Source organism: Listeria farberi (genome assembly GCF_014229295.1).
Lineage (GTDB): Bacteria > Bacillota > Bacilli > Lactobacillales > Listeriaceae > Listeria > Listeria farberi.
The window spans coordinates 1-230,686 of sequence record NZ_JAARZL010000001.1 but is presented as its reverse complement, the minus strand read 5'-3'; the positions used below and the strand labels follow the sequence as shown (position 1 = coordinate 230,686).

At 36.8% G+C, this 230,686-nt stretch carries 219 protein-coding genes, 1 rRNA gene, 5 pseudogenes, 2 riboswitches and 2 other annotated features (1 of these 229 cut by a window edge); of the genes and pseudogenes, 50 read left to right on the top strand and 175 right to left on the bottom strand.

Going from position 1 to position 230,686, the window contains the following annotated elements; translation table 11 throughout:
- The 12 genes and pseudogenes from HCB38_RS01125 to HCB38_RS01070 all read right to left on the bottom strand — a co-directional run.
- Positions 1-380, bottom strand: the 5' portion of a protein-coding gene (locus HCB38_RS01125) for a hypothetical protein (protein ID WP_185308415.1). 67 nt of this gene lie to the left of the window's left edge; the window shows 380 of its 447 coding nt (coding positions 1-380); the start codon lies at positions 378-380; its stop codon lies off the left edge, out of view.
- A 101-nt stretch (positions 381-481) separates the two neighbouring features.
- Positions 482-997: a hypothetical protein gene (locus HCB38_RS01120; protein WP_260483709.1), complete on the bottom strand. Its 516-nt coding sequence runs from the start codon at positions 995-997 to the stop codon at positions 482-484.
- 162 nt (positions 998-1,159) lie between these two features.
- Entirely contained in the window at positions 1,160-1,594 is a 435-nt protein-coding gene (locus HCB38_RS15045) for a hypothetical protein (protein ID WP_185620405.1), read from the bottom strand.
- 72 nt (positions 1,595-1,666) lie between these two features.
- On the bottom strand, positions 1,667-2,224 hold the full coding sequence (locus HCB38_RS01110; RefSeq protein WP_185620398.1) for a hypothetical protein: 558 nt from the start codon (positions 2,222-2,224) through the stop codon (positions 1,667-1,669).
- Positions 2,225-3,090: 866 nt separating this feature from the next.
- Positions 3,091-3,807, bottom strand: coding sequence for a hypothetical protein (locus HCB38_RS01105; protein WP_185637282.1), 717 nt, complete (start codon positions 3,805-3,807; stop codon positions 3,091-3,093).
- Between the two features lie 97 nt (positions 3,808-3,904).
- Positions 3,905-4,348, bottom strand: a complete 444-nt coding sequence (locus HCB38_RS01100) for a hypothetical protein (protein WP_185637281.1) — start codon at positions 4,346-4,348, stop codon at positions 3,905-3,907.
- Between the two features lie 57 nt (positions 4,349-4,405).
- Positions 4,406-4,514, bottom strand: a pseudogene (locus HCB38_RS01095) (RHS repeat domain-containing protein); the annotation flags it as partial.
- A 36-nt stretch (positions 4,515-4,550) separates the two neighbouring features.
- A complete protein-coding gene (locus HCB38_RS01090) occupies positions 4,551-5,129 on the bottom strand; it encodes a hypothetical protein (protein WP_260484191.1) in 579 nt (192 codons plus the stop codon).
- Between the two features lie 129 nt (positions 5,130-5,258).
- Positions 5,259-5,948 carry a HEAT repeat domain-containing protein gene (locus HCB38_RS01085; protein WP_185637277.1) on the bottom strand — a complete coding sequence of 230 codons (690 nt, stop codon included), beginning with the start codon at positions 5,946-5,948 and terminating at the stop codon, positions 5,259-5,261.
- A 258-nt stretch (positions 5,949-6,206) separates the two neighbouring features.
- Positions 6,207-6,995 (bottom strand): hypothetical protein, encoded by a 789-nt coding sequence (locus HCB38_RS01080; RefSeq protein WP_185321065.1) that lies wholly within the window; start codon positions 6,993-6,995, stop codon positions 6,207-6,209.
- A 16-nt stretch (positions 6,996-7,011) separates the two neighbouring features.
- Positions 7,012-13,656, bottom strand: coding sequence for a DNRLRE domain-containing protein (locus tag HCB38_RS01075; protein ID WP_185637275.1), 6,645 nt, complete (start codon positions 13,654-13,656; stop codon positions 7,012-7,014).
- Positions 13,657-14,308: 652 nt separating this feature from the next.
- The gene (locus HCB38_RS01070) at positions 14,309-14,878 is read right to left on the bottom strand and encodes a DapH/DapD/GlmU-related protein (protein WP_185317959.1); all 570 of its coding nucleotides are present in this window, start codon (positions 14,876-14,878) and stop codon (positions 14,309-14,311) included.
- Positions 14,879-14,995: 117 nt separating this feature from the next.
- On the opposite strand from HCB38_RS01070, the gene HCB38_RS01065 reads away from it, so the two are divergent.
- Entirely contained in the window at positions 14,996-15,880 is an 885-nt protein-coding gene (locus HCB38_RS01065; protein WP_185317958.1) for a LysR family transcriptional regulator, read from the top strand.
- Positions 15,881-16,002: 122 nt separating this feature from the next.
- Here the strand turns inward: HCB38_RS01065 and HCB38_RS01060 are convergent, their stop codons facing one another.
- The 6 genes from HCB38_RS01060 to HCB38_RS01035 form a co-directional block, all read right to left on the bottom strand.
- Positions 16,003-16,518 carry a hypothetical protein gene (locus HCB38_RS01060; RefSeq protein WP_185317957.1) on the bottom strand — a complete coding sequence of 172 codons (516 nt, stop codon included), beginning with the start codon at positions 16,516-16,518 and terminating at the stop codon, positions 16,003-16,005.
- Positions 16,519-16,654: 136 nt separating this feature from the next.
- A complete protein-coding gene (locus HCB38_RS01055) occupies positions 16,655-19,237 on the bottom strand; it encodes an alpha-mannosidase (protein ID WP_185637273.1) in 2,583 nt (860 codons plus the stop codon).
- Positions 19,238-19,252: 15 nt separating this feature from the next.
- Positions 19,253-20,359 carry a PTS fructose transporter subunit IIC gene (locus HCB38_RS01050; protein WP_112120168.1) on the bottom strand — a complete coding sequence of 369 codons (1,107 nt, stop codon included), beginning with the start codon at positions 20,357-20,359 and terminating at the stop codon, positions 19,253-19,255.
- 12 nt (positions 20,360-20,371) lie between these two features.
- A complete protein-coding gene (locus HCB38_RS01045; RefSeq protein ID WP_003722977.1) occupies positions 20,372-20,692 on the bottom strand; it encodes a PTS fructose transporter subunit IIB in 321 nt (106 codons plus the stop codon).
- Complete coding sequence (locus tag HCB38_RS01040; RefSeq protein ID WP_185619832.1) at positions 20,689-21,153, bottom strand: PTS sugar transporter subunit IIA; 465 nt, start codon at positions 21,151-21,153, stop codon at positions 20,689-20,691. Before HCB38_RS01040 ends, HCB38_RS01045 begins: the two co-directional genes overlap by 4 nt.
- The gene (locus HCB38_RS01035) at positions 21,153-23,114 is read right to left on the bottom strand and encodes a BglG family transcription antiterminator (protein WP_185637271.1); all 1,962 of its coding nucleotides are present in this window, start codon (positions 23,112-23,114) and stop codon (positions 21,153-21,155) included. Before HCB38_RS01035 ends, HCB38_RS01040 begins: the two co-directional genes overlap by 1 nt.
- Before the next feature lie 161 nt (positions 23,115-23,275).
- Here HCB38_RS01035 and HCB38_RS01030 point away from each other — a divergent pair, with 161 nt between their 5' ends.
- From HCB38_RS01030 to HCB38_RS01015, 4 genes are all read left to right on the top strand, one after another.
- On the top strand, positions 23,276-24,133 hold the full coding sequence (locus HCB38_RS01030) for a GRP family sugar transporter (protein ID WP_010990414.1): 858 nt from the start codon (positions 23,276-23,278) through the stop codon (positions 24,131-24,133).
- A gap of 179 nt (positions 24,134-24,312) precedes the next feature.
- Positions 24,313-24,861: a sigma-70 family RNA polymerase sigma factor gene (locus HCB38_RS01025; protein WP_185619837.1), complete on the top strand. Its 549-nt coding sequence runs from the start codon at positions 24,313-24,315 to the stop codon at positions 24,859-24,861.
- Positions 24,862-24,863: 2 nt separating this feature from the next.
- A complete protein-coding gene (locus HCB38_RS01020; RefSeq protein ID WP_185317952.1) occupies positions 24,864-25,295 on the top strand; it encodes a PadR family transcriptional regulator in 432 nt (143 codons plus the stop codon).
- Entirely contained in the window at positions 25,292-26,542 is a 1,251-nt protein-coding gene (locus HCB38_RS01015) for an FtsW/RodA/SpoVE family cell cycle protein (protein WP_185637269.1), read from the top strand. The genes HCB38_RS01020 and HCB38_RS01015 overlap by 4 nt, the downstream gene beginning before the upstream one ends.
- 51 nt (positions 26,543-26,593) lie before the next feature.
- Here HCB38_RS01015 and HCB38_RS01010 read toward each other — a convergent pair whose 3' ends face one another.
- Positions 26,594-27,406: a Cof-type HAD-IIB family hydrolase gene (locus tag HCB38_RS01010; protein ID WP_185637267.1), complete on the bottom strand. Its 813-nt coding sequence runs from the start codon at positions 27,404-27,406 to the stop codon at positions 26,594-26,596.
- 138 nt (positions 27,407-27,544) lie between these two features.
- On the opposite strand from HCB38_RS01010, the gene HCB38_RS01005 reads away from it, so the two are divergent.
- Both HCB38_RS01005 and HCB38_RS01000 read left to right on the top strand, forming a co-directional pair.
- Positions 27,545-28,099: a TMEM175 family protein gene (locus tag HCB38_RS01005; protein WP_185317949.1), complete on the top strand. Its 555-nt coding sequence runs from the start codon at positions 27,545-27,547 to the stop codon at positions 28,097-28,099.
- A 79-nt stretch (positions 28,100-28,178) separates the two neighbouring features.
- Positions 28,179-28,478, top strand: a complete 300-nt coding sequence (locus HCB38_RS01000; RefSeq protein ID WP_008946832.1) for a hypothetical protein — start codon at positions 28,179-28,181, stop codon at positions 28,476-28,478.
- 52 nt (positions 28,479-28,530) lie between these two features.
- Here HCB38_RS01000 and HCB38_RS00995 read toward each other — a convergent pair whose 3' ends face one another.
- From HCB38_RS00995 to HCB38_RS00975, 5 genes are all read right to left on the bottom strand, one after another.
- Complete coding sequence (locus tag HCB38_RS00995) at positions 28,531-28,941, bottom strand: 2'-O-methyl transferase (RefSeq protein WP_185317948.1); 411 nt, start codon at positions 28,939-28,941, stop codon at positions 28,531-28,533.
- A gap of 1 nt (position 28,942) precedes the next feature.
- Positions 28,943-29,146 (bottom strand): helix-turn-helix transcriptional regulator, encoded by a 204-nt coding sequence (locus HCB38_RS00990; RefSeq protein ID WP_185317947.1) that lies wholly within the window; start codon positions 29,144-29,146, stop codon positions 28,943-28,945.
- Between the two features lie 126 nt (positions 29,147-29,272).
- Positions 29,273-30,667: a polysaccharide deacetylase family protein gene (locus HCB38_RS00985; protein ID WP_185317946.1), complete on the bottom strand. Its 1,395-nt coding sequence runs from the start codon at positions 30,665-30,667 to the stop codon at positions 29,273-29,275.
- A gap of 289 nt (positions 30,668-30,956) precedes the next feature.
- Positions 30,957-31,766: a ZIP family metal transporter gene (locus tag HCB38_RS00980; protein WP_185317945.1), complete on the bottom strand. Its 810-nt coding sequence runs from the start codon at positions 31,764-31,766 to the stop codon at positions 30,957-30,959.
- Positions 31,767-31,792: 26 nt separating this feature from the next.
- Positions 31,793-31,984, bottom strand: coding sequence for a hypothetical protein (locus HCB38_RS00975; protein WP_185317944.1), 192 nt, complete (start codon positions 31,982-31,984; stop codon positions 31,793-31,795).
- A gap of 508 nt (positions 31,985-32,492) precedes the next feature.
- On the opposite strand from HCB38_RS00975, the gene HCB38_RS00970 reads away from it, so the two are divergent.
- The 3 genes from HCB38_RS00970 to ppsA all read left to right on the top strand — a co-directional run bounded on the left by HCB38_RS00970 (position 32,493) and on the right by ppsA (position 36,012).
- Positions 32,493-32,720, top strand: a complete 228-nt coding sequence (locus tag HCB38_RS00970) for a hypothetical protein (RefSeq protein ID WP_185317943.1) — start codon at positions 32,493-32,495, stop codon at positions 32,718-32,720.
- Between the two features lie 57 nt (positions 32,721-32,777).
- Positions 32,778-33,134, top strand: a complete 357-nt coding sequence (locus tag HCB38_RS00965; RefSeq protein ID WP_185637265.1) for a hypothetical protein — start codon at positions 32,778-32,780, stop codon at positions 33,132-33,134.
- A 277-nt stretch (positions 33,135-33,411) separates the two neighbouring features.
- The gene (ppsA, locus tag HCB38_RS00960; RefSeq protein ID WP_185637263.1) at positions 33,412-36,012 is read left to right on the top strand and encodes a phosphoenolpyruvate synthase; all 2,601 of its coding nucleotides are present in this window, start codon (positions 33,412-33,414) and stop codon (positions 36,010-36,012) included.
- A gap of 41 nt (positions 36,013-36,053) precedes the next feature.
- Here the strand turns inward: ppsA and HCB38_RS00955 are convergent, their stop codons facing one another.
- The 18 genes and pseudogenes from HCB38_RS00955 to HCB38_RS00870 form a co-directional block, all read right to left on the bottom strand.
- Positions 36,054-36,476: a NusG domain II-containing protein gene (locus tag HCB38_RS00955; RefSeq protein ID WP_185637261.1), complete on the bottom strand. Its 423-nt coding sequence runs from the start codon at positions 36,474-36,476 to the stop codon at positions 36,054-36,056.
- A gap of 12 nt (positions 36,477-36,488) precedes the next feature.
- Positions 36,489-36,881, bottom strand: coding sequence for a DUF1149 family protein (locus tag HCB38_RS00950; RefSeq protein WP_185619847.1), 393 nt, complete (start codon positions 36,879-36,881; stop codon positions 36,489-36,491).
- Positions 36,882-36,949: 68 nt separating this feature from the next.
- Entirely contained in the window at positions 36,950-37,330 is a 381-nt protein-coding gene (locus tag HCB38_RS00945; RefSeq protein WP_185317938.1) for a VOC family protein, read from the bottom strand.
- Between the two features lie 15 nt (positions 37,331-37,345).
- The gene (locus HCB38_RS00940; protein WP_185317937.1) at positions 37,346-38,353 is read right to left on the bottom strand and encodes an inorganic phosphate transporter; all 1,008 of its coding nucleotides are present in this window, start codon (positions 38,351-38,353) and stop codon (positions 37,346-37,348) included.
- A gap of 107 nt (positions 38,354-38,460) precedes the next feature.
- A complete protein-coding gene (locus tag HCB38_RS00935) occupies positions 38,461-38,853 on the bottom strand; it encodes a hypothetical protein (RefSeq protein WP_185317936.1) in 393 nt (130 codons plus the stop codon).
- Entirely contained in the window at positions 38,844-39,260 is a 417-nt protein-coding gene (locus tag HCB38_RS00930; protein ID WP_185317935.1) for a DUF4064 domain-containing protein, read from the bottom strand. Before HCB38_RS00930 ends, HCB38_RS00935 begins: the two co-directional genes overlap by 10 nt.
- Before the next feature lie 132 nt (positions 39,261-39,392).
- Positions 39,393-41,327: a BglG family transcription antiterminator gene (locus tag HCB38_RS00925; RefSeq protein WP_185317934.1), complete on the bottom strand. Its 1,935-nt coding sequence runs from the start codon at positions 41,325-41,327 to the stop codon at positions 39,393-39,395.
- Between the two features lie 32 nt (positions 41,328-41,359).
- Positions 41,360-43,987, bottom strand: coding sequence for a mannosylglycerate hydrolase (gene mngB, locus HCB38_RS00920; protein ID WP_185637259.1), 2,628 nt, complete (start codon positions 43,985-43,987; stop codon positions 41,360-41,362).
- Between the two features lie 21 nt (positions 43,988-44,008).
- Positions 44,009-45,121 carry a PTS fructose transporter subunit IIC gene (locus HCB38_RS00915; protein WP_003723113.1) on the bottom strand — a complete coding sequence of 371 codons (1,113 nt, stop codon included), beginning with the start codon at positions 45,119-45,121 and terminating at the stop codon, positions 44,009-44,011.
- A 3-nt stretch (positions 45,122-45,124) separates the two neighbouring features.
- A complete protein-coding gene (locus HCB38_RS00910) occupies positions 45,125-45,457 on the bottom strand; it encodes a PTS fructose transporter subunit IIB (RefSeq protein ID WP_185619852.1) in 333 nt (110 codons plus the stop codon).
- Positions 45,454-45,912 (bottom strand): PTS sugar transporter subunit IIA, encoded by a 459-nt coding sequence (locus tag HCB38_RS00905; protein ID WP_185317932.1) that lies wholly within the window; start codon positions 45,910-45,912, stop codon positions 45,454-45,456. The genes HCB38_RS00910 and HCB38_RS00905 overlap by 4 nt, the downstream gene beginning before the upstream one ends.
- Before the next feature lie 168 nt (positions 45,913-46,080).
- Positions 46,081-46,563 carry an SRPBCC family protein gene (locus HCB38_RS00900; RefSeq protein ID WP_185637256.1) on the bottom strand — a complete coding sequence of 161 codons (483 nt, stop codon included), beginning with the start codon at positions 46,561-46,563 and terminating at the stop codon, positions 46,081-46,083.
- Between the two features lie 73 nt (positions 46,564-46,636).
- Positions 46,637-46,777 (bottom strand): annotated as a pseudogene (locus HCB38_RS00895) (BH0509 family protein); the annotation flags it as partial.
- Positions 46,778-46,794: 17 nt separating this feature from the next.
- Positions 46,795-47,961 carry an ABC transporter permease gene (locus HCB38_RS00890; protein WP_185637254.1) on the bottom strand — a complete coding sequence of 389 codons (1,167 nt, stop codon included), beginning with the start codon at positions 47,959-47,961 and terminating at the stop codon, positions 46,795-46,797.
- Positions 47,958-48,632 carry an ABC transporter ATP-binding protein gene (locus HCB38_RS00885; RefSeq protein WP_185317928.1) on the bottom strand — a complete coding sequence of 225 codons (675 nt, stop codon included), beginning with the start codon at positions 48,630-48,632 and terminating at the stop codon, positions 47,958-47,960. The genes HCB38_RS00890 and HCB38_RS00885 overlap by 4 nt, the downstream gene beginning before the upstream one ends.
- Positions 48,633-48,649: 17 nt before the next feature.
- A complete protein-coding gene (locus tag HCB38_RS00880) occupies positions 48,650-49,249 on the bottom strand; it encodes an efflux RND transporter periplasmic adaptor subunit (RefSeq protein ID WP_185318986.1) in 600 nt (199 codons plus the stop codon).
- Between the two features lie 43 nt (positions 49,250-49,292).
- A complete protein-coding gene (locus HCB38_RS00875; RefSeq protein ID WP_185637252.1) occupies positions 49,293-49,943 on the bottom strand; it encodes a GntR family transcriptional regulator in 651 nt (216 codons plus the stop codon).
- A gap of 122 nt (positions 49,944-50,065) precedes the next feature.
- Positions 50,066-51,292: an LPXTG cell wall anchor domain-containing protein gene (locus tag HCB38_RS00870; protein ID WP_185637250.1), complete on the bottom strand. Its 1,227-nt coding sequence runs from the start codon at positions 51,290-51,292 to the stop codon at positions 50,066-50,068.
- A 961-nt stretch (positions 51,293-52,253) separates the two neighbouring features.
- On the opposite strand from HCB38_RS00870, the gene proC reads away from it, so the two are divergent.
- Positions 52,254-53,054 carry a pyrroline-5-carboxylate reductase gene (gene proC, locus HCB38_RS00865; RefSeq protein WP_185637248.1) on the top strand — a complete coding sequence of 267 codons (801 nt, stop codon included), beginning with the start codon at positions 52,254-52,256 and terminating at the stop codon, positions 53,052-53,054.
- A 3-nt stretch (positions 53,055-53,057) separates the two neighbouring features.
- On the opposite strand, the gene HCB38_RS00860 is transcribed toward proC, so the two are convergent.
- From HCB38_RS00860 to HCB38_RS00835, 6 genes are all read right to left on the bottom strand, one after another.
- The gene (locus HCB38_RS00860) at positions 53,058-53,483 is read right to left on the bottom strand and encodes a GNAT family N-acetyltransferase (protein ID WP_185317924.1); all 426 of its coding nucleotides are present in this window, start codon (positions 53,481-53,483) and stop codon (positions 53,058-53,060) included.
- A gap of 61 nt (positions 53,484-53,544) precedes the next feature.
- Positions 53,545-54,231 carry an NlpC/P60 family protein gene (locus tag HCB38_RS00855; RefSeq protein ID WP_185317923.1) on the bottom strand — a complete coding sequence of 229 codons (687 nt, stop codon included), beginning with the start codon at positions 54,229-54,231 and terminating at the stop codon, positions 53,545-53,547.
- A 145-nt stretch (positions 54,232-54,376) separates the two neighbouring features.
- Positions 54,377-54,829, bottom strand: a complete 453-nt coding sequence (locus tag HCB38_RS00850) for a hypothetical protein (RefSeq protein WP_185317922.1) — start codon at positions 54,827-54,829, stop codon at positions 54,377-54,379.
- A 34-nt stretch (positions 54,830-54,863) separates the two neighbouring features.
- Positions 54,864-55,808: a flotillin-like protein FloA gene (floA, locus tag HCB38_RS00845; RefSeq protein ID WP_003723104.1), complete on the bottom strand. Its 945-nt coding sequence runs from the start codon at positions 55,806-55,808 to the stop codon at positions 54,864-54,866.
- Positions 55,805-56,104 (bottom strand): NfeD family protein, encoded by a 300-nt coding sequence (locus tag HCB38_RS00840; RefSeq protein WP_185619856.1) that lies wholly within the window; start codon positions 56,102-56,104, stop codon positions 55,805-55,807. Before HCB38_RS00840 ends, floA begins: the two co-directional genes overlap by 4 nt.
- A 161-nt stretch (positions 56,105-56,265) precedes the next feature.
- Positions 56,266-56,931, bottom strand: a complete 666-nt coding sequence (locus HCB38_RS00835) for a uracil-DNA glycosylase (RefSeq protein WP_185637246.1) — start codon at positions 56,929-56,931, stop codon at positions 56,266-56,268.
- A gap of 138 nt (positions 56,932-57,069) precedes the next feature.
- Here HCB38_RS00835 and HCB38_RS00830 point away from each other — a divergent pair, with 138 nt between their 5' ends.
- On the top strand, positions 57,070-58,185 hold the full coding sequence (locus HCB38_RS00830; protein ID WP_185317919.1) for a low temperature requirement protein A: 1,116 nt from the start codon (positions 57,070-57,072) through the stop codon (positions 58,183-58,185).
- Positions 58,186-58,208: 23 nt separating this feature from the next.
- Here the strand turns inward: HCB38_RS00830 and HCB38_RS00825 are convergent, their stop codons facing one another.
- The 6 genes from HCB38_RS00825 to iolA form a co-directional block, all read right to left on the bottom strand.
- Entirely contained in the window at positions 58,209-58,577 is a 369-nt protein-coding gene (locus tag HCB38_RS00825) for a hypothetical protein (protein ID WP_185317918.1), read from the bottom strand.
- Between the two features lie 94 nt (positions 58,578-58,671).
- Positions 58,672-59,043, bottom strand: a complete 372-nt coding sequence (locus HCB38_RS00820) for an iron chaperone (protein WP_185317917.1) — start codon at positions 59,041-59,043, stop codon at positions 58,672-58,674.
- Between the two features lie 133 nt (positions 59,044-59,176).
- Positions 59,177-61,093, bottom strand: a complete 1,917-nt coding sequence (iolD, locus tag HCB38_RS00815; RefSeq protein ID WP_185637244.1) for a 3D-(3,5/4)-trihydroxycyclohexane-1,2-dione acylhydrolase (decyclizing) — start codon at positions 61,091-61,093, stop codon at positions 59,177-59,179.
- Positions 61,094-61,105: 12 nt separating this feature from the next.
- Positions 61,106-62,083, bottom strand: a complete 978-nt coding sequence (iolC, locus tag HCB38_RS00810; RefSeq protein WP_185608051.1) for a 5-dehydro-2-deoxygluconokinase — start codon at positions 62,081-62,083, stop codon at positions 61,106-61,108.
- Positions 62,084-62,099: 16 nt separating this feature from the next.
- Positions 62,100-62,921: a 5-deoxy-glucuronate isomerase gene (iolB, locus tag HCB38_RS00805; RefSeq protein ID WP_185637242.1), complete on the bottom strand. Its 822-nt coding sequence runs from the start codon at positions 62,919-62,921 to the stop codon at positions 62,100-62,102.
- An 11-nt stretch (positions 62,922-62,932) separates the two neighbouring features.
- The gene (iolA, locus tag HCB38_RS00800) at positions 62,933-64,399 is read right to left on the bottom strand and encodes a methylmalonate-semialdehyde dehydrogenase (RefSeq protein WP_185637240.1); all 1,467 of its coding nucleotides are present in this window, start codon (positions 64,397-64,399) and stop codon (positions 62,933-62,935) included.
- 194 nt (positions 64,400-64,593) lie between these two features.
- Here iolA and HCB38_RS00795 point away from each other — a divergent pair, with 194 nt between their 5' ends.
- A complete protein-coding gene (locus HCB38_RS00795; protein WP_185637238.1) occupies positions 64,594-65,355 on the top strand; it encodes a DeoR/GlpR family DNA-binding transcription regulator in 762 nt (253 codons plus the stop codon).
- Positions 65,356-65,399: 44 nt separating this feature from the next.
- Here HCB38_RS00795 and HCB38_RS00790 read toward each other — a convergent pair whose 3' ends face one another.
- The gene (locus HCB38_RS00790) at positions 65,400-65,819 is read right to left on the bottom strand and encodes a GyrI-like domain-containing protein (protein ID WP_185637236.1); all 420 of its coding nucleotides are present in this window, start codon (positions 65,817-65,819) and stop codon (positions 65,400-65,402) included.
- Positions 65,820-65,921: 102 nt separating this feature from the next.
- Between HCB38_RS00790 and HCB38_RS00785 the strand changes: the two genes are divergently transcribed.
- A complete protein-coding gene (locus HCB38_RS00785; protein WP_185637234.1) occupies positions 65,922-66,842 on the top strand; it encodes a helix-turn-helix transcriptional regulator in 921 nt (306 codons plus the stop codon).
- 38 nt (positions 66,843-66,880) lie between these two features.
- Here HCB38_RS00785 and HCB38_RS00780 read toward each other — a convergent pair whose 3' ends face one another.
- The 4 genes from HCB38_RS00780 to HCB38_RS00765 form a co-directional block, all read right to left on the bottom strand.
- Positions 66,881-67,075, bottom strand: a complete 195-nt coding sequence (locus tag HCB38_RS00780; protein WP_003724301.1) for a hypothetical protein — start codon at positions 67,073-67,075, stop codon at positions 66,881-66,883.
- Between the two features lie 86 nt (positions 67,076-67,161).
- Positions 67,162-67,464 carry a PTS sugar transporter subunit IIB gene (locus tag HCB38_RS00775; RefSeq protein ID WP_185317904.1) on the bottom strand — a complete coding sequence of 101 codons (303 nt, stop codon included), beginning with the start codon at positions 67,462-67,464 and terminating at the stop codon, positions 67,162-67,164.
- A 17-nt stretch (positions 67,465-67,481) separates the two neighbouring features.
- The gene (locus HCB38_RS00770; RefSeq protein ID WP_185317903.1) at positions 67,482-68,816 is read right to left on the bottom strand and encodes a PTS sugar transporter subunit IIC; all 1,335 of its coding nucleotides are present in this window, start codon (positions 68,814-68,816) and stop codon (positions 67,482-67,484) included.
- The gene (locus HCB38_RS00765; protein WP_185637232.1) at positions 68,809-70,251 is read right to left on the bottom strand and encodes a glycoside hydrolase family 1 protein; all 1,443 of its coding nucleotides are present in this window, start codon (positions 70,249-70,251) and stop codon (positions 68,809-68,811) included. Before HCB38_RS00765 ends, HCB38_RS00770 begins: the two co-directional genes overlap by 8 nt.
- A 156-nt stretch (positions 70,252-70,407) precedes the next feature.
- Here HCB38_RS00765 and HCB38_RS00760 point away from each other — a divergent pair, with 156 nt between their 5' ends.
- On the top strand, positions 70,408-71,121 hold the full coding sequence (locus tag HCB38_RS00760) for a GntR family transcriptional regulator (protein ID WP_003723222.1): 714 nt from the start codon (positions 70,408-70,410) through the stop codon (positions 71,119-71,121).
- Between the two features lie 41 nt (positions 71,122-71,162).
- On the opposite strand, the gene HCB38_RS00755 is transcribed toward HCB38_RS00760, so the two are convergent.
- The 4 genes from HCB38_RS00755 to HCB38_RS00740 all read right to left on the bottom strand — a co-directional run bounded on the left by HCB38_RS00755 (position 71,163) and on the right by HCB38_RS00740 (position 73,871).
- On the bottom strand, positions 71,163-71,498 hold the full coding sequence (locus HCB38_RS00755) for a zinc ribbon domain-containing protein YjdM (RefSeq protein WP_003760313.1): 336 nt from the start codon (positions 71,496-71,498) through the stop codon (positions 71,163-71,165).
- 36 nt (positions 71,499-71,534) lie between these two features.
- Positions 71,535-72,254: a YebC/PmpR family DNA-binding transcriptional regulator gene (locus HCB38_RS00750; RefSeq protein ID WP_185337138.1), complete on the bottom strand. Its 720-nt coding sequence runs from the start codon at positions 72,252-72,254 to the stop codon at positions 71,535-71,537.
- Positions 72,255-72,350: 96 nt separating this feature from the next.
- Positions 72,351-72,860: an NUDIX hydrolase gene (locus HCB38_RS00745; protein WP_185637230.1), complete on the bottom strand. Its 510-nt coding sequence runs from the start codon at positions 72,858-72,860 to the stop codon at positions 72,351-72,353.
- A 63-nt stretch (positions 72,861-72,923) separates the two neighbouring features.
- On the bottom strand, positions 72,924-73,871 hold the full coding sequence (locus HCB38_RS00740) for a helix-turn-helix transcriptional regulator (protein ID WP_185637228.1): 948 nt from the start codon (positions 73,869-73,871) through the stop codon (positions 72,924-72,926).
- Between the two features lie 94 nt (positions 73,872-73,965).
- On the opposite strand from HCB38_RS00740, the gene HCB38_RS00735 reads away from it, so the two are divergent.
- Positions 73,966-74,583 carry a peptidase E gene (locus HCB38_RS00735; RefSeq protein ID WP_185318985.1) on the top strand — a complete coding sequence of 206 codons (618 nt, stop codon included), beginning with the start codon at positions 73,966-73,968 and terminating at the stop codon, positions 74,581-74,583.
- A gap of 106 nt (positions 74,584-74,689) precedes the next feature.
- Positions 74,690-74,917: a hypothetical protein gene (locus HCB38_RS00730; RefSeq protein ID WP_003765249.1), complete on the top strand. Its 228-nt coding sequence runs from the start codon at positions 74,690-74,692 to the stop codon at positions 74,915-74,917.
- Here HCB38_RS00730 and HCB38_RS00725 read toward each other — a convergent pair.
- From HCB38_RS00725 to HCB38_RS00700, 6 genes are all read right to left on the bottom strand, one after another.
- Entirely contained in the window at positions 74,901-75,671 is a 771-nt protein-coding gene (locus tag HCB38_RS00725; RefSeq protein ID WP_003724291.1) for a DeoR/GlpR family DNA-binding transcription regulator, read from the bottom strand. The two genes, HCB38_RS00730 and HCB38_RS00725, sit on opposite strands and share 17 nt — an antisense overlap.
- Positions 75,672-75,727: 56 nt before the next feature.
- Positions 75,728-76,588, bottom strand: a complete 861-nt coding sequence (locus tag HCB38_RS00720) for a ketose-bisphosphate aldolase (protein WP_185637226.1) — start codon at positions 76,586-76,588, stop codon at positions 75,728-75,730.
- A complete protein-coding gene (locus tag HCB38_RS00715; RefSeq protein WP_185619863.1) occupies positions 76,588-77,982 on the bottom strand; it encodes a PTS fructose transporter subunit IIC in 1,395 nt (464 codons plus the stop codon). The genes HCB38_RS00720 and HCB38_RS00715 overlap by 1 nt, the downstream gene beginning before the upstream one ends.
- A 13-nt stretch (positions 77,983-77,995) precedes the next feature.
- A complete protein-coding gene (locus HCB38_RS00710) occupies positions 77,996-78,442 on the bottom strand; it encodes a PTS sugar transporter subunit IIA (RefSeq protein WP_185637224.1) in 447 nt (148 codons plus the stop codon).
- A 194-nt stretch (positions 78,443-78,636) separates the two neighbouring features.
- Complete coding sequence (locus tag HCB38_RS00705; protein WP_185619865.1) at positions 78,637-79,653, bottom strand: oxidoreductase; 1,017 nt, start codon at positions 79,651-79,653, stop codon at positions 78,637-78,639.
- A gap of 172 nt (positions 79,654-79,825) precedes the next feature.
- On the bottom strand, positions 79,826-81,346 hold the full coding sequence (locus HCB38_RS00700; protein WP_185637222.1) for a flavocytochrome c: 1,521 nt from the start codon (positions 81,344-81,346) through the stop codon (positions 79,826-79,828).
- Positions 81,347-81,582: 236 nt separating this feature from the next.
- Between HCB38_RS00700 and HCB38_RS00695 the strand changes: the two genes are divergently transcribed.
- The gene (locus HCB38_RS00695; RefSeq protein WP_185619867.1) at positions 81,583-83,109 is read left to right on the top strand and encodes a class I adenylate-forming enzyme family protein; all 1,527 of its coding nucleotides are present in this window, start codon (positions 81,583-81,585) and stop codon (positions 83,107-83,109) included.
- A 41-nt stretch (positions 83,110-83,150) separates the two neighbouring features.
- Here HCB38_RS00695 and HCB38_RS00690 read toward each other — a convergent pair whose 3' ends face one another.
- Positions 83,151-84,977, bottom strand: coding sequence for an InlB B-repeat-containing protein (locus HCB38_RS00690; protein ID WP_185637220.1), 1,827 nt, complete (start codon positions 84,975-84,977; stop codon positions 83,151-83,153).
- Between the two features lie 207 nt (positions 84,978-85,184).
- Entirely contained in the window at positions 85,185-85,949 is a 765-nt protein-coding gene (locus HCB38_RS00685; protein WP_185317892.1) for a DeoR/GlpR family DNA-binding transcription regulator, read from the bottom strand.
- A 182-nt stretch (positions 85,950-86,131) separates the two neighbouring features.
- Between HCB38_RS00685 and dhaM2 the strand changes: the two genes are divergently transcribed.
- The 11 genes from dhaM2 to HCB38_RS00630 all read left to right on the top strand — a co-directional run bounded on the left by dhaM2 (position 86,132) and on the right by HCB38_RS00630 (position 94,182).
- On the top strand, positions 86,132-86,509 hold the full coding sequence (gene dhaM2, locus HCB38_RS00680; protein WP_003770298.1) for a dihydroxyacetone kinase phosphoryl donor subunit DhaM2: 378 nt from the start codon (positions 86,132-86,134) through the stop codon (positions 86,507-86,509).
- 84 nt (positions 86,510-86,593) lie between these two features.
- Positions 86,594-87,025 (top strand): Lin0368 family putative glycerol transporter subunit, encoded by a 432-nt coding sequence (locus HCB38_RS00675; protein ID WP_009924314.1) that lies wholly within the window; start codon positions 86,594-86,596, stop codon positions 87,023-87,025.
- A 15-nt stretch (positions 87,026-87,040) separates the two neighbouring features.
- Positions 87,041-87,382, top strand: a complete 342-nt coding sequence (locus HCB38_RS00670; RefSeq protein ID WP_003729093.1) for a Lin0368 family putative glycerol transporter subunit — start codon at positions 87,041-87,043, stop codon at positions 87,380-87,382.
- A 21-nt stretch (positions 87,383-87,403) separates the two neighbouring features.
- Positions 87,404-88,399: a dihydroxyacetone kinase subunit DhaK2 gene (dhaK2, locus tag HCB38_RS00665; RefSeq protein ID WP_185637218.1), complete on the top strand. Its 996-nt coding sequence runs from the start codon at positions 87,404-87,406 to the stop codon at positions 88,397-88,399.
- 21 nt (positions 88,400-88,420) lie between these two features.
- Entirely contained in the window at positions 88,421-89,071 is a 651-nt protein-coding gene (gene dhaL2 / locus HCB38_RS00660; RefSeq protein ID WP_185317890.1) for a dihydroxyacetone kinase ADP-binding subunit DhaL2, read from the top strand.
- Positions 89,072-89,074: 3 nt separating this feature from the next.
- Entirely contained in the window at positions 89,075-89,839 is a 765-nt protein-coding gene (locus HCB38_RS00655) for a triose-phosphate isomerase (protein WP_185637216.1), read from the top strand.
- A gap of 6 nt (positions 89,840-89,845) precedes the next feature.
- On the top strand, positions 89,846-90,292 hold the full coding sequence (gene rpiB, locus HCB38_RS00650) for a ribose 5-phosphate isomerase B (protein ID WP_003724276.1): 447 nt from the start codon (positions 89,846-89,848) through the stop codon (positions 90,290-90,292).
- A gap of 25 nt (positions 90,293-90,317) precedes the next feature.
- Positions 90,318-91,082 (top strand): SDR family oxidoreductase, encoded by a 765-nt coding sequence (locus tag HCB38_RS00645; RefSeq protein WP_003765224.1) that lies wholly within the window; start codon positions 90,318-90,320, stop codon positions 91,080-91,082.
- Between the two features lie 46 nt (positions 91,083-91,128).
- Positions 91,129-91,785, top strand: a complete 657-nt coding sequence (gene fsa, locus HCB38_RS00640; RefSeq protein WP_031645361.1) for a fructose-6-phosphate aldolase — start codon at positions 91,129-91,131, stop codon at positions 91,783-91,785.
- 1 nt (position 91,786) lies between these two features.
- The gene (tkt, locus tag HCB38_RS00635; RefSeq protein ID WP_185637214.1) at positions 91,787-93,784 is read left to right on the top strand and encodes a transketolase; all 1,998 of its coding nucleotides are present in this window, start codon (positions 91,787-91,789) and stop codon (positions 93,782-93,784) included.
- 65 nt (positions 93,785-93,849) lie between these two features.
- A complete protein-coding gene (locus HCB38_RS00630; RefSeq protein ID WP_185608040.1) occupies positions 93,850-94,182 on the top strand; it encodes a bacteriocin immunity protein in 333 nt (110 codons plus the stop codon).
- Positions 94,183-94,280: 98 nt separating this feature from the next.
- On the opposite strand, the pseudogene HCB38_RS00625 reads toward HCB38_RS00630, so the two are convergent.
- From HCB38_RS00625 to HCB38_RS00535, 19 genes and pseudogenes are all read right to left on the bottom strand, one after another.
- A pseudogene (locus tag HCB38_RS00625) lies at positions 94,281-94,500 on the bottom strand (DUF6440 family protein).
- A gap of 13 nt (positions 94,501-94,513) precedes the next feature.
- Positions 94,514-94,881, bottom strand: a pseudogene (locus HCB38_RS00620) (inorganic diphosphatase).
- A gap of 142 nt (positions 94,882-95,023) precedes the next feature.
- Positions 95,024-95,662, bottom strand: a complete 639-nt coding sequence (locus HCB38_RS00615) for a hypothetical protein (RefSeq protein WP_185637212.1) — start codon at positions 95,660-95,662, stop codon at positions 95,024-95,026.
- Positions 95,663-95,970: 308 nt separating this feature from the next.
- Positions 95,971-96,330: a UCP019853 family protein gene (locus HCB38_RS00610; protein WP_246414965.1), complete on the bottom strand. Its 360-nt coding sequence runs from the start codon at positions 96,328-96,330 to the stop codon at positions 95,971-95,973.
- Between the two features lie 239 nt (positions 96,331-96,569).
- Complete coding sequence (locus HCB38_RS00605; RefSeq protein ID WP_185317886.1) at positions 96,570-97,160, bottom strand: SMI1/KNR4 family protein; 591 nt, start codon at positions 97,158-97,160, stop codon at positions 96,570-96,572.
- 384 nt (positions 97,161-97,544) lie between these two features.
- The gene (locus tag HCB38_RS00600; protein WP_185305338.1) at positions 97,545-98,366 is read right to left on the bottom strand and encodes a MurR/RpiR family transcriptional regulator; all 822 of its coding nucleotides are present in this window, start codon (positions 98,364-98,366) and stop codon (positions 97,545-97,547) included.
- A gap of 134 nt (positions 98,367-98,500) precedes the next feature.
- On the bottom strand, positions 98,501-98,815 hold the full coding sequence (locus HCB38_RS00595) for a PTS lactose/cellobiose transporter subunit IIA (protein WP_185305340.1): 315 nt from the start codon (positions 98,813-98,815) through the stop codon (positions 98,501-98,503).
- Between the two features lie 7 nt (positions 98,816-98,822).
- Positions 98,823-99,146: a PTS sugar transporter subunit IIB gene (locus tag HCB38_RS00590; RefSeq protein WP_185305342.1), complete on the bottom strand. Its 324-nt coding sequence runs from the start codon at positions 99,144-99,146 to the stop codon at positions 98,823-98,825.
- A 14-nt stretch (positions 99,147-99,160) separates the two neighbouring features.
- The gene (locus HCB38_RS00585; RefSeq protein WP_185317883.1) at positions 99,161-100,465 is read right to left on the bottom strand and encodes a PTS sugar transporter subunit IIC; all 1,305 of its coding nucleotides are present in this window, start codon (positions 100,463-100,465) and stop codon (positions 99,161-99,163) included.
- A gap of 2 nt (positions 100,466-100,467) precedes the next feature.
- A complete protein-coding gene (locus HCB38_RS00580) occupies positions 100,468-101,994 on the bottom strand; it encodes a DUF4127 family protein (protein WP_185305347.1) in 1,527 nt (508 codons plus the stop codon).
- Complete coding sequence (locus tag HCB38_RS00575; RefSeq protein WP_185305349.1) at positions 101,991-102,797, bottom strand: Cof-type HAD-IIB family hydrolase; 807 nt, start codon at positions 102,795-102,797, stop codon at positions 101,991-101,993. Before HCB38_RS00575 ends, HCB38_RS00580 begins: the two co-directional genes overlap by 4 nt.
- Before the next feature lie 9 nt (positions 102,798-102,806).
- Entirely contained in the window at positions 102,807-103,478 is a 672-nt protein-coding gene (locus HCB38_RS00570; protein WP_185317882.1) for an N-acetylmannosamine-6-phosphate 2-epimerase, read from the bottom strand.
- 243 nt (positions 103,479-103,721) lie between these two features.
- A complete protein-coding gene (locus HCB38_RS15165; RefSeq protein ID WP_003732889.1) occupies positions 103,722-103,850 on the bottom strand; it encodes an LPXTG cell wall anchor domain-containing protein in 129 nt (42 codons plus the stop codon).
- A gap of 1,007 nt (positions 103,851-104,857) precedes the next feature.
- Positions 104,858-106,363 carry a MucBP domain-containing protein gene (locus HCB38_RS00560; protein WP_039177773.1) on the bottom strand — a complete coding sequence of 502 codons (1,506 nt, stop codon included), beginning with the start codon at positions 106,361-106,363 and terminating at the stop codon, positions 104,858-104,860.
- A gap of 56 nt (positions 106,364-106,419) precedes the next feature.
- Positions 106,420-107,103, bottom strand: a complete 684-nt coding sequence (locus HCB38_RS00555; protein ID WP_185317881.1) for a hypothetical protein — start codon at positions 107,101-107,103, stop codon at positions 106,420-106,422.
- A gap of 137 nt (positions 107,104-107,240) precedes the next feature.
- On the bottom strand, positions 107,241-111,272 hold the full coding sequence (locus tag HCB38_RS00550; protein ID WP_185637987.1) for a MucBP domain-containing protein: 4,032 nt from the start codon (positions 111,270-111,272) through the stop codon (positions 107,241-107,243).
- A 214-nt stretch (positions 111,273-111,486) separates the two neighbouring features.
- Positions 111,487-112,326 (bottom strand): helix-turn-helix domain-containing protein, encoded by an 840-nt coding sequence (locus tag HCB38_RS00545; RefSeq protein WP_185317880.1) that lies wholly within the window; start codon positions 112,324-112,326, stop codon positions 111,487-111,489.
- A 155-nt stretch (positions 112,327-112,481) separates the two neighbouring features.
- Positions 112,482-113,384 carry an XRE/MutR family transcriptional regulator gene (locus tag HCB38_RS00540; protein WP_185317879.1) on the bottom strand — a complete coding sequence of 301 codons (903 nt, stop codon included), beginning with the start codon at positions 113,382-113,384 and terminating at the stop codon, positions 112,482-112,484.
- A 267-nt stretch (positions 113,385-113,651) separates the two neighbouring features.
- Entirely contained in the window at positions 113,652-114,116 is a 465-nt protein-coding gene (locus tag HCB38_RS00535) for a superoxide dismutase (RefSeq protein ID WP_185318982.1), read from the bottom strand.
- 157 nt (positions 114,117-114,273) lie between these two features.
- Between HCB38_RS00535 and HCB38_RS00530 the strand changes: the two genes are divergently transcribed.
- Positions 114,274-115,047, top strand: coding sequence for an endonuclease/exonuclease/phosphatase family protein (locus tag HCB38_RS00530; RefSeq protein ID WP_185317878.1), 774 nt, complete (start codon positions 114,274-114,276; stop codon positions 115,045-115,047).
- 52 nt (positions 115,048-115,099) lie between these two features.
- Here the strand turns inward: HCB38_RS00530 and HCB38_RS00525 are convergent, their stop codons facing one another.
- A complete protein-coding gene (locus tag HCB38_RS00525) occupies positions 115,100-115,492 on the bottom strand; it encodes a PH domain-containing protein (protein WP_185305356.1) in 393 nt (130 codons plus the stop codon).
- 176 nt (positions 115,493-115,668) lie between these two features.
- A complete protein-coding gene (locus HCB38_RS00520) occupies positions 115,669-116,328 on the bottom strand; it encodes a GAP family protein (RefSeq protein ID WP_185317877.1) in 660 nt (219 codons plus the stop codon).
- Positions 116,329-116,590: 262 nt separating this feature from the next.
- On the opposite strand from HCB38_RS00520, the gene HCB38_RS00515 reads away from it, so the two are divergent.
- Entirely contained in the window at positions 116,591-118,006 is a 1,416-nt protein-coding gene (locus tag HCB38_RS00515) for a glycoside hydrolase family 1 protein (RefSeq protein ID WP_185637210.1), read from the top strand.
- Positions 118,007-118,031: 25 nt separating this feature from the next.
- Here the strand turns inward: HCB38_RS00515 and thiE are convergent, their stop codons facing one another.
- From thiE to HCB38_RS00475, 8 genes are all read right to left on the bottom strand, one after another.
- Complete coding sequence (thiE, locus tag HCB38_RS00510; RefSeq protein ID WP_185637208.1) at positions 118,032-118,676, bottom strand: thiamine phosphate synthase; 645 nt, start codon at positions 118,674-118,676, stop codon at positions 118,032-118,034.
- On the bottom strand, positions 118,673-119,476 hold the full coding sequence (thiD, locus tag HCB38_RS00505) for a bifunctional hydroxymethylpyrimidine kinase/phosphomethylpyrimidine kinase (protein ID WP_031644057.1): 804 nt from the start codon (positions 119,474-119,476) through the stop codon (positions 118,673-118,675). Before thiD ends, thiE begins: the two co-directional genes overlap by 4 nt.
- Positions 119,473-120,282 (bottom strand): hydroxyethylthiazole kinase, encoded by an 810-nt coding sequence (gene thiM / locus HCB38_RS00500; protein ID WP_185637206.1) that lies wholly within the window; start codon positions 120,280-120,282, stop codon positions 119,473-119,475. The genes thiD and thiM overlap by 4 nt, the downstream gene beginning before the upstream one ends.
- Positions 120,275-120,949 carry a thiaminase II gene (tenA, locus tag HCB38_RS00495; protein WP_185637204.1) on the bottom strand — a complete coding sequence of 225 codons (675 nt, stop codon included), beginning with the start codon at positions 120,947-120,949 and terminating at the stop codon, positions 120,275-120,277. Before tenA ends, thiM begins: the two co-directional genes overlap by 8 nt.
- An 87-nt stretch (positions 120,950-121,036) precedes the next feature.
- Positions 121,037-121,142: riboswitch (TPP riboswitch) on the bottom strand.
- Positions 121,143-121,172: 30 nt separating this feature from the next.
- Positions 121,173-121,958, bottom strand: coding sequence for a ChbG/HpnK family deacetylase (locus HCB38_RS00490; protein WP_185637200.1), 786 nt, complete (start codon positions 121,956-121,958; stop codon positions 121,173-121,175).
- A gap of 24 nt (positions 121,959-121,982) precedes the next feature.
- Positions 121,983-122,903 carry a M48 family metalloprotease gene (locus tag HCB38_RS00485; RefSeq protein ID WP_185637196.1) on the bottom strand — a complete coding sequence of 307 codons (921 nt, stop codon included), beginning with the start codon at positions 122,901-122,903 and terminating at the stop codon, positions 121,983-121,985.
- 249 nt (positions 122,904-123,152) lie between these two features.
- Positions 123,153-124,232 (bottom strand): threonine aldolase family protein, encoded by a 1,080-nt coding sequence (locus tag HCB38_RS00480; RefSeq protein ID WP_185637194.1) that lies wholly within the window; start codon positions 124,230-124,232, stop codon positions 123,153-123,155.
- The gene (locus tag HCB38_RS00475) at positions 124,210-125,454 is read right to left on the bottom strand and encodes an MrcB family domain-containing protein (protein WP_185637192.1); all 1,245 of its coding nucleotides are present in this window, start codon (positions 125,452-125,454) and stop codon (positions 124,210-124,212) included. The genes HCB38_RS00480 and HCB38_RS00475 overlap by 23 nt, the downstream gene beginning before the upstream one ends.
- A 301-nt stretch (positions 125,455-125,755) precedes the next feature.
- On the opposite strand from HCB38_RS00475, the gene HCB38_RS00470 reads away from it, so the two are divergent.
- Positions 125,756-126,955 carry an MFS transporter gene (locus HCB38_RS00470; protein WP_185637190.1) on the top strand — a complete coding sequence of 400 codons (1,200 nt, stop codon included), beginning with the start codon at positions 125,756-125,758 and terminating at the stop codon, positions 126,953-126,955.
- Between the two features lie 116 nt (positions 126,956-127,071).
- Here HCB38_RS00470 and HCB38_RS00465 read toward each other — a convergent pair whose 3' ends face one another.
- Genes HCB38_RS00465 through HCB38_RS00425 form a run of 9 tightly spaced genes read right to left on the bottom strand, consistent with a single transcriptional unit; the run spans position 127,072 to position 141,103 of the window.
- On the bottom strand, positions 127,072-127,623 hold the full coding sequence (locus HCB38_RS00465) for a hypothetical protein (RefSeq protein WP_185317866.1): 552 nt from the start codon (positions 127,621-127,623) through the stop codon (positions 127,072-127,074).
- A gap of 34 nt (positions 127,624-127,657) precedes the next feature.
- Positions 127,658-127,942 carry a hypothetical protein gene (locus HCB38_RS00460; protein WP_185317865.1) on the bottom strand — a complete coding sequence of 95 codons (285 nt, stop codon included), beginning with the start codon at positions 127,940-127,942 and terminating at the stop codon, positions 127,658-127,660.
- A 14-nt stretch (positions 127,943-127,956) separates the two neighbouring features.
- Positions 127,957-128,895, bottom strand: a complete 939-nt coding sequence (locus tag HCB38_RS00455) for a hypothetical protein (protein ID WP_185317864.1) — start codon at positions 128,893-128,895, stop codon at positions 127,957-127,959.
- Positions 128,885-129,475 carry a KwaA family protein gene (locus HCB38_RS00450; protein ID WP_185317863.1) on the bottom strand — a complete coding sequence of 197 codons (591 nt, stop codon included), beginning with the start codon at positions 129,473-129,475 and terminating at the stop codon, positions 128,885-128,887. Before HCB38_RS00450 ends, HCB38_RS00455 begins: the two co-directional genes overlap by 11 nt.
- A 41-nt stretch (positions 129,476-129,516) precedes the next feature.
- A complete protein-coding gene (locus HCB38_RS00445; RefSeq protein ID WP_185637188.1) occupies positions 129,517-133,095 on the bottom strand; it encodes a DEAD/DEAH box helicase in 3,579 nt (1,192 codons plus the stop codon).
- A gap of 47 nt (positions 133,096-133,142) precedes the next feature.
- Positions 133,143-134,102, bottom strand: a complete 960-nt coding sequence (locus HCB38_RS00440) for a restriction endonuclease (RefSeq protein ID WP_185637186.1) — start codon at positions 134,100-134,102, stop codon at positions 133,143-133,145.
- Between the two features lie 44 nt (positions 134,103-134,146).
- Positions 134,147-137,254 (bottom strand): type I restriction endonuclease subunit R, encoded by a 3,108-nt coding sequence (locus HCB38_RS00435; protein ID WP_185637184.1) that lies wholly within the window; start codon positions 137,252-137,254, stop codon positions 134,147-134,149.
- Between the two features lie 15 nt (positions 137,255-137,269).
- Complete coding sequence (locus HCB38_RS00430; RefSeq protein WP_185637182.1) at positions 137,270-138,526, bottom strand: restriction endonuclease subunit S; 1,257 nt, start codon at positions 138,524-138,526, stop codon at positions 137,270-137,272.
- On the bottom strand, positions 138,527-141,103 hold the full coding sequence (locus tag HCB38_RS00425; RefSeq protein ID WP_185637180.1) for a type I restriction-modification system subunit M: 2,577 nt from the start codon (positions 141,101-141,103) through the stop codon (positions 138,527-138,529).
- 220 nt (positions 141,104-141,323) lie between these two features.
- Between HCB38_RS00425 and HCB38_RS00420 the strand changes: the two genes are divergently transcribed.
- From HCB38_RS00420 to HCB38_RS00400, 5 genes are all read left to right on the top strand, one after another.
- Positions 141,324-141,665, top strand: coding sequence for a PTS sugar transporter subunit IIA (locus HCB38_RS00420; RefSeq protein ID WP_077396822.1), 342 nt, complete (start codon positions 141,324-141,326; stop codon positions 141,663-141,665).
- Positions 141,658-143,049 (top strand): glycoside hydrolase family 1 protein, encoded by a 1,392-nt coding sequence (locus HCB38_RS00415; RefSeq protein ID WP_185637178.1) that lies wholly within the window; start codon positions 141,658-141,660, stop codon positions 143,047-143,049. The genes HCB38_RS00420 and HCB38_RS00415 overlap by 8 nt, the downstream gene beginning before the upstream one ends.
- Before the next feature lie 16 nt (positions 143,050-143,065).
- Positions 143,066-143,356, top strand: coding sequence for a PTS sugar transporter subunit IIB (locus tag HCB38_RS00410; RefSeq protein WP_185620373.1), 291 nt, complete (start codon positions 143,066-143,068; stop codon positions 143,354-143,356).
- 4 nt (positions 143,357-143,360) lie between these two features.
- Entirely contained in the window at positions 143,361-144,674 is a 1,314-nt protein-coding gene (locus HCB38_RS00405; RefSeq protein WP_185637176.1) for a PTS sugar transporter subunit IIC, read from the top strand.
- A 98-nt stretch (positions 144,675-144,772) separates the two neighbouring features.
- Positions 144,773-146,644 carry a BglG family transcription antiterminator gene (locus HCB38_RS00400; protein ID WP_185637174.1) on the top strand — a complete coding sequence of 624 codons (1,872 nt, stop codon included), beginning with the start codon at positions 144,773-144,775 and terminating at the stop codon, positions 146,642-146,644.
- A gap of 5 nt (positions 146,645-146,649) precedes the next feature.
- Here the strand turns inward: HCB38_RS00400 and HCB38_RS00395 are convergent, their stop codons facing one another.
- Both HCB38_RS00395 and HCB38_RS00390 read right to left on the bottom strand, forming a co-directional pair.
- Positions 146,650-147,288 carry a DUF998 domain-containing protein gene (locus tag HCB38_RS00395; RefSeq protein WP_185637172.1) on the bottom strand — a complete coding sequence of 213 codons (639 nt, stop codon included), beginning with the start codon at positions 147,286-147,288 and terminating at the stop codon, positions 146,650-146,652.
- A 201-nt stretch (positions 147,289-147,489) separates the two neighbouring features.
- Positions 147,490-148,227 carry an NADPH-dependent oxidoreductase gene (locus tag HCB38_RS00390; RefSeq protein WP_185637985.1) on the bottom strand — a complete coding sequence of 246 codons (738 nt, stop codon included), beginning with the start codon at positions 148,225-148,227 and terminating at the stop codon, positions 147,490-147,492.
- A 118-nt stretch (positions 148,228-148,345) separates the two neighbouring features.
- On the opposite strand from HCB38_RS00390, the gene HCB38_RS00385 reads away from it, so the two are divergent.
- Complete coding sequence (locus tag HCB38_RS00385) at positions 148,346-149,209, top strand: LysR family transcriptional regulator (protein WP_185317853.1); 864 nt, start codon at positions 148,346-148,348, stop codon at positions 149,207-149,209.
- A 31-nt stretch (positions 149,210-149,240) separates the two neighbouring features.
- On the opposite strand, the gene rlmH is transcribed toward HCB38_RS00385, so the two are convergent.
- The 8 genes from rlmH to HCB38_RS00345 all read right to left on the bottom strand — a co-directional run bounded on the left by rlmH (position 149,241) and on the right by HCB38_RS00345 (position 159,229).
- Complete coding sequence (gene rlmH / locus HCB38_RS00380; RefSeq protein ID WP_185637170.1) at positions 149,241-149,720, bottom strand: 23S rRNA (pseudouridine(1915)-N(3))-methyltransferase RlmH; 480 nt, start codon at positions 149,718-149,720, stop codon at positions 149,241-149,243.
- 683 nt (positions 149,721-150,403) lie between these two features.
- Complete coding sequence (gene htrA / locus HCB38_RS00375) at positions 150,404-151,903, bottom strand: serine protease HtrA (protein ID WP_185608025.1); 1,500 nt, start codon at positions 151,901-151,903, stop codon at positions 150,404-150,406.
- A 97-nt stretch (positions 151,904-152,000) separates the two neighbouring features.
- Positions 152,001-152,831: an MBL fold metallo-hydrolase gene (locus HCB38_RS00370; RefSeq protein ID WP_185317850.1), complete on the bottom strand. Its 831-nt coding sequence runs from the start codon at positions 152,829-152,831 to the stop codon at positions 152,001-152,003.
- 118 nt (positions 152,832-152,949) lie between these two features.
- Positions 152,950-153,789, bottom strand: coding sequence for a two-component system regulatory protein YycI (locus HCB38_RS00365; protein ID WP_185317849.1), 840 nt, complete (start codon positions 153,787-153,789; stop codon positions 152,950-152,952).
- 2 nt (positions 153,790-153,791) lie between these two features.
- On the bottom strand, positions 153,792-155,114 hold the full coding sequence (gene yycH / locus HCB38_RS00360) for a two-component system activity regulator YycH (RefSeq protein WP_185620179.1): 1,323 nt from the start codon (positions 155,112-155,114) through the stop codon (positions 153,792-153,794).
- Positions 155,111-156,943, bottom strand: a complete 1,833-nt coding sequence (gene walK / locus HCB38_RS00355; RefSeq protein WP_003770200.1) for a cell wall metabolism sensor histidine kinase WalK — start codon at positions 156,941-156,943, stop codon at positions 155,111-155,113. The genes yycH and walK overlap by 4 nt, the downstream gene beginning before the upstream one ends.
- Positions 156,944-157,126: 183 nt before the next feature.
- Positions 157,127-157,840 carry a response regulator YycF gene (yycF, locus tag HCB38_RS00350; RefSeq protein WP_003724221.1) on the bottom strand — a complete coding sequence of 238 codons (714 nt, stop codon included), beginning with the start codon at positions 157,838-157,840 and terminating at the stop codon, positions 157,127-157,129.
- 195 nt (positions 157,841-158,035) lie between these two features.
- The gene (locus tag HCB38_RS00345) at positions 158,036-159,229 is read right to left on the bottom strand and encodes a pyridoxal phosphate-dependent aminotransferase (protein WP_185317847.1); all 1,194 of its coding nucleotides are present in this window, start codon (positions 159,227-159,229) and stop codon (positions 158,036-158,038) included.
- A 152-nt stretch (positions 159,230-159,381) separates the two neighbouring features.
- Positions 159,382-159,499, top strand: a riboswitch (SAM riboswitch).
- Positions 159,500-159,608: 109 nt separating this feature from the next.
- On the opposite strand from HCB38_RS00345, the gene HCB38_RS00340 reads away from it, so the two are divergent.
- The 5 genes from HCB38_RS00340 to HCB38_RS00320 all read left to right on the top strand — a co-directional run bounded on the left by HCB38_RS00340 (position 159,609) and on the right by HCB38_RS00320 (position 163,813).
- Positions 159,609-160,430 (top strand): MetQ/NlpA family ABC transporter substrate-binding protein, encoded by an 822-nt coding sequence (locus HCB38_RS00340; RefSeq protein WP_185620175.1) that lies wholly within the window; start codon positions 159,609-159,611, stop codon positions 160,428-160,430.
- A gap of 14 nt (positions 160,431-160,444) precedes the next feature.
- Entirely contained in the window at positions 160,445-161,461 is a 1,017-nt protein-coding gene (locus tag HCB38_RS00335; protein WP_185317845.1) for a methionine ABC transporter ATP-binding protein, read from the top strand.
- On the top strand, positions 161,458-162,120 hold the full coding sequence (locus HCB38_RS00330) for a methionine ABC transporter permease (protein WP_185317844.1): 663 nt from the start codon (positions 161,458-161,460) through the stop codon (positions 162,118-162,120). Before HCB38_RS00335 ends, HCB38_RS00330 begins: the two co-directional genes overlap by 4 nt.
- Before the next feature lie 91 nt (positions 162,121-162,211).
- Entirely contained in the window at positions 162,212-162,991 is a 780-nt protein-coding gene (locus tag HCB38_RS00325) for a carbon-nitrogen family hydrolase (protein WP_185637168.1), read from the top strand.
- 153 nt (positions 162,992-163,144) lie between these two features.
- A complete protein-coding gene (locus HCB38_RS00320; protein ID WP_185637166.1) occupies positions 163,145-163,813 on the top strand; it encodes a cyclic nucleotide-binding domain-containing protein in 669 nt (222 codons plus the stop codon).
- 58 nt (positions 163,814-163,871) lie between these two features.
- On the opposite strand, the gene HCB38_RS00315 is transcribed toward HCB38_RS00320, so the two are convergent.
- From HCB38_RS00315 to nrdD, 3 genes are all read right to left on the bottom strand, one after another.
- Positions 163,872-164,849 (bottom strand): acyltransferase family protein, encoded by a 978-nt coding sequence (locus HCB38_RS00315; protein WP_185637164.1) that lies wholly within the window; start codon positions 164,847-164,849, stop codon positions 163,872-163,874.
- A 135-nt stretch (positions 164,850-164,984) separates the two neighbouring features.
- Positions 164,985-165,536, bottom strand: a complete 552-nt coding sequence (nrdG, locus tag HCB38_RS00310; protein ID WP_003770189.1) for an anaerobic ribonucleoside-triphosphate reductase activating protein — start codon at positions 165,534-165,536, stop codon at positions 164,985-164,987.
- Positions 165,529-167,679: an anaerobic ribonucleoside-triphosphate reductase gene (gene nrdD, locus HCB38_RS00305; protein WP_185317840.1), complete on the bottom strand. Its 2,151-nt coding sequence runs from the start codon at positions 167,677-167,679 to the stop codon at positions 165,529-165,531. The genes nrdG and nrdD overlap by 8 nt, the downstream gene beginning before the upstream one ends.
- Before the next feature lie 290 nt (positions 167,680-167,969).
- On the opposite strand from nrdD, the gene HCB38_RS00300 reads away from it, so the two are divergent.
- On the top strand, positions 167,970-169,070 hold the full coding sequence (locus tag HCB38_RS00300) for an oligosaccharide ABC transporter ATP-binding protein MsmX (RefSeq protein ID WP_185317839.1): 1,101 nt from the start codon (positions 167,970-167,972) through the stop codon (positions 169,068-169,070).
- Positions 169,071-169,109: 39 nt separating this feature from the next.
- Here HCB38_RS00300 and HCB38_RS00295 read toward each other — a convergent pair whose 3' ends face one another.
- On the bottom strand, positions 169,110-170,081 hold the full coding sequence (locus HCB38_RS00295) for a Gfo/Idh/MocA family protein (RefSeq protein WP_185637982.1): 972 nt from the start codon (positions 170,079-170,081) through the stop codon (positions 169,110-169,112).
- Between the two features lie 116 nt (positions 170,082-170,197).
- On the opposite strand from HCB38_RS00295, the gene HCB38_RS00290 reads away from it, so the two are divergent.
- The 3 genes from HCB38_RS00290 to HCB38_RS00280 all read left to right on the top strand — a co-directional run bounded on the left by HCB38_RS00290 (position 170,198) and on the right by HCB38_RS00280 (position 172,789).
- Positions 170,198-171,019, top strand: coding sequence for an HAD family hydrolase (locus HCB38_RS00290; protein WP_185637161.1), 822 nt, complete (start codon positions 170,198-170,200; stop codon positions 171,017-171,019).
- A gap of 16 nt (positions 171,020-171,035) precedes the next feature.
- Positions 171,036-171,878, top strand: a complete 843-nt coding sequence (locus HCB38_RS00285; protein WP_185637159.1) for a ComEC/Rec2 family competence protein — start codon at positions 171,036-171,038, stop codon at positions 171,876-171,878.
- 248 nt (positions 171,879-172,126) lie between these two features.
- Positions 172,127-172,789, top strand: coding sequence for a cyclic nucleotide-binding domain-containing protein (locus HCB38_RS00280; protein ID WP_185317836.1), 663 nt, complete (start codon positions 172,127-172,129; stop codon positions 172,787-172,789).
- Between the two features lie 39 nt (positions 172,790-172,828).
- Here the strand turns inward: HCB38_RS00280 and HCB38_RS00275 are convergent, their stop codons facing one another.
- A complete protein-coding gene (locus HCB38_RS00275; protein WP_185608022.1) occupies positions 172,829-173,329 on the bottom strand; it encodes a GNAT family N-acetyltransferase in 501 nt (166 codons plus the stop codon).
- Positions 173,330-173,465: 136 nt separating this feature from the next.
- Here HCB38_RS00275 and yidA point away from each other — a divergent pair, with 136 nt between their 5' ends.
- From yidA to HCB38_RS00260, 3 genes are all read left to right on the top strand, one after another.
- Entirely contained in the window at positions 173,466-174,278 is an 813-nt protein-coding gene (gene yidA / locus HCB38_RS00270; RefSeq protein WP_185317834.1) for a sugar-phosphatase, read from the top strand.
- A 120-nt stretch (positions 174,279-174,398) separates the two neighbouring features.
- Positions 174,399-175,835, top strand: a complete 1,437-nt coding sequence (locus HCB38_RS00265) for a glycoside hydrolase family 1 protein (RefSeq protein ID WP_003729166.1) — start codon at positions 174,399-174,401, stop codon at positions 175,833-175,835.
- Positions 175,836-176,468 (top strand): SMI1/KNR4 family protein, encoded by a 633-nt coding sequence (locus HCB38_RS00260; RefSeq protein ID WP_376740667.1) that lies wholly within the window; start codon positions 175,836-175,838, stop codon positions 176,466-176,468.
- 13 nt (positions 176,469-176,481) lie between these two features.
- Here the strand turns inward: HCB38_RS00260 and HCB38_RS00255 are convergent, their stop codons facing one another.
- From HCB38_RS00255 to rrf, 51 genes and pseudogenes are all read right to left on the bottom strand, one after another.
- On the bottom strand, positions 176,482-178,368 hold the full coding sequence (locus HCB38_RS00255; protein ID WP_185637157.1) for an ABC transporter permease subunit: 1,887 nt from the start codon (positions 178,366-178,368) through the stop codon (positions 176,482-176,484).
- 83 nt (positions 178,369-178,451) lie between these two features.
- Positions 178,452-179,087: a histidine phosphatase family protein gene (locus HCB38_RS00250; protein ID WP_185637155.1), complete on the bottom strand. Its 636-nt coding sequence runs from the start codon at positions 179,085-179,087 to the stop codon at positions 178,452-178,454.
- A 70-nt stretch (positions 179,088-179,157) separates the two neighbouring features.
- A complete protein-coding gene (locus HCB38_RS00245) occupies positions 179,158-180,117 on the bottom strand; it encodes a ring-cleaving dioxygenase (RefSeq protein ID WP_185637152.1) in 960 nt (319 codons plus the stop codon).
- A gap of 6 nt (positions 180,118-180,123) precedes the next feature.
- The gene (locus HCB38_RS00240; RefSeq protein WP_185637150.1) at positions 180,124-180,540 is read right to left on the bottom strand and encodes a MarR family winged helix-turn-helix transcriptional regulator; all 417 of its coding nucleotides are present in this window, start codon (positions 180,538-180,540) and stop codon (positions 180,124-180,126) included.
- A gap of 99 nt (positions 180,541-180,639) precedes the next feature.
- Entirely contained in the window at positions 180,640-182,415 is a 1,776-nt protein-coding gene (locus HCB38_RS00235; RefSeq protein ID WP_185637148.1) for a leucine-rich repeat domain-containing protein, read from the bottom strand.
- A gap of 232 nt (positions 182,416-182,647) precedes the next feature.
- Positions 182,648-183,784 carry an ArgE/DapE family deacylase gene (locus HCB38_RS00230; protein ID WP_185317828.1) on the bottom strand — a complete coding sequence of 379 codons (1,137 nt, stop codon included), beginning with the start codon at positions 183,782-183,784 and terminating at the stop codon, positions 182,648-182,650.
- A gap of 279 nt (positions 183,785-184,063) precedes the next feature.
- The gene (locus tag HCB38_RS00225) at positions 184,064-184,468 is read right to left on the bottom strand and encodes a hypothetical protein (protein ID WP_185317827.1); all 405 of its coding nucleotides are present in this window, start codon (positions 184,466-184,468) and stop codon (positions 184,064-184,066) included.
- Complete coding sequence (locus HCB38_RS00220) at positions 184,449-186,224, bottom strand: ATP-binding cassette domain-containing protein (RefSeq protein WP_185637146.1); 1,776 nt, start codon at positions 186,222-186,224, stop codon at positions 184,449-184,451. The genes HCB38_RS00225 and HCB38_RS00220 overlap by 20 nt, the downstream gene beginning before the upstream one ends.
- On the bottom strand, positions 186,221-187,882 hold the full coding sequence (locus tag HCB38_RS00215) for an ATP-binding cassette domain-containing protein (protein ID WP_185608017.1): 1,662 nt from the start codon (positions 187,880-187,882) through the stop codon (positions 186,221-186,223). Before HCB38_RS00215 ends, HCB38_RS00220 begins: the two co-directional genes overlap by 4 nt.
- 51 nt (positions 187,883-187,933) lie before the next feature.
- A complete protein-coding gene (locus HCB38_RS00210; RefSeq protein ID WP_003728067.1) occupies positions 187,934-188,377 on the bottom strand; it encodes a hypothetical protein in 444 nt (147 codons plus the stop codon).
- Positions 188,378-188,592: 215 nt separating this feature from the next.
- Positions 188,593-190,053 carry a glycoside hydrolase family 1 protein gene (locus HCB38_RS00205; protein WP_185620148.1) on the bottom strand — a complete coding sequence of 487 codons (1,461 nt, stop codon included), beginning with the start codon at positions 190,051-190,053 and terminating at the stop codon, positions 188,593-188,595.
- A 65-nt stretch (positions 190,054-190,118) separates the two neighbouring features.
- Entirely contained in the window at positions 190,119-190,664 is a 546-nt protein-coding gene (locus tag HCB38_RS00200; protein ID WP_185608015.1) for an HAD family hydrolase, read from the bottom strand.
- 75 nt (positions 190,665-190,739) lie between these two features.
- Positions 190,740-194,345 carry a DNA-directed RNA polymerase subunit beta' gene (gene rpoC, locus HCB38_RS00195; RefSeq protein WP_185317822.1) on the bottom strand — a complete coding sequence of 1,202 codons (3,606 nt, stop codon included), beginning with the start codon at positions 194,343-194,345 and terminating at the stop codon, positions 190,740-190,742.
- Positions 194,346-194,514: 169 nt separating this feature from the next.
- Positions 194,515-198,069: a DNA-directed RNA polymerase subunit beta gene (gene rpoB, locus HCB38_RS00190; RefSeq protein ID WP_011701086.1), complete on the bottom strand. Its 3,555-nt coding sequence runs from the start codon at positions 198,067-198,069 to the stop codon at positions 194,515-194,517.
- A 245-nt stretch (positions 198,070-198,314) separates the two neighbouring features.
- Positions 198,315-198,560: pseudogene (locus HCB38_RS00185) on the bottom strand (hypothetical protein).
- 65 nt (positions 198,561-198,625) lie between these two features.
- Positions 198,626-200,068, bottom strand: a complete 1,443-nt coding sequence (gene gtfA / locus HCB38_RS00180) for a sucrose phosphorylase (RefSeq protein WP_185637144.1) — start codon at positions 200,066-200,068, stop codon at positions 198,626-198,628.
- Positions 200,069-201,766, bottom strand: coding sequence for an alpha-glucosidase (locus HCB38_RS00175; RefSeq protein WP_185637142.1), 1,698 nt, complete (start codon positions 201,764-201,766; stop codon positions 200,069-200,071).
- A gap of 14 nt (positions 201,767-201,780) precedes the next feature.
- Complete coding sequence (locus tag HCB38_RS00170; protein WP_185608012.1) at positions 201,781-202,611, bottom strand: sugar ABC transporter permease; 831 nt, start codon at positions 202,609-202,611, stop codon at positions 201,781-201,783.
- Between the two features lies 1 nt (position 202,612).
- Positions 202,613-203,950, bottom strand: coding sequence for a carbohydrate ABC transporter permease (locus HCB38_RS00165; protein WP_185608011.1), 1,338 nt, complete (start codon positions 203,948-203,950; stop codon positions 202,613-202,615).
- A gap of 17 nt (positions 203,951-203,967) precedes the next feature.
- A complete protein-coding gene (locus tag HCB38_RS00160) occupies positions 203,968-205,194 on the bottom strand; it encodes an extracellular solute-binding protein (protein WP_185637140.1) in 1,227 nt (408 codons plus the stop codon).
- A gap of 137 nt (positions 205,195-205,331) precedes the next feature.
- The gene (locus tag HCB38_RS00155) at positions 205,332-206,327 is read right to left on the bottom strand and encodes a LacI family DNA-binding transcriptional regulator (protein WP_185317817.1); all 996 of its coding nucleotides are present in this window, start codon (positions 206,325-206,327) and stop codon (positions 205,332-205,334) included.
- A gap of 146 nt (positions 206,328-206,473) precedes the next feature.
- The gene (locus HCB38_RS00150; RefSeq protein WP_185317816.1) at positions 206,474-207,652 is read right to left on the bottom strand and encodes an RtcB family protein; all 1,179 of its coding nucleotides are present in this window, start codon (positions 207,650-207,652) and stop codon (positions 206,474-206,476) included.
- Between the two features lie 346 nt (positions 207,653-207,998).
- Positions 207,999-208,604 carry a class I SAM-dependent methyltransferase gene (locus tag HCB38_RS00145; RefSeq protein WP_185317815.1) on the bottom strand — a complete coding sequence of 202 codons (606 nt, stop codon included), beginning with the start codon at positions 208,602-208,604 and terminating at the stop codon, positions 207,999-208,001.
- 119 nt (positions 208,605-208,723) lie between these two features.
- Positions 208,724-209,203: a DUF1307 domain-containing protein gene (locus HCB38_RS00140; protein WP_185317814.1), complete on the bottom strand. Its 480-nt coding sequence runs from the start codon at positions 209,201-209,203 to the stop codon at positions 208,724-208,726.
- A 25-nt stretch (positions 209,204-209,228) separates the two neighbouring features.
- A complete protein-coding gene (locus HCB38_RS00135; protein WP_185608008.1) occupies positions 209,229-209,888 on the bottom strand; it encodes a DUF1266 domain-containing protein in 660 nt (219 codons plus the stop codon).
- Between the two features lie 116 nt (positions 209,889-210,004).
- Entirely contained in the window at positions 210,005-211,045 is a 1,041-nt protein-coding gene (locus tag HCB38_RS00130) for a M56 family metallopeptidase (protein WP_185608007.1), read from the bottom strand.
- Complete coding sequence (locus tag HCB38_RS00125) at positions 211,038-211,424, bottom strand: BlaI/MecI/CopY family transcriptional regulator (protein WP_185317811.1); 387 nt, start codon at positions 211,422-211,424, stop codon at positions 211,038-211,040. Before HCB38_RS00125 ends, HCB38_RS00130 begins: the two co-directional genes overlap by 8 nt.
- 165 nt (positions 211,425-211,589) lie before the next feature.
- On the bottom strand, positions 211,590-211,952 hold the full coding sequence (rplL, locus tag HCB38_RS00120; protein ID WP_003765087.1) for a 50S ribosomal protein L7/L12: 363 nt from the start codon (positions 211,950-211,952) through the stop codon (positions 211,590-211,592).
- 79 nt (positions 211,953-212,031) lie between these two features.
- Complete coding sequence (gene rplJ, locus HCB38_RS00115; protein WP_003723030.1) at positions 212,032-212,532, bottom strand: 50S ribosomal protein L10; 501 nt, start codon at positions 212,530-212,532, stop codon at positions 212,032-212,034.
- 55 nt (positions 212,533-212,587) lie between these two features.
- Positions 212,588-212,731 (bottom strand) — a sequence feature (ribosomal protein L10 leader region).
- Positions 212,732-212,779: 48 nt separating this feature from the next.
- A complete protein-coding gene (rplA, locus tag HCB38_RS00110) occupies positions 212,780-213,469 on the bottom strand; it encodes a 50S ribosomal protein L1 (protein WP_003726838.1) in 690 nt (229 codons plus the stop codon).
- Positions 213,470-213,508: 39 nt separating this feature from the next.
- Complete coding sequence (gene rplK, locus HCB38_RS00105; RefSeq protein WP_003718336.1) at positions 213,509-213,934, bottom strand: 50S ribosomal protein L11; 426 nt, start codon at positions 213,932-213,934, stop codon at positions 213,509-213,511.
- A gap of 126 nt (positions 213,935-214,060) precedes the next feature.
- Positions 214,061-214,531, bottom strand: a complete 471-nt coding sequence (locus HCB38_RS00100) for an Imm63 family immunity protein (RefSeq protein ID WP_185317810.1) — start codon at positions 214,529-214,531, stop codon at positions 214,061-214,063.
- 54 nt (positions 214,532-214,585) lie between these two features.
- The gene (gene nusG / locus HCB38_RS00095; RefSeq protein WP_003760101.1) at positions 214,586-215,119 is read right to left on the bottom strand and encodes a transcription termination/antitermination protein NusG; all 534 of its coding nucleotides are present in this window, start codon (positions 215,117-215,119) and stop codon (positions 214,586-214,588) included.
- 129 nt (positions 215,120-215,248) lie between these two features.
- Complete coding sequence (secE, locus tag HCB38_RS00090) at positions 215,249-215,428, bottom strand: preprotein translocase subunit SecE (protein WP_003765079.1); 180 nt, start codon at positions 215,426-215,428, stop codon at positions 215,249-215,251.
- Between the two features lie 19 nt (positions 215,429-215,447).
- Complete coding sequence (rpmG, locus tag HCB38_RS00085) at positions 215,448-215,597, bottom strand: 50S ribosomal protein L33 (RefSeq protein ID WP_003728079.1); 150 nt, start codon at positions 215,595-215,597, stop codon at positions 215,448-215,450.
- 102 nt (positions 215,598-215,699) lie between these two features.
- Positions 215,700-216,305, bottom strand: coding sequence for an RNA polymerase factor sigma-70 (locus HCB38_RS00080; protein WP_185637138.1), 606 nt, complete (start codon positions 216,303-216,305; stop codon positions 215,700-215,702).
- Between the two features lie 80 nt (positions 216,306-216,385).
- Positions 216,386-216,898: an NYN domain-containing protein gene (locus HCB38_RS00075; RefSeq protein WP_185317808.1), complete on the bottom strand. Its 513-nt coding sequence runs from the start codon at positions 216,896-216,898 to the stop codon at positions 216,386-216,388.
- Positions 216,899-216,900: 2 nt separating this feature from the next.
- On the bottom strand, positions 216,901-217,656 hold the full coding sequence (gene rlmB, locus HCB38_RS00070; RefSeq protein WP_185317807.1) for a 23S rRNA (guanosine(2251)-2'-O)-methyltransferase RlmB: 756 nt from the start codon (positions 217,654-217,656) through the stop codon (positions 216,901-216,903).
- Positions 217,656-218,066: a Mini-ribonuclease 3 gene (locus HCB38_RS00065; RefSeq protein ID WP_185317806.1), complete on the bottom strand. Its 411-nt coding sequence runs from the start codon at positions 218,064-218,066 to the stop codon at positions 217,656-217,658. The genes rlmB and HCB38_RS00065 overlap by 1 nt, the downstream gene beginning before the upstream one ends.
- A 3-nt stretch (positions 218,067-218,069) precedes the next feature.
- Positions 218,070-219,485, bottom strand: a complete 1,416-nt coding sequence (cysS, locus tag HCB38_RS00060; RefSeq protein WP_185317805.1) for a cysteine--tRNA ligase — start codon at positions 219,483-219,485, stop codon at positions 218,070-218,072.
- A 6-nt stretch (positions 219,486-219,491) separates the two neighbouring features.
- Positions 219,492-220,106: a serine O-acetyltransferase EpsC gene (epsC, locus tag HCB38_RS00055; protein ID WP_003760085.1), complete on the bottom strand. Its 615-nt coding sequence runs from the start codon at positions 220,104-220,106 to the stop codon at positions 219,492-219,494.
- A 71-nt stretch (positions 220,107-220,177) separates the two neighbouring features.
- Positions 220,178-220,403: a binding site (T-box leader), on the bottom strand.
- 102 nt (positions 220,404-220,505) lie between these two features.
- The gene (gltX, locus tag HCB38_RS00050) at positions 220,506-221,981 is read right to left on the bottom strand and encodes a glutamate--tRNA ligase (RefSeq protein ID WP_185637136.1); all 1,476 of its coding nucleotides are present in this window, start codon (positions 221,979-221,981) and stop codon (positions 220,506-220,508) included.
- A gap of 18 nt (positions 221,982-221,999) precedes the next feature.
- A complete protein-coding gene (gene ispF, locus HCB38_RS00045; protein ID WP_185317803.1) occupies positions 222,000-222,473 on the bottom strand; it encodes a 2-C-methyl-D-erythritol 2,4-cyclodiphosphate synthase in 474 nt (157 codons plus the stop codon).
- On the bottom strand, positions 222,466-223,164 hold the full coding sequence (gene ispD / locus HCB38_RS00040; protein WP_185637134.1) for a 2-C-methyl-D-erythritol 4-phosphate cytidylyltransferase: 699 nt from the start codon (positions 223,162-223,164) through the stop codon (positions 222,466-222,468). Before ispD ends, ispF begins: the two co-directional genes overlap by 8 nt.
- A gap of 19 nt (positions 223,165-223,183) precedes the next feature.
- Positions 223,184-224,257 carry a PIN/TRAM domain-containing protein gene (locus HCB38_RS00035; protein ID WP_185317801.1) on the bottom strand — a complete coding sequence of 358 codons (1,074 nt, stop codon included), beginning with the start codon at positions 224,255-224,257 and terminating at the stop codon, positions 223,184-223,186.
- 133 nt (positions 224,258-224,390) lie between these two features.
- Positions 224,391-225,764, bottom strand: coding sequence for a DNA repair protein RadA (gene radA / locus HCB38_RS00030; RefSeq protein WP_185620138.1), 1,374 nt, complete (start codon positions 225,762-225,764; stop codon positions 224,391-224,393).
- A gap of 153 nt (positions 225,765-225,917) precedes the next feature.
- Entirely contained in the window at positions 225,918-228,380 is a 2,463-nt protein-coding gene (locus HCB38_RS00025; protein WP_185637132.1) for an ATP-dependent Clp protease ATP-binding subunit, read from the bottom strand.
- Between the two features lie 28 nt (positions 228,381-228,408).
- Complete coding sequence (locus tag HCB38_RS00020; protein ID WP_185317798.1) at positions 228,409-229,431, bottom strand: protein arginine kinase; 1,023 nt, start codon at positions 229,429-229,431, stop codon at positions 228,409-228,411.
- The gene (locus HCB38_RS00015; protein WP_185317797.1) at positions 229,428-229,946 is read right to left on the bottom strand and encodes a UvrB/UvrC motif-containing protein; all 519 of its coding nucleotides are present in this window, start codon (positions 229,944-229,946) and stop codon (positions 229,428-229,430) included. The genes HCB38_RS00020 and HCB38_RS00015 overlap by 4 nt, the downstream gene beginning before the upstream one ends.
- 12 nt (positions 229,947-229,958) lie before the next feature.
- Complete coding sequence (locus tag HCB38_RS00010; protein WP_185317796.1) at positions 229,959-230,417, bottom strand: CtsR family transcriptional regulator; 459 nt, start codon at positions 230,415-230,417, stop codon at positions 229,959-229,961.
- Positions 230,418-230,562: 145 nt separating this feature from the next.
- Positions 230,563-230,678, bottom strand: a 5S ribosomal RNA gene (gene rrf, locus HCB38_RS00005).
- Between the last annotated feature and the right edge of the window lie 8 nt (positions 230,679-230,686).

The window sequence follows — 230,686 nt, the reverse complement described above, 5'->3', positions numbered from 1 at the left end:
ACTAATAATGGGAAAACGGATAACAATTTGGCTCTAATATTTTCTATCCTTGGTATTTCGCTAAGCACTAATTTATCTATCTGCTCAGAGATGTCGCAATCTTTTTCTACTAAAAAATACTGGTCATAGCTAGATCCCTCTTCAAATCGTTCTTCATCCTCTTTATAAAAATGAATATATGTCTTTCTAAATCTAGTTTGTTTCACAAGGACTGATTTATCAGCAGCTGCTTCGAAATTACGGGAAATATGAAATTGATATATATCAAATTGAAGAATTAGCCGCTTCATTATTTTTTCAATATCTTCATGAATTTCTTCTAAATATTTACCTTGATTATCATAAGCACCCGCAGTAGTTATACCTTTTAAATGAATCATTTATCTATGCTTCTCCAATTCTGTGTTTAGTTTGTTCGGTGGGATGGTGTATTCTTAATAACATAATGCTTTTTCTTTCTCTCACTTATACCGTCAATTTCCTAAGTATTTAGATACACATGAAAGTCATTATTTTTTGGGAGAATTAATGTTGCATACGGGCTTTCAAGAGGTTCTATATTCCCAGGATTATGAAACATATCCACTTCTGCTTCTGTGTCAATAAAACTAAAATAATAAGGATAATATGAATAAATAGTTATTAAAATACTGATTAATTTATTTTCCAAACTTTTTGCTGGAAACATCTCGGGCAAGTAATCATACGATAGATCAAACAAAACCCCTTGATAGTTATGTTCCTCATAGAAACGTACAACAAATTCCCAATCATCTCTTATCTGCTTGCAATTAATATGAGTCACTTTTGAAAAACTATTATCTTTTTTCACTTCTTCCAAACTTTTAGTGCTAGATAAGTCGCTTTCCGGACTGTAACAAACTATATTTTCAATTTCCACATTTGCTGTACTACTTATCAAATCAATATATTTTTTGACTAGGTTTTTATATGAACTTTGTTTATATACACATCCTGAAGATATGAAACTAGACATTCACACTCCTCCTAAAAAATTTTTTCTCCTTCATTCTGAATTTCACAGCTCTGACACACTTGCTAGGATAAGCCCCAGTAGGTCTTCTAACTCTGAAATTTTATATATAAATGACTTTGACTTAAATTAATTTGGCAATTATTTGCCTCACATCGTCTACCGCTATAAAGCTAATTCATCAACTAAAAATTTCAAGTCTTTTGCATAGAAATTGATTACTTCGCCTTCTAGAATCTGGTAAGTCATGATTGTATTTTGCACTAAAAAATATTCAATGTTTTCGCGTCTATTAAGATCTGACACTCCGCTAAGTAATGCCTTTATATCTACTCCTTTAGTTACAATTATAAATTTGTTATATTCCATTATTCCAGGGTTTTCCCTCAGCGGCTCTGACTTAAAAATGTTTAGAAAACGCTTAGGCTTTAATGGGAATGCTAGATCACTTCGCTTCTTTCTATCTACTGTATATTCATATATATCATATTTATCAAATAGTGGATTTACCACTGTTCTTATTTCGGGCATGATACTAAAATACTCTTGTTCTTTTTCATCATATGAATCCATAGTAGTCATACCTATACTGTATATCATGTTGTCACTCCTCACGTTTTTTCACTGCATTTTGCAATAGGCTTTCTAAAATTTTTATTCCTTATTAATAAATTATTTTTTATAACTCTTCCCTAAACGCTTCCTGAACTTTCTGTATAGCCTATCTTTCATCCCCAGATTCTCCACAGTCAAAAATGTTTCTACATCATACCAAGGAACATCAATATCAAGTTTTTTATCAACCGCTAAAAGGGCTGTGTCTGAATATTCATTAACGAAAAGAAAGAGTTGCTCAGAAGGGAAATACATATAGCAATATAAAAATATCGTTGTCTCTGTTATATTTTCAAAATCCAAATTTTCTACTATGCTACCCTCTTCCTGCGTAAAGTCTATTACTTCCTTTAAATTCAAGATAGTTTTGCTCTTTTGTAAAAATTTATCTTCTTTCAAAATTTCACTAATATACGCTTTCTCATCCTGTGTAATTTCCACAATTTGTTTAATCATATGGATGAATTCTTTCGTATCCATATAAATAGCCTCTGGTTCTTCAAAATAAAAGTTGTATTTTTCAGGATTAGGAAATATTTGTTCTGGTAAATTTTTTTCTAAATCGATAAGTTTTTTTATTTTAAATTCTACTTCATCACTAGTCAATTTGCTCATAAGGCCAACCTCTTTCCAACCCAAAATCACTACATAAGCTTAGAATCATACACATATTATGCGATAATCTTACCTGCATCATTCATCAAAGTACTAACATCGCCATGTGTATTATAGTGATACTATAGTGTTTTATCGTTCATTTCATCTGCAAATGTAATAAAATTTATTGATATATTGATAATAAAATGAACCACGATAACCTCCTAAACGCTCTACTACAGTACTGCCATTATTTCTTTATAATCTCCCACGCATGGGTTAGAAAAGAATATAGAACCTATAAATAAACAAGGTTACATATGTAGGAAAGCACTCAAACACCGTTATCAATGTTATAACAAACTGTACTTTAAAAGTTTTTTCTTTAAGTTTGAAACTAAGTATAAAAATAATTTGTTCTTAACTTCTATAGTGACTTTCATTCCTTAAATACCCAACCGAGGGACTAGCATTATACAATAAATTATAAGGGCTAACAGGAAAATAATGATAGCTATACTGTTAAGGACGGTTTTATTGTTTTTCTTACGTCTCGTTTCATAGCCAATAATTAATATAAGTAGAAAAACAAAATATATTATTATCACAAGTAACATATTATCCCTCGATCCTTCTTAAAAGTAGATAATTATTCCCGTAACCGCAAATAAAGTTAACAATATTAATACTTGCATACACCTAGAAAAGAAGTTGTCTTTCTTAAAATCTATAATAACTATACACATTATAATTATGCCGATGAATTCCAAATCCATTATTAATTTCAAAATTGAATCCATTTCAATCTCCTAATTTGGTTATTTTCTTCTTTTTATTTTTGATGAATACCCATTTAAAACAAGTATTGATTTCTTTTCGAGCTCTTAATCATACTTCACCTGACTAAAGCCCTCTTCCTCCATCTCAATAAGTTTCTTCCCACTATACGCTCCCGCCAAATATCCCTCAATCCAATGTTGACCATTTAGTCCATATGGATTATTAATATCTACGGCTTCTTTGTAATCAATTCGCATATAATTCCCATTATTTGGATGACCTACACTTTTATAATAGAACCGTTCATTAGGACGTAAGACTCCTCCGTTATCTACTTTAAGATATTCTAATTTAGCGAAATCCACTTGCCAATCAAAGGACAAGTTGGTTACTTTCTTCCACTCTTTGCGAATAATTCCCGTGTGACCTGAATCTGCAAACATAAAGATATTTTCTCTAGTTAATTTAGCTATTATTTTTTCAAGCTTCTCCGGTAACTTAGAGAAATAATTAAAGAGCCCAAATACGGAGAAATCCTCTTCTACTTTATCATTGTCCAATTTTAGTATAGCTATATAGCCATATACGTTTACTTCTTCTAAATAAATTTCGTACACATCTCCCACCTGCATTTTCGGTCGGGTTGCTTTTTTTGTGCGGATGGAAACATTGGAAAGCATTTTCTCATCCCACCTGCGTTTATCTAGATTTAAGGCTTGTGTAATTCGTTCTTGAATGATGGAGATTTTTTCAGCATCATCTAAATTGGAAATATCCTTTAGTAGTATCTCATGTAGTTTGATAAGTTCTTGATTCATCATGATTTAACCTCCGCAGTGGCTATTTTGCTTCTTGGCATTTTAGTGATTTTTTATGCATAATTTTTGTGGGCATTTTCTGTAACACACCAAAATATGTTTAGTGGAATGATTCTAAAAAAGCTATTGCTTCACTCCCCTTGCCAAATAATGCTACTGCTGTCACATCGAAAACGGGTACGATGATAATTTGGTTATATTTCATTTGGATTTCTTTAGATATGTCCTGATTCTCTTCACTAGGTTGTAAAAGAAATAAACGGTTTAGCTGTGTTGAACTTGAACCATATAAAAACAACTGAATCAACCATTTCTTCATATTAAAACTAGTATTTTTTAAATCCAAACGAAAAAATCCATCTTCTAAATCTGGTCTATCATCTACTTCAAAATCATCGAGCAAATACATTGTATGCATTTGATTCCCGAATTCTTTACAAATACTATCTATTTCGTTTTCTTCATCAAACTCATAAATATATATTGCATCACAATCTATAATTCCTATCTCAGTTGAAAACTCTTTTATATAGTCTTCATCCATTTTTTGAGCTTCATCGTCCCTATCACTTCCTTTTTTCCATATTTACAAGCATACCCATTCATCGCTTGGGTCTGAATCGTATGCTGTAAATACGCCTTTCTCTAGTCCATATACGCGCCATAAAGTAATATTGTTCGATTTCCTTGTCATACGTGTATCCCACGTGAACATTTTTGATTCCTCCTTAGCGTTTCATAATCACTTAATTTTTAGTAAAAAACACTTTATTAAATTCTTTTAAAAAATTCAAATTATCTTTTTCAAGCCAAACGGACCATTCTTGAAAATGTTTGGTGAATTCTTCTTTAGTCATACTTTCTAAATAGAAAAATGCATTTTGTTCTGGAAAATCTTCCTCCAGAGCTAAGATAACGAAATTAAATTCATTAACAAAATATAAACCCCAATTACTTACATTAGAAAACAAACAAGCTTCATTGAAGGTTAAAAAGAAGGTGTTCTTTTTATCCTCAGATTCGTTTTCTAAAATATCCATTTGCTCTAAAATCTGTTTAGGCTCAAGCGAAGTAGGAATCTCGGCTATAGTATAGTCTGAATTTTTTTCAGTTGCGCTGGTAAAGAACAAGTTTTTCACTTTGTTATTAGATGAAATTTGTAAAATCCATTCCCAACCTGTTTCTTCGTAAAAATAATCCATATCATAAACGAAAAAATTATGGAACTTAGTATTAAAAATATTTTCAGGTAGGTAATTATCTGAATTAAATACCTTAGCAAATTCTTTATTAAAATTAGCATAGGTCTTCTTTTTCAGTGTCATTTTTTTCAATTAATTATCCCCTTTTCTTGAGTCAGGATTTCCCAAAAATTATCTAGTTGTTTTTCTTTTAGTACTTTTCCATCTTTAAAGCTAAGAACTTCATCCTATTTCCAGTTATCAAATTAATTCTCACCAATATTTCAATGATCGAATTGCGTTTTTTAGTGTAGTTATATTTTCTTCATCTGATTCAATTTGCAGGCGAGCATAAAAAGCATTAATTATTGGCTCTCTTTTGAGATGGTTTTTTAAATCTGCTAAATTATTAATCGTTACATATCGTGCAACTTCATCGGATGAATTTAGTAATTGGATTAGCTTTTGTTCATAACAATCCTTTTCTGCTTTCGTCTCACTTAATAAAACCAAGGTGGAGTAACATCCTGATTTCACCACGTCACTGGTTTCATTTTCTAAATGTTTTTCTACATCCTCTATTACGTCATAAGCCCCCATATCACCAAGATTTAAAATTGCAAAATACCGAACCCAACGATCAGCGTCATTTAAATGTGCTAAAAGAATTGGTTCTGCTTGCTTCATCCAGTGATGACCAACATACTCAAAGCACTTGGTTTTAACCCTATTGGTATCAGTCATATGCTTCATTACTAATTTCTTTATACGTTTGTGGGAATTGATTAGTAAAGCGTCAATGGCAGCAGCTCGAATTTTCTCACTACTTGATTCTGATAGACTTGCTAAAGCATTTTCGACTGTTTTTCCTTTTGCGTATTTGCCTAGTTTTGGTATAATTTTTAGTATCTGAGTTTCATTTGGAGTATTTTTTAATGTTTGGAGTAATTGTTTCGCATCCAATGGGTTTCTCCTTCGTTATGTTTTAGTAGTTCAGTTGAAATTATTTCTATTTCTGTGGTGTCTAAAACTGGCGGAATCACTATCATTTCAGCCTCTATTTCTATATGTTTTCTAGGCTTTAATTCCTTTTTTCTTTATATAAAAACTGTTTATTTTCATCTGGGGTTGTGTCTCCTTTTAAAAATAAGCCCTCCCTATAAAAACGGAGGGCTCATTTTCAGGTTATTTTTAATGCTAATTCTTCCCTATAGACCTTCTTCAAAGTTTAGAAAGCTGGACAATGTTGAATTCATTTTCACTTTCTAAAACTACTTCACTATATCCGGTACTTAGTGAGGATGCCTCATCATATACTTTTTTATCTATAATGCTTTCTTTCGTAATTTCCATACTTTCATTCACCTGATAAATATGATTCTGATATCTAGCGTAAAAACTATCTCCCGCGCTCAACAACCCGTCCACAGTATAATTTATTACGACTTTATTCTGAATTTTTTTCAAGGTTAAATCATAGTCTAAAGTGAAGTCATCATCATTTTCTTCATAACACAGTATACGTATAGTTTTATTATTACAGCTCATTGTATGTACATCAATGAGTGTTTCTAAAATGCCGTCATCCAAGAGCCCTGTAATTTCTCCTGTAAATATATCTATTTTAATAAGCCCTAATTGTGCTATGGGTAAATTCTCCTCACTCCCAAACTTACCTTCTTCTGAATAAATAACATAAGCTGCATCATTTAAGACAAGAAAATCCGCCACACCTTCTCCCAATGGATATTTAAAATGCTTCCCTATACATGAGATTAATAAATAATCGTAAACACCATCATGACAAAAAATACAAACTTTCTCATCAGATAATTTAACTTTTTTAATTTTAAAATACCGATTGGAAATTATTTCATCGTTTATTTTACATAAAATTTCTTCCTCAGAAAAAAGTTTCAAACAGTCTTTTTCTATTTGGAAATTAAGTACTTCTCCTCCAGTTTCTTTAAAAGCGTAAATAGATTGCGCTTGTTTTTTTATTTTTAGCATAGTGTTTACCTCCTGCTTAAATGGGATATGATGTAATTACTTTACCATTTGGAGCTTTGATAACCCTTACTTTATAGCTCGGTTTCCCATCACTATTCACACCTACCCTTTTTTTGAATGTTTTCTCTAAAACTGTCCGGCCTTGCTCTCCAGGTTTAGCTTTCCCTCTTCTTAATGTAGCCCTTGTTGTTCGTTTTAAAGTTCTGTTGTTTTTAAATTTACCTTTACCTTGATACCTCTCTGATCGCTTAGAACCGTGTCTGTTCTTAATATGTCCCCACCCAATTCTAGTTGACTTATACACCTTTCTAGCAATCGGCTTACGATACTTCCACAGAGTTTTATATCCTCTATACACTTTTTTTTGACCATTCCACACTTTTCTTCCTGCTGCACCTATACCATAACCAACAAATGGCGCAGCTGCAATAACTCCACTAACTCCCCAATAAACAGCTGGAATGGCTAATGGAAAGTTCCCATCCGGGTCAACCATCATCACCGGATTATTATTCGCATAATTATACCCATTCATCGTCTGCGGGTCGTCTTCATCGCCTGGGTCTGGATCATATGCGGTAAACACACCTTGCTCTGGTTCATAATAACGCGCCATCAAGTAATATTGTTCGATTTCCTTGTCATACGTATATCCCGCATATGCATAAGGATTGGCTTTGGCTTCTTCTGTAGAGGCAGTGTTTTTCAGCACATTTCCCCAAGCATCATACGCATATTCTGCGACAATCTTACCTGCTTCATCTGTGAGTGCAATTACGTCGCCATGCGCATTATAGTGATAATAGAGGGTTTTGCCATTCATTTTCATCGCTAAACGAACATTATCATCCGAATAAACATACTGACGAACTACTTTTCCATCCCCATCAGTTTCATACAGAACATCAATACTATCGCCGTCATAATGATAATTCGTCGTCACGCCATCGACGGTTTTCGACAAGCGGCGGTTATCATCATCGTACGTATAACTCGTAAACGGCTCACTCTCACCTTTTTTCGTGATGCTGCTTAAACGGTCGCCGGTATCCCATGTATACGTGTACTTGCCATCGCTTGTACGGTTACCATTCGCGTCATACGTCAGAGCCTCTCCGTTCCACGAAACCAGTTGATTACCATCATTATAACTTGCGGCAATTGTTTTTGTCTCGCTTCCGCTGATTGCTACTTGTGTGCGGTTTCCGAAGCCATCGTATGTGTATGCTTTTACGGTGCCGTCTGGTAGTGTTTCTTTAGTTAGTTGGTTGACTGCATCATATTCGTAGGTTGTTTTTCCGTCTTGTTTGTTGTCGATGCTTGTACGGTTGCTTGCAGCGTCATAGGTGTAGTTTTCATCTAAAATTTGGGTGCCGCTTGCGCTACTAATAGCTGCGTTGGTGACTTTTTGGGTGCTATCGTAGGTGTAGTTGGCTGCGGTGCCGTTTCCTGCTGTGTAGACATTGATGTTTCCAAATTCGTCAAACTCGAAATAGGCGTTTTTGCTTCCGTCGTTTACGCGGGTATTCCGGTCTAAGTCGTTGTATGTGTAGCTTGTTTTTGCTGTGTAGTCGCCGTGGTTAATGGCTACTTCGCCGACTTTGTCTGTTTTTCCTTTGTTATCTTTTGTTGGTTTATCTTTGTAAGTGTAGCTTACGTCGCCACCTCGTTCGGCTACTTTGGTGATTCGGTTGGCATCGTCGTAGGTTTTGTCGGTTACGATGCTGTTAATTTCGTCGGTTACTTTTGTTTGGTTGCCGTTTGGATCGTATTGGAATTTAAATGCTAGTTTATCATTCCATTTGATTCCGTCCATACGGTCAGCGGAATCGTATGTGCTTTCGGTTACGCGACCATTTGGCATGATTGCTTTTGTTTCATTACCGGCTGCATCGTATTCGTACTTGATTGTGCGATTTAGTGCGTCGGTAAATGCGGTGATTTTGTTATCTACGTCATATTCATAGATATTTTTTTGCGTTTTGCCAGATGCAGTGACATTTTTTTCGGTGGTGTTGCCATTGTCGTCGTACTTATAGGCTACGGATGTGCCATTCGCTAGTTTGGTGTCTATAAGCGCGTTGTCCGCATCATAGGTTAAAGTTTTTTTGTTGCCTTTTTCGTCTATTTCGGATGTAGTGTTACCGTAAATATCGTAAGTGAAGCTGATTTTGCGGCCTTCTTCGTCATAGCTAGCCGTTACATAGTTGCCGGAAGCGTCATATTCATTTTTTGTTAATACTTCGCCTTCGATGACACGTACATCGTCAAACCAAGCTTTTCCGGTTAAACCATTGCGGAACATGGTGTAAACTTTAATCATTTTGACTGGTTTGGTCGGTTTAACAACTACAGCACTGCGGTTCCAGTCGTTCGTTCCGAGTGGGAATTGTCCTTGTACGGAAGAAGTTGTGCCATCTTGATAATATATTGTTCCCCATATCGAATAATCGTTCGACATCGTTGCAACTGAACCGTTTGCTTTGGCGTCTTCTGATTTGGATAGTGCGGAAATTGTTAATGCTTTGGCTTCTTTTTGATTTACAGGTACATCTTGGACAATATGCGTGTAGGCTTCACTTGTTGCTTTTCGCTCGAAGTAAACAGCGCTATCACCGCTATGGCTTTCATTATCGACTACTTTTGCTTGTGTCAGCGCGGTATTACCTGTACGCATCCAGCCAGTCGGAAGTGTTCCATTGTGCTCTTCAAAACTGCTGTTGACTACCGGGTTGTAACTGGAAGCAACACTACCTTTTTCAAACTGAACATTGTCGTACCAAATTGTGCCTTTTCCTTTATGCGGAGCTGGTTGTTCATTGTCCAAATAAAGCAAGACTTGGCGTGTGTTTTTAGATGTTTTAAAAGTTAGTTGGCGTTTTACCCAGTCACCGTTCTTTTTGATCGATGTGGCGCGGTTGGATTGCCATACGCCGGCATCGGTAATATCTTTTGCATTTGCATCTTGTAAACGTCCAATGAGAAGTGCATCGGCGTTTGTCATTCCGGATGTTTTAATCCAGGCGCTAAATGTATATGTTGTTTCTGGTTCTACATCAACGCGTTGAGTAACGGATGAATAGCCTTTTACGGTAGAATTTGCTTCACTTGTTAGTTTAACGGAACCGCTGCCGCCGAGTGTTCCTGGAGCTGACTGAGTGCTATCGAATGTCATGCTTCCTTTTGCATCCCATTGAATAAGAGTCCAGTTAGAAACTCCTGCTCCTTTTTCAAAGCCGCTGTTTTGAAGTAAGTTACCGCCGGAAGAAAGTTCGCCACTACCGCGAATTGGATTTCCATAGGTGTCATACTGTGTCACAGAGGATACTTGGGATTCTGTCGCAAGTGTTTCTGATACCGCATCTGCTCCGTCATAGGCAACGGTAGTTTTGCGTCCTTCTGTATCGGTTGAGCTCGTTACATCGTTATTATCATTGTAAGTGTATGATTCTGTTCCGTATGCATCTGTCGCTTGTGTAATATTACCATCTGCATCGTAAGCGTATGTTTCTTCTTGTCCCTTAGGATTCACTTCTTTTACTAGGTTATTTGATTCATACGTGTAGGTCGTTGTGAGTTTGAGACCATCTGCATCTACAATTTCTTTCTTTGGATTTCCAGCATCATTGTAGGAATAAATGGTTTTCTTCTTTTTCTCATTTGTTAAAGTAGTTTGCTGTCCTTCTTTGTCATAAGAAAGGGTTGTTTTTTTGCCGACTGGATCGGTTATTTCTGTTAATTTTTCTTCTTCATAGGCAAAAGTTGTTTCGTATGGTTTTTCTTCTGTATGTTTTGGATCGTAAATCGAGGTTAATAATCCATCTGTGTAGCCGTAGCGATATATTTTTCCGCGGGCAGTGGATGAACTGATTAGCTCTTGTTTGTCATTATACGTGTAGCTGATTTTACGGTCTTCTGGTCCGACAAGTTCTTTTACTAGCTCGCCTTCATACGCGAGAGTAACGGTACGTCCGGAAGCATCGCGCAAGCTTGTGAGTTTGCCGTCTGTATATTCGTATGTTAATTCGTTGCCTTTTGTATCTTTTTCGGATTTTAATCGTCCGTCAGCTAAAAAGCGTGTTTCTGACTTATCTTCTTCTATTTTCAAATAGCCATCTGCATTTTTAGTAATCTCAGAGTAAATGCCTGGTGGTGCTTCGTATTTATCGCCTTTTTTAGTGAAACGATGGATTTTCTTGTCCGATTCCACCCAAACGATATTACCGTTTTCTTCTTCTACGAGTTTTTCTTCGAGCGTACTTGTCCAGCCTTTACCAAAAAAGCCAGTTGCATCATCTTGGCTATTAAACGTACGGTCGACATTAATGCTTGGACCGCGGCCTTCTAAGTTGAAATCTGTTTCATGGAATAAAAAGTTTCCGTTTGTAGCGTTCACTTCGCCGCCACGAACTGGCACACTTGTCCAGTAATCAACCATTCCTAGTTGTTTATTGAGTGCTTCTGGAATAGATGGTGTTGCTGGTTCTGATTGCACGCTAGTTGCGTTATTTCCAGCTTTTTGATAAGCGATAACGCGGAACCAGTAGTTTGTGCGCTCTTTATAATTTCCGCCAGAATTGGTATACACTGGAGAAGGGTCTTTTGCGAGTTCATCGCCTTTTCCGTCATGGTGAAGAGCGAATTTCCCTTCTGCAATTTCTTCTTTGGTTGGCCAAATGCCTTTGTTTTGTGTCGTCCACTTTGTTTCTGCGCCGACATCATATTCTTCGTAGGCTTTCCCATTGAAAACGAGTACTTTGTAGCCGTCCGCCATTGGGCTCTTTTCCCAGTTGAGTTCCACGTAACCTGTTTCTTTATGCGCTAAGTTTGAGTATGCTTTCGCAGTAGGGGCTTGTGGTTTTTCGATTGGCATATAGGCGAAAACGAGATCAGATGTAGGGCTTTCTCCACCTGGATAAACCGCTTGAACCCTAACTAGATAACGCGTTAAATTGCGAAGTCCAAAAGTACTTCCGGCTTGAAAGGCATTTTCATATTGTGCCCGTGGATCAAGAGCGAACTCAGCGCCTTTGCCATCGTGGTGGAATTCAAAATCACCATTAGCAATTTCAGCCGCTGTTGGGAAGATTTTCTTGCCTTTCGTGCTCCATGTAGTAGCTGAACTTCCTGTATTAAAGTATTCATAGTTATATCCATTAGAAATAACGATATTATAACTAGTCGCACCGGGAACCGCTTTCCAAGATAAATCCATGTAACCTGTTCCAGTTCCAACACCGTTTGAGGCTGTTTTTACAGTTGGTTTTTCTGGTTGTGCGTACGTATAATTTACTTCCAAATAAGGATAGTTTTTATTATTTTCACTTGCTACGACTTTTTTCCAATAGTTTTGGTCGATGTTAGTACCTAAGCGGAAACCATTATTTGGTCGCACGCCACTTGCCCATGCTTGAACTGTATTAGTGACATCTAAGTTCGCCCACTCACCTCGACCAACGTTGACACTCCCTAATCTCGTTACAGGTGGTACTGTATTCCAAGTCACTTGCCACGGAGACCATTTAGCATTTGCTTCGTAATACCAAAGATCATTTTTTACCGTTGGGGACATATGCCAAATGTTATAAACTTTCAATGTTGCTTTAGAAATAGTCGCTTTGTTTAAAGTGGATGTGTCCATTTTTAAAAAAGCGGCATTATTTCCTGTTGAATTGTCCCATTTACCGAGTTTTAACGTATAAGCATTTTGACCAGAATCCCATAGTTTACTTCCGATGTTTGTTTCGGTTGGTTTAGCCGAATTAATATTGGCATTATAAACTTCATCTAACCGAACTGATGGATCAATATAGACAGGGTACTCGCGAGCGGTATCATTTAGCCATTCTGTATCTACTTTTAATTGTAGTTCATACACTGTTTTAGTGAGTTGTTTCACTTCAAAAGAAACATTCTCGGATAGCGCTGCTTCCCCGGTTTCAGCGCCGACATTGGAATCTGTCATAACTGGTTTGGGAAGCGTATACATTGTTTCGCCAGATTTATTTTTGAATAGCACATCACCATTCTCTGCTAGTTCTAAGTCTAGTTTTGTTTCTATTTGATAAACATACGTATCTACTTGATTAGGTTCATGTAATACGATGTCTTCTTTTACTGATTTTGGAAAAGTTAAATGACGTAAATCTGTTTTAGGAAATACGTTTTCATAAGTAACTTCATTTTCCTTATAGGTTGCTGGTTGGTCTGTTACAGCCTCTTCATTCTCGCCTGTACGTGTTCCTTTTAAGCGAAAAGTAACTTCTGCGCCAGCTTTTGTTAGTTTCTGATATGCCCCGTCTTCCATTTTTTCTAAGAAGCCTAATTCTAATGGGGTTTGTTTTGGAACAATCATGTCAGAATCTGCTTCTTTCTCCACATTCGCATCGATGCGCTTCATATCCCCGTCAACTTCCATATTGATAGGATCCGCAAAGATTTGTTTTGTAAAGCTCCCGTCGTGGTTATCAAAAACCACTTCATTTTCTGTTCGTTCTTCTTTCACTTCTGTTGGTGCTTGTTCTCCCGCTTTCTTTTCTGGTACTTCTACCCCAGTTGACGTCTCCTCCGCCATTGGTGCATAACCAGGTATTAGTGAAAGGAATAACATAATAGCTATCAGGCTCACTAAGATTTTTTTTGCTTTTGCATGTATTTTCATGTATCAAGCTCTCCCTTTTTCAATGTAATTTCATTCGATGTCTTACCCTTTATTTCTTTTTCTTTCTCCCCGCTAACAACCTCACTGCCCTCTCTTTCTAAAAAAGGACCAGTTTTAATTGAGATAAAACTGGTCCTTTTCCTAATATTACAAAATTATTATAGCATGGATTTTTCTTTTTCGGTGAACAAAATTGTAATTTTTTTACTTTTTATTTGAATTGTTAATTTTATTAATTATAATTAGTGTTTAATAGTAAAGAAGTAATAAATTTCAGTCGCGCTGTATCAATACAAATATCAACAATATTGTCGCATTCTATAAAACATTTCCGTCAGATTGAAATTCTTCTGGCACAACAGTATTAATCATTACTAAATTCTCTTCAATCGTTTCTATTGTCCCGAAAGACACTTTTGGTTTAGTTGTTCTAATTGTTTACGATTCATTGGTTCGCCTCTTTTTTAAGCGCTTTCAATTTAAGATACCATGTTTAATCCGCTCCTGCAATACCAAAAAACCTTGAACGAATAATCAATCAGTTCAAGGCTCTTCTATTTACCACGGCTGGGTCGTTGGTCCGACTGTGAATTCGTTTACGCTTATGTCTTTGGGTCGGTCAATATTTTTGATTGTCATTTGCTATCTCTCCTTATTCCTCGATAATTTTACGAATTTGTTTGGCTGGGCTTCCGGCGACGATGACGTTTGCTGGGACATCTTTTGTGACGGTAGCATCCGCAGCAACGATAGCATTTTCGCCGATTGTTACACCTGATAATATCGTTACGTTTGCGCCAATCCAGGCGTTTTTCTTCACATAAATTGGGGCTACTCTTAAGCCACGTCTCTTTTTCGGGCTAACTAAATGGTTGACAGTAACAAGTCTTGCTCCTGGGCCAATTAAAACATTATCTTCAATCGTAATCCCGCCCAAATCCACGAAAGTTACATTTAAATTGATAAAGATATTTTTCCCAAAAGTAATATGTTTCCCGAAGTCGCTATAAAAAGGAAGTGAGACATCGACTGATGGATCGACTGGTTTTCCGGTGATGTCACTGAGATATTTGGTCACTTCTTTTTTTGAGTGGTACTTGGTGTTGAGTTCGATGATAAGTTGTTCATTGTTTTGCTTTACTTTGTGAATTTCATCTAACAAATCCGACCCTTGGAGAATTTCTTGGCCGACTAGTCTTTCCTGTAAATCTTGTTCTATCATGCGCTTTCCCCCTCGAAAATCTTTTACTATTTAATTATAGCGAGAGAAGTTATAATTGAATAATACTTATAAAGCATATTCAACTATTCATTTTAGTTATAGGAAAGGATGATTTTAATGGAGCTTCGTGTGTTAAATTATTTTTTAACAGTTGCACGTGAAAAAACGATTAGTAAAGCGGCGGAAGTACTTCATCTTTCTCAGCCAACACTTTCTAAGCAATTGAAAGAACTTGAGGAAGAGTTAGGGGTAACACTGTTTATTCGCGGAAATCGTTCTATTACCTTAACAGAAGACGGGGTTTACTTGGCAAATCGCGCAAAGGAGATTTTATCTTTAGTCGAATTAACAACTTCGAACTTGCTTCAAAATGAAACAATTAGTGGGAAAATAACGATTGGTGCTGGGGAAACGAGAGGTTTTGAGTTTATTGGTAGTGTCATTCATCAGCTAAGAGAAATACATCCTGAGATTACGTTTCAATTACATAGTGGTAATGCCGACGATGTTTTAGAAAAAATCGAGCATGGGCTGCTGGATTTTGGGTTGGTCATTAATCCTGTTGAAATGCAGGCATACGAATATTTGCAGCTTTCTTTAGAAGATAGATGGGGAATTTTAGTAAATACAGCCCATCCTTTAGCGCAAAAAGAAGTTATAGCTCCGGGTGATATTCAAGAAAACCCAATAATGGTTTCGAATCAATCTTTCGTGGATAATCAACTAGCAAGTTGGTTAGGAGAACATTTTGAACAATTGAATGTGATTGGTAGATATAATTTGCTTTATAATGCCTCGCTTTTAGCTAAAGAAAATATTGCCAGTATTCTTTGTATCGATGGTATTATTAACACGGACAATACAAATTTGAAATTTATTCCTTTTTCGCCGCCCCTAACTGCTGGAATAAGCATTGTTTGGAAAAAGAATCCCACTTTTTCGAGCGCGGCGAAGGAATTTTTGCGGTTGATAGAAAACATAAGTAGACGGCAACCGTTCTAACCACAAGAAAACCCCCGAGGTCTTTAGCCGGACTTGGGGGTTTTTGTGCATTAAATGATTCATTTTCCAACTTTATTATAACACTTATTAGGAAAATACAACTCATGGGGACCTAAAAGCTTTTAACAACGCTCTTCCATAAATTGCAATTTCAACGTATCCACACAAACATCTAGAATCGATTCGTATTCAATAAAACATTGCCCATCAGGTGAAAAGTCATCAGACAAAAGAACGTTCATTGATAGCAACTCATCATCAAGCACGTCAATCTCCCCAATAATTAGTTCATCCCAAACTGTTGTTAACTCCACTATTTTCTTATTTTCTTTCGCCCACTGAAGAAAATTATATAGGGTATCTCCTTTGCTACTTAATTCCGGCATTTGTATTTGTGGTGGCTTTACGTTTTTATAGGGCTCCAGATATTTGGTATCTTTTTGAACTTTAAAAATGTTTTCATTTGCGATAATAGCAAAACCATCAAACTGACCACTTCTATGATAATTTTCTATTATAATATACTTTTTAAAAATTGCTTTTATGTATCCCATATAAAATTCATTAGTTTCTTCCTTATCTTCATACACTTCATAGATACAATCCCGATTCAATTTCTCTAATTGATGTCGATTCATTTCTTTATCTCCTTTTTTGAAAATGATTCTGCTAATTAAAGCGTTTTCAATCCAAAGATACCATGTTTACTAACTCATTGCAATCCAACATAAATAAAAACTTGCTCAAATTTGATACTTTGAGCAAGTTTTTATTCTATATTTCTAATCGCAACGTAACAGCCCCATATGCTGGAATCGTGTTGTTGTCATTTACGACAACTTCTTCGATAGCATTCACATACTCAAATGACACATCCGAGAGTCCCAACTGTTGTGGTGTGTTAGTTGGGTTTTCTAGGCGGATGATGTATTTATCTGCTGTGTAATAGGATGGGTGGCACGCCGATACTAAATATTCTTTCGGCAAATTCAGCATGGCTAATGTTTGTTTTGCGCCTAATTTTCGTTCCGTTTTTTGAATTTTGTTATCCAAACGATGTAAAAAGTGGTTGAACGGTTGGCGTTGGTAAGACACGTTTGCTTGGTTGAACGCTTTTGTTCGTTCAGCTGTTTTATGTTCGTCAAAAGCTTGGTCGCCAAGGTAGATGGCTAGTGTGAATTGATGTTTACCAAGTAACTGCGCACCTTCTGTTTCTATGAGCACATGACCTTTTTTCGTTGTGTCGCCTGATGCCCGGCCTGGTCGGTAAGCTAAGTCAGGTTTTCCAAGTTGACCGGTTGTTGCGAGTAATGTCAGTGCTAAATCTTGATCCAACTGTTGGTATTCTTTGACCCCACGTGTGAAAACGGTACAACTAGCAGTTTCATTTGTTAATGTCACGCTTTGTTCCAGTGGTTCGATGTCGATTGGCATTTCGCTATACGTTTCTTGCCAATTTGCTGGTACAACTGGTTTTCTCTCGATATATCCGAATGGAAGCGCGGCGATGTTGTAGTCTGTTTTCACACCTGTGTCTACTTTTAAGCGTAGACGGTGATTTTTAATTTGGTTATCAACTTCCACTTTAACATCCAGCAGTTCGCTACCTTTTTTCACCTCTAAAATGAGTTTGATTTGCAGGTCGCCATGCCCTTCTTTCGTCAAACGATCGAGCGGGAAATCGCTTTTTCCAGTTAAAATTAAACGTTCGACTTCACTCGATTTCTCTGTATTTGCTGCAGAAAAAGTGAATAGCTCTGCAACATCCCCAGCCAGTGGTGAATAATCATACGTATCGCCTGCGTTCACGTCATCTTCTAGCGTAATAAAAGAAGTCCGGCGTTCGCCGTTTGGTTTTTCAAGCGAAATTTCTCCATTTTCGAAAGTGATTTTATACGATTCGTTTTGGACGGTGGCATTGTTAGAAGCAACTAGCCCATCCAGTTCGCGGTCATTTTCTTCAAAAGCAATCACACGGTAACCAAGGCCTGGAAGTTCCACCTTGACACGCACTTGAAGCACATAGTAGCCAGGTTCTTCAATGAACCGGTTTCCGGCTGGCGTTTCTTCTAGCACATTTTCGCGCGATGGAATGAACTCTTCTTGGACAATCGTTGCATCCGGAAACGCTGGGAAATGGATGTTTTTATGCTCGGTTACTACTTGTATTTCTTTATATCCGTCAAAATCATGTAAATCCGTATTAAAAATGATAATTTCGTTCGCGGCAAGTGACAAATCATCGGCAATTTTTTTCACAATCGTGTTTTCGATACTATCGCATAGTTCGTCAGCTTCTTTCATCCGGTGCAAAATATCTTCGGCAACTGGATCAGAAACGCAGCCCGCCAAGCTATCGTGCGCCTGACCTTCTAAAAGTTTCTTCCACGTATGCATTAGTAACCGTTCGCTAATAGAAATTCCGGATGCTTTAGCAATAACAAGAAGCGGCTCAATACGTGTTAGCAGTTTTTGCTCAAGTGACGCGCTTTTCAGCTTAATATTCATTCGGCTGGAGCCAATAGTTTTATGCACTCGCGCAAGTACCGGACTTCTAAATTCGCCGCGATATTCTTCTAAATCGGGCAGTTCTCTAACATATTGAATAAAATCTTGATAGGTACTAAGTTGATAATCATGACGCCCCATCTGGTTGATTTCCGCTAATTTCTCGGCAAAATTACTAATAATATTCAGCTGATCATTCCCAGAAGGAATTAAAACTTCAGTTGTTTTACTGTACTTTTCAATGAAATCAATTGCCGGATCAAGGCGTCCATCCACATATGCGGACGTTGGTTCCAGCAGCATCCCTGTGCCGTAACCTTGTGGCATATTAATCGCATAAATCGAAGCTTCCTCACCAAGTCCTTGCCATTTAAAATACGGAGATGCAACATGTTCACCAAGATGTATTCCGCGCCAGAAAATCACATTATCAAAGCCAGCATGTTCAAGTAAAGTCGGCATTTGGGCATTAAAACCAAATGTATCTGGTAAATAACCAATTTTCATATAGTCGCCGTATTTTTTACTATCAAAAATCCCAATCATCGCATTGCGCAAAATCGACTCGCCGTGCGCAAAAAAGGCATCTGTTTGTGTAAACCACGGTCCAATGAAAAGTTGTTTATCCGCAATTAATTGCTTAATATCCGCTAATTTTTCTGGGTACAGTGCGACATAATCATCTAAAATCGACAATTGCCCATCAAGTACAAAGTTTGCTTCTGGGTGCTTTTTTAATTCATCAATTACTTCTGTAAAAAGTTGTTCACTTAGAACCAGTGCATCGGCCGAGGTGAAATACCACTCTCGGTCCCAGTGCGTGTGGTTCACAATATGTGCTTTAACCATAGTTACCTCCGTTTTTTAAGCTTCCCATTCTGCTTCGTCAATTTCATCATCGTAGCTAGAGCCAGCCATTTCCTCACCAGCACTCGATTTACGTAAAGCGACTGACATACCTGCAACGATTAAAGTTCCAACTGCAATTGCTAAAATATAAACTGGCCAATTTTCAACTGTAAACCAGCCATAAAAACCACTAATTGGAGCTTGGTTAATTGCGCCAAGACCTACAGCTAGCGCGCCGCCGACAGCAGAACCAAGCACTGTAGCCGGAATAACTTTCAGTGGAGATTCTACCGCAAAAGGAATTGCCCCTTCACTAATCCCAACAAGCCCCATGATAAGCGAGGATTTTCCTGCTTCACGCATTTCTGCATTATATTTGCGTTTTGCGATTAACGTAGCTAAACCAAGTCCAAGTGGTGGAATAATGATTGCTACTTGTGCTGCTGTATTTGGTGCATAAATTCCACTTGTTAAAAGAGCCATTGCCGTTGTTACAGCCGCTTTGTTTACAGGTCCGCCTAAGTCAAAACCAACCATCGCGCCGATAATAGCCGCCATCATAATTTGGTTTGATCCAGACATACCATTCAGCCAATTTTCAAGCGCTGTATTTAGATCTGCAAAAGGAATACCAACCACATAATTAATAATAAGAACGGTGATAAGTGTGCCAAAAACTGGTACTAAAAATACTGGTACAATCGAAGCCGCTGCTTTTGGTAATTTCACATATTTTTTAATTAAAAGACACGTGTAACCAGCGATTAAACCAGCTGCAAGTGCCCCAAGGAAACCAGCGCCAATATCACGTGCCAGTAAACCACCAACAAGACCAGGTGCTAGTGCTAATTTGTCCGCAATCGAATACCCGATAAATGCGGCAATAACTGGGAACATCATTCCTAGCGCCAAGCCACCAAAACCATCTAAACTGTGTAGTAACGAAATTAAACTATTCGCACTGTCTGCGTATTTCGCGTCCCAAATATCTGTAATCCCGAAAAACGAACCACCAACCCGCGCAATTGCCATAATTACGGCGCCTGCGATAACGAGCGGAATCATATATGAAATACCTGTTAAAACGTGTTTTTTCAGTTCACTCCCAATTTTTCTGAACATGGTAGATCCTCCTTATTTTTCGTCAATTAACGCAAGAGCTGCGTTGATTACTTTTTCCGCATCTTTGATTGGTGCGCTTACTGGAACTTCCAGCACGACTTTACCGTCAAAACGTTCTTTGTTACGGACTTTTGTATCTACTGCGAAAATAACTACTTCGCCAATATTTACGTCTTTTTCCGTTAGTTCATTTTCAATTCCTGTTGCGCCTTGTGTTTCTACTTTAATAAGGTTGCCCATTTTTTTCGCGCCTTTTTTAAGTGCTTGCGCTGCCATATATGTGTGCGCCACTCCTGTCGCACATGCGGTTACTGCAATAATTTTACGTTTCATATCTCTACTACGCCTCCATTTAAAATTCGAATAACTTCTTCTTTATCTCGTGTATTTTTTAAACTTTCGACAATATCATCGTCCATTAGTTTCGTCGCGATTTCAGCAAGGATTTTCAAATGTCCGTCTGTTTTGTCGGAATCAGTAATCGCTAGTAAGAAAATCATGTTTACCGGTTCGTCATCCAGTGATTCCCACTCAATCATTTCTTTCGTTCTTGCAAAAACAATGGCCGATTTTGTGACACTTTCACTTTTTCCGTGTGGGATAGCAATGTTATTACCTATTCCAGTTGTTGAATGTGCTTCACGATCCAAAACTGCTCCGACGTAAGTTGCTTTATCCGCTAAAATATCACGTTCATCTAGCATTTCTGCCATTTCTTCAATTGCTGCTTCTTTCGTCGTTGCCTCTAAATCAAAGATGACTAATTCTTTTGTTAAAATATCTTTTACTTCCATTACATCCCATCCTTTAACAAATGCCCATAAATTTCTGCGGCACTTTTTAGTTGTGTCAGCTTCTCAAGCCATTTTTTATTATCAATATATTTATAAAACTGTTCATACATCGCATCTAAATTAATACCATTTTGTTCAGTCAGAGCGATAAAAAAGATTTTATCAACCTCGACTAAGCCCCATTTCACTGGGTTTTTAAGAGTGGCAATAGCGATGTGCGATTCATTAATAAGGGCAGGATCTGCGTGCGGTGTCGCCATTTCTTCAAAAGAAGTGAACGATAACGCTTCTCTTTTTAGCGCACTTTCAACAATTCCTGATTTAGCAATACCAAGATCCACAAGCTTATCACCAATTTGCGTAATTGCGTCTTCCATTGTTGCAACATCTAGCTTTGCAAAAATAGTTTTCGGTTCAATCAAGTCAATAAATGGTTGGCTGCGTTTCTTTTTCTTGCGTCTCGTTCGTTCGATTTGGCTTTCAACTTGTTGTAAATCGGCTTTACTCATCATTGGGCTTACGACAATACTCGGAACGTCTTCTAGTTCGAGATAAATTGTACTTATGACTAAATCCACGTCGACTTCTGTTTCCATTAACGCCTGAACGGACAGTATTTTTTCAATCGTAATCATCGGAAAATATTTCTTAATTCTCGCCGCAAGTAATCTGGATGAACCTAGCCCGGTACTGCATACAAGTACAACTCGAATTTGGTCGGGGAAAGAACGACTTCTTTCTTTGTATGCCTCAAAATGTAGCGTGATATACGCCGTTTCATCTTCGTTCACTTGCACATCGTACTTTTGCTCAAATTTCGCTTTAAAGTATAGTGCTTCTTCAAATGCTTGGGGAAAGTTTTGCTTAATTTTGCTAAGGTACGGATTTTTAAAATGCATGCCAAGTTTTAAGCGGTTAATGGCTGATTTCATATGTGTCGTTAGGTCATCAAGTAAGCTTTTATCGTAATTTCTTTCTGCTAAACACGTGCTGACAAATTCTGCCACATCGTCTTCTTTCGGTCGAACGCTTACAAGTAACTCATCATGCTGTTGGTTATATGCTGCTGTTAAATGCAACTGAATATAGCCAACTTCAAATGCTGGAATTTTAATATCCAAACGGTCTTCTAACATACTAACGAGGATTTCCGTATTGTTTCGCTGCGAGTCAAATACATCTTTCATTGGGTCGCTCTCAACATTTTCGATATACTCTCCTGCTCGAATACGCTCTACCGCAATCGCAAGGTGAATGACAATCGATTGAAACGCATAATCAGTAAAAGCAAAATCATGTCGCTCACTAAATTCTTGAACGATCGCAATAATTTCTTTCAAGCCCTCTTCTGGAAAAATTCCGGTGACATCGGCTTTAATCGTGTCAAAAGCTTGGAGGACCTTTTCGCCTTCTTGCTTTAAATACCAATTATTGCCCCAAAAATTAGTAATAAATTTCGATGTTAAGGCGCGCTTTTCTCGTTCACTAATAAGGAGTTTCATGCCCTTACTAGGTTTCTTATACAAAGTAATACCTTCTTTTTCCAGCATTTTCTTGACTTCTATCATATTTTTCTCAATCGTGCTCCGGCTTATATAAAGTTCGTCGGCCAGTTGATGAATCGTGATATAGTCGTCTGCTTTAAGCAATTTACTGAAAATGTAGATAACCCGCTCTTCTTTCGTTGATGGGATTTGGCTGACTTGGTTATCTAGGAATCGGCTAACTTCGGCAAAAGCCTTGTTATCGCCTTCAATATACACACCGATTTTTGGTTTACGGACCACTGTCATATCAAAATCCTTTAGAAAAACATCGATTTCCTTCAGTGAATTTGAAACAGTTTTTTCTGAAAGTCCGAGATGATTCGCGATAGTTCCAACACGTGTTTGACCTGTCTTCATTAGAAACTGAATGATATTTTTTTCGCGATTTGCAATCATTTTCGTTACCGCTTTCATTTTTAATTTTCCTTTCCCTACGCTTATTCTATTACAAAGACTGATCCCCAGAAAACTACGAAAATTACCGCATTGAATACCGTAATTTTGGGATATTGCTGTTCATTTTGGAGAATGGTAGATTTAAATTAGCACCACTAACCTAGAAAGGAAGCTTATTTATGTCTATTTATCTTATTGCGTTACTCCCTGTTCTTGGGTGGGGATTTATGCCGATAATTGCGAACTTACGAAAAAGCACCCCCGAGGAACAACTACTGGGGACTTCGATTAGCGCGCTATTATTTGCTTTCATTTTGTTCTGGATTTTATCACCAGAAATAACGGTTCTTTCTTTTATTGTGAGTTTTGTTTCGGGTATTTTTTGGAGTTTTGGGCAATTACTGCAGTTTAAAGGGATTGCGGCTTCTAGTGTCGCGAAGGCAATGCCGATTTCAAACGGTACACAACTCGTTGGCGCAACGCTTTTTGCTGTTCTTGTTTTTCAGGAATGGCAAACGGTTACGGCTGTTATCATCGGAGTTGTTGCAGTAATTTTAATCTTGATTGGGGTGGTAATGACCGGGTTTCAAAAACGCGGGAATCATATCACGGAGTCGGTTTCATTTCATGTCTACGGTATCGTTATTCTATCTTCGTTCTTTTTAACGCTTTACGTAGTGACAAACCAGCTTTTTGATGTCACTGGCTTTTCTATCATTTTACCACAAGCAATCGGTATGCTGACATGCGCCATTGGTATTAACTTAGCGAAAAAGACTGCTATTTCCCGGAAAAATGTTACATTTAACTTAATGACCGGATTATCGTGGTCAATCGCCAATCTAGGCATGTTCTTAGCGACTGCTGTACTTGGTGTCGCAACGAGCTTCTCGATTTCACAAGCTTGCGTTATCGTCGCAACAATCGGCGGTATCCTCATTTTCAAACAGAAAAAAAGCCCGCTAGAATGGACTTTTATCCTTTCTGGCATACTGTTAATAATGGTGGGCGTCGTATTCCTTAGTTTATTGAAATAGAAAAAGACTGTAGACAAAGTGAGCAATCATTTTGTTTACAGTCTTTTTTTTATTGCGTATTTTTAACAGATAGTTAATACTTTATTAGATGACTATCGCTATTTTAGGGATATAAAAAAATTTTCCAAACCAAAATGATACTTGCTTCGTCTAATATTGCAGAAGAAGGTGAAACTTAAATGACTGAACTTGAAGAAATAGGAATTCATATTAATAGCATCGAAAATACCGAACAAATTATCAGCCAATTAATGGATAACTACAGCGATGATGTACTGCACTTAGTTTTTTCTTATGTAAAAAATCGCACGACAGCGGAGGATTTAACGCAAGAGATATTTATTAAATGCTATGAAAAACTAAGCCAGTTTAATAATAAGTCATCAATAAAAACGTGGCTATATCGAATTGCTATTAATCATTGCAAAGATTACTTGGGCAGTTGGCATTATCGCAAACTAAATTTCAGCGATAAAATTTGGGACTATCTCCCGTCCAAGTCAAAACACGTTGAAGAAGAAATCATCTCAAAAGACGTAGCAAACAGTCTAATGAGCGCTGTTATGGATTTACCAGTAAAGTACAGAGAAGTTGTTTTCTTACATTACTACGAAGAACTTTCCTTAGCAAATATCAGCAAGATTACTGGTGTAAATAGCAATACATTAAAAACCAGGTTAAAACACGCCAGAGAATTATTAAAGAACAAGATGAGAAAGGAGGTTTAATCATGGACGATCCATTCTATAACTTAAAGGATTCTATAAAAAAAGATTTTGAGGGATTTTCTTTTTCCGAGGAGCGAAAAAATGCAGTAAAAGAAACAATCCGGAAGAAGCAATCACACTTAGAACTTCATTCTTGGAAAATAGAAACACTTCAAAACATATTAGATTCACTGCAAGATGAAGCAAAGCATGGGTACGAAATTTCCACCCAACTATTTCAAAAAAATGAACTTAGCTTTAAAAACAATGAAGGTCAGCTTTATATCCTGTTACATCTACTTGAAAACAAGAAAATCCTCTCATCAAAATGGATAGAAGATAAGAAATATTATTCCCTAACTGCGAAAGGGAAAAAATTTGTAGCAACTTTTGAACGAAGAGGCTCTAAGCAACATGGCTCACTGAAAAATTTAATAGAGGAGGCTTCTTTATGAGTTCTGCTATATTTGAGGAGTATTTAGGTAAAGTAATAGCTAAAGTGAAATCCAAGCAAGCACACAGCATGATAAAAAAAGAGCTTAGTAATCACTTAGAAGAGCTAAGTCACTCCTTTCAAAAGAGAGGATTATCCTTAGAAGATGCGGATAAAAAGGCGATGCAAGAAATGGGAGATCCCTCGACTGTTGGCAGAAACATGAATCAGCTTCATAAACCGAGAATGGACTGGCTCCTTATTGCGTTATTTGTCCTACTTGCCGGTATTGGTTTTCTTCCACTGATGAGTGATGTAGTAACATCTAATTCTTCGTTTATGAAAAAACAAATCGTCTGGCTTGCCCTTTCCATTCTTGCTCTGATAGGATTTCTTTTCTTTGATTATAGGAAACTGAAAAATTTGTGGATGTATTTTTACGCGGCTGCCTTAATCCTAATTTTCATATCTTTTTTTGTTGGTACTAGGCTTATTGGAGGAGGAATATGGCTTTCTTTCGGGGGTATTATGATTAATGGTCCAGCTATATCCTCATATTTATTCTTGATAGCGTGGGCTGGTATTTTCACCAAAGTTACTGACTTTAAAGGTGGGAAAAAACTAATAGGTCTACTAATCCTATTTTGGCTCCCAGTTATTTTCTACATTATGCTCAGCCAATTTGTATTTAGTATTATATACTTTTTGTTTGTATTAGTGATGTACATTTTTTATTATCGTCGTAACCAATTTGCCATTAAAGTAGCACTGGGTAATTTGCTTATAGGTATTATTTTCATTAGTACGATGATTCTTAAATCCTCTAGTAGCTATCTCTCTGATACAATCATACCTTTGAAAGATATTCTTTCAAAAGCTGGTTGGTTCGGCAACGGACTTCACAACAACCTAACTATCCCTGAAGCACATACAGATTTTGTCTTCCCATTTCTTGTCTACTCTTTTGGCTGGGCATTCGGAATTTTCCTTTGCCTACTACTACTTGTATTTATATTGCGGATTTCATTAAATGCTTTTAAAACAAGGGATTTATTCGGCAGATTATTAATAATCGGAGGGGCTGTATTATTTACCGTTCCAGCTTGTTGGAACATTCTTATGGGGCTTGGAATAGTCCCAATCATGGTAGTACCCCTTCCGTTTATCAGTTATGGGGGAAGCATGTTGCTAGTTTACGCTTCACTACTCGGTCTTATTCTAAATGTTTACCGACGAAAGGATATTGTAGAACCCACAATAAAAAATTAGTTTAGTGTAAAACCGACATGTTTACCACTTTCGAAAAAGCCAAAGACCATCTCAAGATCTTTGGCTTTTTTTCATATAATCTTCTATAACTTGTAACACGCCCGCCTCCTTATTAGAAGGGGCAACAAGTTTCGCAGCAGTAAGAACTTCCGGACTACTTTCTTGCATCGCGTAACTATGCGTCGTTAATTGCAACATTTCAATATCATTATTCGCATCGCCAAAAGCGAGTAAATCATCTGGCGCCACTTGCCATTCATTCAATAGTTGCTGGATCGCGCTCCCTTTCGTCACACCCGGAATAATAATATCAATACTCCCATGCCCGCTCGACACAGCGCGAATTTCACCGGCAAACGTTTGATTTAAATCTTCCACAATTTGCCCAGTTTTAGCCACTTCCACATCAAGCGCGAATTTAATAAACGTATCATCCGGAAGCACATCGAACGAATCCACCTCTTGCAACTCAAAATAATACTTTTTCGCGAATGCTTTAAAATTCGGATCAGCTGCTTTTAATAGATACGCACTTTTCACCCCACAAAGAATCACTTGCAAATCCTGATATTCTTGAATCAAGGTCCGTAAAATCTTTTGAACTAATCTTTTATCAAAACGATTCACACTAAGTAAGTCCCCTTGATGAAAAATGACCGCGCCATTTTCAGCCACATAAAAAAGTTCCTCGTCCTTTCCAGGAAAAAATGATTTAAGCTGATAATATTGATTACCGCTCGCAACAATAAATTTAATCCCACGCTTCGCTAACTCTGCATAAATCCTCTCAAACCTAGCACGGTCATATTCACCATTTCCATCTAAAAAAGTTCCGTCCATATCTACAGAAATCGCTCTAATCATCCGTTTAAACTCCTTTTTAAAATTGATTTTATTCTATTATAACAGAATAAATTGCTCCTGCTTTTTTTGCTTATAAAATATGCTATACTAAACTAACCCATAGCATAAAAAAACAAGACATAAAAGGAGGGCCAAACTTTGTCAAAAGGAAGACTAGAAGCATTTAGTGATGGCGTATTTGCAATTATAATAACAATTATTGTTTTAGGAATGACTTTACCTGATGTCTTTACCGCAGCAAGTACACAAGCTTTCTTATGGGAAATTTTTATATTTATAGAAGGCGGGTTAATTATCGGACAATTTTGGTATTCACATAGCAAGCTGTTTGATCAAGTCACGTCCATTTCCACATCTGCTGTCTTATTCAATATTTTATTTTTACTAGTTTTGTCACTTGTTCCACTATTTACAAAAGCAATTATGCAGCATTCAGACATGACCGCACCAATTATCGGGTTTGTTATTACTATTTTAATTACTTCCGTGATTTTCCAATTATTGCATCACGCGGTAAACGGAAAAAGTTCTGGTATTGATAACTGGAAATTTCGAATCGCTAGTTTTATATTTGTTATCGTACTTGGTATTATAAGCTTTTTCACTCCACAAATAGCAACAGTTTTATTTATTATGTTCCCGGTAGCTGGTTGGATTATTCAACTCACCAACCACCATCAGATAAAAATATAAAAAAGTCAGCGGAAAATTTCGTTGACTTTGTTTTATTATTTTGTTATTCTAGCACTAACAACAAGAAAGGAGCATAATTATGAGAAGCCTGGATGCAGTAGAAATACTCAGACGTGGCGAAACCATTGAGCGTTATAAAGAAGGCGGAAATTCGATGTTACCCTTGATTAGGTCGATGCAACCTGTTCGTTTAGAACCGATTGGCACGAGGGAACTTAAAGTGAACGATATCGTATTTTGCAAGGTTCGCGGTAGTTTTTTTACACATAAAATCAGTAAAATCCGCGGTAAGCAATATCAAATTTCTAATAATCACAAACACGTGAATGGTTGGATTACACGTAATAGTATTTATGGCATTGTCACCAAAATTTGGTAAATGCTAGGTAACATGCAACGAAAAAGTTGGATGTTTTTTATTTTGCTTAAAATCATACTTTTTTCCGAATAATTTCCAGTGCAATCATATATGCAAAGCAGAAGATAAGAAAAATGATTGTCAAACTCGAAATGGAGATTTGTTCAATCCCATATAAATTAAGCACAATCAACACAATTGGTATCGTCAAAGCTAAAACAATAAGCAAATAATGGGAAAATGTTTTGCGATTATTGATATATCTTTCATCTTTTTCCATTTTTTCTTTCTCATATTCTCGCTTCGTTTTTTCTTCAGATAAAAATACAGAACTCAGTATACCAATTAAAGTTGCAATAACCATAATAATTGGTGTACCGATATCTCCAATTATTTTTTCCCCTTTAATAATTCCTAATAGTGGATACAAATATACAATAACTACTGTTACCAGAATACTTCGATTAATGATGTATTGTTTCATACTAATTCTCCTCCAGTTGAAAAATCTCCTCTATTGTTAATCGAAAATAGTGTGCTATCTTTAAACTCAGCTCCAAACTAGGATTATATTTACCAGTTTCAATAGCATGGATGGTTTGTCTTGAAACTTCTAGCTTGTGAGCTAATTCAGTTTGAGCGATACCTCTTTCTTCTCGTAAATCTTTCACTTTATTTATAACCTTCATTCAAATACCACCTAGTAAAGATAACTTTACGTTTAGTATAAATGATATTGTTAAAAACGTAAAGCTATCTTGACACTTTAAATAAAAAAAGTAGTGAAAATGATTGCTCACCTTCACTACTTTTTCTTACTTCACCATTCTCGACTCACTTTTATCGAAATATTGCTTCCCAATCTGCAATTTCTCTCCAAATAGTTCGTCAATAGTTACAAATTCGTATCCTTGTTTTTTTAATGCTTTAATAGTTTTATCTAAACTTGCTGCTGTTGTTGGATGAATATCATGCATTAGCACAATTCCACCATTAGATGCACCAGATAAGACTCTTGAGGTTACTACTTTCGGATTTTTATTTTTCCAATCTTCCGTATCAACTGACCATTGTATTATCGGTAGGCCAATCTCTTCGGCAACTTTTTTATTTACCGCACCATATGGAGGCCGCATAGTTGTTGGAAAATATCCAGTTTGGTCATATACTGCTTTTTGCGTTTGCAAAATTTGATTATATACCTCTTTTTCAGAAAGCTTGGTTAATTGCGGATGATCCCAAGAATGACTACCAACTTGGTGCCCTTCTTCAAGTTCACGTTTAACTAACCCCGGATTATTAATGACGCTTGACCCAAGTACAAAAAATGTCGCTTTTACATTATTACGTTTCAATGTTTCTAGTACTTTTGGTGTTACTGAAGCACTTGGACCATCGTCAAAAGTAAGCGCAATGACTTTGTTTGTTTTTGCTTTTGGTATTTCTGGTGCTTTTACGCTACTCGGTAAGTATCGTTTATTTACAGAATCAGCAATATCAGCAAGCTTTACATTTATTTTTTTGGGTCCAGAAATCCCTGGTATTTCCACTGGTAAAATTAGTTCAGAGTTAGTAAGTTCAAAATTAGTTTGATTCCATTTCACTAAACTCTTAATTCCTCCAAGTTTCCCAACTTCTTTTAAAGGAATATCCCCTGTTCTAATGAGTTCTTGTTCAACTACAGTTTTTAAATTTAATTTTGTTTCGTCATTCTTTATTAACACATCCCCAAGTGTTAACAACGCGCCTGTTTTGGCGTCAGTGACAATGTTTTTGCAAATATCTTTTTTGTCCTTAAGAGTATATTTAGTTTTACCTTTTTTTATATACTCGGATTGGACAGCTTTGTAAGACACTACTTGCTCGGCCATTTTCTGCTTTTGATAAGTATAAAAAATAATCCCTTGCTTATCTTTGCTTAGTTTTTTTATTTCTGCAGATTTAGCCTTTTCCATCTCTTGCTGGATAATTTTGTTGTCTTTTTTCGTGGAAGTTTTAGGAATATACGAAATAATTTCTACTCCATCCTCTTTCTTATCCAATCGGCGAAAGTTACCTTCGTCTTGGTCTTTCATTAGTCTGTCCATCTGCATTATTACTTTGTTGCGCGACTTCGAAAGTTGGTATTTTTGGAATCCTACGACACCAACAAAAACCACGACAATAATGAGAATCGTAACTAGTGAAAATCTAAACCATCTTATTTTCACATTATGCACCTCACCTTTAGAAAAACCTTCCCCAGTTTTTCTTATAAAACAATTATACATGAAAAAAAACAAGTTTCTAGTTTTTGTACTAAAATAGGAAAATGGAACTAACAGAACCGTAACATTTGTTACAAAAAAGACACGGATAAAGTGGGAGCTTTTTTCCGTGTCTAGTTTATAGTTACAGGATTACCCCTGAAAACTAGCATATTGTGAAATATTTCACTATTAATTTTACCGCAAAAAAACGTATTCCGCAAATATTAGATTACGTTTTTTGAAGATATTTTTAACCTAATGCTACATCCAAAACCATCATTACAGCAAAGCCAACCATAGTTGCCACTGTTGCTAAGTCAGCTGAACCCTCAACTTGTGATTCTGGAATTAATTCTTCTACAATAACAAAGATCATCGCTCCGGCTGCAAAAGCTAACGCAAAAGGCAAAATCGGTGTAACAAAAACTACTAGAACCGCACCAATTACAGCAAAAATCGGCTCTACAACAGCTGACAACTGTCCATACCAAAAACTTTTACCTCTGGATAGGCCTTCACCGCGTAATGGAATTGACACGGCTGCTCCTTCTGGAAAATTTTGAATACCAATACCAAGCGCTAAGACAATCGCCGTAATAAGTGTCTCTGTATCCCCAGTTATAACAGCCCCAAAAGCAACACCAACCGCTGCTCCTTCTGGAATATTATGAATCGTAATCGAAAGCACTAATAAAATACTTTTTCGAAGTGATGTTTTAGGACCTTCTTTTGCTTGTTCTGGAAATCCAAAATGCAAGTGAGGGATAATACGATCAATTACACGCAAAAATATACCTCCGAGTAAAAAACCAACTAAAGCAGGCACAAACGAAAACTTCCCTAAGTCCTTACTCATATCTATAGCGGGTGCAAGAAGTGACCAAAAGCTTGCAGCAAGCATAACTCCCGCAGCAAACCCTAACATTACATTGCCCCATTTTTTATTTAAATTTTTAAAGAAAAATACTAGTGATGCTCCGGCTGCTGTACAAGCCCATGTAAAAATCCCAGCAAGTAATGCTAGCAAAACCGGATTTAGTGACGATAAGTAGTTTAGCAATTCACTTTCTCCCTTTTCCTATTTCTTTATTTAGCAGACCATCCTTTTTTGAAACCTTGGACAAATGCTTGAGATTTATTAATACCTGTTTTCACAGCCCAAATAGAACTATAAATAGAGATTTTAGCAGCAGTTCCAGCAACTTCTCCAGTTTTATGTGCAATTTTTTCTACCTTAGTACCGATTTCTCCACTAAGTTCTTCAAGTGATTTTGTCATAACGTGCACCTCCCACCCTTTCTCCTCTTTCATGATAAAGCAATCACCTAGAATATTCAAGAGGGTTCAACTGTACTACTTTTTGTAGTATACTCCTGTTGAAAGTCCCTACAGAGAGGAAGATTACTATCGAAAAAAGTTTGAAAGAATTTGCTAAATTAGCTTTTTATTTGATTCCTATCAGCTTTTTATTAGTTTTTATTGGGCCTGTTTTAAGTTATTTTAATATAAATATCCTATTTTTTTCAAATATCGTTTGGCTGCAATCTGTAACCATTTTCATGATTTTAATGCTCTTTTGTGGTATTATCCTTAGCTGTCTTGCAGAACGGATAAAAAAGTAGTTTTTGGCTTTATTATATCTATTTATTTAAGTGAAATTTGATTTTAGTGTATATTTTTAAAAAAAGTTTTGAAATGGCCTACACTCTGTGGTATAATTTTCTTGCATTTAGAATGATTCTAAACTGTTATTCAAATGCACAAAATACATCTAGGAGGGAACAAAATGTCACCACAGATATTAACATATGTCATTTTAGTAGCAGCGACACTTTATTTAGTGTCATCAATTTACCCTATTATCAAAGCTAAAAAAAATAATTATACTGTAGTTGTTAGGCCTTTACGCATCATTGCAGCTGTAATAGTTATTCTATTAGCAATTTTTGCGATTGTTACTGGTAATACTTACGATAGCATTATTGATTCTATTAACACGAAGTATCGTAATTAAATGGAAAAATGGCGGAAAATATTAACCCAAGTAACTTCTAGTCTTGGCGTCGTTTATTTGCTTATAATGTTTGGTTTTTATAAGAAAACTCTTTCGGATAAAACTCTCCCAGATAGTTTCCAAACAGTTTTCTTAATAGGAACTTTTGTATTTATCGTATTGTTATTCGTTATACAATTGCATAAAAAAACAATTTTTCTTTGGATTTTAACCGTTTTTTGTTTTTTTATTTTATTACTTGTTTTACTTGCTACTTTTCAAAACGTTTGGCTACTTCCGTTTTTTAACGTTTGTTTTGATTGGATAAAAGCTAATTCTGTAATAGCAATATATGGAGCTATTTTTTTAAGTGGCGGAAGCCTTTATATTTTAGGAAAAGCAAATGCACATTATAAAATTTTTACAAAAAAATAAAACTTTACCCAATCATATCAAGACATATATTATTAAAACAATCGGTTAAAAAGTAATTATTAAACGTGTGTAATTAAAGTAAAAAAAAGCAAAATTTCTTATTGTAAGAAATTTTGCTTTTTTTGTTCATTTTAATTGAAATAAAGCCAGATTTATGATAAATTTATATAGATATAATCACTAAATATTTTTATGTAAAGCAATCCCTACTTTAATTATACAGTATCCAGCACATTACAGTCAAGCATTATTTTAACAAAAAATTGGAGGGCGCCAAATGAAGCCATATGTATTGAAATTCCATGAAATCAATGAATCAAACGAAGCTATTGTGGGTGGCAAAGGAATGAATTTAGGAAAGTGTGCCAAAATAGAAGGAGTACTTGTTCCCCCGGGTTTTTGTGTGACAACGGAAGCTTACCGAGAAACCTTAACTGCAAACCATGAATTTCAGCATCTACTTGACAAATTATCATTACAAAAGTCTAGTGATAGCAACATTATTCGTGAAATCAGCTTGGCAATCCAGGAACTAATTGAAAACATCACGCTTTCAAAAAGTTTAACATCCACAATTAATCAAGCAATTTTAGATTTAGGTGCTAACAGACCTTTTGCAATTCGTTCTAGCGCAACAGCTGAAGACATGCCACACGCATCTTTTGCCGGTCAACATGACACATACTTAAATATTATCGGTAAAGATGAAATTTTACGGCACATCACTAAATGTTGGGCTTCTTTATTTACTGAACGTGCTATCATATACCGTATTCAAAACAATTTTGAACATAACAAAGTAGATCTTGCCGTTGTAATTGAACAAATGGTTTTTCCTGAGGCATCCGGGATTTTATTTACAGCAGATCCAATATCCTCTAATCGCAAAACTCTATCTATTGATGCTAGTTTCGGCTTAGGTGAAGCACTCGTTTCAGGTTTAGTTTCTGCCGATTCGTATACAGTACAAGAAAATAATATTACGCATAAAATGGTTGCTACTAAAAAATTAGCCATTTATGGATTAAAATCTGGTGGGACTGAAACTCGTGCTTTAGAAAAATCCAAACAAACCGCACAAACCCTTACAGATCAACAAATTTTGCAATTAGCTCGCCTCGGAAGAAAAATAGAAGCTCATTTCGGTCACCCGCAAGATATTGAATGGTGCTTAGTTAATAATGTTTTTTATATTGTACAAAGTCGACCCATTACAACTTTATATCCTATCCCTGAAGTGAACGAACCAGGAAATCGTGTTTATATCTCTGTTGCTCACCAACAAATGATGACAGATGCGATGAAACCACTTGGACTCTCATTCTATTTAATGACTACCCCAGCTTCCATGTATCCAGCTGGCGGGAGATTGTTTGTAGATATTACGGAAAGCTTATCTTCTCCTGCTTCCAGAGACATGATGGTTAACACTCTTGGCCAATCGGACCCCCTTATTAAAGACGCACTATTAACAGTTATTAATAAAAAAGGCTTCTTACAACCTATACCAGCTGCCCCTCCTACTACAAAAACTAGCCAGCAAATGAAGCCAGCAGCACGAAATATCCCTGAGCCAGAAATTGTTTTTGAACTGATGGAAAATAGCAAGACCTCTATTAGAAAACTTCAACAAGCTATCCAAACAAAAGCAGGTTCTGCTTTACTTGACTTTATTACAGAAGATGTGCAAGAACTGAAAAACATTCTATTTAACTCAACTAGTATCGATGCCATTATGGCCGGAATGGATGCCTCAGCTTGGTTAAATGAGAATATTGATAACTGGCTTGGTGAAAAAAACGTAGCTGACACGCTGTCCGAATCTGCACCAAACAATATCACTTCACAGATGGGACTCGCCCTACTAGATGTAGCAGATGTTGTTCGACCTTATCCTGCAGTTATAGCATACTTAGAACAAACTAAAAACCCTTCTTTTTTAGATGAAATAGACACTTTAGAAGGTGGTAAAGAAGTAAAAAAAGCATTAGAAAACTATTTGCAAAAATATGGTATGCGTTGCGCCGGAGAAATCGATTTGACTAAAACACGTTGGATTGAAAACCCGTTAACTCTTGTTCCACTTATTTTAAGTAATATTAAAAACTTCGGACCTAATGCAAGTAAACAAAAATTTGAGCAAGGGGAAATGGAAGCACGCAGTAAAGAGCGTGAAATTTTACAACGCTTAGAACAACTTCCAGAAGGAAAACAAAAAGCAGCTGAAACAAAAGCAAAAATTGATATTTTACGTAACTTTATCGGTTACCGGGAATATCCAAAATATGGTATGATTAATCGTTATTTTATATATAAACTCGCTTTATTACGAGCTAGTGAACAACTTGTGCAAGATGGCGTTCTTCATGAGAAGGAAGACATCTATTACCTTTATTTCGATGAACTACAACATGTCATGCGCACAAATAAAGTTGATTATCAACTCATTGATACCCGAAAAAATGATTTTATTGCATACGAAAAGTTAACACCGCCACGGATTCTTACTTCTGACGGGGAAATGATTAGCGGAAAATATAAGCGTGAAAACCTCCCTGAAGATGCAATTCTAGGGCTTCCCGTTTCATCTGGTACTATTGAAGGTCGGGCACGCGTTATTTTAAATATGGAAGAAGCTGATTTGGAAGACGGAGACATTTTAATTACCGCCTATACAGACCCTAGCTGGACACCAGCATTTGTCTCGATTAAAGGACTCGTTACCGAGGTTGGTGGGCTGATGACACATGGTGCGGTAATTGCTCGGGAATATGGTCTACCTGCTGTAGTTGGTGTTGAAAATGCCACTAAAATGATTAAAAATGGCGCACGTATCCGAATAAATGGAACTGAAGGATATATTGAACTCCTAGATTAAATAAAAAACAGCAAGCCCACTATTTGGCGCTTGCTGTTTTTCTAATTTGGCACAATTAAATCAGTATCAGAATCTTTACTATCTTCCTGCGTTGATTTTATTTCCACGAATACTTTATGGGGTAAACAAACAATAGTGTCACCAGCTTTAGATTTCCAGCCCATTTTTACGCCAACTTGGTCGGGGCTGTTGTCTTCTTTGATGCGAATTCGCTCGCCGTCTACTTCCATCAAATTATATTGTGGACCTTTTCCTTTAATCGTAAATTGTTCATTTCCCTTATGCCCTGTTAGCGGAATTTCCCGAATCACTTTGCCATTTTGCGAAATGATTGCTACGACTTCATCGCCGGTATTTTTAGCCTCAGCAATCGAAAAAAATAATAGTGGTAAAAACGAACCCAAAATAAGTGTAAAGATAATTACAAAGTCAAATGGGCGTACCATTTTCATATGAGAGCGCATTTCTTCTCCTATCTAACCGTTGTGATTGGCGTTAAAATCTAAACTAACTCCTGGCTCATCGAATGCAATCTCTGTCACATCGTAAGTTATGCGTTTAATGTAATCAATTAATGGATTTGACAAAGCTTCTACATCTGCTGCTTCTAAATCAGAAAATTGACCAAAAAAGTCTTTCAACTGAATAATACGGCTAATTCGACCGTCAATTCGAAAGTTTTCAAGTGCTAGTAAAAAAGGAATCGTAATTTTAAAAATTTTTCCTTTGGCCATTAATTCTACGTTTCCGTCAACGGGTTCTACTTCGTGGACTTCTAGTTCAATTTTGTTTTCAAACGGTTGATTTTCTTCCATCGTTGTTTCAAAGTTGTATTTTTCTACAACTATTTTATTAGTTACAATATCCATAAACCCACCTCATCAATAATATGTATAACTGTATACTACATGATAAATAAGTTAGTGACAAATAGGTACTAACAAGTGATTTCTATTCGATTACCTTCTGGATCAAGGACGACACTTTCATAGTAGCCATCTCCAGTAGTTCTTGCCTCGCCCGCAACACTAAAACCTGCTTGTCTTATTTTTTCTGTTAATTCGTCCACAGCCTCTTTTGATTCAGTCGCGATTGCAATATGCGCCCAGCCTAAACTTTCGCTAGAGTTTTTCCCAGCAACATCTATGCGGCTCATAATCTCTAACCTTGCCCCACCTTTAAAAGAGAGAAAATAGGATTTGAAGCCTTTTGTTTTATTTTCGTACAATTCATTTGCTCTTGCACCAAAATAAGTCACATAAAATTGTTTCATTTTTTCTAAATCTTTTGTCCATAAAGCCACATGTTCTATTTTCATTTGAATTCCTCCTAATTATAAGAAAATGGCTGCTGATATCCAGTATACCACTGCCGCTAACAGCCCGGCTAATGGTAATGTGATGAACCAAGTGACAACCATATTTTTACCTGTACGCCAGTTTACTTCTTTTTTATGATTAGCAGTCCCAACGCCCATAATGGAGCTATCAATCACTTGCGTTGTACTCACTGGTAAATGGATTAATGTAGCTGACATAATTACCGAAAGTGAACTTAAATCCGAAGCCACTCCTGTTACTGGCGTGATTTTCATAATTTTTGTTCCCACTGTTTTGATTATCCGGTAACCACCGACGGACGAACCAATCGCCATAGAAGCCGCACAACTTACTTGAACCCAAAACGGGATTCCAGCTGACTCTTTTAAAAGTCCGCTTGCAACTAAAGCGAGTGTGATAATCCCCATAGTTTTTTGAGCATCATTTGTACCATGCGAATATGCTTGAACAGCAGCAGTTCCAATTTGAATAAAACGAAAACGCCGATTCATTTTACCAAGTTTTTTATCATGAAAAAGGGATTTAAACAGCGAATAAACTAAATAACCAACTGTAAAACCAATGATTGGTGAAATAATTAACGCAATAATAATTATTGTAAATCCAGACCAGTTAAGTACACTAAAACTGCTAGCTGACGCAATAGAAGCACCCGCTATCGCACCAATAAGAGCGTGCGAGGAACTACTAGGCATTCCCACAAGCCAAGTCATCAAATTCCAAATTACTGCTGCGATTAAACCACATAAAACCACAAATTCTCCGTTATTTAATGAAAAAGGATCCACTATACTTTTTGTAAGCGACTCAGCTACTCCTGTAAAAGAAATCGCTCCTAAAAAGTTCATCACAGCAGCAATCCCAATTGCCACACGTGGTTTTAATGCTCTAGTGGAAATGCTCGTAGCAACGGCATTTGCAATGTCGTGAAACCCATTTATAAAATCAAACGCTAACCCCATTATAACGATAATAACCGTTATTACAATAACCGTATCCATTTAGCAGTTCCCCTTGTTTAGATTCACTTTTTTATAGTCTATACCCTTTTTATGTAAATATAAAAAGAATCTACTCCGTATTTGGCAGCAGATTCTTTCAGATGTTATTAAAATTCTTCCCAGTTATCCATATCATATTGATATTCATTGTCATAATTATAATCGTCCATCATATTGTGCATTCCGCCATCGTTTGCTACGAAAAACAGCAAGAAAATGAAAGTAATAATGACGATAAAGGTATTCACTACAGCTATTCCAATTCCACTAATGAGGAGCCCTAAGTTTTTTCTCATTACCTCACCTTTTGTACGAACGATAAGATAAATAGCTAGAATAATAATTACATTGATGAAAATCATTAATAGGCACCACAGAACCGCATTCATACCACGTTGTTCCGCATCTTTATAAATCCAAACTGCCAAAAGCGCTTTTGCTGCAAGTCCTAAAAACATAGCAAAAATCAAAAATATTGGAAAGAAGACTGCTATTCCCATTTTATCCCCTCATTTTCTCTAAAATTTGTTTTGTATTCTTTTTTGGTAAGAGTTAAAATTCCTGCAATTAAAAATAAAATACCTTGTATTGAAAAAACTTGCAATCCTCCTAAAACAATAAAACAAACAGCAATTGTTTTTACTTTAGAGCTGTTATTTTTAATTTTAAAAGCTCCAATAAATCCAAAAACAGCTGATGCTACAGTAAAAATCACGGCAATAATAGAAAAGAAAGTAAATATCCAAGACATTATCATTTCTTCAGAACCACCATAAGTCATTGTTGAACCCGATAAAACAATTGCACTAAATCCAAAAACTACTGCATATAATGCTGCTGCAAAAAAAGTAATGATACTAAAAGAAGCCCCTATTATGAGCAAAATAAATTCTGTTTGTCTATTCATTAAATCCTCCATATGTATAATTATTCTTCTTACTAGTGTACCATGAAATTCACTTTGACCAAACGGTAAAATCAAAAAGTTCACTAAAACTTCATTAAAAAAGCTACTTCCTTGATCAAAAGGAAGTAGCTTTTACTTTTTCTTTAAAATATCATTCGCTAAATTAGTAAATGCAGTAAAATCTTTTAAGGTAGCAAGTTTTTCACCATACTCTTCGCGAACTAGTTCTACAAGTAGTTCATAGATATTGATTGCTTCTTCATAGTCATTTTTACTAATACATAATAAAAAGACAGCGTGGACAGATTGTTTTTGATCCCATTTAATCGGATGGTCTAAAATTCTGATGACGATTTTAGTTTCTTTAGCCATCAAACCTAAAGGATGTGGGATGGCGATTCCAGTTCCGAGGACCGTTGAGCCAAGCCTTTCTCTTTCGATGACAGAATGCAAAAATTCTTCTCCAACAATATTTTTACTTTTTAGTGACTCAACCATCTCTTCCAAAATCGCTGTTTTATTAGTAAGCTTACTTCTCGCAAAAAAATGGGCATCAAAAAAAGTGGATAAAAAGCCTCGATTAAGGTCTGTTTGTTCCTGAATAATTGTACCAAGCATTTTTAATTCTTCATTTGTCGGGATATTGCTGATTTTAATCACTGGTTTATTTTTTTCTGGAATTCTGACGGTGGAAAGAATAATATCTTCCTCAATATGAATAAAACGATTATATTCTTGAATGGAAACAACTTTAGTTATATCTAAATTACTTACGGCTGATTTTACTTTCGCTTCTACAATCCGTGCAGTTCCAAATCCCGAACCACACACAATAAGCGCTGATTTATGGCGATAATAGGATATTTGATAGTTTCGTTCTAAAGAAGCCCCAATATGTAGCGCCAAATAAGCTAATTCATTTTGATTAATATCGTACGGATAATCTTTTTTTAGTGATTCTACTGCATCTAATGTAATTTCGTAAGCAAGTGGGTAATATCGTTTAATATGCTCGGTCATTGGATTTTTTACAGTCATATGATATTTCACACGGTAAAGCATGGAATGAATATGCGCAATCAAGTCTTTTTTCAGTTGTAAATCATCTTGCAAACGGTAAAAATATTGCGATTCAATCCGATTTAACATCCCTTCTATATAGGCGTAATCATCAAATTCACTAATTTCTTTGTCTTCCACATTCAATATCCGTTTACTAGCAATTTGGAGAAGTAAATAGTTTTTGTCCCCTTCTGTAATTTCAATTTCAAAAAGAGAAGCTAGAATGGTAGCTAAATTATTTGCGATAGCAATTTCTTCTTTGCTAACATCTGTTAACTCAAATTCTTTTAAAGAATGTCCTAGTTCAATCCGTTCTACTAAAATCATCATATGTAAAAGTAAATTTTGAAGTGCTTCATCTGTAAAACGAATGTTAGTTGCAAAGAAGTAATCTGTCACAGCTGACATTAACTTTTGCAGCTTCTCTTTTTGTTTATGCCACTCAAAAAATGTTTCTAAGTAGGACTCTGGCGCTTTTTTCGAGGCAATCAGAGCAGTTAGCGTATAGCGCATTTTTTCTTCTTCTCCAACAATTTTCACGCCACTTCCTGGTTTTGAGACGAGCATTAAATCATACGAAGCGATAACTGTTCGGACTTGTTTCATGTCATTAGAGATTGTTGCGCGACTGGCAAAGAGGGTATCTGCCAAATCTTCTAGTTTAATATAATCGGCACTTGATAGAAGTAAGAATATCTCATATTTCACGCGTTCTTCTGGGTTATCTAAGTCAAAATAATCCGCATTTTTCGGTTTATTTTTGTCGACTTGAAATGCTTCAAAGGCAGCGGAATCAAGAATTTCGATTTTATACCCTGCTCCTCTAGTTAAGGTAATGGTTGCTCCATTTGTTTCGAGAAATTCGGTTAATTTGGCTATGTCCGTTCGGATTGTTCGTTCTGAAATATGTAAATCTTGGCTGAGTTTCTGAGCTGATAAGTAGCTACCCGCATCAAGGAGCATGCCGTATAATATTTCCAAACGTTTATAAGCAAAATATCCCATTATGAGCAGCTCCTTTTTTAGGTAATTAAACTTTAATTTTTAAACAAATACGTTTGTACTTTGGCATGTTTTAATGTCGTTTCTTTCTCGTTTGACTTGCTTTCGTCCAAATGACATTCCTTGCCTTGGAAAATTTCTGGGATGGTAATTTCTTTTTGTAAATATGGATTGAAAAAACGCGTAATGAAAGCATCGCTGTCTTCGGCTTTTTTCACTGCACTAATAATCGCTCCGTCTATTGTCGGAAGTGCTAGACTATATGTGGCATCTAGCATTTTTTCTTCGTCCCGGTAAACATAAATCAAGCGGCCGTTTAGGAAATCAGACATTTGGTAAACTGGCGGGTTCGACAAATATTCTTTTGCTTTTTTCGCAATATTCGCTTCATCAAAAGAACTCTCAAATAAAGTTAGCGCGAATATTGCGTTTATTTTACCAAGTAGCTGCGCGTCTGGTGTTGCTACAATCGATTCACCGGAAGCACGACCTGGACGATATAGTAAATCGGTTTTACCCATATGGCTAAATGTGCGGAACAAGGTTAAGGAAATCGTATCGTAATTTTCACCAATGATTTCGTATTCGCGCACGCCTTCTGTCATTACAGCAACCCCGTGTGTTGCATCGTGTAAGCTCACAAAACTTTGCATCGCTTCAATCGAAATTGGTGCTTCTTGCCACTCTTCCTCTTCCCATATGTCCATTTCTGGAAGACGAACCGGACGATTGATTGGGGCGAATAATTGGTCAGCTGTTGAGAATTTGCTAGCAATTTCAGTTGCGAAAGTGACACATAACCTGTGACTCAGTACTTGATTAGCAACTTGGACATCAAAGCGAATGAGTTCTTCTTTTTTACGTAAAGAAATTACTGTTTTGATAGTCATTTCGTTACTTTTTTCACTATTTGCACGTTCTTCTAAATTATACGGTACATTTAACTTGAAAGAAATAGTTAATGCTTGGTTGACGTTTGATATGCTAGACTCTATGCTTTCCACTACCGCTTCTTTCGATGAAATTACAAGGTCTTTACGTGGTGGAGAATAGTTATACGAATCACCATCGTCGCCATTTTCCACAAAAATCATTTGATCTGTATAGGTTCTACCCGCTTTTTTATCATAAATCGTTAGTGAATTGTTGGCTGCTAGCTGGATTTCATAAAATTCGTTTTCAATTTTGCTCGTGGCGGATTGTGTTGGTTCTTGCTCTGGTGTTTCTTTTTCTAAATTAAAGTAGATGGTATCGTATCCTAGTGCTGGCAGGTTATTTACATTTACTAGCATCGTTGCTAAAAAGACTTTTTCTGGTAAATAAACGGATTTACTAGGATTTAGGTCGATATGTTGATTTAAGACGTATTCAGTTAAGTCCTTTTTCTCTTGAATTGTGTATTCAAGCTCGTTTCCTCGCGCGTCTTCTATGATGAAATTGCCTTCTGGGATATACGCGGTCATTTTAATCACGCCGCTTTTTTCGTATGGCAGTGGGTTGAAAACGGTAAATTGGAATGGTTGTTTTTGTTCGATTTTTTCACTGATGAGGCGCATGTTTAAATCGAGTAAATTGGTTGCTAAATCCGAAGCCAATTTATAGCGATGTTTGACGTCACGGTTAGTCGTGTCACTGTTACAGCCGCCAATGCTATCGTGTGCAGCATTTTCAAACATCAGTTTCCAAATTTCCGCGAGCTCATTGTGCGGATAACGATTTCCAAGTGCGTAGCTTATCGACAGAACTGGCTCTAGTATATTGCTTAGAAAGTTTTCGATTTCATTATTTGCTTGTTTTAAATCCGCCCGAGTGGAGAAAATCGATTTGTGCAGACGGCTATGTTTACCTTCTGTTAATTCCCCAGCAATGACTGGTAAATCAGTTACATCTTTTTCCAAATCAGCAAAAAAAGTTTCTGGTGAAGCGATTTGGTATTCACGCGAATGATCTAATTCATTAAATTTCGCAACCAAATCCGGCAAATTTTTTCTGACTGGTGCTTGGTCTAAGCCGTTTGGGAAGTATACGTTTGGCGTGGATGCTTTTTCTTCCAAAGCGCCAATTTGCTCATCCAAATAAGTCTTAAGTTCCGCTTCATTTTCTGGAATATTTGCTCCGTAGTAATAGCCGAATGGAATTTGTTCCGCAAGCATTTCCGTCCCGTCATCGCCCTGCCAAATAAATTCAGTTTGTTTCAAGCGATTATCAGCAACACCACGCCAAAACAGAAACTTCGATATACCAAATTCTTTATAAATTTGCGGCATGTTACCACCTTGTCCGAACGCATCTGGGACATAACCAACAGCCATGCTATGTCCCATTTCGCGAGCCATTCTCGTTCCATATAGCAAGTTTCTAACAATCGATTCTTGTGAAATGACTAATTGGTCCGTTTGAGTATACCAAGGGCCTGTAATAAGCCGTTTTTCAGCAATAAGTTTTTCTAATCTAGTTTTATCTTCAGGGCAGTAGCGCAAATAATCTTCTATTAATGAACTTTGGGCATCCATCAAATAAAAATGATAATTATCTTTTGCTTCTAATGTTTCAATTACTTCTTTTAAATGCTTCACTAAATAGATTGTTGAACGGCTTGAAGTGAAATACCATTCTCTATCCCAATGTGAATGCGGAATTACATGTACTTTCGTTTTAGCCATTTTAATTAAATCCTCCAACTATTATTTAATCTCTATTTCATCAAAACTAATATCGATATCGTCCACAGCATCATCTGCAGCAGCTGTTTCTTCTTCGGTGAAATTCACGAATAAGTTAGCGCAGATTCCGATGATGAATGCACCAACCAAGCCACCAACTAAGTAAGCCCAGCCGTTACCAATGGTGAAGAAACCGTACATTCCACCAATCGGCGGCATTTTCACATAAGCGCCAAGCCCCATTGTTACTGCACTACCAATCGCACAGGCAATAACATTTAGTGGAATTAATTTACCAGGGCTACGTAGTGTAAATGGAATCGCACCTTCTGTAACGCCAATCAGTCCCATAATTAGTGCACCATTTCCGGCTTCTTTGAATGTAGTAGAATAATTCTTTTTACGTAAAAGTGTAGCAATTCCGTAGCCAAGTGGCGGAATACAAATTGCGACATTAATCATGATCGAAGGTAGATAAATTCCACTCATAAATAGCGCATTCCCAGCCATCCAAGCAGCTTTGTTTACCGGTCCACCAAGGTCAAATCCAATCATTGCTCCTAAAATAAGTGCGAGAATAATGACGTTTGTATCGTTTTTACACATTTCAGTTACCCAATCAAGTAACGTTTGGTTTAACCAACCAAGTGGCCCACCGAGAATCAGCGACATCAGTATCCCCGTGGCACCAACCGTAATAAGTGGCAAAATAATTAGTGGTAAAGAACTAGCAGCAGGTCCAGTGATTCGAACATGTTTTTTCACCCAGTTTGTTAACCAACCAGCGAAGAAACCAGCGACAACGGCACCTAAGAAACCAGCATTTGTACTAGTAGCAAGGACCCCACCGACAAAACCAGCAGCAAGAGCCGGTTTTCCAGCGATAGAATAAGCAATATATCCAGCAAGTACTAAGTTAAGTAAGCCAATTGCCGCCCAACCAACATTTTGGAATAAGTAAACGTAATGATAAAATCCGCTTGCATCTGCGTAGGCATCTAAATTTGTAACCCCGCCGATAATCCCAATTAATTTTGCAACAGCTACAACAAGTGACCCTGCGATTATGACCGGTAGTGCGTAGGATATACCAGACATTAAGTGATCTTTTGCTTCGTTTAATTTCCCTTTCATGACCTAATTAGCCTCCTTTTGTTTACGTGCTTCAATTGCTGCAACAACTTTACTTAACACCGCTTCCCCGTTCGCGACACATTGACCAATTTTCACACGAACGACTGGTTTTCCTTTGAAACGGTCTTCCCCGTCAATCACTTTATCCGCCGCAATGATAACTACATCTGCTGCACTTACTTCGGCTGGCGTAATTTCATCAATAGTGCCCATCGCTCCTTGTTGTTCAATTTTGACATCGTGTCCTAATTTAACTCCAGCTTTTTCTAGTGCTTTGGCTGCCATTGGTGTATGCGCAAGCCCTGCAATACATGACGTAACCCCTATAACTTTCATATTAATTCTCCTTCCAAATTATCTTTCAAGTAATCCATCAGCTCATGTTCCGTTTGAATCGTTAAAATTTGTTCTTGAAATGCTTCTTCTAGTAAATTCACAGCCACACTTGATAAAATTTTCAAATGTTGCTGGCTGGCCTCACTTGCTGGAACTAATATCGCAAAAATAGCTTGAGCTTTAAAGCCTTCTTTGGAATCCCAATCAATCGGTTCTACTAGACGAATGAAAAGCAGTTTTGCTTCCGATATTGCCTCTGTTTTCGCATGTGGAATGGCGATTAATTGTTGTACTGCTGTTGCATATTCTTTTTCGCGAGCCCATAAGTCACGCTCCACTTGTGCCGAATTTGTCGTAATTCCAATTTCGGCTGCTTTGTCTGCAATAAAAGCTAGCACTTCTTCTTTAGTGCTTAGATGCTGATTTAAAAATAATTGTTCTTCTGATACTATCATTTTGTCACCCCGTATTTTTTCATGCCTTGCTTACACTTACATTTTAATGAAACCGATTACTTTTTTGAACATAAGGAATTTCCAGTTAAAGTGGAAAAAATTTAATTGAAACAGCAAAAAGCCATAAAGAGAGCAATTACAGCTCTCTTTATGGCTTTTTTAAAGGATTTATTTTTCGATATTTAATTCTTTTTGATACTTGGCAAAGAGCGTTTCGAACTCTGCTTTGTTAAAATCATATATTTTTCCTTCTGCGCTCGCTTGTAATTTCTTCAAGCAAATATGCCAACCGGAAATATCTCTTGGGCTATGTTCTGTGATAACAGTCAGGCGTTCGGTAAAGAAGAGCTTTGTTTTGTTTCTAGCGATTTCATTTAGTTCAAAAGTTACTTCATCTTGATCCCACTGAAAAGCTAGTTTTCGATTAGGTTCAAACTCCCGAATTGGCATCGTGATTTTTTCCTCAGGAGTCATGATGAAAAGAAGGTGTCCATTTGCTCCAAGCTCACCTATTTTAAGCTCGTTAAACCATTTTTGTAGTCCTTCGTTTGTCGTTAACAAAGAGAACACATCAGTTACTTGTGCATTTATTTCTATTTCGAATTCAACTAATGTCATGCCATCATATTGTTTCCTGATTGATTCTTGCATTTAAATTCCTCCCGCTAATTTGCTTTTATTTTCGCACAGTTTCGTTATTCTCGCAAAAAGTAGGATTTCTTTTTTGTTTTACTATAACTCTTTCATAAAATTCTTCCAAGTCAGCATAACTAAGTTCTCTAAGTCTTTGTCGTTCTACATTGGTTATTAGACTAACGATTTCCACTAAAACCCATGTATCGTCTACTTGTTGTCCTTTCTCCATAAAAACTCCTCCTGTAGTTAATCTGCTCGTAACGCATCTATTGGCATTTTTTTCGATGCTTTATACGCTGGGACTACGCCGAAAACAATTCCAATAAACATCGAAAATCCGACCGCTAATAGGATTGTTGTAACAGAAACATGCATGTCAAAACTAGATACTGCTGTGACTATCTGCGCGGAAAAAATTCCTAGAAAAATACCAATACCACCACCTAACAAACTAAGTACAATCGCTTCAATCAAAAATTGCCGCAAAATTTCACCACTATCTGCTCCAATTGCTTTTCTAATCCCAATTTCTCGAGTTCTTTCCGAAACTGATACAAGCATAATATTCATGATACCGATGCCGCCAACAAGTAAAGAAATCCCTGCGACGGCGCCCAAACCAATGGTAAGTGTTCTAGTAATGCTATCAAACGTATCTAAAGCCTGTTGTTGATTAACAACTGTATATGCGTCTTTATTATGTGGGAAAAGTTGGTTTAGATTTTGCTTTATCCGTCTTACTACATTTGGTACTTGTTCTGTATTTTTAGTTTGAATATAATATATATCTACAGAATCCGTTTTAAAAAGTCGTTCCGCAGAGGTGATTGGAATAAAAAGTTGCTGGTCAGCTGATCCGAATAAGCTTTCCCCTTTTTCTTTTAATACTCCAATGACTAAATATCTAGCACCTGCAATTTGCATATGTTCTCCCACCGGGTTTTGCTTTTTAAAGTAAGTTTTAGCCACTTTTGAGCCTATAACTGTTACTTTTTGAGCATAGCGAACATCTACATTAGAACAAAATCGTCCTGAAATAAGTTCCAAGTTTTTTATCCTTGCATAGTCTCCATTTATCCCAGTTACTTGATAGCTGGCAGTCTTTGTATTTGTTCTTACTTCTTTCGTCTGCATTACTTCCGGCGAACCAATCTCATCTTCGTTCAAAAGACTATTTGCTTCTTCATACGTAAATTTATCGTTTTTATTATCTGAATAAAAGCTAACAGATACCAGATTGCTCCCCAAATCCCCTAATTGTGTAGATACATTTTGCGAAATTGCCTCACCAATCGAAATAAGTAATATAACAGAAAAAACACCAATAATAATTCCAAGCATTGTTAAAAATGTTCGAAACTTGGCGGATAATAATTGTTTTAGTGCTAATTTAATGCTTTGAAAAATATTCATATTTTATTCCATTCGTGGATTTTTCCGTCTTTTATTTCTATAATGCGCTCTGCTTGTTGAGCGATTTCTTTGTCGTGCGTAATCATAATCAAAGTATTTCCTTCTCGGTGAATTTCTTTCAGCAATGTCATTATTTCTGCACTAGTTTTAGAATCCAGCGCGCCTGTTGGTTCGTCTGCTAACAGTATTTCTGGACTACCAGCTATGGCTCGAGCTATCGCAATACGTTGTTGCTGGCCTCCTGAAAGCTGAGCAGGTAAATGTATTTTTTTGTCTACTAATCCAACTCGTTCTAAACTTTTTAATACTATTTTTTTCCGAACAACTTTACCTACACCTCGATATACAAGGGGTAATTCCACGTTCTCAAAAGCAGTGAGTCGAGGCATTAAATTAAATTGCTGAAAAATAAAACCAATTCTTCTATTTCTAATTTTAGAAATTTTCTTGTCTGATATTCGCATTAAATTCATTTTATTGAAATAGTATTCACCCACTGTTGCCTTATCAAGTATTCCAAGGATATTCATTAGCGTAGATTTTCCAGAACCAGATGGACCTACTATGGCTAAAAAATCGCCTTGATTGATTTGAAGTGATATATTATCTAAAGCTTTAATAGTGGTTTCTCCCATTTGATAGGATTTGGAAATATTAAATAATTGAATCATATAGCTCTCACCTCCGTTTACGGAATAATCACAGTTTGTCCTTCTGTAAGTCCTTTTATTATTTGGATAGATTTTGTATTATGTTTTCCTGTTTCAATTAATATTTTCTTTTTTCGTTTATTTTCATCAACCATATAAACATAACTTTTATCTTGTTTATTCGTCTGAACTGCTTCGATTGGGATTGTTAGAACCATTTTTTCTAATGCTACGAGAACATCAGCACTTATGGACATATTTTCTTTTAAATCAGCTTCATTTTCCAAATCAATGGTAACTTTATAATATGTTACCGAGCCATTTATGATACCTTTTTCATCTATATCAGAAACATTTCCTTTATATATTTTATTTGCTACTGCTTCAACGTTAATATTTGCTGTTTGTTTTTCTTTTATTTGATTAATTTCTAGCTCGTCTACCATGATTTGTACTGCGAAATCTTCATAGTCTGGCCATTCATTTACTTTTTTCACTATATGACCTTCTGCAGAAACATACACACTTAAGTCTGTTTTTTTCACTTCTACAGTTTTGTAATTAATTGCTTGTGGCGTTTTTTTCTCATCTTCTTTTATAAAATAATAGCCTATTGATGCAACAACGATAATTAGCATGATAATCATCCAGCTTATTTTTTTCAATAGTTAAAACCTCTCTTTAAAAAGCAATCAAAATCATTGCGTTCATAATGTGTTGAAAACATTTTTTTAATTGTTCATAATTCCATGATTTTAAAATTTCAATCATGTGCGCTAATTCTTCCGCAATTCGATCACTTGCAGAAACAATAATGAGTCTTACTTCTTTTGTTGCATTATCATTCACTTCATCCCATAAATCTTGAATTATTCTATTAAAATAATCATTATTTAGTTTGCCAATAAATGTACTAATGAAATCTTCAAAAGCACCACGCATTAATTCATACTCTCTATTTTTTTCATATTGAATTACTTTTTCTGCTATTTCTATGATGTCATCCACTACAATATAGTCTTCCCGTAAAGCTAATTTTTCCGTGCTTTCATACATTAAAAGTTCGACCAATTTCATTCGTGAAAAAAACTCTGTAATCGTAACTTCTGTGTTTTGAACAAATGCTCCACGATTATACTGATGAACTAAAAAACCAGAATGGCAAAGATTGATAATTGCTCTTCTAATCGGTGTTCTGCTCATGTTTAGTTCTTGGGATAACTTTGCTTCTACTACGCGATACCCCGTTGGATACTCTCCTGTCGTAATTTTGCTTTTAATGTATTCAAAAGCAACATTCTCCAATCGATCACCTTTAGCAATTTTTGGCATAAATGACTCCCCTCTCTGTGTAAAGCTCTTTAAAAACAGCTCTAGAATGCCATTTTATCATCTAGTTAATGAAAAGAGTACTTGATTTAAAAATCTAAAATACTCTTTTCATGAATGATATTTTATCTATTTGCTTTTTTACGATAAGAACTAATGCCAATTGCAGTTAAGCCTAAACCGGTTAAAACTACCCAAACCATAGAACTATCGCCGGTTTTTGGGATTTTGTTTGCATTTAATTTAGTTGTTGTCGGATTTGCTGAAGTTCTTTCAAATCCTGTAGGAGTGTTTGTATTTGTTACTTCTGAATCAGGTGGATCAGTTGGATCAGTCGGATTAACAATTAATTTTCCATCTTGAGTAACAGTGACTTTGATAGTAAGAGAAGCTGATAGATTGCCTGAATCTGTAACTGTATATGTTACTTGATAGACACCTTTTTCTTTATTGTTTACAGTGTCTTTTGTTACTTTGATTTTTGCTGTTAGGTCTCCGTCTTCTTTATCTGTCGCAGTAACTCCTTTTAGCGCATTAAACAGGTCACCAACTTTAATTGTTTGGTCTTTTGCGCTAATAACGGGGGCTACATTTATTTTTTCTACTGGAGTAACGGTGACTTTAATATTTTTTGTAGTCGTTAGTTTGCTGGAATTTGTCACACTATATGCTACGTCATACTCGCCACTTTTCGTTGTATCTACAGTATTTTTTATCACTTGGATATCTTTTGTAAGATCACCATCTTTTTTGTCTGTCGCAGTGACGTCTTTTAGTGTATCAAATGTTTCGTTTTGCTTGATGGTTTTATCTTCTGCTATAATAACTGGCGCCTCTGGTTGTACTACGGCAGTTTCATTTGTCACTAATACGTTTTTCCAAATTATCGTCGCATCAGGAGTTGTTGGAATAACAGAGCCAGCTCCTAAATAAGCCCCAATATCTGCTTTTGTATTTTCTTTTGCTGTAAATTCAAATGTATGTGTAAATACTTTATTACCATCATTTGCTGTATCGACAACATTCTTTTGTGTAGTAGTTACATAATTACTATTAAGTTCTACACCAGATGAGCTTGGTGTAAATAGCCCTGCTTTTGCTGATTGGCCTGTAACAGTGTTAGTCATTTGCATATCAATATTGGCTTCATAGGCTACTGTATACTTATAACTTTTTCCTTTTTCAAGTAATACATTTTCATAGCCAACAAAGTAAAAACCGTTCCGCACATCTTTGTATGTCAAATTACTCTCGGAAGTATTGGCTGCATTTACAACGATATTAGGAATAAAGTTAAAGACAACCATTGATAGAAACGCAATTGTTGTGATTAACGCGATTATTTTTTTCATGGATTTAAAATCCTCCTCATTTACATCTTTAATTACAAAATAGGGTTAAGTCAGCCTTAACCCTATATTTTCAACTTATTCAAATGAGCAATTAACCAAAGATTCCTTTGATTAAGTTGTTTAGTAATCCTGTGATTTCCGGGAAATTAAGTGCTCCTGAAAAATTAGTTAATAATTGTAAAAAGAAATTCATTCTTTTGCGGCCTCCTCTGCTATTTTATTTTGTGAAAATCAACCAAAGATTCCTTTGATTAAGTTATTTAATAACCCTGTGATTTCTGGGAAATTAAATGCTCCTGAAAAATTAGTCAATAATTGTAAAAAGAAATTCACTTGTAGTTACCTCCCTTATGCTTTATTTTCATGAAATCAACCAAAAATAGCTTTAATTAAGTTGTTTAGTACTTCTGTTACGTCTGGTAAATTTAAAGCACCAGAAAAATTACCTAATAATTGTAAAAAGAAATTCATTGTTTTCACCTCGCATTATTATGTAGTTGGAACTGTTATCCAAAGTTAATTATAGCTGATAAAACCGCCATTTTTAGCGCTTTCAATCTTTAAAAACATTGTGTCAGATACGGTATCCAAAGGCGATTTTTAATGTTGTGGAAAAAAAATTACTGGAAGACAATTTTCACAATAATGTTTATTTTTAGTTGTCAAGAGAGTCGCTTTTGACACATTTTCGCTACATTTAATTAACCATACTGCTCAAATTTTAGTGAGGTTGCAATTTTCATAAACGGTTTTACAAATATCGTTTAAAATCGGATTATTTTTACAAAAAAAACAATCCAAAATATAAAACTATCTTAGAATATCTCCTAAGATAGTTTTAAACCTAATTTAATTTAGTAGTGATTATATTTTTTGCATTTATTCCGCCTTCCCAATTCTGGACAAAGCTACAAAACATGAGATAATAGAAAAAAAGATTTTGTTAGGGGCGAAAAATAGTATGAAAAAAATTGGCTTTATAGGTGCTGGTAATATGGGGACAGCAATGATTCGTGGTTTAGCAAAGGCTAATTTAGTGAAAAGAGGAGACATTCTTGTTTGCGGTAGGCATATAGAAAAATTAAAACCACTTGAAACAGAATTTAATGGGATTCAACTGACAACAGATACAGCTCATCTCATAGACCAAGCGGATATAATCATTTTATCGGTTAAGCCGTATACTATTCCTGAGATTTTAACAGCGGTAAAAGACAAAATCATACCCGAAAAAATCATTATTTCTGTGGCAGCAGGAGTTACACTTAAAGACTTAGAAGCATTAACTTCCAAAGAAACTAAAATTGTGCGGGTTATGCCGAACACGCCAGCTCTTGTCGGTGAGGCAATGTCTTCCATTTCGCCTAATAGTAATGTAACTGCAGAAGAAACAGCAGATATCTCTTCTATTTTTTCTAGTTTTGGAAAAGCAGAAGTAGTTCCTGAGAACTTAATGGATGCAGTAGTAGGAGTCAGTGGTTCGTCCCCAGCGTATGTGTATATGTTTATCGAGGCGCTTGCTGATGGAGCTGTTTTAAATGGTATGCCGCGGGATAAAGCTTATAAATTTGCAGCTCAAGCCGTTCTTGGTGCCGCAAAAATGGTATTAGAAACTGGCGAACACCCTGGGAAATTAAAAGATATGGTCACCTCTCCTGGTGGAACAACGATTGAAGCAGTCAAGTCGCTTGAAGATAATGGTTTCCGCTCATCTGTTATTAGTGCTGTTCAAGCCGCAGCTAGCAAGAACCGTTCGATGTAAATTTCAAAGATATTTGACGAAAAAGTATTTTTCCTCACCTTTTAATGGAAAATCTTTAATTCGACCAAGCTCTATGAAACCACATTTTTTATAAAATTCTGGAGCTTGGTAACTGAATGTTGTTAGAGAGATATGGTGGCAATGATTGTCTCTACCATATCTTTCTATTTGTTCTATTAATGCTGTTCCTACCCCTGTTCCTTGCATTTTTTGATCTACTGAAAGCAGAGACACATGGAGTTCACCGTAACTCGTTTTAGCTGTCACGCCACCGACTATTTCTCCTGCTTGATTTACGGCTGCAAATCCAATAAAAACAGGTTCACTTTTAGGTATCGAGTAGCCCATTCTCTCTTTATGATTCATCAGACCTTCGATTACTTTAGGTTCCAACTCTTCTAATGTCATTTCTTTTATACTAAAATCCACTTATGATTCCTCCTTATTAACTACACAAAAAAGCATCACCTGAAAGTGACGCTTTGTAAAATTATTTTAAGTTTGCTACACGGCCGTAACCAGCAATATATTTTTTCCAGTAGCCAGATTTGATAGTGTCATATTTTACGCCGTTATTTTGTGCATTCAGCATTTTTCCATTTCCTACATAAATCCCAACATGGGCAATTCCTTTACCGTAATTAAAGAAAATTAAGTCACCGTTTTTTAGTTCACTAGCTTTAATTTTTTTGGCGGAGGCATATTGTTGTTTCGCTGTCCGAGGAATAGCTTTTTTTATTCCTTTTGAATATACATATTGCGTATATCCAGAACAATCAAAGCAACTTGGACCAGTTGCGCCCATTTTATAGCGTTTGCCAAGGTGTTTTCTTGCTTCGTTATTTAACGAAGTAAAACTTTGTGTCGAAGTGGCAACAGGCGCTTTATATGTAGTTACACACTTTCCTGAAACATAACCAGTTTTACCCTTATAGGATGTTTTATACCAATTATTTTTTGTTTTGGCTGTAAAAGTAATCGTTGTACCTTTTTTGTAAAAACCGATGACTTTGCCACTTGTACTATCTGTTGTGCGAACATTTACATCAGCTGTTGTAGTCATTTTGTAGGTAGTTGCTGCTAATGCGCTATTTGTTGGTAAAAATAGTACTGAAAAAGAAATTATTAAAGCTATCAACGCAAAAAAAATCTTTCTTCTCGCTGCTATTATTTTCAATCCACGCACCCCTTTTTTATATACACACAGCATAGCAGGTCAATGTTACAGTTGTAATACAGCTATTTTAAAACTTAACTTTATTATGTAACAGTTTGGACACAGGAAAAAAATAAGCCCAAGAAACTAGTTCTTGGGCTTATTTCTATAAATGGTTTTTTCGTAAAGAGACTGGCTTATCAAGGATTTCTTTTGTAATTATTGCTTCCTGTAGCCTACCCCGTAATTTTCGAGCTTTTTTAGGGCGGTGCGTGGAAGTTTTCATTATCTTTTTCCCTTTGGCCACGTCGGATTCCCGGCGGATTTCTCTTAACATTTTCTCTTGTGCAGCTTTTTGTTCCGCGATAACTTTGTCTTGTTCTTTATTTTGTGTAAAAGTTCCTTGTGATACTTTTCGTTTTTCTGGTTTTTTAGTGGTTTGGTTTTGATGTTGCGGCTTGTAGTTCGCACGCGACATTTGGTTTAGCTTGGATGGTTCTTTTTTTTCGCTATCAGCGCTCTTGCCAGATTTACTAAGAAGATTTACAATAACGCCAATTACCCCAAGGATAACTAAGACACCTTCCCAACCACTATTTAGAAAATCACTAAAGTCCAATGAAAACACCTTCTTTCTTGCAAAAGATCAAGGTTTATTTTTCGTCTTCGTGTGCAATCGACTCACGCATTGCTGTATCCGATTGAACATTTTCCATTTTGTAGTAATCCATTACGCCTAGGTTTCCTTCTTCTAAAGCGCGAGAAAGAGCGCGTGGCACTTCTGCTTCTGCCGCTACTACTGCTGCTCTGTTTTCTTGTTCTAGGGCAATCGCTTCTGCTTTACGTTTCGATGCAGCTGCTTGAGCAACTTCCATGTCTGCATTCGCTTTTTCGATGTCTAGTTTCGCTTTAATGTTGTCACCGATACGCATTTCAGCGATATCAATGGATAGAATAGTATAAGCTGTTCCGTCTCCAAGTCCTTGCTCTTGGACTTTTTTCGAAATGCTGTTTGGATTTTCGAGTACATCTGTATGTTCTCTCGTTTCACCGACTGTAGATACTACGGCTTCACCAACACGCGCGATAACTGTATCTTCACCAGCACCACCGACGATACGTTCAATATTGGATTGTACGGTAATTTGTGTGATAACTTTTACTTCTACCCCGTTTTGCGCCACACCAGTAAATTCAGGTGTACGGATAACTTTTGGTGTTACGGAAGTTTGTACTGCTTCAAGTACGTCACGTCCAGCAAGGTCAATTGCTGCTGCACGGCTGAAATCTAATTCAATATTTGCTCGGTGTGCGGCGATTAACGCATCAACTGTGTTATCCACGTCCCCACCTGCTAAATAGTGACTTTCAAGTTGGTTTACTTCTAAATCAAGTCCTGCTTTTACTGCTTTAATTAACGGTTTTACAACGCGAGAAGGTACAACCCGGCGTAATCTCATCCCGATTAATGTTCCGAGTCCTACTGGTACACGCGCGGATAATGCGCTAATCCATAACCCCACTGGTACTAAAGTAAAAAAGACGATTAAAAAGATGATAATCAATACTGCGATAATAATTGGTCCAATCATTGTCATTTTTCTCCCTCCTGTATATCTTCATTGACTAGTACATATCCGAAATCGATACCTACTGCAATTATTGGTTTTCCAACTTCCAAATAACCTGTTTTCAAACGAGCTTCATAGACTTCACCGTCTATTCTGACACTTCCAATTGGTTTAAGCGTCGTTTGTGCTACACCTTTTTTGCCCACTACTTTGTCTCGTAGCGCTTTCATTCGATCTATTTCTTTGTCCTCTAAAACCCCCCGATGAACGAGTCCCCATGATTCTCCATAAACAAAGTCATCTTCTGTAAAATTATGCTTCAAACCGTCACCTTCTTTAGGAACTTTTTTAAATTTATACTTTCTCCTTTAATAACCATAACATGAAAGAAACCTTATGTAAAAAGCTTTTAGTAATTATTCTGTAAATTTTTTCACTTTTATAGAAAAGTTTATAATAGGAAAAAAACTTCCAAGAATTACTATTATTTACTATTTAAATCCCAATCAATTGGAGCTCTGCCATTTTCTTTTAAAAATTCATTAGTTTTTGAAAATGGTTTACTTCCAAAAAAGCCACGGCTTGCGGCAAGAGGAGACGGATGCACCCCTTTAATCAGTAAATGTTTTGGGTTTGTAATACCACTTGCAGCTTTTATAGCGTGATTTCCCCATAAAATAAAGACAAGCGGCTTATCATAATTATTTAACTCTTCTAAAACATGGTCGGTAAATGTCGCCCAACCTAATTTTTTGTGGCTTCCGGCTTTCCCTTCCTCCACACTCCAGCTTGTGTTCATTAGTAAAACTCCCTGTTCCGCCCATTTAGCAAGATAACCGTGACTAGCTGGATCAATATCCAAGTCGCTTTTTAGTTCCTTGTAAATATTTCGAAGGCTTGGTGGGATTCGAACGCCTTTTTGCACAGAAAAACTTAAGCCGTGTGCCTGCCCCGGGCCATGATAAGGATCTTGGCCAAGAATGACAACTTTTACTTTATCATAGGGACATAAGCGGAAACATGAAAACATGTCTTCCTCAGCGGGATAAACATTCCCGTTTTCTCTCGCTTTCTTAACCGCTTTCATTAATTCTATAAAATAAGATTGTTTAGCTTCTTGCTCCAAAAATTCATCCCATGTTTTCACCATTTAGCTCTCTCCCGTCATTGTAATTATACAAATTTGTCCCTCCATTATACTTTTCTCGGCAAGCCAATGTCAAAAGTAAATAAGAATAGCTTTCCGCGTGGTATAATTTTAAAAAAGAGGATTTAAAGGGGTGAAACAATGACAGAACGGAAAGTTTCTTGGCTAGAGTTATTTTTTGATTTAATATTTGTTACCGCGGTTGCTTCCACGACCCATCTTTTACTTAGTGTTGATAATCATCCTGATAAAACTGCTGTTTATTTTGGCGAATACTTACTGATGGTAACGCCGATGTTTTGGGCATGGGTGGGGCAGACGATGTTTTTCAACCGATTTGGTGAAAAGTTAAAATTACCTGAACTTTATATGTTACCGCAAATGTTTTTCTTGATATTGATGACAGCGAGCTTTGATTTAACTTTTTCAAATACGTACTATACTTTTTTAATTGGTTATTTAGGCATTCGATTGATTACGGTTATTCAGTATTTTGTTATTAGTAGACAGCTAGGTGGAAACGCGCGCAAGGTGGCAATTATACTTGGAAGTGTGTTTCTGTTAGGGGTTTTCACGACAGCTACTTCTGTTTTCTTTGATGGCTTTATTCGTTATTTAGTAATGTATCTAGGTATCGCAGTTGATATTATTTTACCGTTATTCTTAGCAAAAACATTACGGAAAGTTCCCGTTGATTTCCCGCATTTGGCAGAGCGATTTGGTTTGTTTGTCATTATTACATTTGGTGAGAGCATCGTTGCGATTACTACTATTTTAGTCGGACATACGCTTGATTTATATACTATTAGCTATACTTTTCTTGGTTTTCTAATTATCAGTACACTCTTCATCTCTTACTTTCATAGTTTTGAAAAAATAGTCGATCACCATAAAGAGACACATGGTCAGTACTTAATATATGGACATTTTTTTATTATTATTTCCATTATGCTCCTCGCAGCGAACTTGCATTTACTGTATGAAGATCATTTAGAAAAAGATGTCTTACTTTTGATGTTGTTTGGCTCTGTAGTACTATTTTTCATCTCAAAACAATTCGTTTTTATAGCCCATAAAAAGGTAGAAGTGAGCTTTTCTATTTGGAAAGATGCATTGTTATTATTACTTCTAATTGGTTTATTTTTCCTCAATCTTTACACAGATTTGCCGTTATTTGTTAGTTTTGTAAGTATTTGGATTTGCGCATTGATTGATCTTGGGTTACAGTTTGGGACTTCGCGACTTGCACGTATATAAATAAAAAAAGGTGGGCATTTCGCTCACCTTTCTTCGTTCATATCTCGATGCCTTGTATAATCCGTAAAAATAAACAGGCCCATTAAGAAGCTTATTAAACATACAATTGGACGAAAATAGAATCCCGAATAACTAGGGGTGAAAATCAGTCCAAAGACAAGCCCAAATAGCCATAAAATTAGTGCCATAAATATTAGAAAATCATTTCGATAAGCACAAATAATGAGGATTCCTGCTAAAATCATCGCAAGTGACATTAAATAGCCTGATGATGCCGCAAGATCTTCTGGTATCATGAACAAGTTATTTTTTTTACTGTCCGGGCTTAGTATTTCAGCAAGAGCACCGATAAAACCTGCTTGGATTGACATAATCCCACAAAAAATACGCATTTCACACCACTCTTTTATAAAATATACATTTTAGCTTATTAATTATGGCATAAAAAATCTGGATTTACTACGCGACAAAGTAACTAAAAATTACTTAAACGCGCCAAAAACTAGTATAATTTGCTTTATCTTGAATATTAAACTCGATTATTTTTGCTAGTAAATCAAAATCTACCGGTTTCTTCCATAAAATCCGGAAAATACCTTTCGTATGACTATAACCTGCATCTTTAAGGTCCGCTTCGAAACGCTCAATTCCAGCTACTTCTGGGGAAACACTCATATGCTGTTTTGCCATTGAGAATCCAATGATGAAGGTACCGTTATTGGTGAACATTGGTGTATTCCATTTGATTTCTGGCTTTAGATTTGGAAATTTCTCCGCCACCCAGATTAAAACTTCTTGCATTCTCGCGCGGTGTTCCGGGTTTTCAATCTCAGCTAGATATTCTGCAAAAGCTTCCATATTATTTCCTCCTAAATAACATAATCTTACAATTACTCTTATTATAAAGAAAAACTGCTGTGATGCAAAGCCTGGCTGTTAGGTACTGCAAACAAAAAAACAAGCCTTTATGTCAGGCTTGTTTTTGTTTAACTTAATATAGTCGTGCTTTTTTCAGATTCGCTTGTTTTGCTTCGTATGCTCGGGTGATGCTTTCTTTATTTGAAACTTCGGAAACTCCTACATTCCACCAATTAAGATATCCTTCTGACATGGTTTTAGGCAACACTTTCATTTCGATTAAAGTTGTTTTGGTTTGTTTTTTGGCATCTTCTACCGCATTGATCAAATCTTCTTTTGTGTTGGCTTTATAGACTTTAGCTCCGTAGCCTTCTGCAATTTTGGCGTAATCGACTTGCATGATTTGGTTGTTGTTATCGCGGAATTCACAGAAGAAACTGTCACTCCCATTTGCCATTTGAAGATTATTAATACAGCCAAATCCGGAATTATCGAAGAGCATAATGTTAATTTTTTTGCCGTATTGCAAGGAAGTCAGCAGTTCAGAGTGAGACATGCAGAAACTGCCATCGCCGACGATAGCGTATACTTCTTGGTTATCGCTTGCGGCCATTTTTGCGCCTAGAGCGCCGTTAATTTCGTAACCCATGCAAGAATAGCCGTATTCTAGGTGATACGTGTTTGGCACGGCTGGATTCCAGAGTCGTTGCAGGTCGCCCGGAAGTGAACCAGCTGAACAAACTACGATGCTATCTGGCGCCACGGTATCATTAATTGTAATTAGTGCTTCGGTTTGCGTGAATTCAGTCCGTAAGCTATCTGCGTATTCGTTTAGAATTGCTTGGTCGAATTGATTTTTGATTTCTGGTGTAAAATTATCCCGATTGAATTTTGTATGTTGCAGACGCGTTCGTTCTTTTAGCCATTCTTTTTTGTATGCAGCAATCTTGTCACCAAATTGGGTTTTGTACCTTTTTAAAAGTGGTGCGAGTTCGGCTAGGGTTGCTTTGGCATCACCGACCACTTGGAAGGCATCTAGTTTGTAAGTTTGCATACGGTTGACGTTGATATTGATAAATTTAGTTGTTGGGTTAAAGGCTGTCTTGGAGCTCGTTGTGAAATCAGTATAACGCGTGCCAATTCCAATCACTAAATCGGCATCGTGGATTATTTTATTTGCAGCCAGCGTACCAAGAATACCCGTGCCTCCTAGGTTATTTTTGAAGCTAAACTCAACGGTGGATTTTCCAGCGTGCGTTTCAACGAGTGGAATGTCGTTTTGTTTGGAGAGGGCGATTAATTCTTTGCGGGCATCTGAATAGCGTGCTCCACCTCCGACAATGATTACCGGGGTCTGGCTAGCTTTGATAAGTTTCGCCGCCTCGGTTAGTTCGCGTTTTGTCGGAATTTGCCGATTAAGATAGTGAATCCGCTTTTGGAAAAATTCAACTGGATAATCGAACGCTTCTCCTTCTGTGTCTTGCGCGATGCAGATTGTTGCTGGACCGGCGCTTGCTGGATTGGTCATTACTTCGAAAGCGCGAATCAGAGCACTCATGAGTTGTTCTGGTCGTTGCACGCGGTCAAAATACCTGGAGACTGCCCGGAAGCCGTCGTTGGTGGTGATTGCTGTGCTCGACTCATGCTCTAGTTGTTGTAAAACAGGGTCGGGCTGTCTAGTTGCGAATGTGTCGGCTGGCAAAAATAACACTGGTAAATTGTTCGCAAATGCGGTGCCGGCTGCTGTAATTAAGTTAGCGGAACCTGGTCCAGCTGATGTGGAACACGCGTAGATGCGCTGGCGATTTTTTTGTTTTGCATAGGCAATTGCCGCGTGCGCCATACCCTGCTCATTTTTCCCTTGATACACTTTTAAATGACCCGGATTCTCTTCCAAAGCTTGCCCAATTCCAACCACATTCCCGTGCCCGAACAATGTAAAAATTCCGTCCACAAACGGCGCAGATTCACCGTCCACCTCAATATACTGTTGATTTAAAAACTTCACCAGAGCTTGCGCGGTAGTTAGTCGAATTGTTTTTTCAGTCACCATAATCCCCTCCTACTCAGCTTGCGCGATGAGCGCTTTAATTTCGTCGGCAGTTGGCATCGCATCCGAAGAACTATGCTTGCTAACAACAATCGAAGCTGCCGCACTTCCGAATTTAAGTGCTGTTTCGATATTTTCGCCGCTAAACAGTCCATATAAGAACGCAGATGCATAAGAATCCCCTGCGCCAAATGTTTTGAGTACTTTAGTTTTATAGGCTTGTGCTCGGAAGGTTTCGCCCGCTTTTGTATATGCGAATGAGCCTTCCACGCCATGCTTAATAACGACAATTTCTGCTTGATGTTGGAAAAGATACGCTTTTGTTGCTTCATTGTTACCACCGACTTGGTTTTCCATCATATCGAATTCGTCACGTGTTCCAATAATCACGTCCGCTTGTTCCGCGACCAGTGAATAATAAACCGCTGTTTCTTCGGTGTTTTTCCACGTATAAGGGCGATAATCCAGTTCAAAAGCGACAATCACATCGTTTTTCCGAGCTAAGTGGACTGCTTTTAAAACAGCTTCCCGTGATGGACTTTGCGCTAAAGCTGTACCAGAAATGAGCAGCACCCGTGTTTCTTTTATGTAGTCTTCCGAAATCTCTTCCGGCGTTAAATATAAATCCGCTACAGTTTCACGATACATCAAAATACTGCATTCTTCCGGGCTCTTGATTTCCGTAAACGCCAAACCAACTTTGCGTCCAGCTGTATCTTTCACCATTCCAGCCGTATTTATATCCAAATCACGCATATATTTTTCAATAAACCTACCATGTTGATCATCTGAAATTTTGCCGATAAAACCTACTTTTAAGCCAAGTTTCGCGGTTCCTATCGCAATATTCGCCGGGGAGCCACCCACATATTTAGAAAAAGTCATCGTTTCTTCCATTGGACGATTGTATTCGACCGCATTCAAATCAATGCACGCGCGTCCTACTGTGATTAAATCAAATTTTCGTTCGCTATGTTTGTTTAGATTCATGCTCCAAATCCTCCTCTTAGTCTCGCTCTAAAATCCATTCATGGTCTGGATCATTGTGAAATTTCCAAACCCGCTTCGGTCCAGCCATCACGTTTAAATAGTAAGAATCATATCCATCTGGCACTCCAACTGGGTGATAGCCTTCTGGAACGATAACTGCATTCTGATGCTCTACTGCCATTGTTTCATCAAGCGCACGATCATCCGTATAGACACGTTGAAAAATAAAGCCTTGCTCCGGATTAATTTCATGATAATAACTTTCTTCTAAAAGTGACTCTGCTGGCAAATTATCGCGGTCATGTTTATGCGGTGGATAACTCGAAAAATTCCCGCCATCCGTATACACTTCCACAACCAACAAACTACTCGCAACCTCACTCACATCCGGCAAAATGTTATGTACCAGTCGTTTATTTTGATATTTCCCACGCTGCTCAATTGAATTATCGCTTGCTTTAATAAGCGTCGTTGGCAAATCTCGGTCAGCCGGCGAGTAACAAAACGCCACACGAGCTTTTTCAGAGTCTGCATTCATTTGAAACACCCGTCCACCAGAAATAAACACGCTATCAGTTGGAATTTTTTCAAAGACGTTCGCTCTTGTTCCAATTTCAGAAAAAACATGCGTACCCTCACTCACTGTAATTTTCCCAGTAAGCGCGACAATGCAACACTCTAAATCAGTAAGCTCCTCCTGATAAATGGCACCTTTTTCCAGTTCAATTAAGCGAAAACCAACGTAATTAAGCGGAGAATTTTCTTGGTTGATATCTTGAACAAGCGTAACACCAGGATTTATCTTCTCATTTAACGGTTTTCGTAATAGTTTGCTCATGTTCGCTCCTCCTATTCTTCGTAGCCTTTTAATGAATATCTCGCAGTGACAACTTTTTTATGCGTGTAAAAATCTACACTGTCTTTGCCGTTCGCATGAAGTGTTCCATAAAAGGACGATTTCCAACCAGAAAACGGGAAAAACGCCATTGGAGCAGGTACACCCAAATTCACACCAAGCATTCCAGCATCGATTTTTTCTCTAAAGTAGCGGATTGCCTTGGCATTATTGGTGAAAATACAAGCTCCGTTCGCAAATTCAGATTGGTTCGCAACCCGAACAGCTTCTTGGAGATTTTTCACACGAATCACAGATAAAACTGGGGCAAAAATCTCCTCTTTCCAAATCGTCATATCTGTCGTAACATCTTCCAAAATTGTCGGTCCAACAAAATATCCTTCAGAAAGCCCTGTTTCACGGCCATCTACAGTTAATTTCGCGCCTTCTTCCACGCCTTTTTCAATATAAGCAATCGTGCGTTTTTGGTTTTCTTCGCGAATTACTGGACCGAGGAAAACGCCATCGTCTAACCCGTTTCCAATTTTCACATTCTGCGCGGCTGTCCGAAGTGCCGCTAGAAACTCATCCGCGATTCCCTCTTCCACTGTGACGACCGCACACGCCATGCAACGTTCACCAGCCGATCCAAATGCCGCTGAAATAACATTCGTCACGGTATCCTCTAAATCCGCATCATTAAGCACAATCGTATGGTTTTTCGCGCCTGTCAAAGCTTGTACACGTTTCAAATTCGCGCTCCCTGTTTTATAGACATACTCCCCAACTGGCTTAGAACCAACAAAAGAAACCGCTTTAATTATTTCGTTTTCTAAAATACCATTAACCACATCATGCGCGCCGTATACCACATTGAACACACCTTTTGGAAGACCAGCTTCGGAAAATAATTCGACCAACTTCTCCATTAAAAGTGGTGTTCGTTCAGATGGTTTTAAAATAAACGAGTTACCGAGCGCGATAGCCATTGGGAACATCCAACAAGGAACCATCATCGGAAAGTTAAATGGTGCAATTCCGCCAACAACCCCGACCGGGTAGCGATAATTAGCCGCTTCCACATCGGTTGCAATCGAAGCAAGCGAATCACCCATCATCAACGTTGGTGCTCCAGCCGCGAACTCAACGTTTTCAATACCACGTTGCACTTCACCGCGTGCCTCGGATAAATTTTTACCATTTTCGAGTGTAATTAATCTTGCTAGTTCTTCTTTATGTTGAATGAGTAACTGTTGGAAACTAAATAAAACCCGTGCACGTCTTGGTACAGCAACTTGGCTCCATTTTTCAAAAGCTTGCTCGGCAATGGTAATGGCCTGGTCTAATTCCGCGCGCGTCGATATTGGCACTTGGCACAGAACTTCCCCCGTCGCTGGATTGATGACATCTTCGTATTTATCCGTCTTACTCTCGACCCATTCGCCGTTAATATAATTCTTTAATTTCCGTACATCTGCCATAAATTATCCCTCCACTTAAAATTACTCATAAGTTAACCATCAATCGATTATAACCCCATCTTAAGCCAATAAAATTGGAGAGTCAATTTAATTTTTGTCACTAACTTCACCGTAAAAAATCATAGTTGATTACCTTTTGAGCATGTGTTATAAATAGTGTAATTAAAATATTTTTGTCAAAGGATGAATTTAAAATGAAAGTACAACGCATTCAAGCGATTGAGAATTTAATTCACGAAAAAGGCAGCGCTAGCCTCGATGATTTATGCGAACAATTCAACGTTTCTAAAAATACTGTTCGCCGAGACATTGCCAAACTTCTCCAAAAAAACACCATCAAAAAAGTCTATGGTGGTGTCGTTTCTATTTATAATAATCCTGAAGAAATTCGGCCGTTCGAAAATCGTAATACTGAAAATCATGCTGAAAAACAGCTTATCGGAAAAGCAGCCGCTGATTTTATTGAAGAAAATGATTTGATTTTTATTGATTCCGGCACAACGACTAGCTGTCTCGCTGCCGCTCTGCCAGCGGATAAGGAGATTACTATTATTACCAATAGCTTAGGTGTGATTAATTTTGCAAGTGAAATGGATAATGTGAAATTGATTGTGATTGGCTCGACGTTTAAACCAAGTACTAAATCATTTGTCGGCGTGGAGAACTGGGGATTTTTTGAGAAATACAATATTACGAAAGCTTTCATGGCTGCGACTGCGCTTTCGACTACACGCGGGGTGATGAATTCGGATATTTTGGAGTATGAGATTAAGCGCCATATGATGGAAAAAGCTACGGAGAAATTTTTGCTGGTGGATCATACGAAGGTGGATAAGTCGGCTTTGCTTACTTACGGGGAGTTGGCGGAATTTGATTGGTTGGTTACGTCGAAGGAAATGGCTGGTGGGTGTTTGGGGTATTGTGCGGATGTTGGGGTTTTGGTGAGGTTGGTTTAGTTTAGTTAAAAAAGACCCCTCTCCACCGAAAGGGGCCTCTCAATTTACTTACTAACAACCGGAATATAAAGCGTAAACTCAGCTTCTCTAAGATCCTCCAAATTAAACGATCCCGCAATGCCAATCGTATCGCTTTGGCTCACTTCGCCGTAAGCTGCGCCGATGAAGCCGTCTAGTGCTGGACGGTCTGATTCGCTTGTTACGAATTTTGCGTATTTGCCTGCTGGGATGTCGAAGGTTGTGTCGCCGTTTTCACCGTTCACACTTGCTACGATGTAATATTGTAAGCCGTCAAGACTTGCGTTAATGCCAACGTAGTCTTTTTCGTTTTTTGCAAATTTTGTGTAGGCTGATTCTTTGATTTCGCTCATTGGGCCAAAGCCTTTTTGTGGATCAAATTCAGGGATTTCTACTTTGTTTCCAGTAAATGTTTCTTTTTTCAATTCAACAATTTCAAATGCCATAATATTTCCCTCCAAAAAGTTACTTAACTTTGATATGATGTAACTATAACACGCGAATGATGACAACTGTCTGTCATCATTCCAAAAACAAAGGAGAAAAAAATGAAAATCGAGCGACTCATCGGAATTATCATGCTACTCCTCCAACGTGAGTTAGTCAGTGCTTCTGAAATGGCTACAATGTTTGAGGTTTCCAAACGTACTATTTTTCGCGACATTGACACGCTCGCGATGGCGAATATCCCGATTTACACGATTGCCGGAACGAAAGGTGGCATTGGAATTATGCCCACCTACAAAGTCGATAAAAAGCTTCTCACAGCAGGGGATTTAACAGCTATTATCGCCAGCTTAGACGGGATGGAGCAGTTGCTTTCTTCCGCTGAAACCAAGAAAACCCTTCAAAAAATGAAAAACATGCTCGACCATTCCAGCGAACCGCCCAAAAGTTCGATTTCGCTTGATTTCTCCAATTTATCCATGAAAAAAGAGTTAAATGCTAAAGTCGAAAGTTTGTATTTAGCGATAAAAAAACATCAACTAGTGGAACTCAGCTATATTGATCGAACCGGCAATCAAACCGTTCGTAAAACTGAGCCGTATCACCTCCTATTTAGGAATCGTTCTTGGTATTTGCAAGGTTACAGCTTGGAGCGTAGCGATTTTCGGACGTTTAAAATGTCGCGTATTGTTGAACTGAAAACGCTGGAAGAAACTTTTGAAGCGCGGCCTTTTGTTGTAAAACCATTTGGCATGACCGCAGATAGACCCACGTTCTTGATGCATGAAGTCACTTTAATTGTAGATAAAATAGCTCGTGAACAAATCGTTGAGCGCTTTGATCCAGTTGCAATTTCACAGCAAGATGAAGAGCATTTTTTAGTAAAAGTGACACTTCCCGATCATGAGGCCGGGTACCGCTTTTTGCTCCAACTTGGAACACATGTAACCATTCAAAACCGTGATGACTTTTACGATAATTTTGTTGATTATTTAGCAGAAATCCAAGGAAAATATATCTAAAAACGGCTCTGCTAATTATTTAGCAGAGCCATTTGATGTTAATCTTTATATTTATAATCCAAATCTTGATACGCTGTTTGGTACGGTCCACCATCAGCTACTTCTGAATGATAAAGTGCTTTTAAAGCGAAAGTTTTTTCTAAATCCATTTCTTTCATTAGCTTTTGAAGGCGTTCTTGCAAGTCTACGCTATCTTTTACAAGCTCTTTCATTTGTGATTTTACATATTTCATAATAATTCCGCTCCTTTTCAGACATTATAACACTTTCTTCCCCGATAAAAAAGGAGTGCGACTATAAGCCACACTCCCTTACTTTTTTAACCGATTAATTCGATTGCTCTTTCAAGTACCGCTGCTCCGTTTACACGGCCGTAGTCTAACATATTAATTACTTCGACAGGAATTTTTCCGCCAACTACTTTTTCTGTGTTACCTTTTAAATAACCAACTTGTGGTCCAAGCAAAATAACATCTGCTTTTTCCCAGTTTTCGTGCAGTTCAGCGTCGGATACAGCCCAGATATTTGCTTCAATACCTTGCTCCTGTCCTACTGCTTTCATTTTTTCTACTAAGAAACTTGTGGACATTCCAGCATTACATACTAATAAAATGTTTTTCATTGGTTAAACTTCCTTCCTTATTTTGCTTCTGTTTTTTGAGCTGTAGCAAAAGCAACTTTTTCATCCATACGTAGGAATGGTAGATAGATAAAGACTGTTACAACAATGATAATTACTTGTAGAACGGACGCGCGCCAGTCTCCACCAGTTGCTAAGAAACCTGAAATAATCGGCGGTGTCGTCCACGGGGTTTGTACAACTACATGATTAATCCAACCTGCTGCCGTCGCATAATACGCTGTTGTTAAAGAGAAAATTGGCGCTAGTACGAACGGGATAATTAGTAATGGGTTGAAGACAATCGGTAGACCAAAGATAATCGGTTCACTAATGTTAAATAGCGAAGGTGCTGCGGATAATTTCGAGATATCTTTGTAATCTTTTCGTTTTCCAAAGATGAAAATGGCAATTAGTAGACCAATCGTGTTTCCTGAGCCACCCATAACTGCAAATGTATCTTTGAAAGCCATGTTAATAATATGCGGGATTTCTTGATGATTAGCGTATGCAACCATGTTCTCTTGCATATTTTGAAGTAAAAATGGATCTAGTAACGGACCAGAAATAACTGCTTGGTGAATCCCTAAACCGAAGAATAAGTTAGCGATAGAAGTAATCAGCAAGAATCCTGGAAGACTTGTCGTCACATAGCTAAGCGGCTTCGTGATAATTGTTGTAACAAGCGTGTTAAAGTCCATACTGAAAATTTGATTAACGGCAAATGACACAATCGAGAAAATAATAACCGTAATCATAATCGGAATTAACACGTTAAATGATTTAATAACTGCCGGTGGAATATTTCCTGTTAAATTGATTTGCATACGTTTGTTTTTCGATAATTTAATGAATAAATCGGTTGCAATTAAGCCAACGATAATACCAACGAACATACCTGACGCACCAGTATAACTAACTGGGATAACATTTGGTACTTCGATTGATTTTGATGCGCCTTCTGGAAGAAACGTCATCGCAATCGGTGTTACGACAATAAATGAAGATAAAGCGACAAGAATTGGAGCAATGACATTTTTATAGCCACGATTCAAGCATAAATGATACGAAATCGCCACAGTGACCAAAAGTGTAATAACACTCAGGGTACCATTTCCGATTGAAATACCAATTTCTTGCCAAGTTCTAAGTGTATCTGGGTTAACAATTTTGCCCATGAAGCCAGTCGGTTCTAAAATAACATAGTTAATCAGTGTGACAAAACCAGCTAAAATCATGAACGGCATAATACTCGCAAAAGCATCACGCAATGAACGCAAATGAATCTGACCACCAAGACGTTGTGCTACATTAATAAATCCATTAACAATCGACTTCTTTTTCGTTTCAGCCATTAGTTGTTTCCTCCCTTTTCGTCCCAACTAGTTTGCTTGTTTCATATTCAAAACCGTTCATGTCACTCATTTTTTTATAAAATTCGCCACTTTTCTTCACTGTGCGTTTGCCAGTTTCAACATCAAGTGAAACGAGTCCGTAACGGTTTTTATAGGCATTAATCCACGACCAACAATCAATGAATGTCCATAAGTGATACCCTTTAATATCGCAACCTTCTGCAATCGCTTGATGTACATACGCCAAATGATCTTTGACGAATTGAATCCGGTAATCATCTTGAATTTGCCCATCTTCATTTAAGAAACGCTCTTCATTCGCTACACCCATACCATTTTCAGAAATAAATGATTCGATGTTGCCGTAATTATCGCGAATATCAATACATAAATCGTAAATCCCACGTTCATAAATTTCCCAACCGCGATAAATATTCATTCGTTTACCTGGCATATTGTGCGGTTCAAAAAACCAATCTGGTAAAAACGGACTTTTTTTATTAATAGCGGTTAAACGGGCTTTCACGCGTCTTGGTTCATAGTAATTTAGGCCAAGAATTTGCGCTGTATTTTCTTTAATAATCGTCAAATCTTCTTCCGTATATTCGGGCATTTGATCGTATTCGCGCATAATTTCAACTAATTTTTCTGGGAAAGTTCCTTTAACCATCGGATCCAAGAAGCTTCTCGTATAAAAAGCATCACAGATTTCTGCAGCTTCTAAATCGTATTCGTTTTGGCTACGCGGATAAGTCGGGCTAAGGTTTAAAATTACGCCGATTTTTGATGACAAGTTTAATTTTTTAAATGCTTTAATAGCTAATGCATGTGCCAAGATTGTGTTAAAACCAGCTTGTGCACCGCGTTTGAAGTCAATTTGATTCGGATAATGGAAATCTTCTAAATACCCGCCAAGAATCGGTCCGAGTGGTTCGTTAAACGTAAACCAGTGGTACACTAAATCGCCAAATTCTTTAAAACAAGTATCCGCAAAATGAACATAAGCATCCACAACTTCTCTTGATTCCCAGCCACCAGCGTCTTGAAGTGCAACGGGCATATCGAAATGATATAAGTTCGCGAATGGTTTGATACCGTTTTCATTCATCTCAGTAAGTAAATCGCGATAAAACGCAATAGCTTTCTTGTTCACTTCGCCGACACCATCGTTTGGAAACATTCGCGCCCATGAAATCGAAATCCGGAACGAGTTATGTCCTGTTTTCTTCATCCACTGCACATCTTCTTTATACCGATTAAAATGATCTGTTGTAATTTCTGAACCTATACCTTCGTAAAAGCGATTCGGTTCTGTTTCAAACCAATGCTCCCAAACAGTTTTTGCCTTACCAGTGTCTCCGCGACCTTCTGCTTGTTCAGCAGACCACGCAGAGCCCCACCAAAAATCTTTTGGAAACGTTAATAATTCTTTCATTTTTTATGGCCTCCCTTTTGTCAAAATAAATATAGCATACATTTATTTAAAAAACAATACTTTTATTAAAAGATATATACTTTTATTTATAGGGATACCTTTTTATAAAAGTATATGGTATACTATGCTTATTACATCAGTAAAGGAGCCAATAAAATGTCGGGAATGGCTAAATACATGGAAATATACATAGATATCCGTGATAAAATCAACCAAAACAAATACGAAATTAACGAGAAATTGCCTGATGGGGATAGTCTGGCACGCGTTTATGATTGCAGCAAACTAACTGTCAAAAAAGCGCTAGATATGCTCGTGCAAGAAGGTATGGTTATTAGACGACGTGGTGCTGGGACTTTCGTTAAATCCCATTCTACTAACGGCGGCGAATTCGCGCTGGGTCCAATGTCAGGACTCGTAAATACATTTGGGAAAGACAATATTAAATCGAAAGTCATTTTATTTTCTATTGAAAAACCATCGAAAGAAGTCGCAGAAAAATTAGAAATGCAGGATGACTATATTTACCGAATCATCCGGATGAGAGAAGTTGGTCACAAAGCTTATTCGATTGAACATACTTATATGCCACTTGCGATTATTCCAGGACTCGAGCCGCGTCATTTAGAGGACTCGATTTATAATTATATTCGTGATGATTTGAAACTCAAGATGCAGAGCGCCCATGTTTGGGTTCGCGGGGATAAATCAAATCAAGAGGATAGCAAGCTCCTCGATTTAGAAGAACCTACTTTTATGATGGAAATTGAAAAATTAGCACATTTGGAGGATGGTCGTGTGTTCGAATATTCGATAACGCGCCATACGTATGAATCATTTGTGTTTGAAACGGTTTTTGTGCAGAATTAAAAAAAGCAGCGACTCTCTGAATTAGAGAATCGCTGCTTTTTTTATATCTTCTTAACAAATTCTGATTTTAATTTCATTGGGCCGAAGCCATCGATTTTGCAATCAATGTCGTGGTCGCCGTCTACTAAGCGGATATTTTTTACTTTTGTTCCCATTTTGATTGGGTTTGATGCACCTTTTACTTTAAGATCTTTGATGACTGTGACAGAATCACCATCTGTTAGGACGTTGCCGTTTGAGTCTTTGAACACTTTTTCCTCGGTAGCTTCTTCTGCTACAGCACTCCACTCATGGCCACATTCCGGGCAAATTAATAGACCGCGATCTTCGTAAGCATATTCTGAGTTACATTCTGGGCAATTTGGTAATTTTGACATTTTATCAATTCCTCCGATTGTTGTAATAGTTGGCTGTTAATCTTCTAATTCGACGTTATGATATACTTTTTGCACGTCTTCTAGGTCTTCTAAAGCATCAATTAGTTTCTCGAATTTTTCTAAATCCTCACCTGATAATTGAATATCGTTTTGAGGAATCATCTCGATTTCCGCTACTGTAAATTCTTCAATTCCAGCCGCTTTCAAACCTTCTTGTACTTTGTGGAAATCTTCTGGTTCTGCATAAATAATCGCTTGACCATCTTCGTCTAAAATGTCACGAACATCAATATCCGCTTCCATTAAAAGTTCTAATAGCTCATCCGCATCTTTACCTTCAACACCAAAAATAGCTGTATTATCAAACATATAAGCAACAGAGCCACTAACGCCCATGTTTCCACCATTTTTGCTATAAGCTGCGCGAACATCGGATGCTGTACGATTCACATTATTTGTCAGTGCGTCTACGATAATCATCGAGCCGCTTGGACCAAAGCCTTCATAGCGCAGTTCTGAATAAGTTTCATCTCCAGTGCCTTTCGCTTTTTCGATTGCACGGTCAATAATATGTTTTGGCACATTGTATGTTTTTGCACGTTCAATAACAAAACGTAATTTTTGGTTGGAATGTGGATCTGGGTCGCCTGATTTAGCCGCTACATATATTTCAATTCCAAATTTCGCATAGATACGACTATTTGTTTTATCTTTTGACGCTTTTTTCTCTTTAATATTTGCCCATTTACGGCCCATATTACCACTCGCTTTCTAATTGGAGTTTTTCTCATGTCTCTGTACTATTATAAGTGTAGGAAACGAATTTGTTAAGTGGAAATTTAGCTATATTCGTTAAAAATGAATAGTTGTAGCGTTTTTAAGGTCAAAAAGCTGGTTTAAAAAGAAATAAGGAATGAATTCGCCCGAACTTCTTAATGCGTCTAACTCTTCTTTAGTCACAAAACGGGCATCGGCTACTTCTTCTGTTTGTAATGTTAAGTCGCTAAGTTCCACGTCTTTCGTAATAAACCAATAATCATCAAATCCTGCTTCGAAATGGTAACTGAATTTAGCACGGGTGTTACTTAAATCAATTGTAATTCCTAGTTCTTCTTGCACTTCTCGTTCAGCAGCTTGCAGGCTAGTTTCGCCTTTTAACGCAGAACCAGCCGCAGAAAAATCCCAATAATTCGGCCAACCTTCTTTATCTTTTTGGCACTTTTGGATTAAAAGTTGCCCTTTTTCGTTAAAAATACATAAGTGAACAACCAGATGAAGTTCTCCGGGTGCTAGTTTTTCACCGCGGATATGTGTTTTCCCGGTTAATTCACGATTCTCATTTAGCAAATCCCATTCTTCCACAGAAATCAGCTCCCTCTAATCATTGACTTGTTTTTATTTTACAAAAAGCACCAAATTCTTTTTTTAGGATGATAAATTTTGCATATGTTTTTTTATAGTATCAAGCTCATTTAGCAACATATCTCGTAATGAATCTGGCTGAATGGCTATAATTTTTTCACCATAACCTAGTAAATAATTAATAATAAATCGTTCCTCACCTTTATGATAAAAACCATGAATAAAATTTCTCCCATCCTGTTGATGAAGTTTCATCGATGGATAATTTTCTTTAAAAAATAAGTCAACCCCATTCGAAGCAATTTCCACTTCAAAATTAGTTACGTTTGTTTTCTTATAAAAACCATCAGCCACTTTTTTTAAATCTTCCAATTTTCCAGCTTCAAAAGTATCATTTTCTTTTAGCCCAAGGATTTTATCACAGCGAAATACCTGCATCCGTTTCGTTTCGAAGTTATAACTCGTCACATACCATTGCCCGTACGCCGAAGATATATTATAAAATTGAACAATATACGTTTTTTCAGTCCCATTTTTATCATAATTAATCTGGCATACTTTCTCTTCCATCGTAAACTGCAAAATAATATCCAGAAATTCACATTGATTATTATGCTTTATATAGCCAAGACTAAATACTTCTTCTGTTTTTCGAAGCATTTCGATTTTTTCAGCTGAAAGACAACGTTCAAATTTCGTTTTTAATTTTTCCACGCTTAAATGAAAAGGTGTTGTTTCATAAGCCTTTAACGTAAGCATCGAAAAATAAAGCGCAAATACCTCATCGATATTAAAGACAATGGGCGAGAGTAGCCGATTACGAAGCACCTGATAATGACCATTTCGTCCCCGCTCCGAGTAAATCGGCATACCTATTTCTTCTAAAGACTGTATATCTCGAATAGCAGTACTGCGGGAAACGCCATATTTTGCCATTATGTCGCTTAATTGAAATGCATTTTTATCATTTAAAAACAACATCATATCATTTAATCGCTCTGCTTTTCTCATCGCCATCTCTTTTCTTTTTTTAGATTAAAAGGTGTCACTAATTGATACCTTTAACCATTATACTATAATTAGAAACCAAAGGAGCTAAAAAATGATAAAAAACTTATTTTTAACCTCGTCTTTTAAAGATGTTGTACCGTTATTTACTGAATTTGAAAGCAATCTCCAAGGAAAAACCGTTAGTTTTATCCCGACCGCTAGCACAGTCGAAGAAGTAGTTTTTTATGTAGAAGCTGGTAAAAAAGCGCTCAAGGATTTAGGTTTAATTGTAGAGGAACTAGACGTGGCTACAGAAACTCTAGGAGAAATAACAGCGACACTCAAAAAAAATGATTTTATCTATGTTACTGGAGGAAATACTTTCTTTTTACTTCAAGAATTGAAACGAACTGGTGCAGATAAATTACTTTTAGAGGAAATTGCTAAAGGAAAATTATATATTGGTGAATCAGCTGGCGCAGTCATCACGAGTCCTAATATTTCGTATATCCAATCGATGGACAGCGTAAAAAAAGCCACTAATTTAACCAACTATGATGCTTTAAATTTAGTCAATTTCTATACGCTTCCTCATTACAACAACGCACCTTTTAAAAAAATAACACAACAAATAATAGCGGACTATACGGATGATTTAAAAATATTTCCAATTAGTAACTGTGAAGCTATTGTTGTTCAGGATAATGTGGTGACTTCGAAAGGAATTCTTTAACAGCTTCTCCAAAAACGTCTTGAAACTTGGATATCCGTTTAAGTTTCAAGACGTTCTTGTTTTTGGTGTATAATAAAACTAAAAACTACATCATAGGAGGTACAACATGTACAAAATTTTTAGTTTCGTTTCATTAATACTTAGTATGCTAAGTTTTATGGGCTTACAAGTTTTAAATGTTATTCAAAAAAATGTCATATTATTATCACTATTAGATAGCGAAGAATTTAATGACATTCACTTTTTCGGGAGTTTATTAGTAGTACCTGTTTTACTTTTAGTACTTACGATTATTTTTGCCTATTTAAGTATAAAATCTAATACAAACAAGTAATTTGATGGGTTTTGAACTGTTCCTCTACATCTGGGTCCAGTTTGAAGTCCGTAATTAAATAGTCGATATCATGACATGCTAAACTTTGGTGCATAAACTTGTGTCCTACTTTTTCTTCTGTGACGAGTAAAACGAGCGAACTTGACTGGCGCCTGAAAGCTTGTTTGATGAGCGCTTCACCTTCATGTGTTTCGGTTGCGCCTTTGTCATAGTCGATCCCGCGGCATGAAACAAAAGCAATATCCGCATTATAAGTTAAAGCGTCATTGTATGCTTTTGCGCCGTTCACCGTATATCGCTTCGTTAAAATCGAGCCTCCTAAAATACTAACTCTTGCATTTGTAAATTCTGATAGCATGGAAGCCGTCATGACCCCGTTTGTAATAATTTGCAGTCCATCAAATTTACTTAAAACATCGATTAAATGCAGTGATGTTGAACTCGAGTCTAAGAAAATCACCATATCATCGCGAATCAGTGATTTTGCAATATCGGCAATTCTTATTTTACTCGTTTCATTACTTCGCTCATTCATTTTCATTAAATAAGGCAAATCGATTTTTTTATTATCGATAATCATTGCGCCGCCTCTTGTTCGTCTTACAAGTCCTTCTTTTTCTAATTCTACTAAATCCCGTTTCACAGTGGCTTCGCTGTAGTTGACAAGTTCCACTAAATCAATAATCCGCATAAATTGTTCCACTTTTAGCCGGTTAACGATTTTTAGTTGCCGTTCTTTCGCTGTGCTTAACATGTTCCTCCACTCCTTAAAGGGCAAAAGCACTATAACTAGCGCTTCTACCCTTCTTATTAATATTTATCTCTTTGACCAGTAGTATTTAAAATGTGTAATTTATGTCTTACAACTTCTTTTACTTTTTCATTTGCTGATGGGTACACTTGATTTGGTTCATACATCGCAGGATTGTCCACTAAAACGCGGCGAACTTCTTCAAAAAACACACTTTTCAGATCTGAACTAAGGTTTACTTTCCTAACGCCGTACTGTACAGATTCACTGACTTCTTTATCTGGATTTCCTGAACCACCATGAAGTACAAACGGAATATCCAAGCGTTTATTTAATTCTTTTAAAAGAGGCATATTCAGTTCTGGTTTTTTATCTTTAGGGTATAAACCATGCGCCGTTCCAATAGCAACGGCTAACGTATCAATACCAGTTCTCTGTACGAAATCTTCTGCTTGGTCAGGGTCAGTATATATGATCGAATCCGCCCCGCCTTCTGCCGAACCGTTGTTCCCGATTGTTCCAAGTTCCGCTTCCACAGAAACACCGACTTTATGCGCAAGTTCAACCACTTGCTTAGTCAACGCCACGTTCTCTTCATAACTGGCTCTTGAAGCATCAATCATGACAGAAGTATAGCCATTTCTAATTGCCCGCATCACATCTTTGATTGTTCCACCGTGGTCCATATGAATAACGACCGGCACCTTACTTCTATGTGCGTATTCTCTTACTGTTGCAACAAAGTTATCACCAAGATATTCTATTTCATCCGGATGAATTTCTAAAATTACAGGAGCATTATTTGCCTCCACTTCTTCCATTATCGCCTTTAACATATCAAAACTACAGATATTAAATGCTGGTACCGCAAATTGATGCTCTTTTCCTACTGCTAAAAGATCTTTCATTGTATATAACATTATATCATCTCCTCTTTATTTTTTCGCTTGTTTAATGGGGTTTTTAATAGTCCAACAGAAATTGCTGTCACGACTGTACCTGCTGCAATTGCTAGTAAGTAGATAAATAGATGGTTAATAACGTTTGGAATGAACATTACCCAAATTCCACCGTGAGGCGCCATCGAAGTTACGCCAGCCCCCATAGAAATTGCAGCCGCTGTTGCAGAACCTAGCATCAAACTCGGGATAACCCGAAGCGGATCGGCAACTGCGAAAGGAATTGCTCCTTCCGTAATATAGGATGCACCTAACACCCAACAAGAATTCCCCGCTGTTTTTTCTTCTTTTGTAAATTTGTTTTTAAATAATAGTGTTGCGAGTGCTAATCCAAGTGGCGGAACCATTCCGGCAGCCATACAAGCCGCAATCGGTGCAGTTACGCCCGCTGACATTAACCCAATTGAAAAGGTTGAAATAGATTTATTAATTGGACCTCCCATATCTGCTGCCATCATCACACCAATGAGTAGCCCAAATACGACGCCGGATGTCTCACCAAGTCCATTTAACCAACCTGTGAGTGCGTTTAAAACCCAAGCGATTGGTGTATCAATAATAAATACCATTGCCAAACCAACAATCGTAATCCCTAACAGCGGTACAACAATCAACTGATAAATCGAAGCAAGTGATTTAGTGACATTGACTTTATTAGCAAAGAAATGTGCCACATAACCAGCCAAAATACCACCGATCATACCGCCTAGAAATCCTGATCCACCAACAGTCGCCAGTGTCCCTGCGACAAGCCCGGGCGCAAATCCCGCTCGACCAGCTACAGAAACCGCTATCCCTGCTGCAAGTGCTGGAACCATTAAACCAAATGCAGTATCCCCACCAATTTTAGAAAATGCAGCTGCAAGTGCGTTATACGAATCAGAGTCAGGGTTTGAGGCATCAATCCCAAAAGCAAAACTAATGGCAATTAAAATCCCGCCAGCTATGACAAATGGCAACATATAGTTAACACCATTCATAAAGTGATTATATAAACTTGCTTTTGAAGGTTGTTCAGAGCTTACATCCGAACTTTTCGCCTCCAAATGGATTAACCCTTTACCTGAAATAGTTTCATCAATAACCACATCAGCCTCTTTAATCGCTCTGGAAGTGGATACTTTTTTAATTTTCTTTCCAGCGAACCTGGATGTATCTATTTCTTTATCCACTGCTAAAATGACATAATCAGCAGTCGCGATATCTTCTTTTGTTAAAACATTTTCTACTTTTGCTCCTTGAGTCTCGATTTTCACTTCGTAACCAAGCGCTTCTGCCGTTATAGTTAATTTCTCGGCAGACATATACGTATGCGCAATACCAGTGGGACAAGCAGTAACACCAACTATTTTCATGTGAAACGCCTCCTTAGTTCGATAAAATTGTTATAATTTCAGTTTCGTTTTTGGAATTTTTTAATTTTTCGCGAAATTCCTCGTTCATTAACTTCCTTGATAGTTCACTTAATATTTGCAAATGGACGTCTGTGGCTTTTTTCGGAACACCAATAAGAAAACTACATTCAATCGGTGAATCATCTAATCCAAAATAATCATTTATAATGCCAGAATGAACAAAAACAATCAATGGTTCTTTTACATATTTACTTTTTGCATGAGGGATGCCAAAACCATCTTCAATTCCAGTGGAAGTTTCTTCTTCTCGTTTATATAAGTCACAGATAAATTTTTTTGGATTTGTTATAGAGCCCTCTTCAGCTAGTACTTCTGCTACTTTTTCAAATAATAATTGTTTTGTTTGAATACGATTATCAAAAATAATTCGGTCTTTATTAATTAAATTCGATATAGTCATAATCCACATCCTCTCTCAACAAAGTAAGCGCTTCACTTGTTTGATTACACTATATCACTCTGAACGACTTCATTCAATATTATGGATGAATTATGCAAAAAGTTCATTTTTATGGTTTTTTTGGTTGTTTATTTGAACGAAATCAATCATTTTTATCTAAAAAAATACCGCAAGATTGCTCTCGCGGACATTTTTTATTTACAAGCTTCGACACCTTTTTCTAAAATCTCCATCTGTAGTAAGGTTTCTTCGTCGGTCACTTGTTTTGGTTTTCCATTAATAATAGCTTCGTATAAATCATCATAAACCCTGCCATAATCGCCAACTTCGGAAATAACTTTTTCCTCGTGCCAAACTCCTGCTTCATCGACATACGTTAGCGTGCCGTAGTGTTCTGGTAAGTCAATCCCAAAGTCCGGATTACTTGGCATATAAAAGAGTTTTAAATGTTCTTCTTGGCGGTCTTTTGTTTCTTTTGTAAACATGCCTTTTTTGCCGTATAGGACAAAGCTTGGACGGGCTTTTATGCGGAAGTAGCTTGATTTTACGGATACTTTTGTTACGCCGTAATATAAATCAAGGTCGAAATAATCGTTCATTCGTCCTTCACCGAGCAGTTGGCGCACATCGTAGTGAATGTCATCAGGTTTTCCGAAATAAGATAAAACTTGATCAATTGTGTGGCAGCCGTGACCATAAAGATAGCTATCGTAGAATTTAAATTCATGGACGGATTCTGGGATTTCTGGACGGAAATAGTCATAATGCATTTCTACTTCTAATAAATCGCCTAATTTTCCGCTTTCAATCACTTTTTGTGCTGTGAGGAAATCGGAATCAAAACGACGATTTTGGTAGCATTGTACTAGTAAACCGCGTTCTTTAGCTAGTTCGAATATTTCTTTAGCTTCGTCGTAAGTCATCATAAATGGTTTTTCGACAAGTACGTTTTTGCCATTTTCCAAGACCATTTTCGCATATTCGAAGTGAGAGCTTTGTGTCGTAGAGATGGTAATTAGCTTTATTTCAGGGTCTTTTAATAGTTCATCTAAGTCTGTTGTATAATGTACCCCTTTAATTTTGTCCCATGTCGCTGTTTTTGGATTTCGATTATAGATTGTCTTCACTTCAATATTGTCTCGCTCCAAAATAAACGGTAAATGGTATCTATTCGTGCTCTTCCCATTTCCGATAAAACCCATTTTCAACATATTATTTCCTCCTTATTAAAAAACTAATGGTTTAAATTAGTATTAGCTCCTATCCATAGTACTACACTAACGCTTTATTAAGCCAATAAAAAAACTTGCTAAAACGTCTATTTAGAGCGTCTTAGCAAGTTTTTGTTTTTAAGTAATCACATAACTATTGGTTAAGAAATTTTTACTTTGCTTTTACAAATTCTGCTGATTTATCGCCAGCTTGACGTCCAAAAATAATGATTTCAGCAACAGAATTCCCACCGATACGGTTTTCACCGTGTAAGCCACCAGTTACTTCTCCCGCAGCAAATAGGCCTGTGATTGGTTTACCGTCTTTGTCTAAAACTTCTGTATTTGTATTGATTTTTACGCCACCCATTGTGTAATGAATTCCTGGGCCGATTTTGATTGCGTAGTATGGAGCTTTGGATAAATCATTATCCATTGCGGTTGTTCTACCAAATGCTTCGTCTTTTTTGTTTTTAACGCTTGCATTCCAAGTGTCTAATGTTTTCGTTAGTTCTTCTTTTGGAACATTGATTTTGCCAGCTAATTCATCAATTGTTTTACCTTCTTCAACAAAGCCCATTTCTTCGTATTGCGCGATTGCCTTTACGCGATCTTTTACGCCTGAATCGAATATTAGGTATGCGGATTTTTCTGGTAATTTATTGATAGAAGCAGTTACGTTATCACGTGTGTCTAATTCGTTTCCGAAACGTTTACCTTCTTGAGAAACTAAAATCGCACCTTCACCGCGGACAGCTTCACCGATAAGGTAAGATTTTTCTTGTTGAACGGTTGGGTGAACTTGAATTTGGTCCATATCTACAGTTGTTCCGCCAAGTTTTTCAATCATTTTAATACCGTCGCCAGTACTTCCTTCTTGGTTCGTTGTTACGTATCCTTTTAAGTCTGGACGTTCTTTTTCAATCATATCTTTATTAGCACCGTAACCACCAGTTGTAACAACTACTGCATCCGAGCTAATGGTTTTTTCGTCTTTATTGTTTAGTTTTACTTTCACGCCAGTTACTTTTCCGTCTTTTTGTGTGATTTCTTTTACGTCTGCGTTAACGAAAACTGGGATTTTTTGTTCTTGCACATTTTTTAGTAAACCGTCTACTAAGTATTTACCAACAGCTGAGCCATCTTCAGGACGATGCGTACGTTTTTCGCTCATTCCGCCTGTGATAGTTAAGTTATTTAATTTAATATTCATAGAGTCTAACCAATCAATTGCACTAGCGGAGTTATCTACGAAGAAACGAAGCATTGCTTTGTCGTTAGTTCCGTGACCGCCTTTTAATGTTTCTTCATAAAACTTGTCGTTGCTATCATTAATTCCTTGTTCTTTTTGGAATTTAGTTTCAGAGGCATTCATACCAGAAGAGGCTTTCATTGTGTTTCCACCTGCTAGTGGCATTTTTTCAAGAATTACTGGGTTCATACCTTTCGCTTTTGCTTCTAGTGCTGCTGACATTCCCGCGCCACCTGCACCAACGATAACAATATCGTATTTATCTTTTAATTCGGATGGATCTGTGTAGCTTGTTTTTGATGCTCCAGATGTTACTTCTGTTTTTTCTTTTTCTTTTGTTTTTGCCGAGTCACTTTTACTTGTGTTATTACTGCCACAACCTGCGATGATTAGTGCAAGTGATAGTAGCATAATGAGAGTTGTAGCTAACCTTTTTTTCATGTTTTTTACCTCCACTTTTTTTAAAAAATTTCCCTTTGCCAAACAGTTTGTGATTATATTAACATATTATAACATTAATTGAGACTTCTTTATAGGGTATCTGTAGGATTTCTTGAATTAAGAAAACAAGGAATTTACAGTTTTTTTAAATGACGAAAATGTTTTTAGTAACCACTCCTCATTATTTCGACAAAGTGATATAATAGCAACATCAAATATTAAAGGAGCATCGCCATATGACGATAAAAAAGTATGAACCGCTTAATCTTTATTCAAACTTCAAAAAATCTGCTGAATGCTATCCAGAAATGCCCATCCATTTTGATGAAGAACTTGTTACTTTTCCTGAATTAGGTCTTCACACCACTTACAAAAAATGCGAAGAAGCTATCATCCAAAAAGCAGCTCATCTACATAGATTTGGTGTGCGTAAAGAAGAAAAAGTAATTGTTTATAAATCTGCCAAATTCGATTCTTATATTTTAGCAGTTGCGATTTCTTATATTGGTGCTGTACCAATTATGGTTTCCCCACACCTTCCAGCGTCCACTATTGATATTTTTGTAAATCGCCTTGATCAACCTTGGTTACTTTTTGATTCCGAGACTTCGGAGAAAAGCCATCAATTAAACAATTTGCCAGACGATAGATTGATCAACGCTGAACAATTATTCAAAGCCCCACTAGACGGCTATAGTTGTGAGCAAGAGGAATTACCAAAAGACACGATTGCTTACATGACGCATACTTCCGGGACAACGGGTGTACCAAAATTAATTGCCCATTCCGCGAATTCGATGGGTTGGAGAACGAAATACCAACGACGCATTCTCAATTTCATCAAACCAAGAGGACTTGTAGCTTTCCATATCTCACCTGTTCATTCTCGGTTTAACATTGGCGTTTCATCCTTGATGTCGCTTGGTTTCCCGCTGCTACCAATTGCTAATCCTTCCAAAGCGAATGTGGAAAAAGTACTACGTGAATATAAACCATATGTGCTTGAAACCCATCCAAACCATTTTGTACAATGGGCTTCCCTTGCTCGTGAAAAACCGGATGTTTTCCAAAGCATTAAATTTTATCATTCTACATTTGATGCGATTAACAAAGAAACTATGGCGGTTTTCCTTCGTACTTCTGAATATAAAAAACCGATTTTCTTACAAATTTATGGGCAAAGTGAATGTGGTCCGATGATTTTACGTGGTCATACACTGCAATCCATCGAAACGCTAAATGCGCGTGATATGGGAATCGGGGTTCCTGGTTTAACAGAAGTTCGGATTGTGGACCAAGATGGTAATCCAGTTCCAGCTGGTGTTAGTGGCAATATCCAAATGCTTTCCAAAGGTCGCGCGCTTACTTATTATAAAGAAGAAGCTCGTTTTGAAGAAAATGTGTACGGACCATGGTGGGACAGCGGTGATTACGGTATGAAAGATGAACAAGGTAGGTTGTTCTTGCAGGACAGGCAAGTGGATTTAGTCGAAACAATCGATAGCACGCTTGCAATTGAAGATAAACTGCTTGATACACTCACTTTCTTAGATGAAGTAGTTATTATCCGTGGTGAAGGCGGTAGCCCGCAACCAATTATCGCTGTTCATGATGATAAAGAAATGAACTGGGATGCATGGTGGAAAGCTATTTCTGATTTACCACATATGAACGAACCAATTGTGATGAAATATGATGATATACCGCGCACTGCAACGATGAAAGTACAGCGTTTGCAGATGGAACGAGAATTTAAAAAATAAGTGTCAAAAAAGGCAACTGCATGATGCAGCTGCCTTTTCATTTATTTTCTTCTTAAAGCGAGAATTGCAAAACTCGTAAGGAACGTTCCAATAATAATTGGAAATAGTACTTGTTTGTCTCCAGTCGCTGGAAGTAAGGCTTGATTTTTAGCATTAGACTCCCTTGTTTCATTAGCCTTAATTTCTATGTTGCCTCCGCCTTTATCAGTTCCTCCACTATCACCACCAGAAGTTGCCTCTTTACTAAATTGAGCATACAATGTTAGATTGTTTGCTGGCATTTGATTGTTGGCAAAGTCCCATTTTGCACCGCCAGATTTAGCATCATACCAACCTTTAAATGTATAACCCTCTTTGGTTGGTGCAGGCGGCTCTTCCAGCAAACCTTGATACTCTACGGTTTGAGTAGAAATAACACCATCTACATCAAAAGTTGCTGTATAGCTATTAATACTAAACTGGGCATACAATGTTAGATCATTTGCTGGCATCGTATTGACTGTGAAATCCCATTTTGTTCCACCTGTTTTAGCATCGTACCATCCATTAAATGTATAACCCTCTTTTATGGGTGTTGGCGGCTCTTCTAGAAGTGTACCTGTTTCAACATTTTCCGTCGTTTCTTGCCCATCAATATTAAAAGTTGCTTTATAATATTGCAGTAACGGTTGTTCTACAGTACCACTGAAAATCCCAGTTGCATTTCCAACTGTATCGCGTTCAGCAAATGTATAGCTGACTTGCGGAATATAACCCGTTAAATTCCACGTCACATTTCCATTCGTATATATACCACTATCACTAATAGTATTTGGCGCAATCGTTTGTTCCGCGATGTTTTTTACTAAATTGGGAATAGTTAAGGTGTTTTGAAAAATTATTGGTTTGTTTACAATTAATTGATCGGTCATTTGGATAGTTGTTAAGTTCGTTAAACTGTTTAAAGGTCTAATATTACTAATTTTATTTTGACTAATTTCAAGCCAATCCATGTTTATTAGACTTGAAAGGCCTGTTACATCAGTAATTTGATTGTTTGATAAATATAATGAGTGTATCTTTGTCAAACCAGCTAGTGGCTCAATGCTCTCCACTTGGTTAGATGTTAATATGGCTGCAGATAGGTTTTCTAAAGAACTAAGTGGCTGAAGATCAGTAATTTGATTTTCTTGCGCATACAGCACTCCTAGACTTGTTAGATTTTCTAAACCATTTAAGCTCGTAAGTGTATTTTTCCCAATATTCAAAGAGCGTAGTCCACGTAAATTTTTTATTGGTTCAAGGTCACTTACATTATTATTATATAAAACTAAGCCCGTCAAATTAGTTAAATTAACAAGTGGTGTAATGTCACTTACCTTCGCATCTTTAATATCTAAAAATTCTAAATTGTTCAGATTACTTAACGGACGAAGATCACTAATGCTATTTCCACCTAATTGTAAAATATTCAAATTAGTTAATCCTGCAAGGGGGGAAATATTGGTAACTTGGTTAGTAGATAAATCCAAATACTCTAAATTAATTAAATTTCCAATAGGGGCAAGATCACTTACTTGGTTACTAGAAAAAGACAGGTAGGTTAATTGCGATACGTAATTCATCCCTTCTAGCGAGCTAATACCACTTGATTCAATGTGTAGTGTATTTATAGTATCTAATTCTGCTTGCGTAACAACATCCATAGTACTAGACTTTCCGAGTGTAGTTTGAATTTCTTTAGCTAAAGAATCATCTGGAAAAATCTGGGTGATGGCTGCTGGTGGAGCAGCGGCCGCGCGTGCATCTATTTTTATAAATATATTTGTTCCGATAACAATTGATAACACTAAAACAATATACAAAAATAGTTTCCTGTTTGATTTCATCTTTCTCCTCCTAATATTTTAAAATTACATACTTACATACAGTAAATAGTACCATAATAAGCAGTATATAGACAGTCCAAGATTACAATTAACTATATTAAAAGGGGCAAAATAATGCTCTATTAGCGGACTATTTTACTTACATTTCACTTTCCTATAAAAAAACTCTTTGAACTATTTTCTGTCCAAAGAGTTTTATTTTCTATTTTATTCTGCAATTTTGACCGGAAGTCCCGCATCTTGGAATTTTTTATATAGAGCTTTATTTATTTTATTATCAGTAATGAGTAAATCAATGTTGTTCGCTGAAGTGATGCTTGCAGTGGAAATCACACCCATCTTTGTATGATCCAGAAGTGCGATTAATTTGTTAGTTCGTTTGGCAAGAAGTCGTTTTAGTTCGGTTTCATAAATGTTGAAATCGGTTAAGCCTTCTTCTATTGTGAAACCTTTTGCTGACATAAAGCATAAATCAGCATGAATATTTTCAATTAAATTTGCGCCAAGAATCCCTTCCAGTGTGAAAGAGTTCGTCGTTACGATACCACCAGTTAAAATAACGCTAATATTCGGATTATCTTTTAGTTCGATTGCTGTATAAAGTCCGCTTGTAATGACAGTCAACCTTGAAAAGCCATGTAATTCTTTTGCTAGTGCAAGCGCTGTTGAACTGGCGTCAAGGATAATCGTTTGGTTGTTTTTTACTAAAGTCGCCGCTTCTTTCGCAATCGCTTCTTTTTCTTCGATGTTGCGAATAATCCGGTCATTAAAATTAGTAAATTTCTCTTCACTTTTTAAAAGTACCGCACCCCCGTGTACTTTTTTTATCATCCCGCTTTCTTCTAATGCAGATAAATCATTTCGGATGGTGCTAATCGAGACATCCAAGATACGACTTAATTCTGGTACAGTTATTTTGTTATTTTGGTCTAGTAGATGGATAATTTTGTTTTGTCTTTCAAATGGAAACATCTGCTCGCCCTCCTTTTATCTATCAATGTTTTCTTTATGTATATACATATTACCCAAAAAAATAACAAAACACAAATATATTTTACAAAACACAACAAAAGATAACACTTTACAATAAAAAACAAGTATGTTAGGATTTAAATAGCAACTAAACACAATTAAAAACAGAAAGGAGCAACCAAATGATAAGTATTGTTTTAGTATCTCACAGTCAAAAAATCACAGAAGGACTCCAGGAAATGATTGTTGAAATGGTTGGAGATACAGTACATATTATTTCTTCTGGCGGAACTGGCGATGGACGCCTTGGCACAAATGCACTCATGATAGCCGATAATATCGCGACTTGCACTAATTCTGAACATATTTATATTTTTTGCGATATTGGAAGCGCTATCTTGAGTGCCGAAACAGCACTCGAATTATTAGACACTGAACTTCTTGAAAAAACAACGATAATTGATGCCCCATTAGTTGAAGGCGCATTTACTGCTGCTGTTCAATCTCTCGTTAATCCATCCAAAGAAGCTATCCTACAAGAACTCACAAACGTGCATTAAAAACGTAATAAAACGCAATTTTGTAACTGGGAACTATGTAAATTAATTTTTACATGACAATACTATTTTCGAAAGGAGTTTATTATGAAATTCTTTAGAGGAATGATTGGTTTTTGTATCGCAGGTATGATTGTTATGAGTGTTTGGACTCCACTTGCCGAGAATTATGGTATTTTTGGAGGTTATCTGGCAGCTTTCATTATTATTGGTCCAATGTGGTTTATGAATCACTATGTTGGTTTAATCGAAAATGATGAAGATGCAGCGTTTGTTGATATGGCTGTCGGAATTGGGATTTGCGGAATTATGCGTGATGTCTTTATGCAAGGTGGTGGCGAGTTAGTAAGTTCGCTTCCAACGATTGGTCTTGTTGCGATTGGAGCAGTTCTAGCTGGAATCGTGGCAGCAGCAATTGAAAAAGATATGGCAAAAAAACAAGAAGCAAAACAAGAAAAAACAGAACCTGGCATGAATATTAAAGAAGAAGAGCGTTTAAACGAAAATCAATTAGTTTAAAAAGGAGTGTAAATAATGAGCATTGGTATTGCATTAGCAACGATTGCAGGTGGCTTTTTATTCCCTTTTGCTATTCGAATGATGTGGGGGAAAATGGTTGATGAATGGGGCGCTATCGGCGGTTGGATGGCAGCAGCATTTATCGTTGGTACAGTTTGGACAATTAATCATGGTATTCCAAAATCAATGATCTATCAATCTGGAACAGTTTGGGTAGATATGGCGGTTGCAGCAGGTATTGGTGTATTCACAGCTTCCCTTTTAACAGGCGGTAAATTTTCTAAATCGGTAGTCAATTTGGCAGCAGCTGTTGTTGGCGGCGTGCTTGGCGGATTTTTACTATCACTATTCTTATAAAAATATGAAGGAGGAAGAAAAATGAGACGTTTAGTGAATGATGGGTATGAAGCAGTAGAAGAAATGTTAGCTGGTTATGTTGCGGCACAAGGGAAATACGTGGATTTTGCCGAAAATGATAAGCGAGTAATCATAAGCAAACAAATGAGCGAAGAACCTCGTGTGCGGATTATCGTTGGTGGCGGTTCTGGTCATGAACCACTTTTCCTTGGGTATGTAGGGAAAGATTTCGCGGATGCGGCGGTAGTCGGGAACATTAATACATCACCTTCTCCAGAACCTTGTTATAACGCAGTAAAAGCAGTTGATAGTGGTAAAGGTTGTCTCTATATGTACGGAAATTATGCTGGCGATGTGATGAACTTTGATATGGGTGCTGAAATGGCTGCGGACGACGGCATTCGCGTAGAAACAGTACTTGTAACAGATGATATTTACTCTGCTGAAAATGTAGAAGATCGTCGCGGTGTGGCTGGTGATTTAATTGTCTTTAAAGCAGCGGCATCTGCAGCAGCAAAAGGACTTGACTTGGATGCGGTAAAACAAGCTGCTGAAAAAGCAAATGCTAATACGTTCTCGATGGGCGTTGCGCTTTCTTCTTCTACCCTTCCTGTAACTGGTAAAGCTATTTTCGAAATGAAAGAAGGCGAAATGGAAGTTGGTATGGGAATCCACGGTGAACCTGGTATTAAACGTACTTCCATCGAACCAGCTGATAAAGTAGTTGACCAAATCATGGGCTATCTTATAGAAGAAATGAACTTAACAGCTGGCGAAGAAGTACATGTACTTATCAATGGACTTGGCGGTTTACCAGTGATGGACCAATATATTTGTTACCGCCGCGTGGATGAAATTTTGAAAGAAAAAGGTGTGCATATTCATAGCCCACTTGTTGGGAATTACGCGACTTCGATGGATATGATTGGTATGTCGATTACACTGGTTCGTTTAGACGATGAATTGAAAGACCTTTTAGATACACCGTGCGACACACCATATTTCAAAGTGGACTAAATTACTACTGGAGGAATAAAAATGAGCGAATTAGTTATGGATAGCGCTTTTTTCGGCCACGTTTTACAGGACATGGGAGCGCTAATTGAAAAAGAACGTGATTACTTGACCGGACTGGACTCAGATATTGGAGACGGCGACCACGGAATCAATCTCAGCATTGGTTTTCGTGAAGTGAATAAACAATTAGATGAATTACTAGCTGTTTCTCCCGATATTGCAACGTTGCTTAAAAAATCCGGAATGATTCTCCTTGGAAAAGTTGGCGGCGCATCTGGCCCGCTTTATGGTAGCTTCTTTATGAAATGTGGCGCTGATGTTCCTGGGAAAACGGAGGTTAACTTCGACGAGCTTTGCGGCATGATTATAAATGGGGCCGCTGCGGTTCAACATCGCGGAAAAGCCGAACTTGGTGATAAAACGATGATGGACGCCTTCTTGCCTGGCGTGGAAGTGCTTCAAAATCGAGATGCAAATGCAGATCCAATCGAAACTTTTTCCGCATTTGTAGATGCTATGCATGCTGGCGCTCAGTCCACTATCCCACTTATTGCTAAGAAAGGTCGTGCACTAAGACTTGGCGAACGAGCAATCGGTCATCTTGATCCTGGCTCTGAATCGTCTTGGATGTTAATGAATGTCATTTTAGAAAATTTAAAAAAGGCGGTCTGATTTATGCGTAAACCCTTAGTTGGAATTAATATGAAAAACTATATCAATACTCGGGCTCAGACATCTGAATGGTTAGAAGCGACTATCCCCCTTCTTGAAAATTTTTCTGATGTGGATACGTTTATCTTTCCTTCTATGGGCACACTCGAAACGACCGCCACCCTTTTAGCGGGGACATCATTTGGCTTTGGTCCACAAAATATGGCGCCGGAGAAATCCGGCCCGCTAACTGGTGAATTTTCGGTAGAATCTATCATTGATCTAAACGCGAACTATGTCGAAATTGGTCACGCAGAACGCAAAAACCTTTTTCATGAGAAAACAAGGGAGATAGCTAAGAAGATTAAACTTGCATTGGACGAAAAAATCACTCCAGTTGTCTGTGTGGGTGAAGAAGTCCGTGCGAATGATACAAATGAATTAAAAAATGCGCTAAAAAAACAAATCGAAGCGCTGTTTCAGACAATTAATTTAGCACAGTGGGAAAATGTTGTTCTGGCTTATGAACCGGAATGGGCAATTGGAAAGGCATCTTCAGCTGAGACAAACTACATCGAAAGCGCTCATCAAGCTTTGCGCGAAATTATTCGCGAACTAGGCGGCGATGAAACCCTCGTAAGAATTATTTATGGTGGGTCGGTCAGCAAAGAAAATGCCGCAGAAATTGTCCGTCAAAAAGATGTCGATGGTTTATTCGTTGGAAGATTTGGCCATAAACCGCAAAATTTTGCCGACATTGTTTCTATTGTTAGCAAAACGAAAGGATGAGTTAGTATGAAAATCGCAATTGGTTGTGACGAAATGGGTTACGAACTAAAACAAACCCTCATCACACGTTTAAAGGAGAAAAATATCGAGTTTACTGATTTCGGCAGTTTTGAAAATGAAAAAGTACTTTATCCAAGTATTGCCGAAAAAGTAGCACTAGAAGTTAAAAACAACGATTATGACCGAGGAATCCTCATTTGCGGTACAGGTATTGGAATGGCCATTACAGCAAACAAAATTCACGGCATTCGCGCAGCACAAATTCATGATTCTTATTCAGCAGAACGCGCAAGAAAAAGTAACGATGCGCATATTATGACAATGGGGGCTCTTGTAATCGGGCCATCTCTTGCCGTTTCGTTACTCGACACATGGCTTGATAGTGACTTTTCAGGTGGACGTTCTCAGGCAAAAGTAGATTTAATGGAAGAAATCGACCAAAAAAACAGATAAAAAAATTTATTGGAGGTAATGAAAAATGACTTTTAAAGGTTTTGATAAAGATTTTAACATTACAGACAAAGTAGCCGTGGTAACTGGGGCAGCAAGCGGGATTGGTAAAGCAATGGCAGAACTTTTTTCCGAAAAAGGAGCTTATGTTGTCTTGCTTGATATTAAAGAAGATGTAAAAGATGTCGCAGCGCAAATTAACCCATCAAGAACGCTAGCACTTCAAGTCGATATTACTAAGAAAGAAAACATCGAAAAAGTCGTTGCCGAAATTAAAAAAGTCTATCCAAAAATCGATATTTTAGCCAATTCAGCTGGTGTCGCACTTCTTGAAAAAGCAGAAGACTTACCAGAAGAATACTGGGATAAAACAATGGAACTGAACTTAAAAGGTTCATTCCTAATGGCACAAATTATCGGTCGCGAAATGATTGCAACTGGCGGCGGAAAAATCGTTAATATGGCCTCTCAAGCTTCTGTCATCGCACTTGATAAACACGTTGCTTATTGTGCTAGTAAAGCAGCAATTGTTTCTATGACGCAAGTGCTAGCAATGGAATGGGCGCCTTACAACATTAATGTCAACGCGATTTCTCCAACCGTTATCCTGACAGAACTCGGCAAAAAAGCTTGGGCAGGTCAAGTCGGCGAAGATATGAAAAAATTAATTCCAGCCGGTAGATTTGGTTATCCAGAAGAAGTTGCCGCATGCGCCCTCTTTTTAGTAAGTGACGCAGCGAGCCTAATTACTGGCGAAAACCTAATTATCGACGGCGGTTATACGATTAAATAAAGTATTCAGCTTTAAAGTTCAGCTGAGAGAATGGAGCGAGTAAATAATGAAATTTTTCTTGGACACAGCAAGCGTATCGGAAATAAAACGAATTAGCGAACTAGGTTTAGTGGACGGTGTGACAACCAACCCAACCATCATCGCAAAAGAAGGTCGACCATTTGAAGAAGTAATCAAAGAAATTTGTTCTATCGTAGACGGTCCAGTTAGTGCAGAAGTTATCGGCCTCGAAGCAGACAAAATGATAGAAGAAGCTCGAATTCTAGCAAAATGGGCGCCAAATGTAGTAGTAAAAATTCCTATGACGGAAGAAGGTTTAAAAGCAGTCCATACCCTCACAGCTGAAGGCATTAAAACAAATGTTACGCTTATTTTCACTGTTTCCCAAGGATTAATGGCTGCAAAAGCTGGTGCAACTTATATTAGCCCGTTCCTAGGAAGATTAGATGATATTGGTACGGACGGGATGATTTTAATTAAAAACTTAAAGAAAGTGCTTGATAATTATGGTCTAAAAGCAGAAATCATTTCAGCAAGTATCCGCCACATCGGGCATTTAGAAGAAGCCGCGGAAGCTGGAGCACACATCGCGACTATCCCAGGAAGCCTTTTTCCGAAACTTTGGTCTCATCCTTTGACTGATAAAGGTATTGAAGGATTTTTAAAAGATTGGGAAGCGTTCAGTCAGAAAGAAGGCAATTAATATGAGCAGAATTGATGAACAAATGGTTAACTCGATTCGCGTATTATCAATGGATATGATTGAAAAAGCGAACTCCGGACATCCCGGTTTGCCGATGGGAGCCGCACCAATGGCTTTCTCACTTTGGAAAAATCATTTAAAATTCAATCCAGAACACCCAACTTGGTTTAACCGCGATCGCTTCGTTTTGTCAGCGGGTCACGGTTCGGCGATGCTTTATAGTTTGCTACATCTATTTGGTTACGATTTACCAATGAGCGAGCTGAAAAACTTCCGCCAAACTGGCAGTAAAACGCCCGGTCATCCTGAATTCGGTCATACGGTTGGTGTCGATGCAACTACCGGCCCACTTGGTCAAGGTTTCGCGATGGGAGTTGGGATGGCAATGGCCGAGGCTCACCTTGGCGCCAAATTTAATCAACCAGAATTCCCGGTTGTCGACCATAACACCTACGTGCTATGCGGAGACGGCTGCTTGATGGAAGGTATTTCCTACGAAGCTGCGTCCCTTGCCGGCCATTTAAAACTCGGAAAACTAGTTGTTTTATATGATTCAAACGATATTTCACTTGATGGTGATTTAAATGAGTCATTTTCAGAAGACATCGAGCTTAGATTCCGAGCTGCTGGTTGGCAAACGCTACGTGTGGAGGACGGGAATGACTTAGATGCGCTGGATGCAGCAATCCATCTTGCAAAAACGGAAAAATCCCGCCCTACTTTAATCGAAGTGAAGACGGTCATCGGTTATGGTAGCCCTGGAAAAGCCGGAAAATCAGCGGCACACGGCTCCCCACTTGGCGAAAAAGAACTCAAGCTAGCAAAAGAAGCTTACGACTGGCAAATGCCACCTTTTGAATTACCAAAAACTGTCGAAAATCAAAAAGAATTTTATCATTCTAAAGGTCGTGCTAGTGAAAGCAGCTGGCTTCGGACATTCAATGCTTACAAACAAGAATATCCAGCACTGGCAGAAAGCTTACAACAATTAATGGATGATAATTTAGCAGCTGATTGGGATGCAGAATTACCTGTCTTCGATGAAAATGCGGACAAACCAGTTGCAACTCGTGAAGTATCAGGGATTGTCCTTCAAGAATTAGAGAAAAAACTGCCTAACTTATTTGGTGGCGCAGCTGATTTAGCTTCCTCCAACAAAACCAATTTAAAAGCTAGTGAACGATTTGCTCCTGAGAACTATGCCGCTAAGAATATCTCGTTCGGCGTCCGCGAATTTGCAATGGGTGCAGCAGTCAACGGCATGACGCTTCACGGCGGAGTCCAAGCATTCGGCGCAACCTTCTTCGTATTCTCAGATTATCTACGTTCCGCGATTCGTTCAGCAGCCTTAATGAGCATTCCATCCACCTTCATTATGACCCATGATTCCATTGCGGTCGGTGAAGATGGTCCAACACACGAACCAATCGAGCATCTCGCATCCTTCCGCGCCATGCCGGGACTTCACGTCATCCGACCAGCTGACGGCAACGAAACTGTCGAAGCATACCGCTATGCCTTTACTCAAAAAGAACAACCAACCATGCTCGTTCTTAGCCGCCAAAACCTGCCAATTTTACCAAATAGCGCAGAAAAAGCAAAAACCGGTATTTCAAAAGGGGCTTACATCTTAGCCGATTCCCCACTTGATAAACTAGATATCATCCTACTCGCTTCAGGATCCGAAGTGCACTTAATGACAGCTGTCAGAGATAATCTCGCTAAAAAAGGCTTTGGTGCACGCTTAGTCAGCATGCCAAGCTTTGATTTATTCGACAAACAAAGCCCAGAATATAAAGAGTCCGTTTTACCAAAAGCAGTGAAAAATCGCTTCGCCGCCGAAATGGGCGCATCATACGGCTGGCACAAATACCTCGGCGACACAGGCGAAATCCTCGCGATTGATTCGTTCGGTATGTCTGGCCCGGGAGATGAGCTAGCAGAACGATTTGGGTTTACTGTAGAGAATTTGACGAAGCTTGCGCTAAAGCAGTTGTAGGTGGATTCTATGAGCAGAATGGAGTATTCTATAGTAAGATACTTTATTAAAAGAGGTGCGTTTTAATGAAAAAGAATACTCCAGAGGCACTTGTAGATTTATTCGAGGAATGGAAGAATTTATTTGAGTCGGATACTTCTTTAAGTAACCAAAATTCGTCCCAACTACAAGAAATTTTGACTACAGCTATCATCAGAGTCAAAAAAGGCTCTCAAACAGTCGAATTAGAAGCTCGTTCTGTCTATCAAAACATCCATACCCTATGCTTCGTCGAAAAAATCCATTTAAATCCTGAGGAAGCAAACGTATTAAAAGAGATAGAGAAAATCGCTCTTTCAAAAGGCTTTTGGGGCGGAATGAACACTTTAAATGTAACCAATCAATTTCCAAGCAATTAAAATGAACTGTAAAAAAACAGGAATGCTCTACATCCAAATAGAGCATTCCTGTTTTTATTTATCTAGCTTGTAAAAGCACCATAAATCAACTCATCGCTTTACTCAGTGTCATTAAACTTAGATAAATCAGCAAGCAACGGTTTGCCGTCTTTGTCCAAAAGCGGCGACATCCCACCTGAATAACCAGTCAAATGGTAGACATATTGCACACCTGTTTCTTTATCAACCCAAATCTCCATAATGTTGAGTTTACCTTGTGTATATATTTTTTCGAATCTTTCTTCCATTATTTTCCGCCTCCTTTTTTAGTAGTTGTATGATTCATTTTCAACTAAATCAATTTAATTTCCGAATCAAAATATTGTTCGATAAAATGGACTTTTTCTCTAATTTCCTCTATGGTGAAATTCTCATTCGGAGGTGCGACAACCCATTTATCTTCCACATCATCATTCCGAGTAATCACCGCAATTAAATCTCCTTGAAACGTTTCAATCGGCTCAGAAATTTCTCTTGATAAAATATAAACGTCCTGCTCTTCCCCGTCACCACCAATAACACCCTCCACAAAGCCATAATTAAGCGGATAGACATTGCCGAATTTGTCGGTATAACCTATAGGGCGATCTATGGTTACTTTTAGGGTTTGTTTTTTGTTTTAGAAAGTTGCGTTTTATGGATGGATTGTTTTGAAGTCATACGCCATCCTCCTTCTTAAGTTATTCTTTAAATGTAAATATTTTGAAACAAATGGGGGGCTATTGTATAGAGCTCTATTAATTCAATACCAGCAATTGATAATCTTAATTATATTTTGCTATATCATTAATTCTCCTCTAAATTAGTCACAAAAAAAGAATAGTAATCTCACATCTTCATCTTCGCAGTTACAATCATTAACAATTTTTTCTAATGCTGGTAATACTTTTTCAACAAAGCTCATAGCTGATTCATAATAACTTTCTTCCCATTCCATTAATGTATAATAAAACACTTCTTTATCTGGTATTACTTTATTACTTATAAGCGCATTCATCGCTTCATTTGACACTTTCTTGACATTTGCGCCACTAACATTAGCAACATATCTTACTATTTTTCCGGTCCGCTTGTATTCAGCATAATCCTTCTGGCTCATAAATCCTCGATGTTTATTTTTTTGCCCATGCCAATCGTACTTTTTTAGTTCGGCCAAATCTAAAAATGAATGGCTATGTCCATCAAGCCCCCAATATTCCACATAAGCAATATAATTTTCCGAAGCATTTTTAGGTACACCTCGGGGAGTATCTATTGGTATAAAAGCGTCCCCCGTATCTGCATTTGCAAACCCCTTTCCATTTCGGACACCGGCTAAAATGCTAAATAAATTATAATTTCTTCCTATAAATTTTAACAATTCATCTGCAATATCATATTCCTTCCATTGGTCTATCCTTTTATCTCTCACTTCTACCATTAAATAAATATCACAACCCATTACTAAAAGCCCCCTTAAAGTTTTTCTATTTATAAATAGGCTCTTGCACGTTCTTCTCAGGTAAATTTTCTTAGTATATTTTTTCTATTTTGAGAATAGCTGTATTGCTCATAAATTAGGCTCTTTATTTTCTTCAACCAGAGCATCAATTTTATTTACATCTAACTGATTAATAGTACTCATGCTATTCAAAAGTTACTCCTACATATTAATTTTTATTTGTCATTTTTTTTTACTTTCAATTTTCTAAAAAATAAGATTGTCAAAGCTCTACTTTCACGATGCTGATTGAGATGTGGAGTGTTTTTTTACTTGTTTACTTTTTCTATAACTTTTATATTGAATCTATCAACATTTAATTCAACAAATTGGTTTTCCAAATACCAAAAATCAGAAATATCTTCAGCTGCTAAATCAATCTCTATCCCTGAATCTATTTTCTTACTAGAAGGATGAAAAACGCCTCTGATAAAGTATGCAAAACTATCTGCTAGTTGAGTTATTTCCTTAGCTTGTATAGCACTTTTCTCAATATCTAAATCATCGAAAATGACTATCTCTAAATCAACAATATATTCTTGGCCAACCTCTACTGAACATTTGTATTCTTCAACAAAACACAAAGGAAATCTTATCCTTATTTCTGCTCCCTGATATTCTTCAGGCAATATTAATATATAGGATGGTGAAGAATAATCATAGTCATCATATCTATATTTCCACAGATAATTAGCGCCATCAACTATAATTTTCTTAGTTTTTTCAAGCTAAAATACCTCCAAAAATAAATGTTAATCTATTTATTCTAACTTTCATTCCTTAAACATTTAAGACATACAGCAAACTATAACAAAGTCTTATGTTTCTACGGATAACGCTTGTCTCTTTGCAATACTGGTGGACGTGTTTAAACTAAATTTTCAATAACTACTTCTGTCATTTTCAAGGTTTCCATAATAGTAGGTGCAATGTAATAGATAAAATCAGGATCATGCACATAACTAATGATTTGACCTTCTAGTCCCTTTTCACTTGGTTCATAGTCCAACATCAAATATAACGAATTTGCGTATTCTGCAAATGGAAACCAACTTTTGCAAAATAAATACGGCTTTATTCGCTTGTCTAATTGTTTCAGTTGTTTTTGATCTATTGTATCTGGAAATTCTGTCATTTCACGGTTTTCATGCTGAAAATGTATTTTAACTGCACTAATCTCTTGTAGTGAAAGGAAACGATACCCCCTATAAAATCCTTCTTGTGGCCAAATCAAACTCATAGAACCACTACCATTTTTGTATTTGTAAAGAGATTTGAAGTCTTCAGGTAACTTTAGTTGAAATTGATGTTCAAAGGCTGCTAATTCTTCCTCTGTAGCCCCTTGAATTGCAAGGTATGCGTCAATATCTTCCTGCTCTAATTCTTCACCATTTAGTTCCTCAGCATTTTCAAGAAAAAGTTGCTCGTTTTTCTTTACTAGCTCTATGATATTATTCATCCAGTTTAGTACTCCTTGTCAGCTTCAAATTTATAGAGGTATTATACCCTAACTAAAAACTATGCACAATCTATCTATTTTCGTTTGAATATTCCATTTCATGTGTTTTTTGATACAAAATCCAAAATATTTTTTATAACTTCTTCGTTAAGAACAATGTTGTACATATGCTCATTAAAATTTTTTAATGCATTCAGTCTCTTTTTTGTATAAACGAATTCAAGGATAACAAGTAAACCTAGAAAAAATTTTATACATCATATTGGTACTATAATAACTTCTGTCCAATTTTACGTACCTTAATATATTTAAAATAAATGTAAAAGAAGAGAAGGCGAAATTCGCCTTCTCTTCTTTCTTCATATTTCGATGTATTCCAAAATCTTACTCAATCCGTTTAACCAAAGCTTTATTTGTCAAATTTCTTACGTTATGATACGTGGCTGGGCTTATATCCACTAGTGCTTTGATTAAAGTATCTAACAAGTATAGTTGACTAACTTCAGCTGAAAAAGAACCTGCATCTGATAAAAATTCTTTGGAAGAGGCTACTAAAGAAACATCCCCCATTTGACTAATTTTAGAATTAATAAAATTAGTTAAGGTAACAACCGGTGCACCACTTTGAGAGGCAAGTTCGATATTTTGAATTACTTCTTTTGTATTCCCTGATTTACTAATCCCGATAACAATATCTGTTTTCTTGATCATAGTTACATAGATGCTTTGCAGATGGCCATCTGGAACAAATTCAACAAATTTTCCTAATCGTTTCAATCTATTACTTAACTGCATTGCAATAAACGCAGATGTGCCAACAGAAAGTATGTACACATGTTCTGCTTTATGAATCATTTTAGCAGCTTGTTCTAGTTTTTCTTGTTCAATAAAACTTTTAGTATCTTGTAAACCATCAACAAATTGACGATAGACAAGGTCTTTCGCTTCATTACTTTCATCTGTTATATTTTGCTTTTGAGAAGTTTGATACTTCACTAAAGCAATTTTTAAATCTTGAAATCCCGTTAGCCCAATTTTTCGAGAAAAACGAACAATAGTACTTTCTCCAACACTTGCCATCAATGCAAGGTCATTTATCGATAGATTCTCTACTTCATCTGGATTACTCAAAATCAACTGAGCAACTTTTTGCTCAGATTTGCTTAGCGATGGAAAATAACTGCTAATTGTTGCTAATAAATCCATCAAGCTCTCACCTCTATTAGTATATGTCTTCTCTTCATTATACTCTAAAAATAAAAATGCTTCTAGAATTATCTAATCCTGACAAATAAATATAAGGGTGAACTTGTAATCACAAGTTCACCCTTTAAAAATGGCTATTTTAATAGCTTCCGATATACATCAATAAGCTCTTTCGCTAAATCTGTAAAAGTTATGGCTGTCATTAAGTGATCCTGGCTGTGGACAGTAAGCAGCGTCACTTCCATATGATTTCCTTTTGCTTCTTCTGTTAGCAATCCTGTTTGGGCATGATGTGCCTCCACAATTGATTGCTCTGCTTCACTGATTTTTTCTTCTGCTATTTCAAACGCACCAGTTTTTGCCGCTTGAATGGCCTCCATAGCATTACTTTTAGCATTTCCGCCATGCATGATTAAACCCATAATGGCTTCTAAATTTTTGTCATCCATTTATTTTTCACGCTCCTTTGATAAGGTTAAGAGCAAGATTTAATACTTTTTCTCCATTCATAGTCCCGTAATCAGCCATGTTAATAACTGCTGAGGGAATACTTTTTGGGGCCAGTTTTTCTTCTATTTGCTTTTCCATAAATCGCACTTGGGGTCCTAATAAAACGACATCAATCGTTTTACTGGCAATTTGGTTATCTGCATCTGAAGCTGCCACAGCAAAAATATCTACTTCTAATCTTTGTTCCGCTGCTGACTTTTGCATTTTAGTGACTAATAAGCTCGTACTCATTCCTGCTGAACAGATAAGCATAATGGTTTTTTTAGACATTTTTTATTCTCCTTTTATTTGGCATTTTCTTTTATCACTGTTCTATTAGACGCTTTGACGAAAGGAAGATAAATTAATACACCTATAATAATTAAAAAGATTTGTAAAACAGCTGCACGCCAGTCACCATTTGTAGCTAAATAGCCTGAAATCACTGGTGGCGTAGTCCAAGGAATAAGTACCGAAGTTTTTGCAATCCAACCTAGTGCAGTCGCATAATAAGCAATCGTCACTGTTACTGCTGGAACAATAATTAAAGGTACCGCAAGTAGCGGATTAAATACTACTGGTAAGCCAAACATTAATGGTTCACTAACATTAAATAATGATGGGATAATACCGACTTTTGTAATAGAACGATAGTCTTCTCTTCTAGAGGCAATCATTATCGCAATTACTAAACAGATAATCATCCCGCCACCGCCCATCCAACCAAAAGCATCAAGGAAAGGCTTAGTAACAATATTTGGTAATGCAAGACCATTTTTTAACGCTTCCATATTTTCTTGAATCGCTGTTAGCATAATAGGCTCACCGATAGATCCTAAAATAAAAGTACCATGCAGGCCAAATGCCCATAATAAGTTACTAAAACATACATAAAGTAAAATTCCGCCAATAGATTGGAAAGAAGAAATTAATGGTGCTTGAAAGAATGTTAGTATAAGTGCTGGAATATTAGTATTAAACACCCATACAATAAGAACTTCAATCAATCCAAGGATAAGTGTTACAAAGAAAATCGGAATTAACACATTGAACGATTTTGCAATAGATGGTGGTACGCTCTCAGGCATTTTTATTTTCAAACGTTCTATTTTAGAAAATTTACTTAGCCACGTAACAGATAACAAAGTAGCAATAATTGCTAAAAACATACCTGTTGCACTTGTTTGGGTTTGTGTTAGTGCGGCTGCAGCAGTAAATGTTTTACCTTCTACATCTGTTATGATAATTTGCGCTGGCAAAACAATCATGTAAGATACTAACCCCATTACCGCTCCAATTAACCCTTCATCCCCGTAGCTCACTGCTAACTTATAGCCAATGGTTACAGCAATCATCAGCGCCATAATACCTAGCGTCCCATTATAAATTTGATTACCTAAATCCGCCCATTTAATCGCAGCAGAATAGTTCTTTAACAAACCATTTGTAGGACTTAAAATAAGATTGTTTACTAACACCCAAAAAGAAGCAATAATTGTCATTGGAATGAGCGTTACAAAGCCATCACGAATTGCTGCAATATGACGTTGACTCGAAAATTTATTGGCGAAAACTAATAATTTATCAATAAAAACATTAGATTTATTCATTTTCAACTCTCCTTATTTTTAACTGTACAATAAATTTCAAACATTCTGTTCCAAGGAAACGTAACTTGATCAATTGTAAATACGTCATCTGTAAAACTATTTTTTAGTACAGAACGATGATATTTTTGAATTAAGTTTACAACTACCTCACTAATCTCAGTAGCTTTGTCTCCTAAGTAAAAATAATTCAACCCTTTTTCTGGTAGTACCTTATCTGTAATTTGTTTACGAATGATTGCTTGGTAAAATAAGTCTTCATATATATTTGCTAGTAAATTCCCCTTAACTTTCTCCATATTAAAAGCGGCTTGGCAAAACGCTAATCCAGCAAGGCTGCTTCCTAACGAATTACAATTAGTATTCCATGCTTTATAACTTAAAATTTCTTCTAAAATACCTTTTTCATCTAATAATTCAATTAATTCTATTTCACCACCATTTGCAAAAGCAGCATCACAAATACCAACTTTTTTACCAGCAGTAAGGTCTGCTTGAATTTCTAGAATAAAACTTAAAAGATGACGATAACTGTCATAGGTCACATCTTTTGTGGTTAGCTGATCCCATGATTCTTGCATTTTTTTTCCTGGCGTATTGTATTCAAGCACGAATTCGGCATCTTTCACATCATCTACCAAACGAAAACCTGCCGCTAGTACATGTGCTTTCAAACTTTCATTTATCGGCCGATCTTCGTATAAAGGGACTATTTGCGCTCCAAAAGTTGAACTATATCTAACAAATAAACTCGGTGTTTTCCCTAAATAATCATTATAAGCACGAGCAAGTAAGGTGAACCCTACTTCATCAGCACCAGGGTAGACCATGATTCTATCTTTCAACCGTTTATTTGCAATTTCACTATATACTTTGCTCTGATCCATTGCAGTATAGCCATACGGAGCTGAATCATCTTGTGGAATACTAACAAAAGAAACAATATTCTCCGCAACGAGTTTAATATGCAACAGATTCACTTGTACATTAAAAGCTCTACGTGTTTCATAATCAAAAACCACCTCTTGAGGCAACGTTTCTTTCAGTTGATGCCACTCACTTTCTTCGTGTTCATCTAAAACTTCTCTAGTTGCTTTATCTTTTAGCCAGCCATAGCGAAAAATTGCTTCCCCATACTGCTCATAATAATCTGGTTCTTCATCTGAACTATTATATTTAGGTGTACGCATTATTAGGTTCGAAAGAAATATTTTTTTATCTGGAAAGTCTTTTTTAATTTCTCGTAAAAACGCTTCATAATCCTTTAAATCCTCTTCTGTAAGATGATGCAATCGAGACGGTAAGAGCCCACCATAAAGTAGCATTTCTGCAGATAAAATAGCATACGAACTATTTGCTATATTTTTTTTAATGAAACTACGAATTTCCTGGATGTTTGCTGGCTCCTTTTTGTGTCCTAATAATGCTTGTGGTACAGAAAGCACATTCATAGTTTGATTTACTGCTGCGGTTTGTTCAGGGTAGATGGCATTACATGGTCGTTCATCTAATGGCACATATAAAATATTCATATCCGCTCCTCCTTTTTATGATAATAAATATCTGCTACAACATCACCCACCGTTTTTTGATAACAATTTGCTTTTTCACAAATTGCTTTTTCAGCTTCTTGAACTGCATAGGAATGATTGGTTAGCGTGAACATAGAGACATCACTTTCCGCGTCACCAACGACATATAAATTATTCGAGGAAATACCTAGTTTTTGTTGAATTAACTCTACAGCTTTTCCTTTAGACACTTTATTAGAGAATACTTCAAGGGAAGATGGGCTAGTTTGAATAACGGTTACTTTGTCTGCACCTAGACTTTCGGTTATCGCTGATTTTATCGGCAAAAATGCCTTTTCATTTCCAAAAGTTAAATAAATTGTTGGGCTAATTTCTCCTGCAGAAATATATGCTGGTAAGTCTTCAATAACCTTAGAGGAATCAACAAATTCTGCTACTTCTTCCGGCTTTCTTGGACTTGGGAAATGACGATTATTTTCATCAGAGACTTCTGTTCGAAGACCTCCCGCAAAAATCGCCTGATTTAGTTTAGGAATATACTCAGAAGGAATTGTTTCCAGCAAGATAGATTGGTTATGTTTATCTTTAATTACCGCACCATTTTGGCTAATGCGATACTCCCCAGCAAAGCCTAACTTTTGCTCTACATATTGAATATCTGTGTCCATTCTACCTGTGCAAATAACAAAGTGTCCGCCATCCTCACAAAATTTCTTTATTTTTTTCAAACTTAATTGATCGATTTGACCACTACTATCAAGTAGTGTTCCATCTAAATCACAAACTAATAAAACATCATTCATTCTGATAACCTACCATTTCGTTGCATTTACATATCGTTCCGTAATTAACTTTGGACGTGTAATAATAGAACCTACTACAACTGCAAATGCTCCTTTTCTTAGTGCTTCTGTTACTTGTTCTGGTTTACTTGTATGCCCTTCCATAATTACAGGAACAGCTACTTTTTGAACAATTTCTTCTAATAGTTCAAAATCTGGCTCCGTTGTTGCTTTTGAGTATGGCGTGTATCCAGCAAGTGTTGTGGAAATTAAGTCGAACCCTAATCGCTCTGCCTCTATGGCTTCTTCCAAAGTAGAAATATCGGCCATAGCTAAACGATTTTTGCGGTGAATTAGTGCTAGTAAATCACCTATCGATTCATCATTTGGTCTTTTTTGTTTTGTAGCATCAAGCGCAATAATTTCTACTTCTGTTTCTAAAAGTGCTTCTACTTCATAACGAGTGGGAGTAATGTAGACATTCGAATCTTCGTAATCACGTTTCCATATTCCAATTACTGGCAAATCCACTGTTGCTTTAATTTCTCGAATATCTTCAGGGGAGTTTGCTCTAATACCTTTTGCTCCACCTTCTTTGGCAGCAAGTGCCATTCGCGCCATAATCATTGAACTGTGTAAGGGCTCATTTTCTAAAGCTTGACAAGACACGATCAATTGTCCTTTTAAATCACTAATATTCATTTTATCGCTCCTTTCGGAATAATTTTACACCATTATTTTATATTTGTAAATGTTTTACACCATATATTATCAAGTAAATTTAGTCCTAGATATTTAGGAATAAGATTTATCAATAAACTGGGCAAAAGATCACATGCCTGACGTAGAATTTAAGGTACGTTAGTCAGTGAATTATTTTAACGCCACTGAATAAATGTTGTAGTATATAATGTTCATATAAGAATACTGTAATTTAAAAACGCATTATTTATTAGCTTTATTGACATGAACAATTGAAAAACTTAAGAGTAATGACCCAAACATTACATAGAGACTATCTCCATTATCGCCAGTTTTTGGAAGCTTATTCTTTGCTTTCACTTTTGATAGCATATTTTTATCTACTTACTGTAATTTCTGGTGGAAATTTCTTTTTTAGTTGAGTGTATATCATTTATGTTATTTTTCTTAGCGACTAATACTGAAGCAATAACTTTTTAATTATTAGTATATTATTCGTTCCTCCTGTGACTGACCATTCACTATCGTCCCTATTCCATAGCAAATAAAAGATATACATTTCGAAGAAATCGTTAGACTACTCTAACTAAAATTTAATACTAAGGATACTACTATATATAGATAGTATTTAATTTAATATATTCATCCACTTGGTTTAACCTCTTTGTTACATCTTGCTCACTTTCTCCTTCAACTATTACAGATGCAATCGCAAAAACACTTGATGTAGCACCCTGGTAAAAATCCCCTTCCTTAGCATATACCTCATAGAGCTTTACCCAATCAAACGGCAACTCTTTCGTATAGATGTTAATTTTCCATGCTTTGGAGCACATTGTATTGACCCATATAGCATTTCCCTTTTCACACTGTTCTCTTCTGTTAGAAGCCCCAGTTGATTTCTAAACCAAGTTCTATTCATATCAGTCCCTGTCCTATATTCAATACATTTCGGAATTTTCCCACCAGCAGTTCTGCTTGCTACTTCACATAGTATTATTTCTCCATCATGAGTAATAAATACTTCTAAATGAAAAGTTGTATTTTGAGGAGTTGGAAATTTCTTTAGTAAAATTAAAGTATACCCTATTCATACAATCGTTCTCACTCTAAATGTACTCAATTGATTTCAAAATAATAAAAAATACAACTATCCTTAGAAGGAATAGTTGTATTTTTATTACTTTCTCCAATTACTTAAATACACATCTCATAATCCAGGGGTTAGTTTATAAGATGGAGGAAGATTATATGTCTAACAGAGTGTTTAGGGGTATGTTAGACACAACATTATTTTATCACTACTAAATAGTTAAAATAAATTTGGTGTTATATAGTACACATCTAATAAAATAGAAACAAATCACTTAAAAATCTTGTTATTTACTAGGTTTATGACACACTTTATTGATGCAAATGGTGGATAAAATCAATAATAATCCAACCATCACATTTAAACTATCTCCATTATCCCCAGTTTTCGGAAGTATTTTCTTTAGTTTTACTTTTGGTGACATGTTTTTATCTTCTTTACTATATTTTTCTGAGAAAGAATCTTTTTTATATACATAATTTACAGTTATATTGTTGGTACCAAAAAAACCATTCTGGTTACGGGGGATAGCTATCAAAGAATAACCTGGAATAGTTACTTTTTTTGTTGAGTACATATCATTTATATTATATTTCCTATTATCTATTACTGAAGCAGAAATTTCCTTCCCTTTTTCATCCTTGAAAGTAGAAGTTAATTGATAATTGTTCGCCTTATAGATGTAATTCACGATAATATTGGATTGCCCAAATTTCCCAGCTTGATTACTTGGGAATGCAACTAGGGAGTACCCAGGAATATTTTTTGGGGAAGCTGAATACACATCATTCGCTTGATACTTCTTGCTACCTACCTTACTCGTAGAAAGTTCCTTCCCTTTTTCATCTTTGTAAGTGGTTATCAATTGATAAGTAATCCCATTATAGGATGGCACTGCTTTCAACGGCTGATGAATCGTTCCACTAAATGTAGCTGTACTAACACCAATCTTTACTTGTTTTTGGAATGTGTACGTAACATCTTTACTATAATGATTCAAACTCCATGTTATATTTTGATTCTGATAAACCCCATTATGGCTAATAGTGGATGGTATAATTAACGCTCCCGTTACATCTTTCACTTTATTTACAATCGTTATTTGCGATTGATAGTTTATTGCATTATTTATCCCTACCTGATTTTCTAGCTCTAACTGTACTATATTCCTTAAATTTCCTAAAGCACTAATATCCTCGATTTGATTATTATACAAAACCAAGGTAGTTAAATTAGTTAAACCTTTCAAAGCACGAACATCACTGATTTGATTGTTATCTGCTGTTAAAGATTCTAGCTTAGATAAACTAACTAATGCGCTAATATCTTTAACTTGGCAATCTGATACATATAAATTAGTTAGGTTCTTTAACTTGGCTAAACTACTAATATCACTAAGTGGGTTAGCATCCAAATAGACATCTGTTAAGTTAACTAATCCACCTAATAAACTAATATCACTTAGGTTATTATCCTCCAAATATACTTGTGTTAGATTGGGTAAATATTCAATACCTTCAAGAGAGCGTATGCCCTCACTAGTTCCTATAATGCTAGTTACTTGATCTAAATCGGCTTGAGAAACCACATCTTGAACATCTGATTTGCCTAAAGCATTTTTCATCACTTCTGCTAGTATTGTATCTGGAAAAATTTGCTTAATAGAAGTTGGATGGTTAATACTTGCCGCTTGAACTTTTATTCCATGATTAGAACTAATCCAGGTAGTAGCAATAATAAATAACATCGCAGTTAATATACTTTTTAAAAAAAGACTTCTTTTCTTATTCATATAGCACGCTCCTTTTTATATAGTTTTATCCTCCAAAGACATAAATCAATACACATCTATTGGACATTAATAAATTTAATTTGTTTATTTTTGTACATTAAAGATTTTGTAATAAAGTCTTCTTTTAGCACTTCAATTACAAATTTCAGTTTCTTATGCGAAGCCCAGTATTCCCAAAAATCGATGAATATGTGTAAATCGATAATATTTTCTTCCATTCGTGCTTGCTGACTCATCGTGTATTTTATTTCATGTAGACACGGGGTAAAAGCAAGGGTTTGTTCCACTGAGCAGCCTTCGATATGTTTAGAAATAATGAATTTCCATTTTTTCAGCATTCTTAGTTTCCCTATAAAAAACGCTTCTTGTTCTTGGATGGAAAAATGTTTTCTAATTACTGGTGTGTCTTCACCGATAAACTCAATCGTTATCCGTTTACTAAAATCTTTTAAATGCTCTAAAAAGAGAATGGTTTCGCGGAAATGCAATTGGGATAATGTTAGTTTGATAATAAAATGTTGATTCCAAAGTTCTTTCACGATTTTTTGGACTTCTTTTTCAAACCATAACATAAATCTTGAATATTCCATCGTGCTTTCTAAACAAATTTGATATGAAAAAACTTCCCCCATTAATAAATTTCTGCGTTTTTTTAGGACTTTTATTTCTTTCTTTTGCACTTGTCTACTCGTTGCATCGTAATGGTTTTGTAAATGGATTTGATACTTTTTCTCTAACAAAGAATCGCCTCTTCCCTTGTGAAATTCTTTACAATAAATATCATACATCTTTTCCAAAATGGGTATTTCTAATGTCGTATACATTATTTAAAACACCACCACAACAATCTGCGGCGGTGTTTTAATCTACGTTATACTTATCTTAATTTTTTACTTCCGACTGCCAAAAATACGCCTAAAATTAAAACGAGTCCTATAAGTCTTAGTAGGTTTAATAGTCCGGCATCGTCATCCCCTGTTTTAGGAAGAGTTTGCTTAACTACTTTGCTTGCAGGTGTTTTTATTGTAAGAATAGTTGGTTTCGCTGGAGTAATAGGTTTTATAATAGCATCTTTTTTATACACATAATTGACTGTTACATCACTTGTTCCAAAAGCACCTATTTGGTTTTTTGGTGCAGCTACTAGGCTATATCCTGGAATTAAGCGAGCTTTCGTTGTATAAGCGTCATGAATATGATAAGTTTTTGCATCAACTGTTGGTAATGCTATTTCGTTGCCTTGTTGATCTTTAAAAGTAGAAGTAAGTTGATAATCATTTGCTTTATACACATAATTTACTTGAATATCACTTGCATTAAAAGTACCCGTTTCGTTCGTTGGTGTTTTTTCTAAAGTGTAACCCGGAATCACGGCTGCTTTCGTTGTGTAAGTGTCATGAATATGGTATTTTTGTGCGTCTATTTCTGCTGCTTTTAATTCGTTTCCTTGAGCATCTTTAAATGTCGAAGTTAGCGTGTAATCATTTGTTTGGTACACGTAATTCACAGTTACATTGTTCGCTCCAAAAGTACCTTGGTCATTCTTAGGTGTTGCAACTAACGTATATCCAGGAATGACTGCTGCAGTTGTTTTGTATGTGTCTTGGATATGATAAGTTTTCGCGTCTACTTTAGGTGCTTGTAGTTCTTTGCCGTTTGCGTCTTTGTAGGTAGTTGTTAACGTATAATCATTTGCTTTATATACGTAATTAACTGTTTCATCACTTGCGCCAAATACACCTTTTTCATTGGCTGGTGTGGTTGTTAATGTGTAACCTGGAATGTTTAGAGCTGTTGCAGTGTAGGGGTCGTTAATATTGTATGTTTTTGTATCAATGGCTAGTGGTTTTAAGTCTTTACCTTGTGTGTCTTTATATGTTGTGATTAATGCATAACCATTCGCTTTATATACATAATTAACTGTTACATTACTGGCACCAAATGTTCCTTTTTTGTTCGATGGTGTTGCCACTAATGTATAGCCCGGAATTGTTACGCCACTAGTCGCATAGCCATCCTTAATAATAAATCCTTTTTTCACGATAGCTGGTTTTAGTTCTGTTCCTTGTACATTTTTGAAAGTGGCAGTTAAGATATATTCATTTGCTTTGTATACATAATTGACTGTCACATTGCTCGTATTAAATGTACCTGTTTGATTTGCTGGTGCTGCCACTAGTGTGTAGCCTGGAATGGTTGCTGCGCTAGTAGAATAGTTATCTTTTGTATGGTAAGTTTTGCTGTCTACAACTGGCGCTTTTAATTCTTTGCCGTTTGCATCTTTGTAGGTCGAAGTTAGCGTGTAATCATCGGCTTTGTATACATAGTTGACTGTCACATTCGCCGCGCCAAATGTACCGGATTGATTCGCTGGTGCTGCGACTAATGTATAACCTGGAATAGTAGCTCCTGTCGTAGTATAAGTGTCTCTAATGTGATATTTTTGACTGTCTATGACTGGCGTTTTTAATTCCTTACCTTGCGCATCTTTATATGTTGAAGTTAGTGTGTAGTCATTGGCTTTGTAGACATAATTCACGGTTACATCACTCGCGCCAAATGTACCTGTTTGATTCGTTGGAGCCGCGACTAATGTATAGCCTGGAATAGCAATATCACTCGTCGTATAACCATCCTGAATATGGTACGTTTTTGTATCTACTTTTGGTAAAGCTAAATCATTCCCTTGTTGATCTTTATACGTCGAAGTTAGTTTATAAGCAACTGCTTGGTACACATAGTTCACTTGGATATCCGTGCTACCAAAAGTGCCTGATTGATTCGCTGGTGTTGCGACTAATGTATAGCCTGGAATGACAGCTGCAGTTGTAGCATAGTTATCTTGAATATGATACGTTTTGCTATCTACAACGGGCGGTTTTAACTCCGTTCCTTGCGCATCTTTATATGTCGAAGTTAATTTTAAGTCTGTTAATTTATACACATAATTAACCGTGACATCGCTCGTATGGAAGGTTCCTGTTTCGTTCGCAGGTGTCGCTACTAGCGTATAACCCGGAATGGTTGCTGCACTTGTAGAATAGTTGTCTTGAATATGATATTTTTTACTATCTACAACGGGTTGTTTTAATTCTTTACCTTGTGCATCTTTGTACGTCGAAGTTAATGTATAATCTTCTGCTTTATAAACATAATCAACCGTAATATCGCTTGTTCCAAAATTACCTTGGTCATTCGCAGGTGTTGTTACTAATGTGTAACCCGGGATCGTTTTGGCAGTTGTTGTATAGGGATCGTTCACGTGATAGGTTTTAGCATCGACATCATCTGGTGCGATTGTCTTCCCTTGTTGATCTTTAAATGTAGAAGTTAATTGATAGCCATTTGCTTGATATACGTAATTAACAGTGATGTTTGACGAACCAAATGTCCCAGTAGCGTTGGTTGGTGTTGCTACTAACGTATAACCTGGGAAAGCTGCGGCTGTTGTTGTATACGTGTCTTGATAATGATACGTTGTCGCATCTACCACTGGTGCTTTTAGTTCTTGACCATTCGTATCTTTGTAAGTGGAAGTAAGTGTATAATCGTCTTTTTTGTATACATAATTAACCGTGACATTCCCAGCTCCAAAAGTTCCGTTCTGATTAGCAGGTGTGGAAACTAAAGAATAGCCCGGAATGGTTGCTGCTGTTGTAGTATAGTTGTCTTGGATATGGTAATCTTTTGTATCCACAACTGGCGCTTTCAGTTCTTGCCCTTGAGCATCTTTGAAAGTAGATGTTAGTTTATAATCATTTGCGCTGTATACATAGTTGACTGTAGCCGGGTTCATGGTGAATGTACCATTTTGATTGGCTGGTGTTGCAACTAAAGTGTAGCCTGGGAAAGTTTTTTGTGTCGTTGTATAAGGATCCCCATCTTTACCATTTAAAATGACAGGTGGCGCAAGTTCTTGCCCTTTTGTATCTTCATGTTTCACTGTAATAGGTCCGCCGTTTAGCGCGGTGATGTTTACTGTAACTTGTGTTCTGGCAAATTTGTTCGATTGCGTGGAAAATTTGCTCTTGATGAAGATGGTCGCTTGACCCGGTGCTGCTGCCACGCCATTGTGGATTAGTGAACTTGAACCATCATCATAATACTCGAATTCGTGTTGCGCGAGTAAAGTTCGTCCAGATGTTAGTGCGAGTTTCGTTTTGTCTGGTGTTAATTGATTAAAATCCGTTCCAACAGGTACATCAATGGTATATCCAGGTGTTGTAGTTAGTTGGTCTTGCTTTTGATAGTTGTTATCGTAAAATTCTAATAGGTTATCCCCATTATTAAACTGGCTTACATAGTTGGCAGGAATATTGGTTACAATCTGGTTCCCTGCAGCCATTAAGTCTAAGTCTCCCCCAGTAGCATTTGTCCAGTTCGTAGTGAAAATTGCGTCTGGAACCTTCACTAAATGGTTGTTTAATATCCCTAAGAATTTCAAATGACTCGCCATATTTGTTATTGTGGCAGGGATTTCTTCTATTGTTCCCCCAGAAACTTGTAATTCTTCTAACTTAGGTAGTTGGAAAGCAATCATTGGAAAGGTGCTTAAATTATTATCATTCAGAACTAAGATTTTTAACTCCTTTAAATTCCCCACTGAGTTAGATACAGAAGATAATGTTCCATTTTTAACTTCTAACGTAGTTAAATGAGTTAACATATCGATATTAGTCGGAATATCACTTGCCCCTGTTACTCGCAAGGCAGTTATAGCTTCTAAATCTGTCTGTGTAATATTCGCTCTCGTCTTACCAGTTTCTTTTTCAATCTCTTTTATAAACGGTTCATTACTATTCATGGTTTGTTCTAACCATGTAGGTGTGCTTGCAGAAACAGCCGTAAAACTAACTGTATTGATAATAACTACAAGCGCAATTAATGCAATAAATATTTTCTTTAAAATAACAATCTTCCTCCTTTTAACGCTAAATTTGCAGTGTCAGTTGGCATTTAGTTCCTTTGCCAAAGCCCCTCCCTTCACTGTCAATGTGGCTTTAAGCCGTCTTCAGTCTATATAATACTATGCGGAGTCTTAAAATTTTCTAATGTCGCATATATACTACTCAAAAAAAGAAAGCTAAAAAGATTGGTTCTTTTTAGCTTTCTTTAAATTATTTTTATATCGTTGCTTTTAAACTAAATTGTCGATACATTGCTTCATACTTTAACGCTTTATTCTCATAACCTAACACTCGTAAAATAGCTATCGCCTGCTTGATTTTTTCGCCTTCTCCCCGCTCTATAATTCCATGATAATACATGCAGAGAATTTTAAAATAAGCACCCTCACAATCATCGCTAATCTTTTTTAAACTTCTTATCATCAGCTCCATATGCTCGATTTCATTTCTCTCTATAAAATCATCTATAATACTAGCAAGCGCTGTTTGTAAAATCCTTCTTCCTCGTTCAAAATGATGATACCTTTCCAGCGTATTTAATAATTTATAATAAAATGGCACCCGACTTTTCAAAGACAAGTATGGCATCATCCGCGTAAATAAAAATATATCCTCTAACGTCCAAAAAACGGCTTCAATCAGGTAGTTCTCCAAAATCCGAACCACTTTTTTATCCATAACTTGTTTGCCTTTTATATGGTTTAATTCAAGTTTTATCGCCGCGCTTTTTACTTGATTGATTTTTCCTTCTTCCGACGATATTTTTTGATAAAGTGATTTCCAAGTAGCAATTTCATCCGTTTTACACGCCCGCTCGTAGGCTTCCCAAAAATCCTCTTTCTCAGGCAACTCCTCTTGATGATACATGAAGAAAAACTCTTCCATACTTACCATTAGCTTTGTTACTATTTTCTCTAGTAAAATGCTTGATATTGCATGGGTTCCCTTTTCAAATTCAATTGCATAAGATTTACTAATAACCCCTGTGTACACTTCTTTTTGGGAAATTTTTTTAGACTGCCTTATTTGCCGAATCAGCTCACCGTAACTTACCACCCAAAGACCTCCTCTTGGCTCATTTCTTGCCTTTATTTTACCCCCCTTTAATTTCTTCCTCTAAATAGTGCTATATATAGTACATAAATATTTCTCTACAAAAAAACACTAAAACGGCTTGTTTTAGTGTTTTTAAATAGAAAATCTTAGGCAAATTAATCTCTTATTTTGATATTTTCTTTTTCTAAAAATTGTTTTAATACCACACTATACAAATCTGCTATTGCCTCATAGCGCAGTTCTTTCCAAGTTTGAATTGCTCTTTTTGCTTGATGATAGCCCTTTTCCACTTCGCCTTCTTTCATCCAAATAGCCCCTTGATAATAATTCCCTACGATTCGATAAAAAGCACTGTTAAAACTAGCATTAGTTTCAGATGCTTCTTTTAATTTTTCAAGCACTAGATTCGCATAATCGATTTTATTCTGTATAAGCAGTTCATCTACCATATTAGCAAACAAATGACAAAACAGCAGTCTTCCCCTGTCATAAAAACGATACTTTTCATATGCTTTCAACATGATCTGATAAAAGTGAATTTGTACTTCTTCCTCAAAAAAAGCTACACTGTTCGCAAAAATACGAATCTCTTCTAAAGTCCACGTCTGCATTTTCCAAAGATAGTCATGGATAATTTTTTTATATTCATCAGAAATATTCGATTCATCAAACACATTCGTACGCAAATAATGATTAATAGTTTGAATTCTCGTATGAAGTATCGCTTTTCTAACTTCTGTCTGCTCCGTTCGCTCTAAAGTTATTTTATCGAGCAACGCCTGCATCCCTACCACATCATTTTCACCTGATAACGCGACAAAATCAATCCAAAAACTGTCATCCTCTGTCGAAGAAAAGTCTCTATAAATAAAGAAAAACTCATCTAAAGGAACCATAACCCGCTTTAAAATTTCTTCAAATAAACTTAAAGTAATCTCGTGTTTTCCTTTTTCAAATCCGATTGCATAAGACCTAGATATAATTCCTGTGTATACCTCTTTTTGAGTCAAACCTTTAGATAACCGTATTTCCCGAATCAATTCGCCATATGAACCCATATGATATCCCCCTAATTAAGTTCTTCCATTTCAAAAAGTCGGAATGCAGTATCTATGCCTATGCTTTAATTTCTCTACTCCAAACAATTTAGTAATAATTGTTCTTAAAATATATACCCTAAACACTAGTATTTTAATTCTTTTAAAGGCGAAAAGCTACTTACAATATCGTCATCTTCCTTTTGTAAGTATTAATAGCACAAAAAAAGAATGTCATTTTTCACATTCTCTTTAAAAATATGGTTCTGAATTGTTTATTAGTCTTTTTTATTTCACTTCATAATTAGCACGTTTTAAAAGCTCCACTTTTTTTGTATCAGGATTATTTTCTTGATATTGCACGGCCGTTAATTCGTGAATTCCTCTTTTTAATTCTGCTTTACTTAATTGAATTTGAAAGGAAAGTTCGCCGCCACCTTGTTCCATTTGGACGATGTAGCCATCAATATAAATATAGGTCAAACTCACCGTACTTAATTCTTTCATATGAACTTCCAATTTTTCTACAGATTCCACCTCTTCATAAACACAAGGTAGGTCATCTTGACGTGAAATCCCATCCGTTGCAAGAAGTTCTATCCATCCTTTTTTCGTATCAGTTGGAGGGAAATGTTGTTTTTCCTTTTTAGCCGGCACACCCGAAATATCTCCATTACCACTGTCCTCGCAAGCTGATAATGCCACTAATACTATCAATAGTAATAATATGAGCAACCATCGACTTTTTCGCAACATAGTGACACTCCCTTTCTACAACAATACAATGGTTTTATTTTTCCGAAAAAAATGTAGAATATATACTACATAAAACCCAAATCAGTGAAACGTTTTCATAAATATGCTAAACTCTCTTTGTAAAACATTCCAAAGAAAAGAAGGATGTGGAATCATGTTCAGTGTAACTACTTTTAACATTCGTTTTGATGATACTTCTGAGCAAAAAAAAAGCTGGGAATTGCGTAAAACACTAACAAAATCATTACTTGATAAGTATCAATGGGATTTCATGGGAGTGGAGGAACCCCTTCTGCTACAAATGCGCGACATGAAAGAAATGCAGGATTGGGATTATTTTGGTGTAGGACGAGATGATGGTTTTGAAAAAGGAGAATTTACTGCTGTTTTTTATAATTCTAATCGTTTTACATTGTTGCGAGAAGGTCATTTTTGGCTGTCCGAAACGCCTGATATTCCTTCCATCCATTCAACAGCAATGTTCCCACGAATTTGTGTTTGGGGGAAACTAGAAGATACAAGGGATGGAAAACAGTTCTATATCTTTAACACACATTTGGATCATATCTCTGAAGAAGCCCGGTTATTTGCAAGCCAACTTTTACTACAAAAAGCCGCACTGATTGCAGAAGATTTACCAGTGATTTTACTTGGAGATTTCAATACCGAACCCGCAACACCTACCTATGACTTCATTACAAAAAAATACCAAGACGCTCAATTAATCTCCCAAAATACGGCTAAAGGACCAATCGGCAGTTTTCATGACTTCTATCCTACCCGTCCTGAAAATGAGCTGAAAAAAATTGACTATATCTTTGTCTCTAACGAATTCCAGGTATGTACTTACGAAACAATCGCGGATGAAATGGGTGGATTCTCTGCTTCTGATCATTTTCCAGTTACAGCTAACTTAAAATGGAAATAATAAAAGAGAAGGCAAGTTGTAGTGCTGCCTTCTCTTTTTAGTATTTTAAATTTTATAACATTCCTTTAACCATTTTATAAAGTGCGAATCCCATTTCTGTATCATTTTTATGCACTTTTAATGTGATTGGAGCTGAAAAAGATGTGTTTTGTGTTACTACTGTGTTACCATCCACACCAATTTTCAAGTCAAAGTCACGGTCTAAAGTTCCAGCTGTCTCAATAGAAACATACTTTAGAGCCTTACGCGGGAAAAATTTATACTCTACTTTTTTTCCTGTTAACCCTTGGGCATCGACATTAAAAATTCCTTTTGAAGTAATAATTAATTCATCTCTTACAAACTTGAAAATTTGAATGATTTGTTCATCTTCTTCTAAAAAACGGTCAATTCCATAAGAAGACTCCGTAACAACTGAAGCTTTTCCCATTAACTTGTCAAACATGAAACCCATCCTTTTTGTAGTTTTATTCTTACCCAACAATAAATGAATAAGTAAAGTTATACTAGCATAAAACGTTTTCATAGTCTATGGATATTGTGTGAACCCTCACATTCAGAACCGCATCCTAAATAAAAAGAGGCTACTAATTCCTAGAAACAAGTAACCTCTTCTATAATCTAAAACGCCTTACTAATCACGCTCAAACCAATAAACAAGAAAAGTACAGCCATAATCACTGAATTGTTTTGAATAAGCCATTTACGCGTATTATCTAATGTCTTGTTAAGTCTACTTCCAGCCAGTAAGAAAGCAATAGTTGGGATATAAATTGAACAACAAGCAATAATTCCAAAAATAATTGTTGCTGACGTCTCTTGTCCACCACTTAAATTCAGTGCTCCAACACTTACTCCAGCCGTAAGAGAAAGTAACATATTCTTAGGATTCACCGCAGATAATAAGAAAGCAAAAATCATCGCACCACCTGGTTTAATATTACTCATTTTTTCAAACCATTTTGGTGTTGCAGCTTTTTCTCCATTTTTCGGACGTTTGGTAAAATCATGCGCCCCGAGCAAAATAAGTAAAGCTCCTAACACAATAAGTACCACTTTGACTATTGTTGATTGATCTCCCGATGAACTGACAGCTGAACTCATTAAAAATAATCCAATAAAAAAAATAGCTATATTTCCAATAATCCATCCAACCGTATAAAAAATACTGTTAATCCGTGCTTTGTTGCTCAGTAAAATCAAAATAAGCCCTACAATCGGAAACGGGCTTATTAAAATACCCACTGCTGGTGATAAAATAGCTGAAAAAGCTGAACCCACACTAACTCCCCCTTTGTACATTTTTCCGCACCTTGGTGTTCAATCTATCTTTTTCCCTCTTATCACCTTTTACAAACCACTATTTGTTTCCGTTGACTATCCTAGTTATTTTTGCTATATTTTAACTATAAATCGGAATGTTACCGACGAAAGCCGGGCATAACCAAATATTTTTCTAAGTACAATGTTTCTCTACATTTATTTAGAAAAGTATTTGGTTTTTTTTATAGATACTTTAAAATGTAGAAAAGGAGTTTTTAACATGCATACAAATACAGGATTTCCAGCCGACTTTTTATGGGGTGGAGCTGCTGCCGCAAACCAATTCGAAGGCGCTTACAACGTCGATGGAAAAGGACTTTCCGTTCAAGATGTTACTCCAAAAGGCGGATTCGGTCATATTACTGACGGTCCAACACCAGATAACTTAAAACTAGAAGGAATCGACTTCTATCATCGCTACAAAGATGACGTGAAACTTTTTGCTGAAATGGGCTTCAAGGTTTTCCGTACTTCCATCGCTTGGTCCCGTATCTTCCCAAATGGTGATGAAACTGAGCCAAACGAAGCAGGACTACAATTTTACGATGATTTATTCGATGAACTTCTAGCACATAATATCGAACCACTGATTACTTTATCTCATTATGAAACACCACTTCACTTATCGAAAACTTACGACGGCTGGGTAAATAGAAAAATGATTGACTTCTATGAAAACTATGTCCGCACCGTATTTAATCGCTACAAAGGCAAAGTAAAATATTGGCTCACTTTCAATGAAATCAACTCAATCTTACACGCACCATTCATGAGTGGCGGTATTTCTACAAGCCCAGATAAATTATCACAAAAAGACCTATACCAAGCGGTCCATCACGAACTTGTGGCGAGCGCGCTGGCTACAAAAATTGGTCACGAAATCATGCCAGAAGCTCAAATCGGTTGTATGGTTCTAGCAATGCCAACTTATCCGCTTACTTCCAACCCAGATGATATTATCGCTGTTATGGAAGCTGAGCGCAAAAACTATTTCTTCTCTGATGTCCACGTTCGCGGTGCTTATCCTGGCTACATGAAACGCTATTTCCGAGAAAATAATATTGAATTAGACGTAACTGAAGAAGACCTAGAAATCCTTAAAAACACAGTAGATTTCATTTCCTTCAGCTATTACATGAGCACAACTGAAACAGCTGACGAGTCGAAACGCAAAGCTGGCGCAGGAAACATCCTAGGCGGCGTACAAAACCCTTACCTAGAAGCATCCGAATGGGGTTGGCAAATTGATCCTAAAGGCTTACGCGTTGTCCTAAACGAATTCTGGGATAGATACCAAAAACCACTTTTCATCGTAGAAAACGGTCTTGGTGCTATCGATCAACTTGAAAAGGACGAAAACGGCAACTATACCATGAATGACGACTATCGAATTAATTATTTAAGCGCTCATTTATCGCAAGTGAAAGAAGCGATTAAAGACGGCGTTGAGCTGATGGGTTACACTTCATGGGGCTGTATTGACCTTGTTAGTGCCTCCACTGCTGAAATGAAGAAACGTTACGGCTTTATCTATGTTGATCGTAACAACGACGGCACAGGTTCGCTGAATCGTTATAAGAAGAAAAGTTTTGATTGGTACAAGAACGTTATTGCTACCAATGGTGAAGATTTATAAAAATGAGAAACCCAGGTTTGCCCTCTTAAAAGGGGTAACCTGGGTTTTTTAATTGCTTGATAACGGAGGGACAATCTTCCGACCGAGTTATCGCAGAAATAACCGATACCCCGTCCGCACCTGCTGTAAGAACCTCAGCTGAATTTGTTTGATTGATTCCACCAATCCCGACAATTGGTAGCTTAATTCCAGCCCGGCGAATTTCTTCCAAAATTGTCGTTCCACTCACTGGCTCTGCATCCGCTTTTGAAATCGTGGGGAAAATGGGGCCTACGCCGATATAATCCACCGAGCCAAGTCGTTCTGCTTCCGCTGCTTCACTAACCGAATGAACGGAAAGTCCGATTTTCATTTTTCCATCACAACTCGCGATAACTTGGCGAATTTCCTCGTCATTTTGCCCGACATGGATGCCGTCCGCGCCGATTTCGAGGGCTAGGGCGACATCATCGTTAATAATGAAGGGCACTTGATATTTTGCGCATAATTGTTGGCATTCTAGCGCCATTTCTTTTCTTCCGGAGACAGTTTGGAGTGCGCCTGCTCCTTTTTCGCGATATTGGAAACACGTAATTCCGCCTTTTAGCGCTTCTTCTAGCACGCTTGGCAATGTTCCACGGACAATGTCTTGCGTTCCAGCGATAAAATATACAGCTAGTTCAGCTCTCATTTCCCATCCTCCAATCGGTAAGCAAAATGGTTGGTTGGACCATGACCGTGACCAATTCCAAGCGGATATTTAATCGCACTTGTGATAAATTCTTTCGCAACTATGACACTATCCAAAAGCGAATTCCCTTTCGCAAGTTCAGCTGCAATACATGCCGAAAAAGTGCAACCAGTCCCGTGCGTATGCGGCGTATCAAAGCGCTCGCTCGTCAGCCATTTTGTCGTTTCTCCATCATAGTAAAAATCAGCCGCCTCACTCATTTCGCTATGCCCACCTTTAATAACAACCGCTTTTACACCTAAATCAAAAATTTTCTTAGCAGCTTGTTCGATTTCCGCCTTGGTTGTGATTTTTTCTCCAAGAATTTCTTCCGCTTCTGGAATATTCGGCGTAATAATCGTACCAAGTGGCAAAAGCTCGTCTTTCAACACTTGTGTCGCCTCATTTTCAAGCAAAGCAGTGCCACCTTTTGCAATCATCACGGGATCAATGACGATATTTGGGAAGTTGTGCAAACGTATATTCCGCGCCACTTCTCGGATAATTTCTGCATCCGCAAGCATTCCAGTTTTCACGGCGCTCACTTGGAAATCCTCTGCAATCGCGTCGCACTGTTCGCGAATCATTTCTACCGGGATTTTATGCACTGCTTTTACACCTAGCGTGTTTTGTGCCGTGATTGCCGTGATGACGGACATGCCAAAGGTTTTGCGCTCTTGAAATGTCTTGATGTCCGCTTGTATCCCTGCGCCACCACCAGAATCTGAACCAGCTATCGTTAACACTTGTTTGAAAATCATTTGTGCTCACCACTTTCTTGGATTTTGGCTTTGGCACGCGTTTTTTCGACCGACCAACTAGCAAGAGCATCTAAAAATAGTGGTCGAAACGATCCTGGAAGTTTTCTTTCTAACTCGATTTCCGCGTACTCAGAAGCCACCGCATAACTCGCGCACGCTTCGACACTAGCTCGAAAAACATCTTCCTGAACGGCGATAAAACTGCCACAAACCGCACTGAGCAAACAACCAGAACCAGTAATTCTTGGAAGTAGCGCGCTACCATTAGCCACTTTTGCAAAGCGCGTTCCGTCTGAAATCACATCTACTTCGCCGCTAATAATAACAACCGTGCTCCATTCATTTGCTGCTTTTCCAGCAATAGTCAGCACATCCGCCGAGCCAACGCCCGCATCCACGCCTTTCGCTTCCCATGCTTCCCCAGCAATCGCCGCAAGTTCCCCCGCATTTCCGCGAATCGCCGCGAACTGAATTTCTGCCAACAATTCCTGTACCACTTTACGTCGGTATGAAGTCGCGCCAACACCGACCGGATCAAGCACAACCGGCTTTCCAGCAACATTCGCCGCACGCCCAGCAATTTTCATCGCTGTAACAAGCTCCCCGTCTAGCGTCCCAATATTAATCACGAGCACATCCGCCATTTTCGCAAGTTCATCCATTTCCTCTTTCGCAGAAGCCATAATCGGTGACGCACCAATCGCAAGCAAGCCGTTCGCCGAGTCATTCGCGACCACGATATTCGTAATATTATGTACCAACGGCCCTTTTTCTTGCACCTTTTCCAACGTCATAAAATCAAACATAATTCACACTCCCACGCCAATTTTGTTTTTTATAAGCCATATCAAAAAACGCCCATTCCATTTCCACACTAATGTGAAAAGCCTGCTTCATGAGGGCCAGTTCCCGCGCATCCGCCATACTCGCCGCCTGTTCCACCAACCGCTTCTGCTGCAACACCACTTTTTGATAATTTTCATCCACATAACTATCCAACAACTCTTGATAAAATGGCTCCGAACTCCGCGCCCCTTCGTACATTTTCCCCATATCAGCATAAAGCGCATAACACGGCAAAAGCGCCGCAATTGTCACCCCAAAACTGCCAAAATCCGCCATCCGGTACAGGTGAGAAGTATAATGATAAGCAGTTGGCGCTGGTTTTCGCACGGAAAAATCGCGCTCCGTTAGCCCAACCCGCGGATAAAACTGTTCGCGCATCAACAATTCCGACTGCTGAAGCCGCACCTGTACTTCCCTCATTTCCGCAGCAATTTCCGCCGTCCCCGCCTGCTCTACACTTTTCTCAATCACCTTCTCAAAATGCGACAAATAATAATCATCCTGGAGCAGATAATAATAAAACGCCTTCTTTTCAAGCGTCCCATCCGCCAAGCTCCGCACAAAAGGATGCCGCAACGTTTCCTGCCATAAATCCTCTACTTCTTCTTGAAAATCGTGAACAAACACTTAAACTCCTCCTTTTTGCACAATAAAAAAAGCGCCCACTGTCTCTTAGCATAAGCAAAGAAACAGTAGCCGCAATAAATTTTCCGGTCACTTTCACATTCACTTCCCTACGCTTGCACTAACAAACAGGTTCAAAGGGTCAGAAAGCATTACCTTCCTATCTCAGCCAGAATCGGCCCCCCTAGTTTTTCTTATTAAGTTGTGTTTATCATAGCATAGAGTTTTAACGCTGTAAATCCCCAAACGAAATGAGCTCAAACCCGTTTTCACTAAGCCAATCCCGCACCCGCGCGTCGCAAATCGTCGCAAGCTCCCGGCACCGCATCGACGTATAAGAAGAATTATCCAGCACAAATTGATCCAAAAAACCGACATCAAAATGCATCTCTGCAATTTCGTCTGGCGCTAATTTTAGCAAGCCAAAATCATCATTAAGGAAGTTCTCAACCGAAACGCCGCCGCTTGTGTAGGGAAGTGCGCCCGACTCCAGCAGTTTAGTGATTGGTAAATAACCTTCTTGATCTGGCCATTTTTTATCACCGCTGTATTTTAAAGTCGTGTGAACCCCAAACTCACGCGCAATGTCAAAGAAAGCTTGGTCAACTGTTTCATCACCGATTGAGTGGCAGTCGATATGCTCTGGGTAGTGACCAGTTAGCGCTTTGAACCGTTCCATTTGAGCGATAGTTTCCGTGCGCACATCTTCGTATTGGAATTTCAGTTCTGGGTTAGCCCGGTAGTATTTGGAACGATGGAATTCCCCGTTTTCGTCGACGAGTGATGGGATTTCCACCGGGTCCGCGCACGGTTTTCCGAGCAGGAAGTTTGTGTGTTGCCCGATGAATAGGTCTGGGTGGGCTTTTGCGAGAGCGATTGCGTGCTCGGCAGTTTCTAGGTTCGGCATGAGTAAGGTGGATGTTGTGATGCCGGTTTTGTAGCTTTCGATGATGCCGTGGTTGATGGCTTTGGATAGACCGAAATCGTCTGCGTCGATGATTAGTTTTGGCATGGGTGGGCTCCTTAATAAATATTATTAGTCAATTAATTTTGAATAATTTTGATACTCAATTTCATTTACAGAGTCTGAAATCCCTATAAACTTTTCTATATATTGTATCCGATATGAGGTATATGGATGTGTTGATGCCAAGAAAGCTAGCAAACCTTTCCTCACATCTCCATCCGTCTTTTCAAGCAGATAAAAAAAGCTCAAAAGTTCCTCACCATAACCAGCCTTTGCGGCAACTTCATCCGCTCTATATTCAAAGTCACGACTTCCTAAGTTTACAAAATAAAAGCCTAATTCATAATACTTTAAGTAGCTCCAACCTACTATTTTTGTAACAACGCTTAATAAACTAGTAGAAATAGAGCTGTTTCCACTGAGCATTCCTTCTACGAAAGCAAATACGAAACCAATGAAAAAACTTATACCATATATTGGTAATAATGCAATACTTAAAATTGTAAAGCTAGTATTAAGTAAAATAAAATTCAAGGTATCTTTATTAGCAAGATGTCCATATTCATGTGCAATAACAGCTTTTAACTCACCGATATTCAGAGAGGCTAGAGCACCTTTAGTAATACCGATAGTCTTTTGTCCCAATGCATAAGCATTTATATCATTTTCTGCTATTACAAATACTTCAGCTTTTTTTACTTTCGGATAGAAGCTGCTAACTTTTTGAAATACTTCCTCATTTATAGAATTTAAACCATTAACCTCATTTAGAGTTGCTGGCTTCTTAAGTCCAAGTCTAACTCTATTTCTCCAATCTCCAAATAGACCATAATTCAAAACAAATACACCGACAAAAAGAGCGCTAATAATTGTTATTGCTCCTAACAGCGGGATTGCTAATATTTTCTTAACAATCATTAGTGCAATAAGAACTGTTAGTGTCGTCCAAATGATATAAACATAATTAAATTTACTTTTTCTAATTTCCATTTTCTCATTCCCTTTTTATAATATTTCTAGTCTTATTTAAGATAACCCCCTCATGTATATTATAATAAATAAAATTTATAACTTGGTGAACATTCAGTTACATTTATCTTTTAAAATACGAATTTATATGTTAAGTAGATATCTTTTTATTTTAAAGATGTTAAAAAAATCAATTTAACTGCGGACTCGATTTTAATTGTATAAAAAAACCAGTAATTAAAATACTGGCTTAGAAAATTGCTTTTAATTCTATTTTACTGAATTTACAAGTTTCTTAAATAAATCATCCAAAATCTCCAACGGTATCCCCGCATACGCATCCCCAACCGAAACCTCAAACGCACAAACATCCGCTGATTTCTCCTGCAAATACCCCGAAATCCCAACGCCAGTTTCATCCTGAATCTTCGTCAAAATCGCCCCAACCTCATCAGCCGACTTCTCAAAATAAACATGAAACATATTAGAAACCGGCACTTCCGGCACAGTCTTCACACCCGAACACGAATTAAATCGCTCAGCCAATCCTTTCGCCGCTTCAAAATACTCCGCCATTTTCCCAATCCGTTTTTCAAAATAATAATCCGCGGACAAAATATACGGATACAAACTAATCAAATCCCCGCCATACCGCCGTTTCCAGATTTTCGCCTCTTGCATAAAATCATCATTCCCAGCCAAAATCGCCCCAGCAATCCCGCCAATCCCTTTGTAAAACGACACATACACACTATTAAACAACGCACAAATTTCTTCCGCAGACTTCTGATAAAACGGCGTGATTTCCCATAACCGTGCCCCGTCAAGATGCAACGAAATACCCTGTTCATGGCAATACTCCGAAATCTCCTCAAGCTCTTCAAAAGCAGGCAGCTGCCCACCAATTTCTCGTTGTGGAAGTTCGATAAGCACACTAGAAACTGGCTCGCGAAGGCTTTTAATATCGTCAATTGTCAAAAGTCGATTCGCTGTTCCAAGTAATATGGGCGTGATTTGTTGCAATTCTTTTAGCCCGTCTTGCTCATGAATCTCCAAATGCGAAAGCGGATGATATGCCACGCGCCGATTCTCTTTCCGGTCAGCCCAAATCCTTAACGCGATTTGTTGAGCCATAGTACCACTTGGAAAAAATACCGCAGATTGTTTCCCGAGAATTTTCGCGATTTTTGTTTCAAAGTTTTCAATAACTGCGCCATTTCCGTAAATATCGCTTTCTAGGTTATCATCTATATTTTGAAGTGCTTCTGTCAAAACGCCTATATTGCGCGGACCATTCCCACCTAGTTTATATGGTGTTTTTTGGTAGCTAGTTTTTAGTGTGTTTGTCATTTTGGTTCACTCCTTTTACGATATAATTGATTGGTTTTATTTCTAGGGTCTCATCGAATAAATTATCAATAATCTTCAGTTTTGGCGCTGTATTATAATCATATACCCGATAAATTTTATAAAGCTCACCTTTTATTCTCGCAACATTTAATTCATTATCTGATAAATAAAATGGAGCATCTCTATTTCCAGTTGTTGTTTTAACTTCGATATAAATCTCTATTACTTCATTTGGTACATCTGGATTTATGTCATAAGAAATAATATCATATCCATGCCCATCACCACGTTCAGCAACATGAGTGATTTTATCTGCATAGGGTTTTGTAATAGAATTCTTTGTTAATCGCTCTCTTTCATAATTAATTACCAAATACTCTCCTTGCAACCCTTTTTCCGTATTTCTAATAGCTTCTTTCGCATAATCTCTTTTAGTGATGTAAGATGCTTTTTCTTCCTTAACTAACGAATTTCTTGAACGTGTTTCTTCTTTACCTAAAACTAATTTGCGCTTTTTTTCTATTTCAAAAACTTTCTTTGATTTTGTTTTTTCACTTAACTCATTGAAAGTTCCATTATCAAGAATGAAATCGATTGTATTCTCTATACCTCTCTTGCCTTCCAAAGTTAAGTGGCTTTTTAATTCCTTAAAAACAGTAATCATTTGCAGTAAATCTTGCAGTAATAAATCATTATCCGTTTCTATCAGATCTGAAATATTATAATACTTACTATAAATATTACAAGATTCATAACCTTTCACAAGATTAGTATAACGAGATTTCTCACGACCTAAGTTTATCGGTTCTATTGTAAAACCATTGTTAGATTTTAACGTTGATAGGTTCTCCTGCCAAAAACAAGCTATTTTTTCCAAGGTTAGTTTAGTATTTCTATAGTTGTTTTTAACATATGTGTATCCTTGATTTAAAGATAAATATACACCTTGGTAATCACTTGTAAACAAATAAACTATATTAACTCCCTCTTGAACACTCGTACTAACTTCTTTATCATGTACAGCAATCCATGGCACATTTGCCCAACCTCCTGTACCAATAGAAGCAGATATTTTATAGTCATTTCCTAACAAGAAGGTTTCAAAAACTGTTTTCGCACCTTTCTTAAAGTTTTTCGCTACTTCATTCCCAGCCATCGGATGATTAGTTATTTGTTCCCCGTAGTTTTCTTGCATGTATTTTAATAACCTCACTAAGTTCATCACAAACATCCTTTTCATAATATGTATTTTCATCTTCTCATACATATTATACCTAAGAATGTAAGATTATTGTGAATTTAACTATAAAAAGCGGTTATTCAACAAAAGAACTATCCTCCTGAGTATCCTCGAAAGAACAGCTTTTATAAATAAAAGTTTTAAATTCACGCTAACAAATCCACTCCCGCAACTTCTCCTACCACTCTCCTCCAACATTATTATAATAAAAATTTTGACAATTCTAATTATAACCGCTAAATTAGAAGTACAACATATTATAAAACACAAAAGGACTGAACACATGTTAAAAAACAAAAATTTTAGATATTTATGGTTAGGTCGTTTAATCAGTAATGCCGGAGATAGCATGTATTACATTGTATTATCTTGGTACATTTTAACACTCACTAATAATTCGTTTTGGGTAGGGATAGTTAATTTTGCTATTTTTATACCTAACATTTTTTCCTTTTTATTTGGTCACTGGATAGATACACATTCCAAAAAAAGATCCTTGCTTTTATGCGAATTCGGGCAATTATTCGCGATTTTAATTATGGTTATCAGTATTTTGTTGGATTTTCAAAGTCCTCTGTTATTATGTATTTTAGCATTTTTAGCTTCCCTTTTTGGTATGAATACATATACTATACAAGACGCAATGACTCCGTTTATCATAAAAAAAGAACAGCTAGCAAGTGCTCAATCATATATGTCTGTTGCTTATAATGGTACTGAATATTTATTTAATGCTCTAACAGGATTCTTAATCAATATTTTTTCAACAATCACCCTTTTAGTTGCCAATATATTTACCTTTTTGTTCGCAATCTTTTCTTTTTCAAAGATAAAAGAACCCACAGAGGCAAATAATAAAGAACCAGAACCTTTCTTAAAAAATGTATTTAAAGGCTTCATTGAACTATTTCAAAATAAAACCATTTTATTTATCGCTATCAGCGGAGGCATGGCAAATTTTATGTTCGGCGGATTGAATGTCTACCAAGTATTAATTGCAAAAGAGCAAGGAAGTGCCATTGTGCTTGGACTATTGACATCAACTATGGCCATTGGAACATTGATTGGCTCAACTCTCCTAGCAACATTATTACTAAAATTCATGAAAATCGGAAAAGTACTAACTTTATGCACGCTCATGTTCGGACTAACAATGTTAATAAGCTCTTATTTTGTAAATTCTTCCCTTATTATTCTTATCTGGGGGATTGCAAGTACTTTTTTAGGAGTTACCCATGTTGTCCAAAAACCTTTTTTCCAAGTATTAATTCAAAAAGAACATTTGGGTAAAGTTTTCAGCGCTCTTTATAGCCTAAGTGTAGCCACATTACCGATAGGAGCATTATTATTTGGCTATTTTAGTAGTCATAATTTAAATAGTTCTACCTTTCTTCTTATTTTCGGCGGAATCTATTTACTTATCAGTTTGATATATTTTGTAAACAAGCATATTTTTAAATTCACTATCTCAGATAAAATATAAAAAGGACTACTATCATAAACACCCCCACTAATCTCATCTAAAATGAAATTAATGGAGGCGTTTATTTTATAATTTTTAAACAATAGGTGGTTATAACGGATTCCATTTCTTATAGTTTAATTTTTCTTATATGTTTCCTGAATCAAACTGTTCTCTTTGTCATCCACTTTTTTCAAAACTAATTTCTCACTTTCAAGCTCCATAGAAAGTACATAATCTCTTTTTTCTTTAGTATCCACACGGTATTCATTTCCTTTTTGCTCACTTTTCGTTATCTCAATACCATCCTGTGCTTCAAGCATTTTAAGAACTTTTTGCACGTTCTCTTTTTCACTTTCTGTTTCATAACCATACACTTTTTTACTAACTACCGGACCATCATATTGGTATTTATCGCCATCTTTTTGTTTTAATTTATAAGAATTCGTTATGGCAGCTTCATCATCAATATACAATTCTGTTACATTACCATCTGCATCCATGTCCAGATCCACACTCATCTTACTTGCCATACCCGTATCTTTTAAATTCTTCCCATCACTCGCACCTACACTAACCGATTCCAACTTCCATTTCCCAGTAAATTTACTATCAACAACCTCTTTACCACAACCCACTAACAAAAGACAAATACCTAAAATAATAATACTTACTAACTTTTTGCTCATCTCGTTGCTCTCCTTTTTTGTATATAATTAACGGTTAATCCCGTTCCACCTCGATGTACTCCATTGCTTGCGTTCTCTCTTCAAAATACTCATCATGCCATTCAATCCGCACCTTCTTATCCAGCGAAACTCGAACACTTTTTGCTAAATGCGAAAGAGCTTTTATATCCACTCCATCCCCATCAAAATTCAATAGCACTGGCACTTGATCACCAAAATTATCCCTATCTACTAAAATCGCAACCCCGCCAGCTTCATCTTGGTATACTCGCACGTCTAAATTAGATATTATTTCCCATCCGTGTACTGTTTTTTTCATTTCGTTTATCCTCCTTATATCAATGCGATATCTCTACTAATTAATCTTTCCACAATAGAATCATGAATAATAGCAATAAATGTTTTGTAATTATATTCATTTACTTCTATAATTCTATTTTCACTACATATAGTTACTTGATCTGCTATTGGTAATCTTTCAACAGCTTCACGAATTCTATCTATCGTAAACTCAGTCCCTGATTCTTTATATTTCGAAAGTCTAATTGTCGGCCGTTTTTGGTTTAAGATAGCTTCTTCAATTTTATCATATCCATCGAATTTCACAGAATATTTTTCAGCAGCAACTTTAAAGTTTCGTTCTTTAAAATGCAAAAGGTTTTCTTTCGCAAGTGCTTTTTTCTGTTCAAAAGTTCCTAACATCATTTCAAAATCAACATTATCAAAAACATACAAGCAGCCGCTATTTTTATCATATTGAGCGCAAACTGTGGTTGGAACTGTAATTCCAGCACCTATATCATATAGGACACTTTTATTTCCTGTAGTGAAGAATTTAGGGATATTTAAAATTGATCCCCCCTTTACAACCCCTCTTGATTGAATGGGTAAAAACAAACAATCTGTATCAGATTCTAAAAGAATAAATTTAAATTTATCTTTATCTAAATCTAATTTCCCATCACAATTTGTATTATCACTAATTGGTATAATTTTGTCATATACAGATAACGTAGTTTTCATTAAAAATCGATTTACAAAATCTTCTAATAAATTATTGACAGGAAGCTCTTCCAAATCAATATAGTATCCATCCTCGAACAATAATGAATCAGTAGAATATTTTTTTAGTTCCTTCTTTCCTGCAAGCTCAGAAATATTTTCTATTTCTGCAACTATTTTATCTCTATCTTTTTGACTTAAATGTAATAACTGAATTCTATCTAATTTCTTATTCTTATTTATCCCAACCCATGCATTGTCATATATCATTTTCATTCTCCTCAGCAATTAAATATGTATTGCAATCAGCCGAATCACCTAACCGAGTATACAAATTTGGTTTATCGGAAATTCTTAGTTTTTTATCTATAGTTAAAATATAATTCCCATCTTCAAGCTCATAAATATCCATACCAAAAAATATTAATAAGATATTTGGAAATACACTTGAACCTCTAATCGTTAACGTAAAGATTAATATCTGTAAAATAATAAAAACAATTAAAGTTATTAATAGTTCATCTTGAAATACTAAAACAGAAGGCAAAATAATCCCCATAAAGAAAGCCACAACATCGCCATTCTTTTTAGCGATTTGGTTTTTTCTATTAATCAATATTCTTTTATTGTGACCATTCTTCTCTTTCCCCCTCTTAAGCAAGAGCCATTTTAAAAAGGCCAAAGATAATACTGATAGGACTAAAAAAATACCTAGAATAAAGTATATTAACGTATCACTTACTTTATTTGTTTGCATTTTGATTTGTAAACTAAATAGTATATAAGCGGGTAACATCGCTGTCACAAAATATGTTATTTTAAACAAAAAACTTGTACCTTCAAAAATCACTATTCAACTCCTTTTTCATAAGACCTATGCGATTATTTGCTCTAATTACTAGATATTATCTCTAACCTATTTTGCAACACAAGCAAAGAAGGATTCTTCTTCCAGACATTAGCATCTCCAATAACATATAATCGATATTTAGCTCTTGTTACAGCAACATTTACAATATTTTCGTTCACCCAATTAACCGCACCCATTGCATTAGCATCACATCCTAGTAAAAAGATTACTTCTCCAGCCTCTTTTCCTTGGAATTTATGCACTGTTCCACAATGAGTATTGAGCCATGACTCAAAAGTTGCCTTAGCATATCTTTTTAGTATAGATGATTTTTTAGCTTCTTGTACAAATCCTCTTATTACTGATGTAAAAGGAGAAATAATATACATATCAGCCTGACCTTCCTGCTTTTCAAATGCTCTTTCGACTACTGTTACAGCCTTTTTTACTTGTTCTGGTACATGATGGTTTTTATTACCTATTTCATTTCCGTCAATTGAAATCCACAATGAGTTTGGTTCAACTAAATTTTTTTCAATTGCTTCTTTAGGCTCAGCTGTTTGAAAAAGCATTGTATTGTTATAAGCCAATTCATTTGAAATAGAAAACATTGGATTTAAACAGCGACGGTGAATAATTAATGGACAACCCACCCATTGCTTTTCGGTTCGATCATTAGAAGAAAGAAAACTTCCAATATAATTCACACTGTCAGCAAAAGTCTGTACAGAAATCACCCTGCTCTTATACCAAGAAAATTCTTCCTTTGCAAATAGCTCTAATAAAAGTTTAACATCTTCAGTTACTACCGGTTCCACTTGCTTAGGGTCACCCACAACAATAGCTTTTTTAAATCGCCAAAGTGCACCAACAGCCATTTGGGGAGTAGCCTGTCCAGCTTCATCAATAATTAATTGCCCTAAACTTTCCGGTTCCTCTACATCGGCTAAAAACCTGCTAACAGAAGCAAATGTTGTTGAAATAACTGGCGTTACTAGAAAAATTGTATTTAACAACTCTTTAAAACAATTCTTTCTATCTCGCTCGGAAAAATAACAAAATTCCTTATCACTATTCTTCTTAAAATTCCACAAGTAGCCTAGATTAACAAGGTTTGATTTCACTTTTTCTGAAGTTAAAATAAAATATTTATTCACTTGTAAAGCTAAATAGAATAGTTTTTCTCTTTCTCGATCATACTCTTTTGTTATCCAAGGATTTGCAAGTTGCGCTTCCAATTCTATAATTGTATTTTTCCCATGAAATCGGGAAAGAAATGCATCATTAAGTATTACCATCCCACTTTTCTCTAAATCAGCTATCACTTTTTCCCTCTTGAACTCAGATTCAGCTTGGAGTTTTGTTAACTCACTTTGTTTTATTTGAATCTGTTTTTCATATAAACCAATATCACTATGATATTTTTGAGATTTATTCTCTAGGTTAACTTTGTATTGCTCTTGTTCTAACAAAGTCTCTTTTTGATAAGCGATAATTCCGCCTTGTTTTCGTTCAGTTATAATAGCTGATTTTTCATGCTCTCGTAACTTTAGAAGATCCTGTTCTAATTGTCTTATTCCTACTAAGCGTTGCGTTTTCAAAAATCGATTGAATACTTTTTCATGAAACTTTTTGCCAACTTCTAAATTTGCTATCTCTTTTGTAGTCTCAAGAATCTTCTCTTGCAAAATACTTGTGTCCTTCTTTAAGAAAACTAATTTGCTTTTTTCTCTTTCAAACTGAAAATAATCATTTTTTAACGTTGGTAAAAGCTGTCTCAATTCATAATCAACAACCATTACCTTTTTCTTGAGATAATCTATATTCTCTAGGTACTTTTTAATATCCTCAAAAACAGATTTTTCTTTATGACTTAATGGCTTTGTATTTAAATTCTTTCTATTCTTAAATTTACTAATTTCATGTAAAGCTTGTTGCATATCTTGGACTTTTTGATATTGTTTTTTGAATTTGTTTTTAACTTTTTCAAATTCTGCCTGATTATCTTTTTTGCTACTAGTTTTATAATTAATTATTGGCATTATTACTTGATAAAAATAATTGGATAAATTAGCTCGTTTTCCTAATGGGGCGGAAATTAATCCCCATTCACTCAGAGTTTCCTTATTTTCTAAATTATCATTATTATGTTTTAATAAATGAGCAAGTAAAGTAAAATAGATGTCTTTTCTTTTTACACTTTCTTTTTTCATTTTGTTATATTTATCACATATTCTCACACGAAAAGATAATTCTACCTCTTGTTTTCGTTGATTGAACAATTCCTTTATTTCTGAGGTTTCCTTTGAATCGATACCATCCATCAAACTTGTATAGTCTGGTAATTCTTTTGTGATATTTTCAACTGCTGCATTATTAGATGATACAACTAATAAATTAAAATCATTTATTTTATCATTTTTCAGTTCATAGAAATGGTTAAATTCATTATCATATCCTCTATACTTCTTACTCCCATCCTTAAATGAGATTGTATTAAATGCGTCGTCCGCATTTTTATATTCAGCTAATATCGCTGCTCTTTCTACCACATTGTGCGCAATCAGTTCTTTAAGTAAGGTTGTCTTTCCTGTTCCCGGCGGTCCATTTACAGAAAAAATCTTTCCTTCCTGTTGCAAATATGCATTAATAGCTAGTTGTTGCATTAAAACAGGTGAATGCTTGGACGGCCATTTCCCTTTAGGACTATTTAAAGGATCCAACATGCTTGTTAATAAATCATCATTTTGTCTAATATCCTTACGATTATTTTCTAGTTCATTTCGATTTCTATCATCATGAAGTGCTGTTACATAATCAACGAAATCATCTTGATTGTTTGTTGTCTTTAATTTATTTAACACGAGCTCAAAATCACTTTGAAAAAAGCTTATCATCAATTCACTATGATCTTCTAAAGTATCATTATATTTATCAAATTCTTTCTGATTTTTAAACCGAGTATAAATTAAATTGTTATAATAGGTAACCCCATTTTTTTGCTCTATGGAAACATAATCATCAACCAAAAGCTTCACTATATAATTAAAAAGTCTTTTTAACAATTTTACAGTAATCTTATTTTCTGCTTCATTTACAGAAAAAAAGTGTGCTTCAATAATAGCCATCGTTTTATAATATTCTTCTAATTTAAGTTTTGTCTTAAGCTTATTAGGATACTGACAACACACCGTCATTCCCCATAGTAGTGGAGATACTCGAAGTGACTCCTTAATATATTGTCCCTCTGAATTTACTTTTAAAGCCACCATAGCGATGTTTTCCATATTATTTTCAACTGTTTCTCTATCTTTGAAATTTTGATAAAGTGTATCAATAATAATTTTCCTTTGCATCCGACCAACTACAATATGAAAATCACTACTAGTAATTGGTAATTGTTCATTAAGTTTTTCATTATCTTTAATCTTCTCTTTAATGGTTTGTTGATCTGTTACTTCCTCAAAAATAGTCAGCTTGTTTTGATTTATCTCTTCCATTTTTGATAACTGTACTTTTCTATCTTCCGTGTTTTGTATTGGAAACGCTTTTTGGTTCAAAAATTCTATTAATCGCCAAAATTCAATAATTTCCATGGCTTTTAGTTGTTTTGTTTTCATAACTGCCCCCGCCTTATGCTATGTCTTCATCTCACGAAAATTTCTTTTTATATATTATTCAACTCAAAATAATCATTATCAATCCGGAATATCGTATACTGATTTTCAGCTTCTACTCCGACTTTGTACTTCAGCATCAATTCTGTTAATTGAATCCCGTCAATTAACACAATCCCTTGATTAACAGCAAATTCTTTTGCTCCACTTGTATAACTAGAGGTCGTAATAAAAACTCCTCTATCAGCTCGCACACTTGCTAATGCACCATAAAATGATTGTATATCCGATTGATTTATTTTATTATCTTCTTTGTATCTTTTAGCTTGGAGATATACTGTACTCGTGCCAAGTGGGTCCTGATTAATAATACCATCAATCCCCCCGTCATTGGATCGACTAGTTACTTTGGCACTTCCACCTTCTCCGCTATATCCCATTCTGCTAAGTAAATCAACAACAAGTTGCTCGAAAAAATATGGATCACTATTTCGAATTTTATCTAATAATTCAATAGAAACTTCATTATTCATATTATCAATAATGCTGCCAACTTCTTTTTTAGGATTTTCTTTTTCAATATCTTCACTAACACTTGTCGAAATTCCTTTGCGCTGGTTTCGGATAGCTAATTCTTTGATGTAATTAATATAATCTGGCTCTTCTTCTAACATTTTTTTAGTGAGTTTATCTCCGTTTATTTTTAATAATTGTTTGCCAGATGTGGTTATTTGGTATATTCCTCTTTTGGGACGACATAATGCCCCTGCTTTATATAGTTCGCTTAACGCAAAACTAAAGCGATTAGCAAGGATAAAATCATTTGTTTCTGGATAAGTGACCAATTTAATATCTTCTGGCATATTTAAATGTTTATATACTCTATTTCTAATAGTATGAATTGTTGCCTCTTCATCATTTTTTATCACTTCCAAAATATATGGAATGATGGAATCAAATGTAGGTAGCCCGTTCGCTGATTGTTTTAATTTTGTCCAGTCTTTATTCATATGAGGTCCCGCTTTCTCTATTATTGTTGTAACTACAATTCAAATCAATTATACCTCTGCCTTGTCTCCGCAATCCATTCAGGCATTTTTTCCCGTAACTTCATCTTATGCTCTAATTGGTTTCCAGCAGCCTTATTTTCTGCAATTTCATATTCTACGCTGCCTATTACATCCTCAAAATAAGGGATAACATCTGGTTGCATTTCAGAATAAGCACTAACAGATTTAGCTAATATATCATCTTGATCTACAATTCCCCATTCTTTAGCAAAAGCTTGGATAACCACCTGCTCTTGTTCTTTTTTCCAAGCTTCGAAAGCATCATCAAAAGTGATATTACTAGTTATTTTACCTGGCACTAGCTCTTGTTCGACAAAATCTTTTAATAGCATTGCCTGAATGTGTTCCCCTCTATTACTCAGCTCCTGAATATCTTCATAAATAAGGCGTAATGTTTCTTTATCAGCAAACTGCATTGCTCCACTTGAATCAACTTTCGAATCGATTAAACTTAAAATATGCGCTGCGTCAATCCTTTGGTTACGAGATAATTTCGTTTTTCCAGGAAGCGGAGTACTAATAGATTCTTCATATACGATTTGCTCTTTATTCAGTAAGTTATTATAAGCACCAACATAGAGTAACCATGTGTGTTCATCCATACCAAATGTCTCTTCATTCCAAGCATACTCATAATATTGCTCTACAGTTCTCCACTGAACTGCGGCATCCTTAAACGCTTTGATAAACTCTATTCGCTCCAAGTCATCATTCTCAAGGCTTGCCCACGCAGTTGGATTTGGTAATGTGAGAACCATTTCATCGATTTTTATCCTCAACTTTTTAACAGCCGTATCATATAAATCCACAATGGCTAAACTACTTTTCCCGCCACTTCCGTATAATTTCAAAGCATTATTTACATCGTCCTCTGTCATTCTAGGGTATTGGAAATTGACAATACTTCCAAACTCTTTTCTTTTATCAAGTACTCTATTGGTACGTGAATAAGCTTGAATTAAACCTTGAAGTTTTAAATAACGGTCTACATACAATGTATTAAGATATTTAGAATCATAACCAGTTAACAACTGATCTGCGACAATGATTAAATCAATATTTTTCTCGTTTCGTCCACTACCGCCGCGAGTTGCTCGTTCTACAATATCTTCAAAATAAGCCGTTTCCCCATGTTTTTTATCACCTGCTACAAACTCAATAGCTGTAAAAGCAGCATAATCGCTAAACATTCCCTTGATAATTTCTGGAGCTACATTCTCAGGATCATTTTCATTACCAAAACTGAAGGTCATCGCTATATTTAATTTTTGCCCGCTTGATTGTAGTTGCTTTTTGAGTTCATTATAATAGTCAATCACTCGTTTTTTATATGCAACTGTGAGTATTGCATTAAATGTCTTCTCTTGTGATTGCATATCCCAATTAGCAAGTATTTCTTCAACAACCCTGGGGATATGCGTATCATCGTTATAAACTAGCAGACCTTTATTTGCTGCTATTCTTTCTACTTCTAATTCCGAATATCTATATACTAATTTAGTAGTTTCTTTGACACCTAATTCTGGTTTTTCTAAGAGTAATCGCTTAATAAGTTTATCTCGTAAAGCATCGTAATTTTCAAACTCACCCGTATTAATATAATCGACGTTGAATCCTAATACATTTCCATCAGCAATCGCTTCATCAATCGTATATTTATGTAATTCTCTTCCAAATAATTTTTCCGTCGTGTTAATTACTTCACTTTTATGATTAACTTTCCCTCTAACTTCATTTTCGTCAAAAAGTGGTGTCCCTGTAAAGCCATAGAATAAGCCTTTTTTCTTAAAGTGTTTTTTTATATCCCCCATCATCTGTCCCATGGTTGTCCGGTGAGCTTCATCGATAATAAATACGATTTTCTTATCAGCTAAACTAGAATCATGTGTCTCTTCTAATTCCTTTATTAAGCTATTTAACTTAAACGTTGTAGTCACGATAATACCAGCTTTAGAGGACTTAAGTTCTTTTTTCAAATGATAGGTGTGTTTCGTATCATCTACTGAAACAGACTCAAAAGCTGCATAAGCTTTAAAATTAGCGCTTGTCCTACTATCTAGCTCGCGTCTATCAACTAAAAAGACTACTTTATCAAAACCAGCGCGAGTGGACAGAAATAGCGCTGTTTTAAAACTAGTAATCGTTTTTCCAGAACCCGTGGTATGCCAAACAAACCCGCCATGTGGGATTTTATCTTCTTGATCCCAGCCAAATGCCGCGCCCTCAACTGCTTGAAGCGCATACACTTGGTACGGCCGCATAAGCATGTGTCGTTTATTTTCTTCTTCTTTTGCTTCATCAATAATCAAATAATCCCCGACCATTTGGTGCGCCATAGGAATCATAAGAAAATTAGCAACAATTTGCTTCCAGTTATTCATCGGTTTATTATTTTTATCTGACCAATGAAAAACAAAACTCTGATTAAAATCTTTTATTGATTTTGGAGTAGCAAAATAGCGCGTTTCAATCTCCGTTGTCATTACCATCATCTGAGAAAACGCCATAAAATTATTTGTATATTCTCCGTTACGATAATAACGTTTAAATTGTTCAAAAGCTTCATCTAAGGGTTTATCGGCACGTTTCTGTTCTACATTAATTAAAGGCAAACCATTAATGAGTAAAACAATATCAAATCTACTTGTCTTGCCTTTTTCATCTGTCATTGGCGCTTCCACTTCACGCGCAATTTTATAACTAGATTCTCCACCACGAACCTCTGCTTTTTTGAAGATAGTTAGGGTTATTTGTTTACTTGTAACTTTCGGATTATCATCTCGATAAATTCCATCAATTTTCCCTTTACCATCTTCAATCGCTAAGAGTTTTGCCGCCTCGTAACTATTATTTATCTTCCTTACTTTTGTCATTACTTGGCTAAATTCACCGTCTGTTAGAGAAACTCCTTCTAGCTGATCTGCGTTAAGTCGGTTGAGTTCTTCTCGCCAGTGGTTAATTAAATCATTCACGGTTACTTTTTGTTTGTTTCCATCTAAAAAATCTGGTGCATCCCATTGATAATTTTGGAGTTCTTTCACAAAATTATCTTGAAAAGCTTTTTCGGACGCTTTTTTTATTGTATTCCCCATGATTCATCCCCCGTTCTAAATGAACATTTCGTTTAAGTATGCTTTTTTGATGTTTTGTAGTTTTTGTAGTTTGCGTTGGTGAAGAGTGATGGTTTTGTCGAGTTGTTTGAAGAAGGAACTGATTTTTTTTTGCTCTTCCATTTTTGTTGGAAAATAAAATTCAAAAGCTCCAACTTCTTTTGATGAAATATTAGGCTGTGCTCCTGCTATTAATACAGTTCCTAACTGATGATAGAAACTATTAGATTCAACAATAACTTTAACAAAAAAATAATCTACTATATTTAGATTCACAAAGTATCCAACTCGCTGATTCTGGTATATCTTTTTATAAAGATTGCTATTAACAATTGCAGTTTTACCAGTAGTTGCCCCTGACATAGCTAATATTATTGCTCCCTTAGGTAAAACATACTTACTATCTTTATCTTGCTCTTTACTAAAAATATAATCCCCACCTATACTTCCATTTGATAAGATATTAGAAATTCTAATAATCGGAATTCCACTAGATTGATAATCCTCGCTTTGAAAAGCATATCCACCTCTAAGCGGCGCTACATCGTCCAACTCCAGTTTCTCCCACCCATCAGTAAATCCTGCAAATCGGCGTTTTGGTTTGGTTTCTCCTTCTGCTGGAAACATTTCTGAGAGATAGGCAGTTTTTAATGCTTTTATTTTTTCTAGCTTACGTTGATGAAGAGCGATAGTGTTGTCTAGTTGCTTGAGGAAAATACCTATTTTCTGTTGTTCTTCTACAGTTGGAGAATGGAATTGAAATTTTTTCATGTCTGATTGAAATAAATGTGGAATACTAGATCCGGATACTTTAATATACACCAACTTTTTAAATATATCACTTGTCATAATTTGATAAAAAAATTCAGAATCAATGGTATTATCTGTTCTTACTAACATCATAGTAGAATTTATTGTTGCCATTTCCCTCAAATTTGTAATTAGAGCAGGATTTCCTAAAGAGCCATCTTTTGAGAATATTACATCTCCATTTTCCAACTTAATCTCAGGAGATTCTTCATACCTCCATATTGGAATATGGTCAACTTTTCTCCAATCAATTTCTCCTTTTTTTATATGCTTACCAGCAATCATACTAGGTCCATCTTGTCTATATTCTTCTTGTTTTAAACTTTTCCAACCTAAGCGTCCTTTTATAACTGCATTATCTCCCAACTTACGCTGTTCCCAATCATCAGTATTATTAAATTCCTCAAATCTTCTTTTGGGAACTTTCTTGTTAATATGTGACATCTACCTCACCACCAGTTCACTCATCAATTTTTCTAATTCTTTATCTAGCTTTTTACTATCTTCATCAATATCATCCAGTGTTTCTGCATAGCGTTCATGCAATTGCCTTAGAACATCTAGTTCCTTCCTAAGTGGTAATTCAATAAGCTTCACTAAATCATCCACCGTTGTGCCAAACCATTTCTCGAATACTAACCCATCAATTTCTTCATCGGTTAAAACAAGAATCCGCTCATATACAGCTTCTTTGAGTTCATTCTCTTTAGCTTTAATTTCTTTACCTAGCGAAGACTTTTCAGTTATTAAGCCATCTGCTTTTTTCAACAACTCATAAGAAGAGCTTTCTTTTGTTACTCTCTTCCGTTCTGCTTTCACTGTCTTACTTTCAAATGAATCTTGGGGTTCACCTTCTGCATTTTTCTTTAATGATTCAAATAGCGCGATATTCTCTTCACTATCTTCCATTTTAGCTGCTTCTACTAGTTCACTAAGTTCTGCTTCGACAGCAGTCAGACGAGCTTTTTTATCCTCAATAATTTGAAGTTCTTCACTATACAGACGTTTTGCAATTAATTCATTAGGAACGATTGCTCCAACCCAGCCATCTTGTTCTTCGCGCTTCTTATTTCCGGTACCTTTAGTCACCATATTTGGTTCACGTGTCCGACCAATTGTATAGAAACCATCACCTGCTATTAGCTCAGCATCATGTATTAAACTATTTTTCCAGACTTCCGCAATAACTTGATAGCCATCATACACATCTATTCCGTCGAAAGAGGAAAGTAATTCTTTAATATTAACGAGCATTTCTTCCATCAATGGATTTACATCTACAATATTATTAATTTCATGTAATTTCTTCCAATATAGTTCAATAAAAGCTTCCGATTTTTCTCGGATAATATCTGATTTAGTAGTAATATTTTTATCAGTTAGTACTTCATTTGTTAGTTCATCCATAGGTTTTTCCAATTGAACATATCCGTCACGAATCGGCTTAAACACATTATCCAACACATTTTTTACCGTTGTCTGTAATATTTTTAGTTCGTCGATGTTTGCTTGCGGAATGCCGCCATATAGATGAGCATCTACATCATGAGGAATTTCTTCATCAATCGACTCCACATATCTTGGAATATTCATATTATAATCGTTTTCCGCAATTTCTTCTCTACTAGCCAAATGACTATACCCAGCCTTTTCAGCTCGTTCCACATAAGTATCTACAATTCTCGCAATATCTTTTTCTTGTAGTTCATTTTGTTTGCCTACTTTAATAAAATTCCGTGAAGCATCAATAACAAGAACAGGATCACTAATTGCCCGATTCTTTTTCAAAATCAAAACACATACCGGAATTCCTGTATTTGTAAATAAATTCCCGGGTAGCCCAATAATTGTATCAATATAGTTTTTGTTCAATAGTCGTTTGCGAATTTCGCCTTCAGTTCCGCCGCGGAATAACACCCCATGAGGCAACACAATTGCCATCGTTCCAGTTTGACCTAAATGATATAAACCATGCAAAAGAAAAGCAAAGTCTCCCTTTGAATCTGGTGGTAATACACCTGCTATTTCAAAACGAGGATCACTTACTTTTAAATTAGATTTATTCCAGTTTGCTAGTGAATAGGGCGGATTCATTACAACTGCATCAAATAACACTCCCTCAGCCGGACGACTTGGATCTTCAGGCCAGTCTTCTGATAACGTGTCACCATTTTTAACGCTCATTTTCTCAGGGCGTACATCATGAAGTAATAGATTCATTCGCGTTAAGTTATATGTAGCAGTGTTTTTTTCTTGTCCATAATAGTTTAAATCTCTTTGGACATCTTCTTTTAAATGTTTTTTCACCGTTAGTAATAATGAGCCAGAGCCAACTGTTGGATCATAAATGGAAGTAATATTAGAAGTTTTAGCCGCAATTTGTGCCATAACTTCACTTACCTGTCTAGGCGTATAGAATTCCCCAGCTTTTTTTCCAGATTCCATAGCAAATTGACCAATCAAATACTCATAAGCATCCCCGAGAACATCACTTTTTTGCAAAGCAACCATGTTTAAATCTTGGAACAACTCAATTAAAGCTTTGATATTTTTACTACGTTCATTTAAGTTGCTACCTAATGCAGTATCTGTTAAGTCAATGGTAGAACTTGAAAATAAACCTTGGAAATCATCAGAATCGCCTGATACAGCAATTGTTCGCTCAAAATTATTCAAGCTATCAATTACTTTTTGGACCTCAAATTCACCGATAGCAATATCTTTTAACCATGTTTGATATAGATGTTCTGGTAGCACAAAATAGCCTAAAACACTTTGAATCATTTTATCTAAATTTTCGCCATGATACGCTCTATCTTTGGCATATTCTTCTACTAGTTCCGCTTCAGATAACTGTCCTTTATCCGCCATTGATTTATATTTTTCTAATGTCTTATCACTTAGAAATTTGTAAAACATTAGTCCTAGCATGTAATCTTTATAACGACTCGCATCCATGGAACCACGGAGTTCATTTGCTCCGTCCCACAGTCTACGTTTAATTTCTTCTGATGTAATCATTATTTATCCCCCACTACATTAATATCTAGTTTATATAAAATATTTTTCTAATTTTTATTTTCAATTTGCATAATTATATTTTACCATCTTTATACCTATAAGAGCCACTTTATTTATATTATCCGCCTAAACCAATTTCCACTTCCAAAGTGGAAAATAATAATTTCACCTCCCTTCCATTTCCAGCTATAGTAAAGACAAATCAAAAGGAGGTCTTTACGTGACAGATAGCAACGAACTAACAACAGAACTGGATTCCATGGCGATCATCTTACACGCCGGGAATGCGAAAAGTTGTGCTTTTGAGGCACTGAAAGAAGTAAAACAGCAAAACATCGACGCTTTCACGCAGAAAATTACTGAAGCGAAAGATGAGATTAAACTGGCGCACCGAGCGCACGCGGAACTTTTACGAAAACTATCTTCCGAGAACCGAATGAGAGAGGTGGATTTACTGCTTGTTCATGCGGAGGGTCACTTGTCTTCTACGGATATTGCTGTGGAAATGATTCGGGAACTGGGAGAAATTTATCAATGGAAATGGAGTTTATCTAATGAATAATAACTTTTTATGGGGAGGTGCAACGGCCTCTTATCAATGTGAAGGTGCTTGGAATGTGGATGGCAAGGCAGAATCGATGTGGGACTACTACTTGCACGAAGCGGGTCTTGAGAATGGCGATGTGGCGAGCGATCACTACCACCGCTACGAGGAAGACATTCGGATGATGAAAGAAGGCGGACAAAATTCCTATCGTTTTTCTTTATCTTGGCCGCGAATGATTAAAAATAGGCAAGGTGACATCAACTTAAAAGGGATCGAATTTTACCAAAACTTGCTAGATACGTGTAAAAAATATGACATTGAGCCGTTTGTGACACTTTATCATTGGGATTTGCCGCAATATTGGGAAGAAACTGGTGGCTGGTTGGACCACGATGTTTGCGCCGCATTCGAGCATTATGCCAAAGTTTGTTATGACCACTTTGGAGATAAAATCACGAATTGGACTACGTTTAACGAGCCAAAATGGTTTGTTGCTAACGGATATAAAATCGGCAACTACCCACCCGGTTATCAAGATACGCAAAAAACAATGATTGCGGCTTATAATGTGATGTACGCGAGTGCTTTAGGAGTAAAAGCTTTTAAAGAAGGCAGCTATCCTGGGCAAATCGGCATTGTTCACAGCTACACGCCGGTGAACGGTGTCGATGAAAGTATCGAAACGAAAATTGCAATGCGCTACGCTGATAACTATTGCAACAACTGGATTCTCGACACAGCCGCATTTGGCGAATTCCCGGTCGATCTCATTGCCGAGCTAGCAAAATCGCACGATATCAGCTTTATGAAAACAGACGAACTACAAACTATTAAACAAAATACCGTTGACTTCATCGGCTTAAATTACTATTCTCGCACGCTCGTTAAACCATACACTGGCGGCGAAACCCAGCTACAATTTAACCACAGCGGTAAAAAAGGCGAAAGTAAAGTTCTTATCAAAAACTGGTTCGAACAAGTGAAAGATCCCGCCAACGAAACAACCGAATGGGACACAGAAATTTATCCAAAAGGCTTACAAGATGGCTTAATTGAGGCATACGAACGCTATCAATTACCACTTTATGTGACAGAAAACGGCATTGGTGTTCGCGAAGACGTTTCTGTGCCACAAGTAGATGATGCCTACCGTATCGCCTTTATGAACGACCATATTAACGCCATTTTCAACGCAATTGATGCTGGTTGTGACGTTCGTGGCTACTACGCTTGGTCCCCGTTCGACCTTTACTCTTGGAAAAATGGTGTCGAAAAGCGTTACGGACTTGTGGCAATTGATTTCGAAAACAACCAAATCAGAAAACCAAAAGCTTCCTACTACTGGTTCAAAGAAATGATTGAAAGTCAGGGAAAACTCATCAAACGAAGAGAATTTTAAAAAAAGGAGCAGAAAAATGAAAAATATCATGTTAGTTTGCAATGCTGGTATGTCCACAGGAATGCTTGCGAAAAAAATCGAAGCCGCTTCTGGCAATACATTAAACGTCACTGCTTGTAGTGAATCCGAGTATACCGATTATTTGGAGGGTGTCGACCTCGTTCTTATCGGTCCTCAAATCCGTTTTCTTATGCCACAAATAAAACAGGCCGTCAGCGTCCCAGTCCATGCCATTTCACCAGTAAAATACGGCATCATGGATGGCAAAGGGGTTTACGAAGACATCCAGAAATTAATAGGAGGATAAAAACATGCGATTTAATACCATTAGCGAAAAAATGGATCAATATATTTCCCCGCTGGCTAACAAACTTAGCCAGCAACGCCATTTGAAAGCAACCAGAGATGCCTTTATGTCCATGCTGCCAATTACATTGTTTGGTTCCATTCCGATTATTTTGAAAGCGGCTCCAGTAACAGATGATACGAAAAATGGGTTCCTGCTTGCTTGGGCTAACTTTGCTGAAAAATATGATTTAATCTTAAACTGGATTAGCGGAATCACACTTGGCGCCATGTCATTATATATTTGCGTCGGTATCACGTATTATTTATGCAAACACTATCATGAAGATTTCTTACGCCCACTTATGTTTTCTATCGCTGGTTTCTTTATGCTCGTACTTAATCCAATCAAAATGGGTTGGGACGGAAAAGAAGTCGACATTAGTTTCCTTGATGGACGAGGAATATTACTTTCGATTTTCGTCGCCATCATTACCGTAGAAGGTTATCACTGGATGCGCAAGAAAAATGTCGGTCGAATAACCATGCCCGATAGCGTCCCAGCTTCACTATCGGAGACATTCGCAGCCTTAGTTCCTGGTATTATTTTAATGACCTTTTTCTCGATTATCTTTATCATTTTCAACCTACTAGACACAACTGCCATCCAATTCTTATATGAAAAAATGGCGCCGAGCTTCAAAGCAGCCGATAGCTTACCATTCACGATTCTAAGTATTTTCCTAGTTCACTTATTCTGGTTCTTCGGTGTGCACGATGCCGCACTTGCCGGAATTCTAGGCCCAATTCGTGACGGAAACCTTTCTATCAACGCCGCTGAAAAAATGGCTGGACAAGATTTGACGAATATTTTCACGACACCATTCTGGACATATTTCGTTATCATCGGTGGTTCTGGTTCCGTTCTCGCACTTGCCTTTTTAATGATGCGATCCAAGTCCAAACAACTAAGCACCGTCGGGAAAGTCGGCTTCTTACCTTCCATATTCGGAATTTCTGAGCCGCTAATTTTCGGAACACCACTAATGCTAAATCCGATTTTCTTCTTCCCGTTCATTTTCACATCCGTATTCAACGGGGGCATCACGTATCTTTGTATGTATTTCGGGATTGTTGGAAAAACGTTCGCCGTCTTCTCTTGGCAAATGCCCGCACCAATTGGAGCATTTCTATCCACCATGGACTGGCGAGCCATCGTTCTCGTATTCATCCTGATTTTCTTAAACGGCCTAATGTACTACCCATTCCTAAAAGTGTATGAGAAAAATCTTGTCGCTTTAGAAAAAGAAGCCGAAGAAGAAAACATCGCTGCTAATTAATAGCCACTTAAATAGAGATTGGGACAAAAAATCTCGTCTCTTTCTCTATTTGGTGTTGTATAATAACAATAGGTTATGGGAGAATTAGGGGGGATATAATGACTATTTCAGAAAGGCAACGTTCATTGTTAGAAAAGCTTAACGACAGCCAAAAGACAGTAACAGCAAAAGCACTTTCAGAAATGTTAGGCGTTTCTTCCAAAACTGTGCGAAATGACATTATGCAAATTAACCAGTCATTTAGTTCCACAATCATTGCATCAAAAGCTGGGAAAGGCTATTTTTTAACACCAAATAATGAAATTGCCCAAATTACTTTCACAAAAAATAATGAAAATCTGCATTTCGAACTATTACGCCACATTATCGAGCATGAAAAAACGAATTTCTTTGATTTAGCAGACCAATTTTTCATTAGTGAATCTACGCTTACACGAATTATTAAAGAACTCAACACCGTTATCGCTGAAAAAGATACGTCGCTTTGTATTATTCGAAAAAACAACGAACTACTAACCGAGGGCGGCGAAGAAGAAAAACGACGCATCTTCAACCTGTTCCTCAATCAAGAAATCGAAAACCATCAATTAAGCTTAGACAAATACGCCGATTACTTTGATTACTGCAATTTAAAACAACTTTCCGAGCTCATTATTGCCTACCACAAAAAGAACGAATTTTTCATGAATGATTTCTCGACGATTTCGTTCATTTTGCATATCGCCGTTTTAATTGAACGAATTAGTATGGGCAGCTATATAGAGCGAACTGCTTTACTCGAGCAAGATAAAAATAGTCTTGAAATGGCAGAGCACCTAGCCGAAACATTAGAAAATGAATTGCAAATCAATATTCCAACGCAAGAATTAAGCTATATCGCACGGCTTTATTCTGGCAAATTAGTAACAACTTCCACCATTGACGCGCAAGTTTTTGGCAGTGTTGTCACTCGGCTCCTTGAAGCAGTGGACCAGAATTTCCATATCGATTTTTCCGCAGATGAAAAAATAGCCACCTATTTAGTGGCCCATATCTCAGCCCTATACAAAAGAGCCAATCATAAGCAATATTTAACCAACCCGCTCACCGAAGAACTAAAAAACAAGTTTCCATTTATTTATAATGTCAGCGTCTACGCCTCAGCCTTTATTCAAAAAGAGTTAGCAATTACTTTTCCAGATGACGAAATTGCCTATATCGCGCTACATTTTTTATCTGCTTCGGAAACGATTAATCACGGTAAAAAAAGAAAAATCCTCTTGGTTTCACCGTACGGCGCGGGTAGCCAACGTTTCATTCATAACCAACTTAAAAAAATTACTGATTTTTCGATTGACTTACTCGTATCTCAATCTATTTTCGATATAAAGCAGTTCACCTTAGACAAAGAAATCCATTTAATTATCACCGCCGAACCATTAAACTTAACAACCGATATCCCGGTTTATCATTACGATTTACTTTTAACAGAAACAGATTTGCAGAAAATCAAGCACATTTTAGAAACTAAGCCCAAAGCCGATTCGATTTCCAGAAAATTTTTCAAAAAAGAGCTTTTCTTTCCAAAACAAAACTTCAAATCAAAAGAAGAAGTAATTACGTTTCTTTGCGAACAGTTAACTGCATTCGACTACTGCAACTCCGATTATGTAGCAAAAGTATTCGAGCGTGAACAATTATCTAGCACATGCTACGGAAACTACTACGCAATTCCGCACGCCATCCAGCGAAGCGCGAAGAAAAATGCCGTCGCCGTATGCTCACTTGATAAACCAATTGACTGGGGCGGAAATCGCGTCAAACTCGTCCTCTTACTCACCATGAAAGAAGAACGCGACAACTCTTTTGAAGAACTATTCGGCCAACTCGTAACCATCTTAAACGAACGCAGCTTTGTAAAAAAATTAGCCAAACAAGAAGATTTCCAGCAATTTATCGAACTTTGCGAACAAAAAACCCTAGATTCTTAACCAATCTAGGGTTTTCTAATCCGATCAATTCCAAAAACAACAATCGGTAAATAATTAAAAAAGAAACTAATCCGCTGACAAAAACCAATTTTATCTAAAACTGGCAAGTGATTGACAGCAGGAATCCGCGCAAGTCCATAAACACCGGCCGACAGCAGGCTTACAATGAGTAATACTAGATAGATATTGCTGCGGGTTTTATCACCAGTTTTTCTGTAAAGTATAACCAGAAACAACGGAAACATCAAAAATCCCGCATAACCAAGCCCCGAGCCAATATTATGAACCCAAGTCGAAAACGTCCAACTCGCCTGCTCCGTATCAATACTGAATAACCCAGTAAAAATACAATCGCCAATCCCATATAACCCAATCGCAGAAGCAAGCAAAATCGCCAAAGTCCTCGACGTTTTAACAACGCTCTGATAAATCGCCGGTAACGAAAGCACAAACAGCACCCCAGACACCACCGACCAAACCAAAAACGCCCCCCGAACCGGACTAGCCACATCCCCAAACACACTCATAACCCGCGTCATTTGGTTTAATTCCGGATAAAATATTCCAAGTATGTATGGCGTTAGAAAATCACTCAAAACGCCGAGTAATAAAAGGTAAAAACCGTATTTTTTTAGAAATTTCATTTGGAGCCTCCTTTTATGAAATTTATTTAAGATATATTAACTCCCTATTAATTATACAAATCTATCCTCCTCTTATCTACTTTAATCTTTCTATATCTAATTAAGAGCCAAAAGCAAAATAAAAAGCCGGAAAAAATATTTTTCCAGCTTTTCATAAATTTAACACGATTAGCTTTTTATACGCCCAACAACGAAAACTAATTAATCCAATGTAAACCCTTGTTTTTTCAAAAAGCCCGCTATTTCTGGTCTTCGTATTTCTTCAAAAAACTCTACATTCTTGTCTCCCCATGAAGTTTGATGCTGATTTTTTTCACGTAAAGCATAATATTCTTTGGTCAATTCCTCATACGCATTTAAATCTGTAAATTGTTCATGTGGATACTGATTTTCTCCTACTTGATTTTCTAGTAATAGACGTGGTTTTACTTGATTTTTATATTCTGGTACCCCTACAGTTAAGCCAAAAACTGGTATCGTAAATGGCGGTAAGTTTAGCAATTCAGCTACTTTTTCTATGTCATTTCTTATTCCACCAATATAGCAGATTCCTAAATCAAGAGACTCAGCAGCAACCACCATATTTTGAGCTGCAATCGTTGCATCTATCACCGAGACAAGTAATGATTCCATATTTCTCAAACCATCTAAAGTTCGATTATTCTCCAGTAAAAGTTTTGATTGTCGGTATAAATCACCTATAAATACATAAAAAGTCCCCGTTTGGTTTACATAAGAAGCACTATTCGTAATTTCAGCTAGCTCCATTCTTAACTTTTCATCTGTAATTTCTAAAATAGAAAAAGATTGCACAAAATGCGAACTAGACGCACTTCTCGCAGCTGTTAATAAATGTTGTTTGGTATCATCTGATAATCTTTCATTTTTAAATTCTCTTACTGAAACATGTTTAACTAATTGCTGAATTGTCATATTCATCATTTAACCCCCCATTTGAATTTATACTGTAAATAAAGTATAATCTATCTGCACTATCATTTGAAATGCGTAAATCATATGCCGGTATCATTATTTTTGATACCAAAAGGAGAAAATTATGGATATTGAAAACATGAAAGCATTTAATAAAGTAGCTGAACTAAAAAGTATTTCTGCAGCAGCGAACGAACTGCATCATTTACAGTCTAATATGTCCAATAAAATAAAAAATATCGAAAAACAATTTCAAACAAAACTTTTCTTCCGGCACTCAAACGGTGTGGAACTAACTAAAGAGGGAGAAAAAATCTATCAACAATTCAAAAAAATGATTTTATTATGGGAGGAAACAATTGATATCATCAATGAAGAAGATGAAACTATCTCTATCGGTATTACGCAATCTTCTTTACCTATGGAATTTAATACGATTATTAAAGAGTTCTATCAACAGTTTCCAAATAAAACATTATCCATCGTTAGTGGAAGTACAAGTGAATTAATACCTAAAATAATTAATAGAGAACTAACCATCGCTTATGTTGCTGAACTTGAAAAAGAAAATTTATTTCAGGATAATCAAATCATCTCACAAACCCTCTCTTGGGATAAGCTAGTTTTCGCAGGCAACACAACTGGAAAATCAGTCCAAAAAATATTAGCGGAAGAACGATTATATGTCTTCAGCAAACAATGTTACTCTTACCGGGCTCTGTCATCTCTCATTAACAACTTTAATGTCTCAAATGTTTCCATATCAGAAATCAATATACCTGAAACGCTTGTTGAAATCTGCAATAATGAGCTTGGCATAGGGATAATCCCCGAAAGCATCGCACTAAACTATCATTTTAGGAACTATGAAACTTTACCTACAGAATATGCAGCACTACGAAAAACATTAATTTATCACGCAGACCATACAATTTCAACTGGTGAAAAATGGCTTATTGAAAAAAGCAAACCAGCTTTTAAAAGTTGAGTTGTTAAAGTGACTTATTTCATGCGGCTACTTACTTATGATAAGGCTCCCCCCGTACAATCCGAAATGCACGGTAAACCTGCTCCACTAGCACCAACCGCATCAACTGGTGTGGCAGCGTTAGCCTCCCAAACGAAATTTGCTCGTTACTCTGTCGCAATACCGCATCACTAAGTCCCAGCGATCCACCAATCACAAACGCCACCTTACTTTTACCATAAGTCGCCAGTTTATCTAAATCAGCTGCAAACTCCTCACTCGACTTCATTTTCCCATCAATCGCCAGCGCTATTACATGGACATCATCCGGAATCTTTGCTAAAATCCGAACGCCCTCTTTATCCTTCACTTGCTTCATTTCCGCATCACTCAATACTTCCGGTGCTTTTTCATCCGGAACTTCAACAATCGTCACTTTCGCATAGGCGCTCAGTCGTTTTAAATATTCAGCGATTCCTTGTACTAAATATTTTTCTTTTAATTTCCCCACCGTTACAATTTGAATATTCATTTACTCCACCCTCATCTTAATTAATACTTTTATCATACCTTAAATGGCACTTAATACACTAGCCAAAATAAAAAAAGAAATTATCATAACAACTTACTCCACAAGTTATCCCGCCCTTATACACAACTTATCCACAAAAACTATCCACATATCCACAAGTCACTTCTCTATTTTGTGTCCGAACGTATATTCCATACAATATATATGATTCCTCATTTTTACTATCCACAGCTTATCCACAAGCAAAACTTCTTTACTTTTTGTATCGTAAGCACATTTTATAAACCAGCTAATCAACTGTGCCGCAATCACTCTCAATGATTTCCCATATTTGTAAAATTGTTTTTGCTTTCACATTTTTGACTCATTATCCTTTCAATTGTGGATAAATGGCTTTCTATCCACATTTTTGCTTTTTGACCTATATTTTCACAAAAAATGTGTTTTTTTCAAAAATAAATCTGTGTTTATTGATTAAATTATCAAAATTGTTCTTTTCCACAAGATATTCACTGCTTACACACAGGTTATCCACAGGAGTTATCCACATATCCACAAACTAGTTCTATATTTAGTAGGAGAATTCTTGTTCTCTACCACATCTATATCCGAAAAAAATGGCTATCCACAAGTTTTCCACAGAAAAAAGCCACTCTCTTATTCAAGAGAATGGCCCTCCACTATCATGTAGTTGTTTTTGCTGCTTCTAATTTAATGTCAGTTGATTGTTCTTTACCATCACGGTAGTATTTCACTTTGACTTTATCGCCAATTTTCACATCATTACCATATAAAATTTTGCGAAGTGTCATTGAGTTAGTTACTTTTTCACCGTTTAGTTCAACAATGACATCATATTGTTTAAGTCCTGCTTTGTCTGCTGCTGAGCCAGAAACTACTTGTTGTACCATTGCGCCATAATCTACGCTATCTGGTAATTTCAAGATATTTTTTTGTTGTGTTTCAGGAATTGTATCTACATCACGTAAAGAAACACCTAGGGATGGGCGCTCTACTTCGCCTTTAGTTTCTAGTTGTTCAATGATTGGTTCTACAGTATTACTAGGAATTGCAAAGCTAATACCTTCTACATTTTCCATTGAAATTTTCATTGAGTTAATACCAATTACTTGGCCTTCAATATTTACTAGTGCTCCACCACTATTACCAGGATTAATTGCTGCATCTGTTTGGATAACATCTGCCTCCCAGTCTTCTGTTCCGTCGCCATTTGTATCAACTGGCACTGCACGGTTTAAACCGGAAATAATACCTTGTGTTACAGAACCAGAAAATTCAGTTCCAAGTGGACTACCAATCGCGATTGCGGGTTCTCCAAGTTTTAATGAATCAGAGTCGCCAAATGCAGCAACTGTGCTAACATTTTTATCATCAATTTCAAGGACAGCTAAATCATTCCATTCATCTGTTCCTAATAATTTAGCTTCTGATTTTTTACCATTTGTAAAGGTAACTTCTAATTTATTCGCATCAGCTACCACGTGATTATTCGTCACGATATAGGCTTTTCCATTTGCTTTTTTATAAATAACACCTGATCCTGAGGAAGCTTCTTGCTCAGAAGTTGTTGTACCGTCTAAAGATGAAGATGACTGGTAATTCAGTACACTAACTACAGCATCTTGTACTTTATCAACCGCTTTAGTTATATCAGAGGTAGTATTTACAGAAACTTTTTCTACTTTGGTTGCTTTATTATTTGAGTTAGAAGTTGTATCTGAGTTATCGCCGTTATCCCATGCAACGAAGAAAATAATAAGCCCGCCAATAATAACGCCAATAAGTGCTGTTAAAAAGTATCCCAAGAAGTGTTTGTTACGTTTCGGAGGCTGGCCGTTCCCGCTACTGCCGCCATTATTCACTCTGTTCGGTGGAACTACACCACCACCTGCCCCACTAGGACGCCTTGGTCCTGGAGCTGGTCTTGCTGACTCTGATTCTTTACTACTTGCTTCTTCAAAAAATGCATTGGTAGAACTTGCCTCAGCAGCCTCTTCTGTTGCCCCGGCAAACTTTTCTCCTTCTGGTGTCACGCCTTCAACTATAGGAGTTTCTTGGACTGGTTGCGAGCTATCTTTTGTATGTAAAGTCTCCTCGACCTCTCTTTTTGGCGTGCTCTCGTTCTCGCTGTTTTCATTTAAATTTTTTTCTTTCTCGTCCATGTCTTCCTTCCTCTCTGCAAATTTCGCATTTATATACTTCCATAGTAAACCGCAAATATGAAAAAACAATGAAAAAGCTTTAAAAAAATGGTGAAACTTAAATAGTGAAGATAGATGTAGCGTTATCAGGGTCCGTATCAAAAATTTCTAGCTTACCACCAACATCAATACCCTCTGAAATAAGCGTTTGTGTTACACTCATCCGCGCTAGTTCTTTCATATTGTTATCTTTACTAAGGTGTCCTAAATAAATTCGTTTCGTTTGGTCTGTAATTACTTCACTCATTGCTATTGCAGCATCTTCATTGCTTACGTGCCCTTCATCGCCAAGAATTCTTCGTTTAACATTCCATGGATATCGTCCCATTCGAAGCATCTCTACATCATGATTGCTTTCAAATAGATATGCATCCGCTCCTGCAATATGCCCTTTCATTCTATCGCTAACGTATCCTGTGTCGGTTATCATTACAAATTTTTTATTCCCCTTATGAAATATGTAAAACATCGGCTCAATCGCATCATGAGATACACCAAAGGATTCTACTTGTAAGCTACCAAAAGATTTCACTGTTTCCATATCAAATTGAAACTTCTGTTCAGAAGAAACTTCACCAATCATATTATCCATTGCTTTCCATGTTTTTGCATTAGCATAAATAGGGAGTTTGTATTTACGAGCAAGCACACCTAGACCTTTAATGTGATCTGAGTGCTCATGTGTAATTAAAATCGCATCTAAATCGTTCATATCTCGCCCAACTTGCGCGAATAAACCTTCCATTTTTTTACCGCTTAAACCACAATCAATGAGAATTTTTTGGTCACCAGTTTCTACCAGTGTTGCATTTCCGGAGCTTCCACTAGCTAATATACTAAATCGGATTTGATCCGTGTCTTTTTCAGTTAGAATTTTATTTGCGAACATTTTTTACCCCCCTAAAGGCTTATATATCTTTCATTGTAACGCTAATTAAGTAAAATTGCATGCTCTATCGTTTGAAAAAGCCAACCTAAATTTCATTGTATTTAGGTTGACTCTGATTTTATTTGGATTTTTGACGGCTGGATAATTCCGTGTTTGGTTCGGTCGTTGTTTTATTTTCGGATTGATTAATAACTTGTTCATCTTTCGCATTTACAAGGACATAACTGGTCTCACCGGAATGCTTGACTTCAAAACACCAAACTGGAAAGTAGACATTCCCTGAAGGTAATTGAACGGTCGTATAATATCCGAAAGTCGCAGAAACAACGTCACTATCTTGCTTTAACTCCCCGTGCTGGTAAACAGCTTCTAACGCATCAGCGGATGACATTAAGTTTGTTTTGTCTTTTAAATCATCTTGTTTTGACATCCACGTTTGCTCGTAAGAAATTACCCGATCATCTTTGTCTAAATAAAAGATAATTTGGCCAGCTTCATCAAAAAGAACCATATTATTATTAATTAGTTGGTTAAAAGTGAGTGTTCGCGCATCTTTATCATAGTTCCAAAACTCATAAGACTCTCCGCGGTACACATCTGATTCCATAAATTTTTGAAAATCAGGATTATTGCCTTTTTTGCCGGCTTTTATAGGCGTTTGTAGAACAGAATATATTTGTTTATTGTTGTCTTTAAGTGTGATTGCTTGTCCTGTCAAATCACTCACATCTTTTGTTGTAAAAGCTGCTTGTTCAGTAGTAAAGATAGCTCCATTTGTAGGCTTATTTGATAAATCAGGATGAGAAATATTATCTGCTTTTAATCGTTCTTCTAAAGTTTCATTCCCTAGTGTATCTGGATCATCGGACAATTGCTTATTAAAGAATATCACTGCTAAAAAGATATTTAAAATAAGGAGAGTCACAATAAAAATCATTTGTGTTTTACGCCAATCCATTTTTATTCACCCACCTTTTTTGCTTCTGGCTGGAAGATGAACCACTTATCATGATATTTATATAACCAAGTCGGTTCTAATGTAACAATGCGGTTCATACCAGATGATTCATTTCTTGTCATATAGTAGCCAGGAACAATATCTTCTATTTCTTCTGCTTTCACATTAGGGTTTTCAACCAAGGCACTATAGACAGAATATGATGATTCTATTGTTACTTCTTTTTTCTCACCAGGAACATCTGTATCTAATCGGAAAAACGGACGGATATATTTATATACTGCTTCAAGGCCTTCAGTAACAGAGATGTCAGCCATTCCGTTTTCATTATAAACTTGTAAATTATCTATAAATAAACTAAAATTGGTCGTTGCACTTTCAGCAGCATAACCTGTGAAATAGTAAGCACCATCACCAGTCCATCCCGCATGATCATTTACAAAATTAAAACTATCTTGAATTAAGCCAGCACGTTTGATGTTATTTAAATCTTCTGGGTTAATTCGTTCTTGAGAAGGATTAACATACTCTAAAACTTTATTTTCTGTATCCATCTCAATAACGCTCGATCCATCCGTATAGGTATTTCCTTCACTTTTAACTGTACCTGAATCTTGAAATAGCGCAGAGGTGAATAGATTAATCTCCAGCGAATCTGTAATGTATTTTTTTCGGTTAAGCTTTGTTTTTTCGGAACTTAAGAATAGATTTCGTTTGTTGGAAATAACTTTGTCGTTTTGTGTAAGTTTGCTTTCGTTCTTTTTAATAATTTTTTCGATTTTATCAATATCTTTATTTTGTAAGGAACTTTGGTAAATATTTTCTTGATCATCATTGGCAAAATAAACCGAATGAAGTCCAGTGTCCGTATTATTTATATCAAATACAATACGATTAAAGAACGCTGATTCTAGTCCTTCTCCTTCCACTTGGAAATTTTGAGAAAAAATTGAAAATGGAATATTGTTAGGAAAAATAATCTCGATAGTACCATTTTTATGGATTAATTTCTCGTATTCCTCATTACTTTTTTTATTAGCAAGAACTACTTCTGAGAAACTAAATGCTTTTCCTTGCGCCATTAGCTCATTTAACAAATTTTCGTCTAAACTCTGATAGTTAATTTCATTTGCATTAACAGCTAGTTTATATGGTTTAAATACTTGTGATGTTGTCATCGTTTTATCAATGGTTGTTTTTTCAACTTCTTTAACGTTAATCGCTTCGTAATCAGGTTGTCCTTTCCAAATAAAGTAGCTTAAAACGATACTGAGTACGACTAGAACTGTTAACAAAAATGAGCGAAATCCTGTTTTTTTCATCATTCCCAATCATCCTCCGGTAAATCACTGTATGGCAGGGTGAATTTAATTATCGTACCTTTGGACTTGTTACGTTCTGCCCAAATGCGGCCTCCATGAGCTTCGATAACTTCTCTTGCTATCGCTAGTCCTAACCCTGTTCCTCCCATTTCCCGCGAGCGAGCTTTATCCACTCGGAAAAAGCGGTCGAATACATTTGCCAAATCTTCATCTGGTACGCCTAACCCCTCGTCAGCTATACTAACTTCAATTTCATCTTCAAATTTTTTCAAGTAGAAAGAGATTCGGCCCCCGTCCGGCGAATATTTGTTGGCATTCGAAATAATGTTATCTAATACTTGCATTACTTTATCTTCATCAATTTCGATAATAACCGGTTCTTTTGGAATGTGGCGTTTAAACATAATTGTTTCTTTTTTCATCATTTCAAAACGATCAATAATGTGGTTGAAAAAGTCTGTAAAATTCACGAAACTTTTTTCCAATTGTTCTCTTCCGCCATCCATCCTAGAAAGTTTAAGCAGGTCATTTACCAGTCGAATCATTCGTTCTGTTTCGTTTTGAGTTACTTCAAGGAAACGTGGCGCGATTTCTTTATCTTCCCATGCCCCATCACTTAGAGCCTCTAAGTAACTATGCATACTTGTAAGTGGCGTTCTTAATTCATGCGACACATTAGAAACGAAATCGCGACGTTCTTGATCGACTTTTTCTTGATCGGTAATATCGTGTAATACCGCAATAACACCATTATTAAATCCAGTTTCTCTTTGAATAACGGAAAAATTAGCGCGCAGTACGTATGGTTTGTCAAGCGTACTACGATCCATCGTTAATGAACCATCGACTTCCATTAAATCTTCAAATTGGTAAGTATCACCAATATCTAGTACATCAATAATTGATCGGCCATTGGCACTCTCATGCTTCACGCGTAGCATTTTTTCAGCTGGAGTGTTAATGAGAATAACTTTTCCACGACGATCTGTCGCAATTACTCCATCAGTCATATAGGCAAGTACGGAGGAAAGTTTGCGTCTTTCTCCTTCTGTCATGGCCTGTGCTTCTTGAACTCGTTTTGTTAGCGTATTAAAAGAATCTGCGAGTTCGCCAATTTCATCCACACCGTAAACCTTAACTTTACGGCTGTAGTTTCCACGAGCCATTGCGTAGGCTTGACGTTTCATTTCAATAATTGGCTTTGTAATCGTTCTGGATAGTAAAATTCCAAGTACCGCTGTAATTATCATGGCGATTAAAGTACCCGTAATGAAAATGTTAGTAATATCGTCAACTTGTTTATATACACTTTCAATATCGGCGACAAGATAAATAGCCCCTATCACTTGTCCTTTATTTTTGATGGAGGATACGTTCACCCAGACACGGTTATTTTTATTTGATTCGTCTTTATAAATTTTATCCTCAGATGTAGTTCCGAGTGATAAGGTTCGTTTAACAAGGGGATCGTTACTTTTTTGCCCAACGATGCCTTGATTATCTAAATTAGAAGTCCCGAGAATTTTACCTTTATCATCTACTATTCTTACTTCTATTATGTTGCTGCTTGCACGCGAATAGTCGACCAAAAGCTCACGAATATCATTTTGTAATTTCACTGAGTTATCGCTATTTTTTATGATTTCTTCTCTAGCATTATAATCCAGCAATGTGATGCTATTCGTGATTGAATCTTGGAAATTCTTTTCCAATTGCCCTTCCAGCTCACGTACAAAATACGCGCCGATTACTTGCATCGCTACAATAATTAATAGCAAATACATAATAACTAACTTAAATTGTACAGACTGAAAAAATCTCATTTTATGCATAAGTCTTTCTACTCCTATTCGGGGTAATATATTTAAATTAGTATACCATATGTTGCAGGGTAGACGTATTGTTTTTCCTGTTATTTGGGTCCATTTATTTATAAAAATATTTGTTAAGTATGCGGATGTACCCAAAAAAAGTGGCCATCCAAGTTTTTTGCTTGGCGACCACTTCCTGTTTATTTATTCTTGTTCTGGATTGCGTAAATAATAACCAACACCGCGTCTTGTAACTAGCCACGCTGGATGACTTGGATTATCTTCAATTTTTTCACGTAGACGTCGAACCGTAACATCCACAGTACGAACATCACCGAAGTAGTCATAGCCCCAAACTGTTTGAAGTAAATGTTCTCTTGTCATCACTTGTCCCATATGTTTTGCTAAGTAATGAAGCAATTCGAATTCACGGTGCGTAAGTTCAATCGTTTCTCCACGTTTTGAGGCAACATATGCATCCGGATGAATAATCAAGGAACCAATTTCTAATTCGCTGTTTTCTTCTTCCTCGGCTGCATTTGAACTTACTTGGCTATGGCGACGTAAATTAGCTTTCACACGAGCGATTAATTCGCGGTTACTAAATGGTTTTGTAACATAATCATCGGCACCAAGTTCAAGTCCAATCACTTTATCAATTTCGGAATCTTTTGCAGTTACCATAATTATTGGCATATCATACTTCTTACGTACTTCACGACACACCTCAATACCATCACGACCTGGAAGCATAATGTCCAGTAAAATCAAATCTGGCTGAACTTCTTCTACAAGTTCTAACGCTTCATCGCCATCATAGGCGCAATATACATCAAAGCCTTCTTTATTTAGATTAAACTTAACTATATCCGCAATCGGTTTTTCGTCATCTACTACAAGAATTTTCTTTTCTGCCATTTTTTTACAGTCCTCTCATTCCTGGATTTCGCCGGCTTTAACCGGGACAGATATTTTTTATTTAATGCAAAAACTCACTAAATACTTTAGATTCCGGCCTGTCTTCATTAACAACATGCTACGAATAGACTTACTAATCAATTATAACACATACCATTAATTATCTGAATTATTACAAGCTATTTTCTCTTAAAATCACATAATCTCTTGGTTTTGCGCCACTTTATCAAATAAATGTAGCTTGGAAATTCGCGCCACTGCCTCTTCTAATCGTTTTTCATCCATTAAAAGTCCAACGCGTACATACCCCTCACCGAAAGTCCCGAAACCACTTCCGTCAGCAACAGCTACACTAACTTCATTTAATAAATAATCCGCGAATTCACTACTTGTAAACTCTTTTGGCACGGGCATCCATGCAAAAAAAGAGCCCGCTGGAGCAATTGCTTCCCAACCAATTTTATCACAAGCAGCTATAAATGCATTTCTACGGCTTTCATAACGAGCATTTAATTCTTGTACACAAGTTTGATCGCCTGTAAGAGCTTCAATTGCAGCATCTTGAATACCTGGGAATAAACTTACATACATATGATCTTGAATGAGGTTGATTGCTTCGACAACGTCTTTATTCCCGACAGCAAATCCTACGCGCCAGCCAGCCATATTATATGTTTTCGAAAGCGTATAAAGTTCGATTCCAACCTCTTTTGCCCCTGGAGTTTCTAAAAAACTAATCGGCTTCTTCCCATCAAAACCAATACCGCCATAAGCAAAATCATGTGCAATCGTGATATTGTTTTCTTTAGCGAAAGCAACTGTTTCTTCAAAAAAGCGAGTTGTAGCAACCGCGCCAGTGGGGTTGTTCGGATAATTTAAATACATCAACTCTGCTTTTTTCGCAACATCTTCAGGAATTTCACTAAAATCAGGTAAAAAATTATTTTCAGCAATAAGTGGCATTGTTTCGAATTGAACTTCTCCTAAAACTGCTCCTGATAAATAATCTGGGTAGCCTGGGTCCGGTAAAAGCATTACGTCACCTGGATCCATTAAACACATTGGCAGTTCAACAAGGCCTGTTTTCGTTCCAAATAATATGGCTACTTCTGTATTTGGATCAACAGTTACATTATATTCACGCGCATAAAAATCGGCCGCAGCTTGTTTAAGCTCCTGTTTTCCACGAAACAACGAATATTTGTGGTTCATTGGATTTTCTGAAGCTGTTTTCAGTGCTTCCACAATATGTTTGGGTGTTGGCTGGTCTGGATTTCCTTGACCTAGATTAATCACGTCATGACCTTCTGCCACCTTTTTTCCAACTTTTTCTACAAGGCTAGAGAAAAACTGATCTGGTAAATTTTGCAAGCGTTTGGAAATTTTCATTTTACACCCGTCCTTTTCAAGTTTCATTGATTAAAATAGTAAAGTTTTCTGAAGTATTTGTCCAGTATGATTTTTTTAAAACTTAAAAAAGCATTGACAAATTAGGGTAATATGCGTATATTTTTAACTAACAGGTTTTTCTAAAATATTTTCTCTTATCGAGAGCGGCAGAGGGACTGGCCCGATGAAGCCCGGCAACCTAACTTTATTTAAGCGTAAAGTGAAGGTGCTAATTCCAGCAAAACATTTTTTCGTTTTGGTAGATAAGAGGAGCTGGATATGTTCGACTTTCCACTTCTCTATTCTAAATAGAGAAGTTTTTTATTGCTTTCATGAATAAATCTGGATAAATAATCAACATACTGGGGAGGAAAAAAAGATGAAAAAATTAACAAAGGGGTTAGGAATTTTACTTGCATCAAGCCTTATTTTAGGATTAGCGGCATGTGGAGGAGGAAGTGACGACAAGGCCTTAAGCACAGAAAAAATTACAATCGGAACAACTGCAGGACCTCACCAACAAATTGCTGAAGAAGTTCAAAAATTAGCGAAAAAAGACGGTCTTGAAATCAAAATCAAAACATTTGATGATTATAACACGCCAAATACAGCTTTAAATGATGGTGATTTGGATGCGAATAACTACCAAACAATTCCATTTTTAGAACAACAAAAGAAAGATAAAGGCTACAAATTAGATGTTGCTTTTAAAACAGTAGCTTTCCCAATGGGTATTTACTCTAACGATATTAAAGACTTAAAAAACCTTAAAAAAGGCGACAAAATTGCCGTTCCAAATGATCCAAGTAACGAATACCGTGGTTTAAAACTATTTGAAGATGCTGGCATTATTAAATTAAAAGATGGCGTGGAAGAAAAAGCAACAAAAAAAGATATTGCTGAAAACCCGCTTGACCTTGAAATCGTTGAACTTGAAGCTTCTCAAATCCCTGCACAATTAGATGAGGTTGCAGCCGCAGCTATCAACACTAACTTTGCAATGGGGGCTGGACTTTCTATTAATAAAGATGCTATTTATCACGAACCTACAAAAGACAATCCATATCCAAATGTTTTCGTCGTTCGTAGTGCCAATAAAGATGATGAGGTCGTAAAAACATTAGAAAAATATTACCATTCAGATGAAGTAAAAGCATTTATTGAAAAAGAATTTAATGGGTCTGTAGTACCTGCATTCTAGGGAGTTGTTTTATTTTGATCGAATTACATCAAGTTTCAAAGACATTTAACGTAAATGGAAAAACCGTAGAAGCCGTTAAAAATGTTTCTATTACAGTCGAAAAAGGAGAAATTTTCGGTGTTGTTGGTTATAGCGGCGCCGGTAAAAGTACGCTCGTTCGTTGCATCAACTTGCTTGAACGTCCAGATGCGGGCCAAGTTGTCATTGATGGGAAGAACTTATCTACCCTCTCAAGTAAAGAACTTCGTGTCGCTCGTCGGAAAATTGGTATGATTTTCCAAGGATACAATTTACTAAAAACCGCAACTGTCTATGATAACATTGCCAAACCGTTAAAATTAGAAGGCGTTCCAAAAGACGAAATCGAGACTCGCGTAAATAAATACTTGTCGATAGTTGGCTTAGAGGATAAACGGAACAATTATCCAAGCCAACTTTCTGGCGGTCAAAAGCAACGTGTGGCAATTGCTCGTGCTCTAGCGCATGAACCAGAAATTCTCTTAAGCGATGAAGCAACAAGCGCCTTGGACCCGGAAACAACAGAAGCAATTTTGCAACTGTTACTTAAAATTAATGCGGAACTCGGCATTACGATTTTCTTAATTACACATGAACTTGATGTCATTCAACGTATTTGTGACCGGGTTGCTGTGATGGAAAATGGTCATTTAGTGGAGCAAGGTACCGTTCTTGATATTTTCACGAAAGCAAAACACGCGACAACCAAGCGCTTTGTTGGGTCGGAAGCTAGTTTTGATATCCCGCAAGATTTGCTTGAAAAATATATTGCGACTGGGAAATTGGTTTCCCTTCATTTTATTGGAGACGAAGCGGATGAACCTGCTCTCGCTCTTGTATCGCGCAAATTCGACGTTCTTCCAAGCATTTTAGCTGGCGGAATTGATCATTTGAAAAATGGAACACTTGGAAAACTGCTCGTTCATTTAAAAGGGGACGAAGCCGAGTATAGTAAAGCTATTTCTTATTTGAAAGAATCTGGAGTCGTTGTTGAGGAGGTCGAGTTACTATGAGTTTGTTTTTTGAAGAATGGGGCCCGATACTTTGGCAAGGATTTCTAGAAACGCTGACGATGACCGGGATTACACTCGTGATCTCGCTTGCGATTGGTTTACCACTTGGCGTATTTTTAACATTAACACGTAAAGGTGGTCAATCAGAAAACCTGGTTACCTATAGCATTTTAAACTGGGTTATTAATATTTTACGCTCGTTACCGTTTATTATCTTGTTATTCTTAATGATTCCTGTAACAAGGTTTGTTGTTGGGACTACTATTGGGATTCAAGGAGTTATTATGCCACTTGTTGTATTTACGGCACCTTATATTGCTCGTTTGATGGAGTCTGCCCTTTTGGAAGTGGACCGCGGGGTTGTGGAAGCTTACCAAGCTATGGGGATTTCTACTCCGAGAATTATTTGGAGTGTGGTTATTCGCGAAGCTCGGTCTGGTATCGTTCTCGGTTTGACTATTGCTACGATTGGACTAATCGGCGCGACAGCAATGGCTGGACTTGTTGGTGCTGGTGGCCTTGGAACAATTGCATACCAATATGGTTTCCAGCGTTTTGAACCGACTGTCATGTACACAACGATTATTATTTTAATTATCATGGTACAGGCACTACAATCATTCGGAAATTTCTTATCTAGACGTCTTAAAAAAGATTAATTTTACTACTAAGAGCTTGGTGCGTAGTGTTCCGGTATGGACTCGGCCACCAAGCTTATATTATTTTTAAAAGAAAAAGGGAGCGAAGAACATGTGGAAGTTGGCATTATGTCAGACCGATGTAGTTTTTAAATATCCGGATGCAAACTATGCAAGGATTGAAAAAGCGATTGTCGAAGCTGCTGAAAATGGGGCCGATATAGCCGTTTTACCAGAAATGTGGAATACAGGTTATGCTTTAAATGAATTAGCTGGGGTTGCTGATTTAAATGGGCAGAGAACAAAAGAATTTTTAGCAACGCTTTCTGAAAAAAACCAAATTGCTATTATTGGTGGCTCGGTTTCTATTTCAGAAGGAAGCAAGTTTTCGAACACGATGTACGCTTTTGATAAATATGGCGGACTACTTTCTTCATATAAAAAGGTACACTTATTCCAACTTATGAATGAACACTTATACTTAGAAGCTGGAAATGATAAAAATCTTTTTCGACTAGATGGTATTTCTTGCGCAGGGTTCATTTGTTATGATATTAGATTTCCGGAATGGATTCGTAAACATACTTCAGAAGGCTCAGAAGTTATTTTTGTTTCTGCACAGTGGCCAGCTGAGCGCATTAACCAATGGGAACAACTACTTATCGCTCGTGCAATTGAAAACCAAGCTTTTGTTGTTGCTGTCAACAGGGTTGGTGATGATCCAAATAATCATTTTAACGGGCACTCGCTTGTTATTGATCCACTTGGAAATGTTATTGTTCATGGTGGCGAAGAAGAAGGCAATATTTATACTGAAATCGACTTGAATTTAGTTGCCGAAACGAGAGGGATCATTCCTGTTTTTACCGACCGTCGTCCTGAATTATACTAAAATAATATAATTTACGAGTCAAATTAGCTATTTTTTACAATTTCTCATTAAATCTTCAAATCCCCTTCACTAACGAGGTAATTTATGGATTAATTTTTGTTAATTTTGATATTATATATTATAGTTAACAAAAGAGTAAAGGGGATACTAATAATGGATACACTATTTAACTACAAAGAATTTGTTCGATTATCTCATGAAGGCAACATTAACTACGAAAAGTTAAAAGTTCCAAAACATACTGAATTAGTCGATACTGCATCTCAAAGAAATAGTCATGTCTATTTAATTATCGACGGATTTGTTTCGATTTCTATGAACCCAGAATCATCTAGCATTTATACTGTTCTTGGAAAAGGCTCTTTTATCAATTATTATAGTTTATTCCAGGGAAACGTAGATGACTTTTTATTTAAAACTATATCAACTTGTACTATTTATAAATACACATTTAAGGATTTAGAATATTTTCTCTCTATGTTTCCTGAGAACTTTGGGTTCCAATTTTTCATAATGCGCGATTTGGCTCGACATGCTTTCTTCAAAAGTCTTTTCGCTGAAACAAGTTCTTCTAATAAGCTAGAACTTTCTTTTGTCAATATCGGGAAACTTCATGGAATTCCTTATGAAAAAGACAGTGTAATCTTACCAAAAGAAATGCGAACAAGTATTATAGCCGCTTACAGTAATCTTTCAAAAAGCAGCTTTTACAAACAATTAGCGCTTTTAAAAGACCACGGGGAAATATGGAAAAATAATAAAGAGTGGGTCATTAAGAATAAAGAGCTGCATGACTATTCAAAATTAAGACAAGATATATAACAAAAATCCGCCCTGGAAATAGGCGGATTTTTGTTTCGCTATAGATATTATCCCTTAATTATTTTAATCGTTTCAACGTTTTTTTCTTTAACATTATCGTGAAAATTCCATATATTGCTATCGTAATTAATATAGTGAATATTAACTGAAATGTCATTGTTTGCTCCATAAAAAAGGGTCTTTGCGTCATCATTAAATAAAAGATGATTGGATGTAAAATGTAGGGTAATAAGGTATCACTGCCAACGATGTCCATTATCGTTCTTTTAGTTGGGATAATAGCAATTAATAAGAAAATCCATAAAAAGGCTAAGAAAAATGACGCCATAACATTCACTATATAACCTACTGCAGTGACGCTAAATGTCGTTTTATTTAGAAATCCGTAAAATAAATTAAGAAACTCATCTGGTTGTGTAGAAAACAGATTATATAAGGCTATAACTAATACCAAAGTAATTATGCCACATATGTACTTATACTTTTTCAAAAATATACGTAATTTGTTAAAACCACTTCTGTCCAGATAGAAACCAGCAATAAAATATGGGAAAAAGCTAAGAATTCTTGTAATTGTTAAAAATTGTGTCCCATAAAAGTATCTATTTGTAATTGCAACAACGAGTAAAACTAAAACAATCAGTAATACATCTACCGCATATTTGCCTCGTTTATTTGCATACATGGCGAACAGCATCCATACTGCCAGCGCTAACAAATACCATAAATGAAAAGCTGGGGTAATTAACATTTTTAAGTCTATATTTTTGTAGTACCCCGTCAAGAGTCCTAATAGTAAAAAAAGTGGCTGGAACATAATAAATAACCCTAACAACTTACCTATTTTCTTCCAGGTAATGTTTTGACTAAATATCCCATTAATAAAAATAAAAGCTGGCATATGAAATGAATAAATAACGTCAATTACTGCTACTTCTTTAGGTCCCATTACTAACAAAAAATGGCCGAATATCACTAGAAATATCAAAATACCTTTTATGTTTGATAGTTGATAATCATACTCTCTTTCTTTCAATAGATCACCTCGATGAATTTATAATAAAACTATGTATGAAATTAGTATTCTTGTCAACTTAAAATTAACATTACCTCTGCTTACTTATCTAAAGTCTAAAAAGAAGTTCTTTATTATCCAAAGAACTTCTTTTTTTCACAATTCATATAACACCACTTCATCAGCAGCAAGCGATTTTTGTACATCGATAATTCGTTGGTTGCTGGAACCGCGGAATGCTAAGTTTGGATCGAATAGCTTTTGTTCAAAGCGGCCATCTACAAGAACATCTATTAAGGATAGAAGTTCGAGTTTGTCGGTTGTTTCTTGCATCATTTCATCCCAAGTGTAACCTGTCCATGACCAAATGTCTTTCGTTTTCCCATATGTCGCGCGAATTCGTTTCACGACAGATAGGCACGTGGCAGTATTCAAAAATGGTTCCCCGCCAAGTAATGTCAGACCTTGGACGCTCTCATGCCCGATGTCTTTTAGAATATCGTCTTCTAATTCTTTGGTGTACGGTTTGCCGTATTTAAATGATTGCGCAGCCTTGTTGTAGCAGCCTTCGCAGTGGAAAGGACATCCAGATACATATAGACTGCACCGGACGCCCTCCCCGTCGACAAAGTTAAATGCTTTATAGTCGGCGATATACCCTCTGGATAATTCATTCGACTTCCATTCGCACGGTTTCGGATTATTCACCTAAGTTCTCCATATGTTTCACACGATTGCTAATTTCTACGTGACGTCCATGAACCATTGGACGTTTCATTGGATTACCTAGATAGCCACAAGTACGTTTTACAACATCTGCTTTTTCAGGGTCGGTGTTGCCACAGCTTGGGCATTTAAAGCCTTCTTCTGTAGGAACAAATTCACCTTCGAAATCACATTCGTAACATTTATCGATTGGCGTATTTGTACCAAGGTAAGCCACACGATCATAGGAGTAATCCCATACTGCCTCAAGTGCTTTTGTGTTGTGAACCATTTTTGGATATTCACAATAATGAATGAATCCGCCAGAGCAAAATTCTGGATAATCTTTTTCAAAATCAATTTTTTCAAAAGGTGTGATTTTTTTACGAACATCGTAATGGAAAGAATTTTGGTAGTAGTCTTTATCAGTAATGTCTTTAATTACACCATACTTTTCTTTGTCTAAACGGTTGAAACGGTCAGTTAAGCTTTCACTTGGAGTCGAATATACGCTGAACCAGTAGCCATATTTGTCCTTCCAATTGTCAGCATAGGCTTTTAGTTCTTTCACGATGTCGAGCGTGAAGTTTTTTGCTTCTTTGTCGCCTTCCCATTCGCCGCCGTAAAATACAGTCGCAGCTTCGTAAAGACCAATATAGCCGATAGAAATAGTAGAGCGTTCTTTATTGAAAAGTTGATCTACATTTTCGCCGTCTTGTAGTCGTTTGCCGAAAGCTCCATATTTATAAAGAATCGGTGCGTTTTCTGGTCGAGCTTGACGGACACGGTTTAAACGGAAAAGCAGTGCATCTTTGACTGTTTTCATACGTTCGTGGAAAATTTCCCAGAAACGTTCTTTATCCCCACCACTTTGGATAGCGATACGCGGAATATTAAGTGTTACAACACCCAGGTTGTTTCTTCCCGCGTTAACATGTTCTCCGTTTTCGTTCTTCCAAGCTGGTAAAAATGAACGGCAACCCATTGGTACTTTGAAATCTCCTGTTAAACGAACGAGTGAATCGTAGTTAAGTACATCTGGATACATCCGTTTTGAAGAACATTCCAGTGCCAATTGTTTGATGTCATAGTTCGGATCTTCTGCATTTAAATTAGTTCCACGACGAATCGAAAATACTAATTTCGGAAAAATGGCAGTATGTTTATCTTTACCAACCCCGCCAATCCGAACTTTTAAGATTGCTTTTTGAATTTCACGAGCAAACCAATCTTCACCAAGACCGAAGCCTAGTGTGACGAATGGTGTTTGGCCGTTACTTGTATATAATGTATTGATTTCATATTCTAAGCTTTGCATGGCATCGTAAATATCTTTACGTGTTTTTTCCGCTGCATAATCTTCTTGCTTTTCTGGAACGACCCATTCAGCCGCATCTTTTTTGTGTTTTTCAAAGTTCAAACGCGCGTAAACGGATAAAACTTCATCAATTCGGTCAACAGAACAGCCACCATACTGTGAACTTGCTACGTTTGCGATTATTTGAGCAATTTGTGCTGTAGCTGTTTGGATAGATTTCGGGCTTTCTACGTTGGCATTACCAATCGTAAATCCTTTTGAAAGCATTCCTTCAATATCAATTAGACAACAGTTAGTCATCGCATGGTATGGGCTGTAGTCTAAATCGTGAAAGTGGATTTCCCCTTTTAAATGAGCGTTGGATACGTGTTTTGGTAGCATGTATTTTAATGCGTAACTTTTTGCTACGGCTCCTGCTGTCAAATCGCGTTGTGTATTGAAAACAGTCGCATCTTTATTTGCATTTTCGTTCACTACTGTTTTGTCTTTTTGTAGTAATTTTTCGACGCTTTTGTGCATATCTGTGATGTTTTCGCGCTCGTGATCCCGGTCGTGACGATACTCTATGTAAGCCCTTGCTACATCAGGATACGTCGATTTCATTAAAGTATTTTCGACGCATTGCTGGATTTCATCGATGGTCATATCTGTCTTGTTAGGTAATTCACTTACAACCTCAAGCAAAATCTCTTCTAAAAAAGTTTCATTCTCTAAATTAATTGCTTTCATAGATGCTTCAATGGCATTACGAATTTTAATTAAATCAAAGTTTGCTTTCCGGCCATCCCTTTTTATTACCATTTGTTCATTAAGTTGTTCCACGTACATGATAATCCCTCACTAACTATATATTGTGTCTGCTTTAATAATATACCACAAGATAAAGTTTTTTTGTAATGATATCTGAGGATTTTTTGGAATTGGGACTAAAGAATTAAATGCTTTGAAAAATCCTTCACATAAAAGGTCTTTTGTCCCTTTACTTCTTTTTATTTTTTTGCTACTTATGCACTTTGCCCAATAGATGATTTTTTTCTTTGTGCAAAGTGCCATAGTTTTTGTAAAGCGTTTTCATATACAATGAATACAAGTTAAAAAATAGAAAGAGGCGAAGTAAGTTGGCACAATTATCATTAGAACATATTTATAAAATATACGATAACAAAGTAACTGCAGTTTCCGACTTTAATTTAGAAATCGATGACAAAGAATTCATTGTTTTTGTAGGACCATCTGGTTGTGGTAAATCTACAACTTTACGTATGATTGCGGGATTAGAAGAAATTTCAAAAGGCGAACTATCTATTGATGGTAAAGTAATGAATAATGTTGCGCCAAAAGACCGTGATATCGCAATGGTATTCCAAAACTACGCATTATACCCACATATGACTGTATATGATAACATGGCATTTGGTTTAAAACTTCGTAAAATGCCAAAAGACGAAATTAAAAAACGTGTTGAGCACGCAGCAAATATTCTTGGCTTAACAGAATACTTAAAACGTAAACCAAGTGCACTTTCCGGTGGTCAACGTCAACGTGTTGCTCTAGGACGTGCAATCGTTCGTGACGCTAAAGTCTTCTTAATGGATGAACCACTTTCTAACTTGGATGCGAAATTACGTGTACAAATGCGTGCAGAAATCACAAAACTTCACCAACAATTAGATACTACTATGATTTACGTTACCCATGACCAAACAGAAGCAATGACAATGGCTACTCGTATCGTTATCATGAAAGACGGTGTTATCCAACAAGTTGGTTCACCAAAACAAGTTTACGATCACCCAGTGAATATGTTCGTAGCCGGCTTTATTGGAAGCCCAGCAATGAACTTCTTCAAAGGTCGTTTAGAAGGTTCTAACTTTATCGGTGATGATTTCACTATTGAAGTTCCAGAGGGTAAACTTAAACTTCTTAAAGACAGAGGATTTGATGGTAAAGACATCGTTTTCGGTATTCGTCCAGAAGATATTCATGATGAACCAATCGTTATTGAAGCAAACCCAGGCTACACTTTCAAAGCGACTACTATTGTTGCCGAGCTTACTGGTGCTGAATTTATGCTTCATAGCCGTGTTGGCACACATGAATTCGTAGCTCGTGTTGATGCTCGCTCTGAACACCAACCAAATGAAGTCTTAACTTTAGCATTTGAAATGGCTAAATCTCACTTCTTTGACCCAGAAACAGAAGATAACTTAACTGACTAATGTACTTAAACACCCCCGCCACACGTGGCGGGGGTGTTCTTATTTTTCAAAAGGAAATTTAATTCCCCACTGCGACCTAACATCACTCATAATTGCGATAACATCGTTTGTTAATTGATAGGTTGTATTTTCTCCAGCTGCAATACTTTCTTCCATTGCTGTAATTTCATATTCTAATGCTTTATCTGTTTCACCCGCTTCGATTTCTTCTACTTTTCCTGTCGCGGTGTAAGTAACAGTTGCTCGGTCTGCCCGCGGGTACTCATCTACAGTGATAAATCCTTCTTCACAGGCTATAACACCCCGTTTTGGTACTTTAGCTCGGAAAGAAAGCGATACTACTGCCAACTCTTCTTCTTTATTTTTCAGTAAAATACCTGATTGTTCGTCTACACCCGTCTCGAATTTCTTCATCGTCGTTAGTACCTCATCTGGCGTTCCACTTAAAAAGTAACGTGCGAAACTTAATGCATATGTACCAATATCAAGTAATGCCCCGCCAGCTAAATCCATATTATAGAAACGGTTTTTCGGATTCTTTTCCTTAGCACTTCCAAAAGCTACTTGGATAATTTTAAGTTTACCAATTGCGCCTGAATCGACTATTTCTCGTAATTTCTTATAAAGCGGCATATGGAAAATCGTCATGGCTTCTTTAACAATCAGCCCTTTTTCCTTAGCTAATGCATTGATATCATCCAGTTCTGCACTGCTTACAGTAATCGCTTTTTCTGCTAAAACATGTTTCCCATTATGTAAACTTTTCATAATAAACTCGTAGTGGTTAGAATGAGGTGTAGCAATATACACTACATCAATTATTGGATCAGCAAGCATCACGTCAAAATCATCGTATACATTTTTAATCCCGTATTGATCTGCAAAAACTTGGCCCTTCTCTAAACTTCTTGCTCCTACAGCATAGATTTCGCGATTTAACCCCTGCATCCCTTCTGCAAATTGGTGTGCAATCGAACCTGGTCCAAGAATTGCCCAGTTAAGCTTTTTCATCATGGAATTCCCCCAAATATTTATTTTCGAACTTGTCAAAAACTATTGTATCATATATAACTTTTCCGATTCGCACATGGTATACTTATGTTATTAACTAAAAAGGATGATTTTATTTGACTAATAAATATTTAATTTGTTCGGATATTGATGGTACGTTACTGCGCCAAGATCAGACTGTTTCTGCAAAAACACGTGATTTAATCCAAACTTTAGAAAATGACGGCCATATTTTTTCAATTTCTACTGGACGGATGTATCGTTCTGCTCGGGAAGTAGGTTTTCAAGTTAGCAATTCTGGTCATGTTATCGCTTCCAATGGTTCTTATGCAGCCATTCGTGATGAAGAGCTTCTTAAAACTACTTTAGAAGAAAAAGCTATCCGTGAGACGTATGATATCATGCGCGACTTTGACTTACCATTATTTTTCTTCTCAACGAATACATTATTCTACACAAAAGAACCACCTGCATTTTTCCGAGAGCTTGCTGATAAAAGCCGACTTGATACGGGGCATAATAGTTTTTCACTCGTTTCTATTAATGATTCGCATGTTTTTGATGACAATATAAATCAATTTTTGAATGCTATCGTTGTCTCAGAGAATAATATATCTCGACTAGCCGATGTGCGTCAAGCGCTAAATAAAGCAAACGGAATTCGCGTACTTTCCTCTCACCATAATAATTTAGAAATTCTCCCTGCTAATTCTGACAAAAAAACCGCAGTTGAGGCGCTTGGAAATTATTACGGTATTCCTAGAGAAAGAATTATCACATTTGGTGATGGTGAAAATGATATTGGCATGCTACAATATGCAGGAACTGGTGTTGCGATGGCTAACGCAACTGATAATGTCAAAGCAGCAGCCAATCAACTTACTGACACGAATGAAGCAGACGGAGTTTACAAATTTCTAAAAGAATTCATTTCATAGGAAAAGAGGAAAAGGGATGAAAAAAGGGATTTTAAAGTTGTTTCTAGTTTTAGCTTTAGTCGCTGGAATTTCGCTACCAAGCTCCATTCAAGCTGAAGCTGCGACACCAACAATAAAAGTACATTTCATTGATGTGGGGCAAGGGGATGCTATTTACATCAAAGCTCCAAGTGGCGAAGACATTTTAATTGATGCCGGCAGCAAAGGAAAAGGGAAAATTGTAGTTAACTATTTGAAGAAATTAAAAGTAAAAGATATTGAAGTCATGGTTGCTTCTCACGCAGATGCAGATAATATTGGCGGCCTCCCCGAAGTGATGAATAGCATCAAAGTCAAGAGTCTCTATGCACCAAACTCCACAAATACAACAGCTGCTTACAAAGATTTTGTCAATACAGCGAAAAAGAAAAAACTACCAATTAAAACGGCAAAAGCTGGTGTGAAATTACCAATTAAAGGAGTAAACGCCCAGTTTGTAGGTCCTGTAAAAACATACGGGAAAACAGATCGTAATAATTGGAGCGCTGTCCTTCACCTAGCTTATAAAAAAAACACCTTTCTTTTCACTGGAGATGCTCAAACAAAAGCAGAAACAGATATGATTAAAGCGAAAAAAACGTTACGAGCGGATGTGTTAAAAGTAAGTACTCAAGGTTCAAAAACAGCAACTAGTAAAGCTTTTGTTAATATAGTAAAACCAAAATACGCCATTATAAGTGTTGGAAAAAACGGTTATGGGCATCCTACTTCGCAAACAGTGAACACACTAACTAAAGCAAAAGCAAAAATATACCGGACAGACCGCAACAAAACCATCGTCATTACCGGAAATGGTACTACTTATACAATAGGAAAATAAACATTAAAGAGCTAAAAATACACGAATACTGTAATTTTTAGCTCTTTTAACAATCAGTTATTTTATTTGTCTTTCCAAGCTAATTCCCACATAAATGTGGCGGAAATGTTACGGTTAATTTTCTTATAAACGGGTAATGGCATAAGACAAGCTATTTGAAGAGTCTGTTTTTATCATCTTTATTCATTTTTACGATGATAAAATATATTGTATGCATATAATTGAACTTGAAGGAGACGAAAGAAAAGATGGCCTATCCATTTAATCATAAAGAATTTGTTACAATGATGGAACAGTACAATTTAAAATCTCATATCATTACTGTTCCCGAGCATACGGTGCTAAATGATCTAGTACTTGAAAATCCAGACTGTGTTTATTTATTAAGGTCTGGCATATTAGCAGGATATATTGACTTTGATAATGATAAAATTTATTCTATATTTAGCTCTAATTTTTTTATGGGATATTACACCATTTTCGAGAATAGACCTCTTGTTTTAACATATCAAACATTAACAGAATGCGAAATTATCATCTACAAGAAAAACGATATTGAATATTCTCTTTCCTTATTTCCTGAAAACTTTGGCTTCCAGTATACAATTATGCGAACCATTGCTAAACATGGGTACTACAAATCACTTCTACAATATCGTGATAAAAAAGACCAATTAGCTTTTGTTTTTGAAACAATTATTAAAATTCTTGATATTCAACTAGTGGATGGTATAGCGATACTTCCTAAAGCAATCAGCACAACAGTTATAAAAAATTATTGTACACTTTCAAAAGCATTCTTCTATTCTCAATTAAAAGAATTAAAAGAAGCTGGGATTATTTCCAAAGTAAATCTACAATGGCATATTGATATGGAAGCCCTTCTAGAAAGAAATAATTCTATAAAATAAGTAAAAGGATGTAGCGTGTTAGCTACATCCTTTTACTTATTAAATATCAATAGTATAAATATGGACTTGGTGTTCTTTTCCACCAAATGTCGCTTGTTTTGTTTCCTGTTTTGAATAACCAAGATACTCGAAAAATCCGCGTCCTTTTTCATTTTCAGCTAGTATTCCGAGCGCTAAAGAATCCGCGCCACCATCATTTGCCCATTCTTTAATAGTTTGGTGCAGTACTTTCCCCAGACCATTACCCCGAGCATCTGGTGTTAATAAAAATAAACCAATAAACCAACGACCTTTTCTCGGATAATCAGAAACAATATCTACTAAGCCGATTGGTTTTTCATTTTCATCTAATACTGCTAGAACAAATTTATCGAATCTTGTTTTCCCGTTTGGAATTTCTGTGATAATTTTTAATGCATCGCTTTTTGATGCGGGTTTATTTTGTTCAATTAAATAATAATCTTCGGATGCCGTGCAAACTGCTTCTGCAAGTGCCACATCTTTTTCACTTAAAAATTTCACATGATAATTACGTTTCATTATTTCACTCTTTTCTTTTATCAAGTTTCCATGTCAATCATGCCATAAATTCCTTGTCGTTTCAATAGATAGCCAGAAATCCATTCTAATTTATGCTATACTAGAATGAGTTTATGATGGAAAAGGAGCTAGTATATTGTATAAATTAATTGCGATTGATATTGATGGAACACTACTGACAGATGATCATAAGGTTACGGATGAAGTAAAAGAAGCCATTCGCCAAGCAAAGTTAAAAGGCGTAAAAGTGGTTCTTTGTACTGGACGCCCGCTCGTTGGTGTAGAAAATTATTTAACAGACCTTGAATTACGTGAAGAAGGCGATTATGTTATTAGTTTTAACGGCGCGTTTGTTCAAGATACGTATACTAAAGAAGTTATTTCTCACTTAACGCTTGGCATAGACGATTTAAAAGAAATTTATCAAGTGAGTTTGGATAGCAATTTGCATATGCATTTCTTTGATGACAAAGCGCTATATACGCCGAACCGAGAAATCGGAAAATATACGATTGTCGAAGCATATCTTACTGGTAGCCAACTGATTTATAAAGAAATCGAAAACGTGCCAGAAGATTTTATTATGTCGAAAGCAATGTTTATTGAAGAAGCACCCGAACTGGAAGCTGGTATTGCGAAAATACCTGAATCCTTCCGTGAAAAATACCATTTAGTTCGCAGCACCCCTTTCTACTTAGAAATTCTAAATCGTGACGCTAGTAAAGGCAACGCGGTCAAAGAACTTTCCGAAAAACTTGGTATTAAGCAAAGCGAAGTCATTTGTATTGGCGACCAAGAAAATGATGTAACGATGCTTGAATTCGCTGGCCTTGGTATTGCAATGGGCAATGCTCCGGAAAGAATTAAACAACTTGCTGACTATACGACCGCCTCTAACAATGATAGCGGTGTTGCAAAAGCAATCCAAAAATTCGTCCTCGATAAATAAAATAAAAACGCAGATTCATATCCGAATCTGCGTTTTTTAACTATCTTTTTAAAAGAATATACTTTAAAATATATTAGTAGAGTTTTTTAATAAAAATCGCTTTAATGGAGGTTATATAAAATGGAACATCAAAAACGTTCACCATTTCCGAAAGATTTCTTATGGGGTTCTGCATCTGCAGCTTATCAAATCGAAGGAGCATGGGACGCAGATGGCAAAGGTAAATCAGTTTGGGACGAGTATGTTCGTATTCCTGGAACTACTTTCAAAGGTACAAATGGCGATGTAGCAGTTGATCATTATCACCGTTATAAAGAAGACGTAAAATTAATGGCCGAAGCTGGTCTAAAAGCTTACCGTTTCTCCATTGCTTGGACTCGTATTTTTCCAAATGGCAAAGGCGAAGTGAATGAAGCTGGGTTGAAATTTTATGATAACTTAATTGATGAATTACTTAAATATGACATTGAACCACTTGTAACGCTTTATCACTGGGATATTCCGCAAGCATTATTTGATGAATATGGTGGCTGGGAATCTCGCCAAGTTATTGAAGATTTCACAAATTATTCCACTACACTTTTCAAACGTTACGGCGACCGCGTAAAATATTGGGTTTCCTTAAACGAGCAAAATATCTTTGTTGGTATGGGTTATGGTCAAGCACTTCACCCACCAAAAGTTAGCGATCCTAAAAGAATGTACGCAGTAAACCACATTGCGAACTTAGCTAATGCGAGTGTTATCAAAGCTTTCCACGAAATCGTTCCTGATGGAAAAATCGGACCAAGTTTTGCTTACACACCACATTATCCAATCGACACAGATCCTAAAAATGTTCAAGCTGCTGATGATGCCGAAGAATTAAACAGCTATTTCTGGATGGATATGTACGCTTTTGGGCGCTATCCGAAAGCGGTTTGGAAATATTTAGAAGAAAACGATATTGCGCCAGTTATTGAAGATGGCGATATGGAACTTCTTGCTTCTGCAAAACCTGATTTCATGGGCGTTAACTACTATCAATCCGCCACTGTAGCTTACAACCCGCTTGATGGTGTTGGCCAAAATAACGAAATGAACTTCACTGGTAAAAAAGGGAGCACGAAAGAAACTGGTGTCCCTGGCGTTTACAAAAAAGTTGTTAATCCTTTCGTAAAAACAACCAACTGGGACTGGACAATCGATCCAAAAGGCTTACAAATTGCGCTTCGTCGTATTAACAGCCGCTACGCTTTACCAATTTTAATTACTGAAAATGGTTTAGGTGAATTTGATAAATTAGTGGACGGAGAAGTAAACGACGACTACCGGATTGATTATCTGAGTGCGCACGCAACTGCTATTCGCGATGCAATCAGTGATGGTGTTGATATGCTAGGATATTGTACTTGGAGCTTCACAGACCTTCTAAGCTGGTTAAATGGCTATCAAAAACGTTACGGTTTTGTTTATGTTGACCGTGATGTAGAAGATGATGCGCCAATGACACGTATTCCGAAGAAAAGTTATTACTGGTATAAACAAGTGATTGAAACGAATGGAGCAGATTTATAAATGATGACTGACCTTCAAGATCGGCTAGCCAGAATCCAAGCAAAAATCACTGCTTTAAAAGAAAAAGATCCCGATTTGAATTTATTTGGTTCAGAAAGCCACGCCTATAAACTCAACGAACCTTTATCTAATCAAACGCTTACCACGTTTGAAAATGAGCATCAAATTACATTACCTCAAGATTATCGTGCTTTTCTAGAGCAAATTGGTAACGGCGGAATGGGTCCTTATTATGGTTTAGAAACACTCACGGACGGGCTTTGTTCATCACTTGATTACAAGGATAAAAAGTACGGGGTGCAAACGTTAAGTGAGCCTTTTCCACATACAGATGACTGGATTGCGCCCGGTTATAAAGAAGGAATGTCCGATGAAGATTATGATGCTTGGCAAGAACAGTGCTTTCAAGATAAGGAAGTATTTGGACTTCTGCGTATCGCTAACTTTGGTTGTGGCGTTTCGATTAACCTTGTTGTAAACGGTCCTTCTTATGGAGAAATTTGGGTGGATGACAGAAATAATGACAATGGCGTCTATCCTGATTTTTACTTTGGAAATGAAGAACGTTTAGGATTTCTTGAATGGTATGAGTTATGGTTAGATAAATCTATAGAGGAATTTGAAAAAGCCTAGTTCGTTTTCAGAACTAGGCTTTTTTACTTTCTTCTTCTCGTTTCAAAAGCGAATTGGCCATCATTTGGAAACAAAGAATTAAAATCATAAATACAAGTAATGGCGGTAAAATTATCCAGAATTGGTGGTTGGCGAAAACGGATTTCGCATTAGCGATTAGGCCTGATAATTCAGGGATAACTGGATTCAGTATGCCGTCATCCGCTCCCATGATTGCCCCACCGATGAAAATTCCAAAGATAGCTAAATGGACAAACATCTGCAACGTTTGAATGAGTTGCTCAATCCAAATTAGAATTAATTTCGACCAGATTTGTGGATTGATATGCTTGGTTAAAATCCAGCGGGCATTTCCGCCAAAAACGAGTGCACTCAGGACAAACTCTTTTTTCAACAATTGGGAAATTTCGTTGCTAATTCGGTTGGCTGTAATTGGTAAAACGATGACAACCATGATTAAAATTTGGAAGGTTATGCGTGTAAATAGGCTGGTTTCGAAAACGCCAGAATAGCTGATGAATTCGTTGACCATGATAATAAAGACGAGTAATGACAGTGGTAGATAATGCATCCCATCCGCTATCGCTTGGACGAAATTGCGTGTTCGCAGTTTGCTAAAAAAGGCGAGCGGTACTGCCAAAATATAGCCAATCACGACACGTAGCGTTGCGATGATGACCGCTATAAGGAGTGTATACTTGATGCCGACGAGTAATTGGTCGAGAATGGAATTGCCGGCTTGGTCGGTGCCTAGCCATACTTGTGCGTTTGGTTTGAAGGGCGCCATATCGGTTACTCGTCCGGTCGCATCACTGATAAATTTAAGCGAATTGATTTTGTCTCCCATAAGCCCGTAAATAAGGCTTGCGATTAGTAAGATACTAAGTGTTGCCAGCGGAATGCTGAAAGATGGGCGTTTTAGGAGCTGCCCGGTCGCTACTAAAAAGTTGCGCCATTTGCTTTTAAGGTTTACTTTTTCCACAAAGGTCTTCTGGAAACTATTCCAGTGCAGCGGAATTCGGGTCACATTTGCGCTCTCGGTATTTTTCCCGCGGCTAATCCATAGATCTATTAGTGCGTAAAAGAAGTAAAATGGAGTGAACACGAGTGCTAATACTAGGAAAATATTTAATGGGCTGAATCCTGCTAGTAAATAGTAGAGCACACCTTCGATCCCGAATAAAAATTCTACAACGAGGTAGGCACTTAAAATAAACCAAACGATGGTTTTTGATTGGTAAAACAAACTTTGCATCATATTTGGTGTGGCATGGCGCAGTAAAATCGCTCTATCTGTTAAGCCTTTCCCGCGAGCTAACTCGATGTAATCAGCCTGCCATTCATTTTCCATGAGGAGCATCATCATTTTATAAAAGAGCACGGTTGGTATGATGGACAAGCAGACGATTGGCGCTGCATAAATCTGTTCTCCGTTTAAGCTGTAAAAGTTCAAGGTGAACACGCCGGTTTGTTGATATATGTAGACGACGGCCATTTGAATAAGGAATATAAAGGAAAAATCTGGAAACGCTTGAAGTATCGATAGGAATCCGCTTAAGCCTCGGCGCAACCATTTTGGTCCGCGAAATGTTGCTATAACTATTAGATATGCAAGGAGTGCGGAAATTACCAAGCTCGCTACGATAATTTTCATGGAGTATAAATACGGTCCGGTGATAAAATCCGCCAACGACACATGAAAAACTTCTGCGCTTCCTTGGTAACTAATTTCCCATTTAGTCGGGTGAAAAATCGCTGTAAAAATCGACTTAAGAGCCTCCCAGTACGTGCTTGATGACCACGAAGTCACTTTGCTAAATATCGCGGGAACACAGCTGATTAAAATAATTCCTAAAATTCCTAAAAAATAATGTAGAAAAATTTTGACAATTCTTTTCATATGTATTGTTTTCTCCCTTTTTCTAGCTTTCTCTTATGTATAAATCTAGGACACACCTCCAATGAGGTATGCCCAAGATTCACTTATTTTAAGTCTAAATGACCAACTTCATTTAATTTTTTTAGAGAAAATTCGCCGTTTTGGTATTCTACGATGCTAATACTTGTATTCAAAATTCTTGGTGCTTCTTTGCGGTGATTTTCAATGGTTCCGCCTTGTAGCAAGTATAATAATAACGTAAGTGACATGCCGTGAGAAACGACCAAGATGTTGCCGCTTGGATTTTCTGCAATGATTTTTTCGACACCTTGCAGTAAACGTTCCGCAAGTTCGTAGTAAGTCTCGCCGCCGTTCACTTCTGCTTTATAGGTTTCTGGACTATGAAGAATTTTCGCGCGTTCTTCAGGGTGTTGTTCGTCAATTTCAGTTACTCTAATGCCTTCCCACGTTCCAAAGCTCATTTCTTTAAGTTCTTCAAGAGGTTGAATTTCGATTTCGCGGTCACCTAGAATGTAGGCTGCTGTATCTTGCGTTCGTTTACTTGTGCTTGTATAAACGGCATCAATTCGTGTATCTTTCAACACTTCACCGACTGCTTTTGCCCCGTCAATACCTTCTGCAACTAGCGGAGAATCTCCCCAACCTTGCATTTGTCCAGTCATATTCCACTCTGTTTTACCATGTCTTACAAAATAAATCGTTCGTAAACCCTCTGCCAAAATTCTGCCTCCTAATTACACATTCTTCTAAAATTGTATCATGAATGGGCATATTTTCAAGGTTTTCTTATTATTTATCCGTATCAAGTGGTTTTAAATGCGCCAAAATATCTTCGCGGCTCTCTTCTAAATGTGGCGGTAAGTCTACATAAGTTCCGTGCTCTTTCGTGAAATCTGTTTGGAAACCTGGCTCATCGGTTGCAAGTTCGATTAAAATCCCATTGCTTTCGCGGAAATAAAGAGAGTGGAAATAAAAACGATCCACATAGCCTGAATTTTTATAGCCAAGGTCTTGTATCATTTCTGTCCAACCAATCAAGTCGCCATCTGTCGGTACACGAAACGCCACGTGATGAATCCCGCCAGCGCCTAGATTTCCTTGTTCTAAATCAGGTCGCGACTCTACGTGCACTTCGCCGCCAAGCCCAACGTCGCCAGTTTTGAATACCGTGACTAATTTATCATCATCTTCATAAGCACCAATCCGCTCGAAGCCTAATATTTTTGTCAAAAGGCGGTCTGTTTTTTCTTTTTTGAAAACAGAGAAGCGCACTGGTCCGAGTCCACGAATAGCATATTCGGCTGGAACTGGGCTGTCTTCCCACGAAGAAACCTCTGTTACTTGTGTGCTTGTTTCATCAGAAATCAAATTGACCGGTAAGCCATCGGTGTCTTTTAAACGAATAATTTTGCGTCCGAATTGGTCAATTGGTTTGCTGTGAAAAATGCGATGCTCATCGAGTCTTTTATCCCAGTAGTGCAAAGCTTCATCGCTTGGAACACGTAAGCTGAGACTAGAAATTGCATTGCGTGATGGATGATTTTTGGCCATATTGGGAACTTCAAAGAAAGTTAGCGCTGTCCCTGGAGAACCAATTTCATCCCCGTAATATAAGTGGTACGTATATGGATCGTCTTGATTGACCGATTTTTTTACTAGTCGTAGTCCCATTATTTTTGTATAAAAGTCAAAGTTAGCTCGTGCATTCGCTGTAAAAATAGATACGTGATGAATCCCCGTTAACTTCATTGATAATCACTCTCCTAATTTTTTTAATAACTTGAGCAGTTCTTTTTGTTCGTCTCTTGTTAATTTATCAAATTGAGCTTGCTGAAAAGCTTCTTGTTTTGGCACGTTTTCGCGGTAACACGATTGGCCTTTTTCTGTGAGGGTAATATGTTTTTCGCGCCCTGTCTTTGTTCGCGTAATGTAGCCTAATTGCTCTAATTTTGCGAGGAGTTGGGTGACATTTCCCTTCGTTACAACTAATTTTTCGGCAAGCTGTTGCTGCGTAATTTCGTTGTCCAAACCAATCTGGGCAATGCAATCAAACTGCGCCGTCGAAATTCCTGCTGCTCGCAAATTCTGATTGGTCAGCTTCATATTCCGATTATAAAATCGGCTAAATCGAAACCAAAGCAAAACCCCTAGCCGTTCTTCTTTCTTAACCATGCTCGTCCCTCCTCTTGATATTATTAGTTTAGTACTAAACTTTATTAAAAGCAAGAAAAAAGCCTAGCACTTGTTTACAAACAACTACTAGACTTTAATTCAATTGCGTATTTTGTGAAGCGAAATAATCCCTGTCCCTAGCAGAAAAAGTCCCATGAAAATAACTAATGAGTTTTGACTATCGCCTGTTTTTGGTAATAAAATATTTACCCTATTCTCAGTAGTAGTTTCTGGATTTTTTACATCAGTTCCTTGTCTTTCAGGCTTGTTAACATCGTCACCTGGCGTTTCTTTGTCAGTGTCATCATCTTCTGGGCTTTTATTCACACTAAACTGGGCATATAAGGTAATATCTTTTGCCGGCATTTTATCCGTTTCAAAGTCCCATTTCGTACCGTTTGTTTTTGCATCATACCAGCCTGTGAATGTGTAACCTTCTTTTGTTGGCGGTGTTGGTTCGGTTAGTAAGGTATCAACAATCGCTTTTTCCTGAGTTTCTACACCATCCACATTAAAAATGACATTGTATTCGCCAATAAGCGGTTGTTTCACCATTCCACTGAAAAGAGCATTATCTCCTTCTTTATTAAAGGTATAGCTCACTTCGCTTTGATAGCCAGTTAGATTCCAAGTAAGATTCGGACTCGCGTAGACTCCATTATCACTGATTGTTGCTGGAGATATTGTCGCACCTGAATCATCTATAATATTATTTGGAATAACTAAATCAGTTTGAAAATTAATTGGGTTATTAGTTATCTCTTGGTTGCGCACTTGCACTTTCATATACCATGAATTGGAGGGTAGACTACTAATATCACTTATTTGGTTGTTATCCAAATCTAAAAAATGTAAATTACTTAATGTATGCAAACTAGTAATATCACTTATTTGGTTATTTCCCAAATACAAATATTCCACATTGGTTAGGCTTGCTAAATAATCTATATTACTTATATTAGTATTATCTAACTGTAATTCATTTAAATTTGTTAAGTTAGCTACAATACTCGCATTCTCAATATCATTATCCGACAAATGCAATTCATTTAAACCTGTTAAATTAGTCAAAGCTGTTATATCAGTTATGTTGTTATTTCCTAAATACAGCCCCCACATATCAGTAAGATTAGCTATAACACTTATATCACTGATGTTGTTATCAGTTAATTTTAGATAATTTAATTTGGTTAGATTTGCTAACGGACTTATATCACTAATACCATTCTCTGATAGTTCCAATCGGTCCAAATTAGTTAAATTAGATAAGGGGTTCAAATCACTTACAGAAACACCATTTGCATCTAGTCTTATTAAACTAGTTAAGCCACTCAAATCATTAAAACTAGATACATTATTATTATTGATTGCCAAATATAATAGATTAGATAAAGTCGTTAAGCTACTTAGATCACTTATGTTATTGTCACCCAATGTCAAAGTCTTTAAATTAGTTAAATTACCTAAAGGGCTTATGTCAGTTAAATTGTTGTTAGTAAGACCTATATTAGTTAAACTCGTAATTCCGCTAAGCTGGCTTATATCGTTTATATTATTGCCTTGCATACGAATCATCTCTAAATTATTCATGTATTGTATTCCTTCAATTGACTGTATATTCCGCTGCGGGCTATCTAAAGAATATATTTGATTAAGTTCCGCTTGTGTGACAACATCATCCACACTAGCTTTTCCCAAACCTTCCCTTATTCGCTCAGCAAAATTAGAATCAGGAAATACTTCTTTAATTGGTGTCGGTTGTGCAAGGCTCGCGGCTTGAGCCTCAATTCCTGGACTCACACATAGCCACAAGCTAATTCCCAAAGCGATAGTTAACGTTACTCCGATTCGAGCTAGTAAAGCTTTTATGTTCATTATAGCCTCCTATCTATTAATTAATGTACTAAATTATTACATTTAGAATTAATATTAACACAGTAAACACTATATTATTTACTAAAAAAAGACCTCCCAACGCTTAATCCTCTGTGAAAATGACGTTTTTTTGTCACTTTATCTCTCTGGTAACATTAAAATTTATTTTCAAGTAATGAACTCAAGTTTTATTTTATCGCAAAAGCACCGTCAATTCTAGGTTTGACAGCTCTCAAAAGAACTCTACTGCAATTCGTTTGTACACATCCACCATCTCTAAATAATTCTCTATAGAAACATTTTCATTTACTTGGTGAGGGGTTTCATTCCCTGGCCCAAAAATAATTACTGGGAATGCTTTTTTAGCTTTGGTGAATTCTGCTGCATCGGTTGTTCCGGAAATACCAAGTAAAGGAATTTCTTCTTTGACTATGTCACTTGCCACACGCTTAGCAATATTTACTAAATCTGAATTTTTATCACTAAATACGGGTTGCTTATCATAATCAAATATTAACTCCAACTCCACGCCTTCCTGTTTATTTAACTCATTAATAATTTTCACTAGCACTTGTTTCACTGTTTCATTATCCATTTCTGGAATTGAGCGAATATTTCCTTGCAGCTGCGCTTTTTCCGGAATACTATTGACTTGGTTGCCGCCATTAATTACAGTAACGTTATGAATAAAATCGCCTAATATTTCATTAGTATCATCAATCGATTTCACAAATTTTTCTACTTCATTATAAAATAGCAGCAAATTGTCAATCGCATTAACACCGAACTCCGGCATCGAACTATGGGCATTTTTACCAGTGGATTTAACAGTATAGTTGATTGAACCTTTGTGTGCGTAAACGATTCGATGTCCGCTTGGTTCCCCAATAATCAAACCATCTAAATCATCTGCGTAACCTTTTTGTGTTAGTTGTTCGGCTCCAAGTTCACCGACCTCTTCACCAACTGTTGCTAATAATCTAATCTTACCATTTAGTTTCTGTTTTTCTTCGTGAAGCTCAATCATAGCAATGACCATTGCCGCTAGACCAGACTTCATATCTGTCGCGCCACGTCCGTATAGTTTGCCTTCATGCTCCGTTGCTTCAAAAGGCGGGAACTTCCATTTAGATACATCGCCAGCATCAACCACATCCATATGCCCTGAAAATGCCAAAACTTTTCCATCATTAGAACCAATTTCACTAACAAGGCTCGCCCGGTTTACATCATATTGTACCTTTTCAGATTCAATACCATACGCAGCAAACAACTTCTGTAAGTAGTTCGCAACCTCTTCCTCGTTCCCATTAGTCGAATTAATATTCACAATGTCTTTTAAGATTTGAATTTTTCTTTGTCGTTCCATATTTACGCCCTCTTTCTTTGAATTCCACTCTATGTTTTCCCGTTCCATAAAAAGACAAACTCATCCTCCTAATCTCCAATCAAAAAATGGCTTAGCTACTACTGTATGACTTACAGTAGCTAAGCCATTAATCGAATTATTTTGTTTGTTGTTTTTTGCGGAATAGAACTAAGCCCATTCCGATAAGAATTTCTCATACAAAAAGCAGTTGATTCTGATTCGATAAAAAAAGACAAGCAACAAATTACGTTACTTATCTTACTAGCGTATAAATAAAACTTAATTTTTTTTGAAAACAACTCTTTTTTGTATCTCCTTAAACATAAGATAGCCATCGGTTTGTAAATAAGGAATTGGTAATAAAGAATTTATAGCAATAAATAGGCTAAAAATCTTTATAAATATAAAATCAAACCCTATCAATATTCCCATTGTCAAATTAATAACAGCAGGCATCAATAGAATGAGTGCTTGCTTTCCTAATCCCCAATTTGAATCTTCTTCATAAGATACAGAACAGTTAATGACAATGGGTGAAATAGCGACTTTTCTTACATTAAGGAAGAAAAAGTTGCCTATTACGACCTTAGCTATCTTTCCCCTAAAAAGTAGGACAAAGAAAATGTGGACTAATTCATGCAAAACTAAGACTATAATCCAACTTTTATAAATTTCTAAAATCATTCTTCTTATCCCGGTAACTCATTAATAGTAATGTTAGCATAAACATGATAGCTGAAACCCCTAGTGTTGGAAGAATCATTAGCATACCTATATTATCTCCAATAATAACTCGACTTACTAACAAGCACGCAGGCATACTCAACAAAAAATCTAATATCATTATTACATAAATAAACCGTTTATTCTTTCTCGGTTTAAAATTCAAATTAGACATATCGTTTAAAAAGCCATTAATTAAACTAAATGATTTTCTTCCAAAAATAAAAATCAACACAGTTACTATAAGAGAAAAAATTACTGATATAAGAAGTATTTTTGCTAAATTTTGTTTATAAAAAGCTACTTGCGAAACACTATCCACATAATTTGAGGCATATTGGTAGCTTGGTCCATGAACTTTTAAATAGTTTAAAAGTTCATGCTGGTTTTTATTAGCTAGTTTAATGGAAATAATAGAAAAATTAGGGTTATCATAATTTTCTTTCTCAAGCTTTAACAATATATTATTTAATTTCTCAGAAGCCTTATCATCAACCTCAACAGTTCCTTTACTCACTTGTTTGGAATAAGAGATCGCTGCTACTGGAGAGTTAACTATACCGACTATTTCATACAACTCATTTTCAAACTCTAATTTATTACCTATAGCTGATTCTTCACTAATATCATCACGGAAAAATTTTTTCAGTTGAGTAAAAGATAACGCTATTTCTTTAGCATCGTCTTTTGGAAAACGTCCTTTGGTTAAGTGCATTTTAGTAACAGGAAAAGCATTTACATAGTTAGGCGAGTCTGTAATTATTTCCGGAAGAGCCAAAACTTCAAACTTGGAATTATCCAAAACAAACTCATTTATATAGCTTTCATCTATAACATAAATTTGTTTGATATAATCTTGATTCTGTAATTCAATCAACTCATTTATAGTGAGATGATTGGGTTCCTGAAATTCATCTTCAATTTCACTTTCCGTCATTTCAATATTAAAATATCTAGAATAATTCTCCGCAATATCCATCAACTCAAAGTTATAATCACTAGTTAAATTCTCTTCTATTGGAACTGAGCGTAAAATAATAGTGGAGGTAATATTGGTTAATAAGATAGTTAGTACTATAATAAAAGCAAACATCAAGAAGTTAAATTTTGAACTAAGTAAATATTTTAAAATTCTTCCATTTGAAACAACTCTTTTACTTTTAACTTGAGTCTCGTTCTGCTCTATTTCAATATTAGAAGATACTTCTATCCTATCTTTATCTACAAAAATAGTTTTATCAAAAAAATGCTCCAATCGAGTATCATGACTAACTAAGTAAATAATTTTCGTCTTTGCTAATTCACTTAAAATATTAGCAAGTATCTCCGAGGACTTGTTATCTAGATTATTTGTAGGTTCATCTAGAATAATTATAGGAGCGTCCAAAGCTAATGTTCTAACTAATTCTACTTTGACAAATTCTCCGCCGCTTAATAATTGGATATCTTTTTCTAAGTAGTAGTTATCTACAGAAAACAACTCGCAATACTTTTGTATTAAGCTCGGATTAGTTTTTGGGAATTGTAAATATTTCTCTACACTAGTTTTATATTTCCAATTTTTTTGCGCAAAGTAAGCTACATCTTTTACTTTATTTGTGTTATTTTTTAATTCATTTTCAATAAAGGTTGTTTTTCCACTTCCGTTACTACCTGTAATTGTGTAAATACCTGGCTTAGTAATAGAAAAAATGCTAAATTTATTTATTTTATTCATATAATCGCCTTTCTAATGTTGTTTTTAATTATTAATGGTATGACGATGTAGGCAAAAAAGAAAAATATCATTACTACACCTATTATGGCGGTAATAAGCACCGAATGAACAATACTCCACATAATTAAAAGAAAAATAACAGTACTAATAACCGAAAAGATTTTAAAGTTTGTAATGAGATACGTTTTTTTTCTGAATTGAAGTAGCTCTTTTTCATTATAGCCATAGTAAGCCAATGTACTATAACTATTTTTATAACTAACCTCATACATAATTAGTAAAATTAATAATACTAAGAGTAGTAAGCATATAAGAAGTGCTACTTTTTTTATCAGCATAACTGTATTACTGTATTGATTAACCTCAGCGTTTAATAACTCTGGTTCATATCCTTTAATAAATATTTTTTTAGCATATAGTTTATTTTCTGCTAAGAAATCATAAAATGATTCTTGATTTTTTAATTGCACATATGCTTCTGTAATTAAAACATCTTGTTGATTTACTTTTTTCAAAATTTTCGCATAAACACTAGGATTAAATTCTATCTCTACCTGATTTGATTGCAAAGTATTACTATAATGAAGTTCAAATCCTAGCTGCTTAATTTTAGCTTTTTCAATTTCAGTTAAAGTTACACTTTTAGGCACGCGAAAAGATGGACTGTCACTATTTTCATAGTAATTTTCGTCATTACTAATGAATTCTGTCTCTACATTCAACTTTAAATCTCCACGTAAAGCTTCCATCATTGCAGCTTTAATATTGATAAATTCTTTTGTTTTTGGATTATATAACTCTAAATATATTAACTTTTGATAAGTATCTTTTTTCAAATTAATCGCTTCTTCATAATACTCATCTTCATTAATGCGTGTTTCTTCTGTGAAGAACTTAGCTTTATTAAATTTAGTTGCTGATTGTATAAGCATCGTATTAATTGCTTCATTATTGTCATAAGAAGAAGCATTAGTGCTGTATAGTGTAGCGAGTTGATATGTACCTTTTTCGTTAGAAGGACTTGTTTCTTCGGCATTTGTTTTCAGTAAAATCACTAAAAAAATAGCGAAAATCGTCATACAAATTAAATAGAAGAGATATAAGAAATAAGTCCTTCTAGGTTTAATTTTGATAATGCGCTCTTTCGAACTTTCTTTATTAAAGCTGAAACTATCTGCTTCATAACATTGATTCTTCATTATTTCTATTTTTTTATCATATTCAGTAAAACGATCATCATGCGTAATTAATAGTATTATTTTAGATTTTGCCGCTTGATAAATAATTTGTTTTGCTTTCTCAAATACATCTATATCTAAGTCATTCGATGGCTCATCTAATATCAATACTTCTTGATTTGACAAAATAGCTCTTAGAAGGTTAACTAATCTTTTTTCTCCCCCACTGAGATATTTACTTTTTTTAGTTATTAAATAGTCTAATTGATGTTCTTCCAGAAAATTAATAACCGTTTTTTCTGCGATTTCGTTCATAGTAATATTGGTTAAAACCGTTTCATACTCCAATATTTGATTATCATCTTGCTTCATCATGCAACTAATACTTCTGTTAGCTTGAAGTATTTTCTTACCTAATGTTGTTTTCCCTACTCCATTTGCCCCAATAATTATATATAATCCGTTTTTAGTTATATTCACATTGATATATCCTTTTATTTTCTAGATGAATGAAGAGCCTTGTTGTTATTGTTAAATTACGAATAAATCTACAATAAGTTGTGATTTTACATTTTTATTATTTTTCTTTTCTAATTTATATGAAAATTTATCTTTTCCGCCTGCATAGTGACCATAAAATTCCCCGTAGTATGTATTATTTCTTGATGTATATCCATCCTTATACATTAATACATATCTATCATTATTTTTTTTGCTGTATATACTATACTTTGTCTTAACAGTTCCAGAAGTTTGGTTCACACCATACTTCACACTGCCCTTTGTCCAATGCTTCTTTGTTTCTATTGCACAAACAGTTTGATTTTTTTGAAATCCAGTTTTCCACTGGGAACTAGAATCTACTCCTCGAACATTATATCTATTCTGGGTGATGTTTACTGATAAACTAATCACAGAAACTAATAAGCCTGCTATAGCAATAACAATTGCCCATGTGACACGTGTTTTTTTCATGTTGTTTCCTCCCTCTAGTTCGCTCTCCATTCATCTAGAAAATTATATCATAGCAATTTGTGAAAAACAACACAAAAGAGTAATTAGACCTAATCATTTTAGAATTTTCAATCTAATTAGTAATATTTTTAAATTTAACCCATGCTAAACGATAAATACTTCGCTTTTATATTCATAAAAAACAGCCCCGCCAAAGCGGGACTGCACTCTACTTATTAATCTAAATCTTCACCATTTGTTTCAATTACTTTTTTATACCAGAAGAATGAATCTTTGCGGGAGCGTTCTAGTGTTCCTTTGCCCCAGTCATCTTGGTCTACGTAGATGAAGCCGTAGCGTTTGGACATTTCGCTTGTGGAGGCACTTACTAGGTCGATTGGGCCCCAGCTTGTGTAACCCATTAAATCTACGCCGTCTGCAATCGCTTCTTTCATTTGTTCGATGTGTTTGCGCAAATAGTCAATGCGGTAATCATCATGGATTTTGCCGTCTTCTTCTACTGTATCATAAGCACCTAAGCCATTTTCCACGATGAAAAGTGGTAATTCATAGCGGCTATAAAGATCGTTTAGGGTCCAGCGTAAGCCTTTCGGGTCAATTTGCCAGCCCCAATCGGACGACTCCAAGTATTCGTTTTTCACGCCGCCCATTAAGTTCCCAGCAGAGCGGTCGCCTTCTGGGCTAGCTGTTGCGGATAGAGACATGTAGTAGCTGAATGAGATGAAATCAACAGTGTGTGCTTTTAAGATTTCGTCGTCGCCAACTTCTTTTACAATGTGGATGTCGTTTTCTTGGAAGAAACGGTTCATGTAGCTTGGATATTCACCGCGAGCATGTACGTCAGTGAAAAATAGATTTTGTTGGTTTTCGTATTGTGCTTTTAGGATGTCATCTGGGTTGTTAGTCGCAGGATATGTCGCCATACGCGCTAGCATACAACCAACTTGTGATCCTGGAATAATTTCATGCGCCAATTTTGTTGCAAGTGCACTGGCTACAAATTGATGATGTCCTGCTTGGTAAGAAAGTTCCAGTGGGTTTTTCGCGTCTTCTAAAAGCACACCGCCACCAGTATACGCGCTAAGTGAAATAACATTAATTTCGTTAAAAGTTAGCCAATATTTTACTTTGTTTTTATAACGTTTGAAAACTGTTTCTGCGTAATTTGTGAAAAATCCGATAACGCGACGATCAGCCCAACCATTATATTTTAAAGTTAGATTGAGTGGCGTTTCATAGTGAGAAAGCGTCACAAGTGGCTCAATGTCATATTTTAGTAATTCATCAAACACTTTATCATAGAACTCAAGCCCTTTTTCATTTGGCTCTTTGTCATCACCATTCGGGAAAATACGCGCCCAGTTTAGTGATAGGCGGAAAGTTTTAAAGCCCATTTCGGCAAATAAAGCGATGTCTTCTTTATAGTGGTGATAAAAATCAACACCCTCACGTTTAGGGAATCTTCCTTCTACCTTCCCTGCAATAATTGCTTCAATTTCTGCTTTAGATACATCTAATGCGTGATCTTTCGTGCGTTCTTCTTTTGGAATGAATTTTACCATATCTGCTGTGGAAAGGCCTTTCCCATCTAAATCGTAAGCGCCTTCAACTTGGTTCGCAGCAGTTGCTCCACCCCATAAAAATCCTTTTGGAAATTGTTTTTTCACTTCAGTCATTTCGTTCGCCCCTTCCGGCTAATTTCTTCTACTTTTTTAGTCTACTTTGTGTAATGCATTACAGGTCAAGAAGAAATTTTCTTTAATAATAAAAGGGCTTCGGGAACATCGGCTAAGTCCCAAACTGGGATAACAAATGGTGGTGCGACAAGAGGGAGGCGCTCATCTTGAAGACAAACTTCTGGATTTTGCAGCCAAATCGCATGGATTCCCGCACGATTCGCGCCAATAATATCACTTTCAAATGTATTTCCGACCATAACTGCCTCTGTTTTATCAATTTGAAGGGCATTTAGTGTGAAGTCAAAAATAGTCCTGTCTGGCTTTTCCATTTTCCCTGGTTGTAACTCGGAATTGGATGCGTAAATGAAGTCAAAATAATCGATGATGCCGAAATTGGTTAGTACGCGCTTAATTACTTCTGTGTCACTCGTTGCGGTGTTGCTGAGGATTGCTTGTTTGAATCCGAGTTGCTTTACTTTTTCGAGGGTTTCTTTGGCATTTTTCCGTAGCACTACTTCTGGATAAGTATCGAGAGGGTGATGGTCGTATCTTGTGTTTGGTACGGTATTTAATGTTTCGCCCATATCCCAAATAACATGTGTAATCAAATCACTTCACTCCTTTTTCTAGAGTATAACAAAAAAAGCCAAGTGTACGCGAACGGCACACTTGGCTTTGTAAAATTAAATATTTGTGATTTCGTCAGTTACTTCAGCTGTTTCCTTGATAACTTCGGATTTCAGTTTGCGGTAACGACCAATACCTGTACCAGCTGGAACAAGTTTACCTAGGATAACATTTTCTTTAAGTCCTAGAAGTTCGTCACGTTTTCCTTTGATAGCAGCATCTGTCAAGACACGAGTTGTTTCTTGGAATGACGCAGCTGACAAGAAGGAATCCGTTTCAAGGGAAGCTTTTGTGATCCCTAGAAGAACTGGACGACCTGTTGCTGGTTGGCTACCACTTAAGATAGCATCGCGGTTGGCTTCTGTAAACGTATGAATATCCATTAATGTACCTGGTAAGATATTTGTATCACCAGTATCCATTACGCGGATTTTACGTAACATTTGACGAACCATTACTTCAACGTGTTTATCGCCAATTTCTACCCCTTGCATGCGGTAAACTTTTTGTACTTCAGCAAGTAGATATTCTTGAACGGATAATACGTCACGAACACGAATCAAGGCTTTAGGATCCACAGAACCTTCAGTTAGAGCTTCCCCACGTTCAACAATACTTCCTTCTTCTACACGTAAGCGAGCAGTGTAAGGAATGTTATAAGAACGGCGGTCATCTGTACCTTGGATAGTGATTTCTTGTTGACGATCACGACCTTCTTCGATAGAAACAACTTCACCGCCAACTTCAGTGATGATAGCTTGCCCTTTCGGATTACGTGCTTCAAAGATTTCTTGAATACGTGGAAGACCTTGCGTGATATCGTCTCCGGCAACCCCACCTGTATGGAATGTACGCATAGTAAGCTGAGTTCCTGGTTCCCCGATAGATTGGGCAGCGATGATACCAACTGCTTCTCCAACTTCGACTTCTGTACCAGTTGCCAAGTTTTTACCATAACATTTTTTACATACGCCGTGTTTCGTATTACATGTGAATGCAGAACGGATAGTTACTTCTTCAATTCCAGCTTCAACGATTTGAGTGGCAATTGCTTCTGTAATTAAGTCATTTTCACGTGCAATAACTTCTTTTGTTTCTGGATGACGAATTGTTTTACGAGAATAACGACCTTCCAGACGTTCTTCCAGTGGTTCGATGATTTCAGTACCTTCACGAATAGCCTTAATTGTAAGACCTCGGTCAGTGCCACAATCGTCTTCACGAATGATAACATCTTGAGCCACGTCAACAAGACGACGAGTAAGGTAACCGGAATCGGCTGTTTTAAGGGCTGTATCGGTAAGACCTTTACGCGCACCATGGGTAGAAATGAAGTACTCTAAGACCGTTAAACCTTCACGGAAGTTAGATGTAATCGGCAATTCTACGATACGTCCGGATGGGTCAGCCATTAGTCCACGCATACCAGCTAGCTGTGTAAAGTTGGAAATGTTACCACGAGCTCCGGAATCTTGCATCATGAAGATTGGGTTTAAGCGGTCCAAACTCAAGATTAGTTTTCCTTGGATTTCGTCTTTGGCAGCATTCCATACAGCAATAACGCGTTCGTATCTTTCATCATCTGTAATCAGACCACGACGGAATGATTTAGTGATTTTTTCAACAGTGTCATGTGCTTTTTCAAGAATTTCATGTTTTTCTTCAAGTGTTAAGATATCCGCAATACCCACTGTCATGCCGGCCTTAGTCGAGATTTTGAAACCAAGATCTTTCATACGGTCAAGCATTTTAGAAGTTTCGGTAATATGGAATTTCTTGAAGACTTCCGCGATAATGTTACCAAGAATTTTCTTCTTGAATGGATCAATTAATTCTTGAGCCGCAATGTGGGCACGAACATCAGTTGTTGTATCAACGAAATATTTTGCTGGTGTTTCGATTTCTAAGTTGAATTTCGTTGGTTCATTAATATAAGGGAACGATTTTGGTAAGATTGTGTTGAAAATCAGTTTACCGACAGTCGTAATTAATAATTGTTTGCGTTGTTCATCAGTGAAACGTTCATTTGGAATCGAACCAGCATATACAGCAATACGAGAGTGTAAGTGTACATAGCCGTTTTGATACGCAAGTTGTGCTTCATTAATATCTTTGAAGATAGTACCTTCGCCGACAGCATTTTCACGTTCTAAAGTAAGGTAGTAGTTACCAAGCACCATATCTTGGGAAGGTGTTACAACTGGTTTACCATCTTTAGGGTTCAAAATGTTTTGAGCTGCAAGCATTAAAATACGTGCTTCTGCTTGTGCTTCTGCGGATAAAGGAACGTGAACCGCCATTTGGTCACCATCAAAGTCAGCGTTGTAAGCTGTACATACAAGAGGGTGCAGACGGATTGCGCGACCTTCAACTAGCGTTGGTTCAAATGCTTGAATACCAAGTCTGTGAAGCGTAGGCGCCCGGTTAAGTAATACCGGATGTTCACGGATAACTTCTTCTAATACGTCCCAGATTTCTGGAGCCATACGTTCGATTTTACGTTTAGCACTCTTAATGTTGTGTGCTAAACCGCGTCCAACTAATTCTTTCATAACAAATGGTTTGAATAATTCAAGTGCCATTTCTTTCGGAAGACCACATTGGTACATTTTTAAGTTTGGTCCAACGACGATAACGGAACGACCAGAATAATCGACACGTTTACCTAGTAAGTTTTGACGGAAACGACCTTGTTTCCCTTTAAGCATATGAGAAAGGGATTTAAGCGGACGGTTACCTGGACCTGTTACTGGACGACCACGACGACCGTTGTCAATTAAAGCATCGACAGCTTCTTGTAGCATCCGTTTTTCATTTTGCACGATAATGTTTGGTGCACCTAAATCAAGAAGGCGTTTCAAACGGTTGTTCCGGTTGATTACCCGACGATATAAGTCATTCAAATCACTTGTTGCAAAACGGCCACCTTCAAGTTGTACCATTGGACGAATTTCCGGTGGGATAACTGGTAGCACGTCAAGTACCATCCAGCTTGGGTTGTTGCCAGAATTACGGAAAGCTTCCATAACTTCCAAACGACGAATTGCACGAGTACGGCGTTGGCCTTGTGCGGATTTTAGTTCTTCTTTTAAATCATTTGTTTCTTTTTCTAAGTCGATATCGGCTAAGATTTTTTTGATAGCTTCTGCGCCCATACCAGCTGAGAAACCTTTACCATATTTTTCGCGATAAACGCGGTATTCACGTTCAGATAAAAGTTGTTTCTTTTCAAGTGGAGTATCGCCTGGTTCTGTAACCACATAAGATGCAAAGTAGATAATTTCTTCTAATGCACGCGGGGACATATCCATAACAAGACCCATACGGCTTGGAATTCCTTTGAAGTACCAGATGTGAGAAACAGGAGCTGCGAGTTCAATATGGCCCATACGTTCACGGCGCACTTTTGATTTCGTTACTTCTACTCCACAACGGTCACAAACTACGCCTTTATAGCGAACACGTTTGTATTTACCACAAGAACATTCCCAGTCTTTCATTGGTCCAAAAATTCTTTCACAGAATAAGCCGTCACGTTCTGGTTTCAGCGTTCTGTAGTTGATGGTTTCAGGTTTTTTTACTTCACCATGAGACCATGAACGAATTTTATCTGGAGATGCCAGACCGATTTTCATATACTCAAAATTATTAACATCTAACAAGTGCCCAACCTCCTAAATTAGTTTGGAGCATTCGCTTTAGGAAGTGTTTGGGGATTCCCGCACACTTCCTTGACTTTTAGAGAAAGTCTCAGCGATCGCTTAATTTTATATTTTGCAAAAAACAAATCATTGTTTCTTATTGTTTTGGAGTCTCAATTATCGAACCGAATTACTCAGTCTTTTCAGCGGCTGCATTTTCCGGTTGTACGATATTGAAGGCATCATTTTGATTAGTAAAGTCGTCATCATCCATATCACGCATCTCGATTTCTTCTTCGTCTGCAGAAAGCATTTTAACGTCCATTCCAAGACTTTGAAGCTCTTTGATGAGTACTTTGAAGGATTCTGGCACACCAGGTTCTGGAACGCTTTCGCCTTTAACAATCGCTTCGTAAGTTTTCACACGACCAACCACATCATCTGATTTAATCGTTAGGATTTCTTGAAGAGTATAAGCGGCACCATATGCTTCCAGTGCCCATACTTCCATTTCACCAAAACGTTGTCCACCAAATTGTGCTTTACCACCAAGCGGTTGTTGCGTTACTAGAGAGTAAGGTCCAGTTGAACGAGCATGTAGTTTATCATCAACCATGTGGGCAAGTTTGATCATGTACATTACACCAACAGAGATACGGTTATCAAATGCTTCACCAGAACGTCCGTCGTAAAGAACTGTTTTCGCATCGCGGGCCATACCGGCTTCTTCCACAGTGCTCCATACATCTTCTTCATTTGCTCCATCAAATACTGGAGTTGCAACGTGAATTCCTAAAGCACGAGCAGCCATACCTAAGTGTAGCTCAAGTACTTGTCCGATATTCATACGAGATGGTACACCTAGTGGGTTAAGCATGATGTCAACAGGTGTTCCGTCTGGCATAAATGGCATATCTTCTTCAGGTAAAATACGGGAGATAACCCCTTTGTTACCGTGACGTCCGGCCATTTTATCGCCTTCGTGGATTTTACGTTTTTGTACAATATAAACACGTACTAATTGGTTTACACCAGGTGGTAGTTCGTCGCCAGCTTCACGAGTAAAGATTTTCACGTCAAGCACGATTCCGCCGCCGCCATGAGGTACACGTAATGAAGTATCACGAACTTCCCGTGCTTTTTCACCAAAGATAGCGTGTAATAAACGTTCTTCTGCAGTTAATTCGGTAACTCCTTTTGGTGTTACTTTACCAACTAGAAGATCGTTGTCTTTTACTTCAGCACCAACGCGGATAATTCCACGTTCGTCAAGGTCGCGTAAAGCGTCTTCCCCAACATTTGGAATATCACGAGTCATTTCTTCAGGTCCGAGTTTTGTATCACGAGCTTCTGATTCGAATTCTTCAATATGAATCGAAGTATAAACGTCATCTTTTACAAGACGTTCACTCATGATGATCGCATCCTCGTAGTTATAACCATCCCAAGTCATGAACGCAACTAGTACGTTACGACCAAGAGCAAGTTCACCGGAATCCATTGATGGACCGTTACCAAGGATTTCTCCTTTAACAACGCGGTCACCTTCTGCTACGTTTGGACGTTGGTTATAACAAGTACCTTGGTTAGAACGGACAAATTTACGTAAAGTATATTTATCGATTCCGCCAGTTACTTCTTTGCCATCCACTAGAGATACACGACGAACCCAGATTTCGCGAGCTTCAACGTGTTCTACAATACCGTCATGTTTAGCAGTTACAGCAGCACCAGAGTCTTTTGCAGATACGTGTTCCATACCTGTTCCAACAAATGGAGCTTCAGGGTGCATAAGAGGAACTGCTTGACGTTGCATGTTCGCTCCCATTAGCGCACGGTTACTATCATCGTTTTCAAGGAACGGAATACATGCTGTCGCAACAGATACAACCTGTTTAGGAGATACATCCATGTAGTCAATACGTTCTTTTTCTACCGCTAAGTTTTCTGAACGGAAACGAGCCATAACTTCTTCTTCTGTGAAAGTACCTTGCTCGTCTAATTTCGAGTTTGCTTGTGCTACTACATAGTTATCCTCTTCATCCGCAGTTAGATAATCAATCTTATCTGTAACACGGTTTGTTTCAGGATCTACGCGGCGGTAAGGCGTTTCGATAAAGCCGAATTTATTTACCTTCGCAAAGGAAGAAAGGGAGTTGATCAAACCAATGTTTGGTCCCTCTGGCGTTTCAATCGGACACATACGGCCATAGTGAGAGTAATGCACGTCACGTACTTCATAACCAGCACGTTCACGCGTCAAACCACCAGGTCCAAGCGCCGAAAGACGACGTTTATGCGTAAGTTCGCCAAGTGGATTTGTTTGATCCATAAACTGAGATAACTGCGAGCTACCAAAGAATTCTTTGATAGATGCAACTACTGGGCGAATATTAATCAATTGTTGTGGCGTAATTGTAGTCATATCTTGAATAGACATACGCTCACGAACCACACGTTCCATACGGGATAAACCGATACGGAATTGGTTTTGTAAAAGTTCGCCAACAGAACGAAGACGACGATTACCTAGGTGATCGATGTCATCTGTATCGCCAACACCATGTAGCAAGTTAAAGAAGTAGCTAATGGATGAAATAATATCAGAAGGCGTGATGTGTTTTACATTTTCTTCAATATACGCGTTACCAATGATGTTGATTTCTTTTTCTTCATCATTTGGTGCGTAGATTTTAATAGATTGAACGAGTACGCTATCTTCCATCACTCCATCAGTTGGACGAAGTGTGCGGAAACCTACACCGTTTTCTAAATTAGGAATAATTTGATCTAAATTACGACGATCCAAAATGTCACCTTTAGAAGCGATAATTTCACCAGTTTCTGGATCCACTAAAGTTTCAGCTAATGTTTGGTTGAATAGACGGTTTTTCAGATGTAATTTTTTGTTGATTTTATAACGTCCAACGCTTGCAAGATCATAGCGTTTTGGATCAAAGAAACGAGAAACTAGTAAGCTTCTAGCGTTATCAACTGTTGGGGGTTCACCCGGACGTAATCTTTCGTAAATTTCTAGAAGTGCTTTTTCAGCATTGTCAGTGTTGTCTTTTTCAAGTGTATTGCGCAAGTAGTCGTTGTCCCCGATTAAATCAATAATTTCTTGATCGGAACCAAAGCCTAGTGCACGAAGTAAAACAGTTACTGGTAATTTACGTGTACGGTCAATACGAACGTGTACAACGTCTTTAGCATCTGTTTCATACTCAAGCCAAGCCCCACGGTTAGGGATGACAGTAGAACCAAAGCCTTTTTTACCATTTTTGTCTAGTTTTCCATTGAAATAAACACCTGGAGAACGAACTAATTGGGAAACGATAACACGTTCTGCCCCATTAATAATGAACGTACCCATTTCAGTCATTAGTGGGAAATCACCCATAAATACTTCTTGGTCTTTTACTTCGCCGGTTTCTTTGTTGATTAGGCGTAACTTCACGCGTAGTGGAGCCGCATAGTTTGCATCACGGTTCTTAGATTCTTCTACCGAGTATTTCGGTTCTCCAAGATCGTAATCAATGAATTCTAAAGATAAATTACCCGCAAAATCCTCAATTGGTGAAATATCGCGGAACATCTCACGTAGCCCTTCATCTAAGAACCATTGGTAAGAAGCTGTTTGAATCTCAATTAAGTTTGGTAATTCAAGTACTTCACTGATTCGCGCAAAACTTCTACGCGTACGATGCCGTCCATATTTTACATCATGTCCTGAATGTCCTGACAAACTATTCACCCCTCAAATTAATTAAAAAATTTATAAGCACACTTGTTAATTATGGTTGCGAAAACAATGGAACCTTCCGTATCCGAGGTTTAAGACGCTAGCAGTTTTTTGCTACGTGCAAAATATACTGGCTTAAACACCGTGCATCAAAATTTTCCTTTTTGTTTCTAATCTTGGCTTGCAAACACGCATCCAAGAAGCATTTCCAGAGTTAACATAAGTGGAACTTTCGTACAAAAAATATTCTATTTAGACAAAAAGAAAGCGGATTTCATATTGCTGAAACTCCCTAGAAAATAATTTTCCTTAAAAGTGTCAGTACAAGACGGAAAAAGTTTATACCGTTTTGTATTTTTGAAAGCCACATCTATGTCTTCTATTCTGCCAAAATCGATTGCAAATGCTTGATTTTCGATAGCATTTTCACTTCATAATAAACACAAAAAAACAGTTTCGATTCTTTTGGCATTATATAATAATACAATAACCACTAACCAATGTCAATAGAAAATAGAAATAAACACGAATAAAGAGGCTCATTCGTGTTTATAAAATGTTAAATTAAAATATTTCTTTCATTTTCGCTGATTTGGAATGTTTTAGTACTTAAATTCGCTTTTAATGTCGCTGCAATTTTATTTGTTTTGTTTTTGCGAATAATAACTATTTCATTTGAGCTAGGTGTCTCAATTTCTAGACTTCCTTCCAAATCAAATGCTTCAGAAGTATTTCTAAATCTCAACAAATTGCACAACGCTTTAATAACTGGTCTTCTTACTTCATTTTTAATTTCATCTATTGTGTAGTAATGACGATTAATATTACGCCCTTCTTTTGTTTCTTCTAAAAGGTCAATATCATTTTTGCCAGCAAGTAAACCAACATAATAAATTTGCGGAATCCCCGGCGCAAAACATTGAATTACTCTCGCCAACAAGTAACTTTTGTCATCGTCACCCAAAGCACTATAATAGGTACTATTAATTTGATAAATATCCAGGTTATTATATTTTTCAGAGGAATATATCTTTTTAACATTAGCTCCTATTTTGTATAATTCTGCTGAAGTATAATCGAGTTCCTCATCAGTTAATAAATCGCGTGCATCCACAACGCCAATGCCATCATGCGTATCTAAAGTAGTAAATTGCTTCATCGGACTCATTTCTAACCATTTAGCTAAACGTTCCACTCGGCCACTATATAACGAGTACAGCATCACCATGGGTAACGCAAAATCATAGATATAATAATCATGGTTCGCGATTTTCATTTGGATAGAATAATGTTCGTGAATTTCTGGTAATAATTCCATATCATATTTGGCCGCTTCTGCTTTCACTTCATCCAGTAAATCCCAAATTTCCGGTTCTACAAAAAAATCATTTGTATCTAATTTTTTAATTGCATAAGCAAAGGCATCAAGACGCAAAATAGAACAACCATGTGCAGCCATATTTTTTATCGTTTGACGAATAAATTCTTTTGTAACTTCGGCTGTCACATCTAAATCAATTTGTTCTTCCCCAAAAGTATTCCAAACTAATTCCGTTTCCCCATCAGCAAATTCAACTTCTTGAAAAGGCGCCTTATCCTTCCTCTTATAAATTAAATCTAAGTCTTTTTCATTTGGTCTACCCGGAGGAAAGAAATCATTGATACGAATAAACATATCTTTATACTTTGAGTTTAAATGCTCTTTTTTAAAATCTTGAAAGAAGAGTGATTCGCGAGAAATGTGATTAATCATAAAATCAAACATTAAATAATACTTTTCGCCTAATTTCTCGATTATTTCCCAAGAACCTAGGTCGCTATCTACTGTTGTGTAATCACTTGGCGCAAACCCTCGATCTCCAGTCGATGGAAAGAACGGCAATAAGTGAATCCCGCCAATAGCATCTTCAAAATAAGTTTCCATCACCTTGGATAATTCTTCCATATTTTTCCCTAAACTATCAGAATAAGTAATTAACATAGCTTTATTTTTAATTTGCAATCAGTCTACCTCCAAAACCCTTGAGAAGACGGCACCTGTATATGCAGGTATTTCAAGGACATTTTCTACAATTTCTGGCAACGCTACATTAGCAAGCACCTGTTCATAAGTACCTTCAATGCATATTTGATTTTCAGAATCAGAAAAATTCACGACGATTAAGAGCTCTGCGTCATCTGTTTTACGTTTGTAAGCAATAACTTCATCACTTGATTCTACTGGCAGTAATTTACCATAAACAGCCACTTCTTTATATTTACTAGAATCACTTCTTAAATGGATTAATTTCTTATAAAAATTCAATACGGAATTATCATCGCCTTGTTCCTGCTCCACGTTAATATCAAGGTAATTAGGATTTGTTTTCAGCCAAATTTCATTCGAGTCGGAAAATCCAGCATTCTTTTGATTATTCCATTGCATCGGTGTTCTTGAATTATCCCTACTACGCCGATACATTCCTTCAAGCGCTTCTTCCGGACTCATTCCAGAGAGAATTGCGCGATGGTATTGATCGTGCGTCGCAATATCGTTATAATCATCTATACTTTCCATCCGAGTATTACTCATGCCAATCTCTTGTCCTTGATAAATGAACGGCGTACCGTGCAACATCATAAATAACGTGCCTAGCATTTTTTTGCTACGATCATCTTGGTATTCTTGAGGTAAATACTTATTTATCGAACGCGGTTGATCATGATTTTCTAAGTATTTTGCCCCCCAACCATTTCGCTGTGTCACCAGTTCATTGGTAATTATTTTTTCTTTTAATTCTGTTACTGTCCACTCTGAATTCTTGAACCATTCACCTGTTTCAGGAGTATCAATATCTGTATAGCTAAAATCAAATACCATACGGAAATGACCATTGTCACCTATAAATTCAGAAAGTCTTTCTTCAGGCACATCCGCCTCAGCCACAGTAAATGCATTATGTTTTTTAAATGTCCGTTCATCAATTTCCTTGAGCCACTCTTCAATTCCCGGCTGATTTAAAATCCAATGACCGATGAAAACCAAGCCATCTTCTCCGTCCGCTGCGAAAGTACCGTACTCAATTCTTTTCTTCAAATTTAAAATGGCATCAATTCTAAAGCCACCTAAACCTTTTTCAAGCCACCAGTTAATCATTTGGATACATTCATTACGCACTACAATGTTTTCCCAGTTTAAATCTGGCTGTTTTTTAGAAAAAGCATGTAGGTAAAACATGTTTTCCTCACCTGGTACGGCTTCCCACGCAGATCCTCCAAAATAAGAACGCCAATTATTAGGAGGGTTTCCATTTACACCCTCTCGAAAAATATAATAATCGCGATATTTACTTTTCGGGTCAGCTATTGCTTTTTCAAACCATTCATGTTCATCAGATGTATGATTTACCACCAAATCCATCAATATTTTTATCCCTAATTTTTCTGCCTTCTCAATTAATTCATCCATATCGCTCATCGTTCCAAACATTGGATCAATCTCATAGTAATCAGAAATGTCATAACCACCATCATCCATAGGTGATTTATAGACAGGACAAAGCCAAATCACATTAATACCTAAATCTTTCAAATAAGGAAGTCGTTCTATAATTCCTCTAATATCTCCAATACCATCCCTATTTGAATCTTGAAAACTACGCGGATAGATTTGGTACACTACCGATTCTTTCCACCATTCTTTCGTTTCTGTTATTTCCACTATTAATCTATCTCCTATCCTTTAACAGCACCACTTGTAATGCCTTCAACATAATATTTTTGCAAATAAATAAACAGTATTGTAATTGGTACCGCAATCAATATACAGCCAGCCGCAAACGTTGTATACATTGTATTTGCCGTTGTTTGATTCAACATGGAATATAAACCTATCGACACTGTATATTTAGGCACATTGTCTCCCATAATCACTTTAGCAAAAATAAAATCCATCCAAGGCAACATAAATGCCATTAAAGCTGTGTATACAATAATAGGCTTAGACATTGGTAAAGTTATTTTTGTAAAGATACTTAATTTCGTCGCCCCGTCCATCATTGCCGATTCGTCCAAAGATTTTGGTATTGTATCAAAAAATCCTTTTGCAATATAAAAAGTTAATGCAGCTGTAGATGAATAAATTAACACAAGCGCTGTTAGAGATTGCGTTAATCCAAATGCTTTTAAAATATAGTAAACTGCTATCATACTCATAAAAGCAGGAAACATATTTAAAACTAGCGCTGTTTTTAACATTGTCTTTTTAAATCTAAAGCGAAGTCTAGATAACACATAAGCCATCGAAACGGTTATAAAAGTGCTCAATAAACAGGAACACACCGCAACAATCATTGTATTTTTAACCCATAACATAAAAGGAAAATTTTCATGATTTTCAAATAGGTACGCAAAATGATTTAGTGTATATTCTTTCGGAAAGATATACGAAACAAATTGTCCACTTTCTGCTCTGAAAGCTGTCAAAACAATCCAGATAATCGGGAATATCCAGATACACCCGAGCACTATCAACAATAGGTTAGGCCATACTGTAGCTCTTTTCATTTCAGTTGCTCCCTTCTTTATAAGAATTTGTACGTGTGTAGGCAAATAACGAGAATGCCGCGCTAAGAATGAATGTCACAATCCCAATAACCGAAGCTAAATTATAATCCGCAGCTTCTACTGTTAATTTATAAAGCCATGTCACGAGCAAATCCGTATCCCCAGCACCATAGAAGTTACTATTCGAAGGTCCTCCACCAGTCAAGAGATAGATCACATTAAAGTTATTTATATTTCCAATAAATTGTTGAATCAGACTTGGCAACATCACCGTTAAGATTTGAGGGAAAGTTATGTATCTAAATAAATGAAAACTGTTACCTCCATCCATTCGCGCCGCTTCCAATTGATCTTTCGGTAGATTCATTAAAATCCCCGTGGCGATTAACATAGTTACCGGAATACCAATCCACATATTAACAAATATGACGGATACCTTTGCCAGCAAAGCGTCTGTCAAAAATGGTATCGGCTCAGCTATAATTCCCCAATTAAGTAACATCGTATTAAGTGGTCCTGCTGCATGCAACAAGTTCTGCATTACGAGAAGCGACACAAACGGAGGTACCGCCATAGTTATAACAAAGATAGTTCGCCAAAACTTTTTGAATTTAACACCCTTATGATTAATAAGAAGTGCAAGCAATACGCCAAAAAAGAAACAAGTAGCAGTAGCTAAAAGCGCCCAAATAAGCGTCCATCCAAGCACCGGGAAAAATGTACTGGAAATATCACCATTTAACACATTTTTAAAGTTAACAAATCCTACCCATCCAAATAAATTTCTTGGCGGTAAATGTTCATGATCATAATTGGTAAAAGCCAAAGAAATCATATAAACAAGTGGCATTATCGTAAACACCACAACCCCAATCATCGGGATTGTCAGTAAAGTTACATGAAATTTATTGTCTAGCAAACTCTTTAAATCTTCCTTAAATGTTGGGATTTTTTTATTTTCCCGCTTGAAACCCTCCACCTGGCTAGCGCTTCTAATATTAGCAAGGTACAAGAAGATAAATAGTACACAAATAACAACTGTCATAATCCCATATATTAGCATCAGCATGGAATTATCGCCCGGTGTTCGAACCATAATACCTAAACTCTTATCAAAATTCCACGATTGGTTAACTGTCCCTAATGTCGCCATACCTTGAATTAAGGTAATGCCATAAAACACAAGGAAAAACAAGAAAGCAAGTTCACTAAAAAGAAATAGAAGTCCCTTCGCAATTTGCTTATGGGCCAAATTACCAGCCCCCATAATTACATAAGATAATCTCGTAGAAACAGAACCATTCTTAAAAATATTGAAATAATTCTTCTTAACCATCATATACTTAACCTACTTTCCTATTTCGCTGGTGTAATATCTTTGACTAATTTATCGAGCGCCTCTGGATAATCCGCTTTCTTAATCTTGCCTTTATAAGTATCTACTAATAGCGGGTTCATATGTTGCCAAAAAACGTTCATTTCAGGTATTTTCGGCATTAAAACGGAGTGCTTTCCAGATGTCATATCAATAACTGCTTTCGCCACATCGTCCTTTTCTACTGTAGAACTAGTTCGTGCCTCTAAATTGCTCGGAATTTTCCCCAGTTCTTTAAAAGCTTTTTCCTGCACATCCGCATTAGTAATATAATCAGCCAGTTCCATCGCATCTAATGGTGATTTAGTAAATGCGTTCACACAGTATATCCCGCTTCCTTGGAAAGCCATCATATCTACCTGACCACTTCCAAAATCAGCCTTCGGATATACTGCCACTCCCATATTTTCACCTAAAACCTCTCGTATCGCATCTTTATTCCAAACTCCACTAAAAACGGCATTTATTTTACCGGATCTAAGCGCACTAATCTCATCTGCATTTACAGCGACAACATTAGGATTATTTTTCAACTCACCAATCCAGTTCAATACTTGGACGCCTTCTGGAGTGTTGAAGGTTGTCCCATAAGGGTCTTCGCCATTCTCACCGTAAAGATATGTACCATTTGCAATAAACCAAGGAGTTTCACGATAATCCGCGCCAGCTTCCGCAAGATTTATTCCTATCTTCCCTTTAGACGTTATTCCAGAAAAAGTTTTAATATCATCCTCTGAAAAAAGGCGCTTATCATAATACATAAACATCGCTTCCGCCGTCACAGGAAAACCATACATTTTATATTGATATGTAGCAGCTTGAATGGAGGTTGGTGTATTATTTTTCTTAATATCATCTGTATACTTTGTTAATTGGTAAACCGCACCAGACTCTACCAGTTGTCCTAGACGGTCATTCGGAGTTATAAATACATCCGCTGCAGCTTCTGGATCTTTCTGAACATATTCTTGCGCTCGCCCAGATTCAGATTCAATAACCGTAATGTCATAATTCTTATCAGGATGTTCTTTTTTAAAATCATCTACCACTTTCCTATAAAAATCTCCCTGATTTAAATCCACCCAAACTTTTAAAGAAACATTTTTCTCGTTTACTTTTATATCTGGCTTGTACTCCTTTTCTACACCACAACTAGCCAACAAACTTAAACCAACAATAATACTGATGGACAAAAGCAACTTCTTCATACTTGAACATTCTCCTTATCTTCACTTAAAATGACAACCGGTTGTCATTTTAGTTTAAGCGGTTTCATATATCGTAAAAATAATATCAATTATCCCGCAAAATGTCAACCGTTTTCATAAAAATAATAAGAGAGAATTTACTTGGTAGTCTCTCTTATTATTAGTTTTGTTTCAAGATCTGGCGCTACCGGAACACTCGTTCCTTGTAAATTAGCCAATAGAACTTGCGCCGAATATTCACCAAGTTCTTTAATTGGTTGTTCAATAGTTGTCAGCGCCGGATTCAGAACCTCCGCTATAGGTTGATTATCAAAACCTATGATTCCTAGCTCCTCTGGCACTGCTATCCCGTATTTTTTTGCAGCATATAATATCCCAGCAGCAACCGTATCACCATTTGAAAAAATTGCGTCCGGCATGGTAGATTTCTCTTCTAAAATATTAACCAGAAGCTCTTCGCCATCTTTAATGGTTAATAACTTCTCAAAATATAATGATTCATCAAAAGAAAGTCCATTTTCTGTTACAGCTTGCATGAATCCTTTAAAACGGTAATCATTTTTATTTTTAATGCCACCAGTGCAGTAGGAAAGGCGTTTATAACCACATTTTATTAAATAGTTCGTTGCTTGATAAGCCGCTTTCGTTTCATCAATGTTAATAATCGTTAAATCTTCATTTCCCAAATAACGATTACAAAGAACAATTTTGCCACTTTCAACGAGTGATTTAATTTCTTCTGTATCATTTTCTAAGTTAGCCATAATCAATCCATCTAGCTGTTTCTTTTGCAACATCTCGATGAACTGTAATTCTTTTGCAGGATTTTCTAAAGTTTGCAACATGACAACCTGATACCCTCTGTGAGATAGATAGCGTTCAATCGCATCAACAAGGTACGCAAAAAAAGGATTGGTTATAAAGGAAATCACCACACCAATCATCTTAGTCCCCTGCCCTCGAAATTGTTGAGCAATATTATTAGGATAATAATTCAGTTCTTTCATCGCAGCAAAAATTTTCTTTTTTGTTTTATCTGAAACATTTGGATTACCATTAATTGCTCGAGAAATAGTAGTTATAGAATAGCCCGTTTTCTCTGCTACATCTCCAATTTTCGTCACTTTATTCATATCTATCTCCCTAAAATTTCAAATTCATCTATATTAATTTATTATATCAGATTACAGAAAAAGTGAGAACTTATTTCCTTATAACACTACTCTAACAATGAAAAGAAGAAGCGGCAAATATTATAATACTTGCCGCTTCTTTCCCATCATGCTTTGAAATTGTATAACGGTTTAATTATTTCTTGAATTTCCATTGTATCTTCTACATCAACAAGTAATTGTTTAGCTGATTTATATGCTTTTGGAGCTTCATCAATTGTTTTTTTAGAAACAGAAGTAGTCCAAACGTTTTTCATTGCTGCCTGATAGCTTTCTAAACTGATTTGTGCTTTTGCTTTGGAGCGACTTAGCATCCTTCCCGCCCCGTGCGGCGCCGAGTAATTCCAATCTGCATTTCCTTTTCCAGTTGCAAGGATGCTGCCATCGCGCATATTAAGCGGAACGATAATTTGTTCCCCAAGCTGAGCAGATGTCGCACCTTTTCTGAGCATGTGGTTATCAATATCAATGTAATTATGCACACAATCAAACGCTGAAACAACTGCTTTATCCCACTTCATCGCTTTTAAAATAGTTTCTGCCATGACGTAACGATTACGAGCAGCAAATTTTTGTGCAATTTCCATGTCATTTAAATAATTTTTCAAATCAGAGCCCGTCACATAGGATAAGTCATAATCCAATTTCACTTGCTCGCGCTCATTATTCAAGTTGTTGGCCATTTCTAAATTGCCGCGTTTTTTCGCAGCAGTGGCGTCCAATTTCAATTCTTTACGCAATATGTCTAATCCTTTATAAGCTACTTCTTGGTGATATTCCGCGATTTCTTTACCAAGCACCCGACTTCCACTATGAATTACAAGGTAAATACCGTCAGAACCTTGATTCACTTCAATGAAATGGTTCCCGCCACCAAGCGTCCCTACACTCCTAGCTACCCAGCCGCGATGAATCGGCGCAACTACGTCTTCCAAATCAAATTCATCCACAGGTTTATCGTGTGTTTTGCTTCCAGATGGCACTCGTTCGCGAATAACTTTATCCAGCTTATCAAAATCCATTTTTAACTTGCCAGGTTTTAGTTTCACTACATATAGCCCACAACCGATGTCCACTCCAACCAAATTCGGTACAATTTTATCTTGAATTGTCATTGTCGTTCCAATCACACAGCCTTTACCGCCATGCGTATCAGGCATAATCCGAATCTTACTATCTTTCGCAAACGATTGATTGCATAGTGTAATAATTTGCCCAATTGTATTGTCATCGACGTTATCTGTAAAAACTTTTGCTTCGTTATACTTTCCTTTTAATGTTAGCATTTCTATTCCTCATTTTCTGTTTAATAGAGAAATGAATGTCTCCACTTCTCTTCCTAGCTGTTTAAATTACTCAGATCTCCCACTGTCATTTGACTCACTTCTTTCAAGTTTATTTTTAGGTATTAAAAAAGTCCCTCAATCAAGAAAGATTGAAGGACTTAACTCTTAACGGACGCTACCTTGAAAAGACACTACTGGGTCATGAAGGAACGTTAAAGAAATACCTATTATCTTCTGTCTTGATTGGTTGTTTTTTTCTAGCATATTTCTCATTCTAAGCATGTCCCTCAGTCCTTTCTTAGTAAAATGTATTTCTATATTAGCACGTTTCCACACTCGATACAACTTAATTTTTAACACTTTTGAAAATAAAATAACCTTTATTTTTCGCCACTGTTTCAACATTACCGAAAACTTCTTCCATTTTCTTCTCAGCAGATGGACCGCCTTGTTTCTTTTGAATGACAATCCAGAGTTCTCCGGTTTCTTTCAAATGATTATAAGCACCTTCCAAAATTGCATGAACAACCTTTTTTCCTGCACGGATTGGCGGGTTACTAATAATCGCTTGGTAGTCCTTTGCAGTTACGTTATCATAAACCGAACTTTCATAGATATGCGTATTCGTAATTTTATTTAATTCCGCATTTTCTTTCGCAAGTTCCAGTGCGCGCAAATTTACATCTACCATTTCAATTTGGCTTTCAGGAAATTCTTTCGCTACAGTTAACCCCATCGGACCATAACCACAACCAACATCCAAAATTTTCCCCGATTTCACTTCCAAGTCAAATGATTCAATTAACAATTTCGAACCAAAATCAACCGTATTTTTGGAAAATACGCCATTATCGCTTGTAAAGTTCATATTAAAACCTTTTAACATCATTTGCCATGTTTTTCGGTTGTGTTTCATTGTTTCGTCGTTTGTGTAGTAGTGATTATTAGTCATCAACTGCACCTTCCTTTCATATCTCTAGCTATTTTAGCATAAAACTTTGCTCTATAATAGCTACAAAAGGAATTTTTGGAAATAGGTTCCTCTAATAAAAGGAACCTATTTTCAAAATATTATTTTTTAGTATATCCTTGTGCTTCAAATTGAGATACTGTATCTTTATAACTTACATTTTTCGGGTCCGTTGTTCCTGCTAGTAATGAGTTCACGGACTTTTTATCTGCTTTATACAGATCAACAGACATTGTTAATTCCATTCCCTTATCTGTAAATTTGGTTTCAAGCGATGCACCTTTACTATCCTTATAACCGGCATACTGAGATGTTACTTGTTCTTCCAGTTTCTTTTGCGTAGCGTCATCTACTTTAGTTCCTTCTTCCAAGCCTAGATAAGCTAATGGATATACCATCTTTTGATCTACTTTCCTTAAGTTATCATCTACATGATAAAAAGTCGCTTCTAATTGCGCCCCTTGTAAATCAGCCACATACGTATCTTTTTCCACTTTTTCATTACTTGCCTTATCATTTCCACATGCTGTTACAAGTAATGCTATTAATAAAATTCCCACTCCACTCAAAATTCTCTTCATATTCTCTTTTTAACTCCTCTTCGTATTATCTTAGTTGATATTGATTCAATAAACTATTTGGATCTTTTTTTAATTGGATATAAGAAACAAGTGTGTCACTATACCAATTAGTTCCCATACCTTCTTGTCCATTTAGATAACTAACTATATAATCATCCCAGTTTTCAAAATGCAGGACTGCATCTTCCCAAAATTTATTCAAAAACTCCCATGATTGTTCTTCAGTGAGCAAGTCTAAAGAAAAACAAACCCGTACTAAATACCCTAATCTCTCAAGATCAAATGCCCCAAACGTTTTGATTTTTTCAGCAGAGCTTACTAAAGAGTCCTTATTGAAATCTTTTTTTCGAGATGCTTTAGCGATGTCATTGATGACTGTGCTTGTAACATTCTGCGGGACCTCTCCATAATAATCATTTCCTTCAATCCAAGTAGAAATAATCTCAACAGCAGATCTAGAATCATTTATCCCAAACATTGGTAGCCAATACTTCATAACCTTAGCGCCACGGTTTTTTGGATAATAAAGCTTTAACATCTTATTGGAGCCATCTAACTTGGTTTCGATTTTATGCTTACACTCCGTAGTAGAAGCGCCGATACAAAGCAATCGTTCTCTTTCAGTTGGAAAAGTATTAAACTGTTGATAATCTGCTGGTATTGAAACTTCTTTCCGACCAAACATTTAATCCCCGCCTTTTTAGTAATTGTTTAAGCTTTTTAATTCTACAATATGTAGTCTTAAAAGTCAAATCTGCAATAAAAAAACTCCCCTCAATCAATGAAGAAAGTTTTACTAGTTTATTTTTTCCGTTCAATTGTAATACTATTTTGCTTTTCTACAGTAAACCACGCTGTTTGTAATAAACTAAAGAAAAGACCACTAACACACAACAATATAAGAAAAAATGAAAAAAATATTTTGGTCTTCTTTGTTTTCTTTTGGTAATTGGCGATAAATGTGAGTCTTTCTTTCAAAGCATTTGTATTTTCATGAAGTGAAACTGATACATAAGATTCTTTGTAACTACCTGATTTAGTAAGCGAAGAAAGAAGCGTATCTCCATAGCCCACATATTTATTTTCGGGTAAATCTGCTAAAACCGCTTCATCACAAGCTAATTCACGATCTTTTTGTATCTGCCTATTCATAAAATACATCAACGGATTAAACCAATATAGACAAGTGAAAAATTGGGTTGCCCATACATAATACATATCTTTACGTTTACAGTGGATCAATTCATGCCTAAAAATATATTGTAGTTCTTCCGCTAAAAATTTTTTATCCGGTATAACTATTACATTTCTTTTTAATCCTAAGAAAATTGGCGATGAAATAAGCGGATTAATCATTAATTCAACAGATTTTTTAATATTTAATTCATCTATTATTCCTGCTAATATTTCTAATTGCTCCAAATCATCTACTTTTCGCGCACCTGAAAAAACATATTTTTTAAAATTCCTATAAGAGGCTATCCGATAAATAAAAATAAGTAAAAATATTATTAACCAAACTAACCATAAATAATCAAGCACCGTCATCCAAAAAGTAACTTTAACATCTCGTTCTAAAAATACTCCATTTTGATTGATCTCAATAGAAGAAACTCCTTCAAAACCTGTTTTATTTCTCCACATGAAATCACTATTTTTCGCCGACATAAAGAAAAAAAACGAAAAAGGTATCGTCAAAAAGAAAAAAACAACAAGCCATAAATAATAAATTTTCGCCTTACTTAAATAACGATTGAAAATTTTATCAAATATCCAGATAAAAAGTATTAATATCACTGATGTTAAAGCCATTGATAAAGCCATCTTAAGCAATTCATTCATTAGGTGATTTCACTCTTTTCCAAAATTGTTGTAAATCATCTAATTCATCTGTAGAAATTAACTCATTTTGCACTAAATTAGTAATTAATCCTTTTACATCACCTTCATAAATATCTTCTAAAAAGGTTTCGGTTTGCAGTTCTAAGTATTCATTTTCACTAACAAGTGCATAATATTCATTTTTTCGACCAATTTTCTTCACACGAAGTAACTTTTTCTCAACTAATCTAGCTAAAAAAGTAAGAATGGTGTTTTTCTTCCACAAAACGCCTTTTTCACTTAGTTTCTCAGCAACATCAGAGTACTGAACAGCTCTGCCGTATTCCCAAATGATTTTCATAACTTCTAGTTCAGATTTTGATATAGATTTAATTGACATATACAACCTCCCAAGAAACTAACTTACTTTCCTATACTAGCATGTAATAGTAATAAAAAAAAGCCTTCTAAAGAAAAAAATCGTCATTCTACTCCTCCACAAAAGCTTAGATAGTTAGCAATAAAAAAAACCTTAGATAGCTAGTATCTAAGGTCTTTAAGTTAATTATTTAACTTCTACGTTAGCGCCAACTTCTTCAAGTTTAGCTTTGATTTCTTCAGCTTCTTCTTTAGCAACGCCTTCTTTAAGAGCTTTAGGAGCGTTGTCAACTAATTCTTTAGCTTCTTTTAAGCCAAGACCAGTGATTTCACGTACCACTTTGATAACTTTGATTTTAGAATCTCCAGCAGAAGCCAGTTCTACAGTGAATTCAGTTTGCTCAGCAGCACCGCCACCAGCAGCAGCTACAGCTACAGGAGCAGCAGCAGTTACGCCAAATTCTTCTTCGATTGCTTTTACTAAATCGTTAAGTTCTAATACAGATGCTTCTTTTACGGAAGCAATGATTTCTTCAATGTTTAAAGCCATTTTGAAATTCCTCCAATTAATATAATTTTTTCGGATTTAACCGAGATTTGTTTGTAGGGTTTCCCCTTGGTAGAACAGATTATGCTTCTTGTCCTTCTTTTTGGTCAGCAACAGCTTTAGTAGCGATAGCAAGACCGCGAACTGGAGCTTGAAGTACGTTGCAAAGCATAGATAGCAATCCTTCGCGTGATGGAAGTGTTGCAAGTGCTTTAATTTCTTCAAGAGAAGCAACTTTACCTTCAATAACACCGGCTTTGATTTCTAGTGCTTCATGATCTTTAGCGAAATCGTTAAGGATTTTCGCAGGCGCAACTACGTCTTCATTACTGAATGCGATTGCGTTAGGACCAGTTAGAGCTCCTTCTAAACCTTCGTAACCGTTAGCTTCAACAGCACGGCGAGTTAGTGAGTTTTTGTAGACTTTAAATTCAATACCAGCATCACGCAATTGTTTACGTAATTCAGTGATTTCGCCAACGTTTAAGCCGCGGTAATCAACAATTACTGTAGACGCACTAGCTGATAATTTAGTTTTAATTTCTTCAACTGCACTTTGTTTAGCTTCAAGAACTTTACTCATTTTTCCACCTCCGTCCAACAATTAAATCTAATTAAACAGACACAAATTCTGTTTGATCAGCAACAAAAAACCTCTGACACCGTAGACGCCAGAGGTTTTTGTAAAATGCACGCGGACGCACACTTCAAAAGAAATCCCTCGGGTGGCAAAATTAAGCGATAAACGCACCAACTGTCTACGGTAAGGATATTTGATTGTTTCAACTAGCCTATCTTATCAAAAGAAAAGGGGCTGGTCAAGTTAAATTTTATAAGCTTGCTGGGTCAACTTTGATTCCAGGTCCGAAAGTAGTTGTTACGGAAAGATTTTTCACGTAAGTACCTTTCGCAGCAGCAGGTTTTGCTTTTTGTAGAACATCATTCACAGTACGGAAGTTTTCTACTAGTTTAGCAGCATCAAAAGATACTTTACCGATTGCAGCGTGGACATTCCCAGCTTTATCAACACGGTATTCTACTTTACCAGCTTTAATTTCGTTAACTGCTTTAGTTACGTCCATAGTTACTGTACCAGTTTTAGGGTTTGGCATTAAACCTTTTGGTCCAAGGACACGGCCTAATTTACCAACTTCACCCATCATGTCAGGTGTAGCAACGATAACGTCAAATTCAAACCAACCTTGGTTGATTTTTTCAACGAATTCAGATTCACCAACGTAATCAGCTCCAGCAGCCTCTGCTTCTTTTGCTTTTTCACCTTTTGCGAATACTAATACACGTTGAGTTTTACCAGTACCGTTTGGTAATACAACAGCACCACGGATTTGTTGGTCCGCTTTTTTAGGGTCAACGCCAAGACGGAATGCTACTTCAACAGTTGCATCGAATTTAGCGAAGTCAATTTTTTTAGCAAGTTCAACTGCTTCTTCTGCAGTGTAAACTTTATTTGCATCAATTTGTTTTAAAGCATCTTGATACTTTTTGCCTTTCTTAGCCATTTCTTTTCCTCCTTAATTGTCAAATTGTGAAACACACGATTAGTCTTGGATAGTGATACCCATAGAACGTGCAGTACCTTCAACCATTAGCATTGCAGATTCAACATTTGCAGCGTTAAGGTCTGGCATTTTTGTTTCAGCAATTTCCTGTACTTGAGCGCGAGTTACAGATGCAACTTTTGTTTTGTTTGGTTCACCGGATCCTTTTTCCACTTTAGCTGCTTTTTTAAGTAATACAGCTGCTGGTGGAGTTTTAGTGATGAACGTAAACGAACGGTCTTCAAATACAGTGATCACAACAGGAATAATAAGACCAGCTTGATCGGCTGTGCGAGCATTAAACTCTTTACAGAATCCCATGATGTTTACGCCAGCTTGACCTAATGCAGGTCCAACTGGAGGTGCAGGATTTGCTTTACCTGCTGGAATTTGAAGTTTAACTTCTTTAATCACTTTTTTTGCCACGAGACATACCTCCTTAAGTCCGTGATGTGGTTGACTGGGGCTGATATTTCCCCTCCCACGTTAAAACATACGTCAAAAACGTACTTATATATGATACCATCTTAAACGTTTCGTTGCAAGATTTTTTTAGAGATTCACTTTGAATTCCATGGTCGTTTTATCGAAATAGACGTTTTGATTTTTCCGCCATAAGTTCAAATACGCTGTGTAACCTTGCGCAGCCTTATCAATCCAAGCTGGGTTTACTGTTTTTAATAACTGCAATGTTTTTTCAAAAGCGATTTTACGGGTATCCGTTTCAAGGATGTTATCGTCACGTTCGATGTCTTCTTTACGATGGCGAAGTTCAAATTCCATCCCCATATACCAACAAATATGCAGGAATACTTCATATTTAAATTCGTCAAAATCAGTTGTTTTGAATTCACTGTTTCGTTCGCCGCGTTCATAACCGTAAAGCATATAGCCATCTTGTTCGCTATAGTCCATACAAAGTTCACCGCACCCTGGACCGTTACCTAAGAATAAAGGAAAATCGAGATCTAAAAATAGAGCTTCTCGTTTAAAATCCAAATATATCTGCTTAGCCTTGTCCATTTGCTTGCCTCCTTAACAAAACAACCTCCACAAATAATGTAGAGGTTGTAAGTTTTAAAGTTTTTCGATTTGATTGAAATCCACTTCGACTGGAGTTTCACGTCCGAACATGTTAACCATGACTTTCGCTTTACCTTTGTCATTATCCATTTCGTCCACTTTACCAGAGAAGTCCGCGAATGGTCCTTCTTTGACCATAACTGTTTCACCAATTTCAAAGTCTGCTTCAGCACGTTTTTCGACCATACCCATACTTTTCAGAATACGATCTGCTTCTTCTGGAAGTAATGGTGTTGGTTTCGATCCAGAACCTGAAGAACCAACAAATCCAGTAACTCCTGGAGTATTACGCACAACATACCAAGAATCATCTGTCATAACGATTTCTACTAATACATAACCCGGGAAAACTTTACGTTTAATTGTTTTTGTTTTACCATTTTTCACTTCTGTTTCTTCTTCTTCCGGTACGATAACGCGGAAGATTTTATCTGACATGCCCATTGATTCTACACGTTTTTCTAAGTTTGCTTTGACTTTATTTTCATAACCGGAGTAAGTATGAACTACATACCAATTTTTTTCCATTGTTTAGTTGGCAGCAATCCTATTTTGCCGCCATCCTCCTTTTAGTATAATCCAAAATAAAAAACCCGAAAGTTGTACGGGTTTTGTCTCAAGTAATAGTATATCATTATCTTTGTAAAATTCCTAGCACTACACGATAAGTTTAATAATTTGTTCGATACCAAAATCAATCAACATAAAGAATAATGCAAATAAAATTACTGTAATAACTACTGTTACTGTGTATGTTAAAAGTTCTTTTCTAGTTGGCCATGTAACTTTATGCATTTCGGATGAAACGTTCCGAAAGAATCTTGCTATTGCAGACATACCAAAACCTCCATATCGTCTATTTTGTTTCTCGATGTAATGTATGTTTATTACAGTGTCGACAGAATTTCTTCACTTCTAAGCGAGTTTCTTTCTGCGTCCCGCTAACATTGACTGTATAGTTTCTTGAACCACACTCAGAACAAGCGAGCGATGTTTTCTTCTTCATAAATACCTCAACTCCGCAATCATTAAATATGCCATGCCAAAAAGTAGGCACATTTCATCCATATAAATATAACACTTGGCTCCTAGCTAGTCAATTATTTTTTCACTCAAACTGCTTCATCATTTTCTTTTTTACTCGCTGTAAGGCATTATCGATAGCCTTCTCTTTTTTATTGAAAAAAAGAGCCATTTCTTGATAGCTTTTACCTTCTAAATATTGTTTTAACACTTCTTTTTCAAATTCACTTGTGACTTGTTCTAATTGACGCGCCACATGCGTTAAACCTTCATTTTTAATTAAAAAATCTTCTGGGGTTTCAGCAGCTTTTTCGGAAATAACATCTAGCAAAGTCCAATCCACATCATCTTCAGCCATTGGTGTATCTAATGAGACGGAATTATTTAAAGGGATATTCTTCTGTCTAGATGCCCGCTTCACCGCCGAAAGAAGTTGCCTATTAATACACATTTCCGCAAAAGAACGAAAAGAGGCTTCTTTTGACCCATCATAATCACGAATTGCCTTAAAAAGTCCAATCATTGCTTCTTGAATTAAATCATCTCGCTCTGCACCTTGCAAAAAATATTGCGTCGATTTCCAGTAAATAACTGACTGATACTTACTGAAAAAATACTCTAACGCTTCCGTATCACCGCTTCTAGCTAGTTCAAGCATCGCCATTTCTTCTTGATTTACTGAATTCTTCACTAGGCTAATCGGCTCCTTTTCGACAGGATTTCTTCTTTGGTTGCTTCATTATACATAGTCAGAAACAGCCCGTCAATCCCTTACTCTTCGCCTCTTCTCCACTTTTCAAGTTGGGAAATAACGTCAGAATCTAAATTGAGGTTTGACTTTGGCATTTTTTCCTGAATTCGTTTGATTTTCTGTCCAATCTGTTTACTCATTTCTTGAATTTCAAAAAGTAATTCACGCGAAGAAATTCGAAGCGCTCCTTGTCCAAAAATAGCCCACTGCTCTGTGTAATCAGAGGTTGCTACAATAATTTGGGTCCGTGCATTTTTCCATTCAATCGCTTTTTGTTCAATATATTCATCTGCTGTTTCATCTTCATGTGTAAAAACTACTTCGACTTGATGCTTCTTGCTTTTTCGCTTCACACCACGAACGAATTGCGCATCAAATACAACTACAACACGGTATCCCGTATAGCTTTGGTACTCCGCCATCCACTCAATTAGCTTATCTCTCGCCGCTTCCAAATCACGATCTTTTAAGAAACTCAATTCTGGCCAAGCTCCAATCACATTATACCCGTCAACAAGCAGAATTTGTTCCATCATTATTTCTCCAGTGGGAAACGTTTCCGATAAACTTCATAAAGTAACAAACTTGCAGCAACAGAGGCATTAAGTGATGTCACTTTTCCACGCATTGGTAAATGAACAAGGAAATCACATTTTTCACGAACTAAACGACTCATTCCAAAACCTTCACTTCCAATTACAATGGCAAGTGGCATGTCGGTATCCATCGTCCGGTAATCACTACTTCCTTTCGCATCTGTTCCAAAAATCCACAGTCCACGTTTTTGCAGTTCTTCCATTGTCCGTACCATATTTGTCACGCGAACTACTGGCACATACTCCATTGCTCCAGTACTTGCTTTGGCTACAGTTTGGGTTAAGCCTACTGATCGGCGTTTTGGAATGATAATCCCGTGTGCTCCAACAGAATCTGCTGTACGCATAATTGAGCCTAAATTATGGGGGTCTTCTAACTCGTCTAAAATAATGAAAAATGGCATTTCATCTTTTGCTTCAGCTGCCGCAAATAAGTCATCTAACTCCGCATATTGATAAGCTGCAACTTGAGCAGCAACACCTTGATGCGCACCACTTACTACTTTTTCAATCTTTTGTTTTGGTACAAACTGAACTTGAATTTTACGTTCCTTCGCTAACGTTAATACTTGTTTTAAAACACCTTTTTGCGAGCCTTCTTGTACGTATATTTTATGGATATCTCTATCTGATCGTAATACTTCAAGGACAGGATTTCTCCCACCAATCCACTCTTGCTCATTTTCTTGTTCCATTAGTTGTTTTCCACTCCTTTTCCGACTATTTCAAGCGCTTTTTCCATCCATTCCTGTAGTCGTTCCATGTCACCTGCTAAATAAAGATAGCCAAGTACTGCTTCAAAGGAAGTAGACATACTATATGTCCCAGGATCTGTGTTTTTAGGGACTGTATATGACTTAGCATTTCGCCCCCGCTTTGCAATCCGATCTTCTTCGTCTGTTAAAAAACCTTCTGCAATCATAGCTTTAAGCGCCACAGCCTGCCCTTTTGCAGAAACGAATTTTGTCGCAGTTTTATGCAGTTGATTCGGTTTTGTCTTTCCAGCAGCAAGTAAGTATTCGCGAATAAATTTCTCATACACTGCATCGCCCATATAGGCAAGCGCAAGGCCATTAAGTTGTTTGTAGTCTTTCACTTCTACCATGATTTACCCCCGTCTAAACCGCGTGCCTTGCGCAGTATCTTCCAAAATAATATCTTTTTCTTTTAAAATATCTCGAATTTCATCAGCTCGCGCAAAATTACGTTCATTTCTTGCTTGCAGACGTTCTTCAATTAGCGCTTCTACTTCGCTATCATCCAACGAATCAGTTTGCGCGTTTTCCAATTTCAAACCTAGTACTTCTGCAAATAAACGCATCATACTTAAAAATTCACGCAAAACATTAATAGAAACTGTTTCTTTTGAAAGATAAATATTCGCACGTTTCGCGAGTTCGTGGAAAGTAGTAATCGCATTGGCAGTATTAAAATCATCATCCATATCATCTTCAAATGCTTGTTTTAATTCAGTCAGTTGTTCTAACCATTCATCCTCATGCGTTTCTTCTACATATTCGCCGTCATCAGTTTGAATACGGTGATCAATATTTTGATACGCAATCATTAATCGTTCCAACCCATTTTTTGCATCATCTAAAATGGCATCATTCAGCGTAATAGGTTTCCGGTAATGCACGGACAACATAAAGAAGCGAATCACATTTGGGTCATTGTCTTTTAGTACATCATGGAGTGTAATAAAATTCCCGAGAGATTTAGACATTTTCTCCCCGTCAATATTTAAAAAGGCATTATGCATCCAGTAATTTGCGAAAGTTTTCCCGGTCGCCGCTTCGGATTGAGCTATTTCATCTTCATGGTGAGGGAATACTAAATCTTGCCCCCCCGCATGAATATCAATCGTATCGCCAAGATATTTTTTCGCAAGCGCTGAGCATTCAATATGCCAACCCGGACGCCCATTTCCAAATGGACTTTCCCAAAAAATTTCACCCGGTTTAGCAGCTTTCCAAAGCGTGAAATCAAGTTCATCTTGCTTACGCTCATTATATTCAACTCGTGCGCCGTGTTGCAGTTCCGATAATTCTTGACCAGATAGTTTTCCGTAATCTTTGAATTTTTTTGTACGGAAATACACATCGCCAGCTGACTCATAAGCATAATCTTTTTCAATTAATGTACCTATCAATTGGATAATTTCATCCATATTTTCCGTTACACGTGGATTCACGCTAGCTTTCGCCACATTCAATTGATCCACATCATCAAAATAAGCTCCAATAAAACGGTCCGCCACTTCTGGAACTGTCAATTTCAGTTCATTTGCCGCACGAATCAATTTATCATCCACATCCGTAAAATTAGACACGAATTTCACATCATAACCACGATACGTAAAATAACGACGAACCGTATCAAAAACAATAATTGGCCGCGCGTTTCCGATATGAATATAATTATAAACAGTCGGTCCGCAAACGTACATTTTCACTTCACCATCTTTGAGTGGTTTAAAAGGCTCTTTCTCTCGCTTTAATGTGTTAAAAATTTGTATCGACAATCAGATCTACTCCTTTTCCTTCAAAAGTTTTTCTACTATATTTTCTAATTCCGCAATTCGCAACGTCAGTTCATCCATCTTAGGGACCGCGTGTCCAACCGTACGACCGTTAAGCCGAACAACTTTAGCAGGAATACCTACTACTGTTGCGCCAGGAGGTACGTCTTTTAAAACAACCGCACCCGCGCCAATCCGGGCATCTGCTCCAATATCAACAGGACCAAGTACTTTTGCTCCTGCTGAAACAAGTGCTCTGTCACCGACTGTTGGATGGCGTTTCCCGCAGTCTTTCCCGGTCCCACCAAGCGTAACTCCATGAAAAATCGTAACATCATCACCAATTTCCGCAGTTTCTCCAATGACAATCCCTGCACCATGATCTATAAAAAGCCTTCTACCAATTGTTGCGCCGGGATGAATTTCTATATTAGTCCAGAAACGAGCAGTCTGCGATAATACTTTTCCAAACAAAACCATTTTGTGGCGATAAAAAAAGTTTGCCACACGGTGCCACCAAAGTGCATGTAATCCAGGATTCGTTAAAAAAGCATCAAAAAAAGTCTTTGTCGCAGGGTCATTCTTTATAATTGTTGCAATATCTTCTTTTAAGCGAGTTGGCATTTTGTTGCCTCCTTATTCAAGTTCGTACATTTTTTCCTTGGAACCTACGCCAACAAAAAAAGCCCCTCTAATACAGAGACGCTCCGCGCGGTTCCACTCTGACTTGAGTACTACTAATTTCAGCAGATACTCCAACTCTAGGGGTGGGGGTAACGACCCACATTTCGTCTGACGATACTAAATTTCCCATCAGAATTCAGGGAGGCATTTCAGGAGTGTTCAGCTAAGTCGCTTCCAGCCATGGCGACTCTCTCTATAAGCTTAGAATTCCGTACTTCTTCCCATCATCACTTTTTCCGTATATTTAGTTCTATTATAACAGCAATAAAATTCCTTGCAACTGAAATATATCAAAATAAAAAAGCACCTCGCACATAGTCGAGATGCTCTCCCTTAAAATTAATTGTTTTTCAACCATGTATCCAAACGATGAAGCACTTTCTCACGACCAAGCACTTCGATTGCAAGTGGTAGTTCAGGACCATGCATTTCGCCAGTAGTGACAATACGAATCGGCATAAATAAACCTTTACCTTTTACGCCTGTTTCTTTTTGAACACGTTTGATGGCAACTTTTACTTCCGACGCTTCAAGAACTTCTAGCGCTTCTAATTCTTTTTTGAATGTCGAAATAACTGTTGGTACTGTTTCTTCTGCAAGCACCGCTGTTTCTTCTTCGTCAAAAGTAATCGATTCAGCATCAGCGAAAAACATTTCTGAAAGTGGCACAATTTCAGCACCATAACTCATTTGCTCATGATAAAGCGAAACTAACTTATGCACCCAATCAAGTTCTGCTTGATCTAAATCAGCAGATACAACACCAGCTTTTTGTAAATGAGGCAACGAAAGTTCCACAACATCATTAAGCGGTAATTTTTTCACATATTGGTTATTCACCCAAGTTAATTTAACGTTATCGAATAATGCTGGCGATTTAGATAAACGCTTCGGATCAAACATTTTAATAAATTCTTCTTTGGAGAAAATTTCTTCTTCCCCTTCTGGAGACCAACCAAGCATAGCAATAAAGTTAAATAAGGCTTCTGGTAAATACCCTAGGTCACGATACTGCTCAATAAATTGAATAATTGAGCCATCACGTTTACTTAATTTACGTCTGCTTTCATTCACAATAAGTGTCATATGTCCAAAAATTGGAGGTTCCCAGCCAAAAGCATTATATATTAAAATTTGTTTTGGTGTATTCGAAATATGGTCATCACCACGAAGAACATGCGAGATTTCCATTAAATGATCATCCACTGCTACCGCAAAATTATAAGTCGGAATCCCGTCTTTTTTCGCAATAACAAAATCTCCAATCCCATTCGATTCAAAAGAAACATCATCTTTAACCATATCATTGAAAGTAATTGTTTCATTAGCTGGTACTTTGAAGCGAATGCTTGGTTTGAAACCTTGTGCTTCTTTTTCCGCTTGTTGTTCTTTTGTTAAATGACGACATTTTCCGCTATAACGAGGCATTTCACCATTTGCTTTTTGTTTTTCGCGTTCAGCATCTAATTCTTCTTCCGTACAATAACATTTATAAGCCAAACCTTTATCTAAAAGTTGTTGAATCAGTGGTTCGTAAATCGATTGACGTTCAGATTGACGGTAAGGGCCATATTTCCCTGGAACATCAACGCCTTCATCCCAGTCCATACCTAGCCATTTCAGATTTTTCATTTGGCTTTCTTCACCGTCAGCTACGTTACGCTTAGCATCCGTATCTTCAATTCGAATGATAAAGTCTCCATCGTTATGTCTTGCAAATAAATAGTTAAATAAGGCAGTACGTGCATTTCCAATATGCAAAAATCCAGTTGGACTCGGCGCATAACGTACACGTACTCGTTTTGTTTCACTCACAATTATTCACTCCTTTAATTATTTTTCAAGTAAGACTACCGCTAAACTAGCAATACCTTCTTCTCTACCAGTAAAACCTAATTTCTCCGTCGTGGTTGCTTTTACATTTATTTGGGATGGTTCTGCGTGGAGCAACTCAGCAATCCGAAGTTTCATCAATTTCACATAAGGTGCCATTTTCGGTTTTTCAGCAATAATAGTCGCGTCCAAATTCCCAAGTTTGAACCCCTCTGCTTCCACCTGTCGCCAAATTTCCGCAAGAAGCTCTGCTGAATCCGCGTCTTTATAAGCCATATCCGTATCCGGGAAAAAGTGACCTATATCCAAAGCGCCAATTGCACCAATGATAGCATCTGTAATAGCATGGAGTAGTACGTCCGCATCACTATGACCTAGCAAACCTTTTTCGTAAGGAATCTTAACTCCACCAATCACCAGTTCACGGTCATAATCAAGTTTATGTACATCATATCCTTGGCCAATTCTAATCATTTAATTTCCCTCCAAGTTCTCCTAAAATCGCCTTAGCAAGTGGCATATCTTCTGGAGTTGTCAGCTTTATATTATAATAGCTTCCTTGGACAATAGCAACAGGGTATGGAATCCGCTCGACCAAACTAGATTCATCCGTTCCTAGAAATTGGTCTTTTTTTGCGAGACGGTGCGCCTTTTGTAAAATATCTAGCTCAAAAGCTTGAGGCGTTTGAATTTGCCAGAGGTTTTCACGATCAACCGTCTCTATGACAACTTTGTCGAAAACTCGCTTTACTGTATCTTTCACTTGCACAGCACAAATAGCAGCTTTATTTTGTTTCACACCTAATAACAGACGATCAATAACATCTAAAGTTACAAAAGGTCTAGCCCCATCATGCACAAGCACTACTCTTTCTAAGCCACAATGTTCCAGCCCAGCCGCTACACTATACTGACGTTCGCTTCCACCTTTTACGACCTCAACTCTATCCTCCGAAACGTCAAGTTGCCGCATCAATTTTCTCACATGTTTTCTTTCCGATTCTTGGCACACAACAATCACTTTCGAACAACGATTATCGGCTATAAAAGGACGTAAGGCATGAATGAAAATTGGTTCGCCAACTAAGTCAAGCCACATTTTATTTTTTTTCGCATTCATACGTTTACCCTGTCCTGCAGCTAAAAAAATCAGCTCATAATTCATGCTTATTAACTCCTTCCAATCAGGATGGTTTAGCAAAAATCATTCTTCCTGCTGATGTTTGAAGCACACTTGTAACTTCAACTTGAATTGTTTCATTAATAAATTTACGCCCATCTTCTACAACAATCATCGTTCCATCATCTAAATATGCCACGCCTTGATTATGCTCTTTACCATCTTTCACCATAAGAACAGTCATTTTCTCACCTGGTAATACAACAGGTTTTACTGCATTTGCCAAATCATTTATATTTAAGACTGGTACATTTTGAAATTCACATACCTTGTTCAAATTATAATCATTTGTTACGACAATCCCGCCCATTACTTTTGCAAGTTTTACAAGTTTACTATCCACTTCTGGCGTGTCCTCAAAATCACCTTCATACATTTCTACTTGGATAGAGTCTTCTTTTTGAATTCGATTTAAAATATCTAATCCACGTCGACCCCTTGTCCGTTTTAACGTATCAGAAGAATCCGCGATATGTTGGAGCTCCGCTAGCACAAAGAGTGGTATAACAACCGTTCCATCTAAAAATCCAGTAGCTAAAATATCCGCAATACGGCCATCAATAATAACACTTGTATCCAAAATTTTATAGGTTTTCTTAGATTTTTCTTCAGTCCGCTCTTCTTCAGGAGTTTTCTTTTTCGCATTTCTATTATTAACAAAATTCCCCAATTCATTACGGCGACTAATTCCAATACGGAACCCTAAATAACCTAGCACTAATGTCAAAATAACTGGCACTACTGAATTTAAAAGCGGAATATTCGTTTGGCTTAAAGCATTGCTTGCGAAAAACGCAATAACTAAACCAACAAATAAACCTAATCCCCCGTAAATAAGCGTTGCAATAGCAATTTTAGCTAATTTTTCCTCTAACCAATTAAGTGCGGCTTCTACATATTTCACCGCCCAGAAAGTAATAAGATAAAATATAAGTGCACCAATCAAAGCATCAGTATAAGGATTATTAATTAGCAAAATGTGTCCTATTCCAAGTTTCACCCATAGTGCTGGTAGTGAAAAGACTCCCGTAGTCCCACCAAGGATAAGAAAACACACTCGAATTACCCATGTAAGCATTTAGTTTCCCCCTTTCCATTTTTATATTTATACATATAATTGGGCTATTACCAAACATACATATAGCACTATTTTACACTATTAAAAGACTATACCGCAAATAGTACTCCTAGAATCACTCAAGTATTTATTTTCAGTCTGGTAAAGCCTTCTTCAATGCTTCGCCAATCGTTTCCACGCCAACCACTTGGACGTCTTTTGGTATTTTCCAAGCACCTTCATTATTTTTGGGAATAAAAATCCGTTTAAAGCCTAGTTTGGCGGCTTCTTGTACGCGCTGCTCAATTCTTGCTACACGACGAATCTCACCTGTAAGTCCAAGTTCTCCGATAAAACAATCCGTACTTCTTGTCGGTTTATCACGATAACTAGAAGCCACACTAACTGCTACCGCTAAATCAACTGCTGGCTCATCTAATTTAACCCCACCAGCTGCTTTCAAATAAGCATCTTGATTTTGTAACATTAAACCTACTCTTTTTTCTAAAACGGCCATAATCAAAGAAACTTTATTATAATCAATTCCTGTTGCCATCCGTTTTGCGTTTCCAAACATTGTCGGTGATACAAGCGCTTGAATTTCTACAAGCACAGGACGCGTTCCTTCCATCGAAGCTACAACTGTTGATCCTGAAGCCCCCTCTAAGCGTTCCTCTAAGAAAACCTCAGATGGATTGGCAACTTCCACAAGACCAATATCACGCATTTCAAAAATCCCCATCTCATTTGTCGAACCAAAACGGTTTTTCACTGCGCGCAAAATTCGGTAAGCATGGTGACGTTCTCCTTCAAAATAAAGTACTGTATCCACCATATGTTCAAGTAAACGCGGTCCAGCTATTGCGCCTTCTTTCGTCACATGACCAACGATGAAAATGGCGATATTTTGCATTTTAGCAATTCGCATTAAAGCAGCGGTACATTCTCTAACCTGAGATACACTTCCCGCAGCACTCGTGACATCTGGATGATAAACAGTTTGAATAGAGTCAATGACGACAAAATCTGGTTTTACAAAGTCGATTGTTTCTTGAACCGCTTCTAAATTAGTTTCTGCATAAACATACAAGTTATCACCGGAAACTTGCAGCCGCTCTGCACGAAGTTTTGTTTGCTTAATTGATTCTTCTCCGGAAATATATAATACTTTCTTATTAGTAAGTGTAAGTTGTGCTGACACTTGTAGTAAAAGGGTTGATTTACCAATCCCAGGATCGCCGCCAACAAGTACCATAGATCCCGGAACAACTCCGCCCCCAAGTACTCTATTTAATTCAGGCATATTAGTTTCTACCCGAGCTTCTTCTTCACTTGCAATTTGAGTTATCGGAGTCGCCTTCGATGGTTCCCCTGTATGATTAAAAGCTGAGCGTGATTTTTTCGATGGCTCTAATGCCTCCACCATCTGATTCCACTCATTGCAATTCGGACATTTACCCATCCATTTTGCCGATTCATACCCACATGACTGACACACAAATTTGGTCGTCCTTTTTGCCTTAGCCATTTCTACATCCCTCCATACATATGCTTCATTTTACCACAGATCATCTGTTCGCGTTAAGCCTTTTAGCCAAATTCGTATTTTCAACCTTCATTCTATCTTTTTAGCCCTTATTTAGAAAAAACCTTCCTTAAATGTTTAAGGAAGGTTCATCATTTATTTCGATTTTACTTTTTTGGGAGTAGCTTTCTTCTTAGTCGCTGCTTTTTTTCTAACTTCTAATTTTCCATCTTTCACACCAATTTCAACGTTATCGCCTACTTTGATATTGCCACGAAGTAATTCTTCAGAAAGCATATCTTCTACTTCTTTTTGAATTGCTCGTTTCAAAGGGCGCGCCCCGTATTCTGGATCATAACCATCTTTGGCAATTTTAGCTTTTGCGCCTTCTGTTAATTTCACATGAATATCACGTTCAGCTAGGCGGCTAGTTAATTGAGCAGTAAGAAGTGTAACAATTTGTTTCAATTCTTTTTCTTGTAGAGAATGGAATACAATTGTTTCGTCAATCCGATTGATAAATTCTGGTCGGAACGCCTGTTTTAGATCTTGTAAAACGCGGTGCTCCATTGCTTTATGATCTTTAAGTGGATCAATCACATTAAAGCCCATTGATTTATCTTGTTTCATTTCTTGGGCGCCAATATTAGAAGTCATAATGATAACTGTATTTCTAAAATCAACTACTCGCCCTTTAGAATCAGTCAAACGACCATCATCCAGTACTTGTAGCAACATATTAAATACATCTGGATGCGCTTTTTCAATTTCATCTAAAAGGACTACTGAATAAGGTTTTTGACGAACTTTTTCAGTCAGTTGCCCGCCTTCTTCATATCCTACATAACCTGGAGGAGCACCAACTAAACGAGCAGTTGAGAATTTCTCCATGTACTCAGACATATCGATTCGAATCATCGAATCCTCATCACCAAACATAGACTCAGCAAGCGCACGTGCAAGTTCTGTTTTCCCAACTCCAGTAGGGCCAAGGAAAATAAAGGAGCCAATCGGACGTTTCGGATCTTTAAGCCCTGCACGAGCTCGGCGAACAGCAAGTGATACGGCTTTTACCGCTGCATCTTGGCCAATAACACGTTCATGTATAAGTTTTTCCATATTAAGAAGTTTATTTGTTTCCGTTTCAGCCAGTTTAGCTACCGGAATTCCAGTCCAACTAGCAACTACTTCAGCGACAATATCTTCTGTTACTTCACTATGGTCAAGTCCTTGTTTTTCTTGCCAATTAGCTTTTGTTTCTTCTAATGATTTTTTGAGTTTTTGTTCTTTATCTCGTAATGATGCTGCTTTTTCAAATTCTTGCCCTTGTACAGCGGCATCTTTTTCTTTTTTCAAATCAGATAAATTGTTTTCCATTTCTTTAACATTTTTGGGAGTTGTAAAAGATTTCAAACGAACTTTTGAACCAGACTCATCAATAACATCAATCGCTTTATCCGGTAAGAAACGATCTGAGATGTAGCGATCAGATAAACGAACAGCAGCCTCAAGAGCCGCATCCGTAATTGCAACACGGTGATGCGCTTCATAACGATCACGCAACCCATGTAAAATTTGGATAGACTCTTCGACAGTTGGTTCATCAACTTTAATTGGTTGGAAGCGTCTTTCAAGTGCCGCATCTTTTTCAATATATTTACGATATTCATCAAGTGTTGTTGCACCAATACATTGTAATTCGCCACGAGCTAGAGGTGGCTTCAAGATATTAGATGCATCAATCGCACCTTCCGCCCCACCAGCGCCAATTAAAGTATGGAGTTCGTCAATAAAGAGAATAACGTTGCCAGCTTGACGAATTTCATCCATTACTTTTTTCAAACGGTCTTCGAATTCACCACGATATTTTGTACCTGCTACAACAGTCCCCATGTCAAGCGTCATTACACGTTTTCCACGTAAGGTCTCAGGCACTTCATTACGAACAATTTGTAGCGCTAACCCTTCTGCAATCGCTGTTTTACCAACACCCGGTTCTCCAATGAGTACCGGGTTATTTTTCGTCCGGCGACTAAGTACTTCAATCACACGTTGGATTTCTTTAGAACGACCAATAACTGGGTCCAGATTATCTTCCCGAGCAATAACCGTTAAATCACGTGCCAAACTATCTAATGTTGGTGTAGCTTGCGTATTAGTTTGACGACCAGCTCCCGTAGCATCTCCACCACCTAGAAGCTGTAAGACTTGCTGACGCGCTTTGTTTAAACTAATACCAAGATTACTTAAAACTCGTGCCGCAACTCCTTCACCTTCACGAATAAGCCCAAGTAAGATATGTTCTGTTCCCACATAAGTATGACCTAATTTACGAGCCTCATCCATTGAAAGTTCAATTACTTTTTTAGCCCGAGGAGTATATTGAATCGTGGTCACAGCTTTTTCTCCATGTCCAATTAAACCTTCCACCTCTTGCTGCACTTTTTCAGAACTAACTCCAAGTTCATAAAGAGCTTTCGCCGCAATTCCTTCGCCTTCTCTTACAAGACCTAAAAGTATATGTTCTGTTCCTAAATTACTATGATTCAAACGCATCGCCTCTTCTTGTGACAACGCGAGTACTTTCTGAGCTCTTTGCGTAAATCGTCCAAACATCATTGCTGTTTCCTCCTTATCGTAAGCCGCATTATTTATCGCCTAAAATCTCGCGAATCACTTTGGCCCGTATTACTTTCTCTTCCAATTCATCCATATCTCTCCCTGCTTCTCTTCTCAAAAAAGCTGGTTGCGAAAATAGTACCAATTCATTCATTTTTTGGCGAGAAATATGCTCGAAAAAGCCTAACTCTACACCAAGTCTAATATCAGAAATAGCATCTGCTGCTTCTTTCATAGAAATAATACGACAATTTGTCAGTAAACCATATGCCCGAAAAACTCTATCTTCAAGTGCAATATGGAACTTTTGCTTCAAAGTAGTTCGAGCTACACGTTCTTGCATAATAATTTGTTCCATGACTTGCGTTAAATCTTCCACAATTTCTGCTTCCGTTTTACCCAGAGTCACTTGATTGGAGACCTGAAAAATACTACTTGCAGGCATGCTACCTTCTCCGTATATACCTCTTACCACAAAACCAAGGCTCCTAATCGCTTCAATCACATTTTTAATTCTTTTAGTTGTCACAAGCCCTGGTAAGTGAACCATCACAGAAGCACGCATCCCAGTCCCGACATTCGTTACACAACTCGTCAAATATCCAAACTCTTTATCAAAAGCATAATTAAGCTTCTCTTCCACATAACCATCAATTTGTAGCGCAGCCTCTAACGCATCGAATAATCTCAAACCAGGCGTCATGCACTGTATCCGCAAATGATCTTCCTCATTTAACATAATACTCACATTTTCTTCTTCATTTAAAAGAACAGCCCCATACTCACTCTTATTCATCATATAGGGACTAATTAAATGTTTTTCCACCAAAAGAGCTTTTTGCAGTAAAGAAATTTGATTCATTTTAAACAAAGTAAAATTATCATCAAAAACTGCTGCAATATTATTAACAATCTCTTCCTTTTGCTCATAAACCGGAAACTGCTCATCCTTCAAATTCCTAGCAAGCCTAATACGTGAACTTAAAACGACATCATCATCATCACCAGCATTTTCTAACCAAGAACTAAGCCGAGGCTCAAATACATTCATTTTTCCTCACCCCCAGCCTTCAAAGCTTTGATTTCATCCCTAATAATTGCGGCTTCCTCAAACGCTTCATTTTTAACTAGTTGTGCTAACTTTTCTTGTAAGCGACTGATTTCATTTTGAAAACCTTCCGCACGCTCAACTTCTACTGGAACCTTACCAACATGTTTTTTATAACCATTTTGCACTCGACCAATAATCGGTACCAATTGCTCTTCAAAAGCTGAATAACACTCCGAACATCCAACTCGATTAGTCTGTAAAAACTCCTCAAAACTAAGTTGGCAATTCCCACAGGCAAGCTCTTTTTGCGCATTTTCTTCTTTTTGCAAAAGCGTCAAGAAATCAAGAGCAACTTCACTAAAAGTATCCATAGCTTTGACTAAGTCTTTCTCTGAAGAAAGAGCTTCGTTAGCCGCACAATTCTCACATAGATATAACGATTCTACTTTCCCAGCTTCATTTAATTGTTGCAAAGCAATAACCGCTTTATTTTCTCCACATCTTTGACAAATCATTGTTATCACACCTTAATCATATTTCAAAGCAACCAACATCGCCTCTAAAATCCTACTTCTTAAAATATCTCTATCTGGTAAAGGTAAAATTAAAACTTCCCGGTCCAAGGCCGAAACCATCAACCTAGCTTCTTTCTTTGTTATTACCTCTTCTTCAAGTAACCTCAAAATAACATCTTCAGAAAATGATTGGGAGACCTTTTTATCATGAACCATTGAAATAATCGCTTCTAACAGTTGAAGTTTATCATTCATTTTAACTTTAATAATGCGAATATATCCACCGCCACCGCGTTTACTTTCAACAATATACCCTCGTTCCATTGTAAACCTAGTATTGATTACATAATTTATTTGAGAAGGCACACATTCAAACTTATCCGCAATTTCACTCCGCTTAATTTCAACTGCTTCACTAGACTCCAAGACTTGTTTCAAATAAGCTTCTATAATATCAGAAATGTTTTTCATTTTAAGGAATCTCCTTTCCATACTTTTCAAATCACTGACTTTGACTATTTTTGACTTTAATTATACTAGATATCGCTACCTTTTAGCAATTTATTTATCTTTTACAAACAAAAAAAGTCCTAAATAATTAGGACTTTGTTAGATTGCCCGGCAGCGACCTACTCTCGCAGGGGGAAGCCCCCAACTACCATTGGCGCAGAGAAGCTTAACTACCGTGTTCGGGATGGGAACGGGTGTGACCTTCTCGCCATAACTACCAGACAATATTG

What these genes read in the sequence shown, in the direction of transcription:
- HCB38_RS01120 (WP_260483709.1), bottom strand. Translation starts at nt 997, where the DNA reads ATGTCTAGTTTCATATCTTCAGGATGTGTATATAAACAAAGTTCATAT.
- HCB38_RS15045 (WP_185620405.1), bottom strand. Translation starts at nt 1,594, where the DNA reads ATGATATACAGTATAGGTATGACTACTATGGATTCATATGATGAAAAA.
- HCB38_RS01110 (WP_185620398.1), bottom strand. Translation starts at nt 2,224, where the DNA reads ATGAGCAAATTGACTAGTGATGAAGTAGAATTTAAAATAAAAAAACTT.
- HCB38_RS01105 (WP_185637282.1), bottom strand. Translation starts at nt 3,807, where the DNA reads ATGATGAATCAAGAACTTATCAAACTACATGAGATACTACTAAAGGAT.
- HCB38_RS01100 (WP_185637281.1), bottom strand. Translation starts at nt 4,348, where the DNA reads ATGGATGAAGACTATATAAAAGAGTTTTCAACTGAGATAGGAATTATA.
- HCB38_RS01090 (WP_260484191.1), bottom strand. Translation starts at nt 5,129, where the DNA reads ATGACACTGAAAAAGAAGACCTATGCTAATTTTAATAAAGAATTTGCT.
- HCB38_RS01080 (WP_185321065.1), bottom strand. Translation starts at nt 6,995, where the DNA reads ATGCTAAAAATAAAAAAACAAGCGCAATCTATTTACGCTTTTAAAGAA.
- HCB38_RS01075 (WP_185637275.1), bottom strand. Translation starts at nt 13,656, where the DNA reads ATGAAAATACATGCAAAAGCAAAAAAAATCTTAGTGAGCCTGATAGCT.
- HCB38_RS01070 (WP_185317959.1), bottom strand. Translation starts at nt 14,878, where the DNA reads ATGATAGAACAAGATTTACAGGAAAGACTAGTCGGCCAAGAAATTCTC.
- HCB38_RS01065 (WP_185317958.1), top strand. Translation starts at nt 14,996, where the DNA reads ATGGAGCTTCGTGTGTTAAATTATTTTTTAACAGTTGCACGTGAAAAA.
- HCB38_RS01060 (WP_185317957.1), bottom strand. Translation starts at nt 16,518, where the DNA reads ATGAATCGACATCAATTAGAGAAATTGAATCGGGATTGTATCTATGAA.
- HCB38_RS01055 (WP_185637273.1), bottom strand. Translation starts at nt 19,237, where the DNA reads ATGGTTAAAGCACATATTGTGAACCACACGCACTGGGACCGAGAGTGG.
- HCB38_RS01050 (WP_112120168.1), bottom strand. Translation starts at nt 20,359, where the DNA reads ATGTTCAGAAAAATTGGGAGTGAACTGAAAAAACACGTTTTAACAGGT.
- HCB38_RS01045 (WP_003722977.1), bottom strand. Translation starts at nt 20,692, where the DNA reads ATGAAACGTAAAATTATTGCAGTAACCGCATGTGCGACAGGAGTGGCG.
- HCB38_RS01040 (WP_185619832.1), bottom strand. Translation starts at nt 21,153, where the DNA reads ATGGAAGTAAAAGATATTTTAACAAAAGAATTAGTCATCTTTGATTTA.
- HCB38_RS01035 (WP_185637271.1), bottom strand. Translation starts at nt 23,114, where the DNA reads ATGAAAGCGGTAACGAAAATGATTGCAAATCGCGAAAAAAATATCATT.
- HCB38_RS01030 (WP_010990414.1), top strand. Translation starts at nt 23,276, where the DNA reads ATGTCTATTTATCTTATTGCGTTACTCCCTGTTCTTGGGTGGGGATTT.
- HCB38_RS01025 (WP_185619837.1), top strand. Translation starts at nt 24,313, where the DNA reads ATGACTGAACTTGAAGAAATAGGAATTCATATTAATAGCATCGAAAAT.
- HCB38_RS01020 (WP_185317952.1), top strand. Translation starts at nt 24,864, where the DNA reads ATGGACGATCCATTCTATAACTTAAAGGATTCTATAAAAAAAGATTTT.
- HCB38_RS01015 (WP_185637269.1), top strand. Translation starts at nt 25,292, where the DNA reads ATGAGTTCTGCTATATTTGAGGAGTATTTAGGTAAAGTAATAGCTAAA.
- HCB38_RS01010 (WP_185637267.1), bottom strand. Translation starts at nt 27,406, where the DNA reads ATGATTAGAGCGATTTCTGTAGATATGGACGGAACTTTTTTAGATGGA.
- HCB38_RS01000 (WP_008946832.1), top strand. Translation starts at nt 28,179, where the DNA reads ATGAGAAGCCTGGATGCAGTAGAAATACTCAGACGTGGCGAAACCATT.
- HCB38_RS00995 (WP_185317948.1), bottom strand. Translation starts at nt 28,941, where the DNA reads ATGAAACAATACATCATTAATCGAAGTATTCTGGTAACAGTAGTTATT.
- HCB38_RS00990 (WP_185317947.1), bottom strand. Translation starts at nt 29,146, where the DNA reads ATGAAGGTTATAAATAAAGTGAAAGATTTACGAGAAGAAAGAGGTATC.
- HCB38_RS00975 (WP_185317944.1), bottom strand. Translation starts at nt 31,984, where the DNA reads ATGACAAAATCACTTGAAGAACTTAGTGGAGAAATCGGTACTAAGGTA.
- HCB38_RS00970 (WP_185317943.1), top strand. Translation starts at nt 32,493, where the DNA reads ATGTCACCACAGATATTAACATATGTCATTTTAGTAGCAGCGACACTT.
- ppsA (WP_185637263.1), top strand. Translation starts at nt 33,412, where the DNA reads ATGAAGCCATATGTATTGAAATTCCATGAAATCAATGAATCAAACGAA.
- HCB38_RS00955 (WP_185637261.1), bottom strand. Translation starts at nt 36,476, where the DNA reads ATGCGCTCTCATATGAAAATGGTACGCCCATTTGACTTTGTAATTATC.
- HCB38_RS00950 (WP_185619847.1), bottom strand. Translation starts at nt 36,881, where the DNA reads ATGGATATTGTAACTAATAAAATAGTTGTAGAAAAATACAACTTTGAA.
- HCB38_RS00945 (WP_185317938.1), bottom strand. Translation starts at nt 37,330, where the DNA reads ATGAAAATAGAACATGTGGCTTTATGGACAAAAGATTTAGAAAAAATG.
- HCB38_RS00940 (WP_185317937.1), bottom strand. Translation starts at nt 38,353, where the DNA reads ATGGATACGGTTATTGTAATAACGGTTATTATCGTTATAATGGGGTTA.
- HCB38_RS00935 (WP_185317936.1), bottom strand. Translation starts at nt 38,853, where the DNA reads ATGGGAATAGCAGTCTTCTTTCCAATATTTTTGATTTTTGCTATGTTT.
- HCB38_RS00930 (WP_185317935.1), bottom strand. Translation starts at nt 39,260, where the DNA reads ATGAATAGACAAACAGAATTTATTTTGCTCATAATAGGGGCTTCTTTT.
- HCB38_RS00925 (WP_185317934.1), bottom strand. Translation starts at nt 41,327, where the DNA reads ATGGGATATTTTGCTTATAAACGTTTGGAAATATTATACGGCATGCTC.
- mngB (WP_185637259.1), bottom strand. Translation starts at nt 43,987, where the DNA reads ATGGCTAAAACGAAAGTACATGTAATTCCGCATTCACATTGGGATAGA.
- HCB38_RS00915 (WP_003723113.1), bottom strand. Translation starts at nt 45,121, where the DNA reads ATGAAAGGGAAATTAAACGAAGCAAAAGATCACTTAATGTCTGGTATA.
- HCB38_RS00910 (WP_185619852.1), bottom strand. Translation starts at nt 45,457, where the DNA reads ATGAAAGTTATAGGGGTTACGTCATGTATTGCAGGGCTTGCGCATACA.
- HCB38_RS00905 (WP_185317932.1), bottom strand. Translation starts at nt 45,912, where the DNA reads ATGATAGTATCAGAAGAACAATTATTTTTAAATCAGCATCTAAGCACT.
- HCB38_RS00900 (WP_185637256.1), bottom strand. Translation starts at nt 46,563, where the DNA reads ATGCAAGAATCAATCAGGAAACAATATGATGGCATGACATTAGTTGAA.
- HCB38_RS00890 (WP_185637254.1), bottom strand. Translation starts at nt 47,961, where the DNA reads ATGAATATTTTTCAAAGCATTAAATTAGCACTAAAACAATTATTATCC.
- HCB38_RS00885 (WP_185317928.1), bottom strand. Translation starts at nt 48,632, where the DNA reads ATGATTCAATTATTTAATATTTCCAAATCCTATCAAATGGGAGAAACC.
- HCB38_RS00880 (WP_185318986.1), bottom strand. Translation starts at nt 49,249, where the DNA reads ATGCTAATTATCGTTGTTGCATCAATAGGCTATTATTTTATAAAAGAA.
- HCB38_RS00875 (WP_185637252.1), bottom strand. Translation starts at nt 49,943, where the DNA reads ATGCCAAAAATTGCTAAAGGTGATCGATTGGAGAATGTTGCTTTTGAA.
- HCB38_RS00870 (WP_185637250.1), bottom strand. Translation starts at nt 51,292, where the DNA reads ATGAAAAAAATAATCGCGTTAATCACAACAATTGCGTTTCTATCAATG.
- proC (WP_185637248.1), top strand. Translation starts at nt 52,254, where the DNA reads ATGAAAAAAATTGGCTTTATAGGTGCTGGTAATATGGGGACAGCAATG.
- floA (WP_003723104.1), bottom strand. Translation starts at nt 55,808, where the DNA reads ATGACAATGATTGGACCAATTATTATCGCAGTATTGATTATCATCTTT.
- HCB38_RS00835 (WP_185637246.1), bottom strand. Translation starts at nt 56,931, where the DNA reads ATGGTGAAAACATGGGATGAATTTTTGGAGCAAGAAGCTAAACAATCT.
- HCB38_RS00830 (WP_185317919.1), top strand. Translation starts at nt 57,070, where the DNA reads ATGACAGAACGGAAAGTTTCTTGGCTAGAGTTATTTTTTGATTTAATA.
- HCB38_RS00825 (WP_185317918.1), bottom strand. Translation starts at nt 58,577, where the DNA reads ATGCGTATTTTTTGTGGGATTATGTCAATCCAAGCAGGTTTTATCGGT.
- HCB38_RS00820 (WP_185317917.1), bottom strand. Translation starts at nt 59,043, where the DNA reads ATGGAAGCTTTTGCAGAATATCTAGCTGAGATTGAAAACCCGGAACAC.
- iolC (WP_185608051.1), bottom strand. Translation starts at nt 62,083, where the DNA reads ATGAATCTAAACAAACATAGCGAACGAAAATTTGATTTAATCACAGTA.
- iolB (WP_185637242.1), bottom strand. Translation starts at nt 62,921, where the DNA reads ATGAGCAAACTATTACGAAAACCGTTAAATGAGAAGATAAATCCTGGT.
- iolA (WP_185637240.1), bottom strand. Translation starts at nt 64,399, where the DNA reads ATGGCAGATGTACGGAAATTAAAGAATTATATTAACGGCGAATGGGTC.
- HCB38_RS00795 (WP_185637238.1), top strand. Translation starts at nt 64,594, where the DNA reads ATGAAAGTACAACGCATTCAAGCGATTGAGAATTTAATTCACGAAAAA.
- HCB38_RS00790 (WP_185637236.1), bottom strand. Translation starts at nt 65,819, where the DNA reads ATGGCATTTGAAATTGTTGAATTGAAAAAAGAAACATTTACTGGAAAC.
- HCB38_RS00785 (WP_185637234.1), top strand. Translation starts at nt 65,922, where the DNA reads ATGAAAATCGAGCGACTCATCGGAATTATCATGCTACTCCTCCAACGT.
- HCB38_RS00780 (WP_003724301.1), bottom strand. Translation starts at nt 67,075, where the DNA reads ATGAAATATGTAAAATCACAAATGAAAGAGCTTGTAAAAGATAGCGTA.
- HCB38_RS00775 (WP_185317904.1), bottom strand. Translation starts at nt 67,464, where the DNA reads ATGAAAAACATTTTATTAGTATGTAATGCTGGAATGTCCACAAGTTTC.
- HCB38_RS00770 (WP_185317903.1), bottom strand. Translation starts at nt 68,816, where the DNA reads ATGGCTGAAACGAAAAAGAAGTCGATTGTTAATGGATTTATTAATGTA.
- HCB38_RS00765 (WP_185637232.1), bottom strand. Translation starts at nt 70,251, where the DNA reads ATGAAAGAATTATTAACGTTTCCAAAAGATTTTTGGTGGGGCTCTGCG.
- HCB38_RS00760 (WP_003723222.1), top strand. Translation starts at nt 70,408, where the DNA reads ATGTCGGGAATGGCTAAATACATGGAAATATACATAGATATCCGTGAT.
- HCB38_RS00755 (WP_003760313.1), bottom strand. Translation starts at nt 71,498, where the DNA reads ATGTCAAAATTACCAAATTGCCCAGAATGTAACTCAGAATATGCTTAC.
- HCB38_RS00750 (WP_185337138.1), bottom strand. Translation starts at nt 72,254, where the DNA reads ATGGGCCGTAAATGGGCAAATATTAAAGAGAAAAAAGCGTCAAAAGAT.
- HCB38_RS00740 (WP_185637228.1), bottom strand. Translation starts at nt 73,871, where the DNA reads ATGAGAAAAGCAGAGCGATTAAATGATATGATGTTGTTTTTAAATGAT.
- HCB38_RS00730 (WP_003765249.1), top strand. Translation starts at nt 74,690, where the DNA reads ATGTACAAAATTTTTAGTTTCGTTTCATTAATACTTAGTATGCTAAGT.
- HCB38_RS00725 (WP_003724291.1), bottom strand. Translation starts at nt 75,671, where the DNA reads ATGTTAAGCACAGCGAAAGAACGGCAACTAAAAATCGTTAACCGGCTA.
- HCB38_RS00720 (WP_185637226.1), bottom strand. Translation starts at nt 76,588, where the DNA reads ATGTTATATACAATGAAAGATCTTTTAGCAGTAGGAAAAGAGCATCAA.
- HCB38_RS00715 (WP_185619863.1), bottom strand. Translation starts at nt 77,982, where the DNA reads ATGAAAATAGTTGGTGTTACTGCTTGTCCCACTGGTATTGCGCATACG.
- HCB38_RS00710 (WP_185637224.1), bottom strand. Translation starts at nt 78,442, where the DNA reads ATGACTATATCGAATTTAATTAATAAAGACCGAATTATTTTTGATAAT.
- HCB38_RS00705 (WP_185619865.1), bottom strand. Translation starts at nt 79,653, where the DNA reads ATGTTGAAAATGGGTTTTATCGGAAATGGGAAGAGCACGAATAGATAC.
- HCB38_RS00700 (WP_185637222.1), bottom strand. Translation starts at nt 81,346, where the DNA reads ATGAAAAAAAGGTTAGCTACAACTCTCATTATGCTACTATCACTTGCA.
- HCB38_RS00695 (WP_185619867.1), top strand. Translation starts at nt 81,583, where the DNA reads ATGACGATAAAAAAGTATGAACCGCTTAATCTTTATTCAAACTTCAAA.
- HCB38_RS00690 (WP_185637220.1), bottom strand. Translation starts at nt 84,977, where the DNA reads ATGAAATCAAACAGGAAACTATTTTTGTATATTGTTTTAGTGTTATCA.
- HCB38_RS00685 (WP_185317892.1), bottom strand. Translation starts at nt 85,949, where the DNA reads ATGTTTCCATTTGAAAGACAAAACAAAATTATCCATCTACTAGACCAA.
- dhaM2 (WP_003770298.1), top strand. Translation starts at nt 86,132, where the DNA reads ATGATAAGTATTGTTTTAGTATCTCACAGTCAAAAAATCACAGAAGGA.
- HCB38_RS00675 (WP_009924314.1), top strand. Translation starts at nt 86,594, where the DNA reads ATGAAATTCTTTAGAGGAATGATTGGTTTTTGTATCGCAGGTATGATT.
- HCB38_RS00670 (WP_003729093.1), top strand. Translation starts at nt 87,041, where the DNA reads ATGAGCATTGGTATTGCATTAGCAACGATTGCAGGTGGCTTTTTATTC.
- dhaK2 (WP_185637218.1), top strand. Translation starts at nt 87,404, where the DNA reads ATGAGACGTTTAGTGAATGATGGGTATGAAGCAGTAGAAGAAATGTTA.
- dhaL2 (WP_185317890.1), top strand. Translation starts at nt 88,421, where the DNA reads ATGAGCGAATTAGTTATGGATAGCGCTTTTTTCGGCCACGTTTTACAG.
- HCB38_RS00655 (WP_185637216.1), top strand. Translation starts at nt 89,075, where the DNA reads ATGCGTAAACCCTTAGTTGGAATTAATATGAAAAACTATATCAATACT.
- rpiB (WP_003724276.1), top strand. Translation starts at nt 89,846, where the DNA reads ATGAAAATCGCAATTGGTTGTGACGAAATGGGTTACGAACTAAAACAA.
- HCB38_RS00645 (WP_003765224.1), top strand. Translation starts at nt 90,318, where the DNA reads ATGACTTTTAAAGGTTTTGATAAAGATTTTAACATTACAGACAAAGTA.
- fsa (WP_031645361.1), top strand. Translation starts at nt 91,129, where the DNA reads ATGAAATTTTTCTTGGACACAGCAAGCGTATCGGAAATAAAACGAATT.
- tkt (WP_185637214.1), top strand. Translation starts at nt 91,787, where the DNA reads ATGAGCAGAATTGATGAACAAATGGTTAACTCGATTCGCGTATTATCA.
- HCB38_RS00630 (WP_185608040.1), top strand. Translation starts at nt 93,850, where the DNA reads ATGAAAAAGAATACTCCAGAGGCACTTGTAGATTTATTCGAGGAATGG.
- HCB38_RS00615 (WP_185637212.1), bottom strand. Translation starts at nt 95,662, where the DNA reads ATGGGTTGTGATATTTATTTAATGGTAGAAGTGAGAGATAAAAGGATA.
- HCB38_RS00605 (WP_185317886.1), bottom strand. Translation starts at nt 97,160, where the DNA reads ATGAATAATATCATAGAGCTAGTAAAGAAAAACGAGCAACTTTTTCTT.
- HCB38_RS00600 (WP_185305338.1), bottom strand. Translation starts at nt 98,366, where the DNA reads ATGGATTTATTAGCAACAATTAGCAGTTATTTTCCATCGCTAAGCAAA.
- HCB38_RS00595 (WP_185305340.1), bottom strand. Translation starts at nt 98,815, where the DNA reads ATGGATGACAAAAATTTAGAAGCCATTATGGGTTTAATCATGCATGGC.
- HCB38_RS00590 (WP_185305342.1), bottom strand. Translation starts at nt 99,146, where the DNA reads ATGTCTAAAAAAACCATTATGCTTATCTGTTCAGCAGGAATGAGTACG.
- HCB38_RS00585 (WP_185317883.1), bottom strand. Translation starts at nt 100,465, where the DNA reads ATGAATAAATCTAATGTTTTTATTGATAAATTATTAGTTTTCGCCAAT.
- HCB38_RS00580 (WP_185305347.1), bottom strand. Translation starts at nt 101,994, where the DNA reads ATGAATATTTTATATGTGCCATTAGATGAACGACCATGTAATGCCATC.
- HCB38_RS00575 (WP_185305349.1), bottom strand. Translation starts at nt 102,797, where the DNA reads ATGAATGATGTTTTATTAGTTTGTGATTTAGATGGAACACTACTTGAT.
- HCB38_RS00570 (WP_185317882.1), bottom strand. Translation starts at nt 103,478, where the DNA reads ATGAATATTAGTGATTTAAAAGGACAATTGATCGTGTCTTGTCAAGCT.
- HCB38_RS15165 (WP_003732889.1), bottom strand. Translation starts at nt 103,850, where the DNA reads ATGCTATCAAAAGTGAAAGCAAAGAATAAGCTTCCAAAAACTGGCGAT.
- HCB38_RS00560 (WP_039177773.1), bottom strand. Translation starts at nt 106,363, where the DNA reads ATGAATAAGAAAAGAAGTCTTTTTTTAAAAAGTATATTAACTGCGATG.
- HCB38_RS00540 (WP_185317879.1), bottom strand. Translation starts at nt 113,384, where the DNA reads ATGGGTTCATATGGCGAATTGATTCGGGAAATACGGTTATCTAAAGGT.
- HCB38_RS00530 (WP_185317878.1), top strand. Translation starts at nt 114,274, where the DNA reads ATGTTCAGTGTAACTACTTTTAACATTCGTTTTGATGATACTTCTGAG.
- HCB38_RS00525 (WP_185305356.1), bottom strand. Translation starts at nt 115,492, where the DNA reads ATGTTTGACAAGTTAATGGGAAAAGCTTCAGTTGTTACGGAGTCTTCT.
- HCB38_RS00515 (WP_185637210.1), top strand. Translation starts at nt 116,591, where the DNA reads ATGCATACAAATACAGGATTTCCAGCCGACTTTTTATGGGGTGGAGCT.
- thiE (WP_185637208.1), bottom strand. Translation starts at nt 118,676, where the DNA reads ATGAGAGCTGAACTAGCTGTATATTTTATCGCTGGAACGCAAGACATT.
- thiD (WP_031644057.1), bottom strand. Translation starts at nt 119,476, where the DNA reads ATGATTTTCAAACAAGTGTTAACGATAGCTGGTTCAGATTCTGGTGGT.
- thiM (WP_185637206.1), bottom strand. Translation starts at nt 120,282, where the DNA reads ATGTTTGATTTTATGACGTTGGAAAAGGTGCAAGAAAAAGGGCCGTTG.
- HCB38_RS00490 (WP_185637200.1), bottom strand. Translation starts at nt 121,958, where the DNA reads ATGCCAAAACTAATCATCGACGCAGACGATTTCGGTCTATCCAAAGCC.
- HCB38_RS00485 (WP_185637196.1), bottom strand. Translation starts at nt 122,903, where the DNA reads ATGGAAATTAGAAAAAGTAAATTTAATTATGTTTATATCATTTGGACG.
- HCB38_RS00480 (WP_185637194.1), bottom strand. Translation starts at nt 124,232, where the DNA reads ATGACAAACACACTAAAAACTAGCTACCAAAAAACACCATATAAACTA.
- HCB38_RS00475 (WP_185637192.1), bottom strand. Translation starts at nt 125,454, where the DNA reads ATGAACTTAGTGAGGTTATTAAAATACATGCAAGAAAACTACGGGGAA.
- HCB38_RS00470 (WP_185637190.1), top strand. Translation starts at nt 125,756, where the DNA reads ATGTTAAAAAACAAAAATTTTAGATATTTATGGTTAGGTCGTTTAATC.
- HCB38_RS00465 (WP_185317866.1), bottom strand. Translation starts at nt 127,623, where the DNA reads ATGAGCAAAAAGTTAGTAAGTATTATTATTTTAGGTATTTGTCTTTTG.
- HCB38_RS00460 (WP_185317865.1), bottom strand. Translation starts at nt 127,942, where the DNA reads ATGAAAAAAACAGTACACGGATGGGAAATAATATCTAATTTAGACGTG.
- HCB38_RS00455 (WP_185317864.1), bottom strand. Translation starts at nt 128,895, where the DNA reads ATGATATATGACAATGCATGGGTTGGGATAAATAAGAATAAGAAATTA.
- HCB38_RS00445 (WP_185637188.1), bottom strand. Translation starts at nt 133,095, where the DNA reads ATGAAAACAAAACAACTAAAAGCCATGGAAATTATTGAATTTTGGCGA.
- HCB38_RS00440 (WP_185637186.1), bottom strand. Translation starts at nt 134,102, where the DNA reads ATGAATAAAGACTGGACAAAATTAAAACAATCAGCGAACGGGCTACCT.
- HCB38_RS00435 (WP_185637184.1), bottom strand. Translation starts at nt 137,254, where the DNA reads ATGGGGAATACAATAAAAAAAGCGTCCGAAAAAGCTTTTCAAGATAAT.
- HCB38_RS00430 (WP_185637182.1), bottom strand. Translation starts at nt 138,526, where the DNA reads ATGTCACATATTAACAAGAAAGTTCCCAAAAGAAGATTTGAGGAATTT.
- HCB38_RS00425 (WP_185637180.1), bottom strand. Translation starts at nt 141,103, where the DNA reads ATGATTACATCAGAAGAAATTAAACGTAGACTGTGGGACGGAGCAAAT.
- HCB38_RS00415 (WP_185637178.1), top strand. Translation starts at nt 141,658, where the DNA reads ATGAATAATAACTTTTTATGGGGAGGTGCAACGGCCTCTTATCAATGT.
- HCB38_RS00410 (WP_185620373.1), top strand. Translation starts at nt 143,066, where the DNA reads ATGAAAAATATCATGTTAGTTTGCAATGCTGGTATGTCCACAGGAATG.
- HCB38_RS00405 (WP_185637176.1), top strand. Translation starts at nt 143,361, where the DNA reads ATGCGATTTAATACCATTAGCGAAAAAATGGATCAATATATTTCCCCG.
- HCB38_RS00400 (WP_185637174.1), top strand. Translation starts at nt 144,773, where the DNA reads ATGACTATTTCAGAAAGGCAACGTTCATTGTTAGAAAAGCTTAACGAC.
- HCB38_RS00395 (WP_185637172.1), bottom strand. Translation starts at nt 147,288, where the DNA reads ATGAAATTTCTAAAAAAATACGGTTTTTACCTTTTATTACTCGGCGTT.
- HCB38_RS00390 (WP_185637985.1), bottom strand. Translation starts at nt 148,227, where the DNA reads ATGAATATGACAATTCAGCAATTAGTTAAACATGTTTCAGTAAGAGAA.
- HCB38_RS00385 (WP_185317853.1), top strand. Translation starts at nt 148,346, where the DNA reads ATGGATATTGAAAACATGAAAGCATTTAATAAAGTAGCTGAACTAAAA.
- rlmH (WP_185637170.1), bottom strand. Translation starts at nt 149,720, where the DNA reads ATGAATATTCAAATTGTAACGGTGGGGAAATTAAAAGAAAAATATTTA.
- htrA (WP_185608025.1), bottom strand. Translation starts at nt 151,903, where the DNA reads ATGGACGAGAAAGAAAAAAATTTAAATGAAAACAGCGAGAACGAGAGC.
- HCB38_RS00370 (WP_185317850.1), bottom strand. Translation starts at nt 152,831, where the DNA reads ATGTTCGCAAATAAAATTCTAACTGAAAAAGACACGGATCAAATCCGA.
- HCB38_RS00365 (WP_185317849.1), bottom strand. Translation starts at nt 153,789, where the DNA reads ATGGATTGGCGTAAAACACAAATGATTTTTATTGTGACTCTCCTTATT.
- yycH (WP_185620179.1), bottom strand. Translation starts at nt 155,114, where the DNA reads ATGATGAAAAAAACAGGATTTCGCTCATTTTTGTTAACAGTTCTAGTC.
- walK (WP_003770200.1), bottom strand. Translation starts at nt 156,943, where the DNA reads ATGCATAAAATGAGATTTTTTCAGTCTGTACAATTTAAGTTAGTTATT.
- yycF (WP_003724221.1), bottom strand. Translation starts at nt 157,840, where the DNA reads ATGGCAGAAAAGAAAATTCTTGTAGTAGATGACGAAAAACCGATTGCG.
- HCB38_RS00345 (WP_185317847.1), bottom strand. Translation starts at nt 159,229, where the DNA reads ATGAAAATTTCCAAACGCTTGCAAAATTTACCAGATCAGTTTTTCTCT.
- HCB38_RS00340 (WP_185620175.1), top strand. Translation starts at nt 159,609, where the DNA reads ATGAAAAAATTAACAAAGGGGTTAGGAATTTTACTTGCATCAAGCCTT.
- HCB38_RS00330 (WP_185317844.1), top strand. Translation starts at nt 161,458, where the DNA reads ATGAGTTTGTTTTTTGAAGAATGGGGCCCGATACTTTGGCAAGGATTT.
- HCB38_RS00325 (WP_185637168.1), top strand. Translation starts at nt 162,212, where the DNA reads ATGTGGAAGTTGGCATTATGTCAGACCGATGTAGTTTTTAAATATCCG.
- HCB38_RS00320 (WP_185637166.1), top strand. Translation starts at nt 163,145, where the DNA reads ATGGATACACTATTTAACTACAAAGAATTTGTTCGATTATCTCATGAA.
- nrdD (WP_185317840.1), bottom strand. Translation starts at nt 167,679, where the DNA reads ATGTACGTGGAACAACTTAATGAACAAATGGTAATAAAAAGGGATGGC.
- HCB38_RS00295 (WP_185637982.1), bottom strand. Translation starts at nt 170,081, where the DNA reads ATGAAAAAGCTTAACTGGGCAATTCTTGGACCAGGTTCGATTGCACAC.
- HCB38_RS00285 (WP_185637159.1), top strand. Translation starts at nt 171,036, where the DNA reads ATGAAAAAAGGGATTTTAAAGTTGTTTCTAGTTTTAGCTTTAGTCGCT.
- HCB38_RS00280 (WP_185317836.1), top strand. Translation starts at nt 172,127, where the DNA reads ATGGCCTATCCATTTAATCATAAAGAATTTGTTACAATGATGGAACAG.
- HCB38_RS00275 (WP_185608022.1), bottom strand. Translation starts at nt 173,329, where the DNA reads ATGAAACGTAATTATCATGTGAAATTTTTAAGTGAAAAAGATGTGGCA.
- HCB38_RS00265 (WP_003729166.1), top strand. Translation starts at nt 174,399, where the DNA reads ATGGAACATCAAAAACGTTCACCATTTCCGAAAGATTTCTTATGGGGT.
- HCB38_RS00260 (WP_376740667.1), top strand. Translation starts at nt 175,836, where the DNA reads ATGATGACTGACCTTCAAGATCGGCTAGCCAGAATCCAAGCAAAAATC.
- HCB38_RS00255 (WP_185637157.1), bottom strand. Translation starts at nt 178,368, where the DNA reads ATGAAAAGAATTGTCAAAATTTTTCTACATTATTTTTTAGGAATTTTA.
- HCB38_RS00245 (WP_185637152.1), bottom strand. Translation starts at nt 180,117, where the DNA reads ATGAAGTTAACGGGGATTCATCACGTATCTATTTTTACAGCGAATGCA.
- HCB38_RS00240 (WP_185637150.1), bottom strand. Translation starts at nt 180,540, where the DNA reads ATGGTTAAGAAAGAAGAACGGCTAGGGGTTTTGCTTTGGTTTCGATTT.
- HCB38_RS00235 (WP_185637148.1), bottom strand. Translation starts at nt 182,415, where the DNA reads ATGAACATAAAAGCTTTACTAGCTCGAATCGGAGTAACGTTAACTATC.
- HCB38_RS00230 (WP_185317828.1), bottom strand. Translation starts at nt 183,784, where the DNA reads ATGGAACGACAAAGAAAAATTCAAATCTTAAAAGACATTGTGAATATT.
- HCB38_RS00225 (WP_185317827.1), bottom strand. Translation starts at nt 184,468, where the DNA reads ATGATTTTAGAAATTTATAAAAGTTGGATTATAGTCTTAGTTTTGCAT.
- HCB38_RS00220 (WP_185637146.1), bottom strand. Translation starts at nt 186,224, where the DNA reads ATGAATAAAATAAATAAATTTAGCATTTTTTCTATTACTAAGCCAGGT.
- HCB38_RS00210 (WP_003728067.1), bottom strand. Translation starts at nt 188,377, where the DNA reads ATGAAAAAAACACGTGTCACATGGGCAATTGTTATTGCTATAGCAGGC.
- HCB38_RS00205 (WP_185620148.1), bottom strand. Translation starts at nt 190,053, where the DNA reads ATGACTGAAGTGAAAAAACAATTTCCAAAAGGATTTTTATGGGGTGGA.
- HCB38_RS00170 (WP_185608012.1), bottom strand. Translation starts at nt 202,611, where the DNA reads ATGAAAAGAGCTACAGTATGGCCTAACCTATTGTTGATAGTGCTCGGG.
- HCB38_RS00165 (WP_185608011.1), bottom strand. Translation starts at nt 203,950, where the DNA reads ATGATGGTTAAGAAGAATTATTTCAATATTTTTAAGAATGGTTCTGTT.
- HCB38_RS00160 (WP_185637140.1), bottom strand. Translation starts at nt 205,194, where the DNA reads ATGAAGAAGTTGCTTTTGTCCATCAGTATTATTGTTGGTTTAAGTTTG.
- HCB38_RS00155 (WP_185317817.1), bottom strand. Translation starts at nt 206,327, where the DNA reads ATGAATAAAGTGACGAAAATTGGAGATGTAGCAGAGAAAACGGGCTAT.
- HCB38_RS00150 (WP_185317816.1), bottom strand. Translation starts at nt 207,652, where the DNA reads ATGCTAACATTAAAAGGAAAGTATAACGAAGCAAAAGTTTTTACAGAT.
- HCB38_RS00145 (WP_185317815.1), bottom strand. Translation starts at nt 208,604, where the DNA reads ATGACTAATAATCACTACTACACAAACGACGAAACAATGAAACACAAC.
- HCB38_RS00140 (WP_185317814.1), bottom strand. Translation starts at nt 209,203, where the DNA reads ATGAAGAGAATTTTGAGTGGAGTGGGAATTTTATTAATAGCATTACTT.
- HCB38_RS00135 (WP_185608008.1), bottom strand. Translation starts at nt 209,888, where the DNA reads ATGTTTGGTCGGAAAGAAGTTTCAATACCAGCAGATTATCAACAGTTT.
- HCB38_RS00130 (WP_185608007.1), bottom strand. Translation starts at nt 211,045, where the DNA reads ATGAATGAATTGCTTAAGATGGCTTTATCAATGGCTTTAACATCAGTG.
- HCB38_RS00125 (WP_185317811.1), bottom strand. Translation starts at nt 211,424, where the DNA reads ATGTCAATTAAATCTATATCAAAATCTGAACTAGAAGTTATGAAAATC.
- rplL (WP_003765087.1), bottom strand. Translation starts at nt 211,952, where the DNA reads ATGGCTTTAAACATTGAAGAAATCATTGCTTCCGTAAAAGAAGCATCT.
- rplJ (WP_003723030.1), bottom strand. Translation starts at nt 212,532, where the DNA reads ATGAGTAAAGTTCTTGAAGCTAAACAAAGTGCAGTTGAAGAAATTAAA.
- rplA (WP_003726838.1), bottom strand. Translation starts at nt 213,469, where the DNA reads ATGGCTAAGAAAGGCAAAAAGTATCAAGATGCTTTAAAACAAATTGAT.
- HCB38_RS00100 (WP_185317810.1), bottom strand. Translation starts at nt 214,531, where the DNA reads ATGGACAAGGCTAAGCAGATATATTTGGATTTTAAACGAGAAGCTCTA.
- nusG (WP_003760101.1), bottom strand. Translation starts at nt 215,119, where the DNA reads ATGGAAAAAAATTGGTATGTAGTTCATACTTACTCCGGTTATGAAAAT.
- secE (WP_003765079.1), bottom strand. Translation starts at nt 215,428, where the DNA reads ATGTCTGCAATAGCAAGATTCTTTCGGAACGTTTCATCCGAAATGCAT.
- rpmG (WP_003728079.1), bottom strand. Translation starts at nt 215,597, where the DNA reads ATGAAGAAGAAAACATCGCTCGCTTGTTCTGAGTGTGGTTCAAGAAAC.
- HCB38_RS00075 (WP_185317808.1), bottom strand. Translation starts at nt 216,898, where the DNA reads ATGGAACAAATTCTGCTTGTTGACGGGTATAATGTGATTGGAGCTTGG.
- rlmB (WP_185317807.1), bottom strand. Translation starts at nt 217,656, where the DNA reads ATGGAACAAGAAAATGAGCAAGAGTGGATTGGTGGGAGAAATCCTGTC.
- HCB38_RS00065 (WP_185317806.1), bottom strand. Translation starts at nt 218,066, where the DNA reads ATGGTAGAAGTGAAAGACTACAAACAACTTAATGGCCTTGCGCTTGCC.
- epsC (WP_003760085.1), bottom strand. Translation starts at nt 220,106, where the DNA reads ATGCCAACTCGCTTAAAAGAAGATATTGCAACAATTATAAAGAATGAC.
- ispF (WP_185317803.1), bottom strand. Translation starts at nt 222,473, where the DNA reads ATGATTAGAATTGGCCAAGGATATGATGTACATAAACTTGATTATGAC.
- ispD (WP_185637134.1), bottom strand. Translation starts at nt 223,164, where the DNA reads ATGAATTATGAGCTGATTTTTTTAGCTGCAGGACAGGGTAAACGTATG.
- HCB38_RS00035 (WP_185317801.1), bottom strand. Translation starts at nt 224,257, where the DNA reads ATGCTTACATGGGTAATTCGAGTGTGTTTTCTTATCCTTGGTGGGACT.
- radA (WP_185620138.1), bottom strand. Translation starts at nt 225,764, where the DNA reads ATGGCTAAGGCAAAAAGGACGACCAAATTTGTGTGTCAGTCATGTGGG.
- HCB38_RS00025 (WP_185637132.1), bottom strand. Translation starts at nt 228,380, where the DNA reads ATGATGTTTGGACGATTTACGCAAAGAGCTCAGAAAGTACTCGCGTTG.
- HCB38_RS00020 (WP_185317798.1), bottom strand. Translation starts at nt 229,431, where the DNA reads ATGAATGTATTTGAGCCTCGGCTTAGTTCTTGGTTAGAAAATGCTGGT.
- HCB38_RS00015 (WP_185317797.1), bottom strand. Translation starts at nt 229,946, where the DNA reads ATGATTTGTCAAAGATGTGGAGAAAATAAAGCGGTTATTGCTTTGCAA.
- HCB38_RS00010 (WP_185317796.1), bottom strand. Translation starts at nt 230,417, where the DNA reads ATGAAAAACATTTCTGATATTATAGAAGCTTATTTGAAACAAGTCTTG.